The 230,686-nt window shown below is 57.9% G+C and carries 201 protein-coding genes, 1 tRNA gene, 1 other RNA gene and 3 pseudogenes (2 of these 206 only partly in view); 89 read left to right on the top strand and 117 right to left on the bottom strand.

All coding sequences use genetic code 11. From position 1 onward, the window contains the following. From fdhD to JOD69_RS04975, 6 genes are all read right to left on the bottom strand, one after another. Positions 1–606, bottom strand: partial view of a formate dehydrogenase accessory sulfurtransferase FdhD gene (gene fdhD / locus JOD69_RS05000; RefSeq protein ID WP_086135065.1) — the 5' portion only. Its footprint begins 225 nt before the window's first position; only the first 606 of its 831 coding nucleotides appear in the window; the start codon lies at positions 604–606; its stop codon lies off the left edge, out of view. A 9-nt stretch (positions 607–615) separates the two neighbouring features. Further along, positions 616–3,462, bottom strand: coding sequence for a formate dehydrogenase subunit alpha (gene fdhF, locus JOD69_RS04995; protein WP_086135064.1), 2,847 nt, complete (start codon positions 3,460–3,462; stop codon positions 616–618). Positions 3,463–3,534: 72 nt separating this feature from the next. After that, entirely contained in the window at positions 3,535–5,085 is a 1,551-nt protein-coding gene (locus JOD69_RS04990; RefSeq protein WP_086135063.1) for an NADH-quinone oxidoreductase subunit NuoF, read from the bottom strand. After that, on the bottom strand, positions 5,082–5,561 hold the full coding sequence (locus tag JOD69_RS04985) for a formate dehydrogenase subunit gamma (protein ID WP_086135062.1): 480 nt from the start codon (positions 5,559–5,561) through the stop codon (positions 5,082–5,084). The genes JOD69_RS04990 and JOD69_RS04985 overlap by 4 nt, the downstream gene beginning before the upstream one ends. 537 nt (positions 5,562–6,098) lie before the next feature. Beyond that, positions 6,099–6,374: a hypothetical protein gene (locus JOD69_RS04980; protein WP_086135061.1), complete on the bottom strand. Its 276-nt coding sequence runs from the start codon at positions 6,372–6,374 to the stop codon at positions 6,099–6,101. A 1,517-nt stretch (positions 6,375–7,891) separates the two neighbouring features. Continuing rightward, entirely contained in the window at positions 7,892–9,343 is a 1,452-nt protein-coding gene (locus tag JOD69_RS04975; protein WP_210023809.1) for a hypothetical protein, read from the bottom strand. Between the two features lie 143 nt (positions 9,344–9,486). Between JOD69_RS04975 and trmB the strand changes: the two genes are divergently transcribed. Then, positions 9,487–10,236 carry a tRNA (guanosine(46)-N7)-methyltransferase TrmB gene (trmB, locus tag JOD69_RS04970; RefSeq protein ID WP_086135059.1) on the top strand — a complete coding sequence of 250 codons (750 nt, stop codon included), beginning with the start codon at positions 9,487–9,489 and terminating at the stop codon, positions 10,234–10,236. On the opposite strand, the gene JOD69_RS04965 is transcribed toward trmB, so the two are convergent. From JOD69_RS04965 to JOD69_RS04945, 5 genes are all read right to left on the bottom strand, one after another. Next, positions 10,233–12,218 carry a dynamin family protein gene (locus JOD69_RS04965; protein ID WP_077729818.1) on the bottom strand — a complete coding sequence of 662 codons (1,986 nt, stop codon included), beginning with the start codon at positions 12,216–12,218 and terminating at the stop codon, positions 10,233–10,235. The two genes, trmB and JOD69_RS04965, sit on opposite strands and share 4 nt — an antisense overlap. A gap of 82 nt (positions 12,219–12,300) precedes the next feature. After that, positions 12,301–12,600 carry a DUF167 family protein gene (locus JOD69_RS04960; RefSeq protein ID WP_077729819.1) on the bottom strand — a complete coding sequence of 100 codons (300 nt, stop codon included), beginning with the start codon at positions 12,598–12,600 and terminating at the stop codon, positions 12,301–12,303. A 1-nt stretch (position 12,601) separates the two neighbouring features. Next, complete coding sequence (locus tag JOD69_RS04955; RefSeq protein ID WP_077729820.1) at positions 12,602–13,177, bottom strand: YggT family protein; 576 nt, start codon at positions 13,175–13,177, stop codon at positions 12,602–12,604. Between the two features lie 2 nt (positions 13,178–13,179). Next, entirely contained in the window at positions 13,180–14,004 is an 825-nt protein-coding gene (gene proC / locus JOD69_RS04950; protein WP_086135058.1) for a pyrroline-5-carboxylate reductase, read from the bottom strand. A gap of 89 nt (positions 14,005–14,093) precedes the next feature. After that, positions 14,094–14,819 carry a YggS family pyridoxal phosphate-dependent enzyme gene (locus tag JOD69_RS04945; protein ID WP_086135057.1) on the bottom strand — a complete coding sequence of 242 codons (726 nt, stop codon included), beginning with the start codon at positions 14,817–14,819 and terminating at the stop codon, positions 14,094–14,096. 88 nt (positions 14,820–14,907) lie between these two features. Here JOD69_RS04945 and JOD69_RS04940 point away from each other — a divergent pair, with 88 nt between their 5' ends. Beyond that, positions 14,908–15,942 (top strand): type IV pilus twitching motility protein PilT, encoded by a 1,035-nt coding sequence (locus JOD69_RS04940; RefSeq protein ID WP_077729823.1) that lies wholly within the window; start codon positions 14,908–14,910, stop codon positions 15,940–15,942. Between the two features lie 17 nt (positions 15,943–15,959). After that, the gene (locus tag JOD69_RS04935; protein ID WP_077729824.1) at positions 15,960–17,081 is read left to right on the top strand and encodes a PilT/PilU family type 4a pilus ATPase; all 1,122 of its coding nucleotides are present in this window, start codon (positions 15,960–15,962) and stop codon (positions 17,079–17,081) included. 80 nt (positions 17,082–17,161) lie between these two features. Here the strand turns inward: JOD69_RS04935 and miaA are convergent, their stop codons facing one another. Together miaA and mutL are read right to left on the bottom strand one after the other, a co-directional pair. Then, positions 17,162–18,070 (bottom strand): tRNA (adenosine(37)-N6)-dimethylallyltransferase MiaA, encoded by a 909-nt coding sequence (gene miaA, locus JOD69_RS04930; protein WP_156879464.1) that lies wholly within the window; start codon positions 18,068–18,070, stop codon positions 17,162–17,164. 26 nt (positions 18,071–18,096) lie between these two features. After that, positions 18,097–19,884, bottom strand: a complete 1,788-nt coding sequence (gene mutL, locus JOD69_RS04925; protein WP_210023808.1) for a DNA mismatch repair endonuclease MutL — start codon at positions 19,882–19,884, stop codon at positions 18,097–18,099. On the opposite strand from mutL, the gene JOD69_RS04920 reads away from it, so the two are divergent. After that, entirely contained in the window at positions 19,877–20,047 is a 171-nt protein-coding gene (locus JOD69_RS04920; RefSeq protein WP_168175385.1) for a hypothetical protein, read from the top strand. The genes mutL and JOD69_RS04920 overlap by 8 nt on opposite strands. Here the strand turns inward: JOD69_RS04920 and JOD69_RS04915 are convergent. The 3 genes from JOD69_RS04915 to JOD69_RS04905 all read right to left on the bottom strand — a co-directional run bounded on the left by JOD69_RS04915 (position 20,034) and on the right by JOD69_RS04905 (position 23,376). After that, positions 20,034–21,365 (bottom strand): N-acetylmuramoyl-L-alanine amidase, encoded by a 1,332-nt coding sequence (locus tag JOD69_RS04915; RefSeq protein WP_240507089.1) that lies wholly within the window; start codon positions 21,363–21,365, stop codon positions 20,034–20,036. The two genes, JOD69_RS04920 and JOD69_RS04915, sit on opposite strands and share 14 nt — an antisense overlap. A 71-nt stretch (positions 21,366–21,436) precedes the next feature. Then, positions 21,437–21,892, bottom strand: a complete 456-nt coding sequence (gene tsaE / locus JOD69_RS04910; protein ID WP_086135054.1) for a tRNA (adenosine(37)-N6)-threonylcarbamoyltransferase complex ATPase subunit type 1 TsaE — start codon at positions 21,890–21,892, stop codon at positions 21,437–21,439. Further along, positions 21,889–23,376, bottom strand: a complete 1,488-nt coding sequence (locus JOD69_RS04905) for an NAD(P)H-hydrate dehydratase (RefSeq protein WP_086135053.1) — start codon at positions 23,374–23,376, stop codon at positions 21,889–21,891. The genes tsaE and JOD69_RS04905 overlap by 4 nt, the downstream gene beginning before the upstream one ends. Before the next feature lie 77 nt (positions 23,377–23,453). On the opposite strand from JOD69_RS04905, the gene queG reads away from it, so the two are divergent. Then, positions 23,454–24,563, top strand: coding sequence for a tRNA epoxyqueuosine(34) reductase QueG (gene queG, locus JOD69_RS04900; RefSeq protein WP_086135052.1), 1,110 nt, complete (start codon positions 23,454–23,456; stop codon positions 24,561–24,563). Between the two features lie 135 nt (positions 24,564–24,698). Here queG and JOD69_RS04895 read toward each other — a convergent pair whose 3' ends face one another. Beyond that, positions 24,699–25,640, bottom strand: coding sequence for a hypothetical protein (locus JOD69_RS04895; RefSeq protein WP_077729830.1), 942 nt, complete (start codon positions 25,638–25,640; stop codon positions 24,699–24,701). A gap of 203 nt (positions 25,641–25,843) precedes the next feature. Here JOD69_RS04895 and JOD69_RS04890 point away from each other — a divergent pair, with 203 nt between their 5' ends. The 10 genes from JOD69_RS04890 to JOD69_RS04845 all read left to right on the top strand — a co-directional run bounded on the left by JOD69_RS04890 (position 25,844) and on the right by JOD69_RS04845 (position 37,642). After that, positions 25,844–26,230 (top strand): hypothetical protein, encoded by a 387-nt coding sequence (locus JOD69_RS04890; protein ID WP_077729831.1) that lies wholly within the window; start codon positions 25,844–25,846, stop codon positions 26,228–26,230. Positions 26,231–26,350: 120 nt separating this feature from the next. Beyond that, on the top strand, positions 26,351–26,992 hold the full coding sequence (locus tag JOD69_RS04885; RefSeq protein ID WP_077729832.1) for a DUF2760 domain-containing protein: 642 nt from the start codon (positions 26,351–26,353) through the stop codon (positions 26,990–26,992). Next, complete coding sequence (locus JOD69_RS04880; RefSeq protein WP_077729833.1) at positions 26,989–28,977, top strand: Hsp70 family protein; 1,989 nt, start codon at positions 26,989–26,991, stop codon at positions 28,975–28,977. The genes JOD69_RS04885 and JOD69_RS04880 overlap by 4 nt, the downstream gene beginning before the upstream one ends. A 44-nt stretch (positions 28,978–29,021) precedes the next feature. Further along, positions 29,022–31,814 carry an Hsp70 family protein gene (locus tag JOD69_RS04875; protein ID WP_086135051.1) on the top strand — a complete coding sequence of 931 codons (2,793 nt, stop codon included), beginning with the start codon at positions 29,022–29,024 and terminating at the stop codon, positions 31,812–31,814. Positions 31,815–32,003: 189 nt separating this feature from the next. After that, on the top strand, positions 32,004–32,468 hold the full coding sequence (locus JOD69_RS04870; RefSeq protein ID WP_086135050.1) for a hypothetical protein: 465 nt from the start codon (positions 32,004–32,006) through the stop codon (positions 32,466–32,468). 143 nt (positions 32,469–32,611) lie between these two features. Next, positions 32,612–32,908, top strand: coding sequence for a PepSY domain-containing protein (locus JOD69_RS04865; protein WP_133718289.1), 297 nt, complete (start codon positions 32,612–32,614; stop codon positions 32,906–32,908). 115 nt (positions 32,909–33,023) lie between these two features. Continuing rightward, positions 33,024–33,707 carry a response regulator transcription factor gene (locus JOD69_RS04860; RefSeq protein WP_086135049.1) on the top strand — a complete coding sequence of 228 codons (684 nt, stop codon included), beginning with the start codon at positions 33,024–33,026 and terminating at the stop codon, positions 33,705–33,707. Then, entirely contained in the window at positions 33,704–35,074 is a 1,371-nt protein-coding gene (locus JOD69_RS04855; protein WP_086135048.1) for an ATP-binding protein, read from the top strand. The genes JOD69_RS04860 and JOD69_RS04855 overlap by 4 nt, the downstream gene beginning before the upstream one ends. A gap of 184 nt (positions 35,075–35,258) precedes the next feature. Next, positions 35,259–36,476, top strand: a complete 1,218-nt coding sequence (locus JOD69_RS04850; protein WP_086135047.1) for a toxic anion resistance protein — start codon at positions 35,259–35,261, stop codon at positions 36,474–36,476. A gap of 965 nt (positions 36,477–37,441) precedes the next feature. Further along, positions 37,442–37,642, top strand: a complete 201-nt coding sequence (locus JOD69_RS04845; protein WP_077729838.1) for a hypothetical protein — start codon at positions 37,442–37,444, stop codon at positions 37,640–37,642. Here JOD69_RS04845 and JOD69_RS04840 read toward each other — a convergent pair. Beyond that, positions 37,608–38,723: a glycerophosphodiester phosphodiesterase gene (locus JOD69_RS04840; protein WP_086135046.1), complete on the bottom strand. Its 1,116-nt coding sequence runs from the start codon at positions 38,721–38,723 to the stop codon at positions 37,608–37,610. The two genes, JOD69_RS04845 and JOD69_RS04840, sit on opposite strands and share 35 nt — an antisense overlap. 52 nt (positions 38,724–38,775) lie before the next feature. Then, on the bottom strand, positions 38,776–40,107 hold the full coding sequence (locus JOD69_RS04835; RefSeq protein ID WP_166642640.1) for a SpoIIE family protein phosphatase: 1,332 nt from the start codon (positions 40,105–40,107) through the stop codon (positions 38,776–38,778). Positions 40,108–40,293: 186 nt separating this feature from the next. On the opposite strand from JOD69_RS04835, the gene JOD69_RS04830 reads away from it, so the two are divergent. The 13 genes from JOD69_RS04830 (at position 40,294) to JOD69_RS04770 (ending at position 52,264) form a co-directional block, all read left to right on the top strand. Then, complete coding sequence (locus JOD69_RS04830) at positions 40,294–41,343, top strand: PspC domain-containing protein (protein WP_210023807.1); 1,050 nt, start codon at positions 40,294–40,296, stop codon at positions 41,341–41,343. A gap of 201 nt (positions 41,344–41,544) precedes the next feature. Continuing rightward, positions 41,545–42,801 carry a serine hydroxymethyltransferase gene (gene glyA, locus JOD69_RS04825; RefSeq protein WP_086135043.1) on the top strand — a complete coding sequence of 419 codons (1,257 nt, stop codon included), beginning with the start codon at positions 41,545–41,547 and terminating at the stop codon, positions 42,799–42,801. 67 nt (positions 42,802–42,868) lie between these two features. Further along, complete coding sequence (nrdR, locus tag JOD69_RS04820; RefSeq protein WP_077729842.1) at positions 42,869–43,378, top strand: transcriptional regulator NrdR; 510 nt, start codon at positions 42,869–42,871, stop codon at positions 43,376–43,378. Between the two features lie 4 nt (positions 43,379–43,382). Continuing rightward, the gene (gene ribD, locus JOD69_RS04815) at positions 43,383–44,495 is read left to right on the top strand and encodes a bifunctional diaminohydroxyphosphoribosylaminopyrimidine deaminase/5-amino-6-(5-phosphoribosylamino)uracil reductase RibD (RefSeq protein WP_086135042.1); all 1,113 of its coding nucleotides are present in this window, start codon (positions 43,383–43,385) and stop codon (positions 44,493–44,495) included. Between the two features lie 29 nt (positions 44,496–44,524). Further along, entirely contained in the window at positions 44,525–45,181 is a 657-nt protein-coding gene (locus JOD69_RS04810) for a riboflavin synthase (protein ID WP_086135041.1), read from the top strand. Positions 45,182–45,183: 2 nt separating this feature from the next. Further along, positions 45,184–46,287, top strand: coding sequence for a bifunctional 3,4-dihydroxy-2-butanone-4-phosphate synthase/GTP cyclohydrolase II (gene ribBA, locus JOD69_RS04805; protein WP_205780727.1), 1,104 nt, complete (start codon positions 45,184–45,186; stop codon positions 46,285–46,287). A 19-nt stretch (positions 46,288–46,306) separates the two neighbouring features. After that, the gene (gene ribE, locus JOD69_RS04800) at positions 46,307–46,786 is read left to right on the top strand and encodes a 6,7-dimethyl-8-ribityllumazine synthase (protein WP_077729844.1); all 480 of its coding nucleotides are present in this window, start codon (positions 46,307–46,309) and stop codon (positions 46,784–46,786) included. After that, positions 46,783–47,379, top strand: a complete 597-nt coding sequence (nusB, locus tag JOD69_RS04795; RefSeq protein ID WP_086135040.1) for a transcription antitermination factor NusB — start codon at positions 46,783–46,785, stop codon at positions 47,377–47,379. The genes ribE and nusB overlap by 4 nt, the downstream gene beginning before the upstream one ends. 36 nt (positions 47,380–47,415) lie before the next feature. Continuing rightward, positions 47,416–48,378 carry a thiamine-phosphate kinase gene (gene thiL / locus JOD69_RS04790; protein ID WP_086135039.1) on the top strand — a complete coding sequence of 321 codons (963 nt, stop codon included), beginning with the start codon at positions 47,416–47,418 and terminating at the stop codon, positions 48,376–48,378. After that, positions 48,371–48,883, top strand: a complete 513-nt coding sequence (locus tag JOD69_RS04785; protein WP_240502470.1) for a phosphatidylglycerophosphatase A — start codon at positions 48,371–48,373, stop codon at positions 48,881–48,883. The genes thiL and JOD69_RS04785 overlap by 8 nt, the downstream gene beginning before the upstream one ends. An 83-nt stretch (positions 48,884–48,966) precedes the next feature. Then, positions 48,967–49,043 (top strand) — tRNA-Met (locus JOD69_RS04780). Positions 49,044–49,319: 276 nt separating this feature from the next. Continuing rightward, positions 49,320–51,431, top strand: a complete 2,112-nt coding sequence (locus tag JOD69_RS04775; RefSeq protein WP_077729847.1) for an EAL domain-containing protein — start codon at positions 49,320–49,322, stop codon at positions 51,429–51,431. Positions 51,432–51,640: 209 nt separating this feature from the next. Then, complete coding sequence (locus JOD69_RS04770; protein WP_205780728.1) at positions 51,641–52,264, top strand: urate hydroxylase PuuD; 624 nt, start codon at positions 51,641–51,643, stop codon at positions 52,262–52,264. 105 nt (positions 52,265–52,369) lie between these two features. On the opposite strand, the gene JOD69_RS04765 is transcribed toward JOD69_RS04770, so the two are convergent. The 5 genes from JOD69_RS04765 to JOD69_RS04745 all read right to left on the bottom strand — a co-directional run bounded on the left by JOD69_RS04765 (position 52,370) and on the right by JOD69_RS04745 (position 57,487). Next, the gene (locus JOD69_RS04765) at positions 52,370–52,669 is read right to left on the bottom strand and encodes a hypothetical protein (RefSeq protein WP_077729848.1); all 300 of its coding nucleotides are present in this window, start codon (positions 52,667–52,669) and stop codon (positions 52,370–52,372) included. A gap of 176 nt (positions 52,670–52,845) precedes the next feature. Continuing rightward, complete coding sequence (locus JOD69_RS04760) at positions 52,846–53,607, bottom strand: slipin family protein (protein WP_077729849.1); 762 nt, start codon at positions 53,605–53,607, stop codon at positions 52,846–52,848. Beyond that, positions 53,604–54,995 carry a nodulation protein NfeD gene (locus JOD69_RS04755; RefSeq protein ID WP_086135038.1) on the bottom strand — a complete coding sequence of 464 codons (1,392 nt, stop codon included), beginning with the start codon at positions 54,993–54,995 and terminating at the stop codon, positions 53,604–53,606. Before JOD69_RS04755 ends, JOD69_RS04760 begins: the two co-directional genes overlap by 4 nt. Positions 54,996–55,328: 333 nt before the next feature. Continuing rightward, positions 55,329–55,976 (bottom strand): carbonic anhydrase, encoded by a 648-nt coding sequence (locus tag JOD69_RS04750; protein ID WP_077729851.1) that lies wholly within the window; start codon positions 55,974–55,976, stop codon positions 55,329–55,331. A 128-nt stretch (positions 55,977–56,104) separates the two neighbouring features. Further along, complete coding sequence (locus JOD69_RS04745) at positions 56,105–57,487, bottom strand: OpgC domain-containing protein (RefSeq protein WP_086135037.1); 1,383 nt, start codon at positions 57,485–57,487, stop codon at positions 56,105–56,107. 145 nt (positions 57,488–57,632) lie between these two features. Between JOD69_RS04745 and JOD69_RS04740 the strand changes: the two genes are divergently transcribed. Then, positions 57,633–58,304 (top strand): response regulator, encoded by a 672-nt coding sequence (locus JOD69_RS04740; protein WP_077729853.1) that lies wholly within the window; start codon positions 57,633–57,635, stop codon positions 58,302–58,304. After that, complete coding sequence (locus JOD69_RS04735) at positions 58,297–59,682, top strand: sensor histidine kinase (protein ID WP_086135036.1); 1,386 nt, start codon at positions 58,297–58,299, stop codon at positions 59,680–59,682. Before JOD69_RS04740 ends, JOD69_RS04735 begins: the two co-directional genes overlap by 8 nt. Before the next feature lie 50 nt (positions 59,683–59,732). On the opposite strand, the gene JOD69_RS04730 is transcribed toward JOD69_RS04735, so the two are convergent. Then, entirely contained in the window at positions 59,733–60,737 is a 1,005-nt protein-coding gene (locus JOD69_RS04730; RefSeq protein WP_086135035.1) for a cation transporter, read from the bottom strand. Between the two features lie 329 nt (positions 60,738–61,066). On the opposite strand from JOD69_RS04730, the gene JOD69_RS04725 reads away from it, so the two are divergent. Continuing rightward, on the top strand, positions 61,067–61,435 hold the full coding sequence (locus tag JOD69_RS04725; protein WP_086135034.1) for a hypothetical protein: 369 nt from the start codon (positions 61,067–61,069) through the stop codon (positions 61,433–61,435). A 215-nt stretch (positions 61,436–61,650) separates the two neighbouring features. Then, positions 61,651–61,977, top strand: coding sequence for a BON domain-containing protein (locus tag JOD69_RS04720; RefSeq protein WP_086135033.1), 327 nt, complete (start codon positions 61,651–61,653; stop codon positions 61,975–61,977). A gap of 156 nt (positions 61,978–62,133) precedes the next feature. On the opposite strand, the gene JOD69_RS04715 is transcribed toward JOD69_RS04720, so the two are convergent. Next, positions 62,134–62,505, bottom strand: a complete 372-nt coding sequence (locus JOD69_RS04715) for a hypothetical protein (RefSeq protein ID WP_133718271.1) — start codon at positions 62,503–62,505, stop codon at positions 62,134–62,136. A 420-nt stretch (positions 62,506–62,925) separates the two neighbouring features. Between JOD69_RS04715 and JOD69_RS04710 the strand changes: the two genes are divergently transcribed. After that, positions 62,926–64,881 (top strand): serine/threonine protein kinase, encoded by a 1,956-nt coding sequence (locus JOD69_RS04710; protein WP_086135032.1) that lies wholly within the window; start codon positions 62,926–62,928, stop codon positions 64,879–64,881. A 40-nt stretch (positions 64,882–64,921) separates the two neighbouring features. Here JOD69_RS04710 and JOD69_RS04705 read toward each other — a convergent pair whose 3' ends face one another. Together JOD69_RS04705 and JOD69_RS04700 are read right to left on the bottom strand one after the other, a co-directional pair. Beyond that, positions 64,922–65,302 (bottom strand): hypothetical protein, encoded by a 381-nt coding sequence (locus tag JOD69_RS04705; RefSeq protein ID WP_077729860.1) that lies wholly within the window; start codon positions 65,300–65,302, stop codon positions 64,922–64,924. A gap of 227 nt (positions 65,303–65,529) precedes the next feature. Beyond that, entirely contained in the window at positions 65,530–65,721 is a 192-nt protein-coding gene (locus JOD69_RS04700; RefSeq protein WP_139841135.1) for a hypothetical protein, read from the bottom strand. A 118-nt stretch (positions 65,722–65,839) separates the two neighbouring features. Here JOD69_RS04700 and JOD69_RS04695 point away from each other — a divergent pair, with 118 nt between their 5' ends. After that, positions 65,840–67,345, top strand: a complete 1,506-nt coding sequence (locus JOD69_RS04695) for a phenylacetate--CoA ligase family protein (RefSeq protein ID WP_205781128.1) — start codon at positions 65,840–65,842, stop codon at positions 67,343–67,345. Between the two features lie 357 nt (positions 67,346–67,702). Here the strand turns inward: JOD69_RS04695 and JOD69_RS04690 are convergent, their stop codons facing one another. Together JOD69_RS04690 and JOD69_RS04685 are read right to left on the bottom strand one after the other, a co-directional pair. Next, positions 67,703–68,965, bottom strand: a complete 1,263-nt coding sequence (locus tag JOD69_RS04690; RefSeq protein WP_077729862.1) for a ribonucleotide-diphosphate reductase subunit beta — start codon at positions 68,963–68,965, stop codon at positions 67,703–67,705. 177 nt (positions 68,966–69,142) lie between these two features. Next, complete coding sequence (locus JOD69_RS04685; protein WP_077729863.1) at positions 69,143–69,364, bottom strand: hypothetical protein; 222 nt, start codon at positions 69,362–69,364, stop codon at positions 69,143–69,145. Positions 69,365–69,579: 215 nt separating this feature from the next. On the opposite strand from JOD69_RS04685, the gene JOD69_RS04680 reads away from it, so the two are divergent. Further along, entirely contained in the window at positions 69,580–69,900 is a 321-nt protein-coding gene (locus JOD69_RS04680; protein WP_077729864.1) for a PilZ domain-containing protein, read from the top strand. Positions 69,901–70,029: 129 nt separating this feature from the next. Here JOD69_RS04680 and JOD69_RS04675 read toward each other — a convergent pair whose 3' ends face one another. Beyond that, a complete protein-coding gene (locus tag JOD69_RS04675; protein ID WP_077729865.1) occupies positions 70,030–70,482 on the bottom strand; it encodes a hypothetical protein in 453 nt (150 codons plus the stop codon). Positions 70,483–70,604: 122 nt separating this feature from the next. On the opposite strand from JOD69_RS04675, the gene JOD69_RS04670 reads away from it, so the two are divergent. Further along, on the top strand, positions 70,605–71,384 hold the full coding sequence (locus JOD69_RS04670) for a ceramidase domain-containing protein (protein WP_077729866.1): 780 nt from the start codon (positions 70,605–70,607) through the stop codon (positions 71,382–71,384). A 99-nt stretch (positions 71,385–71,483) separates the two neighbouring features. Here the strand turns inward: JOD69_RS04670 and mgtE are convergent, their stop codons facing one another. The 5 genes from mgtE to JOD69_RS04645 form a co-directional block, all read right to left on the bottom strand. Next, the gene (mgtE, locus tag JOD69_RS04665; protein ID WP_168183874.1) at positions 71,484–72,770 is read right to left on the bottom strand and encodes a magnesium transporter; all 1,287 of its coding nucleotides are present in this window, start codon (positions 72,768–72,770) and stop codon (positions 71,484–71,486) included. Positions 72,771–73,244: 474 nt separating this feature from the next. Continuing rightward, positions 73,245–74,219 (bottom strand): XcyI family restriction endonuclease, encoded by a 975-nt coding sequence (locus tag JOD69_RS04660; RefSeq protein WP_086135028.1) that lies wholly within the window; start codon positions 74,217–74,219, stop codon positions 73,245–73,247. Continuing rightward, positions 74,219–75,091, bottom strand: coding sequence for a site-specific DNA-methyltransferase (locus JOD69_RS04655; protein ID WP_086135080.1), 873 nt, complete (start codon positions 75,089–75,091; stop codon positions 74,219–74,221). The genes JOD69_RS04660 and JOD69_RS04655 overlap by 1 nt, the downstream gene beginning before the upstream one ends. Positions 75,092–75,647: 556 nt before the next feature. Continuing rightward, a complete protein-coding gene (locus JOD69_RS04650) occupies positions 75,648–75,827 on the bottom strand; it encodes a hypothetical protein (RefSeq protein WP_086135027.1) in 180 nt (59 codons plus the stop codon). Positions 75,828–75,935: 108 nt separating this feature from the next. Beyond that, a complete protein-coding gene (locus JOD69_RS04645) occupies positions 75,936–78,857 on the bottom strand; it encodes a ribonucleoside-diphosphate reductase subunit alpha (RefSeq protein ID WP_077729869.1) in 2,922 nt (973 codons plus the stop codon). Positions 78,858–79,107: 250 nt separating this feature from the next. Between JOD69_RS04645 and JOD69_RS04640 the strand changes: the two genes are divergently transcribed. After that, positions 79,108–80,250, top strand: a complete 1,143-nt coding sequence (locus JOD69_RS04640) for an AI-2E family transporter (protein WP_077729870.1) — start codon at positions 79,108–79,110, stop codon at positions 80,248–80,250. A gap of 453 nt (positions 80,251–80,703) precedes the next feature. On the opposite strand, the gene rlmE is transcribed toward JOD69_RS04640, so the two are convergent. Beyond that, the gene (rlmE, locus tag JOD69_RS04635; RefSeq protein ID WP_240502477.1) at positions 80,704–81,327 is read right to left on the bottom strand and encodes a 23S rRNA (uridine(2552)-2'-O)-methyltransferase RlmE; all 624 of its coding nucleotides are present in this window, start codon (positions 81,325–81,327) and stop codon (positions 80,704–80,706) included. 45 nt (positions 81,328–81,372) lie between these two features. Here rlmE and yhbY point away from each other — a divergent pair, with 45 nt between their 5' ends. After that, complete coding sequence (gene yhbY, locus JOD69_RS04630; RefSeq protein ID WP_240502471.1) at positions 81,373–81,645, top strand: ribosome assembly RNA-binding protein YhbY; 273 nt, start codon at positions 81,373–81,375, stop codon at positions 81,643–81,645. Here the strand turns inward: yhbY and greA are convergent, their stop codons facing one another. From greA to JOD69_RS04595, 7 genes are all read right to left on the bottom strand, one after another. After that, complete coding sequence (gene greA / locus JOD69_RS04625; RefSeq protein ID WP_077729873.1) at positions 81,646–82,122, bottom strand: transcription elongation factor GreA; 477 nt, start codon at positions 82,120–82,122, stop codon at positions 81,646–81,648. A gap of 19 nt (positions 82,123–82,141) precedes the next feature. Next, positions 82,142–85,366, bottom strand: coding sequence for a carbamoyl-phosphate synthase large subunit (carB, locus tag JOD69_RS04620; protein WP_086135026.1), 3,225 nt, complete (start codon positions 85,364–85,366; stop codon positions 82,142–82,144). Positions 85,367–85,426: 60 nt separating this feature from the next. After that, a complete protein-coding gene (gene carA / locus JOD69_RS04615) occupies positions 85,427–86,587 on the bottom strand; it encodes a glutamine-hydrolyzing carbamoyl-phosphate synthase small subunit (RefSeq protein ID WP_086135025.1) in 1,161 nt (386 codons plus the stop codon). A 163-nt stretch (positions 86,588–86,750) separates the two neighbouring features. Then, positions 86,751–86,987, bottom strand: coding sequence for a CDGSH iron-sulfur domain-containing protein (locus JOD69_RS04610; RefSeq protein WP_077729876.1), 237 nt, complete (start codon positions 86,985–86,987; stop codon positions 86,751–86,753). A 188-nt stretch (positions 86,988–87,175) separates the two neighbouring features. Continuing rightward, on the bottom strand, positions 87,176–88,246 hold the full coding sequence (locus JOD69_RS04605; RefSeq protein ID WP_086135024.1) for a homoserine O-succinyltransferase: 1,071 nt from the start codon (positions 88,244–88,246) through the stop codon (positions 87,176–87,178). Between the two features lie 33 nt (positions 88,247–88,279). Next, a complete protein-coding gene (locus JOD69_RS04600) occupies positions 88,280–89,119 on the bottom strand; it encodes an ATPase (protein WP_086135023.1) in 840 nt (279 codons plus the stop codon). A 31-nt stretch (positions 89,120–89,150) separates the two neighbouring features. After that, positions 89,151–89,546, bottom strand: a complete 396-nt coding sequence (locus tag JOD69_RS04595) for a group II truncated hemoglobin (RefSeq protein WP_086135022.1) — start codon at positions 89,544–89,546, stop codon at positions 89,151–89,153. Positions 89,547–89,923: 377 nt separating this feature from the next. Between JOD69_RS04595 and JOD69_RS04590 the strand changes: the two genes are divergently transcribed. Further along, positions 89,924–90,589, top strand: a complete 666-nt coding sequence (locus tag JOD69_RS04590; RefSeq protein ID WP_240502472.1) for a helix-turn-helix domain-containing protein — start codon at positions 89,924–89,926, stop codon at positions 90,587–90,589. A 184-nt stretch (positions 90,590–90,773) separates the two neighbouring features. Here JOD69_RS04590 and JOD69_RS04585 read toward each other — a convergent pair whose 3' ends face one another. The 4 genes from JOD69_RS04585 to smpB all read right to left on the bottom strand — a co-directional run bounded on the left by JOD69_RS04585 (position 90,774) and on the right by smpB (position 94,406). After that, positions 90,774–91,220: a plastocyanin/azurin family copper-binding protein gene (locus tag JOD69_RS04585; RefSeq protein ID WP_077729881.1), complete on the bottom strand. Its 447-nt coding sequence runs from the start codon at positions 91,218–91,220 to the stop codon at positions 90,774–90,776. Positions 91,221–91,423: 203 nt separating this feature from the next. Beyond that, entirely contained in the window at positions 91,424–92,488 is a 1,065-nt protein-coding gene (locus JOD69_RS04580) for an AI-2E family transporter (protein WP_280858557.1), read from the bottom strand. A gap of 68 nt (positions 92,489–92,556) precedes the next feature. Then, on the bottom strand, positions 92,557–93,810 hold the full coding sequence (locus tag JOD69_RS04575; protein ID WP_077729883.1) for a D-alanyl-D-alanine carboxypeptidase: 1,254 nt from the start codon (positions 93,808–93,810) through the stop codon (positions 92,557–92,559). 116 nt (positions 93,811–93,926) lie between these two features. Then, positions 93,927–94,406: an SsrA-binding protein SmpB gene (gene smpB / locus JOD69_RS04570; protein WP_086135021.1), complete on the bottom strand. Its 480-nt coding sequence runs from the start codon at positions 94,404–94,406 to the stop codon at positions 93,927–93,929. Positions 94,407–94,513: 107 nt separating this feature from the next. On the opposite strand from smpB, the gene JOD69_RS04565 reads away from it, so the two are divergent. Both JOD69_RS04565 and JOD69_RS04560 read left to right on the top strand, forming a co-directional pair. Further along, complete coding sequence (locus JOD69_RS04565) at positions 94,514–95,866, top strand: sodium-dependent transporter (RefSeq protein WP_086135020.1); 1,353 nt, start codon at positions 94,514–94,516, stop codon at positions 95,864–95,866. A gap of 31 nt (positions 95,867–95,897) precedes the next feature. Next, entirely contained in the window at positions 95,898–96,167 is a 270-nt protein-coding gene (locus JOD69_RS04560) for an RnfH family protein (protein ID WP_077729886.1), read from the top strand. A gap of 29 nt (positions 96,168–96,196) precedes the next feature. Here the strand turns inward: JOD69_RS04560 and JOD69_RS04555 are convergent, their stop codons facing one another. Beyond that, positions 96,197–96,649, bottom strand: a complete 453-nt coding sequence (locus tag JOD69_RS04555; RefSeq protein WP_086135079.1) for an outer membrane protein assembly factor BamE — start codon at positions 96,647–96,649, stop codon at positions 96,197–96,199. A gap of 78 nt (positions 96,650–96,727) precedes the next feature. Between JOD69_RS04555 and fur the strand changes: the two genes are divergently transcribed. The 3 genes from fur to lolD all read left to right on the top strand — a co-directional run bounded on the left by fur (position 96,728) and on the right by lolD (position 99,186). Continuing rightward, positions 96,728–97,159, top strand: a complete 432-nt coding sequence (gene fur, locus JOD69_RS04550; protein ID WP_077729887.1) for a ferric iron uptake transcriptional regulator — start codon at positions 96,728–96,730, stop codon at positions 97,157–97,159. Positions 97,160–97,223: 64 nt separating this feature from the next. Beyond that, positions 97,224–98,471 carry a lipoprotein-releasing ABC transporter permease subunit gene (locus JOD69_RS04545; RefSeq protein ID WP_077729888.1) on the top strand — a complete coding sequence of 416 codons (1,248 nt, stop codon included), beginning with the start codon at positions 97,224–97,226 and terminating at the stop codon, positions 98,469–98,471. Continuing rightward, positions 98,464–99,186 (top strand): lipoprotein-releasing ABC transporter ATP-binding protein LolD, encoded by a 723-nt coding sequence (gene lolD / locus JOD69_RS04540; RefSeq protein WP_077729889.1) that lies wholly within the window; start codon positions 98,464–98,466, stop codon positions 99,184–99,186. Before JOD69_RS04545 ends, lolD begins: the two co-directional genes overlap by 8 nt. On the opposite strand, the gene JOD69_RS04535 is transcribed toward lolD, so the two are convergent. Continuing rightward, complete coding sequence (locus JOD69_RS04535) at positions 99,183–99,824, bottom strand: DUF2062 domain-containing protein (RefSeq protein ID WP_077729890.1); 642 nt, start codon at positions 99,822–99,824, stop codon at positions 99,183–99,185. The two genes, lolD and JOD69_RS04535, sit on opposite strands and share 4 nt — an antisense overlap. Positions 99,825–99,899: 75 nt before the next feature. Here JOD69_RS04535 and JOD69_RS04530 point away from each other — a divergent pair, with 75 nt between their 5' ends. Beyond that, complete coding sequence (locus JOD69_RS04530) at positions 99,900–102,296, top strand: DNA internalization-related competence protein ComEC/Rec2 (RefSeq protein WP_086135019.1); 2,397 nt, start codon at positions 99,900–99,902, stop codon at positions 102,294–102,296. Here the strand turns inward: JOD69_RS04530 and cysN are convergent. After that, positions 102,264–103,916, bottom strand: a complete 1,653-nt coding sequence (gene cysN / locus JOD69_RS04525; RefSeq protein ID WP_086135018.1) for a sulfate adenylyltransferase subunit CysN — start codon at positions 103,914–103,916, stop codon at positions 102,264–102,266. The genes JOD69_RS04530 and cysN overlap by 33 nt on opposite strands. Positions 103,917–103,993: 77 nt before the next feature. Next, entirely contained in the window at positions 103,994–104,902 is a 909-nt protein-coding gene (gene cysD, locus JOD69_RS04520; RefSeq protein WP_086135017.1) for a sulfate adenylyltransferase subunit CysD, read from the bottom strand. Positions 104,903–105,079: 177 nt separating this feature from the next. Here cysD and JOD69_RS04515 point away from each other — a divergent pair, with 177 nt between their 5' ends. The 7 genes from JOD69_RS04515 (at position 105,080) to JOD69_RS04480 (ending at position 111,090) form a co-directional block, all read left to right on the top strand. Then, positions 105,080–106,189: a multicopper oxidase domain-containing protein gene (locus JOD69_RS04515; RefSeq protein WP_086135078.1), complete on the top strand. Its 1,110-nt coding sequence runs from the start codon at positions 105,080–105,082 to the stop codon at positions 106,187–106,189. A gap of 121 nt (positions 106,190–106,310) precedes the next feature. Continuing rightward, entirely contained in the window at positions 106,311–106,781 is a 471-nt protein-coding gene (locus tag JOD69_RS04510) for a hypothetical protein (RefSeq protein WP_077729893.1), read from the top strand. 290 nt (positions 106,782–107,071) lie between these two features. Next, positions 107,072–107,430: a transfer-messenger RNA gene (gene ssrA / locus JOD69_RS04505) on the top strand. Between the two features lie 1,193 nt (positions 107,431–108,623). Then, entirely contained in the window at positions 108,624–109,052 is a 429-nt protein-coding gene (locus JOD69_RS04495; protein ID WP_086135480.1) for a hypothetical protein, read from the top strand. Continuing rightward, the gene (locus JOD69_RS04490; protein WP_086135479.1) at positions 109,049–109,798 is read left to right on the top strand and encodes an energy transducer TonB; all 750 of its coding nucleotides are present in this window, start codon (positions 109,049–109,051) and stop codon (positions 109,796–109,798) included. Before JOD69_RS04495 ends, JOD69_RS04490 begins: the two co-directional genes overlap by 4 nt. A gap of 214 nt (positions 109,799–110,012) precedes the next feature. After that, a complete protein-coding gene (locus JOD69_RS04485; protein WP_077729138.1) occupies positions 110,013–110,702 on the top strand; it encodes a MotA/TolQ/ExbB proton channel family protein in 690 nt (229 codons plus the stop codon). Next, positions 110,680–111,090: a biopolymer transporter ExbD gene (locus tag JOD69_RS04480; RefSeq protein ID WP_077729139.1), complete on the top strand. Its 411-nt coding sequence runs from the start codon at positions 110,680–110,682 to the stop codon at positions 111,088–111,090. The genes JOD69_RS04485 and JOD69_RS04480 overlap by 23 nt, the downstream gene beginning before the upstream one ends. Positions 111,091–111,170: 80 nt before the next feature. Here JOD69_RS04480 and JOD69_RS04475 read toward each other — a convergent pair whose 3' ends face one another. Next, on the bottom strand, positions 111,171–112,817 hold the full coding sequence (locus tag JOD69_RS04475) for an alpha/beta hydrolase (RefSeq protein ID WP_168183908.1): 1,647 nt from the start codon (positions 112,815–112,817) through the stop codon (positions 111,171–111,173). A gap of 239 nt (positions 112,818–113,056) precedes the next feature. Between JOD69_RS04475 and JOD69_RS04470 the strand changes: the two genes are divergently transcribed. The 3 genes from JOD69_RS04470 (at position 113,057) to JOD69_RS04460 (ending at position 115,098) form a co-directional block, all read left to right on the top strand. Next, positions 113,057–113,422 carry a hypothetical protein gene (locus tag JOD69_RS04470; protein WP_077729141.1) on the top strand — a complete coding sequence of 122 codons (366 nt, stop codon included), beginning with the start codon at positions 113,057–113,059 and terminating at the stop codon, positions 113,420–113,422. 350 nt (positions 113,423–113,772) lie between these two features. Then, positions 113,773–114,159 (top strand): YkvA family protein, encoded by a 387-nt coding sequence (locus JOD69_RS04465; protein WP_077729142.1) that lies wholly within the window; start codon positions 113,773–113,775, stop codon positions 114,157–114,159. 762 nt (positions 114,160–114,921) lie between these two features. Next, complete coding sequence (locus JOD69_RS04460; RefSeq protein ID WP_156879397.1) at positions 114,922–115,098, top strand: hypothetical protein; 177 nt, start codon at positions 114,922–114,924, stop codon at positions 115,096–115,098. 17 nt (positions 115,099–115,115) lie between these two features. Here JOD69_RS04460 and metE read toward each other — a convergent pair whose 3' ends face one another. After that, positions 115,116–117,413, bottom strand: coding sequence for a 5-methyltetrahydropteroyltriglutamate--homocysteine S-methyltransferase (metE, locus tag JOD69_RS04455; protein WP_086135477.1), 2,298 nt, complete (start codon positions 117,411–117,413; stop codon positions 115,116–115,118). A gap of 100 nt (positions 117,414–117,513) precedes the next feature. Here metE and JOD69_RS04450 point away from each other — a divergent pair, with 100 nt between their 5' ends. Both JOD69_RS04450 and JOD69_RS04445 read left to right on the top strand, forming a co-directional pair. After that, positions 117,514–118,440, top strand: a complete 927-nt coding sequence (locus JOD69_RS04450; protein WP_077729144.1) for a LysR family transcriptional regulator — start codon at positions 117,514–117,516, stop codon at positions 118,438–118,440. 217 nt (positions 118,441–118,657) lie between these two features. Further along, entirely contained in the window at positions 118,658–118,900 is a 243-nt protein-coding gene (locus JOD69_RS04445) for a hypothetical protein (protein ID WP_133718656.1), read from the top strand. A gap of 158 nt (positions 118,901–119,058) precedes the next feature. Here JOD69_RS04445 and hisC read toward each other — a convergent pair whose 3' ends face one another. The 6 genes from hisC to JOD69_RS04415 all read right to left on the bottom strand — a co-directional run bounded on the left by hisC (position 119,059) and on the right by JOD69_RS04415 (position 125,852). Then, positions 119,059–120,126, bottom strand: a complete 1,068-nt coding sequence (gene hisC / locus JOD69_RS04440) for a histidinol-phosphate transaminase (RefSeq protein ID WP_077729146.1) — start codon at positions 120,124–120,126, stop codon at positions 119,059–119,061. After that, positions 120,119–120,586 carry a GNAT family N-acetyltransferase gene (locus JOD69_RS04435; RefSeq protein WP_077729147.1) on the bottom strand — a complete coding sequence of 156 codons (468 nt, stop codon included), beginning with the start codon at positions 120,584–120,586 and terminating at the stop codon, positions 120,119–120,121. Before JOD69_RS04435 ends, hisC begins: the two co-directional genes overlap by 8 nt. 19 nt (positions 120,587–120,605) lie before the next feature. Continuing rightward, a complete protein-coding gene (locus JOD69_RS04430) occupies positions 120,606–121,094 on the bottom strand; it encodes a cupin domain-containing protein (RefSeq protein ID WP_077729148.1) in 489 nt (162 codons plus the stop codon). Between the two features lie 85 nt (positions 121,095–121,179). Then, positions 121,180–121,605 carry an SRPBCC family protein gene (locus JOD69_RS04425; RefSeq protein WP_077729261.1) on the bottom strand — a complete coding sequence of 142 codons (426 nt, stop codon included), beginning with the start codon at positions 121,603–121,605 and terminating at the stop codon, positions 121,180–121,182. 507 nt (positions 121,606–122,112) lie between these two features. Further along, positions 122,113–122,940, bottom strand: a complete 828-nt coding sequence (locus JOD69_RS04420; RefSeq protein ID WP_077729149.1) for a helix-turn-helix domain-containing protein — start codon at positions 122,938–122,940, stop codon at positions 122,113–122,115. Positions 122,941–123,884: 944 nt separating this feature from the next. Then, positions 123,885–125,852 (bottom strand): AsmA family protein, encoded by a 1,968-nt coding sequence (locus JOD69_RS04415; protein ID WP_077729150.1) that lies wholly within the window; start codon positions 125,850–125,852, stop codon positions 123,885–123,887. A 464-nt stretch (positions 125,853–126,316) separates the two neighbouring features. Between JOD69_RS04415 and JOD69_RS04410 the strand changes: the two genes are divergently transcribed. Continuing rightward, positions 126,317–126,643 carry a hypothetical protein gene (locus tag JOD69_RS04410; RefSeq protein WP_077729151.1) on the top strand — a complete coding sequence of 109 codons (327 nt, stop codon included), beginning with the start codon at positions 126,317–126,319 and terminating at the stop codon, positions 126,641–126,643. A 484-nt stretch (positions 126,644–127,127) separates the two neighbouring features. Here JOD69_RS04410 and JOD69_RS04405 read toward each other — a convergent pair whose 3' ends face one another. The 8 genes and pseudogenes from JOD69_RS04405 to JOD69_RS25190 form a co-directional block, all read right to left on the bottom strand. Further along, positions 127,128–127,442 carry an HPF/RaiA family ribosome-associated protein gene (locus JOD69_RS04405; RefSeq protein ID WP_077729152.1) on the bottom strand — a complete coding sequence of 105 codons (315 nt, stop codon included), beginning with the start codon at positions 127,440–127,442 and terminating at the stop codon, positions 127,128–127,130. A 40-nt stretch (positions 127,443–127,482) separates the two neighbouring features. Further along, complete coding sequence (locus JOD69_RS04400) at positions 127,483–128,634, bottom strand: hypothetical protein (RefSeq protein ID WP_086135476.1); 1,152 nt, start codon at positions 128,632–128,634, stop codon at positions 127,483–127,485. Between the two features lie 156 nt (positions 128,635–128,790). Then, entirely contained in the window at positions 128,791–129,489 is a 699-nt protein-coding gene (locus tag JOD69_RS04395) for a PepSY-associated TM helix domain-containing protein (RefSeq protein ID WP_077729154.1), read from the bottom strand. Then, complete coding sequence (locus JOD69_RS04390; protein ID WP_086135475.1) at positions 129,489–131,636, bottom strand: TonB-dependent siderophore receptor; 2,148 nt, start codon at positions 131,634–131,636, stop codon at positions 129,489–129,491. The genes JOD69_RS04395 and JOD69_RS04390 overlap by 1 nt, the downstream gene beginning before the upstream one ends. Before the next feature lie 76 nt (positions 131,637–131,712). Further along, positions 131,713–132,141 carry a biopolymer transporter ExbD gene (locus tag JOD69_RS04385; protein ID WP_086135474.1) on the bottom strand — a complete coding sequence of 143 codons (429 nt, stop codon included), beginning with the start codon at positions 132,139–132,141 and terminating at the stop codon, positions 131,713–131,715. Further along, on the bottom strand, positions 132,141–132,887 hold the full coding sequence (locus tag JOD69_RS04380; RefSeq protein ID WP_086135473.1) for a MotA/TolQ/ExbB proton channel family protein: 747 nt from the start codon (positions 132,885–132,887) through the stop codon (positions 132,141–132,143). Before JOD69_RS04380 ends, JOD69_RS04385 begins: the two co-directional genes overlap by 1 nt. Positions 132,888–132,891: 4 nt before the next feature. Then, the gene (locus JOD69_RS04375; protein ID WP_086135472.1) at positions 132,892–133,653 is read right to left on the bottom strand and encodes an energy transducer TonB; all 762 of its coding nucleotides are present in this window, start codon (positions 133,651–133,653) and stop codon (positions 132,892–132,894) included. 258 nt (positions 133,654–133,911) lie between these two features. Beyond that, a pseudogene (locus JOD69_RS25190) lies at positions 133,912–134,031 on the bottom strand (hemin uptake protein HemP); the annotation flags it as partial. 257 nt (positions 134,032–134,288) lie between these two features. Here JOD69_RS25190 and hppD point away from each other — a divergent pair. The 8 genes from hppD to JOD69_RS04330 all read left to right on the top strand — a co-directional run bounded on the left by hppD (position 134,289) and on the right by JOD69_RS04330 (position 144,500). After that, on the top strand, positions 134,289–135,344 hold the full coding sequence (gene hppD, locus JOD69_RS04365) for a 4-hydroxyphenylpyruvate dioxygenase (RefSeq protein ID WP_077729160.1): 1,056 nt from the start codon (positions 134,289–134,291) through the stop codon (positions 135,342–135,344). After that, positions 135,344–136,462, top strand: coding sequence for a homogentisate 1,2-dioxygenase (locus JOD69_RS04360; protein WP_086135470.1), 1,119 nt, complete (start codon positions 135,344–135,346; stop codon positions 136,460–136,462). Before hppD ends, JOD69_RS04360 begins: the two co-directional genes overlap by 1 nt. Before the next feature lie 2 nt (positions 136,463–136,464). Continuing rightward, positions 136,465–137,442 (top strand): fumarylacetoacetate hydrolase family protein, encoded by a 978-nt coding sequence (locus tag JOD69_RS04355; protein WP_086135469.1) that lies wholly within the window; start codon positions 136,465–136,467, stop codon positions 137,440–137,442. Continuing rightward, positions 137,442–138,086, top strand: a complete 645-nt coding sequence (maiA, locus tag JOD69_RS04350) for a maleylacetoacetate isomerase (RefSeq protein WP_240507123.1) — start codon at positions 137,442–137,444, stop codon at positions 138,084–138,086. Before JOD69_RS04355 ends, maiA begins: the two co-directional genes overlap by 1 nt. Positions 138,087–138,216: 130 nt before the next feature. Then, on the top strand, positions 138,217–139,152 hold the full coding sequence (locus JOD69_RS04345) for a hypothetical protein (RefSeq protein ID WP_086135468.1): 936 nt from the start codon (positions 138,217–138,219) through the stop codon (positions 139,150–139,152). A 750-nt stretch (positions 139,153–139,902) separates the two neighbouring features. Continuing rightward, positions 139,903–141,858 carry an acetoacetate--CoA ligase gene (locus JOD69_RS04340; protein WP_086135466.1) on the top strand — a complete coding sequence of 652 codons (1,956 nt, stop codon included), beginning with the start codon at positions 139,903–139,905 and terminating at the stop codon, positions 141,856–141,858. A 175-nt stretch (positions 141,859–142,033) separates the two neighbouring features. Continuing rightward, positions 142,034–143,125: a tryptophan 2,3-dioxygenase family protein gene (locus tag JOD69_RS04335; protein ID WP_077729165.1), complete on the top strand. Its 1,092-nt coding sequence runs from the start codon at positions 142,034–142,036 to the stop codon at positions 143,123–143,125. A gap of 274 nt (positions 143,126–143,399) precedes the next feature. Then, the gene (locus JOD69_RS04330) at positions 143,400–144,500 is read left to right on the top strand and encodes a M14 family zinc carboxypeptidase (RefSeq protein WP_077729166.1); all 1,101 of its coding nucleotides are present in this window, start codon (positions 143,400–143,402) and stop codon (positions 144,498–144,500) included. A gap of 218 nt (positions 144,501–144,718) precedes the next feature. Here JOD69_RS04330 and tnpA read toward each other — a convergent pair. Both tnpA and JOD69_RS04320 read right to left on the bottom strand, forming a co-directional pair. Then, a pseudogene (gene tnpA, locus JOD69_RS04325) lies at positions 144,719–144,958 on the bottom strand (IS200/IS605 family transposase); the annotation flags it as partial. 127 nt (positions 144,959–145,085) lie between these two features. Then, positions 145,086–147,710, bottom strand: coding sequence for an SBBP repeat-containing protein (locus JOD69_RS04320; RefSeq protein WP_086135465.1), 2,625 nt, complete (start codon positions 147,708–147,710; stop codon positions 145,086–145,088). Positions 147,711–148,474: 764 nt separating this feature from the next. On the opposite strand from JOD69_RS04320, the gene JOD69_RS04315 reads away from it, so the two are divergent. The 7 genes from JOD69_RS04315 (at position 148,475) to JOD69_RS04285 (ending at position 154,036) form a co-directional block, all read left to right on the top strand. Then, on the top strand, positions 148,475–149,266 hold the full coding sequence (locus JOD69_RS04315) for a GNAT family N-acyltransferase (RefSeq protein WP_077729168.1): 792 nt from the start codon (positions 148,475–148,477) through the stop codon (positions 149,264–149,266). After that, complete coding sequence (locus JOD69_RS04310) at positions 149,241–150,017, top strand: lysophospholipid acyltransferase family protein (protein WP_086135464.1); 777 nt, start codon at positions 149,241–149,243, stop codon at positions 150,015–150,017. The genes JOD69_RS04315 and JOD69_RS04310 overlap by 26 nt, the downstream gene beginning before the upstream one ends. A gap of 72 nt (positions 150,018–150,089) precedes the next feature. Beyond that, positions 150,090–150,899 (top strand): UDP-2,3-diacylglucosamine diphosphatase, encoded by an 810-nt coding sequence (locus JOD69_RS04305; protein ID WP_077729170.1) that lies wholly within the window; start codon positions 150,090–150,092, stop codon positions 150,897–150,899. Then, on the top strand, positions 150,856–151,896 hold the full coding sequence (locus JOD69_RS04300) for a glycosyltransferase family 1 protein (protein WP_086135463.1): 1,041 nt from the start codon (positions 150,856–150,858) through the stop codon (positions 151,894–151,896). The genes JOD69_RS04305 and JOD69_RS04300 overlap by 44 nt, the downstream gene beginning before the upstream one ends. Positions 151,897–152,089: 193 nt before the next feature. After that, positions 152,090–152,614 carry a phosphatase PAP2 family protein gene (locus tag JOD69_RS04295; RefSeq protein WP_077729172.1) on the top strand — a complete coding sequence of 175 codons (525 nt, stop codon included), beginning with the start codon at positions 152,090–152,092 and terminating at the stop codon, positions 152,612–152,614. Further along, the gene (locus JOD69_RS04290; RefSeq protein ID WP_086135462.1) at positions 152,611–153,654 is read left to right on the top strand and encodes an MJ1255/VC2487 family glycosyltransferase; all 1,044 of its coding nucleotides are present in this window, start codon (positions 152,611–152,613) and stop codon (positions 153,652–153,654) included. The genes JOD69_RS04295 and JOD69_RS04290 overlap by 4 nt, the downstream gene beginning before the upstream one ends. A 10-nt stretch (positions 153,655–153,664) precedes the next feature. Beyond that, on the top strand, positions 153,665–154,036 hold the full coding sequence (locus JOD69_RS04285) for a diacylglycerol kinase (protein ID WP_077729263.1): 372 nt from the start codon (positions 153,665–153,667) through the stop codon (positions 154,034–154,036). A 193-nt stretch (positions 154,037–154,229) separates the two neighbouring features. Here JOD69_RS04285 and JOD69_RS04280 read toward each other — a convergent pair whose 3' ends face one another. The 16 genes and pseudogenes from JOD69_RS04280 to JOD69_RS04205 all read right to left on the bottom strand — a co-directional run bounded on the left by JOD69_RS04280 (position 154,230) and on the right by JOD69_RS04205 (position 176,738). Next, positions 154,230–155,840 carry an MraY family glycosyltransferase gene (locus JOD69_RS04280; protein WP_086135461.1) on the bottom strand — a complete coding sequence of 537 codons (1,611 nt, stop codon included), beginning with the start codon at positions 155,838–155,840 and terminating at the stop codon, positions 154,230–154,232. 167 nt (positions 155,841–156,007) lie between these two features. Further along, positions 156,008–157,669 carry an exosortase C-terminal domain/associated protein EpsI gene (locus JOD69_RS04275; protein ID WP_086135460.1) on the bottom strand — a complete coding sequence of 554 codons (1,662 nt, stop codon included), beginning with the start codon at positions 157,667–157,669 and terminating at the stop codon, positions 156,008–156,010. 29 nt (positions 157,670–157,698) lie between these two features. Continuing rightward, positions 157,699–158,454 (bottom strand): WecB/TagA/CpsF family glycosyltransferase, encoded by a 756-nt coding sequence (locus JOD69_RS04270; protein WP_086135459.1) that lies wholly within the window; start codon positions 158,452–158,454, stop codon positions 157,699–157,701. A gap of 482 nt (positions 158,455–158,936) precedes the next feature. After that, the gene (locus JOD69_RS04265; RefSeq protein WP_086135458.1) at positions 158,937–160,826 is read right to left on the bottom strand and encodes an alginate lyase family protein; all 1,890 of its coding nucleotides are present in this window, start codon (positions 160,824–160,826) and stop codon (positions 158,937–158,939) included. Positions 160,827–160,862: 36 nt separating this feature from the next. Further along, positions 160,863–162,158 (bottom strand): oligosaccharide flippase family protein, encoded by a 1,296-nt coding sequence (locus JOD69_RS04260; protein ID WP_168183907.1) that lies wholly within the window; start codon positions 162,156–162,158, stop codon positions 160,863–160,865. A 46-nt stretch (positions 162,159–162,204) separates the two neighbouring features. Continuing rightward, positions 162,205–162,828, bottom strand: coding sequence for a methyltransferase domain-containing protein (locus JOD69_RS04255; RefSeq protein ID WP_086135456.1), 624 nt, complete (start codon positions 162,826–162,828; stop codon positions 162,205–162,207). A 28-nt stretch (positions 162,829–162,856) separates the two neighbouring features. After that, positions 162,857–165,049: a bi-domain-containing oxidoreductase gene (locus JOD69_RS04250; protein WP_168183906.1), complete on the bottom strand. Its 2,193-nt coding sequence runs from the start codon at positions 165,047–165,049 to the stop codon at positions 162,857–162,859. 478 nt (positions 165,050–165,527) lie between these two features. Next, on the bottom strand, positions 165,528–167,198 hold the full coding sequence (locus JOD69_RS04245; protein WP_086135454.1) for a Gfo/Idh/MocA family oxidoreductase: 1,671 nt from the start codon (positions 167,196–167,198) through the stop codon (positions 165,528–165,530). 100 nt (positions 167,199–167,298) lie between these two features. Next, positions 167,299–168,435 carry a glycosyltransferase family 4 protein gene (locus JOD69_RS04240; RefSeq protein ID WP_168183905.1) on the bottom strand — a complete coding sequence of 379 codons (1,137 nt, stop codon included), beginning with the start codon at positions 168,433–168,435 and terminating at the stop codon, positions 167,299–167,301. An 11-nt stretch (positions 168,436–168,446) separates the two neighbouring features. Continuing rightward, a complete protein-coding gene (locus JOD69_RS04235; RefSeq protein WP_168183904.1) occupies positions 168,447–169,604 on the bottom strand; it encodes a glycosyltransferase family 4 protein in 1,158 nt (385 codons plus the stop codon). Further along, complete coding sequence (locus JOD69_RS04230; protein ID WP_280858473.1) at positions 169,601–170,443, bottom strand: glycosyltransferase; 843 nt, start codon at positions 170,441–170,443, stop codon at positions 169,601–169,603. The genes JOD69_RS04235 and JOD69_RS04230 overlap by 4 nt, the downstream gene beginning before the upstream one ends. A gap of 14 nt (positions 170,444–170,457) precedes the next feature. Beyond that, the gene (locus tag JOD69_RS04225; protein ID WP_086135450.1) at positions 170,458–171,477 is read right to left on the bottom strand and encodes a family 10 glycosylhydrolase; all 1,020 of its coding nucleotides are present in this window, start codon (positions 171,475–171,477) and stop codon (positions 170,458–170,460) included. Next, the gene (locus JOD69_RS04220; protein WP_086135449.1) at positions 171,474–172,763 is read right to left on the bottom strand and encodes an O-antigen ligase family protein; all 1,290 of its coding nucleotides are present in this window, start codon (positions 172,761–172,763) and stop codon (positions 171,474–171,476) included. Before JOD69_RS04220 ends, JOD69_RS04225 begins: the two co-directional genes overlap by 4 nt. A gap of 457 nt (positions 172,764–173,220) precedes the next feature. Continuing rightward, on the bottom strand, positions 173,221–174,345 hold the full coding sequence (gene wecB, locus JOD69_RS04215) for a UDP-N-acetylglucosamine 2-epimerase (non-hydrolyzing) (protein ID WP_240507122.1): 1,125 nt from the start codon (positions 174,343–174,345) through the stop codon (positions 173,221–173,223). A gap of 295 nt (positions 174,346–174,640) precedes the next feature. Then, positions 174,641–174,913, bottom strand: a pseudogene (locus JOD69_RS24985) (transposase); the annotation flags it as partial. A gap of 151 nt (positions 174,914–175,064) precedes the next feature. Beyond that, positions 175,065–176,738: a formate--tetrahydrofolate ligase gene (locus JOD69_RS04205; RefSeq protein WP_086135448.1), complete on the bottom strand. Its 1,674-nt coding sequence runs from the start codon at positions 176,736–176,738 to the stop codon at positions 175,065–175,067. A 312-nt stretch (positions 176,739–177,050) separates the two neighbouring features. Between JOD69_RS04205 and JOD69_RS04200 the strand changes: the two genes are divergently transcribed. After that, positions 177,051–177,710, top strand: a complete 660-nt coding sequence (locus tag JOD69_RS04200; RefSeq protein ID WP_077729188.1) for an RT0821/Lpp0805 family surface protein — start codon at positions 177,051–177,053, stop codon at positions 177,708–177,710. A 259-nt stretch (positions 177,711–177,969) separates the two neighbouring features. Here the strand turns inward: JOD69_RS04200 and JOD69_RS04195 are convergent, their stop codons facing one another. From JOD69_RS04195 to tusD, 6 genes are all read right to left on the bottom strand, one after another. Continuing rightward, positions 177,970–179,982, bottom strand: a complete 2,013-nt coding sequence (locus tag JOD69_RS04195) for a cation:proton antiporter (protein ID WP_086135447.1) — start codon at positions 179,980–179,982, stop codon at positions 177,970–177,972. Positions 179,983–180,268: 286 nt separating this feature from the next. Continuing rightward, positions 180,269–181,171 (bottom strand): universal stress protein, encoded by a 903-nt coding sequence (locus JOD69_RS04190; RefSeq protein ID WP_168175366.1) that lies wholly within the window; start codon positions 181,169–181,171, stop codon positions 180,269–180,271. A gap of 308 nt (positions 181,172–181,479) precedes the next feature. Beyond that, the gene (locus JOD69_RS04185; protein ID WP_086135445.1) at positions 181,480–181,809 is read right to left on the bottom strand and encodes a TusE/DsrC/DsvC family sulfur relay protein; all 330 of its coding nucleotides are present in this window, start codon (positions 181,807–181,809) and stop codon (positions 181,480–181,482) included. A gap of 3 nt (positions 181,810–181,812) precedes the next feature. Further along, positions 181,813–182,121, bottom strand: a complete 309-nt coding sequence (gene tusB / locus JOD69_RS04180; RefSeq protein WP_086135444.1) for a sulfurtransferase complex subunit TusB — start codon at positions 182,119–182,121, stop codon at positions 181,813–181,815. After that, the gene (locus tag JOD69_RS04175) at positions 182,121–182,456 is read right to left on the bottom strand and encodes a DsrE family protein (protein WP_156879453.1); all 336 of its coding nucleotides are present in this window, start codon (positions 182,454–182,456) and stop codon (positions 182,121–182,123) included. Before JOD69_RS04175 ends, tusB begins: the two co-directional genes overlap by 1 nt. A 28-nt stretch (positions 182,457–182,484) precedes the next feature. Beyond that, the gene (gene tusD, locus JOD69_RS04170) at positions 182,485–182,838 is read right to left on the bottom strand and encodes a sulfurtransferase complex subunit TusD (protein WP_086135443.1); all 354 of its coding nucleotides are present in this window, start codon (positions 182,836–182,838) and stop codon (positions 182,485–182,487) included. Between the two features lie 91 nt (positions 182,839–182,929). Here tusD and JOD69_RS04165 point away from each other — a divergent pair, with 91 nt between their 5' ends. Beyond that, entirely contained in the window at positions 182,930–184,384 is a 1,455-nt protein-coding gene (locus tag JOD69_RS04165; protein WP_077729193.1) for a M48 family metalloprotease, read from the top strand. 26 nt (positions 184,385–184,410) lie between these two features. Here JOD69_RS04165 and JOD69_RS04160 read toward each other — a convergent pair whose 3' ends face one another. The 3 genes from JOD69_RS04160 to JOD69_RS04150 all read right to left on the bottom strand — a co-directional run bounded on the left by JOD69_RS04160 (position 184,411) and on the right by JOD69_RS04150 (position 187,815). Then, the gene (locus tag JOD69_RS04160) at positions 184,411–185,952 is read right to left on the bottom strand and encodes a long-chain fatty acid--CoA ligase (protein WP_077729194.1); all 1,542 of its coding nucleotides are present in this window, start codon (positions 185,950–185,952) and stop codon (positions 184,411–184,413) included. A 113-nt stretch (positions 185,953–186,065) separates the two neighbouring features. Then, on the bottom strand, positions 186,066–186,455 hold the full coding sequence (locus tag JOD69_RS04155; RefSeq protein ID WP_086135442.1) for a glycine zipper family protein: 390 nt from the start codon (positions 186,453–186,455) through the stop codon (positions 186,066–186,068). Between the two features lie 142 nt (positions 186,456–186,597). After that, a complete protein-coding gene (locus JOD69_RS04150) occupies positions 186,598–187,815 on the bottom strand; it encodes a UbiH/UbiF/VisC/COQ6 family ubiquinone biosynthesis hydroxylase (RefSeq protein ID WP_086135441.1) in 1,218 nt (405 codons plus the stop codon). Positions 187,816–188,242: 427 nt separating this feature from the next. Between JOD69_RS04150 and gltB the strand changes: the two genes are divergently transcribed. The 3 genes from gltB (at position 188,243) to JOD69_RS04135 (ending at position 195,589) form a co-directional block, all read left to right on the top strand. Beyond that, positions 188,243–192,874, top strand: coding sequence for a glutamate synthase large subunit (gene gltB, locus JOD69_RS04145; RefSeq protein ID WP_086135440.1), 4,632 nt, complete (start codon positions 188,243–188,245; stop codon positions 192,872–192,874). A gap of 135 nt (positions 192,875–193,009) precedes the next feature. Further along, positions 193,010–194,449: a glutamate synthase subunit beta gene (locus JOD69_RS04140; RefSeq protein WP_077729198.1), complete on the top strand. Its 1,440-nt coding sequence runs from the start codon at positions 193,010–193,012 to the stop codon at positions 194,447–194,449. 309 nt (positions 194,450–194,758) lie between these two features. Further along, a complete protein-coding gene (locus tag JOD69_RS04135; RefSeq protein WP_077729199.1) occupies positions 194,759–195,589 on the top strand; it encodes an EcsC family protein in 831 nt (276 codons plus the stop codon). 66 nt (positions 195,590–195,655) lie between these two features. Here the strand turns inward: JOD69_RS04135 and JOD69_RS04130 are convergent, their stop codons facing one another. After that, positions 195,656–196,027: a DUF202 domain-containing protein gene (locus JOD69_RS04130; protein WP_077729200.1), complete on the bottom strand. Its 372-nt coding sequence runs from the start codon at positions 196,025–196,027 to the stop codon at positions 195,656–195,658. 190 nt (positions 196,028–196,217) lie between these two features. On the opposite strand from JOD69_RS04130, the gene adk reads away from it, so the two are divergent. The 5 genes from adk (at position 196,218) to JOD69_RS04105 (ending at position 201,335) form a co-directional block, all read left to right on the top strand. After that, positions 196,218–196,862: an adenylate kinase gene (gene adk, locus JOD69_RS04125; protein WP_077729201.1), complete on the top strand. Its 645-nt coding sequence runs from the start codon at positions 196,218–196,220 to the stop codon at positions 196,860–196,862. Positions 196,863–196,965: 103 nt separating this feature from the next. Next, positions 196,966–198,534, top strand: coding sequence for a 3-isopropylmalate dehydratase large subunit (leuC, locus tag JOD69_RS04120; protein ID WP_086135439.1), 1,569 nt, complete (start codon positions 196,966–196,968; stop codon positions 198,532–198,534). Continuing rightward, positions 198,531–199,172, top strand: a complete 642-nt coding sequence (leuD, locus tag JOD69_RS04115) for a 3-isopropylmalate dehydratase small subunit (protein WP_077729203.1) — start codon at positions 198,531–198,533, stop codon at positions 199,170–199,172. The genes leuC and leuD overlap by 4 nt, the downstream gene beginning before the upstream one ends. A gap of 33 nt (positions 199,173–199,205) precedes the next feature. Next, complete coding sequence (leuB, locus tag JOD69_RS04110) at positions 199,206–200,294, top strand: 3-isopropylmalate dehydrogenase (protein ID WP_077729204.1); 1,089 nt, start codon at positions 199,206–199,208, stop codon at positions 200,292–200,294. 18 nt (positions 200,295–200,312) lie between these two features. Further along, a complete protein-coding gene (locus JOD69_RS04105; RefSeq protein ID WP_086135438.1) occupies positions 200,313–201,335 on the top strand; it encodes an aspartate-semialdehyde dehydrogenase in 1,023 nt (340 codons plus the stop codon). Positions 201,336–202,308: 973 nt separating this feature from the next. Here JOD69_RS04105 and JOD69_RS24510 read toward each other — a convergent pair. Beyond that, on the bottom strand, positions 202,309–202,482 hold the full coding sequence (locus JOD69_RS24510; protein ID WP_245245466.1) for a hypothetical protein: 174 nt from the start codon (positions 202,480–202,482) through the stop codon (positions 202,309–202,311). Positions 202,483–202,488: 6 nt separating this feature from the next. On the opposite strand from JOD69_RS24510, the gene JOD69_RS24505 reads away from it, so the two are divergent. Next, the gene (locus JOD69_RS24505) at positions 202,489–204,399 is read left to right on the top strand and encodes a FimV/HubP family polar landmark protein (protein ID WP_245245465.1); all 1,911 of its coding nucleotides are present in this window, start codon (positions 202,489–202,491) and stop codon (positions 204,397–204,399) included. On the opposite strand, the gene mrcB is transcribed toward JOD69_RS24505, so the two are convergent. Both mrcB and JOD69_RS04090 read right to left on the bottom strand, forming a co-directional pair. Continuing rightward, positions 204,396–206,729 (bottom strand): penicillin-binding protein 1B, encoded by a 2,334-nt coding sequence (mrcB, locus tag JOD69_RS04095; protein ID WP_086135436.1) that lies wholly within the window; start codon positions 206,727–206,729, stop codon positions 204,396–204,398. The genes JOD69_RS24505 and mrcB overlap by 4 nt on opposite strands. Before the next feature lie 65 nt (positions 206,730–206,794). After that, a complete protein-coding gene (locus tag JOD69_RS04090) occupies positions 206,795–208,633 on the bottom strand; it encodes an EAL domain-containing protein (RefSeq protein ID WP_077729208.1) in 1,839 nt (612 codons plus the stop codon). 172 nt (positions 208,634–208,805) lie between these two features. Between JOD69_RS04090 and JOD69_RS04085 the strand changes: the two genes are divergently transcribed. After that, positions 208,806–209,666, top strand: coding sequence for an HDOD domain-containing protein (locus tag JOD69_RS04085; protein WP_077729209.1), 861 nt, complete (start codon positions 208,806–208,808; stop codon positions 209,664–209,666). Between the two features lie 14 nt (positions 209,667–209,680). Here JOD69_RS04085 and hemH read toward each other — a convergent pair whose 3' ends face one another. From hemH to dusA, 3 genes are all read right to left on the bottom strand, one after another. After that, on the bottom strand, positions 209,681–210,673 hold the full coding sequence (gene hemH / locus JOD69_RS04080) for a ferrochelatase (RefSeq protein ID WP_086135435.1): 993 nt from the start codon (positions 210,671–210,673) through the stop codon (positions 209,681–209,683). Position 210,674: 1 nt separating this feature from the next. After that, positions 210,675–211,232 (bottom strand): GTP cyclohydrolase I FolE, encoded by a 558-nt coding sequence (gene folE, locus JOD69_RS04075; RefSeq protein WP_077729211.1) that lies wholly within the window; start codon positions 211,230–211,232, stop codon positions 210,675–210,677. 63 nt (positions 211,233–211,295) lie between these two features. Continuing rightward, entirely contained in the window at positions 211,296–212,270 is a 975-nt protein-coding gene (dusA, locus tag JOD69_RS04070) for a tRNA dihydrouridine(20/20a) synthase DusA (RefSeq protein WP_077729212.1), read from the bottom strand. Between the two features lie 287 nt (positions 212,271–212,557). Between dusA and JOD69_RS04065 the strand changes: the two genes are divergently transcribed. After that, complete coding sequence (locus tag JOD69_RS04065; RefSeq protein WP_168175368.1) at positions 212,558–213,823, top strand: GGDEF domain-containing protein; 1,266 nt, start codon at positions 212,558–212,560, stop codon at positions 213,821–213,823. A 25-nt stretch (positions 213,824–213,848) separates the two neighbouring features. On the opposite strand, the gene JOD69_RS04060 is transcribed toward JOD69_RS04065, so the two are convergent. From JOD69_RS04060 to rpoE, 13 genes are all read right to left on the bottom strand, one after another. After that, a complete protein-coding gene (locus JOD69_RS04060; RefSeq protein ID WP_139841164.1) occupies positions 213,849–214,505 on the bottom strand; it encodes a hypothetical protein in 657 nt (218 codons plus the stop codon). 163 nt (positions 214,506–214,668) lie between these two features. Next, positions 214,669–215,421, bottom strand: coding sequence for a pyridoxine 5'-phosphate synthase (gene pdxJ, locus JOD69_RS04055; protein WP_086135516.1), 753 nt, complete (start codon positions 215,419–215,421; stop codon positions 214,669–214,671). Continuing rightward, a complete protein-coding gene (recO, locus tag JOD69_RS04050) occupies positions 215,421–216,206 on the bottom strand; it encodes a DNA repair protein RecO (RefSeq protein ID WP_210023806.1) in 786 nt (261 codons plus the stop codon). The genes pdxJ and recO overlap by 1 nt, the downstream gene beginning before the upstream one ends. After that, a complete protein-coding gene (era, locus tag JOD69_RS04045; protein ID WP_086135433.1) occupies positions 216,166–217,047 on the bottom strand; it encodes a GTPase Era in 882 nt (293 codons plus the stop codon). The genes recO and era overlap by 41 nt, the downstream gene beginning before the upstream one ends. Continuing rightward, complete coding sequence (gene rnc, locus JOD69_RS04040; RefSeq protein WP_086135515.1) at positions 217,044–217,736, bottom strand: ribonuclease III; 693 nt, start codon at positions 217,734–217,736, stop codon at positions 217,044–217,046. The genes era and rnc overlap by 4 nt, the downstream gene beginning before the upstream one ends. A gap of 144 nt (positions 217,737–217,880) precedes the next feature. After that, entirely contained in the window at positions 217,881–218,258 is a 378-nt protein-coding gene (locus tag JOD69_RS04035) for a DUF4845 domain-containing protein (RefSeq protein ID WP_086135432.1), read from the bottom strand. A 46-nt stretch (positions 218,259–218,304) separates the two neighbouring features. After that, the gene (gene lepB, locus JOD69_RS04030; protein WP_086135431.1) at positions 218,305–219,078 is read right to left on the bottom strand and encodes a signal peptidase I; all 774 of its coding nucleotides are present in this window, start codon (positions 219,076–219,078) and stop codon (positions 218,305–218,307) included. A gap of 28 nt (positions 219,079–219,106) precedes the next feature. Next, the gene (gene lepA, locus JOD69_RS04025; protein WP_086135430.1) at positions 219,107–220,912 is read right to left on the bottom strand and encodes a translation elongation factor 4; all 1,806 of its coding nucleotides are present in this window, start codon (positions 220,910–220,912) and stop codon (positions 219,107–219,109) included. Positions 220,913–220,916: 4 nt separating this feature from the next. Continuing rightward, positions 220,917–222,323 (bottom strand): DegQ family serine endoprotease, encoded by a 1,407-nt coding sequence (locus JOD69_RS04020; protein ID WP_077729220.1) that lies wholly within the window; start codon positions 222,321–222,323, stop codon positions 220,917–220,919. Positions 222,324–222,378: 55 nt separating this feature from the next. Further along, the gene (locus JOD69_RS04015; protein WP_168175369.1) at positions 222,379–222,819 is read right to left on the bottom strand and encodes a SoxR reducing system RseC family protein; all 441 of its coding nucleotides are present in this window, start codon (positions 222,817–222,819) and stop codon (positions 222,379–222,381) included. Beyond that, positions 222,812–223,762: a MucB/RseB C-terminal domain-containing protein gene (locus JOD69_RS04010; protein WP_168175370.1), complete on the bottom strand. Its 951-nt coding sequence runs from the start codon at positions 223,760–223,762 to the stop codon at positions 222,812–222,814. Before JOD69_RS04010 ends, JOD69_RS04015 begins: the two co-directional genes overlap by 8 nt. A gap of 82 nt (positions 223,763–223,844) precedes the next feature. Beyond that, a complete protein-coding gene (locus JOD69_RS04005) occupies positions 223,845–224,366 on the bottom strand; it encodes a sigma-E factor negative regulatory protein (RefSeq protein WP_077729223.1) in 522 nt (173 codons plus the stop codon). A gap of 11 nt (positions 224,367–224,377) precedes the next feature. Further along, entirely contained in the window at positions 224,378–224,950 is a 573-nt protein-coding gene (gene rpoE, locus JOD69_RS04000; RefSeq protein WP_077729224.1) for an RNA polymerase sigma factor RpoE, read from the bottom strand. A 385-nt stretch (positions 224,951–225,335) separates the two neighbouring features. On the opposite strand from rpoE, the gene nadB reads away from it, so the two are divergent. Continuing rightward, positions 225,336–226,931 carry an L-aspartate oxidase gene (gene nadB / locus JOD69_RS03995; protein WP_086135429.1) on the top strand — a complete coding sequence of 532 codons (1,596 nt, stop codon included), beginning with the start codon at positions 225,336–225,338 and terminating at the stop codon, positions 226,929–226,931. Positions 226,932–226,984: 53 nt separating this feature from the next. Here the strand turns inward: nadB and amrS are convergent, their stop codons facing one another. Beyond that, on the bottom strand, positions 226,985–228,094 hold the full coding sequence (gene amrS, locus JOD69_RS03990) for an AmmeMemoRadiSam system radical SAM enzyme (RefSeq protein ID WP_086135428.1): 1,110 nt from the start codon (positions 228,092–228,094) through the stop codon (positions 226,985–226,987). 108 nt (positions 228,095–228,202) lie between these two features. Between amrS and amrB the strand changes: the two genes are divergently transcribed. After that, positions 228,203–228,988, top strand: a complete 786-nt coding sequence (gene amrB, locus JOD69_RS03985; RefSeq protein WP_077729269.1) for an AmmeMemoRadiSam system protein B — start codon at positions 228,203–228,205, stop codon at positions 228,986–228,988. Continuing rightward, the gene (gene amrA / locus JOD69_RS03980; RefSeq protein ID WP_348529945.1) at positions 228,966–229,565 is read left to right on the top strand and encodes an AmmeMemoRadiSam system protein A; all 600 of its coding nucleotides are present in this window, start codon (positions 228,966–228,968) and stop codon (positions 229,563–229,565) included. Before amrB ends, amrA begins: the two co-directional genes overlap by 23 nt. A 133-nt stretch (positions 229,566–229,698) precedes the next feature. On the opposite strand, the gene JOD69_RS03975 is transcribed toward amrA, so the two are convergent. Further along, positions 229,699–230,686: the 3' portion of a hypothetical protein gene (locus JOD69_RS03975; protein ID WP_077729228.1), read on the bottom strand. It continues 311 nt past the right edge of the window; the window shows 988 of its 1,299 coding nt (coding positions 312–1,299); the start codon falls outside the window, past its right edge — the gene reads right to left on this strand; the stop codon is at positions 229,699–229,701.

The raw sequence follows: 230,686 nt of genomic DNA, 5'->3' as shown, positions 1-230,686 counted from the left end.
ACCTTGCCGCGCCAGCGCGCCGATAAGCTTGTCCAGCGCATTATGCCGGCCGATATCCTCGCGAACCCACTGTATGCCTTGTCCCGGCACGGCCCAAGCCGCCGCGTGTACCGCCCCGGTGATACGGTTTAACCTTTGATGCTCCGATAGCTCGGCGAGCACCCGAATCAATTCCGGCGCCGACACTTGCACACCCTGCCCTACCGGACCCGGCCGGCGCATGGCCTGTTGGAGCGTGCGCGCACCGCAAAGCCCGCAGCCGGTCCGTCCGGCGAGATTGCGCCCTTTCTCCGCGACACCCGCGCAACGCGCCTCCGGAATGCGTAGGCGCACCTCGATTCCCTCGGCACGCTGGTAAACCTTTATCGACTCCACCTCGCCCGGCGACGCGACGATAGCCTCAGTAAGGCTGAACCCCAGAGCGAAATCCTCCAGATCCAAAGGCGTCGCCAACATGACGGCATGCGGTTCGCCGTTATACATCAAGGCAATCGGAGCTTCCTCGGCGATACAGTCGTCCTGATTGGCATGTTTATCGCCATGCCAGCGCTCAACCGGACTGACTCGATAACTGGGCCACCCCAATTCGGAGGCGAGAACGGCCATCTCGCAGTCTCAACCGGTGGCCGATGTACGTTGCTCGAGCAACGCCAACTGTTCCTCCGAGAACTCCTGGTACCGGCGCTGCCATTCCGAGGGGCCGGAAACTTTGGTGACTTGCACCGCCGTCACCTTGTACTCAGGGCAATTGGTCGCCCAGTCGGAATTGTCTGTAGTAATGACATTGGCGCCCGATTCCGGAAAGTGGAAAGTGGTATACACCACGCCCGGCTGCACCCGTTCGGTGAGGGTGGCTCTCAGTACGGTTTCGCCCGAACGGCTCTTGATGCCTACCCAGTCGCCGTCCTTGATACCGCGTTGTTCCGCATCGTGCGGATGGATTTCCAGACGATCCTCCGAATGCCAGACCGAATTCATGGTGCGGCGGGTCTGCGCACCCACGTTATATTGGGACAGGATGCGGCCGGTAGTAAGGATCAGCGGATAACGGCTGCTGGTCCGTTCCTGGGTCGGCACGTATTCCGTCAGCATGAAGCGTCCTTTGCCGCGCACGAACTGGTCGATGTGCATGGTCGGCGTACCGATCGGCGCTTTCTCGTTGCACGGCCATTGCACGCTGCCCAGCTCGTCGAGCTTGGCGAAGCTGACGCCCGTGAAAGTCGGCACCAGCCGCGCTATCTCGTCCATAATCTCGGACGGGTGCGAATAGTTCATGGGGTAACCCAAGGCATTCGACAGCAACTGGGTTACTTCCCAGTCCTCGTAGCCGGCCAAAGGCGGCATGACTTTCCTGACTGGGGAAATACGCCGTTCGGCATTGGTGAAAGTGCCGTTCTTTTCCAGGAACGACGCGCCCGGCAGAAACACGTGGGCGAACTTCGCAGTTTCATTCAAGAACAAATCCTGCACCACCACGCATTCCATGGCCCGGAGGGCGGCATGGACATGCTGGGTATCCGGATCGGACTGCGCGATATCTTCACCCTCGCAATACAGCCCCTTGAAGCTTCCGTCCAGCGCGGCGCCGAACATATTGGGGATGCGCAAGCCCGGCTCGGATTCCAGGGTTACGCCCCACGCCGATTCGAACTGGGCGCGGGTTTCGAAATCGGAGACGTGGCGATAGCCAGGGAATTCGTGCGGGAACGAACCCATGTCGCAGGAGCCCTGCACGTTGTTCTGGCCACGCAAGGGGTTCACGCCCACGCCTTCCCGTCCGATATTGCCGGTCGCCATGGCCAAATTGGCGATGCCGATCACTGTGGTGGAACCCTGGCTGTGTTCGGTAACGCCGAGGCCGTAGTAAATCGCGGCATTGCCGCCGGTGGCGTAGAGCCTCGCCGCGGCGCGCACCGTCGCTGCCGGAACGCCGGTCACCGATTCGCTCGCTTCAGGCGAGTTGCGCTCTTCGCTGACGAAGGACTTCCACTTCTCGTAAGAGGCCGTTTCGCAGCGCTCCAGTGCGAAAGCGTCGTTTGAAAGTCCTTCAGTAACAATCACGTGGGCCAAGGCGTTGATCAGCGCCACATTGGTACCGGGCCGCAGTTTCAGATGGTAATCGGCCTTCACGTGCGCGGATCTCACCAGATCGATGTCGCGCGGATCGGCCACGATCAGCTTGGCGCCTTCGCGGATACGGCGCTTCATCATCGAGCCGAACACCGGATGGCCATCGGTGGGATTGGCGCCTATCACCATGATGACGTCGGCCTTCATGACCGAATCGAAAGTCTGGGTCCCGGCCGACTCGCCCAAGGTCTGCTTGAGGCCATAGCCGGTGGGCGAGTGGCAGACCCGGGCGCAGGTGTCGACGTTATTGTTGCCGAAAGCCGCGCGCACCAGCTTCTGCACCAGGTAGGTCTCCTCATTGGTGCAACGGCTGGAAGTCAAGGCGCCCACGGAATAGCGACCGTACTGGGCCTGAATACGCTTGAACTCGGATGCGGCATAGTTTATCGCTTCTTCCCAGGATACGACCTGCCATGGATCGTTGATGCTTTTCCGAATCATGGGCGTCGTAATGCGATCCTTGTGGGTCGCATAGCCGAAGGCGAAACGTCCCTTGACGCAGGAATGGCCGTGATTGGCGTGGCCATCCTTGTTGGGCACCATGCGCACCACCTCGGCTCCCTTCATTTCCGCCTTGAACGAGCAGCCCACGCCGCAATAGGCGCAGGTGGTGACAATGCTGTGTTCCGGCTGGCCCTTCTCGATTACGGACTTTTCCATCAGCGTCGCAGTCGGACACGCCTGTACACAGGCCCCGCAAGAAACGCATTCGGACTCCATGAAGGCCTGGTTCTGCCCGGGCGAAACCTTGGAGTCGAAGCCCCGGCCGTCCAGGGTCAAGGCGAAGGTACCCTGCACTTCTTCGCAGGCACGCACGCAACGGGAGCAGACGATGCACTTGGCCGGATCGAAGGCAAAATAGGGGTTGCTGGTGTCCTTTTCGGCCTTCAGATGGTTCTCGCCCTCGTAGCCATAACGCACTTCCCTGAGGCCCACCGCGCCGGCCATATCCTGCAATTCGCAATTGCCATTGGCGGAGCAGGTGAGGCAATCCAGCGGATGGTCCGAAATGTACAGTTCCATCACCCCGCGGCGGACTTTGGCCAATCGCTCGTTCTGGGTGCAGACCTTCATGCCTTCCGCCACCGGCGTGGTGCAGGACGCGGGCAGTCCTCGTCCGCCCTCGATTTGCACCAGGCATAAGCGGCAGGAACCGAAAGGTTCCAGGCTATCCGTGGCGCACAGTTTCGGGATCTGGATGCCGATGCTGGCCGCCGCTCTGAGAACCGATGTGCCCTCGGGCACGGTCACGCTGAAGCCGTCAATTTCCAAGGTGACCAGCTTGTCGGATTGGCTTGGGGGGGTGCCGAAGTCGTTATCACGTAGTGCCATGGGATGACTCCTGAGTCGTAAGATGCGCAATGCGCACCGCAAAGCATTCGGGGCGGGCGACGCACCCTATTTCTAAGCAGCTTTGTCTGCCGTGGAAATGCCGAAATCCTCGGGAAAATGGTTGAGAGCGCTCAACACCGGGTACGGCGTCATGCCGCCCAACGCACAAAGCGATCCATTGAGGAGGGTATCGGAAAGATCCCGGAGGAGCGCTAGGTTTTTCTCCCGGTCTACGCCTTCAATGATCTTGTCGATTACTTCTATGCCGCGAGTCGACCCGATTCGGCAGGGCGTACACTTGCCGCAGGACTCGATGGCGCAGAATTCCATGCCGTAGCGGGCCATCTTGGCCATGTCGACGGTGTCGTCGAAGGCCACCACGCCGCCGTGGCCGAGCACCGCCCAAACGGCGGAAAACGCTTCGTAGTCCAGCGGCGTATCGAACTGGGATTCCGGCAGGTACGCGCCCAAAGGCCCGCCGACCTGTACCGCGCGAATCGGCCTTCCGGTGGCGGAACCGCCGCCATAGTCGTAAAGGATTTCCCGTAAGGTGATACCGAAAGCCTTCTCGATCAACCCCGGATGCTTGATGTTGCCCGCCAATTGAATCGGCAGCGTGCCGCGCGAGCGGCCCATGCCGAAATCACGGTAGTATTCGCCGCCCTTGTCGAGAATGATCGGCACCGAAGCCAGCGAAATGACGTTGTTGATGACGGTCGGCCGTCCGAACAGCCCTTCGATGGCCGGCAGCGGCGGCTTGAAGCGGACCAGTCCCCGCTTGCCTTCGAGGCTCTCGAGAAGCGAGGTTTCCTCGCCGCACACATATGCTCCGGCGCCCAAACGAACTTCCAGATCGAAGCTCTTGCCGCTGCCCAGAATGTCTTTTCCGAGGTAACCGGACCGATACGCAGCGTCGATGGCCTCGTTCAGCGCACGATGGGCATGGGGATATTCGACGCGCAGATAAATGTAACCCTGGGTTGCACCCACCGCGAGCCCGGCGATGGTCATGCCCTCGATCAGAACTAACGGGTCCCCTTCCATGATCATACGGTCGGAGAAAGTGCCCGAGTCGCCCTCGTCGGCGTTGCAGACGATGTATTTTATGTCCGATGCCGTATTCAACACCGTGCGCCATTTGATGCCGGTCGGAAAAGCCGCACCGCCGCGTCCGCGTAGCCCCGAGGTGGTGACCTCGTCAACGATGGCAGAGGGCTCCATGTCCAAAGCGCGGCGTAAGCCGCGAAAGCCCTGATGACCCAGATAGTCGTCCAGGCTGACCGGATCGGTGATCCCGACGCGGGCAAAGGTCAGCCTTTCCTGATTCTTGAAATAAGGAATGGCATCGGTCGGCCCAAGGCAAAGGGAATGCGAACCGCCCTGAAGAAAACCCGCCTCGAATAAGGAAGGCACGTCGCCGATACGCACCGGCCCATAGGCTATCCGGCCTTCCTCGGTAGCCACTTCTACCAGGGGCTCCAGCCAATACATGCCACGGGAGCCGTTACGAACCAAATCGATAGCGATATTTCGTTTGGCCGCTTCGGCCCGAATGGCGGCGGCGACCTGCTCGGCGCCCAGGGAAAGCGCGCTGGAGTCTCGAGAAACGTAAACGGTCGTCATTGCGCATCAACCTGCATATTTTCAATAATCCCGTCGAACGTCTCGGACGTCACGCGTCCGTATACGTTTTTATCGATCATGATCGATGGCGAACACGCGCAGTTGCCGAGACAATATACGGGCTCCAGGCTGAAAGCCCCGTCGCCGGTCGTTTCGTGGTAATCGATATTCAGCCGCTGCTTGGCATGAGTTTCCAGTGCCTCGGAACCCATCGCTTGGCAGGATTCGGCCCGGCACAGATAGATGGTGCGCTTGCCCGGCGGCGTGCTACGGAAATAGTGGTAAAAGCTGATGACGCCGTGCACTTCGGCGCGCGAAAGGTTCAGTTCCCCTGCGATCAGCGGGACACTGTCCGGTGGCACATACCCTAATGCGTCTTGAATGCCGTGCAGAATCGGCAACAATGCACCAGGTTTATCCTTATCACAGCGGATAATTTCCTGCACGTGTTCCCGATCCCATTCGTGTTCTGTCATTTGCCCCTCGCTCAACTACCTCTAAGAATGGGTGGAAATCGCACAAACTTCGATAATCGCCATTCCCTCTCACTACTTAGAAAGTAAAGTAATTTATGCATCTATATGCACATTTTAAAGGCTCGTTGTCGCTTTGCAATATCTTTCTTGACTAAATTGCTAAGCTTTTCAGCAAAGCAACAACCTCGTTGGCGGTCATGAAACGCGATCAGGACAGAGGAAGGCGTTTGGATTAAGGTCGCTGGTACTCACCCGAGCGCTGTTCGTATCGGAACGCGCAGTGCAGCCCGAGTAATATGGCTACATGGAGAAGGCGCGGTATCGGTGAGACCGATTCGACCGATGCAGTCGAGTTGCGGCTTAGTATTGAATTACGATTACTACCCCTGGTGACACGGACATCGAAATTAAGCCGATTATGACCTTGGTCTTTTACCGACCGGTTCGGCACAAAGCGAGGTTCCGCGAGTGTGGAGGATCTGATTGAAACAAGACGGCCGGGGTCCAGGTGCCCCGGCCGTCTTATCGCCCCGAAGCTCAGCGCTTCTTGCTTACTTTCTCGTTATACGCGGTGATTTCCTCGGCATCGAGCTTGTCATCCTTGTTCGTGTCAGCCATGTTGAATATCTCCTCCGGGACCCCATTGGCCAGGGCGTCTTTCTTGGTTAGCGATCTCTCAGTTGACTGTTCCTCGGGCTGGGGAGTGGTGGCGCCGGGCACCGCGGGGTCGCCCGCGTCGCGGAACGCGTAGGCCGTACCGAAGGATAGCGAAATAACAGCGGCCAGAAGGCTCAACGTAGATTTTGTAGCCATGGATACACTCCTTTTGATGGTTAGAGGCAGTATGGTCGGAGCCACAACGACACCTCCAAGCAAGACCAGGGCCAATGCAACAACTTTATGATTATTGGAAATAATATGGCGAACTTCGAATATTCTTCACGAAAACCGTCGTTCTGCGACTACAGTCACAGAGCGATTGTGGATGGACACAAGATTCAACTCGGGTGCCTGTGGGAACAATGAAAACGGGCGCGTCGAAAGGCCTTCAAAAGGCCGGGGGATTGTAAAAAAGCCGCCGGAAACGAGGGGAGCCGCCTCATAAAGCCTCCTCTGTACCAGGTGTCGAACATCGCAGAACTACGTCCGACTCTTGGCCCAGTTGGAACTGGGAGTTATGCTCGAAAGTTGACGGGCCGGCAAAATTTGACCATTACTCGGAACTGGTCGAGCGCACAAAATCGGCCCTGCGCCCCCGCGCGAGGGGAATACCTGTTGCCAATTCTCCGCTGCCGTTGGGAACCGGGGTTCCTAAAAGTATGACTACGCAATCGGCATGGAACGACCGGTTTCCCCCATTGCCGATGGATTTCCCTCGGCTGCGGCTTGAGCACCGGTTGGCGGTTCGCGCTGAAACCGCCCCCGACAGCGGACGTCGTGCAGTGGCGTCATTTCCACAAACGAGGCGCCTCCATCCACCACCGGCCCCACAGCTAAAGTCTCTGGTGATCAGCGGCAGTTCTTTTCGATCAACGCCGCAGTAACTCGGGTCTCGCACCCGTACCTTGCATTTATGGATTTCCTATCGATGTCGACCATGCCCTCCCAATTAGATCTGGCATAGGTTTTGCTGGTTATCGCTTAGGCCAAGTCGACAAGCCTAAATTCTCTACCCTCGATAATTTTGGGAGACACTTATGAAAGTACGGCAACTACTTAGGACAGCACACCCTATTTTCTTGGCTCTACCCTTGTTGCTGATGGGATGCGAGCGATCCGAGCAACAACCCAGCATGCCGCCAAAGGAGTTAACCGCTCCGACTCCGGCCCCAGATTCCGATCTGCCTAAACCGAACCAAACGGAAGTGGTGCCCGTCACGCCGCCCCCATCGCCAGAAAGCAATACGACACCTTAAACGAGAAGCTTTCTCGTCCGCTCACTGGAAACAATGCGAACAAGCCCGGATGATTGCGAGCAGGAAACGGTCGACGACTGCTCGCAATCGTTCGGATACTTACAAGCGACCGTAGCGATTCAGCCTGCCGCCGGCGGGGGGAATTCAAACGCTTCCGCCCCAGTGGCGCTATGCCACCGCTACCGCTCACTGAAGGCTTCTCATCCGCAGGCGCGCGTTATCCACAGATGTGCCTTTCGTGACAGAACGTTGGAATTAGCGCCGGACGCGCAAAAAGCGACGTGGCCATCAACGATTGCTGCATCTCAAACGTCCATCCCGGACCATTTTACCACTGCAAGATGAGCTGTTCGGTAGACTGCATGCGAATAGTAGAACTGAGGCTGCTTTCAGTTGGCTGTCGGACACAAACACTTATTCCAGGTTTACGTCCGGAATCACACAACTGACCCGACCGACGCTGTCATTCGCAAGTCCCGCAGGAATTTGCAAAAAGGTTCGAGTCGTGTTCGGTTCGATCGTTCCCGATAATACGGCTTTTAGAGGCTCCAAAAGCTCCAGATCCTTGGAATACTGAAGACAAACCACTTCGATTCCGCTGATTCGCCGTTCACTGCCGTTCTTGATAGAAAAATCGAACAACATCGTTTTGTCTGCTGGATCTAAAGTCCAGCTAAAATCCGTCAGCTCGATCGCGCGTAGGATTTCGTATTTCGCACGCGTGTCGGAACCGGTCGGGGGCTGCACGGATTCTTCCTTGGTGAGTTCGGGCGATGAACCATCCGGCGGCGTGATCCCTTCGCCGATGCTAGTCGACGTACTCTCCCGAAGCAGGGCTTTTTCATCCAAGCTCGCCGATTCGGTCTGCCGGCGAGCTTCGTCTTGCGCGACACGTCCGTGCCGATGCTCGGCAAACCGTGTACCCAGCTGCCAAGCCGCGGTCGCAAGCAATATGGTCAGGAGCAAAGAAGCAAGCACGTGAGCGTAACGGCGGAACCATGGCTTTTGAGACCCACCCTCACGGCACTCCGCCGGCGCGGTAGCCGTTTCCTCCTCATATTCGGTTTCGCCGCGCTTCTTTGGGCTTGGGCTTATCGGGCCAGCCCCGTAACCGACCGCATCCCAAATCGCCTTTTCCTCGGGCACAATTCTGTCGGCGAACGGCGGCTTCAACTCCTTCGCACGGGCAGGCGTGCCGCGCGCGTCACTTTTACTTTTGTGTTCGTTCAAAGCATGCCGAAATGCGAGGCATGCTTCGCCAAGGTGTCTCAGAACGTCTTTGATGAATTTTTCGTACAATACTAGGCGCACTTTTTGATGAATCGGAACCTCGATCCGATCGAGAACCGCTGACAACGCATCCAATATCGCGACGGGGCTCCAGGGTGTGGCCGGTAATGAATCAAGCGCTCGGCCGACTACCTCGGCGTAGGTTTCATCGAGACGACGAATACTTTGACCGTGTTGGAGTTCGACGTCCCGAACCCTGCGGGCCAGATGCTCGTCCACCGCAAATGTCCGCCGATAGCCTGGTATTTGGCCGGTCTGCCATGCACGGTCACCGGCGTCCGCGCTAGAGTTCTGCTTGCCGGCATCCTGTTGATCCGAAAAACGCGCAAAAGAACCCAGCAATTCCTGGCTAAGACTTTCCGAAACGACCTCTTGATCAAGGTGAAGAGTTGTCCACACGTCGGCAAGATGATCCTGTAATGTCGAATCGAAGCTTTCGATGTTTTGAACAGCCGTCGCTAGATTCAAATCGTCCAACATGTAGCGAAAGCGATCTTGAATGACGCCTACGAATGTCGACCGATAAAGTTCGATTAATACCGGAAAATCCATCGTATTTTTTGGTCCGTCAAGCATGGATACCATTTTATAATTCTCACCTATTTATGCGGCGGAACAGGAGCACGAGTCGAGGCCGGCTCCGCTAAAATAGTCGGTCGAGTTCTTCCATCTTTTCGGTTCCGCACTTCCGAACAAATTCGAAATCAGGCATCCTGCCCATGAACGACAGCCTAAACGCGTCCGTTAATTCCGGCTCGAACAACTCGGTCCAAGACAGTGATTCGCACCACCGTTCCATCCGCAGCTTCACTCTCCGCCAAGGTCGATTCACCGTAGCGCAACGGAGAGCCATGGAGGCTCTTTGGCCCATCTATGGACTAAATGTCGCCGATACGCCCCCCGATTTCGAGGCGATTTTCGGCCGGGGCGCGCCTCTGGTCGTCGAAATCGGCTTCGGTAACGGCGAAACTCTGGCACAACTCGCCGGCAACCAGCCGCAGACCAACTTCATAGGCGTAGAAGTCCACCGACCTGGCGTCGCGCAGTTGCTGGCGCGCCTAAAAGAACGCGAACTAAATAATGTGCGTATTTTTTGCGCCGACGCTGTCGACATCCTGACAAATCAGATCGCTGACGGAAGCCTTTCGGGCGTGAACTTGTTTTTCCCGGATCCGTGGCCCAAAAAGCGCCACCACAAGCGCCGACTGGTCAACCCGGAATTTATCAGCCTCGTAGCGCGGAAGCTCAAGTACGGTGGCTATTTTCATGCCGCCACGGACTGGGAAGATTATGCTCAGCACATGCTGGACGTGCTCGAACATTGCGATCGTCTTGAAAACACCGCAGGCGGGAGCAAGTTTTCCCCTCGCCCGACGCACAGAGCGTTGACCAAATTCGAACGCCGCGGACAAGAGCTCGGACACGGCGTATGGGATTTGATTTTTATCCGGCGAGCAGACGATCTTTAGCCGGCCACTGCTTCCGCGGGTTGGAACGGCTCTTCCTCCGCCTCGACCTCTGGCTGTACGTCATCCAGCTGCATCGCTTGCCGTATGGCCAGGAGTTCATCGTATTGCCGACGGAGCGGCTCCAAAGCCTGGGTGAGCGCGGCGATCTCCTGATCCAAGGAGTGACTGGATTCGTTGATCTTGCGCAATACGTCCAGCTTGCTTTCGATTACGCGTTTATGATCCCGAATTTGATGGATAAGCGGCGTAAGGGCCATGCCGGACCAACCCACCGCATCCTTGTGTGCGTGCAGAAAAAGCTCTCGGGCGCGGGCGACAACCGTTGTATAAAGCTTTACCACAACCATGCTCTGCTCCATCAAAGTTGACGAAGCACTGTCTCTGAAAGCCTCCCCTTCCTTGAATACCCGCTCCAGTTCGGCCTGATATTTCTTGAGCGAGAGCGACGGCGCCTTGAGATCGGCAAAGCCATATTCCTCCTGGAATTTTCCGTATATCCCTTTCACCAGTTTTCGACTTTCCTCAGAGATCGACACGGCTTTGACAAGCACGCCGTTCAACTCCTCGAGCACTCCCGCCATGACCGATTTCATCCCGATCGTCGTCAGACTTCCGGCCATCTGCCGCCGAGTTCGCTTGATAATCTCATCGATGCTTTCCGGCGCCAGGGACTCGACCAAAGCCTTGGCCTGCACCGCGAACACCCGTCGGCTCGCCTGAAATTGGTTTACGCTGGCCAAATAAGCATTTTGCTGGTCTCGGGTCTCGGTCATCAGCTGCTTGATCTTGTCCCGATTATTGACATCGACATTGCGGAGATCGTTGATCTGGCGCTCGGCATCCGCTATATGGGCCTGCAGTACACCGGTCGATTCGGTAACCAAATGGCCGATCCTCTCGGTGACCGACGTCATCAGCAGATTCTGCCTCTCCTTTACCACTTTTTCGGCCAAGAAACTCTCAAAAAGATGGAGACGGCTTTTTTCCAGGAGTTCTTGGTCGCCCTTCACTTTGGCAAGCAAAGCCTGTTTGGCGGTCAAGGGAAAAATCGAGCTCGCGTCGACTTCCAAAGTTCTGGCAACTGAGTCGATTTGGGCGCGAATCGATTTCTCGATGACGTCGTCTCCGTGCAAATCCCCCCACATCGAATCGATCTTGTTCATGACCACCGCCAGACCGCTTCTTTTCTGCTGGCCTTGGCGGGAACCCCGAACATGGTTGCACCACATATCCAGATCGCTCTTGGTAACCCCGGTATCCGCTGCAAGCACGAAGATAACCGCTTGAGCGCTGGGCAGCATGTGCAAGGTCAACTCGGGTTCCGCCCCGAGTGCGTTGAGACCGGGTGTGTCCAGAATGGTAAGGCCTTCCTTTAAGAGGTAATGCGGAAAACTGATCAATGCGTGACGCCAGCACGGAATCTCGACGGTCTCCGGCGCCACCACCTGTCCCGGATGAAGATCTTCGTTGTACAGACCGAGCTGCTTCGCTTCTTCGAGCGGCACACGCTTGGTTGCGGTCAGCTCTTGAAATGCTTCCTGCATTTGCACCGGCGAGGTGCAATCCAATTCGATCTGCATCCAACTCTGCGGGTGTCGCTTGTATTCGCTGAGCGATGCCTGGTTCAGACGGCTCTCGATCGCCAAGAGTCGGATATAGGCACCGCCTTCGGGGTCGTAAAAGATCTCCGTCGGACACATGGTTGTTCTTCCGGGAGATGATGGCAAAAGCCGAACACCGGTATCCGAGAAAAACAAAGCGTTAATGAGCTCGGTCTTGCCTCGCGAAAATTCGGCGGCGAAGGCAAGCACAATACGATCCGCGCGCAAGCTGTCGAGCATGCCCAGAAGAGTTTCATTTACGGCATCGCTGTTCAATTCATGCTGATCAAGCCAGGAACGATATCGCTCAACCGCCTGGCTCAGTTGCTCACGCCACTGGCCGTAGCCTCGCAGCTTGTCTTCTAAATGAATGATGCTCATCTCCGACTCTCGACCCGATCGTCTAGTGGAATAAAGTGCAATTCTGGGGACAGTTGGGATGAAGTTTAGACCAATTCAAAATTCAGTCCATTTTCGAGAGCTCTGCCCACCATGCCGGCCAGCGTTTTGGAGAGCAGATTTTGAACCGCTTATCCCGGCCGGTTTCACCGGCCAGCAAAACCACATCGCGTTTGGCGACGCCGAAAACGTCTGCCAGGAAGTCGATTAGATAACGGTTTGCTTTGCCGTCGACAGGCGGCGCTTTGATGCGGATCTTGAGCCGATCGCCATGCAAACCCGCAATCTCGTCCTTACCGGCGCGAGGTTGTACGTGGACGTTCAGCACCAGTGCCTGGCCGTCCCAGGTATACCAATCGCTCAAGTCAGTTCAGCAGATTCGTGAGTTGCTGCAGCGGGGGCAGCACAAGCATTTTGGCGAGTTGTATGCCGATCAAGGGGATCAACGGCGAGAGATCGATACCCCCTATCGGCGGCAAAAGCCGACGGCTGAAGCGAAGCAGCGGCTCGGTAAGGCTGTAAAGGAGGGAAACCGCGGGGTTATAGCTCCCTGGACTGACCCAACTCAGGACCGCACGGATGATGATGGCGAAAAAATAGACATTGAACAGCAAATCCAAGAGCTGCACGACAGCCCACAGACTCAATGCCGCAAATGTGATCCGCGTATCCTGAAGCACGAATATCAGATAGCCGCTCAGCATTTGCAGCCCCAGCATCAAGACGAGCGAAGCCGTGTCGACGCGGCCGACGGACGGAATAAAGCGGCGGAACATGCGAAGCGGCGGGTGCGTGATCTTGATCAAGAACTGGGAAATCGGATTGTAGTAATCCGCATCGACCCACTGAAACAAGAACCGCAGCAGTATCGCGAATATATAAAGACTGAAGAGCGTATCGATCAGAAAAACAGCGGGATTCACCAGAAAATCCGGAGACATCGTCAACCTCCCAGTTGCTTGGACAATTCTGCCGCCCGCGCATTTGCCGCCTTCATGGCGTCAAGCACAAGGCTACGAAGGCTTCCGCGCTCGAATACCTCTATTGCCTTTTCCGTAGTACCGCCGGGCGAGGTAACCCTTCTTCTCAATTCCGCCGGACCGTCTTCGGATTCTATGGCGATGCGCGCCGCACCAAGCGCCGTCTGCTGGGTAAGAAGCCGCGCCGTAGCTTTGTCCATTCCCATTTCGGTCGCCGCATCCTCCATGGCCTCCATGAACAGAAAAAAGTAAGCGGGTCCGCTTCCGGAAAGCGCCGTCACCAAATCCAGGAGCTCTTCCTTTTCTACCCACACTGCGATGCCGACGGCACGGACTATCGCTTCCGCCACACTTCTATGTTCGGCGCTCGCTCGATCGTTCGCGTGCAATGCGGTAGCCCCGGTTTTCACGAGCGCCGGAGTATTGGGCATACAGCGCACGATGCTTGCGCCGCCGCCCAGCCAGTGGTCGAGGGCGGTCTCGCGAACACCCGCGGCGATGCTGATCATCAGGGGGCCGCGTTGCCGCACGGGGCCGGCAATTTCTCGAGCCACCTGTTCAAGAATCTGCGGTTTAACGGCCAGCAACACGGTCTGGGAGCGCTCGACCAAGGATTTGTTATCTTCGAACGTATGGACGCCGAAACGGCTGGCCAAATCCTTCAGCTTCGCGGTGTCGACGTCCGACACGAAAATATTGTCCGCCGGATAGCCATCCGAAATGAGACCGCCGATCAGGCTGCTCGCCATATTTCCGGCGCCGATAAACCCTAAAGTTTGCTTTTTCATTTGAAATCATCTCCGAACCAACGGACGTATTCTAACCGAGACACGGCCCCAAAAACGTCCCGTTCGCCGTATAAGCCGACAAGTGTCCCTCAGCCGTCCGAAACGCTCCCGGCATCGAGCACGGCCATGTCACGGCTTGACCTCGGCCCGAACAGCGCCGTGCCGATACGTACCATGGTCGAACCTTCCATGACGGCCGCTTCGAGGTCGTCGGACATCCCCATGGACAGCGTATCGAGCCCAAGGTGGCCCAAGCGTTCCGCGGCTTGCCGCAAGCTCCGGAACGATGCGCGCTGAAGGTCGATCGTGTCCGTCGGGGCCGGAATGGCCATAAGCCCGCGGACACGAAGCCTAGGCAGTTCCGCGATCGCTTCGACCAACCCGTCGAGCTCCTCCGGGGCAACGCCCGATTTCGTCGCTTCTCCGCTGACGTTGACTTGAATGCAGATGTTGAGCGGCGGCAGCTCTTCGGGACGCTGATCGCTCAGGCGCTCCGCGATCTTGAATCGGTCGACGCTATGTACCCAGGAAAAACGAGCCGCGATCGACCTGGTTTTGTTGGATTGAATGGGTCCGATGAAATGCCAGCCGATATCGTAATGCGCCAACTTATCTTGCTTGGCCAGAGCCTCTTGAACGTAGTTCTCCCCGAACTCCCGCTGACCGCAGTAATAAGCGGCGGCAATCGCCTCCGCAGGCTGAGTCTTGCTTACGGCGATCAGCCGAACCGAGCCCCGGCATCGACCGGCTGCCGTCTCCGCGAGTCGAATTCGCTCGCGTACGGCGTCCAGGCGCTGTTGTATTTGACTCCTCATGTTGCTGATACGTTTGTCTATACTTGACCGGAGGGTAAGGGTATCTACCGACCAACGCTTACACAAGAGCCATTACAGAAGAGAATCCATGGATATCGCCGAACTGCTCGCTTTCTCCGTCAAGAACAATGCATCCGACCTGCATTTGTCCGCCGGACTTCCGCCGATGATCCGCGTGGATGGCGACATACGCCGCATCAATGTGCCGGCGCTCGACCACAAAGAGGTGCACGCGCTGATCTACGACATCATGAACGACAAGCAGCGGCGCGATTACGAGGAGTTTCTGGAGACCGACTTTTCGTTCGAGCTCCCCGGCGTCGCGCGATTTCGTGTCAACTCGTTCAACCAGGACCGGGGCGCGGCGGCGGTATTTCGAACCATTCCGTCCAAGGTTTTGACATTGGAGGAACTGGGTTGCCCCAAATTTTTCCAGGACGTCACCATGCACCCTCGCGGCCTGATCGTGGTCACCGGGCCCACCGGCTCGGGCAAATCGACCACCCTCGCCGCGATGATCGACCACATCAACTCGAACCAGTACTCTCATATCCTGACGATTGAAGACCCCATCGAGTTCGTGCACTCCAGCAAAAAATCGTTGATCAACCAACGCGAAGTTCACCGGGATACTTTGGGTTTCAACGAAGCCTTGCGCTCGGCTCTGCGCGAAGACCCCGACGTGATTCTGGTCGGCGAAATGCGCGACCTGGAAACCATCCGCCTCGCGTTGACCGCCGCCGAAACCGGTCACTTGGTTTTCGGTACCCTGCACACCAACTCGGCTGCCAAGACCATAGACCGCGTCATCGACGTTTTCCCGGCCGCCGAAAAAGGCATTATTCGGTCGATGCTGTCCGAATCCCTGCAGGCCGTGATCTCCCAGACTCTGCTCAAGAAAAATGGCGGCGGACGCACGGCGGCCTGGGAGATCATGGTGGGCACGCCGGCGATCCGCAACCTCATCCGCGAAGACAAGGTCGCACAGATGTACTCGGCCATCCAGACCGGTCGCAAGGACGGCATGCAAACGCTCGACCAGCACTTGCAGGAACTGGTCGAAAAAGGCGTCGTGGCGCGTGCCGCCGCTCGGGTCAGAGCCGTCAATAAAGCCGCATTCTAAAGCCGGAGAACAAGCTCGTGGACTTCGAATCCTTGCTCATGCTGATGACGCAGAAAAAAGCGTCCGACCTCTTCATCACCACCAATAAAGAACCGTGCATGAAGATCGACGGCGTCATTCAGCCGATATCGAACGCCAAGCTGAGCAAAGAGCAGGCGCGGCAGATCGTTATCGGGATCATGAACCAACGCCAGCGCGACGAATTCGAGAATACCAAGGAGTGCAATTTCGCGATTTCAGCGCCCGGCCTAGGTCGCTTCCGCGTCAGCGCCTTCATTCAAAGAGACACCGCCGGAATGGTGTTACGGCGGATCGAAACGAACATTCCGACGGTCGATGATCTGAATCTGCCGCCGATCCTCAATGAATTATCGATGACCAAACGCGGCTTGATCCTGTTCGTCGGTGCGACCGGAACGGGAAAATCCACATCGCTGGCGGCCATCATCAAACATCGGAACGAGCATTCGAGCGGGCATATCATCACGATCGAAGACCCGCTGGAATATGTGCATCCGCATGCCGGCTGCATCGTCACCCAGCGCGAGGTCGGGATCGATACCGAATCCTACGAGGTGGCGCTCAAGAATACGCTGCGGCAGGCACCCGACGTTATTCTGATCGGGGAAATCCGGACCCGCGAGACGATGCAGCATGCCATCACCTTTGCCGAGACGGGCCATCTCTGCCTTAGCACGCTGCACGCCAACAACGCCAATCAGGCGTTGGACCGAATCCTTCACTTTTTTCCTGAAGAGATGCACCCGCAGCTATTCATGGATCTATCCCTCAACCTCCGGGGCATCATCGCTCAACAGCTCATTCGCAGGGCCGATGGCAAGGGACGATATCCGGCGGTGGAAATTCTCTTGAACACCCCGCTCGCTTCAGATCTCATCCGAAAAGGCGAGGTACATAAGCTGAAGGAACTGATGAAACATTCACGGGAACAGGGTATGCAAACCTTCGATCAAGCCTTGTACGATCTGTACAAGGCCGGAAAGATCACGTACGAGGATGCCCTACATGCCGCGGATTCGAAAAACGAAGTCAGACTGATGATCAAGCTGGGCGAGGAAGGCAACCTCGAGAAATATGCGGGCCGGAATGACACCATGTCCATCGCGGACGACAATTGACCTCCTCATAAAAACTCCACGCCCTTTACCTGCGTTCTGATCAGTACGCGAGACGGATGCGACGCTCGTCCTTCCCCGCTCTACCGCTTCAGGCGGGCCGTCACGTCTCGCAATACGGACTCCACCAACCTCTCGTCCTCGCTGGCATACCGTAGCGCATCCCTCTCACGCCTCAGCCAGGTGAACTGCCGCTTGGCGAATTGGCGGGTGGCGATGATACCGCGCTCGATCATGGTACCGCGGTCGTATTCGCCCTCGAGATAAGCCCAGACCTGTCGATAGCCGACGGCGCGAATGGAGGGCAGATCGGCGTGGAGATCGTCCCGTTCGTGCAAGGCGCGGACTTCGTCGATAAATCCGCCTTCGATCATAGTCAAGAAGCGCTGGCGAATCCGTTCATGCAGGGCCTCGCGGCTTGCCGGCGCGACGATGAGTTTGATCAGATCGAACGGCAAAGGCGGCGATCGGGTCTCGGCGCACAGCACGGACAGCGGAACCCCGGTCGCGTGGTATACCTCCAGGGCCCGCTGGATGCGCTGGGGATCGTTGGGATGAATGCGAAGCGCAGCTTCCGGGTCGATTCGACCGAGTTCCTCGTGCAGTTTCGCCCAGCCGACCCTCGCCGCTTCCTCGTCGATCTGCCGCCGAATCTCGGGATCGGCAGCGGGCAGACTCGAAAGCCCGTAAAACAAGGCGTTGAAGTACAGCATCGTGCCGCCGGCGAGAATCGGCAGCTTGCCGCGGCTTGTTATGTCCTGCATCGCCGCGAGCGCCTCGTCCCGAAAACGCCCGGTGGAATAGGATTCGGCTGGATCAAGAATGTCGATCAGATGGTGCGGAATGCCTGCCCTTTCCTCCAAGCTCGGCTTGGCGGTGCCGATGTCCATGCCCCGGTAAACCAGTGCGGAATCGACGCTGATCACTTCTCCGTCCAGCGTCTTGGCCAATTCGATGGCCAGCCGCGTTTTGCCCGAGGCGGTCGGCCCCATCAGGGCGATAGCGGGTGGTAATTCAGTCACTGGCCGCGCATGAACAAGCGGTTCAGATCCTTGAGGCTTAGCTCGACCCAGGTCGGGCGCCCGTGGTTGCACTGGCCGCTGCGCTCCGTCGCTTCCATGTCGCGGAGCAGCGTGTTCATTTCCGGCACGGTCAGCTTGCGGTTGGCCCTGATCGATCCGTGGCAGGCCATGGTCGCCAGAACCTCGTTCATGGACTGCTCGATCCGGACGCTCCGTCCATGCTGGTTGAGATCGGCCAACACATCGCGCACCAGGCGCTCGCCATCCGCATCCGCCAGCAAGGCCGGCACCGCTCGCAACATGAGCGTATCCGGGCCGCTTCGGCGAAGTTCGATGCCGAGGCTTCCGAACACACCGCCCGCCTCCTCCGCCAAGTCGGCCTCGGCTGCGGTAACCTGAATTCGGATAGGCAGCAGCAAGGGCTGCATCGGAACCGATCCCGCGCAGACCTGCTCCTTCAGCTTTTCATAGGTGATGCGTTCGTGGGCGGCGTGAGCGTCCACCACGATCAGCCCGTTGCGGCTCTCGGCCAGAATGAAAGCGCCATGAAGATGCGCCACCGCAAAACCGAGTGGCGGAGTCGTTTGCTCATCTGGCTCCGGTTCCTGCGGCGCTTCCGGCTTAGGAGCCGGAGCGGAATAAAGATCGGCATAACTTTGAATCGCCTCGGCCACTTGAAACGGCAGCGTAGCTTGGCGGTGCGGTTTAGAAAACTCGGGTGCCGAAACTGCACGCGCCGGCCTGTCTTCCGGATGGGGCACCGCCTCGGCCTCGACAGCCCGCGGCTTGATCTCGGCCAAAGCCCGGTGCAACGCGCGAAACAGAAAATCGTGCACCGTCCGGGAATCGCGGAAACGCACTTCGAGTTTGGCGGGATGAGCATTGACATCGACCAACGTCGGGTCCAGCTCCAGATACAGCACGTACACCGGCTGGCGCCCGTGGTAAAGCACGTCCTGATAAGCTTGCTTCACGGCATAGCTCACCAGCTTGTCCCGGACCAAACGCCCGTTGACGTAGAAGAACTGCATGTCGGCCTGGCTGCGGGAGAACGTCGGAAACCCCACCCACCCGGAAAGCCTGAGACCCGCCGCCGAAAACTCCACCGCCAGCGCGTTTTCCAGAAACGCCTCACCGAGCACCAAGGCCAGGCGTCGCTCGATTTCGGCCTGGGTTTCCGCCGGCCGCAAGCTCAATACCGTCCGCTCGTCGTGCTTCAAGGAAAATCCCACTTCAAACCGGCTCAGCGCCATACGCTTGATCAGTGTTTCGATATGGGAGAACTCGGTCTTTTCCGACCGGAGAAACTTCCGGCGCGCCGGCGTGTTGTAGAAGAGATCGCGAACCTCCACCGTCGTGCCTTCGGGATGGGCCGCCGGCTGCACGTCGAAATCGGTTTCCGTCCCGTCCGCGGTGACACGCCAGGCGCAACGCTCGCCGCGTATCCGCGAGGTCAGCGTCAAGCGCGCCACCGAACTGATGCTGGGCAAAGCTTCGCCCCGGAATCCCATGCTGGAGACCCGCTCCAGATCCTCCAGACTGGCGATTTTGCTGGTGGCGTGCCTGGACAGGGCGAGCGGCAATTCCTCTCTATCGATGCCGCAGCCGTCGTCGCGGATGCGCATCATGCGCAATCCGCCCTGTTCCACGTCGATGGCTACCGAGCGCGCGGCGGCGTCAAAGGCATTTTCGACCAATTCTTTCACCACCGAGGCGGGGCGCTCGACCACCTCCCCGGCGGCGATTTGGTTTATGAGTTGCGGAGGGAGAATGCGGATGGGCATGGCAGATGGAATCGGCGATCGAGAAAACGGTTTGGCGGTTAGACAGAACCGCGGGAGCAAGGATTCAATACCTTGCTATTCTCGGGAAAATACAGAAATTATGAAAGACGGGGATAAAGGTGCTTTTGCCGACCTTCGGCGCAAGCGTTCTATTTTCGAATGACCGGCTTCTTGCCGTCGGATTCGGCCACGCTCTCCAGAGCATCGGCCATGCGCAGATCGACCGGAACCATCGGCCGAATTTCGGCGAAATAATTGCGGATGCCGTCGAATATGGCGCGAGCCACCTGATCCTGATGGCTCGAATTGCGCAGATTACGCTCTTCGTCCGGATTGGATATGAACGCCGTCTCCACCAGTATCGAGGGAACGTCCGGCGACTTGAGCACCGCAAAACCGGCTTTTTGCACGTCTCGGTGATGTAGATGGAAATCCTTTCTTAGCTCTCCCAATACCTTTGCGGCCGCGCGGTTGCTGGCATCTAGCGTGGCGGTTTGCGACAGATCGAGCAGCACCGAAGCCAGCAATTTGTCTTTTCCCCCGAGCTGAACACCGCCCACCAAAGCGGCGTTTTCCCGGTCCGCCAGCCAGCGAGCGGCTTCACTCGAAGCGCCGTGATCCGACAGAGTGAATACGGAAGACCCCTTTACGTCATTGGCGACGTAGGCGTCCGCGTGCAAGGAAATAAACAAATCCGCCTTCGCCTTGCGGGCAAGTTCCGCCCGCTCGCGCAAATCGACGAACTGATCGCTCTTGCGCACCATGACCGCCCGCATGCCCGGTTCGGCTCCGATCAGCCGTTCGAGCTTGCGGGCGATAGCCAGCACCACGTCTTTTTCGTAGGTTCCGTTGGGGCCGATCGCGCCGGTATCTTTGCCGCCGTGGCCGGCGTCGATGACGATCACCCGCTCCTTGGCCAGCGCCGGCTTCAGGAAACGGACCGGCCTCGCTTCGCCCGGCGAGATCCAGGCCTTGGCCGCGACCGGCTTGGGAGCCGCTTTCGGCGCCGCAGCAATCTTAGTCGGTTTTGCCGATTTGACCGGCTCCTTGGAAGCCGCCTTGTCTCCCGCCTGGGCGGTCAAAATCGGGGGCGTCAGTTCGAGCACCAGGCGCGAGCTTCCCGTGAGACGGGTGACGTAAGACTTGTATCCGGCCGGGCGTTTAAGATCGAGCAAAATCCTGGGGCTGTCCTTGGCCTTGCCCGAAACCGGAATGAGCTTCGCGATCAGGGGATGAGACGCCGGGGGTTGTCCGAGTTTTCCGGACAGGGAAATATTTTCGAAGTCGATTTGCAGCTGATTCGGCTTGCTTCCGCGGGAGATTCGGTATTTGGGCGGCGCCGAGAAATCGAAAACCAGCCGTGAACTCTGCGCGGCGGACTCAAGCTTCACCGAGTTCATCTGCACGGGCGCGCCGAAAACCAGCGGCGCGTAGCCGCAAAACGTGAACACCAGCCATGTGATTAGAGTTTTTTTTTCCATGAACGAAGCCGCCATGCGTGAACGCCCCCGGAAAACATAGTCCGAGCTGCGGAAAACCGCAAGGAAATAGGCTACTCGGCTTGCAGCCTGGCCAATACGGCTACACCGGAGTCGGTGCCGGCCGATACCTCCGCCATGCGCCCCGTACCCGATATTTCCAGGCGGATCTCGAGATCCGCCTCGGGCAATAGCCCCGCGCCGCGCTCCGGCCATTCGATGAAGCAAACCGCGTTCGGCCGTAGATAGTCCCGGAACCCCATCCACTCCAACTCTTCCGGATCGTTCAGCCGGTACAAATCGAAATGGTAAACGATCCGCTCCTCGATCGGGTATTCTTCGACCAGCGTGAAAGTCGGGCTTTTCACCGGCCCCGAAAAGCCAGCTGCCCGGAGCCAGCCGCGCACGAAGGTGGTTTTGCCGGCGCCGAGGTTTCCGTGCAGGAAGACGAGCCCGTTCGACGGCATGGCTCGATAGACGCGCCCGGCGAATGCAAGAGTTTCCGCCTCGTCCCTAAGAGTCACTTTCATAAATTGACGAGCCGGCGCAAAGGATCCATCAAATCGCAGGCCAAAAGCCCCCTTTCACCGGCCTTCGCCGCCTCGTCACCTGCCGCGGCATGCAATTGCACGCCCAAGGCCGCCGCCTCGAAAAGATCCAGACGTTGCGCCAGCAATCCCGCGATAACGCCGGTCAGCACGTCGCCCATGCCGCCGCTGGCCATGCCGGGATTGCCGGCGGTACAGACATAGGGCAATCCGTCCGAGCCGCAGACCAGGCTGCCGGAACCTTTCAATACGGCTACGCCGCCGAACTTCGCCTGAAGGTTCCGAACGGCGCTGAATCGATCTTTCTGTATGTCTGCGGAAGACGAGTCGAGCAGCCGCGCCGCTTCCCCCGGATGGGGCGTGATGGTCCAGTTGTCCCGTTTGCGGGGGCTTTCCGCCAGAAGATTGAGCGCGTCGGCATCCGCCACGACCGGCAAATCGGTTTCCAACACCGTGCCGAGCAGCGCCTTCGCCCATTCCGAACGGCCCAGGCCAGGCCCGATAGCAACGACCGTGGCCCGCTCCAAGGGTATCCGCAAGTCCTCGGTGGTTTCGACGCCGTGGCACATCAGCTCCGGCCGGGTCAGGTTGAGCGAGTCGGCATGGGACTTCCGCGTGGCGATGCTAATCAACCCCGCTCCGACCCGAGCCGCGGCCTCCGCTGCCATGCGAGGGGCGCCGCTGTAGCCGCAATCGCCCCCGACCACCAGCACATGACCGAAATGACCTTTGTGCGCATAACGCGGACGCGCCGGCAAGCCGCGTTCCCACGGCGGCAGCAGCATGGCCGAAGGTTCGACGGAATATCGCACTTCCGGCGGTGTGCCCAGATCGGCAAAGACGATCTCGCCTGTGTATTCCGGACCTTCACCGGTAAAGAGCCCCTGCTTGAGACCGATGAACGTCACGGTCAAATCGGCCTTGACGGCAACGCCCAGAGCGGAACCGGTATCGGCATGAAGCCCGGACGGAATATCCAGCGCCATCACCCGACCGGAGAACCGGTTGACGGCCCTGATCACGTCCGCGTAAAGTCCGTCGACCTTCCGATCCAAGCCGGTGCCCAAAAGTCCGTCGACCAGCACTTCCGCACCCTCGAAATCGGCCGGGATAAAATCCAATATTTCGCCGCCCGCCGCTCGATAATCCTGGTAAGCCGCCAGGGCATCCCCCTTGAGATTCGCGGGCGGCGAAACCGGATAAACCCGCACGTCCATCCCCGCCTCGTGCGCCAAGCGGGCGACCACATAAGCGTCTCCTCCGTTGTTGCCGCCGCCGCAAATCGCCGACAGCGTGCGCGCTCCCGGCCAGCGTTCGTGCAAAGCGGCAAAGGCCGATGCGCCGGCGAGGCGCATCAACTCGATGCCGGGAATGCCCACCGTTTCGATGGCATAACGGTCCATGGCGCGCACGTCCTCCGCGCGATAAAGATCCTTCGGGAAACTTCGGCTGTATCGTTCGCTCATAACCCAGTAAGCTGTACCCAAACTACGCTCGTTCCGTTTACATTCTGGCTCAAACTCCGCACCGCCTCCACACTTCTGTGACTTCGTCCGCTCGCGATTACTCCGCTCTCGCCGCCAAAATCAAGACCTGGGGCAAAGAACTCGGCTTTCAGCAGGTCGGAATAGCCGATACCGACCTTTCTGCGGCCGAACAGCAGCTTCAAAAATGGATAGACGAGGGATTCCACGGAGAAATGGACTACATGGCGCGGCATGGCACCAAGCGCAGCCGTCCGGAAGAGCTGGTTCCCGGTACGCTCCGGGTCATCAGCGTACGCATGGATTATCTCCCGGAGAATCGAACCACGGTTAGGGAGCGGCTGGACGACCAGACCGCCGCGTTCATCTCCCGCTACGCCCTTGGCCGCGATTACCACAAGGTGCTCCGCAACCGCTTACAGCAATTGGCCGAGCGCATCGCAGTCGAAATCGGCCCCTTCGGTTATAGGGTCTTCGTCGACAGCGCGCCGGTGCTGGAAAAGGCGCTCGCCGCCAAAGCCGGGCTCGGCTGGATCGGCAAGCACACCAATTTGATCAACCGCAAAGCAGGCTCGATGTTCTTCCTGGGGGAGATTTACACCGATCTCCCCTTGCCCATCGATGCCGAAACGACCAATCACTGCGGGAGCTGCACCGCCTGCATGGAGGTCTGCCCCACCCAAGCGATCGTTGCGCCTTATCGCCTTGACGCCCGGCGCTGCATCTCCTATCTGACCATCGAGTTGCGCGGACCGATTCCCGAAGAATTTCGCACCGCCATCGGCAACCGCATCTACGGCTGTGACGACTGCCAGCTCGTATGCCCGTGGAACCGCTATGCGCGGCTGACCGAGGAAGCGGATTTCATGCCGCGCCACGGTCTCGATACCGCCGGGCTGATCGACCTTTTCCGCTGGGATGAAGCGACGTTTCTACATAAGACCGAAGGCTCTGCCATACGCCGCATCGGTTACGAACGCTGGATCAGGAATATCGCCGTGGCCTTGGGTAACGCTGAAACGTCTACTAAAATCGTCGACGCGTTACGAGCGCGGATAGACGACCCGTTGCCTTTGATCAGGGAGCACGTGCGCTGGGCGCTTGCACGGCACTGCTCCAACGAGCGACAGCCGCACCGTGCGGGAGCCCAAGCGTCTTCTACGTCCTAAAGAAGCTCTGATTAAGAGCGTATCCCAGTAGGCCGTTCGCCCTGAGCCCTTCGACTCGGCTCAGGACAGGCTTGTCGAACGCTCTCCTGAGCCTGTCGAAGGGGCATGAACGGAATCCACTTGCTCAGAGCTTCCTTAACGCCGCGTTTTCTTAGTGGCGGGAGCCGATGCTTTGACAAAGGCGGGACCCTTGATGCGAAGCTGGTCGGACAATTGCTTCAGAGTATCGTTGAGCGCGGCGCGGGTCGCCTGACCCAGGGCGCTCGCTGCAAACGCGGATTCCCCGCCCCCGACGCCGAACAAAGAGAAACCGCTGGTGGCGGATTCGGAGGTGAAGGAGCCGTGGGAAGTAATCGTTCCCACCATGCGGCCGCTGCTAGGCTCGACCACTTGCAGGTCCATGCCCACCGCCCCGGTTCGCCGGGCCTTGGTGTTTTCCCAAGTCGGATTGGCGGCAGATACGGCAGCACCGGCGATGCCCGCGGCGGGTGTCCCCGAAACGGCGCCCGCGATGCCGAGCACTGTTCCTGCCCAGCCGAGCGATCCACCTTTGCGCTCGTCGTTGGCTTCGGCAACCTCGTTGAATTCCGTGATCGTACCCTTGATCACGAACGGCCCGACCTCGCCGGGATTCAGCAGCTTTGCGGGATTGCTTTCGTTCTTGCGGTAATGTTCGTAGTCGACGACCACGATGTTCCCTACGTTGCCGAGGGCACTGATTAATTGCGCGGCGACGCCTTGCCCGACGCGATCGCTCATACCTTGATGGTCGGGCGTGTAAGCCCCCGGTGCCGTAGGTGCGGCCCCTCCGAGAATACCCCAGCCGAAGGGTCCCCAGCCGTAGCGGGCCCCGGTCGGAGCCTGTGTCACGCCGCCCCCCGAACCGGTTCCGACACTCAAAGGCTCCACCGTGACGACGTACATGGGTTGAGAACCGTCGAACGGAATCCGCACCACTTCCACCTGCGTCGAAACCGGCGCCACGTGCGTGGCCTGCACCGACGATTTATCCACCGTCGCCGCGCAGCTCACGAGAAATGGAACCGCTGCCCCCACTAACCAAGACTTTAGTTTCATTATTCTTCTCCGGTTATTTTCGTTTGTTGTCGTCCCACGCCGAAAGTCCGGCGTAAACCCACGCCGTTGAAGGTTAGCACACTGCACTACCGCGTCCCAAAGCTGCCGCGCCAAGCCGATGCGGCGGATTCGGCGTTCCGCCCTCCCTCGACATAGCGTAAAATCCGGTGCATTCGTCTCCAACTCGTAAGGAGTTAACGCCCATGAACTTTTTTTTTCGCGTGCTGCTCGCCGCAATCGCTTTGTCCGCCCTGCAAACCGTCCGGGCGGAAGACGAATGGCAGGGCACCACCCTTTCGGACCAGACTCTGGAGAAAGTCAACCTGGCTTTAGTCGCATACCAGACCTGCGTCAACAGCGAAACCCGTGCGCGGGTCGGCGAGCAGGCGGATTCGCGTGCACTCACCGATCGCGTTTTGAAAACGTGCGAAGAGAAGCTGTCGAAGGTCAAGGCGGCGTTCGATAGCGAAAAAGTACCCGGCACGATCTCCGAACGATATATGCGCAGCCGCCGTACTCAGGCCGCACGTCAGGTCCTGCGCACATTGATGGGTGCTCAGGCGGCTCAAGCCGCGACCGGGCAGCCCTAATACGATCGTCCTACCCCGCGCTTAGTTTTCGGCCGGCTGTCCCGCCGATGCCGGCGGCTGTATTTGCCGCACCAACCGCGCCTGCGTCCCAGGGCACCACTCAACGCAAAGAGGATCCGAATGCAATTCGACCCAACTCTCATTCCGACCACGCTCGACGCCGTACACATCGGACTTGCAGCCCTCGTGGTCATTCTGCTGATTCTGCAGATCCTTCTGCTGTCCGTAGCCGTCATCGCTTTGATGCGCCGTGGGCGGCGGGCAGCCGAACCAGTCGTTGCGCCGGTCCCCGCCGGACCGGCCCCCGTTCCGGTCAGGGAGGCACCCAAACCCTTGGAAGTCGTCAAACCGGAACGGCCGGAGCCGGTGGTTGTCAAAGAAGCCACACCGGATGCGGCCCTACAGCTTCTCGGACTTTTGCAGAAAGAAGCCCGTTTTATCGACTTCGTTCAGGAGAACGTCGGCGCCTATTCCGACGCCGAGATCGGCGCGGCGGCTCGAGTCGTACACGAGGGATGCCGCAAAGTATTGAGCCAGCATTTCGAGCTTGAACCGGTGCGCAAAGAGCAGGAGAACTCCCGCGTTACTCTGCCCAAAGGCTTCGACGCTTCGAGCGTAAGGCCCACGGGCAACATCGTCGGCGATCCGCCGTTCACCGGCACATTGATACACCGCGGCTGGCGCGCTACGGCCGTCAGACTGCCCAAGATCGCCGAAGGACATGACGTACGCATCATCGCCCAAGCAGAGGTGGAATTGTGAGCGAAACCCAGTATTCCGTCGGCATCGACCTCGGCACGACCAACAGCGTCGTGTCCTATGTCGATCTCAGCCAGTGCGACGGCGAAAAAGCGCCGATCGAGGTTTTGGATATCCCGCAATTGACGTCGCCCGGTACGGTCGGCGAAAAAAGGCAGTTGCCTTCGTTTCTTTACCAGGCTCACGAGGCCGAGCTCGCACCGAGCGACATCGTGTTGCCCTGGAACGAACATCCGGAAGCCATCGTCGGTGACCTGGCAAGGCAACTCGGCGGCAAAACGCCCATCCGGCTGGTAAGCAGCGCCAAGAGCTGGCTATCTCACAGCGGCGTCGACTGCCGCGCGCCAATCCTGCCCGTTCAGTCACCGGAGGAAGTAAAGCGCGTTTCGCCTCTTCAAGCGTCGATCGAATATCTCCGCCACATGCGTGACGCCTGGAACGACCGCTATCCCGACGCGCCCCTGAGCGAGCAGGAACTGGTGATCACCGTACCGGCGTCCTTTGATCCGGCGGCTCGGGAACTGACCGTGGAAGCCGCCCACGCCGTGGGCCTGCGCCAGGCCATTCTGCTCGAGGAGCCGCAGTCGGCGCTGTACAGCTGGATTCAGACCAGCGAAGGAAAATGGCGCGAGCAGGTCAAGCCGGGCGACATCATTCTCGTCGTGGACGTAGGCGGCGGTACCACCGATTTGTCGCTGATCGCCGTGACCGAGGAGGAAGGCAATCTGATCCTCAACCGCGTCGCCATCGGCGATCACATTCTCCTCGGCGGGGACAACATGGACCTCGCCTTGGCTTATGTCTTGAAAATGAAGCTCGAAGCCGAGGGCAAACGGCTGGAACCTTGGCAGATCCAGGCACTCATGCACGGCTGCCGGGACGCCAAGGAATCCTTGCTGTCCGACTCGGATACCGACGAAGTCGCCGTCGTCGTCCCCAGCCGCGGTTCGTCGCTCATCGGCGGCACGCTGCGTACCAGCCTGACCCGCGACGAGGTCGGACGTACCCTGGTCGAAGGCTTCTTTCCGAAGGTGCAAATCACAGACCGTCCTGCCGTTCAGGCTCGCACCGGTCTGACCACCCTGGGCCTTCCGTATGCCAAGGACGCACGGATCACCTGTCATCTCGCCGCCTTCCTGAGCCGACAGATCGGCGCGACCGGCGAATTGCAGGGATTCAACCTCCCTGCCGATGCCCAGTTCCTGCATCCGACCGCGCTGCTCCTCAACGGGGGTGTATTCAAGTCCGAGGCGCTCGAAAAGCGCTTGCTCGATGTACTCAATAGCTGGCTTCAGGCCGACGACGCACCGCATGCCCGACTGCTGCACGGCGCCGACCTGGATCTAGCCGTGGCCCGTGGTGCCGCTTATTACGGCTATGTCCGCAAAGGTCGTGGGGTCCGCATCCGCGGCGGCACCGGTGCTGCCTATTACGTGGGCGTCGAGAGCGCCATGCCCGCCGTACCGGGCTTCGCCCCGCCGATCGAGGCCCTGTGCATCGCGCCTTTCGGCATGGAGGAAGGTACCGAGGCGGATCTGCCGCCTTACGAGTTCGGATTGGTCGTGGGCGAGCCAGTGCGCTTCCGTTTCTTCGCGTCCAACGTCCGCCGCGACGACGTGGTCGGCACGCGCCTCGACTACTGGTCGGAAGACGAAATGGAAGAACTGGACGAAATCGAGGTCACCTTGCCGGCAGAAGAGTACCAGGCGGGCGATGTGGTCCCGGTTCATTTGGCCGCCAGGGTCACCGAAGTGGGCACGCTGCAACTGGAAGCGGTCGCTAAGGACGGCGACAAACGCTGGAACGTCGAATTCGATGTCCGTGCAGGCGAAAAGCCTTTGCCGTCGGATGAAAATGTCGCACCGGAGGAACCGATCTTAGGCAATCTCTCCGAGCGGGCGACCGAAACCGCATCCGACGAAGCAGCTTCGGAAGCACCTGGCGACGACGCTTCGGCCAAAAAAAGTTTTTGGTCTTTCAATAAATAATCCTGCAAACCGCAGGGGCAATGCCCCTGCGGCCATCCTCACCCATGCCCGCATCATCAAGCCAGACGCCTCGCTATCTTGTCGGCATCGATCTCGGCACGACCCACACCGTGGTCGCCCATGCAGACCTCACCAAAGGTACTCCGGCCGAAATCGAGCTTTTTCAAATCGACCAATTGGTTGCGCCGGGCGAAGTGGCGGCTGAACCGCTGCTGCCGTCTGTTCGCTATCACGCATCGCCGGACGAACTGACCGTAGCGGACGTGCGATTGCCCTGGCCTTCTTCGGAGCCGGAGTCGGCTTATCGTCCGATCATCGGCAAGCTGGCGCGGATCTTGGGCTCGAAAAGCCAGGGACGTTTCGTGACCAGTGCCAAGAGCTGGCTGTCCCATGCCGCCGCGGACCGGACCGCCGCTATCCTCCCCTGGGGCGCGCCGGAGGAGATTCCGAAAATCTCTCCGGTCGAAGCCAGCGCGAGCTACCTCCGCCACGTGCGTTCGGCCTGGAATCATCACCATCCCGAGGCGCCACTGGAAGAGCAGGAGATCGTGGTGACCGTACCGGCCTCATTCGACGAGGCCGCACGCACTCTAACGCTCGAAGCCACCCGGCTGGCCGGATTCGCGACAGTGCGCCTGCTCGAAGAGCCGCAAGCGGTCTGTTACGACTGGCTCTGGAACCACCGCCAGTCCTTACGTCAGCAGCTCGGCGGCGTGCGCTTGCTGCTGGTCTGCGACGTCGGCGGCGGCACCACGGACCTGACCTTGATCAAGGTCGAGCCAGGCGAGGACGAACCCAAGCTCACCCGTATCGCCGTCGGCAATCATCTGATGCTGGGCGGGGATAACATCGATCTCACCTTGGCTCATCTTGCGGAACGCCGCCTGGTGGGCGAGGATCGAAAGCTGTCTGCGGCCGAGCTTTCCCAACTGGTCGAACAATGCCGGTTAGCCAAGGAACGGCTGCTGGCTCCCGATGCGCCGGAAGCCGCGACCGTAACACTACTCGGCACGGGAGCCCGGCTCATCGGAGGCGCGCGCTCGGTCGAGCTGACCCGAAGCGAGGTCCATGGCATCGCTCTCGACGGTTTTTTCCCGATGGTGAGCCTCGCCGATCATCCCGACCGAAAACGCAGCGGCGTCGTCGAATTCGGCCTGCCCTACGCCGCCGATCCCGCGATCAGCAAGCATCTGGCTGCTTTTCTGACTCACCACTTCGAAACTGCGCGAGAGGCCCTCGGATCGGACTCCGCCGACCCCATTCCCGATGCTGTTCTTCTCAACGGTGGCGTGTTCCGCAGCTCGACCATAGCCCAGCGTCTCGTAGAACTTGTGACGTTTTGGGGAAAACAACGCCCCGTCCTGCTCAAAAACGACCGTCCCGATCTGGCAGTAGCCTACGGCGCGGTAGCCTACGGACTCGCGCGGCGCGGCCATGCCGTTCAGCGCATAGGCGGCGGCTCGGCGCGCAGCTATTTTCTGGTGGTGGAAACCGGCCGGGACGGGATCCCCAAGGGTATCTGCATTCTGCCGCGGGGGACCGACGAGGGCCGGGAGATCGTGTTGACCGACCGCTCCTTCCTGCTCAGGCTAGGACAACCGGTGCGTTTCAACCTGGCCTCAACCAGCGAGGACCGGCGTTTCCAGCCGGGAGACCTTGCCGAAATCGACGGAGACCGTTTCGTTCACTTGCCGCCCCTCGCTGCTGTCTTGGAGCGGGAAAGCGCACAAGGGCGAACGGAGCAAGCCGTGCAGATCGCCGCATCCCTAACCGAGGTCGGCACTCTCGATTTGCACTGCGTAGCAGCCGACGATCCCGACCGGCGATGGAGGATCGAGTTCCAATTGCGGCAGGCCGTCCCGCAGACGGTTTTGCCCGAAGCCCGGCACCACCCGCGCCTCGATGAAGCCGTCGAGAAAGTCCGCCTGGTGTTTGGGAAAAAAGCGAAAGCGGCCGACACCAAGCTGGTCAAAGGATTGCGCGGCGAACTTGAAAAGATTCTCGGACCGCGAGCGGATTGGGACACCGCCCTATTACGCGATTTGTTCGGCGCCCTGCTGGAAGGCCTGCCTCACCGGCGGCGATCGGCCGAGCACGAGCGCCTGTGGTTCAGCCTGACCGGATATTGCCTCCGTCCCGGATTCGGCTATCCCTTGGACGATTGGCGGGTTGAACAGGTCTTCGCGATTTACGGGCAAGGTCTGCAATTCGTCAACGAAATCCAGAACTGGACTGAATGGTGGACGTTCTGGCGCCGCCTGGCTGGCGGCTTGAACGAAAAGGCGCAGCTTTCGATATTCAAGGATGTGGCCGACTTCATCAATCCGGAAACCGCCAAGCGCGGCAATCTCCCTGCCCTCGCCAAAAAGCGCAGCTATGAGGACATGGTGAGACTTGCGGCCGTACTGGAACGGCTCCCCGTATCCCAAAAGGCCGAATTGGGAAGCTGGCTTCTCCAGCGCCTGTCCAAGCCCAGCGAACCCGCCGAAAGCTGGTGGGCGCTAGGCCGCGTCGGTGCTCGCGTACCGTTCCACGGCAGCGTGCATAACGTGGTTTCCCGCGTCACGGCCGGGGAATGGCTGGCCCAGATCCTGAGCCGCGACTTCAAAAAAGAGCCGCATGCCGGCTTCGCCGCCGCTCTCATCGCGAGACTCAGCGGTGACCGGGAGCGTGACATCGATCCGGCGCTGAGGCAACGCGTCATCGAGCGGCTGAGAGTCGGCAAAGCGCCGGACTCCTGGATTGGCATGGTGTCCGAAGTAAAAGAACTTTCCGAAGCCGACGAAAAACGCATCTTCGGCGAGGCATTGCCCCCCGGCCTGAAGCTGATTGCCTGATGCGGCGAAGTCCGTAGGATGCGCTGAACGAAGGGAAGCGCATCGTTAGCGATAAGCTGCCGGAGCCATAAAGCCGCCCATTCCCATTCAGCTTCCGTTCAGGAACAGAAGACTATCTTTATCCTGCCGGCAAATCTCACGGGTTTGAATCCGGCGCCAGTTTCGAGTTTTTGAACGGGGGATCAAGTCATGAGACCGCTGAATAAAATCATAGCCCTAAGCACAATCGCCTTACTCGCCTTTGCATCGGGCGCGCGCGCCGACCGCGACCATTGGGGCCACGGCCATCATCGCGGCCACCACGATCATGGGTATCGGCACCACGGTCACTACGATCATGGACATCATCACCACGGCCATGATCATCACCGCCCGAGAGTGATTCACCATTACTACGAGCCTGCGCCACGTTATTACCGGCCGCCGCGCGTGGTACATCGCCATATTCACCATTACCAGCCGCCGCGAGTCGTCTATCACGACGATTACCCTTCCTATTACGGCCGTAGCAGCGGTTTGTCCGGAGCCATACCGATCGTCGCGGGTGGCGTCCTCGGCGGCATGGTTGGAGAACAAGTCGGCTACGGCAATCATGGCGCCATCATCGCCGGCTCGGTAGCCGGAGCCGTCTTGGGACACGAGATCGGCCACTGATCCAGGAACATCATTGACCCGTGGCTTGGTAGAGCCCGTTGTCGGTCCGGAAACGACAGTGTTATTCTGCGCCTACCTCAGTGCCGGGCGGCATTTTGCGGCCCGGCTCATACTTCGGAAACGCCCTAGTCGCATCGAGCCGCGTGATAAACAAACGCTTTTTGTCCTTCACCCTGGGCTGTTCGCTGCTGATGGCATTTCCGTCCTATTCACAGCCGCCGTTCGGTCCGGAGGGTTTGATGACGCCGTTCATCGCGCGCCAGCCTCAGTTCGGGCCCGGCATAAGCCTAGACGAGGCTGTTCAGCGCATCCGGCGTGAAACCGGCGGTCGCATACTGGCTGCCGATACCATCAGAAATAACGGCACGATCACTTATCGCATCAAAGTGCTCATGCCGGACGGCCGCGTGCGCGTCTTCCATGTCGACGCCAACCGATGAGACACCAAAGGCGCCAGCCCGGAATGATCGCTGCGGTTGGCTCCCGTGCCGAAACTCCGCTGCCACGAGTGATGTCGGCTAAGTCCCTCAAACAAGCTGTGTTCAAGCGAGTTTCATGCGCCTACTGATCGTCGAAGATGAAGCCGAGCTCCGCTCTCAGCTAAAGTCGCGCTTGCAAGCCCTCGGTTACGCTGTCGACACCGCGGCCGACGGCAAGGAAGCAGTTTTTATGGGAAACGAATATCCGTTCGATCTGGCTATCGTCGATTTAGGGCTGCCGCTGGTGTCCGGCATCGACGTCATCAGACATTGGCGCGCCGACGGCATCAACTTTCCGATTCTGATCCTCACCGCGCGCGACCGCTGGCAAGACAAGGTGGAAGGGCTGGACGCCGGAGCCGACGATTACCTGAGCAAACCCTTCCATTTCGAAGAACTGCTCGCCCGGACCAAGGCGCTGTTGAGGCGGTCCGCCGGCATCGCGCAATCCCTGCTGCGGTGCGGCCCTATCGTGCTCGATACCGGAGCACAGAGCGTACGTGTCGACGGCCAGCCGGTGGAGTTGACCGCGCAGGAATACAAGGTTCTCGAATATCTGATGCTGAATACCGGCAAGGTCATCTCCAAAACGGCCCTGACCGAACACATCTACGACCAGGAATTCGATCTGGACAGCAACGTGATCGAAGTCTTCATCGCCAGGCTGCGTCGGAAACTCGATCCCCAGAACGTCCATCGCCCCATAGAGACGCTCCGCGGACGCGGCTACCGGTTTACCCTGGAACGCACGCCCGGATGACCTATTCCCTTCGGACGAGGGGACTGCTCGTCGCCAGTGTGGTGCTGATCGCCTTTCTCAGCGCAACCGGGCTGGTCCTCGACAAGGCCTTCCGCGACAGCGCAAAGGCGGCCATGCGCGACAGGCTGCAAGGGTTTGTCTATACCCTTCTGGCCGGCTCGGAACTCGATGCCCGAGGCGTCATGAAGGGCCCCGAAAACCTGCATGAGCCTCGCTTCAATCAAACCGGGTCCGGGCTTTACGCCGACATCCGTCGAGGCAACCGCAAGCCGGACTGGCGATCCCCGTCCGCAGCGGGCATTGAAATTCCCGCGACACTCACACCTCAGACCGGCACTGCCACATTCAGCAGCGCCGTATTGGAAGACGGCACGCCGGTTTATGTGCTCAGTTTCAGCGTACTGTGGGAGGAAGAGGGGCGCAGAAGACCGGTTCGCTGCGTGTTTCGCGTGGCCGAAACCCTGGACGGATTCTACGCAGAGGTCAATCAATTCCGGCGCAGTCTCTGGAGCTGGCTCGGAGCCGCGGCGCTAGTGCTGCTGCTGGTGCAAGGCGCTATTCTCCGCTGGGCGTTCTCGCCGCTCCGCCGGGTCGCGGCCGACCTTTCGGCCATCGAAGCGGGCCATGCCGACAAACTCGTTGGCCAGTATCCGGAAGAACTGCGCGGACTGACCGACAACCTCAATGCTCTGTTGGAGAATGCACAGTCCCACCTTGCCCGGTATCGGGATGCGCTGGGCGATCTCGCGCACAGCCTGAAAACCCCGCTCGCCGTGTTGCGCGGCGCCATCGAAAAACAGAATTCGGACGCCGACAGCGAAATCGGCGCGGTAGCCCAGGAACAGATCGACCGCATGACTCGAATTATCGAGTACCAACTGAAGCGAGCCGCCGCCTCCGGGCGAACCCACCTGACTCCGCCGGTCAGTGTCGCGGAAAAGTCCCGCCAAGTCGCGGCCGCACTGGCCAAGGTCTATGCCGAAAAACAGGTCGACTGCCGAATCATGGTCGAGGACGACGTCGTCTTTCACGGCGACGAGGGCGATTTGCTCGAGATCCTTGGGAACCTACTCGACAATGCCTTCAAGTGGTGTCGAAGCCGAGTCGAACTGAGCGCCCGGACGGTTTTGGAACCGCTGGGAACAAGCTCGCATCTCGAACTGCGGGTGGACGACGATGGCCCCGGAATTGCCGAAGATGTGGCCGAGCGCGTTACCCGCCGCGGTGAGCGCACCGATTCGTCTGTGCCCGGGCACGGCCTCGGCCTCGCCATCGTGGATTCCATCGTGCGGACCTATCTCGGCCAGCTCGTGATCGAGCGAAGCCCGCTCGGGGGGGCAGCAATCGTGATTCGGAATGTCGGCTAACATGGTCCGCATCGAATAGTTCGATAAATTGTCTCGAATTCGATCTAATGAAAGGGTTATCCCGGCGCTCCCGAACCGATCGTTTGCGATTGAAAGGATCGCGACTAAAGCGACCGTTTGCGATTGGGATGCGAATTCGCCTTTTACTGACTACTTTTTACCGTATTTTCATCCGGAGAAAACCATGGCCGAAGCCACTTCGAACGACACTCTGACCTTGACTCCGCCCCAGCCGGTCCCCGAAATCGACGAGGAACAGGCGACCAGCATGGTTAAACTGGATCAGGAAACCATTTCCAAATTGGACGAGAAAATTACGGAATTCCTGCACACCGTCCTAGCCGCCGATGTGAACGACGCCGAATTCCGGGAACGGCTATCCGGCGTACACAACATGGGCAATCGCGAGATCAGGGCCGCGGCAACGGTTTCGAACCGGCTTCTGGAACGCCCGGTACGGGCCATGAAATCCGGAGTGTATGACGAGTCTTCGAGCATCTCGAAATCGCTTCAGGAACTGCGCGCGACCGTGGAGCAGCTCGACCCTTCGCGTCAGGGCGACCTCCTGGCCCCGCGGAAACTCCTCGGAATCATTCCGCTCGGCAACAAGCTCAAAAATTACTTCGAAAGCTATCAATCCGCGCAAACGCATCTGAACGCCATCATCCAGGCGCTCTACAATGGCCAGGACGAGCTCCGCAAAGACAATGCCGCTTTGGAGCAGGAAAAAATTCATGCCTGGGAAGTCATGCAAAGGCTCGAGCAATACATCTATGTGGGGAAAAAACTTGACGAGGCCATTGAACGCCGCCTACCGGAAATCGAGGCGCAAGATCCCGAGAAAGCGCGCGTCGTCCGCGAGGAGATGCTTTTTTATACGCGCCAGAAAGTCCAGGATCTGCTGACCCAGATGGCGGTGACGATCCAGGGTTATTTATCGATGGACATGATTCGCAAGAACAACCTGGAGCTGATCAAAGGCGTCGACCGAGCCACGTCGACGACCATATCGGCACTGCGAACCGCGGTCATCGTGGCGCAAGCGCTGACCGATCAAAAGCTGGTGCTGGATCAGATTTCAGCCTTGAACACCACCACCGGCAATCTCATCGCCTCCACGTCGCGCCTCCTGAAACAGCAAGCGGCCCGTACTCACGAACAAGCCGCCAGTTCGGCGGTATCCCTGGATCAGCTGAAACAGGCGTTCGAGAATATCTACGAGACCATGGATGCGATAGCGACATACAAGACTCAGGCGCTCGGCAATATGAAGGAGACCGTCAAGCTTCTAACGCACGAAGTCGATAAAGCCAAGACCTATCTCGACCGGGTTCGGAGCGAACAGCAAGCCGAGGTCATCAAAGAATTCGAATTGGACGAATCGGACGAGATTCGGCTCTAAAGCGAGCCCGACAGCGGAAGAGCATCTCGCTTTTACAACCAGATTCTGCTCCGGCAGAACACGGCGAATCCAGAACGAGGTGGGTAAGCAAGAGACTTGGACTCCAAAGCCTGTTAGGAACTCCGTTAGCCAATTGCATTATCGAGGCTAGGGAACCCTGTTGAGTCAACCGATATCTTGGCCTAGATGATTGATTCTTCGAAGTATCCGTGAAAGCTCGTAACAGGTTCGTTGGCCGGCGCCAGTTCCGCTGAGGTGGCATGATGCCCCTAAACACAATACGAAGAACTGCGCCAGATGCATCACGACGCCGGCCGCTCGTCGGTCGCAATGTCGTAAGCTTCGCGTTATCGACAATTCCGACCGACTAGCCAACGAGGCGGCATCGGATGGTCATGCGAGGGGGAATGGCGCGGAGCAATAAAGCATCATCCCCGACAGACCGTTTCACCTTCTGCTCGTTCGTATTCGAACTGTCAATCCCTTTCCATTCGGCTCGGCTGCGTCGGAATAGTTTGAGTGCTCGGTGTCTCCTGTTTCTGGCACTCGTTTTCACTCCCGTTCGCGTCCCGCCGGTGGGCTTCTAACGGCTCATTCCATCCCTTTCGGACCGGATAAACGCGCCGACGCCCAATGACTTTGATACACCCGTTCTGCATATAAGTTCTTCCTGTTGTCTTTTCCTAACACGAGGCTATCGTTTCTATTTGACAAACTAATGACGCAACGGGTTCTTTGGTGTCCCGCAAGATCCGGTAGCGCGCCATTCGACCTCGGAAGATTCCCAAACTGTAGAAAAAATCGGTCACATGCGCGCTAGAATCACCTTCAAGGGGCAAAACACCTACAAACTGCCACTCTTAAGCTAGAATACGGAATCTCCTTAGCCGCCCTGGCTCATCGAACGTCGATGACTTCACTTATCCACTTATCTTCTGCGATGACTCAAATAGGAGACCTACCCTATGAACAAACATGTCGGACACGACCATCTTTCCGGTAACCGTTTCCAGATCGTCGGCTTGGATCCGGCGGCAAACACGGTAGCGATACAATACGATCCCAACGCTTGGATGCCGAATGCCGAACCCAATCAACAGATGACATGGACCGAATTCGTCAGTCATCTGATCAACGGCCATTTTGAAATCTATCGCGGGACTTGATCCCTTTGTTTTTCTTGCCTGCACGCGCGGCGACTGCCGTGTTGGGAAACTCCGAAAATACGCCATCGACGCCTAAGCTATAAAACTGGTGGTACTCCTTCAGCGGATCGCCGCCATAGTCGCTTGCCAGATAGCGAGACTCGTCGCGAAACGTCCAGGCGTGAACGAACAGGCCGACACTGTGCGCATCCCGAACGACAGCGGTCGGGTACCCCAATTTCTCACCGTAATCATTCTCCGACGCGCCGACTTCGCCGGGATCGGCAAGACCGATCAAATAACGTTTCCATGGTCCGATTCCGTCGGCATAGGTTTTGATTTCCATTAGCCCCTCCGGAGTCAAAAGGTCCGCATAGGTACGGGGATCGCCGCCTGCGGTGAAATCGTACGGCTTGCCGGGTATCGGGCCGCCACCCGGCGCAACACCATCCCCATCGATGAGCTGCACGAGCCGGACCTCCGTCATCTTCCTCAAGGCTTTCAAATTGTCCGTCTCGAAGGACTGGATCACTACAGGAGCCGCTCTTCCGTTCAGTCCGTATCGCTTCAGCATCTCGACCAGTTTCTCCTCCAGCGGCAGGCCGACCGAGCGATGGTAAGTGGGGTGCTTGGTTTCCGGATAAATGCCGATGACCCGTCCGCTCCGTTCACTTGCTCGTTTTGCCAATTCAACCACTTCCTGGAAGGTCGGGATTTCGAAGCGGTCGTTGAACTGCTGCGGGCGGAACGGAAGACGTTGCCTGGCGCGCAATGTCTTAATTTCGGCAAGCGTGAAATCGTCGGCAAACCAGCCCTCCGCCTGTCTCCCGTCGATGATCTTGGAAGTGCGGCGGGCGGCGAACTCGGGATGCTCGGCAACATCGGTGGTTTCGCTGATGTTTAGCTCGTGACGCACGATCAACATCCCATCCTTGGTGGACACCAGATCGGGCTCGATAAAGTCCGCGCCTTGCTCGATCGCGAGCTCATACGCTGCAAGCGTATGTTCCGGCAAATAGCCGCTAGCGCCACGGTGGGCGATGACGACGGGCGGTGCTCCGCTTAAGGTCGGAAAGCTTGAGTGAGGCGTACAACCGGTCATGATCAGAATGCAGCAGACGCTAAATCCAAACCCATTGGTTCGGAGATTCTGCCTATTCCATGCACACTTGAAAACGGGATTTTTCGAACGCGATATCGCCGATTTCGACAGCCAACAAACATACATCGTCTTCGAACTCTCCATGGAGAGACGGGCCACGAACACCGTTGAGCAGTTCCTGAACCAGTACCTCGCCCGATTGGCTCATGGTCGCTGCCGCTAACTCCAGCAAACGCTCCTGGCCGAGGATGTCGTCGTCCTCCCCCCGGATTTCGAACAGTCCGTCGGTGAAGAGCAGCACGGCATCCCGCGCCTTCAATTCGGCGCTACCGGTACGATAAGTCACGTCGGGTCTCACGCCGAGTACGCCGCCATTGCTCGATTGCGCGCAATCCAGGTGCACTGCGCGTCCGGATCCCCGACGTAGGTGGATGGGGCAAGGATGTCCGGCATTGGCGTATCGGAGCTGGCCGCCTCCGATATCGATCACCAACGAAAAAGCCGAGGCAAACGTCGACAGATTGCTGCACTTCAAAATCTCGCAAAGACTTCGGTTCAGCGACGTCAGTAACCTGCCCGGATCGCTAGCCGCCTCGCGATGATTCTGTATCAACGCCCCCATCATCGCCATCACCAAGGCTGCCTGCACACCGTGCCCCATAACATCAGCGATCAGAATGGCGATAGCATCGTCGGCGATCGGAAAAACCTCGAAAAAATCGCCGCTTACCAGACCGAGGGGGGCATAGTGGCTGAAAATGCGTACAACACTTGAGTCCGGCGCGACCTCGGGAGGAATGGTCGGCACCGTCCGCGGCAACATGGCCAGCTGTACCTCGCGGGCCATGCGCAAGTCTTCCGTCAACTGCTGATTGCGTCGGCTGATTTCGGCCTGCTTTTGCTCCAATTGCACGATGCTTTGCATCAACAGCCGGGTCTGGAGGCGGACCAAGGTTTGCACCGAAATAAGCCCCAGGAACGTGCATCTATCGTCGACCAACAGCACGTCCTGATTGAAGCTTTCGCCGGTCCGCGAAAACACGCGCTGAAGCACGTCCGCCCAAAGCTGGTTGATGTTGATCAACAAAGGCTGTGCGACCAGATGATCGCGGACCGGCGCCGTTCCGAACAGCGAGAACCCGTATTGAGAGCCGAGACACATGCCGATTTCGTGGCGCGCGCACAGGCCGATCACGCGTTTCCTGTCGAGGACGGCCATGAAGCTGACGTCAGCCTGCCGGAACTTCTCCTGGACGCGAGCCAGAGGCTCGTTCTGCTGAACGCAGGTTCTGTGATCCACCAAGTTTTCCCAGTCGACGCTCGCCATCTCGGAAATCGATTCGGTGAGGCCAATCGGGTTCTGTCCTGTTTCTAAATCGTTCATTGCTAGGATTTCCGCACTTTGGCGTTCCAACTCGTTACCCGCTATCTTACCGGAATCGGGATGTGCCATTGTGCTGAATGCGCCGGCTTAATCCGTACGGCTTTTCCGACCGCGGCGTTTCGGATTTCGAAACTTTCCCGACCTTTTTCGTTCGAAGTGTCAACTTCTCGTTTAGAATCTAGACCCATGCCGAACACTGGCTATCCGGATACAGCAAATCCGTTCCAACCGCTCCGAAAAATGAGTTCCAGCCCCAAACTCCAACGCAACCGTCAGCGGCGCAGGCTGGGCGGCGTATGCGCAGGGATCGCGGATTATTTAGGCGTAGACGTCACGCTGGTGCGTTTTCTCTTCGTCCTATCCGTGTTCTTTTCGTTCAGCCTGACGATGTGGATTTATCTGGCGCTTTGGGCACTGTTGCCGGCCGGAACCGAGGCGCCGATGCCGGACGTGTCCTGGCGTCTGTCACGGGAACTCAGACGGGTCGAGAAACTGGTCCGCAAGGCCCATCGCCGGTTGCCGGCGCCAATCGCCGACGAGGTTCAGGAAACCTTCGACGTAATCAAGATCATCGCGCCCTATTTCGAACATACCGGTCTTGCGCCGAGAACGATCGATTCGCTAAGGGAGCAGGCGTTGCTGCGTTTTCCGGCCATCCTGAAACAAATGCTGCCCTTCCCCGTAAACCTGCCTCCTTTCAAACGCGCACACATGGAACTGGCGGAACTGAAGGATGAGCTTCAACGCGCCTCGAACGAATTGATCGATCAGGAGATACACCTCACCGTGGGCGATGCCGACATGATTTCGCCGCACGTAAGGTTATGGAAGGAACGGCTCGCACCTCTCAGAGAAATACTGCGCGAACGTGCGAGTGAAAGCACCTTGCGCACGCTGCAACAAATCGAAGAAAAACTGGCGTTCCTCATGGATAGGACCGATAGCGGCGGCGATGTGTTCGATTTGACGCCTTTCGAGGTGCGCAAGATCGCTTTCGATTATCTGCCGGATACCGTCAACCAATATCTGCAACTTCCGCCGGCCTTGGCGCGCTCGCAACAGTTGAGCAGCGGCAAGACCGCCGAGGAATCGCTCAACGACCAACTGAACTTGCTTGATCGCGCCCTGCACGATCTTGCGAAAAGCCTGTTTGAAAAGGACGCCCAAGGGTTGCTGGTGCACGGACGATTCCTCAAGGAAAAATTCGCCGAGAAATCCTTCCGGCTGCCGGATTGAATGCAGCAGCGGCCAAAACGCTCCGGAACCAAAGGTGTGTATGGCCCACGCCGGCCCCGCCAGTACCGAATTACTGCTGCCATGCCGCCAACTCGAGGTGATCCATCGTCGAATAATTTTTTGTATGACAAAGCGAGTTTGTCCCCGTGGCCGTTGCGTTACAATATGCCATTCATCTAACCAGCCTGTAGGTTCGCTTTTATGTTTAGCAAGGGTATGGAAATCGCGGGATTCGACGACGAACTGTGGTCTGCCATTGAAAAAGAAGAAAGAAGACAAGAAGACCATATCGAGCTGATTGCTTCCGAAAACTACGCCAGTCCCCGTGTGTTGCAAGCACAAGGCACCGTGCTCACCAATAAGTATGCCGAGGGTTATCCCGGCAAACGGTACTACGGCGGCTGCGAGTATGTGGATATCGTCGAGAGTCTGGCTATCGAACGCGCAAAGGAACTTTTCGGTGCCGATTTCGCCAACGTCCAGCCTCACTCCGGCTCGCAGGCCAATGCGGCGGTCTATATGGCCCTGCTCGAACCCGGCGACACCATACTCGGCATGAGCTTGGCCCACGGCGGCCACCTGACCCACGGCGCCAAGGTCAATTTCTCCGGCAAGATTTACAACGCCATCCAGTACGGTCTCAATCCGGCGACCGGCCATATCGATTATGAACAGGTCGAAACCCTGGCCAAGGAGCACCGGCCGAAGATGATCGTTGCCGGTTTCTCGGCCTACTCGCGCGTTGTCGACTGGCAGCGCTTCCGCGACATCGCCGATTCGGTCGGCGCCTTTCTGGTCGTGGACATGGCGCATGTCGCGGGACTGGTCGCGGCCGGTGTCTACCCGAGCCCGGTACAAATCGCCGACGTCACCACGACAACCACCCACAAGACCCTGCGCGGCCCGCGCGGCGGCTTGATTCTGGCGAAATCCAATCCGGATATCGAAAAGAAACTGAACTCACTGGTTTTCCCCGGCATTCAAGGCGGACCTTTGATGCATGTGATCGCGGCGAAAGCCGTCGCCTTGAAGGAAGCCGCACAGCCGGAATTCAAGCAATACCAGGCGAACGTCGTCGAAAATGCGCGCGCCATGGCGCAACGCTTCATCGACCGCGGGTACAAAATCGTCTCCGGCGGCACCGACAACCATTTGTTCCTTGTGGACCTAATCGAGAAGGGACTTACCGGCAAACTGGCGGACGAAACATTGGGACGAGCCAACATTACCGTAAACAAGAATGCCGTTCCGAACGATCCCCAGTCGCCGTTCGTCACCAGCGGCATTCGCGTCGGCACTCCGGCTGTCACCACCCGCGGTTTCACCAAGCTCGATTGCGAAACGCTGGCCGGATGGATGTGTGACGTACTCGACGAGCCGCAGGATGAATCGGTCATCGAGCGTGTAAAAGAGGACGTGCTTCAGCTTTGCCGCAGATATCCCGTCTACGCGGATTGAGCGTTTTTTCTCGGAGCGACGCGGATTTTTTACCGGGCTGCGCCGTTCCGCTTTCAAAAAAACAATAATGCGCTGTCCATTTTGCGGTGCTCAAGACACCCGAGTAATCGACTCTCGCTTGTCACAGGAAGGCGATCAGGTACGTCGGCGCCGCGAATGCACCGAATGCAGGGAACGCTTCACGACCTACGAAACTGCGGAGCTGAATATGCCTCGGGTGATCAAGGCCAACGGCAGCCGTGAACCGTTCCGCGAAGAAAAACTTCGCGCCGGCATTCTTCGCTCCCTCGAAAAGCGACCGGTGGGGAGCGACCGGATTGAGGCGGCCATCAATCGCATCAAAAAGAAGCTATTGGCCCGCGGCGAGCGCGAAGTCTCATCGCGATTGATCGGCGAAAGCGTGATGCAAGAACTCAGCGGGCTTGACCATGTCGCTTATGTTCGGTTTGCCTCGGTGTACCGCAGCTTCGAGGACGTGAACGAGTTTCGCGAGGTCATCGATCGTCTCGAGAAACAGCCGAATCCGGATGAAAAGAAGGATCAGCCGGACTTGTTCGGCGACGATTCGGAGCCATAGCCCGATGGAGCTATCTACGGTTTTTGCCCGCGAAGATGCGGAATTCATGTCTCGTGCGCTGCATCTAGCCGAGCGGGGTTTATACACGACCGATCCCAATCCGCGCGTCGGTTGCGTCATCGTCAAAGACGGCCAAATCGTCGGCGAGGGCTGGCATCGACAAGCGGGAGGCCCTCACGCCGAAGTCGAGGCGCTTCGGCAAAGCGGCGCTCGGGCGTACGGCGCGACTGCCTACGTCAGCCTGGAGCCGTGCTGCCATCACGGCAAAACGCCGCCTTGTACGGACGCTCTGATTTCGGCCGGGATCGCCCGCGTGGTCGCGGCCATGAAAGATCCGAATCCACGGGTTGCGGGCGAGGGTCTGAAAACACTCAGAGACGCCGGCGTGGACGTCGCCTGTGGGCTTTTGGAAAACGCGGCGGCGGCACTGAATCCCGGTTTCTGCAAGCGCATGAAAACCGGCCGGCCTTATATCCGCAGCAAACTGGCCATGAGCCTGGACGGTCGCACCGCCCTGCCCTCCGGCGAAAGCAAATGGATTACCGGCGAGGACGCTCGCCGCGACGCCCATCGTTTGCGGGCCAGAAGCTCCGCCATCGTGACCGGAATCGGCACGGCGCTGCAGGACGACCCGGAACTGACGGCACGCTTGCCGGAAGCGGCGGGAGAGATTTTGCAGCCGGTCCGTGTCGTCCTCGACTCCCGGCTGCGCATGCCCGCGAGCATGCGTCTCGCCGGCGGGGGGAACCGCGCGGTGGTCTTGACGACCGTGTCGGACGAGGAACGAACTCAGACCTTATCGGACAGCTTCGACATCGAAACCCTGCCCGCAACGCTTGACGGGCGACTGGACTTGACGGCGGTCGTCGACTGGCTCGGACACCATCAATTCAACGAAGTTCTGGTGGAGGCCGGCCCGACTCTGAACGGCGCCTTGCTCCGGGAAAACCTGGTCGACGAATGGGTGATATATCTCGCGCCGGTGGTTTTGGGCGATAAGGCGCGCGGACTATTCCACTTGCCGGATTTGACCCGGATGGCCGAGCGGTTCGAGCTGACGATTAGCGACGTGCGGCAGGTCGGGCGCGACCTCAGGCTGACCTTGCTCAGGCAGTAGCGTTTTTTTGAATCACCAACGAGCTCTTTATGTTCACCGGCATTATCCAAGCAATCGGAACAATAACCCGCATCGAGCCTAAAGGCGGCGATTGCCGCTTGACGGTCGCTACGGGCAAACTGCCTTTCGCCGATGTCCAATTGGGCGACAGCATCGCGGTCAACGGCGTGTGCTTGACGGCAATCGAACTCGGAGACCGGTTTTTCGCCGCCGATGTCTCGCGCGAAACCCTGTCGCGCACCACATTGGGTGAAGCCAAAGCCGGAACCCATGTCAATCTGGAACTCGCCCTGCTCCCTACCACCCGCCTCGGAGGGCATCTCGTCAGCGGCCATGTGGATGGCGTGGGCACGGTGGTCGACGAGCGCAGCGAAGCCCGCTCGGTGCGGTTTACCATCGAAACGCCGGCCGGTTTGGCGAAATACATCGCCGAGAAAGGCTCGATTTGCGTCGACGGGATCAGCCTGACGGTGAACGAAGTGAACGGCAATCGATTCGGTATCAACATCGTTCCCCATACCTTGGCCGAGACCACTTTGGGCGAAACTGGCGTGGGGCAGCGGGTGAACCTCGAAGTGGACATCCTGGCCCGTTATCTGGAGCGCCTTCTGCTCGGCGATCGCGCCGCCGAAAGCGGGCCGGCCATCACCGAAGAACTTCTCAAGAATACCGGCTTTATCTCCTGAACATGAACAGCATCGAAGAAATCATCGAGGACATCCGCCTCGGCAAAATGGTCGTCATCATGGATGACGAGGACCGCGAAAACGAGGGTGATCTTGTCATGGCAGCCGTGCACACACGTCCCCAGGACATCAATTTTATGGCGCGTTACGGCCGCGGACTGATCTGCCTGACGTTGACCCGCGAACGCTGCCAGCAGCTGCGCTTGCCCTTGATGGTGAACGAGAACAAGACGCCGCATTCCACGAATTTCACTGTATCCATCGAAGCCGCAAGCGGTGTCACCACCGGGATTTCGGCCGCGGACCGCGCCCGCACCATTCTTTGTGCTGTAGCGCCGGACGCCAAGCCGGACGATTTGGTGCAGCCGGGTCATGTTTTTCCGCTGATGGCGCAACCGGGAGGGGTGCTCAATCGCGCCGGACACACCGAGGCCGGCTGCGACTTCGCTCGGCTGGCAGGGCTCGAGCCCGCCGCGGTGATCGTGGAGATCCTCAACGAAGACGGCTCCATGGCCCGTGGCCCCGATTTGGAGAAATTCGCGCAAGAGCACGGACTCAAGATCGGAACGATCGCCGATTTGATTCATTACCGGATTCAGAACGAAAAGACCGTGGAGCGGATCTGCTCCTGCGATTTTCCGACGGAATTCGGTCAATTCCGTTTGCACGCCTATCAGGATCAAGTCGACAAGCGCCTGCATCTGGCGCTGACCATGGGAAAAGTTGCTGGCGACGAGCCGATACTGGTCCGGGTGCACGGACGCAATCTCCTTAGCGATCTTTTCGGTGCCAGACGGAACGACAGCGGACTGCCCCTGCGCAATGCCATGAAACGTATTGCCGACGAAGGGCGCGGAGTGTTGGTGGTTATCCGCAAGGAGGAGGACGACAAGTTTCTGGTCGAACGCATACACCAGTATCAGATGGAAGATAACGGCATCGAAATGGCTGTCGACGAGCCGAAGACCGACGATTGGCGCACCACCGGAACGGGTGCGCAAATCCTGGCCGATTTGGGTGTGCACAAGCTCCGCGTATTGGGCGCGCCGAAAAAATACCTTGGCTTATCCGGCTACGGGCTGGAAGTCGTCGAATACGTTTCCTGAGAATATAGAGAGAACATCGATGTCCGATATCAAAACCTACGAAGGCCAACTCTTGGTCCAGGGCGCCCGCTTCTGCATCGTGGCGTCACGCTTCAACAGCTTCATCGTCGACCATCTGGTTGCCGGCGCGGTGGATGCCCTTTTGCGGCACGGCGCGAAAAAAGAGGATATCCATCTGGTCAAGACGCCCGGGGCCTACGAACTGCCGCTGGCGGTGCAGAAAGCGGCAGCCTCGAAGCGCTACGATGCCATCGTGGCCGTCGGCGCTGTCATTCGCGGCTCAACGCCTCATTTCGACTATGTGGCCGGCGAATGCGTGAAGGGCATCAGCAGCATCTCGCTCAAGCATGAAATTCCGGTCGCCTTCGGCGTCCTCACGGTGGATACCATAGAACAGGCCATCGAACGGGCCGGAACCAAGGCCGGCAACAAAGGCGCCGAGGCAGCGTTATCCGCGGTCGAGATGGTCAACTTATTGAACCAGATAGGTTCGGCATGAGTAATGCGCGAACCATGGCGCGCCGCTGCGCGGTACAGGCCGTTTATCAATGGCAGTTGAGCGACGCCGATCTGTCGGCGATCGAAGCCCAGTTCCTGGGTGAATTGAAGGAGGCAAAGGTCCTTTTCAGACGATATAAGAGCGGATACGACCTGACCGATCACGAACAAAATCTGCTCGAAGAATCGCTCGAGAAATACTGCCGCCAGAGGGAAACGGAAGATCAGCAGCCCGAAAGGCCGCCGCTCGACGAGCTGATCGAGCATTGCTGCGCACCCGAAATCAACGCCCGTTATTTTAAGGAACTGCTGCATGGCGTGCCCGGACACCTTCACACGATCGATTCGGCGCTGGGCGAATTCGCCGATCGCCCGGTTGCCGAAATCGACCCAGTGGAGCGGGCCATCCTTAGGATCAGCGCATATGAGCTGCTGTTCCGCCTGGAAATACCGTACCGGGTGGTGCTCAACGAAGGCATCGATCTCGCCAAGCACTTCGGAGCCACGGAAAGCCATAAGTACATCAACGGCATCTTGGATCGCTTAGCCCGTAAGCACCGCACGGCGGAAATACAAACGCGGCATAAAACCTAGCAGTTGCCGCACTACCCTTCTACTTTGCACAATGCCATGGCCTTAGGTGAGTTCGAACTGATTCGCCGTTTTTTCACCGATCAAACCGTCAAGCATCCGTCCACGATTTTGGGCGTCGGCGACGATTGCGCTTTACTGCGCGTCGAGGAAGGCGAGGATCTGGCTGTAACCGCCGATACGCTGGTGGAAGGAGTCCATTTCCTGTCCGATGTCGATCCGGAAAGCCTGGGCCACAAGGTACTGGCCGTTAATCTCAGCGATCTCGCCGCGATGGGAGCGAAGCCCAAGTGGGTGACGCTCGCGCTTACCCTTCCCCATGCCGACGCCGCTTGGCTGCAAAGTTTCGCAAAGGGTTTTTTCGCTTTGGCCGAGCGCTACGGCGTCGAATTGATCGGCGGCGATACCACCCGCGGCCCTTTGACCATTACCGTCCAGGCCCTTGGCCTCACGCCGCGAGACGGCGCTCTTCGACGTTCCGGCGCGCGTCCCGGCGACCTGATTTATTTGACCGGCGAATTGGGCGCCGCAGGGCTGGGACTCAAGATGCGTCAGGGCCGAACCGGTATCGAAGACCAAACGGCCATTGCCCATCTGGAAAGACCGGAACCCCGCGTCGATATCGGCTTGAAGCTGCGCGGCTTGGCTAACAGCGGTATCGACGTGTCCGACGGACTTGCCGCCGATCTCGGACATATCTTGGAAGCTAGCGGCGTAGGCGCGACGCTAGCCTGGGAACGGTTGCCATTACCGGACGGGGTACGCCGTTATATCGAGGAAACGGGCGACTGGCGGATGCCGTTATCGGCGGGCGACGATTACGAACTTTGTTTCACCGTTCCGCCGGGAAATCGGGAGAAGTTGGAGCGCTGCCTAACGACAGGCGGTTTTCCGTTCGCCCTGATTGGCCAAATCGAGCCGCAAACCGGCCTGAGACTCTTCAAAGACGGCAGGTCCATCGAGCTTTCCCAAGACGGATATCAGCACTTTTCCAGTGATTAATCAGACAATAAAAACAAGGTCCCATCGCCTCATCAAACCGGCGGAGATTTTCGGTAATCCCGCGTGCTTCCTGGCATTCGGCTTCGGTTCCGGTCTTGCGCCGGTCGCACCGGGAACCTTCGGAACGCTGGTCGCCGTTCCGATCTACTTGCTGGCAGCCAATCTAAGCACCCCGTTTTATGCACTCACCGTAATCGTCTTGTTGATCGCCGGCGTTTATATCTGCGGGCGGTGCGAGCAACAGCTCAACGTGCAGGATCATCCGGGCATCGTGTGGGACGAGATTACCGGCTTTCTCATCACCATGATGTTCGCGCCGGCCTCCTGGGAATGGGTGCTCGCCGGCTTCCTGGCCTTTCGTCTTTTCGACATCTGGAAACCCTGGCCGATCGCCATGCTCGACCGTAGCGTTCACGGCGGACTCGGAATAATGCTCGATGATGGATTGGCCGGTATTTACGCAGCCATTTGCTTAATATTGTTACGAACGGGATTCGGAATCTGAAGATCCGAAGAGCCTGTTTCGTTACCCAAAGTAAACGTTGGATTGCATCGAGGAAGCATTTACGGTATAGTACTCTGAATTGACGCGGGGTGGAGCAGTCTGGTAGCTCGTCGGGCTCATAACCCGAAGGTCGTAGGTTCAAATCCTGCCCCCGCTACCAACAATTTGAGGGCTTACAGATCAACATCTGTAGGCTTTTTTCGTTTCTGGCGATCCCGTTGATACGCAGAAACCGAGCCGTCTCTTTTCCTCCTGCCGAACGTCTGATTAACGCCCGAGTTGCCAACCGGGTTTGCCCGCTCCGCCTGGATCGCGACATAAAGCCGCACGATCCGATGTTCTTCTGAGCAAGCACGCTTTGTGTGCCGAACTGTGGTTATGTCCTGAGCGATAAACTAAGCTTGGTTCACCAGTCCCAGCACAATAACAAATCATAATGGCTCACTTCCTCTACTTTGGAGAAGACGCCTCCCTGGCGCTTCTCGTACAGGCACGTCTAACGAAACTTGGTCATCGCGTCGATATCGCCGCAAGCTGCGACGAGGCTCTGGAAACGCTGGCTAGGGAACAGTACGACCTCGTGATTCTCGATCAATTTATTCCTGGGAAGGACGGACTGACCACCCTTCGTGAAATACTGGCCTTGCCGTTCGTCCCCGGCGTCATCGTGATTTGTAGAGAGCACGCCTTTGATGTCGCTGTCGAGGCTCTTCGGCTTGGCGCCACGGATTATGTCGTAAAGGACGAGCACGAGGCATTCTTCGATCTTTTGCCGTCTGTCATTCAAAAGGTTCTCGACCGAGAACGCTTGCTCCGCGCCCAGAAAGAATCGGAAAACCGGGATCGAATTGCCGAGATGTTGTTTCATAACGTCACCGAGGGTGTCCTGATCACCGATTCCGAAACGCGCATTATCGCGATCAATCCCGCATTCAGCTCGATCACCGGTTACGCGCCCGAGGAGGTCGTCGGCAATACGCCGGCTATTCTGAGCTCAGGCAGACACGACAAGGCATTTTATAGGAGCATGTGGGAGGCTATCGATCTGACCGGACAATGGAAGGGCGAGATCTGGAACAAGCGGAAGAATCAGGACATTTATCCTCAATGGCTCACCATCAATGTCGTACGAGACGAGAACGGCCGGTTGTTGAACTACATCGCGACCATATCGGACATCACCGAACGCAAGAAGATCGAAGATCGTCTCCGCAATCTCACTCATTACGACACGCTGACAGGGCTTCCCAATCGCGAACTGTTCAATAAACGACTGAATGAAGCCATCAATCGGACCAGGCAGAACAATACCGGCCTCGCACTGCTGTTCGTCGACCTCGACCGGTTCAAAACCGTCAACGATTCCCTGGGTCATAACGCCGGCGACGAATTGCTGCGGCAGGTCGCCGCGCGCATCAAACAGTCGGTCCGCGAGAGCGACGTGACGGCGCGCTTGGGAAGCGATGAATTCACGGTCATTCTGGAGAACATCACGGAGCCGCAAAAGGCGCAAATCGTTGCACAAAAGATTATTCATGCGCTGAACAAGCCGATTAACCTGAAACGTCATCAAGTTTTCATTTCGCCTAGTATCGGAATCGCGTTCTACCCGTCGGACGCTACCGAGATGGAAGAATTGGTCAAGAATGCCGACCGCGCCATGTACACGGCTAAGTGCGAGGGACGCAACAACTTCAAATTTTATTCGCCCGGCATGAATGCCGCGGCCCTGGAACGACTCACACTGGAAACCCAACTGCGGTTGGCTTTGGAGAAGAACCAGTTCGTCCTGAGCTATCAGCCGCAAATCAATCTTCAAACCGGAAGCGTCATCGGAGTCGAGGCCCTGATTCGGTGGAACCACCCCGAGTTTGGGCTTGTACCGCCGGATCAGTTCATACCCTTGCTCGAGGAAACCAATCTGATCCTGCCGGTCGGCGAATGGGTCTTGCGGGCCGGGTGCCGGCAACTCGGCGAATGGCACAAACTGGGGCTGTATCCGTTACGCCTGGCCGTCAATATTTCCGTCCGGCAATATCGTCTCGATCATCTTGTTCCGTTACTCGATGCCATCATTGCTGAAACACAAGTCGACCCGAGCTGCCTGGAACTGGAAATTACCGAGAGCATCATGATCGAAAACCTCGACGCCACACTGCAAATCTTCGAGGCGTTCCGAAACCGAGGCATCCGGATTTCGATCGACGACTTCGGTACCGGCTATTCCTCTTTAAGCTACTTACAGCGATTGCCGATCGACGCACTGAAGATCGATCGCTCGTTCATCCAGAACATTCATACCTCAGCGAGCGACAGGACGATCACCAAAGCCATCATCTCAATGGCGCACAGCTTGGGAATCAAGGTTATTGCCGAGGGCATCGAAAATGCGCGCCACTTGCACTTTCTAAGAGAACAACGCTGCGAAGAAGGACAAGGTTATTTCATTCAACGAGCCATGCCCGCCCATGAGTTGACTGACTGGTTGCTGAGCCGTGCGCCATGTCGGCAAAGCATCCATGATACGGAAACTGTTACGACCGAATAAGCCGGGACGCTAGCCGCCCGCCTGACACGTTTTCTCGCCTGGTGTAGCGTTCGCGGAGGAAGGCGTTACGCGTCGCAAATATCGTAGCCCCCTATGTCGGCCACGCCGCCGAATTCCATTTGATTGCCGCCCGAGAGAAGAATACCCTGTTGAGCCCGCGCACACTTTGCACGGTCTAGTCAACACTAACAAAAAAGAGGAAAACGACAATGCAAAATGTCATGCTTCAGGTGATCAACGCACTTGCGAAATTCGGATTGGACAAACTGGAAAGGGCTCTGATCTTCGGCGCCGTGCTGGTCGTGGCTCTGGCGTTCGCCACCGGCACCGTTCAGATGTCGCAAGTCTGGTTTGCGTTTCTGTTTCGCTGGCTGCATGTGCTTTCGGGCGTCATGTGGATCGGTCTGCTGTGGTACTTCAACTTTGTCCAAATCCCGTCCATGCCCAAGATCCCGGACGAACAAAAGCCAGCGATCGGCAAGGTCATCGCACCGGCCGCTCTGTTCTGGTTCCGCTGGGCTGCCTTGTCGACCGTAGTCACCGGACTGATCCTGGCGATCCTGAACGGCTACGTCATCCAGGCCCTGCTGTTGGGCTACTTCAAGGGCGGACAGGCTACCTATATCGGTCTCGGTATGTGGCTTGGCCTGATCATGGCCTACAACGTGTGGAACATCATTTGGCCGAATCAGAAGAAGGCGCTGGGGCTGGTCGAAGCCACGGATGACGAGAAAAAGACGGCCGCGCGGACAGCGATGCTGGCCAGCCGCTTCAACACCATGTCCTCGATCCCGATGCTTTACTTCATGGTCGCCGCCCAAAACCTGGCGTAGGGGGTTCATCGAAATCAAAAAGGGATTCCGGTTTAAGCTCGGAATCCCTTTTTCCGTGTATCGAACCTAGAATCGGTTGCTCGGTAGCTACCGAAAAATGACCGATTACGATTCCCGAACATTGGCTTTCAACAGGACGAACTTGTAAACCAACACGGCACATAATGCGCCCACCAAAATCCAGGAGTGACCGATCAGGAACGCCGACATTCCGGTTTTCGCCGCTCCTCTGAGTGAGGACAGGTACGGTTTGGAAACCAAAATCATCCACGCCCAGGCCGGCACCTGGTAAGCGATGGCTCCCGCGACACCCCAGTGCAGCGACTTCAATCCCAACCGCTCTGCGGTCCGGTAATACCAATAAATGATGCCTATGGTGAGCAATATGGAAATGAATAGCGGCATATCAGCATAACCTCGCTTGACTGGTAGGAATCGACGCGACCGAGCCGCGGCCTGGGCAGCAAGGCTGCCCGCAATCGGATTATCCTACCTGTGGTATCGCCGCGAAAGAGCGGCGATTGCCGTTCCTTTCTCTCGCCACGCTGGCCTGCACCTGGTGCGGCCTAGCGCTAAACCGATCAGGATGTCGTGCTTTGCCCGCTTCTGAAGGCACTGATGATTTCCATCGGCAACGGAAACACAATGGTTGAAGATCTGTCGCCCGCAACCTCGGTCAGGGTCTGGAGATAGCGTAGTTCGATGGCTCTGGGGGCCTGCGCCAATGTCCGAGCCGCTTCGACCAGGCGTTGCGAAGCCTGAAACTCGCCTTCGGCGTGTATCACTTTGGCGCGGCGTTCCCGCTCCGCCTCCGCCTGTCGCGCAATGGCTCGAACCATGCTCTCATCCAAGTCGACATGCTTGATCTCCACATTGGATACTTTGATGCCCCAGGCATCCGTCTGCTGATCGAGGACGCCCTGTATGTCGATGTTCAATTTCTCGCGTTCCGCCAGCATCTCGTCCAGTTCGTGCTGGCCGAGCACCGAACGCAAGGTTGTCTGCGCGAGCTGACTGGTCGCTTCGTAATAGTTGGCCACCTGAATGATCGCGTTGGCCGGATCGATCACCCGAAAAAAGACGATCGCATTCACCTTGACCGAAACATTGTCCCGCGAAATCACATCCTGGGTCGGAACGTCCATCACGATGGTCCGGAGATCTACCTTGACCATCTGCTGAATGATCGGAATGACGATGAACAGTCCCGGTCCCTTGACCTTGTAGAATCGGCCCAGCAGAAAGATGACGCCTCGCTCGTATTCGCGCAGCACTTTGATCGCCGCGAACAGAAACATCAGTACGATGACGGCGAGAAAAACGACGAAATAGGTGGTGATCATGGCTCTAGCTCCTTTCGTTCTTCTAATGGCGCGACGTTGAGAATTAATCCGTCCATTCCTTTTACGCGAACGCGTTGACCCTTGTGCACCGCAATCCCGGTTCGCGCCGTCCAGATTTCGCTTCGGACATGGATTCTGCCCAATTCCTGGAAGTCCTCCAGGGCGGTCCCCACCGCACCGATCAGCTCTTCGCGCCCGGTGACGACGGCCTTGTGCCGCGACCGCAAGATCAGGCCTACCGCAACGCCGAAGAACATCAGGCTGGCCAGGGCGAATGCCGCAATCACGGCCCAACTGAGGCCGACGCCGGGCATTCGTTCGGTGTCGATCAGGATTACGCTGCCGATGATGAACGCCGCGATGCCGCCTAGCCCGAGCGCCCCGAAACTCGGCGCGAACGCTTCGGCGATCATCAGACCGATGCCGACGATGATCAGGGCGAGACCGGCATAATTGACCGGCAGGACCTGAAAGGCATACATCGCCAGCAGGAGGGAAATGACGCCGACCGTGCCCGGTACGATGGATCCGGGGTTGTAAAATTCGAGAATGAGTCCGTACACCCCGATCATCATCAGGATGTATGCAACATTGGGATTGGTGATGACGGCGAGAAGACGGCTGCGCCAATCGGGATCGATCGCTTCCACGGCGGCCCCGGTCAAATCGAGCGTTACGGAGCGGCCCAACACGTCGACCTGCCGTCCGTGCAATTTCGCCAGCAAAGTAGGAACATCGGACGCGACGATGTCGATGACGTGCATCTTAAGCGCTTCCTCGGCGGTAAGACTGACCCCTTCGCGCACCGATTTCTCGGCCCAGTCGGCGTTTCGGCCCCGAAGCTGAGCAAGACCGCGCAGATAGGCCACCGCGTCATTGATTATCTTCTTGGACATGGCGTCGCCGGAGTCGCGCGGCGCTTTCGGCTCATCCTTATCGTTCGGCCCGGGCTTGCCTTCGTTTCCTCCCGGTGCGCCGATGGCGACCGGCGTCGCGGCGCCCAGATTGGTGGCGGGTGCCATCGCAGCAACATGGCTGGCATAAAGAATATAAGTCCCTGCGCTGGCCGCCCGGGCTCCGCTTGGGGCGACGTAGGACACTATCGGAAAGGGCGAAGCCAGAATCATTCGGATGATGTCGCGCATCGCCGTGTCGAGGCCGCCCGGCGTATCCATCCGAATGATTGCCAGGCTCGCATTTCGAGCTTCGGCATCCTTCAGCGCACGGCCGATATAATCGCTGGTCGCAGGCCCCACAGGACCATCTATCGTCAACTGCGCAACCACCTTCGGCGGCGGAGCCGGACGTTCGGACGGCTGCTCGGCTCCACCCGCGATCTCCGCCGTGAGCCACAACCCGATAAAGATGACGATGATATTTCGCAGCATCCGTTCTCCGCGACTCCCGGTGAATGTGTTTGACCTTTCCGAGGCGGAGCTCGCCGGCAAGCCTCCGGTTCCGATTGATTCTTCTCTTTCTCGGACTCTCTTATACCGCTAACGGTTCTCGGGCGGCAAATCTCTTCTCGCGCGACGCTTCAGGTGTATGGGAACTACGCAGACGCAAAAACCGGATGCGCGCCGAAAGCCTATCTCGGTCGGCCGTTCGCCCTGAGCCCTTCGACTTGGTTCAGGACAGGCCCTTCGACGGTGCTCAGGACAGGCTTGTCGAAGGGTTTGGGGACCTACCAGAATAGGCTCTAAGCGCGCCGACTGGAAGGGTCAACCCTCGGGCAGATCCGTGTACTGGTAAATCGGATGAATCAGCGTTTCGGGCGGAAGCCGGATGAGTTCTTTGATGATTCCATCTTTCAGGCCATATACACACCCGTGCAGTACCGGGCGTTGATGGCGTTTCCATGCATGCTGGATTACCGAGGTGTGCGCGAGCGTCTGAACCTGTTCGATGACGTTGAGCTCCACCAATCTCTCCGCCCGCGCTTCTTCGGTCTCCAGCGCATTGATCTCGGACTGGTGCAAACGGTACACGTCCTTGATATGCATCAGCCATTTGTTGACGATCAGCAGTTCCGAGCGTTGCGGGCTGAGCGCCGCCCGGATGCCGCCGCAGTTGTAATGCCCGCATACGATCACGTGGCTCACCTTGAGCACGTCGACCGCATACTGGATCACGCTGAGACTATTGAAGTCAGTGGTAATGACCTGATTGGCGATGTTCCGGTGTACGAAAATCTCGCCGGGCTGAGCATTGACGATGATTTCCGCCGGAACCCGGCTATCGGAACACCCGATCCACAAAAAATCCGGTGTCTGAGCGTTAGCCAACCGCGAAAAGTATTCCGGCTCCCGGATCGTTTTTTCTTCGGCCCATGCTTTGTTTTCCAATAATAGTTTCTCGAACGGTCTCATAGTTGCCTCTTCAAATGTTCGTTAATCGGCGTTTGACGGTGCCGGTCCAGATACCGACGCTGCACGCATTGGACCGGCCTGCGGCCAAATGCGTCACGCACTCGCGACGTACTCATCGCCCGAGCTTGCTACTTGAAATTCTCTTGAGTGCCCACTGCCTCGTTTACATGACCATGCACATGATCTTGCACTAAGATCCCTCCGGCCCCTCGCATGGCCACCATGGAATAGTGAGCGTCCGAATTCCTTTGAGAAAGAGACAAAGGCACCGCTGCCACAAAAGCTACGAGAACCATTACCGGAGTTTGCTTCAATCGGCTCGGCCGTACCGCAAAAACCGGAAAGAGCGAGTCGCTCGCTCCATCATCGTGCCAAGCGGCCGACAAGGAACTCCGCCCGCTCTGAACTTTCCATGGGCTAGACTTCAACCACGCCATCGTGCGGGCGGTAAGCAAGAGCAACGCGCAGCCGCCCAAATTGACCGCCGTAAGCGCCGCGACCTCGTGACCGAATTGGTCCAAGAACATACCGCCGACATAGGAAAGCGCCATCGTTACGATGAATATCGGCAGCGACTGCTGACCCATTTCGATAATGGGCCGGACGGCCTTCGAATTCAGCCAATGTTCCCGGTTCCGCAGGAATGTCGTGACGAGATAGGCCAAGGCCATGAAATACACCCACCGTAACGGCCCGAGATGGGTCTTGTCCAGCCAGGGCAGCAAACCGGCGTGGAGTTGAATCAGGAACTCGGTCGGCCGGAGCGCCGGCTCGGGACTCAGCGGCAAAGACAGAATCACGAACGCCACACAGATTGCCGCCAGCCATATCTTGTGTCCGGGAGGTTTAATCCAGCCGGATCCGAAGGCGAAGCCGGTGAAAAAAATCAGCTGCCAGCCGAACGGATTGAAAAACCAGGGGCGATCGCTGTGCAGGTCCGCCGAAAGCTCCAGTCCGTATCGCCACATGGCGAGGTAAACACCGATAGGGAAGGCGAAGGCCAGCGCTATATGAATGCGGGACAGCGCCCACACCACCGGTATCCACAACATGACCACCAGATACATCGGCAGAATATCGAAATAATTCGGAACATACCGTAGGGAAATCAATCCCAGAAGGGCCTCCTGAGTATCATCGAAAAAATATCGAATATTGAGACGGTGGATATAATCCGGCTCTTCGAAAACCGCGTTGCCCAGCACGCAAACAGCCGCCAAAAGCATGAACAGAGCGAGGTGGGCGCCGTAGATTTGCCCACAGCGGTAAAACACCCGAACGCTGCCCAACCATAAACCGGACGTGCGGAAACTGCGGCCATAAGCGATGGCCGCTGCATAGCCGGAGAGAAACACGAAGACCTCGGCCGCATCGCTCAAGCCGAAACGAGACGGGGTATAAAGCAGCAGCTCGTTGGCGGGGATGTGATTGATAAAGATAATCAGCAAGGCAAGGCCGCGAAAAAAATCGAGCTTAAGGTTTCGCTGTTTGTGTAAGCTTTGTCCGGTCATCGGGATCTTAATCTGTCGACGAAAATATGCACCGGGTCCACGCTGACTTAGACACTCACCCCATAGCGCTCTCGGCGCGGGCGCCCTAACGCTCCATTCTATAATCCGAAGCTTTCACAAACCTTTCATAACGCTTGTTTGACTTATGAAGATTCTACTCGTGGAGGATGATACCGTTCTGGCCGACGGCCTCACGCACGTGCTCGGTCAATCGGGCTACGCGGTCACCGGTGCGGCTTCGGGAGCTTATGCGGAATCCGCACTGCTCACCCAAAGCTTCGATTTGGTCATTCTGGACCTGGGACTGCCCGACATGGAGGGCTGCGAACTATTGCGAAGGTTGCGAGCGCGGAAAAATCCCGTTCCCGTCTTGGTCCTGACCGCACGAGATGCCCTGAATGACCGAATCAAGGGTCTCGAATGGGGCGCGGACGACTACATGGTCAAGCCTTTCGACCTCCGAGAGTTGGAGGCAAGAATTCACGCTCTGATACGTCGCCGTTATGGAGGATTCGGCGATCTCACGGTCGGCCGATTGACGCTGGACACCCTGAATCGCCAAGTGCTGGTGGACGATGCACCCATCATTCTGTCCGCGCGAGAATACGGAGTGCTCGAGGCGCTGTTGATCCAGGCCGGGCGGGTGGTCAGCAAGGACCGTATCGCCCAGCGCCTGTCGGCGGGAAACGAAGAACTGGGAGACAACGCCATCGAAGTCTATATTCACAGGCTGCGCAAACGGATGGAGGCATTCGGCGTGAGAATCCGGACTGTGCGCGGCCTAGGCTATTTACTCGAAAAAGACACCGATGGCTAAAGTCCAGAGCCTCCGAACCCAGTTTCTGCTGCGCTTGGCGCTCCCTCTCGCCCTGTTCGTGGTGCTGGACGCCATAGCCTCCTATTACATCGCGTTTCATTACGCCAATGCGGCCTATGACCGCTGGCTGCTCGACTCGGCACGCTCCCTGGCGCAGGAAGTCAAGGCCCAGAAAGGCAAGGTGACCTTCGAACTGCCACCCACCGCATTGGAGATTTTCCAGTGGGACGAGATGGATCAAACCTTCTTCAAAATCGAATCGTCCCGCCACGGATTCATGGCCGGGGACAAGCGAGTTCCACCGCCGCCCGACTTGGCTTCGGTCCGCGATCAGCCGGTGTATTTCGACAGTATGATTCAAAACCACAGCGTCCGGGTGGTTTCCATGCTCGCCACGCCCAAGGACAGTTCCGAGGAAGTCTTGGTCCAGGTTGCCGAGACGATAAGGAAAAGACGCAGCATGATGACCGACATTCTCCTGGCCGAGCTGGTACCCCAATTTTTGCTGGTTTTTGGCGCTGGGCTGTACATCTGGATAGGCATCAACCGGGGCCTGCATCCGCTAAACACATTGACGCGCGAAATCGCCCAACGCTCGCCGCGCGACCTCGCGCCGATCCCTGATACCGGCGTACCTCTCGAAGTGCTCACGCTGACCCATACCATCAACGATCTACTCGCGAGGCTCTCCACGGCAATCACTGCCCAGCAGCGCTTCATCGCCAATGCCGCGCACCAGCTGCGAACCCCGTTGGCCGGCCTGAAAGTCCAGGCGGAGCGTGCTCTGCGGGAAACCGAGCTGGCGACGATGCGCCCCGCCCTCGCGCAAATCCGAAACTGCGCCGACCGGGCATCGCGGTTGAGCACGCAGCTCTTGGTGCTGGCGCGCTCGGAAACGGCTCTGGGCGGCTCTCGCCCCGGTTCGCGGGCGGACCTCCGCGCCATCGCAAGGGATGCCTGTATGGATTGGGTGCCGAGAGCGCTGCAACGCGATATGGATCTGAGCTTCGAAGGACCGCAGGCTCCGGTATACGTGCAAGGCGAGGAAACCCTGCTCCGCGAATTGCTCAACAATCTCCTGGACAACGCCATCCGCTACGGACGCGATCATGGCCAAATTACGGTACGGCTCGCGGCGGATACCCATCCATGCCTCATCGTGGAAGATGACGGGCCGGGCATTCCGGATTCCGAGGCGGACAGGATTTTTGAGAGGTTTTATCGCCCCCCGGGCAGTCCCGGCGACGGCTGCGGGCTCGGGCTTGCGATCGTCAAAGAAATTGCCGAGCAGCATGACGCGCGGGTCCGGCTGTCACGTTCCGATCACGGCGGAGCGCGGATCGAAGTTCTCTTTCAAGACCGAGAACCGTTTTTTTGAGCTGAGAAACTCTTCCGGCGAACCGACTGGCAAAGCCTACCTTCGGCCGGTTACTCGCTATGGAGGTAGAGCACCGTGGAATTTAGCAAATAAATCGCAAAGAGCCCGAGGCTGATCCAGCCCACTGTTTTGAAGACACGCGTCGCCGGTCGATACAGAATGCCCACGATCGCGAGACCAGTCATGATTACGGCCGACATCGCCGACGCGCCGTGGATGGCCGATACGTTGGATAACAAAGGCCCTGGGTGGTAAAACAAATCGTCGATCGCGATAATCAAAATGTTGAAAAGATTACTCCCCAGGAGATTGGCGATCGCCATGTCGAGTGCCCCGAGCCGCAAAGCACCCAGAGTAACCGTGAGTTCGGGCATCGAGGTGACTATCGGGACCAGCAGCGTGCCGACGAATGACGTGTGCCACCCCATGGCCGTCGCGAGCTTGGTCGCGATGAACGGCATCCATACGCCGGCGGCGACTACGACCACCACGGCCCCGCCGTAACTCACGATCGCGCGGCGCAGCGAGATGCCGGCATAACGATCGGTAACCTCTTCCGCGAACTCGATCACCTGCTGCTTTTCGTAATGAAAAATCGAACGCACGGCGATCAAATACATCAGAACGATGACAGGCATATAAACGCCTACATGCCCTATGGCCCAACCGTTTCGCTGTCCGAGGAGAACGTTGAACCCCACCAGGCCGATCATGACCACTCCAAAACCCGCGGAGAGAATATGGCCCTGGCTGGCGCGGCGATAAATCGATTCTTTACGGTGGAGGAAATCGACCACGACCAGAATCATCAGATTTAAAACGCAAGCACCGAGCACATTACCCACGGCGATGTTCGGCGCCAATGCGAGCGTGACCGAGCTTAACCCGGTAATCAACTCGGGCAACGATGTCGCGGTGGCAAGCATGACCAGTCCCACCCAGTTTCCCGAGAGGCCGGTCTTGTCAGCAATGACATCGCCGTATAACGAAAGCTTCGTTCCGGCATAAGCGGTCAAGAGGAAGCAAGCGGCAAATTCCGCCCAAATACTGAACATTATTGGATATTGATTGTGTTTCGTGACAAGTCGCAGGGTTCGCCCGCTCCATCGCCGCATAGGGTTGCCGCATGATCCCCTTTCTGCGGACGGGACGGAGGCAAAAGTTGGCGCGTAGTTTAACGTCTTTTCACGAGACCTCCGATTAACCGCATTTCACCGGGCCGTGGGGCGAAATCGGAGTATGGGTGTTTGCATGTTTACATGAGCTCGGCACCTTCCCCTCGTAATAGTCCATAGAGACCGAGACCGGCGTTCGTGCTATTAGTAATTTTCATTCGATGTTGTCGGGCAGCTTCCGAATAAGGATGCGAAACAGGAGGGAATCCATGCGCCACATAATCTCGATCGCCCTGGCGGCAGCCGTATCGAGTCTGCTATTTGTCGCGAATCCGGTCTGGGCGGCTAAGAAATCTCTGGACAAGGCGACTGTCGTCGCGGGGACCGAAGCCGATCGCGATAAGTCCTACCCCGGCTGGGAGGGTTTCCAACCATTCGGGGAAAAACAAAAAGAAGGCGGAACCGGTCAGCCGGAGACGGGACAGCAACCCCAAGGCGAAGGCCAGCAAACCACGCCCGCGGCGGAGCCACGGCAGCCCGAAGGCGAGCAAGGTACGGGCAGTCCCGGCGGGGCAACGGGCGGAGACAGCGGCACGGAAGGCGGAGAAGGCGGCTCCGAAGACGGGCAAAACCAATAGATTTTCACATCGGATTTGCGGCCGACGCTAAACAGAAGCGCCTTTCGAGCGCCAACGCGAATCCAGCACGAAAACCCCGATCTCGCTCAGATGACGGAGGAAACGAGACGCTCTAGGGACGGCTGGCTAAGAGCGTCTCATGCTTCAAGTACGACTGGATTGAACGAGCATTTGGGCTTGGCTACTGCCGTAGATCGAAACCAGGCAAGGAAAAAATGAAACGGCGATATTTCCTGGTGTCCATTGCGGTGCTCGTCCTGACCGGCTGCGCCAATTCGGAAGGCAAGAAGACGGAGTTCGGCGCCAATGCCGACGACGTTACTATTGCGAGCAGGGTCAAGGCAGCGCTTTTACAGGACATTTATGTCGGCGGTCTCGGCATCCAGGTGCAAGCCCATCAGGGGCATGTGCAACTCGGCGGTTTCGTTCCCGACGAGGATCAACGCCGGCATGCCGAGGCGATCACGCGCGGAATCCGAGGCGTCAAGTCGGTCGAGAACAACATCCGCGTCAGGCAGAAAAGCGACGAGCCGCGGTTTTAGGAAACCCCGTCGTGGAGCTGAGACTTGGCGTCAGGCTCCTCGGGAGACTGCTTGTTCTTTTCGGTTCGTTCGTCGTCGCCTTTCTTATCGGCTCGGTTTGATTTCGCGTTGCCGCACCTGCCGGCGCGAGGAATGTTCCCTTGTTCGGCCCGGTCCTTATCGCCGCTCTCGCCAGAAATGAATTCGGTCGGGCGACATTCCGTATCGCGAGTAGCGCCTTGCGTCGTGCCCATACGGGAACGGGTATCCGCTAAAACTCGAATAATCACGAAAAATGGGGACTCCGGGATAAGTCCATAACGGAAAATAGACCGGCTGAGGATATTGGCAATACTGAGCGGCCTCGGCGTCCACCATAGCCGCGCGTGCCGATTGCCATGCCGCCAGGGCTTCCAGCTCGCGAACCCGGACCAAGCGTTCTTCACGCGCTTCCGCCGCTTTCCGGGCCGCCTCGGCCGCCTGCTGCTCTTTCCATTCCTCCAATCGCGCAATCGCCTCGGGGTCGGGTTTGGTGACCTTGATATGCATCCGACGGCAACTCCTCGAAGCCGGTTCATCGGTATATAACAACCCGGCATCGGTTCGGCATTTGTAGATCTCCGCCGAATGCACCGGTCGAAACCACAAGACCGCGATGCTCGCGAGAAGGCAGAACAAAAGGCACCTGATCGGACTCGATTTCCCTGAGCTGACGGCGACTCCCTTCCGCACGCCTTCGTTCTCTGCCCCTGTCGCTAAATCGCCCATTACGCGCTTAGTGACCATATCGCTACTTCCGTACGATTCGGGCAACGTCAAGCAATTAGACCCGCGTTCCGCCCCTTCCGTTCTTGGATAAGAGCCGACCGTGGCGCCGATCGGCTCGGCACGATCGTCGCCGTCCGTTTGTCCCTTAGCCGATGACGAACTACATTAATGTGAGCTTCGTTCAATACACACGATCGACCAATGCGCGGTAACGATAACGCCGATTTCGACGATTACACGGTGCTGAAACTCCAGCTCGATGCTGCGCAAGGTTCGCAGGAATCCACAGCCGATTACAGACTCACCGATCATTACTCCTTGTGCGGCACAGTGGGCCAGGGGGGCGTGGGGCGGGTGCTGCTCGGTTTCGACGAGCGCGTTGGGCGTCAGGTCGCCATCAAGGAAATGCTCGCATCGAACGAAGCCGTCGACTCCACCATCAGGCTCCGTTTTCTCCGCGAGGCCCAAATCACGGGACGCCTGGAGCATCCGGGCATCGTTCCGGTCTACGACATGGGAACCACTTCCCAAGGTGCTCCTTATTACGTGATGCGCCTCGTACGGGGGCAGACCCTGGCCGAAGCGCTTTCCGCATGCAATTCGGAACAGCCCGAACAGGCGCTTGCAAAACGTCTGCAATTGCTCGACCGGCTCATCGATGTCTGCGAGGCTATGGCCTACGCCCATTCAAAAGGCGTGGTGCACCGGGATCTCAAACCCGGCAACATCGTGCTGGGACAATTCGGCGAAACCATCATCCTGGACTGGGGTCTCGCCAAGATCGGCATCGAAGCCGATGTCTTCCGCCGGGCCGTACCGGCCGCATCCGAAGAGGCCGGATCCGACGACCTCACTCAAGTCGGCGAAATCCTCGGGACACCCGCTTATATGGCGCCCGAACAAGTGGATCAGCGTTATGGCGAAGTGGACGCGCGAACCGACGTATTCGCCCTCGGCTGCATTCTGTATCACATCTTGGTCGGACGGGCGCCGCTCAAAGGCAGCCTCTCGTCCATCGTCGAGCAGCTCAAGTCCAAAGCGCCGCTGCCCTCCTCGCGCAAAGGTCCGGTTCCCGCACCGGCCGAGCTTACCGCCATTTGCGACAAGGCCCTCGCGAAGGACAAGCTTTGCCGCTTCCGGGACGCCGCCGAATTGACCGACGAGCTGCGCGCTTTCCGCGATGGACGATTGGTCAGCGCGTACGCTTATTCGCGCGGCGAGTTGCTGCGCCGTTTCGTCGCCCGCAACAAGGCAGCGCTTTCCGCTGGACTTGCGGTCGTCATGGCCGTCGCGATCGGTGCGGGGCTGGCGGTCCATTTTGCCATGGATGCCCGGAAAGAGCGGGAAGTGGCCGTCGCCGAGCGACGAATGGCGGTCCATGCCCGCGAGCGTGCGGAAACGGCGCTGGCCGACGTCACCCGCATATCCAACGAAAACCTGACCGCCGCCGATCAGATCGCGGAAGACATAGCGAATGCCATAGGCTCGATACGAAACGGGATGGAACGGCTCGCTGGCGCCGTCGGCAACATAGGCGACCGCAAGGCCATGACTCCGCTTCTGACATCCCTGCTGACCCGGTATCCCGACGCCGAACTTTTCGCCGCCACGATCGCCCCCGGCACGATCACCGCCGTGGCGCCGGCGAAATACGCTGAAGCCATCGGCGCCGATACCTCCCGGCTCGAACACAATCGTCTGGCGTTGGAACTGGCCGAACCCATACTGAGCCGCGTCTACGAGGCGCCCGAAGGTTTCGACGCGGTAACCCTCGTCGTACCCATAAAGCGCGGCAAGACCATACCGGGTTTTCTGTCCACCCGTTTCAAGGCCGCCGAGTTCCTGGGAAAACTATTGCCCGCGGGACTCCAAACCCAGGAGAGAGCCGTGTGGATCATTCAGGACGACGGTTTCATCCTTTACGATACCGATACGGACGAAATCGGGGAAAACCTGTTCCGCGAAGAACGGTTCGACAAAATTCCGGAACTGCGCCAGCTCGCAAGACAGATTGCGGATCAGGAAGCCGGCATCGGCTATTACCACGGCCCGACCCATGGAAGCGGCCGAGAATCCAATCGCATTGCCGCCTGGCAAACGGTTCGGCCCACAAAAAACCGCGCGTGGAAGGTCGTAGTGCTGGAGCAGTGGGGATAAAACGGCCGAAAAGCTCACGCTGGCGCAGTCGGCCGGAAACTCACGGCTTGACCTCGACAGCATACGGCTGAAATCCCCAGCACCCGTCCCGGCTCTTCGCCTTGACCGTGATCCGAACCTTACCTGGCTCGGTAAGGGGCTGCGGCGGGACGGCCTTGACTCGCCAGTCGCCGCTTCTCAGGCGTTCGAGTACCGGCGTAACCGGTTGGCCGTTGATTTCGACCGTAAGAGTATCGCTGTCGGTATTGTCCGACGCGACGAAAGCGAACTCGGCAAGCGCGGCAACGGCGCCGGTCGGATTCGGTTCGAAGAATTTCGGCTCGGCGCACCCGCTGCTTCCGCCGCCCCCGCCACCGTAAGCCCAGACGCTTCCGCTCGCAATAGCGATCAACAAAACCGCCGTCTTAATCAAGCCGTGCATATTGCCTCCTTTGGGCAAGCCGGAATCGGAACAACCGCCCTGTCGACTGAAACAGATCGGCGGAATGGCGTCAAGACATCTTGGTCGGCAACGGTTTAGCGGTGAGTTTTAGGAAATTTGTAGGTCGGCAATCCGTTGCCGACACACTGGGTCGCCGAGAGCATTGTCGGCAAAGGTTTGCCGACCTACTTGCATAGTGAGGACGCCACACCAAGCCGGAAAACGCCCTATGGTTTGTCCGGCAAGTTCATCACCATCTTGTGCTCGGCCACCTGCCGCGAATCGAGGAAATCGCGCATCGCGAGGGCCACGGTGCGGATAAGCTCCTCCTTGTGCGGATAGTGATCGATCTGCTCCTGGACCCACTCGTCCAATGCGACTTCTAACGTAGATTGCTGAAAAACCCAAACTTTGCTCATCGACTTCAAATCCAAATAAGCACACCTCGGCACGCCCGCGAAGTTTCGATGGCGGTGGCGCCCGGGGTGGCCGGAGATCATAATTCAAAGCACCACATTTTAATCGGCGCGACGAACCGTGTTGACCCATCGCACTTCCGAAATTCAAAGCCGGCTTCACCACTTTCTATTTAGCTCGCTCGACGAACTGATGGCCGACCGGCTTGCCATGGATGCTGAATCCGCCGTATTGGACCTTTTCCACCGAACGGCGAGCCGTGTTCCGGCTTACCGAACATTTCTCGGCGCCCATGGCATAGCGCCGGAGACCGTCGGATCTTTTGATGCCTTTCGGCAGCTTCCCCTGATCGACAAGCCCAATTACATGCATGTCTACCCACTGCCGGAGCGCTGCCGCAACGGCCGCTTGGCGGAGTGCGACCGGGTGGCGGTTTCCTCGGGTTCGACCGGAAAACCCACGTTCTGGCCCAGATCGATCATCGACGAGCTCGATATCGCGCTTCGTTTCGAGCAGATATTTCACGACAGTTTCTGGGCGCACGAACGCAGCACGCTGGCCGTGGTTTGCTTCGCCCTCGGGAACTGGGTCGGCGGACTGTACACCACGTCCTGCGCCTGGCATCTCGCAGCCAAAGGGTATCCCCTGATGGTGGCGACGCCCGGCAACAAAAAGGACGAAATCTTCCGGGTGATCCAGGAACTCTCGCCGAGTTTCGAACAAACCGTGCTCCTCGGCTATCCGCCGTTCATCAAAGATGTCATCGATGCGGGTCTTGCCGCCGGAATCGAATGGCCGCGCTATCGGGTGAAAATGGTCTTCGCCGGCGAAGTGTTCAGCGAGGAATGGCGGAACCTGGTAGGCGAGCGGGTCGGCTCGAAAGCGCCCTGCTACGATTCGGCCTCGCTCTATGGCACGGCGGATGCCGGGGTTTTGGGCAACGAAACGCCGCTGAGCATCGCCGTCCGCCGCTTTCTGGCGGACCGCCCCGAGGCGGCCAGGGAGCTCTTCGGCGAATCGCGCCTGCCTACGCTGGTTCAGTACGACCCGATCAGCCGGTTGTTCGAGGTCCACGAGGAAACCCTGGTGGTTTCGGGCGACAACGGAGTGCCGCTGATCCGCTATCACATCGCCGATAAAGGCGGAGTTGTCGGTTACGGTGAGATGCGCGATTTTCTGCGAGATTGGGGAGCGGGCCCGCTGGCCGAATACGGTTTGGACGAAACCTTTCCCTGTAGACCCCTGCCCTTCGTTTATGTATTCGGACGCGCGGATTTCACCGTGTCTTTCTACGGTGCCAATATCTATCCGGAAAACGTGACGGTCGGCCTGGAACAGCCGCATATCATGGCTTGGGCGACGGGCAAATTCGTCCTGGAAACGAAGGAATCGGCAGACGGGGACAAATACCTGAGCGTGACCGCCGAACTTCTGCCCGGCGCCACGGCGGACGATCAGAAATGCCGGACGCTTGCGGAATCCGTCAAAGCGCAGTTGTTGCGGCTCAACAGCGAATTCGCCAACTACACGCCGCCGGAAAAACAACTCCCCAAAGTTACGCTACGGCCGTTCGAGGATCCCGAGTACTTCCCGGCTGGCGCCAAGCACCGGTATACCCGGCGATGAGGCCTTAGCTTGCCCGGCTTTACACGGGAAGACTACGATGCCGGGGACTCTCCGTCGGTAGAGGAAGCTTGCTCCGGTCGGCCAGCGAGACAGCGCAGCACGATCGATAAGCGCTGCACTGTCGCCAACCGGACAGGGAAGCCTGATGGCCTATAGAGCGCTTTTCACCGCGGTTTAGCGGCGAGGATCGGGAGTTTGTAGGTCGGCAATCCTTTGCCGACAAACCCGCTGCGTCGGGAAGGGTCGCGACTAAAGCGACCGTTTGCGATTGGGAAAGGATGCCGACCTACTGCACCTTCGGGCGCCACGCCAAACCGGAAAAATGCTATAGAGCGTAGTTCCGGGAAGAGACCGAGATCAATCCCAGCTCAGAACGCCGCCGGTCTGATATTCCGTTACCCGGGTCTCGAAGAAGTTCTTCTCCTTCTTGAGATCCAGGATTTCGCTCATCCAAGGGAATGGATTGCCAGCGCCGGGGTACTGCTCCGGCAAACCGATCTGGGCGCAGCGTCGGTTGGCGATGAACTCCAGATAATCCTTGAACATGCCGGCATTCAGCCCCAATACGCCACGCGGCATGGTGTCGTAGGCATATTGCGTCTCTATCTCCACCGCCTCGCGAATCATGCGGATGATTTCATCCTGAAAGTCTTTGCGCCAGAGATGCGGATTCTCGATCTTGATTTGGTTGATGACATCGATGCCGAAGTTCATGTGCATCGATTCGTCCCGCAAGATGTATTGAAACTGCTCGGCGGTGCCCGTCATTTTGTTGCGTCGCCCCATCGAAAGGATTTGGGTAAAGCCGACGTAGAAGAAGATCCCTTCGAAAATCACGTAGAAGGCGATGAGATCGCGAAGCAGGCGCTGATCGTCTTCGGGCGTTCCGGTCCGGAATGCGGGATCGCCCAGAGACTGGGTGAACGGCAAGGCCCACTCCGCCTTGCGCGCCACGGCCGGCAATTCACGGTACATGTTGAACACCTCTCCCTCGTCCATGCCGAGAGACTCGACGACATACTGGTAGGCATGAGTGTGCAGAGCCTCTTCGAAAGCCTGGCGCAGCAGATATTGGCGGCACTCCGGATTGGTAATGTGCCGGTATACCGCCAAAACCAGATTGTTGGCCACCAGGGAATCGGCGGTGGAAAAGAATCCGAGATTTCGCTTGATGATGGTGCGCTCGTCTTCGGTCAGTCCGTCGATACTCTTCCAAAGCGCAATGTCCGCGTTCATGTTGATTTCCTGCGGCATCCAGTGATTGGCGCAGGCATCCAGATATTTCTGCCAGGCCCAACGGTACTTGAACGGCACGAGCTGATTCAGGTCGGCGCGGCAATTGATAATCTGCTTGTCATCGACCTGGATGCGCCGGGCCCCCATTTCGATGCTCTCAAGGCCAGTCGCACCGGTACGAGAGTCGCTGCCCGCAGCAATCCCCTGGTCCGCTTCGTATCGCGTTTCAGCAAAAAAATCCTGAAATTCGGGACTGACCTTGCCGGTATCGCGCGCTGCGGCTAGTTCCCCTCCCCATTCCGCCAGCCGGGGCGCATTCGGATTAGTTTCAGCTTTGACGGATTTGCCGGTAACGCCAGCGAGGGGATCTTCCCAATTCAACATGCTTTTTTCCTCTTTTCGGCCCGTGAGTGTTCAGGAGAAATATCTATGCAACTCTCGATCGTTGAGCGGTTGCCAACCTAAGCGACTATATATTGTGCACAAAAACATTATAGACACAATATGTAGGCTATAACTTTTGCCGGCAAGCCTCTCCCGCGTTTTTTGGGCCGAACCGCGCTACCACTGCACGGTAAAGGACATGGTGTTGATGTTCTTCCTGAACACTTCCAGCGCAAAGGGCTGCGCCAGTTTGTAAAGGTCCAAGATGGAATAATCGAGCCCCGGCCGTGCTCCGCTCTTGAATAACGACTCTTCGATGTTCTTGGCCATGATCAGCATCAGATCGTCAAGGTTTTCAGGGGAAACCGGTTTAATATCGCGCAAAAGTTTTTCGGCCATGATCCGAGCTCCTTTGGTTGCTGCGTCGCATCTCGATCGACTGATTCTCTTCCGAGTCCAAGTCGACTCTCGATTTGTGGTATTTATTCTACTCCTTAGACAGTTCGGATGTGGGTTGCCTCCGAACCGGGGATGTGCAAACCGTTCTCGTCAAGCTCTGACAAATGTGATGAAATTTCGACGTTGGGGTTATCTAATAACAAAGGCTGGACACGATGAATAAAAAGACCGACTCCCCCGAAGATCGACGGGTCGCACCGCGTTCGATTTCTTCCGTTCGCACTTATCTCATCCCCCCTGCCGGCAATCCATCACGCGGAATCACCAAAAACCTGAGCCGTTCCGGCATTTTTCTGCAGATGCCCACGCACACAGAGGCATCCGTGGGAAAACCCGCCATGGTCGTTTTTGCCGTCGAAAGAGGAAAAATCGTGCGGTTGCTCCGGTATTCGGTCATCGTCAAACGTGAATCTCAACAAGGATATGGGCTCGAATTCGGGCGGGCGTTATGGTCCACCGCGGTATTCCGCCGTTAATAGGCTGTGTTTACACTGCACGGGATATGGACGGTCTATCGGCCGGCGTACGCCCGAGTGAATCCGGCCAAGAGTTTATCAATCGAGGTTGCCACCTCGCCCTTGACCGGGCGAGGCGCAAAAAGCAGGTTAACGCAATAGCTCGAGTGCCTTCTCGGCCGCTTCTTGTTTAGCCTTGCGTTTTACGACCTGAGCAGCGTCCCGGGTCGATTTGGGTGCATTTTTGACTTGGCTTTTGATCGCCTTGGCCTGATCCACACCGTCCTCGACAGCCTTGACGCCTTGTTTGGCTTGTGCCGGGACAGCATCCTTCAGCTGCCCCTCGGCAGATTCCTTGGCAGTGTCTAGGGCTTGCTCTCCTATCGCAGCAGACGCTTTATCGATGCTTTCCCTCAGGTTTTTGGCTTTCTCTATGCTCTCGGCCGCCACGTGCACTCGCTCGCGCGTACCGCGCTGAACCACCGTTTTGGCAGTATCTTTCAAGAGTTGTTTGGTGGCGCTTTCGATACCAGCCTCGGTAGCGGTTGTCGTGCCGCTCTCCCCTAAAAGCATGACCAGCAACCCCAGCGTTATTGTTTTCATAGGATGTCTCCTCATGTCTGAACACGGACGCCCAAGGCCATCCGTCGGCTAATAGTATGCAGACCGGCCGGCTGTGTATAGCATGGAGTGCGTCAACGCTCGCATTCCTTTAGCTTCATCGCATGAAAACAGAACGCCACAGAACCCCAAAACTGGCTTTACTGCTCGGCATTATCGCGCTCGCGGTCATCGGCATGTTTTTGGTTCCCGCCGTCCCGCAAGACCCGGCCTATCACGAGTTCGCCGACCGCAGCCGGTGGTTCGGCATGCCGCATTTCTGGAATGTCGCGACCAATCTCCTCTTCCTCCTGGTCGGTCTGGCTGCGCTTCGGGAACTCGTCCGGGGAGTGCCGGATCGAACGCTCCCGGAGCTCCGGGCAAGCTATTTCGCCTTCTTCATCGGTATCGCACTGATCGGCCCCGGCTCGGCGTATTACCATCTCGATCCAAACAATACGACACTGGTCTGGGACCGTCTGCCCATGACCGTCGCCTTCATGGCTTTCGTCTCCATCATCGTCGGCGAATATATTTCCCGCCAGGCGGGGCAAAAACTGTTATGGCCGCTGATTCTCGTCGGTATTGCCTCCATCATCTATTGGCACGTGACCGAACAATCCGGACAAGGGGACCTACGCCCTTACGGCCTCGTCCAATTTCTACCCATGCTGCTGATTCCGCTGATACTGCTGTTGTTCTCGCCTTCGTTCACGGGAAGCGGGTATATCTGGGCATTGCTCGGGTTCTATTTGGTCGCCAAACTGGCGGAGCTGCTGGATGAGACGATCTTTCAGGTGATGTACCCGATCAGCGGGCATGCGCTCAAACATGTTTTGGCGGCGATAGGGGCTTATTGTTTCTTGCTGGGGCTGAGAAAAAGAAAGCCGATCCGACACGAATGAGCTTTGGCGGAGCAATCCGCCGCCCCCCCGGCAGGGTAAACCGGTTACTCGCGGATAAACGTCAATCGTGTTTCCGCCCGCCCCCCATTCGCGCCGCCATCAAAACTCCATGACGACCTTTGCGATCAGGAAATATAAGACCAAGCCGAGAGTATCGACCAGCGTCGTCACAACAGGAGCGCTCACTACCGCCGGATCGATACCGAACCGTCGCGCCAACAGCGGCATTCCGGCACCTACCAGAGTTGCGAGGACACAGATGGCGATCAGGGTCAGGGAAACTGTCGTAGCCAGCCCCGATTCGAACAGCAGCAACACGGGCACATAGGCGAGCAAAGCCACGGCAGTGCCGAGCAGAATGCCGATCCGAGTCTCGCGGAATACCACGCGCCCGACTCCCACCCCGTTGACATCGCCTGTAGCCATGGCACGGATCACGGTAGTCGCCGATTGGGCTCCACAATTGCCCCCAATACCGACGAGAAGGGGTATGAACACCGAGAGACTGATCGTCTGCTCCAGCAGTGATTCGAAAGCGGTGATTACGTTGACCGTCAGGGCGCCGGCCAAGGCAAGCAGCAACAGCCAGACAAAGCGGGCGCGGGCCAGATCCAACAAGGTGATCGAAAAATAGGGACGATCCACCGGCTCGCTACCACCGGCCCGAGCAAAGTCCTCCTCCTGTTCGAGCTGAACGACGTCCATGGCGTCATCCACCGTAATCAAGCCGAGCAAATGCCGAGCATCGTCGACTACCGGCAGCGCCAACAGATCCGCCGCCTGAATCAGACTGGCCACCTGCTCCTGGTCTGTCTCAGGCGCTACCGTGGGTACCGGCGCCAGCATGACGTCCTCCACCTGCTGGCCCGGGTCGGCCAGCACCAGAGCACTAAGCATTGCCAATCCCACCAGCCGCTCGCCGCTGTCGAGGACCGGCAGCACGTTCACGGTACTGACCGCACGGCCCTCGCGGTGGATTAAGGTCAACGCGTCCCGTACCGAAAACTCCGGCCGAAGCGGCAAATACTCCGGATTCATGATGCGGCCCGCGCTCTCCACGGGGAAGGCGAGCAATTTGTGAGTCAGGCGCCTTTCGCGGGGACTGAGGCGGGCCAGCAGAGCCTGGCCTACCGGCTCAGGCAAGGTATCCAGCAGGCGGACTCGGTCATCCGGATCGAGATCCTCGAGCAATCGATTGACTTGATGATCGCGCAGAAACGCCAGCACCTCCTTCTGCAGCGGCGCTTCGAACTGTTCAAAAACAGCCCGCGCCACTTCCGGCGGATAATGCGACAGTGCCTCCGCCCGCTGCGGCGGTTCCAGCCGCCGTAGCGCCTTGACGGCATCGAGCGTATTTTCCGGCATTTCACCGTCTTGATGACTCATTACGTCCTGGATCGTTGGGTGCTGAAGGCATTTCGGCACGACCATGTGCCAAACTCGAGAATCTCGTATGTTACGCTGTTCTTTGCAGGGTATTCCATGCGCCTAATTCTTTGGACAATCGGCATGGCCGGTATCGTTCAGAGCTCTTCCGTAATATGGTATTTATCTTTTTCGAGTTCGAACGAATAAGGTTTCGCTGCCGCGATGGGTTTATGAGTGCGGGTTCTCGGACCCATAGTCAAATGAACCCTCGCGAAGCGAAACCTTTTATTCGGTGGGTTACGGCCGAAGGCCTAACCCCCCCTACCATACTGCCGAGTGGACGCATCCCTGCGTCCACCCTTCGGGCCATTCCCGCCCACGCCAGCGATGCTCGGCTGCGTCGACGGACAAATCATCTTCATTCGTAAACAATCTATCCAACGTGATGCCCGCATTTTGCAGACGCATTGCTGACTATGAGACTCATCAGCGTCAATTATTCCGGATTCCGGTCAGTGAAATAATGCGATCTTTAAAATCCTCATACTCCTCAGATCGACCATTTATAAGCGTCGAAAGCCGATAAAACCGATTTGTAGAAGGAGACTCACGCTTTGCCATATCAAGATCAATGCGGTCGACATTCACGACAGTCCAGCATTCCACATAACCGGAAGCTTTTGCCTTTTGATGACTTTTTTCAGCTTCTCCGATACGGTTGTGAATGTTGGAAAAATCGGTACCCCCTTTAACTTCGACGGCGATAATGTTCCGAAATTTACCTTTCGCCATTTCTTCACGTATGACAATGTCGGGATCGGGCGCAAATGCGATAGACACCTTGCGCCCTGCGGCGTTTTCGATCTCTATTTTTCCCGAACTCGATGAAGTAGCGGCATGTTGGACGATAAGATGAATCGCCTCAAACACGCGAACAATGCCTTCCGCCCCTTTCTTCACATTCGCTCCGCCACGGAGTTGCGGACCAACCGTCAGCAAGGCCAAGTCGTCCAGTAACTCGCGACTGAGCCGATCTGCGCCGATACCCTCCACCAAGGCGCAAGCGCTATCGATCAAAGCTTTGCACAGCGCGGACAGAGAGGCCTTTTGTCCCTCGTTCAAACGCCCGAACTCTTCCATTGCTTTGAAACCCGAAACACCAAACTCCGCGCTATAAAAAGCTTTCTGACTGAAGCCGAGCAAAAGCCGGTAATACCCTAATAATCGCGGATTCTGTTCAAATAAGCACGGAACAGGAAACACCAACTCGCCACGCAGCCCTCGGGCAGCCAAGGCTTTAAGACAATGTTCGGGAACGTATTCGGATAACTGGGTATTCAGCAGGGCAAGATCGGTCTTCTCTACCGTCGAACCAAGCGCATCCTGCATGTACAAAGTACGCATCTGACCGAGTGCAAATGAAAAATCGATTTGCAATTCGGGTGCGGGAATTCGGAAGGCAGCCATTATGCAGCTACCTTAATGACACTCGGTTCGAAAATACCCAATCTTTGAACCGCCATTCGGACATATTCCGAATGAAGTTCTATACCCACATACCGGCGTCCATGGCTTAAACAAACAAGTCCTACGGTACCTGAACCGAAAAAAGGATCGAGCACGAAATCGTTCGGCTTCGTGGAAGCGAGTATGCAAGGCTCGATTAAAGCGGGCGGAAACGTGGCAAAATGCGCGCCCGGAAATGCTTGGGTATTAATATCCCAGACGCTGCGCCGATTACGTGGTTTTCCGTTTCCCCCTATCTCCCGTATTGCCTCGCGGTCGTAATAATAACGCTCCGATTTGCTGAACATGAATAGATATTCATGGGCACGGGTCGGACGATCAGCAACACTTTCTGGCATCGCATTGGGTTTGTGCCAAACGATGTCGCTGCGGAGATACCACCCATCTTCTTGGAGCGCAAACGCCAGACGCCAGGGAATGCCCAACAAATCTTTGGGTTTAAGACCTTCCGGTGTATCCGGGCGAACGTTCATTGCCCGCGCTGGATTTTTCTTGTCCGGCGCTCGATACCCCCGATTGCCGCTGGTGTAGCCATCGCCGATATTGAGCCATAACAACCCATCGGATTTGAGGACCCGTTTGATTTCCGCAAATATCGCGACGAGCCGGTTCAAAAACTGCGGCAACGTCGGCTCCAATCCGATTTGGCCTTCGATGCCATAATCCCGCAGGCCCCAATAGGGCGGCGACGTGACTACACATTGCACTGATTCCGATGGGATTCGTTGGAGAACGTGAAACGCATCCCCTTCAAACAAGATCGACTCCGTAAGAGGGAATTTTTCCGGCGGAAAGATATGTTCTTGTCGCATGGCGGTTACCTTCAAATTGCTGATCTCGTTCCCCAGCGCATTCCGTCGAATTTTATGCTGGTCGATTTCCTCTAGTCTTTTGTTTCCCTGTTTGCCGCGCCGAGCACCGGAGCTTTCGGCGGGAATAGCCCGGTAGGGGCGTGGAATGGATTCCGCGCGTCGCCAGAGGGGCATGGAAGCCCCTTCTGGCGACCCCCGCCGAAAGCGAGGAGCGGAGGAGACAAGCGGCAATCGGGTGTCCTTTCTTTTGGGTACTGCTGTTTCGCGCCGTCCTGGCGCGAACCCTTCGGGCGCCCTTCGTGCGACCAAATTTGTTCCGGACAAATTTGTCTTTGGACAAGCACAAATTCGCCGGGAGCGAATTTGAACAGCCGGAAGGCTGGCCCGCAGGGTGAAAACCAGGGACGGGTTTCATAGCGAAAAGTATCTCGGCCGTGGGTCCGAGAACCCACACTCAATTCAACCCGTCGCGGCAGCGACACCTTAAAAGCGAAACCTTATTCGGTGGGTTACGGCTGCGCCTAACCCACCCTACGACTACGACAGATAAGGTATCTCAACGACGATCATCCGGTTCCTTCGCAACGCCTTTAAAGGGTTTGCCATCAGTCTTTTGATCCATAAAACGGCCAGTTGAAGCATCACGCTTTGTCCAATTTCCGTTTTTGGGATTTTGGGTCTGCGACCGATTATCGATAGATCCACGGCGAAAACCGTTACCTGTATTTCTTGCCATAACGTTCTCCCACAATTTATGGGTTAAGCGATAAATTTCCTTCCCTCACCCTAACCCCCTCCCAGAGGGAGAGGGAACTGAAAGGTCCCACAGTAGAGAGGAAGTAAATTACTGACACGCCTCACATTCCGGATCATCAATCGAACACATCTTCACCCCCGAAGCCGCCGCCTCGGCATAGGCGGCTTCCGCCGGGTGGTGCTTCGTTCCGGGAATCGCATCGTCGATGGGGTCGGTCTTCACGGCGTTGAGCTTGCCGTCGAAGGCGGTGCTCTTCTCCACGTGGGTGGCGCCCATGGTGCGGAGGTAGTAGGTGGTCTTCAGGCCGCGAATCCAGGCCAGCTTGTACAGGTTGTCGAGCTTCTTGCCGGAGGGCTCGGCCATGTACAGGTTGAGGGATTGCGCCTGGTCGATCCATTTTTGCCGGCGCGAGGCGGCTTCGACCAGCCAGCGCGGATCGACTTCGAAGGCGGTGGCGTAGATCTGTTTGAGCTGGTCCGGTATGCGCTCGATCTTTTGCAGGCTGCCGTCGTAGTACTTGAGGTCATTGATCATGACCGCATCCCACAGGTCGAGCTTCTTGAGATCGTTCACCAGATACGGATTGACCACGGTGAACTCGCCGGAAAGGTTCGATTTGACGAACAGGTTCTGATAGGTCGGCTCGATCGACTGCGACACGCCGCAGATGTTGGAGATGGTCGCCGTCGGGGCGATGGCCATGGTGTTGCTGTTGCGCATGCCGACCGCTTTCACCCGCTCGCGGAGCGCGTCCCAGTCCAGCGTAAAGCTGCGGTCTTGTTGCAGATAACCGCCCCTGCCCTGTTCGACCAGAGCCATGGAATCGTAGGGCAGGATGCCCTGGCTCCACAGCGAGCCTTCGAAGCTGGAATATCGACCGCGCTCTTCGGCGAGATCGGTGGACGCCTTGATGGCGTAGTAGCTCACCAGTTCCATGCTCCGGTCGGCGAAGCTTACGGCTTCGTCTGACGCATAGGGGATACGCAGCTTGTACAGCGTCTCCTGGAAGCCCATGATGCCCAGCCCCACCGGCCGATGGCGCAGGTTCGAGCGGCGCGCCTGGGGAACGCTGTAGTAGTTGATGTCGATGACGTTGTCCAGCATGCGCATGGCGGTGGAGATCGTTTTCTCCAGCTTCTGCGCGTCGAGAACGCCGTCCTCGGTGACGTGATTCGACAGGTTCACGCTGCCCAGGTTGCACACGGCGATTTCGTTGTCGTTGGTGTGCAGGGTGATCTCGGTGCAGAGATTGGAGCTGTGAACCACGCCCATGTGCCGGTTGGTATAGCGCAGGTTGCACGGATCCTTGAAGGCGACCCAGGGATGTCCCGTTTCAAACAGCATGGACAGCATCTTGCGCCAAAGCTGCGTCGCCGGAAGCCGCTTGTACAGCGTGATTTCGCCGCGGTCCACCTTGGCTTCGTACTCCAAATAGCGCTTCTCGAAGGCTTCGCCGGTGAGGTCGTGCAGATCCGGCGTGTCGCTGGGAGTGAACAGCGTCCAGTCGCCCTCTTCCGCCACCCGCTTCATGAACAGATCGGGCACCCAGTTGGCGGTGTTCATGTCGTGGGTACGGCGGCGATCGTCGCCGGTGTTCTTGCGGAGTTCCAGGAACTCCTCGATATCCAGGTGCCAGGTTTCCAGATAGGCGCACATGGCGCCCTTGCGCTTTCCGCCCTGATTGACGGCGACGGCCGTGTCGTTGGCCACCTTGAGGAAAGGAACGACGCCCTGGGATTTGCCGTTGGTGCCTTTGATATGGGACCCCATGGCGCGAACCCGGGTCCAGTCGTTCCCCAGGCCGCCGGCATATTTCGACAGAAGGGCGTCGTCCTTGATGGCACCGAAGATGCCGTCCAGATCATCCGGCACGGTGGTGAGATAGCACGAGGAGAGCTGCGGGCGCAGTGTGCCGGAGTTGAACAAGGTGGGCGTGGAACTCATGAAATCGAAGCTGGAAAGCAGGTTGTAGAACTCGATGGCTTTCGCTTCACGATCGATTTCGCTGATGGCGAGCCCCATCGCGACGCGCATGAAGAACGCCTGGGGCAGCTCGAAACGGACGCCTTTGGCGTGAATGAAGTAACGATCGTACAGCGTTTGCAGGCCCAGATACGTGAACTGAAGATCGCGTTCGGGTTTGAGCGCCGCGCCGAGGCGCTGTAAGTCGAATCGGGTCAGCTCGGGCGACAAGAGCTCGAGTTCGGCGCCGCGCTTCACGTAATCCGCGAAATATTCCGCGTAGCGGTCCGCCATTTCGTCTTGAGTGGCTTCGAAAAAGCCGTGGCCGAGGAAACTCAGCGCCTCGCTGCGCAGGCTGTCCAGCAGCAACCGGGCGGCCACGTAAGAGTAATTCGGCTCCTGTTCGATCCGGGCGCGCGCCGCCATCATGAGCGCCGGGGCCACGTCTTTCTCGGGCACGCCATCGAACAGGTTGCGCTGCGTTTCTTCGAGAATCCAGGCTCCATCCACATCGGCGAGATCGCGGCAGGCCTCTTCGACGATCTTTTGCAGGCGCGCCATGTCCAATGGCTTTTGGCTGCCGTCGGGCAGGGTCACGTGAATGACCGGCGCTTGGGCTTCTTCTTGCTCCGCGGCTTTCTGCGCCCGAAGCCGCGCCCTGTCCTCGCGATACAACACGTAAGCGCGGGCGATCTTGTGATGCCCCCCACGCATCAAGCCCAGTTCGACCTGATCCTGAATGTCTTCGATATGAATGGTGCCGCCGGAAGGATTCCGCCGGAACAGGGCATTGACCACCTGGCCGGTCAGCTCCTCGACGGTCTCGTGGATGCGGCGGCTAGCGGCGGCGGTATTACCTTCGACGGCCAAAAATGCTTTGGTAATGGCGACGCTGATCTTGCCGGCGTCGAAAATAGTCACCTTGCCGTTGCGCCGGATGACGCGCATCTCGCCGGGAGCGGTTGCGCGCAGATCGGCGGAAACAGTTGGCAGATCCAAGGGAATCGCGGTCGGCTGATTGGTACGGGCTGCGGATTCGGTTTCCATAGATGCGTGTCCTCCGAGGATGGCTGTATGTATTACGACATACACTATAGAATGTGGTCCGCCATATCGTCAAGCACAACATCCTGTGGTTTACTCTGTTGAGGGCCTGTGGATAAATTGTGCAAGAAAAGCGTTAAAATGCATTGAAATCAAGGTACTTGGCGCACGTCCATTATTCGTCCAACGGGTTTGTTGTACTATTTGTCCGCCAATACACAACAACAATTCATAACAAGGGCAACTTCTCACCATGCAAAGCGTGCGGGAATGGTTGAGTGACTGGGTCAAGCGAGTGCTGCCGAACTCGCAGGCCGTCTCTTTCGCAATTCTTTTGATCGTCGGTTTCGTGCTGGTGATCAGTTTGGGGCAGATGCTCATGCCGGTATTCGCGGCAGGCGTCATTGCCTATCTGCTGGAAGGCCTAGTCGCGATCGGCGTGCGGAAAAAGCTGCCCCGCCTTGCCGCAGTCATCATCGTCTACGTACTTTTCCTCGCTTTTCTATTGTTTTTGTTCGTCGCACTCCTGCCGCTCCTTTATCAGCAAACCGTGCAACTCATAGAGCAGCTGCCGGCTTGGATGAACCGCGGACAAATGCTGGTGATGCAGCTGCCGCAGCAGTATCCGAACTTCATTACCGAGGAACAGATCTACGAATTGACCGGCGTGGTACGGAGAGAACTCCTCGCCTGGGGCCAATCCATGCTGACTTATTCGTACGCGTCCTTGGTCAGCGCCATCACTTTGATCGTCTATCTGATCCTGGTGCCGTTGCTGGTGTTTTTCTTCCTTAAAGACAAGGACTACATCCTCGGTTGGTTTAGCCAATACATGCCCCGCGACCGCAATCTTTCTACCCGTGTGTGGCGCGAGGTAGACATGCAAATCGGAAATTACGTACGCGGAAAGTTCTTCGAGGTCACGGTGCTGCTCGCCGTCAGCTATGCGGTGTTCTCGCTGATGGGGCTCAATTACTCGCTGCTGCTCGCGGTGCTGATGGGGCTCTCGGTGATCATTCCCTACGTCGGCGCGACATTGGTAACGTTTCCGGTGATGATCGTGGCTTTCTTCCAGTGGGGACTCACCGACGATTTTTGGTATTTGCTGCTGGCTTACGGCATCATTCAGGCCCTGGACGGGGTCGTATTAGTACCGCTGCTGTTTTCCGAAGTGGTCAACCTGCACCCGGTGGCCATCATCGTCGCCATCTTGTTTTTCGGCGGGTTCTGGGGATTCTGGGGCGTGTTTTTCGCCATTCCCTTGGCGACATTGGTCAAGGCGGTACTGGCGGCTTGGCCGCGATTGGGGGAAGAGGAAATTCCGCCGGAAGACGCCGCCCCGGCTCAGTTGGTAAAACCACCCAAAACCATACCCTTGAGCCGGGAGCAGGTTTAAACCCGCATTTCTCACCCTCCTTCGTAGCGACGGCGTCGAAACTCCGCTGTGGCGCGCCGCACGGACTGAGCGACGGCGGAGGCGTAGCCGACACTACGTCGAGCCGCCGTGCCAAGGCTATAGGATGTGCCGACCAAGGAAGGGTTGCGACTAAAGCAACCGTTTGCGATTGGGTGCATCGCTCGCGAACGATGCCTGTCCTGAGCCCAGTCGAAGGGCGGTTCGTTCTTCACAGCATCCTACGGCCTCTGTTTGCAATTGGGACGGCGTCCGTAGTAGGAAGGGTCGCTTCGGCGCTCCCGAAGCGACCGTTTGCGATTGGAAGGGCATCTCTGACGCTCCCAGAGATGCCGTTTGCGATTGGAAGGGGCCGACTAAAGGCCCGTTTGCGATTGGAAGGTCGCGACTAAAGCGACGTTTGCGATTGGAGGAGAGTGAGAAATGCGGGTTAATCTACGATTTTCTCGACTTGGCCACCAAATAGACTTCGGGGCTTCGATCCCGCGAAGCTTTGGGTTTTCGCACCGACACCTTGCCGAACATCTGGCGGGATTTCCGCACGAAGTCGTCGAAGTCGGGTCCTTGGAACAGCTTGGCCACGAAGCTCCCGCCGGGCTTGAGGAGCTGTTCGGCGGTATCGAGAGCCAATTCGGCGAGATACATCGCTCTTGCCTGATCCACAACGCGCGCGCCGCTCATGTTGGGCGCCATATCGGATAAAATCAGGTCGACCGGCCGGCCCTCCAGTTTCGCCTGCAACTGCTCCAATACGGATTCTTCCCGAAAATCGCCCTGAATTGCGGTCACACCCGGAATCGCTTCCATCGGCAGAAGATCAAGCGCTATAATTTCGCCGCTTTTTCCGATCCGCTCAGCTGCGTACTGGGACCAACCGCCCGGCGCGGCTCCCAAGTCCAGCACCACCATGCCCGGCTTGAACAAGTGCTCCCGCTCGTCCAATTCTTTCAGCTTAAACACCGCCCGTGAGCGGTAGCCAAGCGCTTGGGCTTGTTTTACATATTCGTCGGAAAAGTGTTCGGCCAGCCAACGACGGCTGCTTCGACTACGCGGCATAATCTAATGTACGGCCAAATTGAATCCCAGTTCCCGAGGAAATCCGAGTTGAAATCTGATTATAAGAAATTCTTGCGTGCCAAGGCCCATTCCCTGAAACCCGTCGTCATCACCGGCCAGGCGGGAATCACACCCGCCGTATTGAACGAGATCGGTTTAGCCTTGGACCATCATGAATTGATCAAGGTGCGGGTGAACGCCGCCGACCGAGAAGAACGCCGCGAGATGACCGCCCAGATCTGCGGAGAACTGGGCGCCGAATTGATTCAATCGATCGGCCATATCATCACGCTTTATCGGCAAAATCCTGACAAGAAATAACTAAATATATTTGACCGAGCAAACTTCGAATTCCCTTACGCCACCCGGCGCCTGTACCGTCGCGACATCGCCCTCCCGCTTGCCGATCAGCGCCCGGGCGATGGGCGAGGTGATGGAGATCAGTCCTTCCTTGATATTGGCTTCATCCTCGCCGACGATTTGGTAAGTCACCGAATCGCCGCTGCCCATGTCTTCAAGCTCGACCGTGGCCCCAAAAACCACCTTGCCCCCGGCATTGAGCGTCGTCACATCGATGATTTGAGCGTGCGCCAACTTGGCCTCGATTTCCTTGATCCGGCCTTCGGTAAATCCCTGTTGCTCGCGCGCCGCGTGATATTCCGCGTTTTCCTTCAAATCGCCGTGCGACCGAGCCTCGGCGATGGCTTCGATAATCCTCGGGCGCATGACTGTCTTAAGGTGGTTAAGCTCTTCGCGCAGCTTTTCTGCCCCACGGGCGGTCAGTGGAACTTTATTCATAGTTGCGTTTCCTCAAAAGTCACACTTTGCAGAATTCCTGGTGCAAATCCTGTAGGCGATTGACATCGCCGGCATCCAGTTCGCTAAGGGCGGAACAGGTGGCACGGGCACCGGAAATAGTAGTCGTGTAGGTAATCTGCTGTTGCAGTGCCTGGCGCCGAATGGTGAATGAATCGGCAATGGCTTTCTTGCCTTCGGTCGTGTTGATGATGAACTGGAGTTCGTCGTTCTTGATCATATCCACGATATGCGGACGCCCCTCGTAAACCTTGTTCACGGTGATGCAAGGTATGCCGGCGTCTTCGAGCACTCTCGCCGATCCGCGCGTGGCCACTAATCGGAAACCTTTGGCCAGAAGATCTCGGGCTATCGGGATGACCTTGGACTTGTCGCTCTCCCTCACACTGATCAGCACATTGCCGCTGTGGGCCAGTTTTACGCTGGCGGCGCGCTGCGCTTTGGCGTAAGCCTCGCCGAACGTGACTCCCACGCCCATCACTTCGCCGGTGGACTTCATTTCCGGGCCGAGCAGCGGGTCCACGCCGGGGAATTTGATGAAGGGAAACACCGCCTCTTTGACCGAGTAATACTCGGGGATGCGTTCCTCAAAGATGCCTTGTTCGTCCAGACTTTTTCCCACCATACAGCGGGCCGCGATCTTGGCCAGCGGATAGCCGGTGGCCTTGGATACGAACGGAACGGTGCGCGAAGCGCGCGGATTGACTTCCAGAATGAAAATTTCTTCGCCCTTGATGGCGAACTGGGTGTTCATGAGCCCCACAACGCCCAGGGCCTCGGCAAGCTGACGAACCTGTTCGCGCACCCGAGTCTGAAGCTCGGGGCTCAAATCATACGGCGGAATCGAGCACGCCGAATCGCCGGAATGCACGCCCGCCTGCTCGATGTGCTGCATCAGTCCGCCGATCAGGACTCGTTTTCCGTCGCATATCGCGTCGACGTCCATTTCGATGGCATCGTCCAGGAACCGGTCCAACAGCACCGGCGACTCGTTGGAAACGCTCACCGCCTCGCGCATGTAGCGCCCCAGGTCCTCGTCGTTGAACACGATTTCCATGGCCCGCCCGCCCAATACATAAGAGGGCCGAACCACCAGCGGATAGCCGATTTCGTTCGCGCAGCGCATGGCTTCGTCCAGGGAACGCGCGGTGCGGTTGGGCGGCTGTTTGAGATTTAGGCGATCGACCAGCTTTTGGAAACGCTCCCGGTCTTCCGCCAGGTCGATGGAATCGGGCGACGTGCCGATAATGGGCGCATCGGCCGCCTCCAGCGCCCGCGCCAGCTTCAGCGGCGTCTGGCCACCGTACTGGACGATGACCCCGGCTGGTTTTTCCAGATCAATGATCTCCAGCACGTCTTCCAGCGTGAGCGGTTCGAAATAGAGCCGGTCGGACGTGTCGAAGTCGGTGGAGACCGTTTCCGGGTTGCAGTTGATCATGATGGTTTCGTAACCATCTTCACGCAGCGCCATCGCGGCGTGCACGCAGCAGTAGTCGAATTCGATGCCCTGGCCGATTCGATTGGGTCCGCCGCCCAAAACGATGATTTTCTTCCGCTCGGTAGGATTCGCCTCGCATTCTTCCTCATAAGTGGAATAAAGGTAGGCCGTTGCCGTGGCGAACTCCGCCGCACAAGAATCGATGCGCTTGTAAACCGGACGGATGCCGTGCTTGTGGCGCACGGCCCGGACTTCCGACTCGGCGCTGCCCAACAGCGCCGCGAGACGCGAATCGGCGAACCCTTTGCGTTTTAAAGCGAACAGTTCTTCCGAAGACAGCGTGGCCAAGGTGCGCTTCGCCAGTCCCATTTCTTCCTGCACCAACTCCTCGATCTGGGCCAGGAACCACGGGTCGACGCGGCAATGGGCATGCACCTCGTCCAACATCCATCCCGCCCGGAAAGCGTCGGCGATATAGAAGATGCGCTCGGGTCCGGGATGGCGAAGCTCCCGAAGAAGAATATTGCCGGCATCCTCGGCGGAAACGTCGAGCTTTCCGACCAGACCGTCCACGCCGGTTTCCAGGCTGCGCAGGGCTTTTTGCAGAGACTCCTGGAAGGTGCGGCCTATGGCCATGGCCTCGCCGACCGACTTCATTTGGGTCGTCAGCCGATCGTCCGCCTGCGGAAACTTTTCGAACGCGAACCGGGGCACCTTGGTGACCACGTAATCGATGGTCGGCTCGAACGAGGCCGGCGTCGCGCCTCCGGTGATCTCGTTCCTGAGTTCGTCCAGCGTATAGCCGACCGCCAGTTTGGCAGCAACCTTGGCGATCGGGAATCCGGTCGCCTTGGACGCCAGGGCCGAGGAACGGCTCACGCGGGGATTCATCTCGATGACGATCATACGCCCGTCCTTGGGGTTAATCGCGAACTGTACGTTGGAACCGCCGGTGTCGACTCCGATCTCGCGCAGCACCGCGATGGAGGCGTCGCGCATGATCTGGTATTCCTTGTCCGTCAGGGTCTGCGCCGGGGCGACGGTGATGGAGTCGCCGGTATGGACTCCCATGGGATCCAGATTCTCGATGGAGCAGATGATGATGCAGTTGTCCTTGCGGTCGCGCACCACTTCCATCTCGAACTCTTTCCAGCCCAGCACCGATTCCTCGATGAGAAGCTCGTGGGTGGGCGAAAGTTCCAGGCCGCGTTCGCAAATTTCGACGAATTCCTGTCGGTTGTAGGCGATGCCGCCGCCCGAACCGCCCAGCGTGAATGAAGGACGGATGATGGCCGGAAAGCCGATTTCGTCCAGACAGGCGAGCGCTTCTTCCAGGCTGTGGGCAACGCCGGAACGGGCCGAGCCCAGACCGATCTTGGTCATGGCCTGCTTGAATTTTTCCCGGTCTTCGGCCTTGTCGATGGCTTCCTTGGAGGCTCCGATCATCTGTACGCCGAATTTCTCCAGCACCCCGTTACGGTCCAGATCGAGCGCGCAATTCAGCGCGGTCTGTCCGCCCATGGTCGGCAACAGTGCGTCCGGCCGCTCCTTCTCGATGATTTTGGCGACGGTCTGCCAGTCTATAGGCTCGATGTAGGTGGCATCGGCCATCTCCGGATCGGTCATGATGGTGGCCGGGTTGGAGTTGACCAGGATCACCCGGTAGCCCTCTTCCTTTAGTGCCTTGCACGCCTGTGCGCCGGAATAGTCGAACTCGCAGGCCTGCCCGATGACGATGGGACCGGCGCCGAGTAAAAGGATGGACTGAATGTCGGTTCTTTTAGGCATGAAGCGTTGTATCGTTGATCTATGTCTGAGCGAAAGCCGTTCCGGACTGTGCGAAAAAACTCAACCTGCGGGTACCGTGCGTGCGGACCGGCCGTCCTGGCGACAGGCCATGCTTTCGATAAAGCGGTCGAACAACGGCGTCAGGTCGTGCGGTCCGGGACTGGCCTCGGGATGGCCTTGAAAACTGAAGGCCGGGCGATCGGTCAGCTCGATGCCCTGCAGGCTGCCGTCGAAGAGCGAGCGGTAGATCGGTCGTACGTTTCGCGGCAGGCTGCCTTCGTCCACAGCGAAGCCGTGATTTTGGCTCGTGATCAATACGCGACCGGTATCCAGTTCCTGAACGGGGTGGTTGGCGCCGTGGTGACCGAACTTCATCTTCATCGTCCTCGCGCCGCTTGCCAAAGCTAACAACTGATGGCCGAGACATATACCGAATACCGGAATCTGGATGTCCAGAAACTCCCGGATTGCTTGGATGGCGTAATCGCAGGGCTCGGGATCGCCCGGTCCGTTCGATAAGAAGATTCCGTCCGGGTTCAATGCCAGAACCTCACGGGCCGATGCGGTGGCCGGAACTACCGTCAAGCGGCAACCCCTGTCGGCGAGAAGGCGAAGAATATTGCGTTTGACGCCGAAATCATATGCGACCACATGGAAGCGATTCTGATCGAGTTCGCCGTATCCCTGCCCGAGCTGCCAGGACGTTTCCAACCACGCATAGCTTTGTCGTGCGGTGACCTCCTTGGCCAGGTCCATGCCTTGCAGCCCCGGAAATTCCCGCGCTTTGGCGACGGCATAATCCGGGTCGATCTCTTTACCGGCGATAAGGCAACCGCGCTGGGCTCCCTTGTCGCGAAGAGTGCGGGTCAGTTTCCGGGTGTCGATTCCCGCAATGCCAACCACCCTATTTTCTTTCAGATACTCCGGGAGACTCTTGTCGGCCCGCCAATTGCTCAAGCGCGTCGGCACGTCGCGAACAACCAGTCCGCTGGCGTAGACGCCCCCCGACTCCACGTCTTCACGGTTGATGCCGACGTTACCGATGTGCGGATACGTGAGCGTTACGATTTGGCGGGCATAGGACGGGTCCGTCAGGATTTCCTGGTAGCCGGTTATGGACGTGTTGAAAACCACTTCACCGACGGAACAATCTTCTGCTCCGATGGATATACCCCGAAAAACGGTGCCGTCTTCCAAGGCCAGCAATGCGAGCGTGTTCAATTTGTGTCACCTTAGACATGCAAAACGGGAGGGACCATATGGTCCGTCCCGTTGCTGTTATTCGTGGATATCGCTAATTTAACGGGGATTTTACGAAAAATGGGCATCTGCTGTCTATGAGGGTCAGTCAACCGTCCGGTCGACGCCCCGCCCTTCAGAGTCTTCACAATCGGCTGTGGGTTCCGTCGCACATGGGTTGCTTATCGGTATGCTTGCAGCCGCAGAGCCAGACTTTCTTTGCCTCGGCAAGTTCGAAAACTACTGGCGAAAACTCCGTTCCCTTATGGGAACCATCGCAAAACGGTTGCTTGGCGGATCGCCCGCAGGCACACCACCAGTATTTACCCGGCGCTAGATCCATGGCGTACGGGGCCTTCTGAGGGATGGTCGGTTCGGACATGGCTATCTCCTGTTCTCGTTCTAAGGGCAAAGAAGGTGACATAAATAGGCCTGATCTGTCATCAGTCTGGATAATCCATGATCAGTTTTCGAGCGGCCGGAGTTCGCCGTACGTGCGCCCCATCGTCCCGAGTTTCGGAGATACGACTCGGAACGACTAATCGCGGTTCCGCACAGAGCCACGCCGAATCATATTCTTAGCCCCAGAGGATTATCGGGATCGATATGGTCCATAAACGGTTTACGGCGGTCCTGATCGGTGACTTGGTAAATACACCCCAACCAATTGTTGAACACCGCTTTCGCAGTATCCCGCCAAGTGTTGTCCAAATGCCGGATCACCTCCTCTTCGGGAAACTCCGGAGGCGTTTTGCCAAGGCGCCGGGCGCTTCGGAGATGTTGACCGTATTCGTTAAGTACACCGCCCACGTCCAAATTGAAATAATGTTCCGGAAACGGCGGATAATCCTCGCGTTCTCCGTGGTAGTGGCGCATCACTTCGCGCTTGTACTCCTTCAGCAGGCTGATCGTGTCGTACTCCGGATGCCCTTGGAAATAGACTACGCGGAACAGGTCCGGGCTCACCGCGAGATGGACGCCCGCCTCCTCGCTTTCAACCAGAACTTTAAGCCCGGCAGCTTCCATATCTTCCCGAAAAATTTCATTGTAACGGGAGTGAGGCACGTCGAAACGGGTATTGATGTCGGCAACCAAAGGATGGCGCCGCTCGACCACTCGGTGGGAATAGACTCCCCAACGCTTGAAGCCCAAATGAGTGCGCTCTACGCCGTGGCAATACTGAAACAGCGCATGGGTCGCGAGACACGAACATAAAATGGACGTGACGTTCTGCTTCGCCCAGTCGAACACTTCGGTCAACGGTTGCCAGAACGCCTCCTCAGGAAGATGCGGATGAGTGACGTTCGCGCCGCTCACGATCAGCCCGTCGAGCCCATCGCGTTTGATTTGCCCGAAGGTCTCGTAATAGCGGTCGATATGGTTTTGCGCCTGTTCGCTCCGCTGTATGCCTTCGATCGTGAACGGATGCATGTGAAACTGCACGATCGGATTGGCGGCCCCAACCAGGCGAAAAAATTGCCGCTCGGTCGCCTCCAGAGCCGAATCCGGCATCATATTGAGAAGCCCGATATGCATTTCTCGGATGTCCTGATGGCGAGCGCGCTCGACCGAGAGGATTTCCTGCCCCTCCTCCCTCAAGCGCCTGAACGTGGGCAATTCGGTGTGCGCTACCAAAGGCATGTCTTCAAGCTCTCCGAAACTGAATTAACGCGATCAGCGCCCCAAGGCGTCCATGATGAGACGAATGAAATCGTTCTCACCTCGAACGTTCGCAATCTCATTGGCATCGACGGTGTAGCCGTATTCGTCGGCGATGGCCTGGTAATTGGGCAAGCGCGCGCGGAACAGCCGGGGAAACACCCAGGAAACGAATTCGTCCGGCGGGATATCCTCGATGGCCGAATAGGCTTTTTCCGCCATGAATTCGGCGAGTTGCCGGTCCAGAAACTCTTCCCGATAGTACAGCGGCTTGGGATCGCGTTGAGCGCGCTCGATTAGAAGATGCTCCAATTCCGGAGTGGTCTTGATATACAGAATAATCGTGTGCTCGGCGAGAATCCTGATGGTTTCCGGATCTTCCAGTTCGCAGACGCTGCCGCCCGCGTCATTGATGAAATGCTTGTAGCCGTAGATAGAGTCGACCTTTTCGATAAATTCCGGCACGTCGCGCATGGCGGCGATTTCGGCCTGCCGGTGCAGGGCCTGACGACGCTTGAACTCGGCCGGAGTGAGTCCGCCCTTCGCCGGATCGCCGATTTTCCCGAGGAACGTCGAAACCGGCGCCAAGTTGTCTACGGTGATGTTGCTGCGGATATAAATCGAATCGGAACGCAGCAAATCGCGCAAGAACGGCACGTCCATGGCTTGCCGCTTGATATTGTCGAGAATCGGCTCATCCAAATACCGGGTGCCGATTCGATAGTCGCCGGAGTAATGGAACCACGTCTTCTTGGGCAAACTATTGGCCAGCGTCGTTTTGCCGACGCCGGACATGCCCAGCAGCGTGATGCGTTTGGTCTCCCAGTCCAAGAACGCCTTGGGGCTCATTCTCATGGTATGTTCCGTGTCAGTGTGTAATGAGCGGTTACTCGCCCCGGTTGATCATGTGAGTCGCAGTCTGCGCGAATGCCCGGGCCAGAGACTCGCGCAAAGCGGGGTCCAGGGGCATATCGTCGAGAGCCTTATACATACAAAGCAGCCATTGATCCCGTTCCTTCGTGCCGATAGAAAACGGAAAATGCCGCATCCGAAGGCGCGGATGCCCGAACTCCTCCTGAAAAAGATCGGGACCTCCCAGCCAACCGGACAGAAACTTGAACAGCTTGTCTTTCGAACCGGCCAAATCCGCAGGATGCATCGCTCGAATGTCTTGAGCTTCCGGCATTACATCCATGTACCCGTAAAATCTTTCCACCAGTTCCCGAACGGCGCTCTCGCCGCCGACGAGTTGGTAAGGGGTCATTACGTCGGGGGGATTCATCATAATTCCGATACGTCAAAAATCGCGCGAATTTTAACAGGTTCGGTTCCTGAGCGGTTTAACTCGATCGGGCGGTCTCCCCAATTTGAGATGATATGTTTAATATAAAACACCGCGAGCGAATCAACCGCGCTAGCGATACACGCTGGTTATCCGCTTGATGACTTGACGCAAGGCCATCGCCTCGCGATTATGGGCGCTCATGCGATGGAATACGCGGCTTGAGCAACTATTAGCATCCGCCTCCGACTTGTTACCAATCGTCAAAAACTGCAAACGGTTTATCCCGGCTGATTATCCGTCCAATCGAACTCGTGACCACAACACCTTCGCTCGACCTTAAGACGAAACTGCAAGTTACCTGTCAGAATTGCAGTTTGACTTCATTGTGCATTCCTCGGGGATTAGCCCAGGAGGATATCGAACGCATCAGCCGCATCGTCGCTCGTAAGAAAACCTTACAACGAGGCGAGCATCTCTTCCGCGAGGGCGACAAGTTCCGCGGGGTCATCGCGATCAAGGGAGGAACGGCCAAGACCGTCATTTACGACGCGCAAGGCTACGAATACATCACCGGCTTGCTGTTACCGGGGGAACTATTAGGTTTCGACGCACTGGCCACGAATCACCACAAGTGCTCTGCAATCGCGCTCGAAACCTTGAGCTACTGCGAACTTCCCGCCAATCAACTCGACCAATTGTGCCACGAAGTACCGAATTTGCTGCGGGAACTTTTCCGCCATGCCAGCGCCAAGCTGGACGAGGAAACGGATCAAGTAATTGTCAACAAGCGCGCGGCAGAAGACCGGGTTGCCATGTTTATCCTGAATCTGTCCGACCGCCTTCGAAAACGCGGCTTTTCGCCGGTGGACTTCAATCTCACCCTTACTCGTCAGGAAATAGGCAATTTTTTGGGATTAGCACTCGAGACGGTCAGCCGTACCTTGCGGAATCTAGAAGATGCCGGGCTGATTACGGTCCGCCATAAACATATCCGTATACTGGATCTAGAGGCATTGAGAGCCACATATACCCACCGCTGATTCAGCCTAACCGCATTTTCAACAAGCCCGAATAATTCGGATCTTCGCGGGACGGCAATGTCCCTAGCGCCACGGGATACCGGCCGGCAACCCATAGAGAAATATCGCCTCACAAGACCTAAACGAAAAAAGGCGCGCAGAGCTGAACTCGGCGCGCCTTTAAGTAGAGACTGAAAAAGGATAATTATTTCTTCTCAGACTCTTTGAATTTCGTTAGAAGACCTTTCGCAGGCTTCGCTTCTTTAACGGTATCGGCAACCTGAAGGTATTTTTCTACCGTAGCGTCCAGATCAGCCGGTTGGCCCACTACCATCACGGCGCCCATGCGAGCACCCCAGTGCGGCGGACATTTGAAGACGTACAGACCCTCTTTCTCGACGGCATAGTCGTAATCGGCGCCCATAGCGGACAGCATTTTCGGAGCCCCTTCCGGCCACATGCCTTCTACGCTCTCCACGAAATGGGTCGCCATATTGCGGAACGAAATAACATCGCCAACTTTAGCGTGAATAAACTCGGGCGCGAATTTCACACCTTGGCCTTTTACTTCGATCGTCTCCGCGTTAACGGCGGCCGATGCCAGCATCGCCACACCCGCCACAGCAAGCATCGCTTTCTTAGCAAAAATCATTACATAACCTCCAACACTACTGTTTTTCGTTCTCACGGATACCAGGCAAATCGGACAACAAACCCTGTTTTGCCAAAGCCGTTTTCCTGAACTGATCCGATATATCACCGTACACCGCGGCGCAGGATGATACACCAATTTGGCTTAATTAGCTATGAATGATATTTAAGCCTGCGCATCGAAAACCGTATTTCCACGGCTCATCAGCCGAACTGTCCGGAATTTCCCTCAGAAGAGTCGTCGCCGTACAGATCGCTCATTTTATAAAAGCCATGAATATGCCGAATCATCACCATGATTACCGAAGCAACGGGCAATGCGAGCAACACCCCTAGGAAACCAAACAGCTGACCGCCCGCCAGAACAGCAAAAATGACCGCGACGGGATGCAGTCCGATCTTATTTCCTATCAGCCACGGGGTTAACCAAACGCCCTCAAGCATTTGGCCTACGCCGAATACAGCCAAAACCGGGACGATCGACCACAAATCTCCGAATTGTGCCAACGCCGCTATCGATGCAGCCACCACGCCGGAGATGGAACCCGCATACGGTATGAAACTGATCAGCCCGGAAAACATGCCGATAAGAAGCGCCAAGTCCAGTCCGGCCAGCCATAATCCGATACTGTAAATCGTGCCCAGAGCGGCCATGACCGCAAACTGACCTCGAAACACGGCACTCAACACTTCATCCGATTCTTCCGCCAATATGACGACAACCGGCGCCCAGCGACGGGGCAAGAGATCGTGGACACGGGCGACTATGTCATCCCAGTCCCTCAGCAGATAAAAGATGACCACCGGAATCAGCACCAGATTCATCAGCCACGAGATGACTACGGCGCCGGAATGCGACAAAGAGGACAGCACAGTGGTCGCCACCCCTCCCGCCTGCTGCCAATGCCCGCTCAAAACCCCGGCCACCTGTTCCAGATCGACAAACTTGATGCGGACTCCTAAATGTTTTTGCACCCAAGGGACAACGGACGTTTTAAACCAGCGGGTGTATGCGGGGAGATTATCGATGAACCGGCTGATCTGCTCCTCTAACATTGGGATGATCAGCAGAAGCACTAGACCGATAACTAAAACAATGACTGCAAACACGACGATGACGGCATTTTGACGTTTTAGTCCGAGCGCTTCCAAACGGTCGGCAAGGGGATCGCTCAGGTAGGCTATCAGCGCGCCGGCCACAAAAGGCGTCAAAATGGGCATCAATAAATAAATCAGCCAGCCGACTGCGAGAATGCCGGCTACTGCCATGCATTTGTTCAAATTAGCCATCCCCGCCCTGTTAACGTTTCACGAATATGACAAGCACCGGCGTCGACTCACCTAGACGAGCGCCCCGAAACGCATTCTATGCGTTTACGTTTAAGCGCCTGACAGGCCGCGGTTGCGTCCTCCTTCGTCATTCCGTTGAAAATGGCCAGATAGAGCTTTTTTCTGCCCTGTGAGCGCGCGGTCACCGTTGCACGTGCATGACGAAGCGGATATGGAGCGAGCTTCAAAGCCTTCGACAGCCGCTGTTCCGCCGGCTTTTCGGCGGAAAATGTGCCCACACGAATGTGCCAGGCCTGCTTTCCACGATTGGTGCCCGATTTCTCGCGTCCATCTCCTTCATCGGCGGAGCGCCTGTTGCCTCCCGCTAACTTGACGTTTTTCTTTCCGCCCGACTTCTCGACCGACCGTTCAGGCAATTTTGGACGCGAGAGTAAAGCAGGCGGTTCCGGTTGGTCAAAGGAGGCCGTACGCACCTCGTATTCCAATCCGTTGAGCTGCGCAAAGCCGTAGTCGAGTATATCCTGCATATGGGCATCCCTCGCCGAAGCGCTGGTTCCGCCAAAAACCACCCCTATCAGCCGTTGACCGCCTCGCCGCGCCGATGCAACGAGGTTAAAACCGGACGCATTGACGAACCCGGTCTTGATCCCGTCCGTTCCCGGATAGTTTTTCAGGAGATGGTTGTGATTATGAAAGCTACGGCCCTCGAACTGGAACTGGGTCGTAGAGAAGTAGGGATAGTACTGGGGAAAATGTTTGTACAGGGACTTCCCGAGCCGGAACTGGTCCCAAGCCGTCGTGACTTGATTGGGATCGGGCAAGCCGGACGCATTCCGGTAGACGGTGCGCTCCATGCCCAGCTCGCGAGCTTTCTCGGTCATCAGCTGCGCGAATGCGGACTCGGAACCGGCCATTCCTTCGGCGATCACCGCCGCCGCGTCATTTGCGGACCGGGTTACCAAAGCCAATATGCCTTGCTCGACCGTGATCGTATCGCCTGATTTCAACCCCAATCGCGACGGGGGACGAAGAACCGCAAACCGGGACGCCCGAAATAGGGTATCGGAAGAAAGGCGTCCGTTAGCCAAAGCTTCGAAGACCAGATAAAGCGTCATCATCTTGGTGAGCGATGCCGGATGCCTCAACTCGTCGGCATTCCGCTCGAACAGTGGACGCTCGGATTCGACTTCCACCACCAGTGCCGCATAAGGACCGGCCTCCGCTCGATGAGCGAAGGAAAAGCCAGTCGCCAAGACCAATAAAGCCAAGACCAAGAGGTGATTGTGCTCAATCCAATGCATCGTTATCGTCAAATTCTTCTGAATGCGTGATTTTTGCCAAATCTGCACGGGGCAGCCGGAAATTCACTCCTGAGGCAACCCGCTGGGCAGGAGAGGCCAGATCCAAAAATTCAGTCTCAGCGCTGCTTCAATACGCGCTGCTTCTCGCGCTGCCAGTCCCTTTCCTTTTCGGCGGCACGCTTATCGTGCTGCTTCTTACCTCTCGCTAAACCGATTTCCAGCTTGGCACGTCCGCTTTTCCAATACAGCGCGAGCGGAATTAAAGTATAACCTTTGCGTTCCACATGACCGATGAGCTTGCTCAATTCTCGACGATGCAGGAGCAGCTTCCGGGTTCGGATGGGATCGGGTGTGACATGGGTGGAGGCAGAAGCCAGCGGAGAAATATGTGCTCCGAGCAGCCAGGCTTCGCCGTTTTTCAGCGTGACATAACTCTCCTTCAGCTGTGCTCTTCCCGCACGCAAGCTTTTCACCTCCCACCCTTGCAGGACTAGTCCCGCCTCGTAGCGCTCCTCGATGAAATACTCGTGCGTTGCTTGCCGGTTGAGAGCGATGGTGCCACTTCCGGCTGTATCCTTGTTCTTCTTTGCGGCCATGTACTTAAAACTAAATTGCCTGACTCGATGGAAAAATCTTGTTATTTTACCCCAACCTCGGGTTGCCCGGACCTTCGATTGGCTCAGCATAATAATTCGGAGAACACATGACCGATCAACGTTTTCTGCACAACCAATGGTCATCGCGCTTGGCGTTCGTTCTGGCTGCAAGCGGTTCGGCCATAGGCCTCGGGAATATCTGGAAGTTTCCCTATCTGGCCGGCGAAAACGGAGGCGGAGCGTTCGTCGCGGTTTACCTCTTATGCGTCGCTGCCATCGGTATTCCGATCATGATCGCAGAGACCATGCTGGGGCGCCGCGGTCGGCAAAATCCTATCAATACCATGTTGTCGCTGGCACAGGAAGCGAAAGCCGGTCCTGCCTGGCACTATGCCGGTTGGCTCGGCGTGTTGTCGGGCTTCCTGATTCTGTCCTATTACTCGGTCATCGCCGGCTGGTCGATGGTCTACATCTTGAAGATGAACAGCGGCTACATGAGCCATATCAGCGCCGAAACCGCCGCACGGGTATTCGACGACCTCAAAAGCGCTCCGGAAATTCAGTTTATCTGGCACACTGTCTTCATGGCCGCCACGATGCTCATCGTCAGCCGCGGCGTCAGCGGCGGACTGGAGCGAGCGACGCGCTTCATGATGCCGGGCTTGTTCATCATGCTCATACTCCTGGACGGTTATGCGATGAGTTCCGACGGATTCGGCCAGGGAATGTCGTTCCTGTTCAAGCCGGATTTCAGCCGCATCAACGGCGAGAGCGTGCTGGTCGCGATGGGGCAGGCCTTTTTCTCTCTCGGATTGGGCATGGGCGCAATCATGATCTACGGCTCATATCTCCCTGATCATGTTTCGATTTCGCGGTCTACCATTTTTGTCGCCTCCGCGGACACCCTAGTGGCTTTATTGGCGGGTGTCGCCATTTTTCCAATCGTATTCGCCAACCACTTGGAGCCGACCATGGGCCCCGGCCTGATTTTTCAGACGCTGCCCATCGCCTTCGGCCAAATGCCCGGCGGTTCACTGTTCGGGGTATTGTTTTTCGTTCTCGTATTTTTTGCGGCGATTACTTCCGCGATTGCCTTGATCGAACCCGCCGTGGCCTGGCTGTCCGAAAACCAGGCGATGAGCCGCGAGAAGGCCTGTCTTTGGAGCGGACTAGGCTGCTGGCTACTTGGGCTCGGAACCGTATTTTCGTTCAATCTATGGTCCGGAAATACCTGGTTCGGCAAGAATTTCTTCGAGCTCGTGGATTTTCTCACGGCCAATATCATGTTGCCCGTTGGCGGCATCTTGGTTGCCTTATTTGCCGGCTGGATCATGAGGCGCGAGACCTCGGAAACGGAGCTCGAAATGGGGTCGGCTTATAACTATTGGCGTTTTACTATTCGCTACGTTTCTCCCTTGGCTGTCGCCCTCGTCACCCTTAGCGCCGTCGGCGTGATTTGATTCGGTAAAGATCGGACAAGCAGCAAAAGAAATGAAAGTCGAAGTCGCTTACGCGAAACCGGATGTACAGGTCATTCTCACCGTGAACGTACCGGAAAATGCGACAGCGGAAACCGCCATCGCCGCATCAGGTATCCTGGACCGTTTCCCGGAGATCGACCTGACAAAGGACAAGATTGGAATTTTCAGCAAGGTCTGCTCCATCGACCAACCGATAAAGCCGGGCGACCGAGTGGAGATTTATCGCCCCTTGATCGCCGACCCCAAAGAAGCTCGGCGCGCGCGGGCAGCGAAGAAGTAGAACCGCGGACCGAGACTCCTCGCACTCTACTAATCGCCTTTTCGGAACAAACCCGTGATCTTTTCCCACAAGCTTTTCTCGCGCTCGATCTTCGGGATATCGATCGTCACATCCTTGCCGGGTTCAATCTCGGGAAGGTTGCCCGGTCGGAAGTCACCCTGAAGCCCGATCAATTCATCCTTGTCGAAAACCAGGGTAATCCGCTTCTGCATCCGCTGCTTGCCACCGGGCTCGTTGGAATAGATATAGTCCCAGCGATCGTCGTGGAAAGGATCGACGACCAGTGGCGTACCCATGATGAATGCCACTTGCCGCTTGGTCATACCGGGCCGAAGTTGATCCACCATTTGCTGAGAAACGATATTGCCCTGATGGATGTCGAGCCGGTACACCCCAGGTAGGGACTCTTTAAGCTTTTCGGTGGAACAGCCGGCTAAAAACAGAGTCAGGCAGTAGGTTATTACGATGAAACGCTTCGGCATGTTATGATTGCGGAGAATCGGACCCAACGTCCAATCATACTCGATCGACAGAGTTAAAACACTGCGTAGGTTGCCGCTTTGGAAAGTCAAGACATACGAAACGCCGGGCTTAAAGTGACTCTCCCGCGCGTCAAGATTCTAGAGATGCTGGAGAACCGTAGCGGATCGGATCGACACCTGACAGCGGAAGAAGTCTACAAGTCGCTGCTCAGCGAGGGTGAAGAAATCGGCTTGGCCACAGTTTACCGAGTCCTGACCCAATTCGAGGCGGCGGGCTTGGTCAAACGCCATCATTTCGAAGGCGGAAACTCGATCTTCGAGCTAAACCGCGGCGAGCATCACGATCACATCGTATGCGTCAAGTGCGGCCGAGTCGAAGAATTCAGCGACGAGTTCATCGAGCGCCGCCAAAACGAAATAGCAAACGAGAAACATTTTAAGCTGACGGATCATTCGCTCTGTCTCTACGGCATCTGCATGGATTGCCAAAAGGGCCAATCGCCTCTCTGATTCCCGACAACCTTCTTTTTCCCCATGAAGCTCACTTTTTGCGGAGCCCGGTCGATATCGGCGCATGTTTAAGCCACTGATCTTTTTCATCGGTCTGCGCTATACGCGGGCTAAGCGGCGCACGCGCTTCATTTCGTTCATTACCTTCACTTCGGTTCTGGGCATCGCCTTGGGCGTCACCGCCTTGATTACAGTACTGTCAGTGATGAACGGATTCGAAGCGGAACTTCGCGAACGCATACTGGGCATGACTTCGCATGCCTCCATCTCCGGCTTGGATGGCCAACTGCGGAACTGGCGCTCGCTTGAACCCCCGCTCGAACAAGACTCCCGTATTCTAGGCTGGGCACCTTATATCGAAGGTCAAGCCATGCTCAACTCGGACCGCCGAGTTAGCGGCGTGATGCTGCGCGGCATCATGACCGACTACGAACCGCGCGTGTCCGAGGTCGCCAACCGCATCGTGGAAGGCCACCTCGAAGCGCTCAAACCCGGCGAATTCGGCATTATTCTCGGTTCTGAGCTGGCTGATTATCTGGGTGTCCTCACCGGCGACAAGGTGACCGTCATCACCCCGCAACTTACGGCAACACCCGCCGGCATTCTGCCGCGCCTCAAGCGCTTTACGGTGGTCGGAGTTTTCCAGGTCGGGATGTATGAGTACGACCGGAATCTGGCGCTGATTCAGCTGGAAGACGCCGCCAAGCTGTTTCGCCTCGATGACGCCATATCGGGGCTTAGACTCAAGCTGGACGACGTATTTTACGCGCAGCGAGTGGCGCGGGACCTTGGCCCCAAACTCGATGGGCGTTATCAGATTGCCGACTGGACGCAGTCGCACAGCAACTTCTTCAAAGCCATACAAACCGAAAAGCGGGTGATGTTCATCATTCTCCTGCTCATCGTCGCGGTTGCCGCTTTCAACATCGTCTCCACACTAGTTATGGTGGTCACCGACAAGCGTTCGGATATCGCGATCCTCCGAACCCAGGGCATGACTCCACTCGAAGTCATGGGAATATTTATCGTGCTCGGTACGGTCATCGGTACGTTCGGCACCTTGCTGGGCGGTGTCGGCGGAGTCTTATTGGCGTGGAATGTGGAAACCATCGTACCGGCGATCGAGCGGTTGTTCGGCGTTCATTTCCTGTCGGCCGACGTTTACTACATCAGCGAGCTGCCGTCGAAACTGATCTGGTCCGACGTGTACCGGATTACCGGCATGGCCTTCCTGCTTTCCATCCTGGCGACGATCTATCCGGCCTGGCAGGCATCTCGCATCAAGCCCGCCGAGGAACTCCGTTATGAATAAGCCGGTGCTGCAGTGCCGCGATCTGCACAAGCGTTATGCCCAAGGCAATCTGAGCGTCGATGTGTTGCAGGGCATAACGCTTTCCGTCGAACCGGGACAGCAGGTCGCCATTATGGGAGCGTCCGGCTCGGGCAAAAGCACGCTTTTGCACTTACTCGGGGGTCTAGACGCGCCAACCCGAGGGCAAGTCCAACTGGACGGCGTGGACCTGGGAACACTGAACGAACGCAAGCTCGCCCAACTGCGTAACCGGGTGCTTGGATTCGTCTATCAATTCCACCACCTGCTGGGTGAATTCACGGTACTGGAAAACGTCGCCATGCCGCTTTTGATCGCGAAGCTGCCGATACATGAAGCAAGAAAGCGCGCGGCTTCGATGTTGGAGCGGGTCGGACTCGGCAAACGCCTGGAGCATAAACCCGGAGAATTATCGGGCGGCGAACGCCAGCGCGCAGCCGTCGCCCGCGCGCTGGTCACGAAACCAAAGTGCGTTTTGGCTGACGAACCGACCGGAAATCTGGATCGAAAAACCGCGGAACAGGTGTATCAACTCATGCTGGAGCTGAACCAAGAAAACGGGGTGAGTTTCCTAGTCGTCACTCACGATCCGTCTTTGGCTCAGCGGATGGACACGATATTGCATTTGGAAGACGGACGGATCGTCAAGCCGGAAAACCTATCCGAACCCGTCCGCCTAAAGCAGCATTACGATTAGCCTGCTTTCTTCGCGACAGGCTTCGCTGCTCCGATCAATCGATCGTTCTGATGCTTGTGCCGGTGTTCCAGGAACTTCTTGTACGACGCGTAGCTTTCCCGGACCATAATGGCCGTACTCAATTCCGCATTGCGGAACTTTCTCAATTCCACCTGATGTCGCACGGATCGCCGCCACATGAAAAGTATGCCGAAATAGCCTAGGACGGCCCCGAGGTGCATCAGAATGGCGCAACCAATCAGCAAGGGTGCCCCTAACTCCAATGCTTTTTCTATGGTGAACAGTTCCGAGAACTGATCGAAGTCGAAAGCTGCTTGTCCCATAACAAGCGCGCCTACCTTGTAGGCGAAGTAATACATCGGCACCCAGGTCAGCGGATTGGTAATCCAGACCAAGGCCACGGCGATAGGTAAATTGGCATTGAAATAGATCGCCAAAACCGCGGCGATGATTTGTTGCCAGGGCAATGGCGGGGTATACATGGCCCATAGCCCTATGGCAAAAGCCCGTGATACCGACCGACGGTTCAGATGCCATAAATTCGGCGAGTGAAGCTTATCCCCCAAAAACTCCAGCGATTTAATTTCCTTTACTTTTTTCGGGTCCGGCAAGTAGCGCTTAAAAAACTTTTTAGGCATAGCCCTTAACTGGGATGATTGTGAACTATTTTTTTAGGTAAAAGGCGCGCTATTGTACGGATTTGAAATTCAAAGTTGAATGAAATTCTCCATCCACAAACCCGCAGCCCGCTGGTTCTTCCGCTAGCCATCGGCTTTGTCGGCGGGGTCAGCGCTGTCCAGCAACTTCCGTCTTTGCCCGGTGCCTGGGCTTTCGTCCTCTTGAGCTCCGCTTTCGGTCTAGCCGTTTATTATAAGCTGCGTTTTCCGGCAGCATTTGCGTTCGGCATCCTCTGGGCGCTTGCCTTTGCCGGAATTCGACTCGACCAAGGTCTTCCGACTGCAACTGAGAGACAAACGGCCGTCGTCGAAGGCGTCGTTCGTACCATTCCCCAGCCCGTGGACCACGGTTTCCGTTTCGACTTCGATATTGAACAAACTCTACAGCCCGACGACCTAAGTTTGCCGTCACGCGTTCGCCTGAGCTGGTATGACCGCGGAGTTTCGCCAAAAGCGGGCGAACGCTGGCAGCTCAGAGTAAAGCTCAAGCCGCCGCATGGAATGCTGAACCCGGGAAGTCTCGACTACGAACAATGGCTGTTTGCCCAGGGAATCCGCGCGGTCGGTTACGTCGCGAAGTCTCCGGACAATCGGCGGCTCGATGCGGGAGACAACCGGTATTCATTCGAAATTTGGAGGCAGGCCCTTTACGATAGCCTTTCGGCAACACTGAACGACGAACCCGCAGCCGGAATCATCAAGGCTCTGGTCATGGGAGTCGACGATGACATTACGCCCATTCAATGGGACGTGCTTCGGCGCACGGGCACGACTCACCTGGTTGCGATTTCCGGCTCGCATATCGGTTTAGTCGCAGGATTTGTCTTTTTCGTCATACGCCGAATGTGGTCGAGGTTGGGCATCATGCGCTGGTCGCCGCCGACTGTTGCGGCCGTTTGTGCTTTTGCGGCCGCCCTCTTCTACTCGGCGCTGGCGAACTTCGCGATTCCCACTCAACGCGCCATGATTATGATCGGCATCGTCATGGGCGCCGTCATCGGCCAGCGGCATCTCAATAGTTTTCATGTCCTCGCGACGGCCTTGCTGGCCGTGGTGCTTTACGATCCGTTGGCGGTTCTTTCGGCGGGATTCTGGCTTTCCTTCACAGCTGTCGCTCTAATCCTTTTCGCTGTTTCATACAGAAGAGGCGAAATCGGCGGTTGGCGGGCCATGATGCGGGTGAACTGGGCCACCTCGCTAGGCCTTGCACCCCTGCTGTTGTTATTCTTTCAGCAGGTTTCGATCATTTCTCCAATTGCCAACTTGTTTGCCGTCCCCGTGATCGGCTTGCTGCTGATTCCGGTTTGCCTGACCGGCGCACTGCTGTTACCGATACTGCCGGTGGCGGGCGAAGCGCTGCTGATCCTGGCATCACGCCTGCTTGAATGGACGTGGCCTTTTCTCCAATGGATTGCCGAACAGCCGGTGGCTCAGTGGACCCATGCCGGACCGCCGTTCTGGACCATTCCGCTGGCATTGAGCGGCTTCGTGCTGCTGCTATCCCCCAAGGGCATTCCGGCGCGCTGGCTCGGTCTCGTTCTGGCCGTTCCGGCCGTGACCGCGCAGCCCGATAGGCCGCCTCAAGCGGGCTTCCTGCTTACCCTGCTCGATGTAGGCCAGGGACTCGGCGTTGCCGTCGAGACTAGCGAACACCTCATGATCTTCGACACCGGAGCCCGGTTCGGGAGCCGGTTCGATATCGGCTCCGCCGTCATCGAGCCTTATCTCCGCCATCGCGGGATCGAGCGCATCGACGCCTTGATCGTAAGTCACGGCGACAACGACCACATCGGCGGCGCGCCGTCGCTGCTCAGACGATTTGTGGTCGGGCGGACTTATACCAGCGTGCCGGAAAAGTTATCGGAATTTTCGACTGAAACCTGCAAAGCCGAACAGTCTTGGGAATGGGACGGCGTCAAATTCGAGATGCTCGCGCCCATCGAAAAAAGCGAGCGCGAGAACGACAATTCCTGCGTATTGAAAATCAGCGGGCCCGGCGGCAGCGCACTATTGACCGGCGACATCGAAAAAACCGGTGAACGCCTATTGGTTGACCGTTACGGGCATCTTTTAGCCAGCGACATTCTGGTCGTCCCCCATCATGGCAGTAAAACCTCTTCAAGCTCCGCCTTTTTGGCTGCCGTGAAGCCTCGTTACGCTCTCATTCCCGCAGGCTATCTGAACCGATACGGGTTTCCTCATCGGGCGGTGCTGCAACGCTACGGAGACATGAACATACCGGTACTGAATACCGCCGAGACAGGCGCACTTACCGTGCTCGTAGGCAACCGGAAGGATGATCTAAAACTGGAAAGCTACCGCAGGGAAAACGGCCGATACTGGAATGCCCATTCCGCGGCGATGGCGGAATGGGCGGAAACGAAAAATCAAGTAAGACGATCAGAACTCGAGGACCTGAGTTTCCTTCAATAACGCAAGCACTTCGTCCGCTTCCATTTCATCGGCCGAAACATGGAGCGCGCTCAAACCGTCGCCACTCGGGCTTGCTTCGCAAGGACAGATGCAGATCAGTCCGGCATGGTTGATCTGCTCTGCAATGGCTTGAACCTGTACGCCCAGCGCCTCGTTATCCAAAACGGTGCTGGCATGCCCGACATCGAAGAGCTTCCGTTCGAGTTCATACGCCACATCGTGCCGGCGTTCGCCGGTAATCCATAGCGTCACCGCCTTTTGTCCGAAACGCGCGCTCCGCTCTTCAACCGTCACCCGCCGTAAACCGGATTCGCCGTCCGCCTGACTTAGGATCATGCCGGCGCCGACGGTGACGTTGGTCAGGCGATCGATGACGATGAACGATCCGGTGCCCTTGCAAACCTTGTAAGGATCGAACGCGATCGGCCCGCTCAGGGAGACCTCGCACAAGCCGATTTCGTTCAGCTTGAGCTGGTCCGCCGGAAGCTGCTCCAAGGTATTGATATCGACGCGGTGATGGATCTGAGAAACCGAGCCGTTGACCACCTTGGTCATCTGCTTCAGATAATACTGGCGGCCCGGAACCAAAGGCGCCTCGGTCATCCACACGATATGGGCCTTGAAACGGGTGCCGAGCATCGGCAAGTCATCGGAACGGACCAGCATGTCGCCGCGGCTCACGTCGATTTCATCCGTAAGCGTGATCGTAACGGCTTGAGGCGGAAATGCTTCTTCCAGTTCTCCGTCGTAAGTCACGATGGACTTGATGCGGCTGGTCTTCTTGGACGGCAGCACCGTAATCGGATCGCCCTTGCGAAAAACCCCCCCGGCCACGGTGCCGCTGTAACCGCGGAAATCCAAATTCGGTCGATTGACGTACTGCACCGGAAAGCGCGGATTCGTAAAATTCTGGTCCTTGGCGATCTCGATGGTGTCCAAAAGCTCCATCAGCGCCTGCCCCTGATACCAGGGCATTTCCTCGCTACGGCTGACGACGTTGTCCCCCTTCAAAGCCGACAGCGGGATAAAGCGGACATCGTGAATATCCAGTTTTTCGATGAACGCCAGGTAATCGCTGCGAATGCGCTCGAATACGTCAGCGCTGTAGCCGACCAGATCCATCTTATTGATGGCTACGACCACGTGCCTGATGCCCAGCAGGGACACGATAAAGCTGTGACGCTTGGTCTGCGTCATCACGCCGTGACGCGCATCGACCAGAATGATGGCCAAATCGCAGGTGGACGCTCCGGTCGCCATATTCCGGGTGTACTGCTCGTGCCCCGGCGTGTCGGCAATGATGTATTTCCGCTTCGCCGTGGAGAAATACCGGTAGGCCACATCGATGGTGATGCCCTGCTCCCGCTCGGCCTGGAGCCCGTCGACCAGCAGCGCCAAGTCGATATCGCCGCCGGTGGTGCCCGATTTGACGCTGTCCTTCTTGATCGCCGCCAGCTGGTCCTCGTAAATCATTTTCGAATCGTGCAAAAGGCGCCCGATCAGGGTGCTCTTGCCGTCGTCGACATTGCCGCAGGTCAAGAAGCGCAATAATTCCTTGCGCTCGTGCTGAGCGAGATAGGCGTGGATATCGGAACTGATGAGCTCGGACTGATGAGACATAGACTAATTCACTGGATGAATGGGTCAGACGCAGACGCCAACGTTGAATGCACGCTCGGCACCTTCCATAGCGAAAATCAGAAATAACCCTCTTTTTTCTTCTCTTCCATCGACCCCGCTTGATCGTGATCGATGACACGCCCTTGGCGCTCCGACGTCTTGGTCAGCAGCATCTCCTGGATGATGTCGGGCAAGGTGGCGGCGGTCGATTCGACGGCGCCGGTCAAGGGATAGCAACCCAGGGTACGGAAGCGGACCGTCTTCATGATCGGCTTTTCGCCGGGCGCCAGCGGCATGCGATCGTCGTCCACCATGATCCATATCCCGTCGCGCTCGACCACCGGCCGCTCTTTGGCGAAATACAACGGGACGATCGGGATGTTCTCCAGATAGATGTACTGCCAGACATCCAGCTCGGTCCAGTTCGAAAGCGGGAACACCCGGATGCTCTCGCCCTTGTTGATCTTGCCGTTGTAGAGATTCCAAAGCTCCGGGCGCTGGTTCTTCGGATCCCAGCGATGGTTTCGGTCGCGGAAGGAATAAACGCGTTCTTTCGCCCTCGACTTCTCCTCGTCCCGGCGCGCTCCGCCGAATGCCGCATCGAACTGGTATTTGTTCAAGGCTTGCTTGAGAGCCTCGGTTTTCATGACATCCGTATGTTTCTTGCTGCCGTGGGTGAAAGGACCAATGCCCTGTTCCACGCCCTCCAGGTTGACGTGCACGATGAGATCCAGACCCAGATCGTGGGCGCGGCGATCGCGAAACTCGATCATCTCCCGGAATTTCCAGGTCGTATCGACATGCATGAGCGGAAAAGGCGGTTTGCCGGGAAAAAACGCCTTCATTGCGAGATGCAGCATGACTGCGGAATCTTTGCCGATCGAATAGAGCATTACGGGACGCTCAAACTCGGCAGCCACCTCGCGAATGATGTGAATACTTTCGGCTTCCAGCTGCTTGAGATGGGTAAGTGTATGTTCGTTCATGGAAAAGAGTGTTGATCCCGAAACCCGGAAAGAGATTCATCCCATTGTTTATGGCGCTCAATACTACCATAAAAGCCTTTGGCCACTTCCGGGGAACAAATACTGGCATCCTATAATGATATTGATTATCATTTTCTCACGCTTTTTCGATCGATTCCCCGTCCCAGGTTTATCGCCGTGATCCAGATCCGAATCCTCCTTTCACACTTGGCGGTTCTACTGTTGTTCTCCGAAGCCGTGACGGCCAATTCGACGCGAACCTACTACATCGCCGCCGAAGAAATCTTGTGGGACTACGCCGCCTCCTATCCCGTCAATCCCATGCATGGCGCAGAATTCAACGAGGACGAGAAAGTCTTCGTCGAAGGGAATAACGCCGATCGGATCGGCCGACAGTATTACAAAGCGCGTTATATCGAGTACGCCGACGCCAGCTTTACCCAAATCAAGGAACGTCCGCCCGAGTGGCGGCACTTAGGGATACTAGGGCCTGTAATTCGCGCCAACGTCGGCGACACCATCAAAGTGGTGCTGAGGAATAAACTGGCAAACATGCCGATTTCACTCCATCCGCACGGCGTGCTTTACCGGAAGGACAGCGAAGGCACTCATTACGCGGACGGCACATCCGGAGATGACCGCAAAGACGATACGGTCGAACCGGGCGAAACCCACACCTACCTCTGGCAAGTACCCGAACGTTCGGGTCCGGGCCCCGAGGACCCGAGTTCGATCGTGTGGCTTTACCATTCCCATGTCAACGAGGTGGTCGACACGAATACCGGCCTGGTAGGACCCATCATCATTTCCCGCCGAGGCGTTCTGCAGAACAACGGTAAACTGAAAGGCATCGACCGCGAATTCGTCGTGCTGTTCACCGTGTTCGACGAAAACAAGAGTTTCTTTCTGGACAAGAACATCAGCACCTTCGCACCGGCTGCCACGGACGAGAAAGATGACGAAAGCTTCGTCGAAAGCAACTTGATGCACAGCATGAATGGCTACGTCTATCACAACCTTCCGGGAATGACGATGAAAGAAGGCGAAACCGTGCGCTGGTATCAACTGTCCCTCGGAACCGAAGTCGATCTCCATACCCCGCATTGGCACGGCAATACGCTCACCGAGACCGGGCGCCGCGTAGATGTCGTGAATCTGCTTCCGGGAACCCACGTCACCGTCGATATGAAACCCGACAATCCCGGCGTCTGGATGTATCACTGTCACGTCAATGACCACATCGACGCGGGCATGATGGCCAGTTATACGGTCACGCGCCGAAAGTGACAATCAGGTCGCGCCTGCGGAATTCCGCAGGTCGAACCGACCGCACTATTGCCTTGCGATGCCAAAAGAGAGATGCTTCGAACCGTATGAAACCTGCCGAATAACACTTTCGGAGTGCCATATGGACCAGCAGATGCATAACTTCGAGCAAGTTAAAGATGTGCTCGACTACGGTATTCAACTACACAGCCAACTGACAGAACTTTACGATTCGCTGAACCAACAAAACGATCAGGCTCGGGTAAAAATGCTTTTGGATTACCTCAGCCGCCACGAAAAAAATCGGGAACAGGCGATGCAGCGGTTCGAAGACGGATCGCGCAAGAGCATCCTCAATTTCTGGCTCCAATATTCTCCAGGCTCCAACGTCGAACAACTGCTAAAGAATTGCGCCGTCAGGCCCAATATGTCCGTCGATGACGTCATAAAGATCGCCATGGCCTTCGACAACGCGCTGATCGAACTCTATAAAGGAGCGGCAATCATCGTCGACGATCCGCATGCCAAAGAAGTGTTCGCGAATCTCGCGGAGATGGAAGAACAAGAGAAACACCGCTTCGTCCGCGACGCGGAATGGATGGACGATCTCTGAAAGACTGAAAACCAGTTCTACTCACGGACTTGTCCGTGCTTAAGGCCGGAAACACCCTTCCGGCCTTAAGGAAGACCGCATCTCACGCGAGATGAGCGCGTAGCGCCATGCCGCTTTAGCGTGATTGAAATTTGTCCCCTGCCGGTAGTCGCTAGCCCGCATTACCCGATCCCTTCAGCATATCGCAACGTTCCGCCAAGAAAAGCTGTTTCGCACGATTATCGCGCCACGACTCAAACGCTGGTTGCTCGAAACTTTTTTGCCGTTATACTGTCTATCTTCCTGACCTAGGGGGCGACTTGGCTTCGACGAGGATCGCAAAACCCGAGGTGCATGCCGAGGTGCAGATAACCTCGTTAATCAATCTGCAACCAATATAGTTGCCAACGACGACAACTACGCTCTGGCCGCTTAATCCGGCCGGCCTCTGATCCGAAGCCCGCTTATAGGCGTCGGTTTTCGGGGGTAACCCAATTGTAAGCTCGCGATGAGGTCTGTCCGGGGCCGATTCGCTAAAACCTAACGGAACCGCCGGCCGTCTTCCCTGCCGCTCGGGTAGCGACCGGTTAAATCAATAGAGTCGGATAAGCATGTAGAGCCAAAGGCGGAGGATTCGCGGACGCGGGTTCAATTCCCGCCGCCTCCACCAAACACCCATTCAAAGACATCCAAAGAAATCCGTAAGCCCGCGTAAATGCGGGCTTTTTCGTTTATATTCCATCCATCGCGATCCTATAGAGTCCGTTGACATCCGGGGTAACTGGGGGCACTTTCGGGGTAATTCAGTTATCCTACAAGGCGTTACCTCCATGCTCTGACCGATACCGCGCCGCGATCCGCAATACAAAGGCCGGGGCAAAGCCGATCAAGCTGGAATGACTGAAAGTCTTACTCCATAAGGCTTTCGTCGATTTCCGATTGACGCCGCCTCAACGAGATGAAAACCGCGTCTGACCTCTTTCGGCGGCGCGTTTTACTTTGGATGTTCACAACTTACGCCGCTTTTCGTGCAACAACACTTTTACCTCGCGCACGTACGTTTCGGAAATCACGCCAGCCGTTTCTGGGCGAACCTGGTCCAGATCACCCGAGAAAGACTTTGATCTGGACATAGAGGGCACGACCGTCACGATCGCCCATATCGAGCGACCTCGAAAGGTATGTGGTGAGTGACGCCTCCAGCGGATCACGTCCAGGTATTGATGCACGACCTCTTCCGGTGGCTGGCGACCGGTGAAGAGCACTCTGATTACCAGTTCCGTGTTTCACTACGAGTTCAAGTTCATCCATCCCTTCACAGACGGCAACGGCCGCATGGGGGACCGTGGCAGACCTTAACCTTCCCGCTGGAATCCCTCGTTCGCCGGCATCCCGGTAGAAAGCCTGATCTATAAGCATCAGGCGAAGTACTACCAGGCACTGCAAAACAGCATGAAGCAAACCGACTCAGCTCCCTTTATCGAGTTCATCCTCAGGATGATCCTTTAGGTGAGGGCGGAAAACTTGCAACACAACAAGTGATAACCTGCCATGGCCTGAATTAGCGTTGGCGTTTCCGGCAGCCGCTCCGGCTTCGGACGGTGGTGCTCGGGGTGCTACACCACATTCGAAAATCCCCGATCCAACACACCCCGAGATCAGCGCCAAGCGCATTCGTCCGGATCGAGCGTGAGCTTTAGACACAGCGAGTACGGCATATCCCACAGATCCGCTCTACCTGGCTTTTCTTTTTTAGGCTTTACAACAACTTATAGACGTCAGAAAAATTTTTTCTATCGGAAGTGCGGGATTAGCCGCGCTCATACGTCATTAGGGATAAGAAGCAACAAAAAAGGAATCGTCATGAGGATCAAGCAAGGCCGCCCCGCCTCTAGCCGAAGGGTCGACCCGAACGGAACTCGAGCCTCGGAATCCGGGACAACGAGCGGACCGGAGTTTCCTTCGGCGCGCTATTTTCAGGTTCATTTCGAATATCTCGAGGAGTTGCTCGCCGACGTTCGCCTGCGCCTCGATGCGTTGCGACAGCAAGTCGCCGATTTTCAACAAGATTCCAGTTACAGTCCTGCCGATAACACCGGATGCCAGCCCTCCGGGCAAGACAGCCGGATTGCACGCCAAGTGCCGGAAGAGTGCGGGACGGAGGCACACCGCAACAAATCATCCTCCGTCGGACCGACACTCTCGCTCCAAGGCGTCGACAAGTGCCAGAAGTCGCGGCGCAAGACGACGAGCGCGGTCGCTCCCATATTCGGCACGGTGTCCCGAGAATGAGCACATATTTCTTTTCCGGGGACCCGCCGTTCGATGGTCCCGGAGGTACGCCGGTCACGATGGCCGAGATTCCCGTTACCTGGAAGCGACCGCTCGCGGTGGCTGCCGCCGCCGGACTGGCCGCCGTACTGCACGGTTTGCTTTTCTTCTGGTATCTCGCCCGCCCGGAACCTGTGCCCTTCACCGAAGCCGCGCCGCTGCCGATGATCGACATGGTTCTGTCCGCGCCTCCCGCACCGGCGGTGACCCAGCCGACCGTACCGTCCCCGCCGACACCTCCGAAGGAAGCGAAGAAACCCGATCCCAAGCCGGTGAAAAAACCCAAACCGAAACCGGTGCGCAAGGATTCCGCGGTCAAACAGGTCGAGCCGCAAAAGCAGGAACAAGCGGACACCGCACCGCCAGCACCGGCGGCACCTTCCGCACCGCCCCAAGACCGTGCCGCTGCTCCGCGCAACGACACCTATACGCCGGCCAGTTCGAACGCCAACTATCTGAACAATCCGAAACCGGTTTATCCGGGCATCGCGCGCCGCCGACACTGGGAAGGCCTGGTCCTGCTGCGGGTCTACGTTACCGCCGACGGCCGCTGCGGCGAGTTATCGGTGCAACGATCGAGCGGCCACGACGTATTGGACGAAGCAGCCCTCGAGGCGGTGAAAAAATGGCGCTTCGTGCCCGCCAAGCGCGGTGATGTCGCGCAGGCAAGTTGGGTTACCGTGCCCATCGAGTTCCAATTGGAATGACCCGGATGAGAGGAACGTTTCGTTAGGTGGCTAGGCGCGTCGGGCAGAGCTTTGTCTTTGACGGTCGGCCGTCGCCCGCCTTAACCATCGTTCGGGACTGATCGGTGAGTGATGCTGTGCGGCGAAGTTGCGACAGGCACGAGGGCGCAGAAACCGTGCGGCCCACAACCGCGCGAAACAAACGAAATCACAATCTTAAACGCGAGAGGAGATCATGTTTAACCTATCGGAAACCGCCATTGTCGACGGCACTCTGTGCATGCTCGGCTGTTTTTCTCTGCTGACCTGGAGCGTGATTCTGCTGAAAGCGGGGGAACTCGGTTTGAACAAGCTGCGCAACCATAGCTTTCTGAAAATTGTCAGGAACGGCTCGGAGCTCGGTATCGATCAAGAATCGGTAAGCCACAGCGCGGCTCAGCTCGCCCGGGTGCAGCAGACCGGGCTGAAAACCCTGGCGCGGGCCAAGGTACAATTGGCTTTCCGCGCCGATAAGCATGAAGCCTGGCACGACCTGATCGAACGCGCCATGCGTTTGCAGATTCAAAAGGAGAAGGCCCGGATGGACGCCGGTCTCGGCTGGCTAGCCAGCATCGGCAGCACGGCGCCGTTCGTCGGCCTGTTCGGCACGGTATGGGGCATCATGCACGCCCTCAAGGACATCGGCGCCAAGGGTTCGGCCAGTCTGGAAGTGGTGGCCGGCCCCATCGGCGAGGCGTTGATCGCGACCGCCTTGGGCATTGCCGTGGCGATTCCGGCAGTGATCGCCTACAACTTCTTCCTGCGTCAGAACCGGCGCATCGTCATCGCACTGGACCACTTTGCCAGCGAGTTCCTGCACGCGACAATCCAAGACCATCTGATCCAACAAACGGTGACCGAACATGGCCATACAATTGCCCAATGACGACGACGGCGGCGAAATGAGCGAGATCAACGTCACGCCTCTGGTGGATGTGATGTTGGTGCTTCTGGTGGTGTTCATCGTCACGGCGCCGCTGCTGACCCAGGTGGTTCGGGTCAAATTGCCCAAGACCGAGCAAACCGAACCGGCACCGGACCAACACATCGCCATCCTCAGCGTGAACGCGGAGGGACAGCCGATGCTGGACGACCGTCCGGTGCCGCTGGAATCCTTGGAGGCCGAGTTGAAAGCCCTACAGGAGCGCGATCCCGAGATCGGCATCCAGCTCCAGGCCGATCGGGCGGCAGTGTTCGATGCCGTGGCCAAGGTCATGGCCAGCGCCCAGCGTTCCGGGATAGGCAAGCTGTCGTTCGTGACCGTCCAGCAATGAGAGGGGGTTTTCGGCCGATCGGAACCCCGGAATCCTAGGTTCGTGGCGACGCATGCCGTCAAGCAAAACTTCCGCGACGTTTATTTTGCGGACCACATGTCCTTCCGGCCCAAGTACTGGAGGCTGCTCTTGCGATTCCTCGAATTTGCGGCATCGAAACTCAGCCGTTCCACGCCCGAGATGCAGCTCGTGTCCGGCTCGCGGTACGGATCATCGAGGAAGGAGAGCATCACGCGTGTCCCGCAATGATCAGCCGGTTTATCGCCTTTGGCGCCAGCCATAAGCGAATTCAAAATCACGACGTGCCCGGCGTCGGGCACTGTGACGAACCGCTGATTGGGGCCATTCAAGTCCTCTCGAATCGGTATGGCTTCGGCCAGGGGAGTGTTCGAGTCGATATCACTGTTGAGCATCAACACGGGGGCTCGCGTGTTAGCGTGCAGATCGCTCAATGGATCGCGGTACACCGGCCAGACCTGCGCATCGGCCAATAGAGCCAGCGAGGGCGCCACGTTCAACCAGGCGTAGAATCCCTCCGCTTCGTTCATGATTTGCGCGAAAGAAGTACCTTCCCACAGCTCCGAAAGCGTGATGTGCGAACTAAGGGGTGCCGAGTACTTCACCTGTTCGTAAGGTACGAAGCCAGGTCCCGGATCGGCCGCGGGCGCTTCCGAATCCGCCGCCGAAAAGAGCGACTCCGAAGAGAGTGATCGGATCAGATGTTCCAGTGCCATAACGTCGTCCGGAACACAGCGATTCAGCCGTAACACCACGGCCGGCATCAACCCTCGCAGGTCGGTCCTCTCGATCATCGTACCGAATAAACTGCGTAAATAGGAACGGGTGAGGGGCGAATCCAGTCGCGCCTGCAACTCCGAGCACAGTTGCCCCTGATCGAGGCGCGCGAAAGTCACGCCGAGAGCGGTCCACGGATCGGCGGCGATGCCGGCCAGGCGCCGACGGCAGTCGGCGTCCTTCGCGCAGCGGTCCATCACCATTCGTGCCGCCGCATTGGTACCGCGTTCAATCGTGTCGTACGCTTCGTACCCGGCTGCGACGATCGAATCGAGAATTACCGCATCGGGCTGCTCACCGCGCAGGGCCAAGTACCGCTGCACCAAATACGTGCCGTAGGAGACGCCGTACACTACCACTTCCCGACCGGGCGGACGTAGCCGGTCGATGATGTGAGCGAGATCACGTGCGGTGTTGGTGACGGTAAAATCCTCGATACCCTCCGGCCAAGCTCGGCGCAACTCGGCCAGGCAGTCCAGCGCATCCTCGGGCGCAACGATCGCCTCGTCAGCCGCGGCGGCACAGTAGAGCGGCGCCGAATTGCCGATGCCGCGCTGCTCGAAGATGTAGTAGTCCCATTCCGGGCGCAGTTCCGCAAAGGATTGAGACTGTTGCGCGAACCCGATGGCCGATGCGCCCGGCCCGCCGGTGACAAACCATAACTGTCCGCGCTTTTCGGTTTCCGGCGCGCTGCCCCGCACTCGCGCAACGAATATCGGAATCGTTCTACCGGGATTCGAGTATCTGAGCGGTACCGGAATGAAGGCGCATTCCGCAGCTACATCCTTAAATTCCGGGTAATCGGGACACTCGCCCCACTGGATCGACGGCTCGGACGTCGAACCGACAACACCACCGCTGACCGCTAGGACGCACAGGACTAAGGCCAAGTGCAGCGGATTCCTGAATGAGATTTCGAACCGAAGCGGCATGATTCCCATCCGTGCCTGACATCCACACCAATCCTTATTAGACGAGCATCCTCGGCAAAGATCGCGATCCGATGGCACGTTCCCGATCGTCGGCTGGTGCCGGGGGATTCGGTTTCGCGCACTAGGCCGTCCGAAATGTCATTCGCAGCGGAACCGCTTCGCCATTCCGCTCTACCGCGGACCACCAGATGAAATATATTTAGCGGCAGAGAGTCTGAACGATCATGGAGGTGCGCAGAATGAATATCGACGTATCGAATATCCGGAACGACAGGTCTCTCTCCTGTCTCCTTTATTTGTATCTGTGGCCGCTCTGGATCTTTGAAAACGTAAATGTGGGCTCCTTCCTGGAGCGCGCTGCGGCATACCGCCGCAACCGATCCAAGCGGGTCTACCTGCCAGGCTACACGGCGAAGTGGATTGTCATCTTCGCGATACTCATGGCCATGCTATCGGCGCTCGAATGCATGGGAAACGTCTTTGCCGCATGGAAATTCTCCTTCACCCTTCTGGCATGCGGAACGGGTATATTGGCAATTTTGGCTTTCGTTGTGGTTGTGATGACCGTCGCCATTTATTTGTTATTGACTCATTGGGAGTACTGAGATTCTACTTGCAAGAGTAATCGAATCGGCACGGGCGCCGGGGCCGTCATCCGCCTCCGGCGCTCGCCAGATGTAGCGAGCGGATATTCGTCACCATGCTCTTCAGGCACTGAGTTACGGCACAGCCAGCCGGCAGCATCCGACAAGATAGCCACACTTGCCACTTCGCTCCCGGCTCATCCCGCACCTTTCGAACGCTCACAGGCGTTCCCGTCATCCCGTGATCGAACAAACCGGAAAATACGCCAAAGATTGCTGCGGAGCACACACGGAGAGCGTAAATTAGACCTGCCGCTGATCGTGTGAAACCGCGATCAAAGGTCCTCGAATTTCCTTGAGAGGAAAAACCAATGTTGAGACAAAAGATTAAAGAACGGCTGAACGCCGACGCCAAAAAGCTCACCGAGAGCGATATCAAGCGAGTGATCGAAAAGGCCGACGACATAAAGCGGACGTTCGAATCCAAAGGTCCGCTCGGCCGTTTCCTGCGGGACGTCAAACTGATGATCGCACTGGTGCGGGACTATCGGAACGGCACCTATCGCCAAATCCCCTGGTATGCGCTCTCGGCGATTGTCGCCGCCCTCCTCTACGTCTTGAGTCCGGTCGATCTCATCCCGGACGTCATCCCGATTCTGGGCTACACGGACGATGCGCTGATGTTGAGCGTTTGCCTGCTTCTGGTCGAGCAACAACTTGCTGAATACGAGTCCTGGACCGCCGAAATGTCCACCTAAGCTAGCGATTTTCGCAAGATACGGCGAGTATCCGAATCGCATCATCTGCAAACCGCCGCTTCGATCACGGCCTAGGAAAACTCGGTTAGCCCGCATTTCTCATACCCCTTCGTAGCGAGGGCGTCGAGACGCCGCTGTGGCGCGCCGCACGGACTGAGTGACGGTGTCGTTGTAGGTCGGCAATCCTTTGCCGACGAGCGTGTGTCGGGAAAGGATTGCCGACCTACGATACGACGTCGAGCCGGCGTGAAGGGCTTCTCCGAGCGGGTGGCCAAGGAAGGCCACCCCGAACTTGGCGCGGAGCCGGACGGCGCGTCACGGCGAGCGGATCGGCGTCCGCAGTAGGAAGGGCGGCTCCGGCGCTCCCGGCCAGCCCCTTCCCCGGATAACCGTTTGCGATTGGAAGGGTCGCGGCTAAAGCGACCGTTTGCGATTGGAGGGTATGAGAAATGCGGGCTAGGTAACCCCACGTATTGTCTTAACCTATTCCGAGCGATCTAATACCTGCTACTCGGCTCGGACATCCGCCATAACCCGCGGGACGCGCGGATTGATGCGCCGAGTGCGAAACGGGATGTTTCGTCCCAGAGAGCCAAGGGAATAGCGGTCTTCTGGACGTCTCCACGGATGGCGAGTATCAGCACTGAGTGATGACGGGGGTCAACGGGTGGGAGGCCACTCGGGCTCGCCGAAGTCGGCGGGAACACGGAGGTTCAGCCCGTCATCACTCAGTGGCTTTCCCGCGAACGTGCACGCGCAGCCATGATCCAAATTTCTTCCTCGTCGCGATTTCCCCGCTGGGCACGGACGGCAACCCGCATCTTCGTCGCCGGACAGTTGCTCAAGGCGGTTTCCCGGCTGACTGTAGGCAGCCCGGTGGCACGGGCCATAGCGCTCGTCAAAGTGATCCGGATGGTTCGGAACCGACGGCGCGTTTGATCGGTAATCGGATCGCCTCACGAATGAAGTCGATCTTCAACCGCTGGCGCCCATCTTCGACGCAACGTTCTTGCCGCCTCGACCATATGAGCCAGGGTTTGCTCCGCCTCCGGCCATCCGCGCGTCTTGAGTCCGCAGTCGGGATTGACCCAGAGCCGTTCCGGAGAAATGGCCTCGCACGCTTTTTCCAGAAGGCGCAGCATCTCCTCTTTGTCCGGTATGCGGGGAGAGTGAATGTCGTAGATACCGGGGCCGATGTCGTTGGGATAACGGAAATCGCGGAAAGCGGTCAGCAAATCCATGTCGGAGCGGGAGGTTTCGATGGTGATCACGTCCGCGTCCAGATCGGCGATGGCCGGCAAAATGTCGCTGAATTCCGAGTAGCACATATGGGTGTGGATCTGGGTACCGTCCGCCACGCCGGATGAAGCCAGGCGAAACGCTTTTACCGCCCAATCCAGATAGCCGTTCCGGTCCCGCCGCTTAAGCGGCAAACCTTCCCGAATAGCAGGTTCGTCGATCTGGATGGCCGCGACGCCCGCTTGCTCCAGGTCGTCGACTTCGTCGCGAATGGCCAGGGCGATTTGCAGAGCAGTGGTAGCTCGGGGCTGATCATCGCGTACGAAGGACCATTGTAGGATAGTCACGGGACCGGTCAGCATGCCTTTAACCGGCTTTCGGGTCTGCTTCTGGGCATAGGCGATCCATTCCACGGTCATGGGCTTCGGCCTTGACACGTCGCCCACGATGATCGGCGGCTTGACGCAACGGGAGCCGTAACTCTGCACCCAACCCTGCCGGGTGAAGACGAAACCCTCCAATTGCTCGCCGAAATACTCCACCATATCGTTGCGCTCGACTTCTCCATGCACCAGGAGATCCAACCCGAGCGCTTCCTGTTTGTGCACGGCTTCGCGTATGGCTTTGCGCATGGTTTCCCGGTACAGGGCGTCGTTCAGCTCCCCGTTGCGGTAATCGGCGCGGGCCTTGCGGATGTCCGGCGTCTGCGGGAAGGAACCGATCGTGGTGGTCGGAAAGACAGGCAGCCGCAGCCTTTTCTGCTGCAATGGGATCCGTTCGGGAAAGGGCGAGTAACGCCGAAAATCCGCTTCGGTCAACTGGTCGAGACGGGCCCCGACCGCCGGATTGTGAATCCGCGGTGACGTTGCCCGGTTCTGCAACACCCGATCCTGGGCTTCCAGTTCGGTCCGGATGGCATCCACGCCCAGCCGCAAGCCTTTGTCCATGATCGCCAGCTCATCGAGCTTCTGCACGGCAAAGGCCAACCAGTCTTTGATCTCTGGATCCAGTTCGGACTCCGGCTCCACGTCTACCGGTACGTGGAGCAGTGAACAGCTCGGCGCCAGCCACAGCCGCTTGCCCAGCTCGGCACGGGCGGTTTCGGCCAGCGCCAGCGTGCGTCTGAGGTCGGTACGCCAGATGTTGCGGCCGTCGATGAGCCCCAGCGACAGAATTTTGTCCGAAGGATACCCGTCGACGAAAACCGGCACCTGATCCGGCGCTCTGACGGCATCGATATGCAATCCAGCCACCGGCAGCGCCTTCAGCAAGCTCGCCTGATCCGCCGCCGAATCGAAATAGGTCGCGAGGAGAATTTTCGGCCCCGCCGCTGCCAGAGCGCGGTAAGCCTCCCGATAGCCGGCGAGCCAATCCAGCGGCAGGTCGAGCACGAGGGCCGGCTCGTCCATCTGCACCCAGGCGACGCCTTGATCTTTAAGTCTCCGGAGGATTTCCGCATAGACCCGCACCAGATGGGGCAGTAATTCCAGCCGGTCGAACCCTTCTTCCTTCGCCTTGCCCAGAAACAAATAGGTCAAGGGACCGATCAGCACAGGCTTGGGATTGAGTTTCAGAGCCTTGGCCTCCTCCACCTCTTCGAACAACCACTCCGCGCCCAGGCGGAACCTCGTGTCGCGATGGAATTCCGGGACGATATAGTGGTAGTTGGTGTCGAACCACTTGGTCATTTCCATGGCCGGCTGATCCTTGCTGCCTCGGGCCAGTTCGAAATAGCGGTCGAGATCCGGAGGCTCGTCGCCGAAACCGAAGCGTTCCGGAGCGGCTCCCAGCAATACCGCCATGTTCAGCATTTGATCGTAATAGGCGAAATCGCCCACCGGCACCAGGTCGATCCCGGCTCGGGCTTGGAGTTTCCAATGCCGTTCGCGCAACTGTCGGCCGGTTTGCTTCAAATCCGAGAGACCGATCTTGCCGGACCAGTAGGCTTCCAGAGCCTGCTTCAACTCGCGCTTAGTCCCGATGCGGGGAAATCCCAAAGAATGCGTCACCGCCATGAGTCTGCTCCTCTTGTAGGTCGATTCGGAGCTGGCATGATCGGCTCGCGATGATTATTATTCAAACTCAACTTTTTCATAAACTTCATCGATTTTGTTCATGATTCAGTCGATTTTGGAGCTGCGCCATTTGCAAACCCTGCTGGCCCTGGTGGAAACCGGCACCCTGTCCCGAGCCGCGACCCGGATATATCTCTCCCAATCGGCGATCTCGCATCAGATCAAGCAGCTGGAGGAGCACTACGGCGTCAGCCTGTTCGAGCGCAAGAGCCAGCCGCTGCGGCTCTCGCCGGCGGGCCAGCGCCTGCATACGTTGGCGGAAACAGTCATGAAACTGGTCGGAGATGCGGAGCGGGACGTCGCGCGCATCGCCCAGGGCGAAGCCGGGCAGCTCCGCATTGCCGTGGAGTGTCACACCTGCTTCGATTGGCTCATGCCGGCCATGGACCAATTCCGGGAGCACTGGCCGGAAATCGAGCTGGATCTGGTCTCGGGCTTCCACACCGACCCGTTGGCCCTACTGCTGGAAAATCGCGCGGAACTGGTGGTGGTTTCCGAGCCGCAGCACCGCTCGGGGCTTGCTTTTCATCCACTGTTCAGTTTCGAAATCGTCGGCTTGGTGTCGCGGCAGCATCCGTTCGCGCCCAAACGCTTCCTGAAACCCGAAGATTTCGCCGCGGAAACGCTGATCAGCTATCCGGTGCCGGACGACATGCTGGACATCGTGCGCAAGGTCCTGAAGCCGGTCGGTATAGAACCGAAACGGCGCACCGCCGAACTGACGGTGGCTATCCTACAACTGGTGGCCAGCCGTCGCGGCATTGCGGCCTTGCCCAACTGGACGGTTCAGAGCTATCTGGAGCGGGATTACGTCTTGGGAAAACCGATCGGCAAAAAAGGTCTGTGGAGCGCCTTGTACGCGGCGACTACCGCGCCGATGGCGACATCGGCCTTTATGCTGGACTTCCTAGATACCGTACGTTCCAGCAGCTTCCGGAACCTGCGGGGACTTCAACCGCTGTCGTAGCCGGTTGGGTCTGCCCGAAGACGGCTCGTAGGTAATTTTACGTGCTTACAAGGCGCGCAAAGGAGGCTTGAATAGAGTCCTCTGTAAATTTGTCGCACCTTATCTTTGATTTCCTCAGTCACGACCCGAACCTGTTTCGGTATCGATTTACACCGACCACTCGTCGAGATCAGTTCCGCTCGATGTCGTCGACATTCCGATGCGGTTTGAGCGTATAATGGATAAATCTTCCACGGCTATGAATCCTCGATTGTCACAATCAAGCACCAAAATTCCCCTCGGTACGGCAGTACTGTATAAACCCAAACGACCGCGCTTTTTCAAGGACTCCTACCTCCCCGGTCAACCCGCCATCGTCAAACGCTATTCGCGCTTCAACAGCGACGACTGTTTTATCGAATTTCCTTCCGGCGGCATTTTGCGGGTACCCGAGAGCGACATCGAACCCGTGGTAGCGTAGCTACAATCTGGTGAATTCGGTAATCACCCCAAAATCGACCATGGGTCCAACGTAGCGATGTGGTTTGATGCCGCGGTTGCAGGCGTTCGGGTCCGTTGTGTGCCGTTGCTTCCGCCAGAGATCCCCGCGTTTTATGCCGGTGGCCGGTATGAAACGACTCAGCGCGGCGATTCCAAGATAGACGCTAGCGCCTCCGCCAACGCTCGGCACTGAGCGTCGGTGCCGACGGTGATGCGCAGGAATTGCTCTATCCGCGGCTGCCTGAAGTGCCGCACGATAATATGCCGCTGCCGAAGCAGCGCAGCTAGCTCCGCTGCGTCCCTACGGGGATGCCGGGCGAATACGAAGTTCCCGCCGGACGGCAATACCTCGAATCCCAATCCGGATAGCTCCCGAACGAGCTGATTCCGGCTCCGGATGATGGCTAGCCGCGTGCTCTCGAAATAGTCCCGGTCCTCGAACGCCGCCACCGCGCCGGCGATGGCCAAGCGATCCAGCGGATAGGAATTGAAGCTGCCCTTCACGCGCTCCAAAGCCTCGATCAAACCGGCGTCTCCGATGGCGAAACCTACCCGCAGGCCGGCCAGGGACCGCGACTTGGACAACGTTTGTATCACCAGCAGATTGGGGAAGCGTTCGACCGCCGCCACGGCGGATTCGCCGCCGAAATCGATGTAGGCCTCGTCTATCACCACGACCGATTCCGTGTTGTTTTCGAGCAGCGCTTTGATATGGGCGAGCGGCAGCAGGCAGCCGGTAGGCGCGTTCGGGTTCGGGAAGATGATCCCGCCGTTCGGGCGCCGGTAATCGTCGATCCGGATGTCGAAGCGCTCGGTCAGCGGAATGCAGGTGTGCTCGATGCCGTAAAGACCGCAGTAGACCGGATAAAAACTGTAGGTGATATCGGGAAACAGAATGGGCAAGTCGTGCTTCAGCAGCGCTTGAAAGGCATGGGCCAGCACCTCGTCCGATCCGTTGCCGACGAAGATTTGATGTTTCTCGACGCCATAAAATCGGCCAATGGCCTCTTTCAGGCGATCGGCATCGGGATCGGGATAAAGCCGGAGCGTTTCGCCCATCTCGCCACGCAAGGTTTCTAACACCTTGGGCGAAGGAGGATACGGATTTTCGTTGGTGTTGAGCTTGATGAGATCGTTCAACCTGGGCTGCTCGCCGGGCGTATAACGCGTCAAATCCCGAATGGCGGGACTCCAAAATTTATTCACGAATTACCGACTCCAGTTTCATGGGTATACAAATCACGCCCGAAACGTCGACCGCTTCGGATTGCCTGACGAATCCGAATTTTTCGTATACGGCGACGGCATAACGAGACGAATTCACGGTAAACACACCTGGATTTCCGGCACTGAGACTCGCGGCTTTGGCGACTTCCCAGAGCCTTCTGGCCACGCCCTTGCTCTGGAAACGTTCGGATACGAACAAATGATAGAGATGGCGATTGTCCCTGATTGCGATCACACCGGCCAATTCGCCATTTTCCTCGGCAAGGTGATAGCGGTAACCCGACTCCAGGTAGCTCCTGATCGCGACCTCGCTCATCGACTCGAGCAAGCGGCCGGCTCCTTCCTCGGAAAATTCGTGCGCGATGTACTTGCCGGCGAGATCGCGAAGGAGCGCGCTGATGCGTCGCGCATCATCCGGAGTGGCAGCTCGAATGTCCATTCATGGCTCGCCTGGAACCTCACTCGTAAGGCGTACCGTCTTTGCGGAAGAACCGATAAGAGCCGCGAACCGCACGCGCCTCCAAATCTTCGTCGGGATAGTTGGCAAGGTCCCCCGGAAGCCGGTCGCCGATTTCCAGATAGACCGCGACGGATTGTCCGCGGTTGATCAGCTGATGCCCGTCCGGCTGGCCGCCCGGAAATCCGGCACATAGTCCGGGGACTAGGATTTGCTCCCCTTGCTCGGTTACCAGGGTCAATTCCCCCTCCAGAACGTAGATGAACTCGTCCTGCCGGGTATGCCAATGCCGCAGCGCCGACACGGCGCCCGGCTCCAGTGTGACCAGGTTGACGCCGAAGGTCTGCAGGCCCAGCGCATCGCCGAGAGCCCTTTTGCTTCGTCCGGCGGTCAATGAACGGAGTCGTTCCGTCGGATAGGTCGAGGCGGTTCTGGCGGGAACACGGGAAGGGTCGAGCGCGGGTAATGTCAAAGATGTTTCTGTCTTCATCGGGCAAATTTCCAATTAGGCTGGTTCGAAGAGTGGCTCACCGGTCGTCGTGCTTGGGGAAATCTCCGCTGCATTCGATGATGCTCTATGCGGACTGGAGGTCTTTCTCCATGCCGTCAATACCTGCGCTGATAGCACCGCGCACTAGCTCGGCCACCGATGCGGCATCTTCGGGCTGCGATTCGAAATCGATAGTCCACACTACAACGCCCAAGCCATCATAAGACTTAAAGACTTCGACCGTCCCTTTGTAATAGGTTACGGGAAATGGAGATATCGGCCGAAGATATATCAATCGCATGTTTATGTCGTCGATTTCTTCAATAGTGTCTTTTATCTCGCCGCCGCCTGCTACGGTCATATATCGCAATGCGCCCTTTCCATCACCCTCTACTCTGCACGTTTCGATGAACGGAAACCAAACGTCGAGTCTTCCTATTTTTCGGATCGCTCCCCAAACCATATCGGCGGGGACATTTAGCTTTTTCGTAATCGGTTGTTTAGTAAACATCGACATCTCCTTAACCAGTTTTCGCGATCGAATGAACACCTTTGTGACAATGCCGCACCGTTCTATCGATCTACAACGACTTCAATCTACAACGAACCTTTTGGCGGCCCGTGCGGCGTACTGTAGCAACACGATCTATCGTTCGTATTGGAAAAAACCGACAAGCGGAAGCGGCACAGTCCTAAACAGCGTGGCCGAGCGTGAAACGGAGAGAAATATAGAGGCGCGAGAAATGGCCAAGAGGGTTCTTCGAGCGATAAAACAATCACCCTTAGAGCGTTTTCATCGCGCTCGTACGGCAAAACCGGCTTGGCGGACGTCGTTGGCGCCTTCGGCTCGGGTGAATGGATTCAAGTATTCGTAGGTCGGCAATCCTTTGCCGACGAAGACGCTCGCCGGGACGTGGCGTCGGGAAGGGGGGCTTCGGCGCTCCCGAAGACGCCGTTTGCGATTGGGAAGGATTCCCGACCTACTCGTGAGTGCCCGTACAGCAGATATGAAAATGCTCTAGCGTCCGGCTCCATGTAGATTCAATAATCCGGAAAACTGTATGGTTTTGGAAGCTTCCAATCGAGGATGGATGGATTCCGGCGACATCCCGTAAAGCTCATGGAAATCGCGAATCATGTGGCTCTGATCGTAGTAACCTGCTGCATATGCCGCATCCGCCCAATTTGAAAGCATTCGGCGCTGGAAAAGCGCGTTCCGCAAACGGACGATACGAGCATATTTCTTGGGCGTAGCGCCGACATGAAACTGGAACCGCCGTTCGAGCGTGCGTTCGGTCAAGCCTAAAGTTCGGGCGAGCTTCGAAATGGGATGATTTCCGTTTGACTTATCCAACTCCTTGCACGCTGTTTGAATCAGCAAATCCTCATTGTCCCGATTCAAAATCGAAAGCAAGAAATGCTCGACACATTGGACGCGCTCGCTAGCGCTCCTCTTAAGAGACAAGTTATCCTCGATTTCTTCTATCGAATATTTGGGGAAAATATCTCTACAGTCCACCCGCCTTTCGGCGCAATCTCTCACTATGCCGCGACAAAAAACATTTAACCCCCATGGGGTAAGGCGCGCCGAAACCCCGGATACTTTTCCAAAAGACCCAAGATCACTGCGAAAACTTTGAAAACCGGCGAGTCCGCTACGGGTTGTATAAATTCGGTCCTTGTGCGCCGTGGTCAATAAATCGGCATACAAAAAACATAAATAGGTTGCGGTATCCGGCAAGATCGTCAGCGCCGAGTTGTCAGCACCCATTAAATCGTCATAGTCCCAAATCGCCGTAACATAAGGTGCCAGCAAGCGAGATGGCCGAAAGATTCTTAAACTCATAATGACACACCTGTTTATCGAGCACGGCAGGCCGTGATCTCTCGGTTGTCCCTGCCCATGAGTCGCGACTTTGAGAGGCGGGTAATTGAGCTATCTTGGGCCCAGCGCATTTTCATCCCGATAGTACGGACACCGCGACGGGAGAGATGAACGCAATCCCCCCTGGCCCAATGCTGTTAAGTTAACTCGTCATTCCGGCAGGGATTGCTCACCCCATCCCTGGGGTTCGTCCTACGGACCGTGCTCCGCACGTCCAAATTTGCTCCTGGCAAATTTGTGCCGGACAAATCGGCAGGATGGCCGATTTGCACGCGAAGCGTCCGTAGGGTGCCGCACAGGGACTGTGCGGCATGAATCCAGGGCACAGGGAAATGACACGCCTCTGCCATCCATGGCTTCTGGACCCCGGCATTCCAATCGCAAACGGTGTCTTCGGGAAGGGCGTGGCCGGCGCTCCCGGCCAGGCCGTTTGCGATTGGAAGGGTCGCGACTAAAGCGACCGTTTGCGATTGGAAGGGTCATCCCAGCGCTCCTGGGATGACCGTTTGCGATTGGAGCACCGAAGCCACCCTTCCCTGCCGGGGTGACGTCATTCGCCTTAACTTAACGGCATTGCCCTCCCTGGCCCCTTTTGCAAAGGGGGGAATGACGCTTGCCTCCCCCCATTGTGAAAGAGGGATCGAGGGGGATTCAAAACGCCGGCCGAGCACCGGATCCCTGTCGGTTTTCTCATCGGACCGACACGACCTAACGTCCAGTAGATGGCGCGTTGCCGCGTAAGCCGTCGTCGGTAAGCGAAAACGCCATATCCGCCGCGAATCTACGCCGCCAAAGTATCCCCGTCAATTGCAAGCAGGTTGAGACTCAGCGCACAACTCGAGACGTCCGGCCCGATAAATTCCGGAATGTGGCGCCCCGTCTCTTTTCAAAGACATGGACCCGGTTTAGTGCCGTTCTTGTCGTTCCCGCTCTTTTTCCGGAATTTTCTCTTTGGATGTGGCGGCATCGACCAGTGCGTGGCACGCGCTGTCCTCGGCCAAGCCGAGTTCGATCCAGGGAATCAATGCTGCCGCCGGAGTCAGGAGCGCTCCCAGCGCTACGGAAGCTGCGCCGCGGGCGATCAGGGGCGCAGGCTCGGGATAGGGGCGCGGCTTTTTCAGGTTTCCTTCGATCTTGATCGGATTTCGCGCGCTGAACGGGCTGAAGTCCTTGGGATGGGCGGTCAGGCGGAGATCCAGGGCCTCGGTGGCCAGATTCACCTGGCCTTCCATCAGCACATTGGTATCGGTGGTATCCATCAGGAACAACTGAGTCTTCACCACGCCGTCGCTGACGATGAAGTCGGCGATGGTGCAGCGGACCGGAATGCTCGGATCCGTGCCGATGAGTTTCTGGAGACTCTCCGCGAAGTCGATACCGAACAGTTCCATCATCAGGTTGCTGATGCGGCCCTGTTCCATCAGGATGGTTATGCCGCCGTCCGCGTGAGCGGCCATCTCCGCCACCGAGTTGCCGGCGGTGGTCAGATTCACGCGGCCGAAAAAGGTGCCGGCGGTTTCTTCTTCGAACGGGGTTCCGGCCACCAGCCGCTTGAACGGCACCTTGTCGATTTTTCCTTTGACTTCGGTCTGTAATTTGTCGCCGCGTGCGTTCAGAGTCACATTGGATTCGATCGCCCCGAAACCCACGGTAAGCTTTACCGGTTGGATCGTCAGCATGCCTTGATCCATTTTGACATGCACGGACACATCGTCCACCGGCATCCAGGGGGTCACGATATTGCTGCTTTGGAAGCGCACGTCCCCGTCGGCGGCGCGCAAGCCCTCCACGGGATACGGCTTGTCGGGAAGCAGTCTCGGGCGCTCCGGTTCCTCCGGGGACGGCGTCGGATCGGCACCGAAGACGCCCACGAAATCCTTGAAGTCGAGTTTGCGGGAAACCACGTCGCCTTGCAGGTAGGGCCGCTCGTCCCGCATCGTGAACATCAGGTCGCCGGTGAGATCGCTGTTGCCGAGACTGCCCTCGAACCCCTTCAACAGCCAGCGTTCGCCCTCACGGTTAATCTTTCCGCTGAACCGATACGGCGGCGTTTCGGGTATCCACATGGGCGCTATGGAGGCGAGCGCCGCGAGATCCGGCCCTTTCGCCTCGAACTGCAAATCGGGGCCCTGAAGCTCCAAGGGTTCGGCTATCGTGCCCGATACCTTGGCCTCGGTCTTGCCGTACTCGACTTCGACGTTAACCGGGAAAGGCTGATCTTCTTGCCAAAGATCCAGCACCGAACCGCCTCTGACCTTCAGCGTGAATTGTTCCTGCTGCAATCGGCCCTGGCCGCTCAGTTCGACCGCCTGCTCGTCCGACTCGCCGACCACCGTCGAAACGTTCATGTCCAAGCGGGTATCCGTGGTCGGATCGCGGAACAACAAGCGGCCGTCGTCGATGGCGAGGCTATCGATTTTCGGAACCCATCTTTCGCTAACGGGGGCTCCGGCCGGTTCCCGCTTCTCTTTTTTGTCGCCGAACTCCCAATTGGCCATTCCCTCGGGATTCCGTTCGAGCAATATGTGGGGTTTCGAGACGCGGACTTCCGGAAGCACGATGCGCCCTTTGAAGAGTTCCGGAATTCGGACGGCGAACGCCAGCCGGTCGAGGGTGAACATCTCCGGTTCGCTTCCCCAGGGCGCATTGGCCAGTTCCACGTCGTTGATCGTGAAGCGCGGCGTCCACGACCAGTCGGCGCTCAGATCGCCATTGATCGCGAATTCGCGGCCCAGGGACTTGCTGACCGCCGTGGATAGCGGCTCGCGAAGCCTGTTCAGGTCGAAGAAGGCTATGACGAGAACGATGGTAAGAATCAGAATCCCGATCAGGGCACCGATTCCGATAGCGATCCATTTCAAGACGCGCAGCATAAGCTTTCCCAAGGAAATCGGTTATCGGGCTGATCGGCAACCCGCCTGGTGAAGGCCGGTACCGCTCCAAGTTCCTCCCGGATTCCGCTCTCAATGTCCATAGTACCCTCGGCGCCGCGAGCGATTTACACGGTCCGTATCTTTCAAGCCTCGCTGCCGGCGAATCCGCTCGGTCGTACGATGCCTTGCCGGATAGACCTGTCGCCGTCCAAATTCTCTTAAATCGTTATGACCGCCGATCCGGCAAAAAGGTCGTTGGAAAGACGCTTTCCATCCTTAGACAGTACGGATGATTGTTCCCCCACGATTTCGCTATCGACCCGATCCGCCCGCTCACGGAACTTTTGATTTAGTATCGCGTCAATATGATCGTCATCGCCTCGGTACCCCGCATTGGGTGGTGTAAGCCAGGCGTAAGTATCAACGAGATGAATCCGCGTCCTTGGAGATTTCTGGAGACAATCATGTTCAAGCTTTTCCCGCCGAATTCTAAAACCACGGGATCCGCCATCTTGGCCTTGAGCGCTCTAATTTTCTCGGCAACGACACTGGCTGACGAGCCGCCTGTCGAGGCCACATCCGATGCAGTCGAGTATTGCGAATCGCTCGGCATGGTGAGCGGGCACTCGGGCTACGGAAAACATGGCGGCGTGCACTGGGAGCGAGTCGCAAAAGGCCGGGCGCTACGGAAAGCGGACAATCTCGGAGCCACTCATATCGTATGGGAAAGCGCCACCCCTCGCGGTGCATTCAATGGTCATGTGACCGGCAACATCTACGAGTGTGAATGAGTAACCGGCTCCGCGAGAGGTGAAACGCCGCTCGCGGAGCCGATCGCGCAGGTCTTTCGCATCCCGCCGCGCGTTGGGGCAGAGGACTCGATACCGGTATCGAAGAAAATATCCGAACCGTACTCGATCACCGTTATCCGGGAGAGGTCGAAACGCTCTTCATTTTCGACGACGCACACGAACCGGCGCTTCCCTTATTAATCAGGCCCGTAAATACCCTCCTGGTATTTCGGGCCGCCGCCCGGGCCGGTACACGCCCGGCCTGGGCTCACGCGGCTTGTCGCCGCGCCGGGGCATCCCTGTCCCGGATTAACCCGGCCTATTATTTATAGGCCGGGTTAATAGTCGAAAAAGCGCTTGCCGAGCGGAAGCGAGCCGGACAGGCCGTCGACGCGCGAGTCATTTTTTGCGGCCACACGCCGATTCTCAAAACAGACGTCCGCGCCGAATCGTTCGCTGGATACGCCTGTGCGAATGCCGTTCGCTAGCGGTTTTCCAGTCGGCTGAAGGTGGAATCCAGCGCTCTCTTCAGCTTTTCCGCGGCTCCGTTGACCGCCTGCTCGACGCTGTCGGCCCTGTGACTGACCGCTACCGGCTTCAGGCCCGCAGGGCGAGCCTCGAGCAGGCAGCGTATATCGTCTTGACCGATCTTGTGAGCGTTGATGTCACTGAGATGAGCTTCCACCCGGGTGACCCTTTCGCCGAAACGACCCAAAATCGCCGCTACCGAATCCTCGACCCAGTGGGCCAGTTCGTCGCGGCCTTCGATGTTGCTGTCGGTGTTGAACTGAATCTGCATGGACGCGTCCTTTTGCCTAGGCTATCCGGGAACGACCCCCTTAATAGCGATAAATCGCGGCAACCCCGGTCCCGGTGGGCATCCGCTCGGGGGGAACGACGACCACCTGGCCGCCGCTCCTCATGACCCACTCCGCGAGATCGTCGAGCAGATCATCGACCTCGGGGTGAGCCAGATCGTCGAATTCGACCTGTCCGGTCGTGGAATCAATTCGGCCGGGAATCTCGCAGCCGGCGTCGATCAGCAAGCTCGTAACCCGACCGGCTACGGCCGCCTCGGCGACCTGGGCCGGATCGTCGGCACCGAGCCCTTTGGCTTTCGCCGCGCCGAACGCCTCCACCAGCTCGTCCAGCCTTGCCAGATAATAAGGCTCGACCGCCCGCCACGCGCGCTCCCGCAGTTCGTCGGCGGACACCGCGTCCGGATGGACATCGATGCCTTCCTCCAACAGGAACGGGTTATGGCTCACCCGGCGGAAGAGATGATGGTGTTCCGGCAGCGCCGCGAGCACCAAGGGCAAGCCCGAGGGCCGCGAATGATGTTCCAGCACGGCGCGGTCGACGACGCGAAAGAACCGTTCCGCATCAAGGTCCACCTCGTCCTTTCTCCCGCCCTGGCCATGGTGCATCGCCGGACCGGCGGGGCCGGAGCCATAGGTGGAGACGGTCAGGTGCGGCTCGGTCAACTCCTCGCCCAGCGCTTCGATGATGGTGCGCGGGACCTCATCGGCCAGTTCGATTTCGTCCAGTGCGTCGCGATTCCCTTCAAAAAGCTTGATTTCCTTACGATTCAGTCCGAGAACCTGGTAGCGATCGGCCGACTGGAGGATGCGCAGCAGGGGTTTGGTGTGGAAGCTGTCGGCCACTACCGCCAATTCCGGAACCGGCCGCTGCAGCCTATAGGCTAGGAACAAGCCGGGCGCGGCCAGTACGGCTAGTCCATCCAGCGTGTGATTCCAGAAGCCGCGATCGGCGGCCAGGTTTCGAAACGGCTCGATGAGCGCTCGAATCTTTTCTTCCGGATAGGTCCGCCGCAACGAGTCTTCCAAGGCTTTCACCAGGTTCCGAAACCGGATTCGGTCCTGCTGGTTATCCGGATGGGACCGGTGAGTCGGCGCGTACAGCGAGAGGCATGGGGGCCCTTGAACGTCGAAGAAGAGCCCGGTGGGGTAATCATGTGCCGGTGAATCCATAAAGCCTCCGGGGCAAGGCGAAAGTCCTGGAAAATACCCAAGATGAATAAGTATCAATGACCAAGAACGTTCGCCAATCGTTCCCCTGCTTTCAGCCGGCCGCCTTCCGCTGCGATGATTCCCGTTGTTCCGGTCGGCGCGACCTCCCCCGTCTCTCTATAGAGCCTGCCAGACAAACCAGAGTCCCAGACCGAGCGAGCCGAGGCCGAGCCCGGCGGCGGTGAGCCGGCGGCCATGCAGCCGGGTCCACAGCAGCACGCCGGTCAGGCCGAGCACGATCAGTCCGCCGGCCAGCGTGTCCGCCAGCAAGATCCAGCCGACGCCCAACCCGGCGCCGCGGTGCAAGTTGCCGAGCAGGGCGAAGACATTCGCTTCGCCGCGCTTGACAGTGACGAAAGCATTACCTTCCCAATATTCCGCTTGGAGGAAGCGTTGCGGCGTACGCGCGGCGATCTGCCAGCGCGCCGGCTGCCGCACCTCCACGCCGTTCCAGATAACGGTCTTGCCAGGCTCCTGCATGATCTTCGCCTTGTCGGATGGGAACTGCAGCGCTTCTGCTAGCCATAGTGCCAAGGCCTTGGGATCGGCGGGACGCGGTTCCGGCAGCGGCAGCTGTATCACGGTCTGCTCCATCCGGGCGGCCGGAATTTTCAACTTCTCGTGGTGATTGAGCAGAATTCCCGTGGTCCCGAACAAAAACCCCAACGCCGCGCCCCACAGCCCTATCCAGGCGTGAGTGCGGCGCAGCCATTTGAGGAATGCCCCGCGCGCCAGACGCCTAGGGAGGAACAAGTATCCGCCCGAGGGCTTGGAGCGCGGCGAGTGAGCCGGAAGACCGAACTCGGCGGGCTTCATCAGAATCTCACCCGCAGCGCGGCTGTGGCGGCAATCGGCGAGCCCGGCATGATGTTGTTGTTGCTGTGCGCCGAAGCGTAATACTCCTTGTCGAATAGGTTTTCGACGTTGACCTGCACCTGGACATTGTCGTTGACCGTGTAATAGACGGCCCCGTCGAAGCGGAGGAAGCCCGGCAGGGTGACGTTATTGTCGGTGGCCGCGTACATTTCGCTGCGGTATACCGCGCCGAGGCCGACGCCCCAATGAGGGGTAATGTCGTAGCGGTTCCAGAGCGAAACCGTGTGTTCCGGGACCTGGGCCACCTTGTTGCCTTTCGGAGCGCTGGCCGACAAGCTCTCGGTGATTTCGGCATCCTGGTAGGCGTATCCGCCGATCACGCGCCATTGGTCGGTGATGTTGCCGCTCAATCCCAGTTCAATCCCCCGCGTGCGCTGGCCGTCGACCAGGAATGATACCGCGGGGTTATTGGGGTCGGTGGCGATCGCGTTGAGGCGATCGAGCTGATAAAAGGCCAGGGTCGCCGACAGATCGGGACGGATGTCCCACTTCGCACCCACCTCGTAGTTCTTGAACTCTTCCGGCTCCAACGAGCTATTGGCCAGTGTCAGCGAGGCCAATTGATCGCCCGCTCGCGGCACATAGGCCATGCTGTAGCTCGCATAGATCGAGAGCTCGTCGAACGGCTTGAAGATCAGGCCCCCGCGCGGCGACCAAAGGTCGTCATTGGTGTAGAAAGTCTGGCCGTTGCGGTTGTTGCGGAAATCGACCTCGAAGTTGTCGTAGCGAAGCCCCGCCACGAGTTGCCAGTGCTTGGTGAGCTCGATCTGATCCTGAAAATAGCCCGCCGCGATGGTCGCGAGGCCGTGGTTGTCCGCATCCGTGGCGCTTTGCCGGAAGGTGACGGGGCCGGTATATCTCGGATCCGCCACGGGAACCCTGGCCGATGTCGCATTGGGACCCACCGCCGTGAAATATCCGGTCTGGCGAAAGTTGTCGGTTTCCTGGTGACCGAACTCGGCGCCGGTCAACAGAGTGTGTTTGAACGGTCCGGTTTCGAGCTCGAACGTCAGATCGGTCTGGTTGAAGAAATTCTCGCGCTGGGTCGCGTTGTTGTAGGCCGAGATCGCCACCTGGTCGCCCGCGGCATTGACCGCCCCCGGGAAGATGTTCTGGTAGAACTTGTCGTAGATCGCATAACGGGTGCGGTTGCGGAACTTGATCCCGTTCCCGAAGTCGTGATCGATCAAGGCGTTGAACGCGTCGACTTTCGACCAGGTCGGACTGCGCCTCGGATCGCCGAAAAACGTGGAAACGTCGGTCTCGACCGGGCGGCCCGAGAACGAAGAAATGCCGCGGTCCGCGACACGGTCGTCCTCGTAATGCTCGTAGCCGAAGGTCACTTGGGTCTGATCGCCCAGACGCCAGGACACGGTTGGATTGACGCCCCAGCGCTCGGCATGGAAACCCTCGCGAAAGCTGCGTGAACTCTCCCACATGCTAGTGAGACGAACGGCGAAATTCTCGTTGATGGCTTGGCCGAAGTCCCCGGTTAACCGGAATTTGTCCCAGGAACCGACCTGAAAGCTCGCCTCGCGCGGGTTCTCCCAGTTCGCTTGCTTGGTTACCCGGTTGATCAGACCGCCGGAGCTGCCGCGGCCGAAAATCATCGCGTTCGGGCCTTTCAGCACCTCCACCCGGTCGATGTTGTAAAGATCGCGGAAATACTGGACATCGTCGCGCATGCCGTCGACGTACATATCGCCGGTCGTGGCGTTGCCGCGAAAAATCACCGCATCCCGGTTGCCTTCCCCTTGCGACATCACGACGCCGGGCACGTAGCGGACCGTGTCGGCGATGCTCTGCATGTTCTGGTCCTTGATCAGCTCCTGCGTGATGACGGTGATCGACTGCGGAACGTCGATCAGGGGAGTGTCGGTCTTGGTCGCCGTCGTGGTGCGTTTGGCCATGTAACCTTTCGTGTCGCCGCCCGCCTGTTCCACCTTGCCGACCACTTTGACCTGGTCGAGCGTGGTGAGATCTTCGTCCGCCGCGATGGCGCCATCCGTCGCGCATGCCAGGGCAAGCGCGAGTGGCGTTCCGGCCAACGCCGTGGATTTAAGCCGGTAGTTGTTATTCTTAGTCATGGATGTTTTCCCCAAGTTAACTGGTTCTGTTGGCTGGCTACCTGGCTGGAAAACGGCTGGGTGGCTAATTCGTATGTCAAGGCTTGGCTTCGTTCGGATCGGAGACGAAGCCGATGCGTGTCACGCCGGCATTGGCCGAGGCGGCGAGCACTTCGGCGATGATCTGGTAGGCCGTGGCTTTATCGGCCCGGAGGTGCACCTCGGGCTGAGGCTGCTGCCGTGCCGCCGCCGCGAAGCGCTCGCGCATCCCTGCCCGGTCGATCGCGTCATTGTTCCAGAAAAGCCGGCCGGCTCCGTCGATCGCCAAATCGACGTGCTCGGCTTTGTCCGTGCTCGGCTGGCTCGCCGCTCTGGGCAGATCGATCTTGACGTTGTGGGTGAGCAAGGGCGTCGTGATCATGAAAATGACCAATAACACCAGCATGATGTCGATGAGCGGGATCATGTTGATCTCGGCCGAGGGACGCATGCCGCCCTGCCCCTGGCTGAAGCTTCCGAACGCCATCACACACCTCCCGCGACGGCCTGGCCGACCGCGCCGCTTCGCGCATCGGCTTCGGTCCCGACGCAATGCGCGCCGGTAGTCAGGAAGGCGAACAGGTCGTGGGCGAAGGCATCGAGCTTCGCCAGCAGAAGCCGATTGGAGCGGGCGAAGGCGTTGTAGGCCAATACGGCGGGAATGGCCACGGCGAGGCCGGCGCCGGTCATGATCAGCGCTTCGCCCACGGGACCTGCGATCTGATCGAGGCTCCCCTGCCCGCTCATGCCGATGTTGACCAAAGCGTGATAAACGCCCCAGACCGTGCCGAACAAGCCGATGAACGGGGCGGTGCTGCCGATGGACGCGAGCACGGTTAGCCCCCATTCGAGAGACGCGGTTTCCTCGTCGATGACCCGGCGCATCGAACGCGTCAGGAATTCCGCCGCCGAACCCGCCTCGTTCAGCCGCCCCGCGCCGTGCCGAGCATGATGCCGGGATGACACCAGCGCATGATAGGCGAGATGGGAAAACGGTTCGTCCGGGTGGTGCTCTTCCAATTGCAATTCCACGGCATGCAGGGAAGAGGCGTTCCAGAAGGACTCCAGAAAGCGGGCCGTCCGGCGGCGCGCGATCAGCGCCTGCAGGTTCTTCGCCACGATGAAATACCAGCTCGCGACGGACATGGCGACGAGGATCGCGAAAATCGCCTTGCCGGCCGAGTCGCTTTGCGCCAGGAAATGGGTCAAGCCCAGGGTTTCTGTCGTTTCCATAGGATTATCCTTCGAGTGAGAATGAAATCGGGACCAAGACCCACGCCGGCACGGGCTTGTCTCCCTGGCGGGCGGGAACGAATTTCCACTGCTTTACGGTTTCGAGAGCGGCGGCATCGAGCCGGTCGTATCCGCTGGAGGTCTGGACGTTAACCGCTTCGGCGCCGCCGCCGGCATCCACCAGAACCCGAAGCACGACTTTGCCCTGTTCTTTTCGGCGGAGGGAACCGACCGGATAGGCCGGCGCCGGATTGCGCAGATAAGCCGCGTTGAAGCGTGGCGGAACGACCGGCCCCGGCGACGGAGCCGTCGCCGATACGGCTGATGGCGGCAGTACCGGGCCCGGCGCCGCTTCCGTCGAAGTTTGACGTAGAGACGGTTCCTGTTCGGCAGTCGTCTGCTGCACGGCTGCCTGGCTGGGCCTGGACAGGATCGGCGACCGCTTGGCCGACGGTCGGACCTGTTTCGGCTTGGGCTTCGCTTTCGGTTTGGGCGTTTCGGTCTTGGGCTTGACGGGTTCTACCGGTTTCTGTACGGCCTGGGGCGCATCGGCTTGCGGGTGCGCCGTCGAAATCAGGTCGACCATGACCGGCGCCGCTTGCGGACTCTGCACTGCCGGCACCGACTCGTCCTCTATCAGCATCGGTAGCACCGCGGCATGGACCAGGGCGGCCCCCAATATGCCGGCGGTGCGAACTCCCCAACAACGATCGACGATTGAGATGCCGGGCCAGAGACGGTCCGGCGGAAAAGTGGCTGCCCACATGATGCTGCCTCACCAACAGAAGCGTAACTAAACCAAACTGTCTGGCTGGCTACCTATGCCGTGAGGCCGGGTGGCTGGCTACAAGGGGTGTCGGAACCTGCGACGCGTTCCACTAAAGCATTTTCCGATTCGGTGTAAGGGATCCCGATGTGTAGGTCGGCAATCCTTTGCCGACAGCAACAGTCCGGCCAGCGGGTTGTCGGCAAAGGATTGCCGACCTACGCTCTCCCCTCCCGGGACGAGTCTCACACACACAAACTATTTCGTCAGAATGAGCTTGTCGTTGCTGGTTAGGCGCAGACGGTATTCGTCTCCGCCATGTTCGATCACGATTTCACGACCGGAGCCCAACAACTCCGCACTTGTGACTCTGCGCTTCGAATGAAAGGGCCCCGCATCACCCCGACGATGCGGGCGATCGGTTTCGGTTCGGTTGCTTGGGCTCATACTTTTTCCTCATGTCGTTCAGCGGCGGCGGACGGCACATCCACCCTGTCGCAAATGATATCAATTATCATTTTCATTGACAACCGTTCTTGCTGCGCCTGACTCGTCGAGCCATGGGAATCTTTATGCGACCACCGAGGTCATAGGAATCAAAGAACTCAAAAAAATCCGCCACTGGGGTATCCAATATGACAAGCGACGACGTCCCCCCCATAAGGACCGATGGATTCGAATTCATCGAATATACCGCCCGTGACACTCAAGCCTTGGCGAGACTTTTCGAGCAGATGGGATTCAAGGCCGTGGCCCGCCACCGGTCCAAGGATGTGGTTCTATACCGGCAGGGAGAGATCAATTTCGTCATTAATCACGAACCGGGGAGTTTCGCCCAGCGCTTCGCGGAGCGGCACGGGCCTTCGATTTGCGCCTTCGCGATTCGCGTCGAAAATGCCGCCTGGGCCTTCCGGCGCGCGCTCGAACTGGGCGCCAGGCCGTCCGCCAGCGAGGCTGGTCCCATGGAACTCAATATCCCGGCCATCCGCGGAATCGGACGGAGCCTGATTTATCTGGTCGACCGTTATGGAGAGCATTCGATCTACGATGTCGACTTCGTTCCCATCGAAAACGAGCCGGCGGAACCTTTCGGGGTCGGCCTGACCCGCATCGACCATTTGACCCATAACGTGCGCAAGGGCCACATGGACGAATGGGCCGATTTTTACGAGCGCGTCTTCGGTTTCAGGGAAATCCGCTATTTCGACATCCACGGCAAGGCGACCGGGCTGAAATCACGGGCGATGGCGAGCCCCTGCGGAAAGATCCGCATTCCCGTCAACGAGCCTTCCGATCCCAAGTCGCAGATTCAGGAGTACCTCGACCTTTATCACGGCGAAGGCATTCAACACGTTGCTCTGGCCACGGACGACATCTACGCCACCGTTGAGCGGCTCCGCGAGAACGGCGTCCGCTTCATGGACGTGCCCGATACCTATTACGAGCGGGTGAACTCCCGCGTTCCGGGCCACGGTGAGAATTTGGAGCGGCTGCGGCGGAACCGGATTCTCATCGACGGCCTGCCGGGCAACAAAGTGGGCCTTCTCCTGCAAATCTTCACCGAGACCGTGATCGGGCCGATTTTCTTCGAGATCATCCAGCGGAAAGGCAACGAAGGATTCGGCGAGGGCAATTTCCAGGCGCTGTTCGAGGCGATAGAAGACGATCAAATGCGACGGGGGGTAATCTGATGTTCCGCTGGATTTCACTGCCGAGAGTCGAGGGCGTCGCCGCCCGCCAGGCTCACGCCGATTTGCCCGAGGGCACTTACGAACGGGAATTGGGGCGGGAGGGCTTCTACGGCCCTTCCACGCAAATGCTCCACCGCCATCCGCCGACCGGCTGGATCAGCGTCGAGGGACCGCTCAGGCCGCGCGCCTTCGATACCAACCAGCTCACCGGAACCAGCGTCTCGCCATGGGACGCCACGCCGATGCTGGGCAATCTGAGCGTGAAAATCCGGTGCTGGCATACCTATTCCGCCATGGACCACCTGGTGCGGAACGGCGACGGCGACGAATTGCTGTTCGTCCACGAGGGCTCCGGGCATCTTTATTGCGACTACGGCCATCTCGCCTTTTCCGAGGGCGATTACCTGGTGATTCCACGGGGCACCCTGTGGCGCATCGAAACCTCCGGCATGGGCGTCTTCCTCCTGATCGAGGCGTCCAACAGTACCTACCGGCTTCCCGAAAAAGGCATCGTCGGAGCCCATGCCGTGTTCGACCCGGCGGTCTTGGACACGCCCAAGATCGACGACGCCTTTCTCGCCCAGCAGTCGGACCGGACCTGGCGGGTGCTGGTCAAGCGGCGGGATCGGCTCAGCGCCGTGACCTATCCCTTCAATCCGCTCGATGCCGTCGGCTGGCAGGGCACGCTGATGCCGGTCCGGCTCAACTGGCGCGATATCCGCCCGCTGATGAGCCATCGCTATCATCTTCCGCCTTCGGCCCATACCACCTTCGCCAGCGAGCGCTTCGTCGTGTGCACCTTCTGCCCGCGGCCGCTGGAAAGCGATCCGGGCGTGCTCCGGGTGCCCTTCTATCACAACAACGACGATTACGACGAGGTGATCTTCTATCACCGCGGCCATTTCTTCTCCCGCGACAACATCCATCCGGGCATGATGACCCTGCACCCCAGCGGAATCACCCACGGCCCTCATCCCAAGGCATTGGAGGCGGCTAAGGCGAGGTCGCGCACCGAAACCGATGAGGTGGCGGTCATGATCGACGCCCGCGACGCCCTCGAAGTGGCCGACCTGCCCCGCGGGGTCGAGTGGGCGGGCTACGTGGATTCCTGGAAATAGCCATGAAACTCGCTTCGCTGAAATCCGGAAGCCGCGACGGAACCCTGGTTATCGTCGACCGGGAGCTGAAAACGGCATTCCCCGCCCTGGAGTCCGGCTTCTCAACGCTGCAATCGGTACTGGAGAACTGGGAAGACGCCGCACCCGCACTGGAAACCACCTATCGCGCCCTCAATCAGCGCGAGCTCGATGCGCTCCCCTTAAGACCTACCGAGCTGGCGTCGCCCTTGCCCCGAAGCTATCAATGGCTGGACGGAAGCGCCTATCTGTCCCATGTCGAGCGGGTGCGAAAGGCCCGCGGCGCGCCCATGCCGCCGAGCCTGTACACCGACCCCCTGATGTATCAGGGAGGATCGGCGGCTTTCCTCGGCCCACGGGACCCGATCCGGCTCGCCGATGAAAGCTGGGGACTGGATTTCGAGGCGGAAGTCGCGGCGATCACCGACGACGTGCCTGTGGGAACGACAGCCGAAGAAGCGGCCTCGCACATCAAGCTGCTGATGCTGGTCAACGACATTTCGCTGCGCAACCTGATTCCCCAGGAACTCGCCAAAGGCTTCGGGTTCCTGCACGGCAAACCCGGACCCGCCTTCTCGCCGGTTGCGGTCACGCCCAACGAATTGGGAAATGCCTGGGACGGCGGCAAGATCCACCTTCCGCTGCTGACCCACCGGAGGGGTATTCTCGTCGGCAATCCCGACGCCGGCCAAGGCATGCAATTCGACTTCCCCGCCCTGATCGCCCACGCCGCCAAGACCCGCCCCCTCCCCGCCGGCACCATCATAGGCTCCGGCACCGTCAGCAACGCGGACACCGGCCGGGGTTATTCCTGCATCGTCGAAAAACGCGTCCTCGAACAGATCGAATCCGGCGAAGCCCGGACGCCTTATCTCCGGCACGGCGAGACGGTACGGATCGAAATGCTGGACCGGAACGGACGCTCCGTTTTCGGCGCCATCGAACAGGACGTGCTGCAGTGATGGGGCTGGAGCTGTACACCTACTTCCGAAGCTCGGCCGCCTACCGGGTCCGCATCGCCTTGAACCTCAAAAGATTGTCTTACCGGCCGCAATTCGTGCATCTCGCGAAGGGCATGCAGCGGCAACCCAAATATCGTGAAATCAATCCGCAGGGACTGGTACCGACCCTGGTGGACCGGGGAACGCCGTTCACGCAGTCCCTGGCGATCATAGAGTATCTGAACGACACCTATCCCGACCCGCCGCTGCTGCCACGCCGCCGCGACGAGCGGGCTTACGTCCGAGCGCTTGCGCAAATCATCGCCTGCGACATTCATCCCTTGAACAATCTTCGGGTCCTACGGTATCTCGCGGAGGTGCTGGGCCAGGACGAGCTGGCCCGAAACGCCTGGATTCGGTACTGGATCGAGGAAGGGTTCGGGGCGTTCGAGGAACAGCTCGCCCGCCACGGAGGCAGCAGCCGATTCTGCTTCGGCGACACGCCGACCCTTGCGGATATCTGCCTGGTGCCGCAGGTGTTCAACGCCCGGCGCTTCGGCTGCGATTTGAACGGGTTCCCCCGAATACGAGCGATCGACGAAAGCTGCCTTGCGCTCACCGCATTCCGCGACGCGGCACCGGAGCAGCAGGCGGACGCCGAATAGTGAATTTTTCGGGCTGGCGTAGCGCCGGGAGTGCCCATGTCGGCAACGGATTGCCGACCTGCCGGAGAAATTCGGAACGAATTCGCGGGTCAAATAAGTAGTTTTCCTTCTTATGTTATGAGGAGGTTCCATGATAGCCGTCGCCGACTCCAAACTTGAGCGCTATGCCGAGGAACACCGCTTGTCGGGCCTGACCGCTCCGACGCTCGAGGCGCTTGCGACGAACCGGACCGGGTATTCGGTCGACAAGGCCCAACGCTTTCTCGCCTTTCAGCGGCGCATCGACACCGAAATGCTGAGACACCGGACCATCACCAACAATCGTTATACCGCCTGGTTCAGCCAGGGCGAGCAGACCTTCGATCAGGTCCGGGCGTTCATCGTCCAGTTCTCGGTGTTTTCGAACCAGTTCCTGGTGGCCCAGCTTCAAAAAATGATCAATGCCGATTCTCTCGAAGGCATGCGGGCCTCCAAGGAAATTCTCGCCAACGAAATCGGCGTCGTCTTCAATGCCGGGCGGAAAAGGTCCGCCACGCGCGATCCCGACCATGAGGTCGATCCCGAACTGGTCTCCACCGAGGGCACGGTGGAAGGCGGCATATTCCATTTCCGCGCGGCGCATTTCGAGTGGCTGCTGCGAATCGCCGGGGAGCTCGGACTCGGATTTCTGGATCTCGGCGGCCGCAGGCACGGCACCCCCGCCACCCTCCATTTCTGCGACGAACTGATCCGGCTCTACGGCAACGAGAACTACGCAATCACCCAGGCCGCGAGCTATGCCGTGGAAAACTGGGCGGCGGCCGGTTTCTGGCAGGAACTGATCGACGGTTTGGTCCGCTACAACGCGCGTACCGGCTCGAACTTGCCGCTCGCTTTCTTCACCTGGCACAACCGCCTCGAAGCCCAGCACGCCCAGCATACCCAGGAGGAACTGGAAGAGCTTTATTTCACCCGCGACATCGACGAGGATGATTTCATCCGTTATGGCAACGAAATGCTCGACGGCGTGGCGGTTTTCTGGGACGGCCTGGACGAACAGCGGCGGGAGTTGGCGAAAGCGGCTTAAGCAGCGCTTCCCGCAAATCGTCAATATGAGGAGTCTTTTGCGCGACAGCTATTTGAATGTGGGTTTCCGAACCCACGGTCGGCTTACTTTCTTTTGCTCGGCCAAAAGAAAGTAACCAAAAAAAGCCGCCCGGTTGCCGCTTGGGTCCTGCGCTGCTACGAAAACCATCCTTGGTTTTCGCCCTTCGGGCCAGCGTACCGCTGGTCAAATTCGCTCCCGGCGAATTTGTCGCTTTCGGCGGGAGGCGATCGAAGGGTCATCATGACCCTCGATCGCCGCGCAGAATCCATTCTGCGCCCCTTACGGGTTATTCCCGCAGAAAGCTCCGATGCTCGGCGCGGCAAACGGGATAAGAACACAAAGCCGGAAACGCAGAACCTGTCCTGAGAAAAGTCGAAGGACTTATTCCGGCTATTGGAGTTTGCGTGAAGTAACGATCCACCGGCAAAGCCAGTGGCTTTCGACGGCTGGCCCCTCAAAGGGGCCTGACCGCCATCGGGCAAAAGCCATGTCGTCACCCCGGCAGGGAAGGGGCCGACTAAAGGCCCGTTTGCGATTGGATTGCCGGGGTCCAGTGACCACGGATGGTTTCGACCATTCACAATCCCTGTGAACTGGATTCCGGCAATCCCTGCCGGAATGACGGCCCAGCGAAATTGGGACAATACCTGACTCCCGGAAATGTCAAACTTTGCGAGTCCCTCGGCAGAACCGGGGGTTTTCCCGCGATAAATAATCTGGAGCGCCGTCTTGAATCAACCCCTCTGGCAACCCACCCGCTCGCGCATCGAAAGCACGAATCTGTACCGATTCACGCACATTCTGCGAGATCGATGGAGCATCGAATTGCCCGATTACGCTGCCCTTCACCGCTTCTCAATCGAGCAAATGGACGAATTCTGGCTGAGTCTGTGGGACTACGCGGGAGTCGTGGCGGAGACGCGCGGCGACCGCATTTTGGCGGACGGCGACAAGATGCCCGGCGCGCGGTTCTTCCCCGAGGCGCGGCTCAATTTCGCCGAGAATTTGCTCAAACGCCGGGATGACGGAGACGCCATCGTCTTCTGGGGCGAGGATAGGGTGCGCCGGCGGCTGAGTTGGCGCGAGCTTTACCAGCGAGTCAGCCGTCTGGCGCAGGCTCTCGAAGCCGACGGCGTCGTGCCGGGAGACCGGGTCGCCGCCATCACGCCCAACCTGCCGGAAACCGTGATCGCGATGCTCGCCGCCGCATCGGTCGGGGCGGTCTTCACCTCCTGCTCGCCCGATTTCGGCGTACAGGGCGTGCTGGACCGGTTCGGGCAAGTCGGACCGAAGGTTCTCATCGCCGCCGACGGATGCTTTTACAACGGCAAAGCCCATTTCGCCGCCGACAAGCTCCGCACGATCATGGCCAACTTGCCGAAGCTCGAACGCATTGTCCTCGTTCCTTATATCTCCGAGCAGCCTGAGCTAAAGGCGCTGGGCGAACGGGCGATTCGCTTCGACGATTATCTCGCGCCCTACCAAACGCGCGAGATTCCCTTCGCCCGGCTACCTTTCGACTCGCCGCTATACATTCTCTATTCCTCCGGCACGACCGGCATTCCGAAGTGCATCGTTCACGGCGCCGGCGGCACGCTGCTCAAACATTTGGAGGAACACCTACTGCAATGCGACGTGAAGCCGAACGATCGGGTGTTCTATTTCACCACCTGCGGCTGGATGATGTGGAACTGGCTGGCCTCCGCCCTCGCCTGCGGCGCCACCCTGCTCCTTTACGACGGTTCTCCCTTCCACCCCTCGGGCAATGTGCTGTTCGATTTCGCCGATGCCGAGGGCATGACCCATTTCGGCACTTCGGCCAAATACATTGACGCCTTGCTCAAGGCGGGAGTGGAACCGAAACGCACGCATCGGCTGACATCGCTCAGGACCGTTCTTTCGACCGGTTCGCCCCTGGCGCCGAACAGCTTCGATTACGTCTATGAGCGCGTCAAATCCGACGTGTGCCTGTCCTCGATCTCGGGCGGGGCCGATTTGATCGGCTGCTTCGTGGGCGGCAATCCGATGGGGCCGGTTCGACGGGGCGAGATCCAGGCCAAGGTGCTCGGCATGGCGGTCGAAGTCTTCGACGAAAACGGCCAACCGGTCGTCGGCACGAAAGGCGAACTGGTCTGCACCAAACCCTTTCCTTCGATGCCGCTGGAGTTCTGGAACGACCCGGACGGAACCAAATACCGCGAGGCGTATTTTTCCATGTACCCCGGCGTCTGGCGGCACGGCGACTGGGCCGAGATCATGCCGCACGGCGGCATCGTCATTCACGGCCGCTCCGATGCGGTGCTGAATCCCGGCGGCGTGCGCATCGGCACTGCCGAGATCTATCGGCAAGTCGAAAGGCTCGACGAAATCGTCGAAAGTTTGGTCGTCGGCCAGAATTGGGATAACGATGTCCGCATCGTGCTGTTCGTGCGCCTGCGCGAAGGCCTGAAGCTGGACGAAGCGCTGGCGGCAAGAATCCGGAGGCAGATTCGCGAAAACGCGAGCCCGCGCCATGTTCCGGCCAAGATCGTGCAGGTCGCCGACATTCCCCGCACGCTCTCCGGCAAGATCGTCGAACTCGCAGTACGCGAGATCATTCACGGACGCCCCGTGAAAAACCGCGACGCGCTCGCCAATCCCGAGGCGCTGGAACTCTTCAGGAATTTGCCGGAGCTGGCGAGCTGAGGGATTTGAGCCGGGCGTGTCATGCCTGATGCCGTTCTCCCGCCCGGCCGAACGGGACGCGCGTTCGTGTCGGCAAAGGATTGCCGACCTACTTGGGTTTGCCTACAAGCGTAGGTCGGCAATCCTTTGCCGACGATGCCTGTATAACATCAATCAATCAAGCGGAGACACCCCGATGAATCAGCGCTCCACGAAAGAAATCTACTACGCCGACTACCTGCAACTCGAGCGTCTCTTGAGCGCTCAGACGCCCGAAAGCCGCCGGCATGGCAGGGAAGCCCACGACGAGATGCTGTTCATCATCACGCACCAGGCTTACGAGATCTGGTTCAAGCAAATCCTGCACGAACTCGAGTCGGTGCTCGGTGCATTCGCGGTCACGCCTTTGGACGAACACAGCATGGGCGTCATCGTCGCCCGTCTCGAGCGCGTCATTGCGATACAAAAGGTCTTGAATCAGCAAATCGACGTTCTGGAGACCATCACTCCGCTGGATTTTCTCGATTTTCGCGATTACCTGATCCCCGCTTCCGGATTCCAGAGCGTGCAATTCCGCGAGATCGAACTGCGCTTGGGGTTGGGCGTTCACGTTCCGCAACCGGTCACCGGCCGGCTCAGATCCGAGGATGTCGCATACCTGCGCGAAATCGCCAGCGAGCCAAGTCTTTTCGAACAGGTGGACGCCTGGCTGGCGCGCATGCCCTTCCTCAAGTTCGAGGGCTATGACTTTTGGGAAAGCTACCGTCAGGCGGTCATGGCTATGCTGGCGAAAGACCGGCGCTCGATCGAGACGAATCCTTTATTTTCCGATGCCGAGCGAAGCGCGCAGCTCGCCGAGCTGGAAAACACCCGGCGGAAATTCGATTACCTGCTCGATCCGGCAGGATTCGAGCGGCTCAAGGCGCAAGGCATGTTTCATCTCTGCCAAACGTCCGTGCTATCGGCCCTCTTCATCCAGCTTTACCGCGACGAGCCGATTCTGCACCTGCCGTTCCGCCTGCTCAGTCACCTGATGGACATCGACGAACAGTTCACCGCCTGGCGCAGCCGCCACGCCCTGATGGCGCAACGCATGCTGGGGAGCAAAATCGGTACCGGGGGAAGCAGCGGACACGAATATCTCCAGGAAACGGTGGACAAGAAGCGGATCTTCAAGGATTTGTTCAACCTCTCGACCTTTCTGATCCCGCGCTCGTCCTTGCCGGCCCTGCCCAAGCGGCTGAAGCAAAGTCTCGACTTCCACTTCACCGGAGAGAGGTGCAGCTGAGCCGGCAACATTTTGTATCGGTTTAGCGGTGAGGATCGTGAAATTCGTAGGTCGGCAAGGGATTGCCGACCTACTGGACCTTGACGGCGCTGCGCCAAACCTGAAAATGTGCTCAGGCCCACCCCCGCAGAGCCTTATCCAACAACTTAAGCCTATCTACCGTTCGATGTTCGACGAGACAGAAGGCAGACATCGTCCACCGCTGGATCGGACGGACTAGGGCAGCGATATCCATCCTGCTAAGCTGTCCAAATCACGCTCTTCACGTACACCCATGACCGATTTCTCCGCCAGTGAATCGACGTCCTTCGAGCCTCGACAGGGGTTGCTCACTCGTCCGGTGATGCGCGCCCTCCCCGAACTGCGGGAGCTTCTGATACTCGCGGAGCACGTCGCGGATGCGGGCTGGGATTGGGCGCGGGTGGAAGTTTTGGCGGAATTGCATCACGGTGAGGAATCGTTTCCGCTGCTGGCCTTTCGCTTCGGTCCGCCCGATCCCGCCTTGCCGGCTCTGGCGCTGTTCGGCGGGGTCCACGGACTTGAGCGTATCGGCACGCAGGTCGTGACCTCATACCTCCGGACCCTGGTGGAAATGGCTCGCTGGGACCGGGTGACCCGAGACATGCTCTCCACGACTCGCCTGCTGATCATGCCGCTGGTCAATCCGGTCGGCATGTATCTCAAACGACGATCCAACGGCAACCGGGTCGATCTCATGCGAAACGCGCCGGTTCGGGCGGAAGGATTGTCCCGTTGGCATCTATTCGCCGGGCATCGCATTTCTCCCGCATTGCCCTGGTATCAAGGGCAGGAAGACGCTCCCATGGAGATCGAGGCGCAAACCCTTTGCGATTGGGTGCGCCGCGAGCTCTTTCCCGCCCGAACCGCACTCAGCATCGACGTGCACTCCGGCTACGGGAAGGTAGACCGCCTGTGGTTTCCCTTCGCGAAAACCCGGAAGCCCTTTCCGGCACTGGCGGAAGCCGTCGCCTTGAAGCACCTGATCGACAAGACCCATCCCAACCACGTCTATTGCATAGAGCCCCAGTCCCGACAGTACCTCGCCCACGGCGACTTGTGGGATTACCTCTACGACGAATACAGAACCGTCCGGCCCGACGGCCGCTATATTCCCTTCACCCTGGAGCTGGGTTCGTGGCTTTGGGTGAAGAAGAACTGGTCGCAGGCATTCTCGGCCCTCGGCGTCTTCAATCCGCGCCTTCCTCACCGCGTGCGGCGGACCCTAAGGCGTCATCTTTTGCTGTTCGAGCTTTTCTACCGCGCCGTACGCTCGCCCGAGCCATGGACCGAGCTCGACGAAGCCGAGCGAGAGCGGTTAAGGCGTCAGGGCTTGGAATGGTGGTATGACGGATGATGAGACGCGCAAACGCCGGACCAATCGGCCGGATGTCGATTGGCACGCACTGTGCCCATATGATTCGCCGACGCATATTCTGGTCTACGGTACATTTTCGTGCGTGCTGAATTCTCCTGTATGACGCGCAGGATCAGCGCGCCGCCGGGTTGTCTGCTGATTTCGCATCCTCCCCGGCGCTCGCCCGCTGGGCGCTTCACGCATCCAAATCGACTCCCGCCGGTGAAGTTCCTCTGCCGACCGCCGAACTTCCTGGCGATTTGGATCGCACGCTTACCCTTGATGTAGCCCACCACGTTCGAAACCGCATACTTCGGCGGAATGCTGATACACATATGAACGTGGTCGCCCATCAGGTGACCTTCAACAATTTTCGATTCCTTGTGCCCGGCGAGCTCCTGAAATATCTCTCCAAAATGCCGCTTGAGCGCACCAAAAATCAATTTCTTCCACCGCTTCGAACCGTCCCCGCCGCAGAAGACCTGCAACAGGCCGCGCACTCCCCCTGGTTTTGCATGCTCTCCTCGATGGCCGCACCGGCGCGGCCTGCGTCGGCCAGGTCTTGAGCCGCTATGAGCTTGGATGTCAGGGAGTCGGCGCTCCCCAAGCTGCCGATCGTCCCGAGTTCCTCTCCTGGAGCGGGCTGATCGTCTGCATGGTGCTGGGGATCGTAGTGACGACGTTCACGGTCACGGGGGCCGCGTGCGCGACCGAGGTCCCCGGAAACCCGACGATCCACAGCGTGTACGTGCCGGGCGTGACGGTGGACGCGACACCGATGGTGAGCGTGAAAGAGAAGGACCCATTGGGCGGGAGGGAGCCGATGTCCTGGGGGAAACCGGGCGCCGTGAAGCCGGCCGGCAGCGCCCCTCCGGTCGGCTGGGCGAAGATCCCGAGCTTCACGGCCTCTCCCGTGAACCCGTTCAGCGAATTCACCGTCACCGTCGCCAGGCCCTGTCCGCCTTGGGTGACGTTGATCGTAGGAAGGGGCGAGAAGGAGTAGTCGCTGACGAGGACGAGTTTGTCGGCGAAGCCATCGCTGGCGCCACCGCCGTACCTCGGCTGAGCGGCTCCCATCTGGTCTGCGTTGCTCGGTGGGATCTCGCCCGCCAGATAGACATTGAACCCCGAGATGGACGGCGGAACGGCGAGGGCGGTCGCGACGTCGGACGATCCAAAGGAGTTGAAGGACGAGGTTCGGAGGGCCGCCGGGTTCGTGATCGGGGTTTCGGCGAAGTCCTTCAGGTCGTACCCGAGTACCCACAGGAAGGCATCAGGGCCGGTGATCCCCTCCGGGTCTGTATCGAACGACCCCGCCACATTGACGACCGGTCCGAAGAACGAGCCGCCGATACCCAGCGCGAGCACCCGATCGAAGCCGCCGGCTCCCACAAAGCTCGCCTGGATCACGCTCGCCAGGCTGGAGTTGAGGCGAGCCACGAAGCCGTCCGTGGCCCCTCCGAACGTCGGTGTGTGCCCTCCCAGCGTTCCGGGGAAGCTCGACGCAGTGGTCTCTCCCCCCACGAAGACGTCCGGCCCTGAAACGGCTATGGCGTGCGCGATGTCCTGACCAAGCCCCCCGAGGTAGGTGGCCTGCACGAGCGAGGTCAAATCGCTGGTCAGGAGCGCCACGAAGGCGTCGGACTGGCCGTCGGGATAATGGATCTCCTGAGCGCCCCCTCCTGTCTTCGGAAAGTCCGTCGAGACGGTTTCCCCCGTCACGTAGACGAACCCCGCCGAGATCGCGATGGCGTTGATGAAATCGGAGGAGCGACCTCCCAGGTACGTCGCCTGCGTCAGGTTCGTCAGATCAGCGGAGAACGCGGCGATGAAGCCGTCGTTCGTATTCTGCCCGACGGGGCGGATGATCGGGTCCCCATTCAGCGGCTGAGCGCTGTTGAGAATCCCGACAAGATCATGCGAGGCCGTCCGGCCCGCCACGAACACGGCATAGGCGCCCCCGAAAAGAGCCACGCTGCTGGCGGCGTCCTCGTCGGTCCCTCCGAAGTAGGTCGCCTGGGTCAACGCCTTCAAGTTCGAGGTAAGGAGCGCGGCGAACGCATCTTTGCCCCCCGCGCTCTGCGGTCGGGCGCCTCCGGTCGTTCCCGGAAAGTCCGTCGATGTCGTCGAACCTGTGACGTAGATACCGGCTTCCGAGACCGCGAGGCCGCTCACGGAGTCGTCGCCGGTCCCCCCCAGGTACGTCGCCTGGATGATCGTCTTCAAGTCCGAACTGAGGAGAGCGACGAAGCCGTCGCTCGGACCCGCCAGGGCAGGTCGAGCCCCTCCCGCCGTCCCCGGGAAGTCCGTCGAGTCGGTAGTCCCCGCCACGAGCACGTTCGACGCCGTGGCCGCTGCGGCGGTGACGCGGTCCCCTCCCGATCCCCCGAGGAAGGTGGCTTGGATCAAAGGGTCGATCTCGAGGTCCTTCGTCCGATCGTACTGCCCGACTTCGAAGCGGTAGCTCGTTCCCTCGACCGCATAGGCGACCTCCACAGGGTGTGCGCGGCCCGCGACCGTCTGGTAGGCCTTCGGCCTGCTGAACACGACCGTGCCGAGCCCCGTGCCGACCTCCAGCTCGCCCTTGTCGTTCGCCCGGAGGAATGTCGCGCCAGAAATCCTCACTCCGATCTTCTCGGGCCTCGCGCCAGGCCTGACGTGGAAGAGTTTCTCGACGGTTGCGCCCGACGCCCTCAGCTCGAGCTCGATCCCCTCGTACACCTCACCGAGGGTCACGCGATCGTAGGTCGGGACGTTCGTTCTCCAGGCGGATTCCTCACTCCCGATCAGATAGTTCACCTCGGTTGGGGCCTTCTCTGCGCCGTCCACCAAGGCAGCGGCGCCGCCGACGAGCGCCTCCTTCAGGGACCAACCCGTTGTCCCGGTCTTGCCGGACACCTTCGGGAGGTCGTACACGATCTCGCCGATGCGGGTGACATAGACAGTGCCGCCGTCGATCCCCGCATAGAACCTCACCCGCTCGTCGGTCTGCCCCTGGTTCGCGATGAAGGGGACGCTCGGATGAATGAGCTTCCCGCTCACCTGCGGCGAGGGCGAGCTCGAAGCGTCATGCGGCTCACCGCCATGCTTGGGCCGGGCGAACAGGATCGCCCCCAGCAAGGCCAGCAGCCCCAGGAAAAAGTACCGTAAGCCCGGAAACCGGCCGCGGGAGCTCGGCTTCCTGTCCCTTTGCCGCGTCGAGTATTGCATGATTCCCTCTCCGGGATCGGACCTGTCCATGGCGCTCACCCCCCGTTTGGGCAGAATCTGAGCCTCGCAGAGTTTGAGTCCAGGAAAAATAAACGTCCTTTTTCTAATTCCTATGACCGGCTTCGCGGCATCAAATTCCGATCAGGGCTGTTCAATGCTTGATGCCCTGAGAGTTTATGAACCAGGCCCGTAAATACCCTCCTGGTATTTCGGGCCGCCGCCCAGGCCCGGTACACGCCCGGCCTGGGCTCACGCGGCTTGTCGCCGCGCCGGGGCATCCCTGCCCCGGATTAACCCGGCCTATATTTATAGGCCGGGTTAATAAGATGCGCTCCAGGTTAATGGCGTTGTCATAGAGAGCGGCAGCGATATTGGGGGCTGATCCCAAAATGGGAAATATAGTCCGCGTTGGGCGCAATAGGGTACTCCCGTATTGCGCCGCATGAGGAAGTTTCCCATGCGGCTCTACGGCCCTGTTCGATCTGTTCTACCGCGCCGTCCGCTCGCCGGAACCCTGGGTCGCACTTGGCGACGCCGAGCGCGAGCGGTTACGGCGTCAGGGGTTGGAATGGTGATATTAGGTGCCGCTGACGCGGCGCCCCCTTCAATCATGCTTCCAACCGTCGACCGCCAAGACGAAAAATACTCCGAGCCAAAACGGATCGCCTGCGGCGCTTGTCATCATTTCGTCACCAAACCGCAATATTTGCGTCATACCGCCTCCGTAAAGTGCCTTTCCATCGAAGCACAGACGGAAGGCTTACATGTCAGTACAAGACGCTATTTCTCTCTCGTCCCGTCCTCGCCGTTACGCCGCCGAAGTCGCCAGCGATCCGGCGACCGTCCGCGCAACCCAAGCCCTGCGCTACCACGTTTTCGCCGAAGAGATGGGCGCGCATCTGCATACCCGGATCGAGGGTCTCGATTATGACGAAATCGACGATTACTGCGATCATCTCTTGGTGCGCGACACCCAAACCGGGCAGATCGTCGCTTGCACTCGTTTGCTGGACGACATCCAGGCTGCGCGCCTGGGACGTTTCTACTCCGAGGGCGAATTCCAACTCGACGAGGTTCTGGCCTTGCCCGGACGCTTCCTGGAGATCGGCCGCACCTGCGTCGATCCGTCCCACCGCGGCAGCGTGGTTCTCGGAACCTTGTGGAACGGGCTGGCGGAATACGTCTACAACGGCCGTTTCAACTACCTGATGGGCTGCGCCAGCATCCCGCCTGGCCCCAGCGGCTTCGCCGTCGATGCGGTCTATCGGCAGATCGAGCCGCACCAGTTCGGCCCGTCGGAACTCTTGGTAAGGTCCAAAAATCCGGTTCCTGCGCACAAGCGCTGCGTCCAGGACGAAAGCGGCATTCCGCCTTTGTTGCAGGCTTATCTCAGGCTGGGCTGCTGGGTCTTGGGCGATCCTTTCTGGGACGAGGACTTCAACGTCATGGACGTGTTCATTCTGCTGGACCTCTCCCGCATGCAGGCCCGCTACGAAAAACGCTTCATCGCCAGCAAACAGGAAAACTCGCGTGCAGCGCTGTCGGCAGTGGTTTAAAGCCCTGGCCATCGCCGCCATGTTCGTGGCCGGCATCGTGGCCGTCAGCACGGTCATGCCGGCCCTGAGGCTGCTATTGGGGAAGAAGTCGGCCGCCTTGAACGACGCCATCGTGGTGAGCTGGAACCGTGCCGTCTGCCGGATTCTCAATCTGCGCTTGCACATTCGCGGGCGGCCCGACGCGAACGCCCGATTAGTGGTGGCCAACCACATTTCCTGGCTGGACATCATCGCCCTCGGAGCGCAAGGCCCCTGCTTGTTCGTCGCCAAACGGGAAGTGGCGGATTGGCCGGTCATGGGCTACCTGGCGAAAGGCATCGGCACGCTTTTCGTCCAGCGCGGCGATACCGGGCAGAGCGCAGCCGTGGCCGAACGGATGGCCTGGCAATTGCGCCAGGGGAAACGCCTGGTGCTGTTCCCGGAAGGCACGACAACCACCGGCGACCGCGTGCTGCGTTTTCACGGCAAGCTGCTCCACCCGGCGCAGTTGGCGGGAGCGCACGTCCAGGCGGTCGCCCTGCGTTACGACGGCGCGGCGAAAGAATGCGCACCCTTCGTCGGCGAGGACGAATTTCTGCCGCATCTCCTCGACATCCTCAAGCTGGAACGGATCGATCTCCATGTGCACTATTGCCCCACCGTTCCGCCCGGACCGGGCCGGAACGAGTTGGCGCAAACCACGCGGCAACAGATCGTGGCCGCGCTGGATGCCGGCCATTCTTGCCGCGGACTGGCCGTCATGAATTCTTAACCGGTCCGTCACGGCGCTTTAAGAAAATCGGTTTAAGTTCTTTGCCAGTTTCAACCGCAGCGAGGACTATCCATGAAGCTGAAATACCGTACCGTCTGGATTTCCGACGTACATCTAGGGACGAGGGGCTGCAAGGATGAATATCTCCTCGATTTTCTGCGGCACATCGAATGCGAACGCCTTTATCTGGTGGGCGATATCATCGATTTCTGGAAGCTCAAGAGCGGTGTTTACTGGCCCCGCCTGCACAACGAGATCGTCCGCACCGTCATGGCGATGGCGGCTCGGGGCACACGGGTGATTTACATTCCGGGCAACCACGACGAAATCTTCCGCGGCTATATCGGCACGGTGTTCAACGGCATCGAGATCCACGCCAGCGCGGTCCACGAGACGGCGGCCGGACGCCGGCTTCTGGTACTGCACGGCGACGAGTTCGACGGCGTGGTCTGCTCCAGCCGCTGGCTGGCGGTTCTCGGCAGCGGCGCCTACGACTTCCTGATCGAGGTCAACCGCTGGTTCAATCACGTCCGCCGCATTCTCGGCTTTCCCTACTGGTCGATGTCGGCCTACATCAAGCACAAGGTGAAGAACGCCGTGAACTTCATCTTCGATTTCGAGCGGGCGCTGATTCACGAGGCCTATGAACAAAATCTGGACGGCGTGATTTGCGGCCACATTCACCACGCCACGATCCGGACGGCCGAGCACGGCACGCTGTACGGCAACTGCGGCGACTGGGTGGAAAGCTGCACCGCCTTGGCCGAAAGCCACGCCGGAACGCTGTCCGTCATCCGCTGGCTGGAAGAAAGCACCCAACTCCTGGAGGATCTCGCACTTGAAACTCGCCCTGATCACGGACGCCTGGCTCCCACAAACTAACGGCGTCGTCACCACGCTTCGCACGATCTCTGAGCAGCTCCGCGCGATCGGACATACGGTCGAAACCTTTACGCCGGATCAGTTTCGCAACTGGCCCTGTCCGAGCTATCCCGAAATCCGTCTGGCGCTGGGCTGCGGCTCGAAACTCCGAGCCCGGCTGGACGAATTCCAGCCCGATGCCATTCACATCGCCACGGAAGGCCCGCTCGGCATGGCCGCCCGGAGTTTTTGCAAACGGCGCGGGCTTCCCTTCACGAGTTCTTTCCATACCCGATTCGCCGAATATATCCATCTCCGCACCGGTCTGCCGCTCGCTGTCGGCTATTCCTTTCTGCGCTGGTTTCATGGCGAAAGCGAGCGCCTGATGACTGCGACGCCCACCTTGCTGGAGGAACTCAAGGCGCGAGGCTTCAAGAACCCGGTGCTGTGGTCGCGCGGAGTGGACACGGACTTGTTCCGTCCCCGAGACAAGGGTTTTCTGCCCGATGCCCGCCCCGTGCTGCTCTATGCCGGCCGGGTGGCGATCGAAAAGAATATCGAGGCTTTTCTCAAGCTGGATCTGCCGGGCGCCAAGTACGTGGTCGGCGACGGACCGCAGCGGGAGGAGCTCGAGAGCAAATATCCCGATGTCCGCTTCGTCGGTTACAAATTCGGCGAGGAACTGGCCCGCTATCTCGCGGCCGCCGACGTTTTCGTTTTTCCGAGTCGAACCGACACTTTCGGCCTGGTGATGCTGGAAGCTCTGGCCTCTGGCGTTCCGGTCGCGGCCTTTCCGGTGGAAGGCCCGAAGGACGTGATTCTGAGCGGTCGGGTCGGCTGCCTGGACGAAGACCTCAAGAACGCTATCACCGAGGCGCTGAAACTCGATCCCAAAGACTGCCGCCAGTATGCCCTGCGCTATTCCTGGCGCGATTGCGCCCTCCTGTTCGAAAGCTATCTGGCGCCGATTCCGAAAAACGGCGCGCGTTCGACGGCGTGGTGGCAGCGGTATTCGTGATCTCCGTGCCCGAGCCATGGGCATCTGCACCCTCGCGATTGATGCCTGTCCTGAGCCTAGTCGAAGGGCGCTCCACTTCGTTCAGCACATCCTACGAGTTCTAAGCGCTGTCATGGATCGTTCATCTTTCCGTCACCGGATTGTCATCTGCCCCGGCTAAGGTTTAGGAGTAGCCCTTAGGGAGTAGCGTGCCATGAAATTCATGCAGACGATCCAAACCTACGACGTCAATCTGTTTCTCTGGGTAACGCAACGGAAATCCCGGCGCGTGCTGGTTCGCGGTGCGCGATGCGTCTCGAAGACCGGCGACGGGCACTTGTACCTGATCCTCGGCCTGGTGCTGGCATGGTCCGGGCAGCCTGCGGGCTCGGTTCTGCTGGCTTGCCTGTTAACGGGCTTCGCCATCGAGCGTCCGGTCTATTTCATCCTCAAGAATCTGTGCCGGCGCGACCGGCCCCAAGCCGCGCTGAATATTCCGAGCTTCATCATTCCGTCCGACCGTTTCAGCTTCCCGTCCGGGCACACCTCCGCGGCGTTCCTGGTGGCGACGTTGCTGAGTTTCTTTTATCCGGCCCTTGCGCCTCTGCTCCTAACCTGGGCTGTGCTGATGGGCATGGCGCGGGTGGTGCTCGGCGTTCACTTTCCCACCGACACGCTGATCGGCGCGCTGATGGGAATCCTTTTGGCCCTTCTGAGTTTAGAGATCCATCTTACGTGAAAGTGTTTTATGGCGTTCAGGCCACCGGCAATGGTCACATTACCCGAGCGCGAGCCATCGCGCCCAAACTCGAGCAAGCCGGAGCCGAAGTCACTTACCTGTTTTCCGGCCGCCCTTGGGAAAAGCTGTTCGAAATGGACGTCTTCGGCGACTACCAATGGCGTGCCGGTCTTACCTTCGAAACCAAAGCCGGCAATGTGCGGTACATCAAGACCGCATTTCGCAACAATCTTCCGAGCTTCGTCCGCGACGTCAAATCCCTGGACTTGAGCCAGTACGACATCGTCGTCAGCGATTTCGAACCGGTTACCGCCTGGGCCGCACGGCTGCAGGGCATCAAAACCGTCGGCATCGGCCATCAGTACGCCTTCGGCTACGATATCCCCAAGGCGAATGCCGATGTCATGGGAAATCTGGTGCTCAAGTATTTCGCGCCGGTCACGGTGGGCCTGGGCGTGCACTGGCATCATTTCCATCATCCCATCCTCCCGCCCATCATCGAGACCGATCTCGAACCCGCGGCGGTTCAGCCGGACAAAATCGTCGTCTATCTGCCCTTCGAAGACATCAATCAGGTCGTCCGCTTGCTGAAGCCGTTCCACGATCGTCAGTTTCACATCTACAGTTCGACCATGCCGGACGAACGCCATCCACGGCCCGAGCACATCCACATCAAACAGCTTTCCCGGAAGGGATTTCAGCACGACTTCGCCGACGCCGCCGGCGTGATATGCAACTCGGGGTTCGAATTGACCAGCGAAGCGCTTCATCTCGGCAAGAAGCTCCTGGTCAAGCCGCTGCACGGCCAGATGGAACAGAACTCCAATGCGCTGGCCCTGGAGGTCTTGCAGCTCGGCCAAGTGATGCAGACCTTGGACGGCCCCACCGTCGAGGCCTGGCTGCAACAGAGCCGGGCCACACGGGTCGTCTACCCCGATGTGGCACGGGCCGTCGCCGATTGGCTGATGCAAGGCGATCTGAGGGTCGACAAATCCTGGGTGGATAATATCTGGAGCCAGGTTCACCGAACCGATGGGTAAATTCGAAATCATGGCAGGTCAGAATCTCACCGGCTGGTCCCGCATTCATGCGGCGTTTTTCAACTCCATGAAAGGACTCAAAGCCGTCTGGCTGAGCGAGGAAGCTTTCCGTCAGGAAATTTACCTGCTCATCGTTACCGGACCTTTAGGATTCTGGCTCGGACAAACCGGTTTCGAAAAGGCATTGCTGGTGGGCAGCATTCTCCTGGTCCTGATCGTCGAACTGCTCAACACCGGTATCGAAATCGTGGTCGACCGGATCAGCTTCGAGCACCACGAACTGTCCGGCCGGGCCAAGGACGTGGGTTCCGCGGCGGTGTTCCTCGCCCTGACCTTGGCCGGCATCATCTGGCTGCTCGTGCTGCTGCCGAGATTCGGCTGACGGTGACGGTTCTGTCGGCAAGGGGTTGCCGACCTACGAACCACGGCCGCACAGTAGGTCGTGAATCCTTTCACGACATTAACGGGTCGGCCAGCAGGTTTTATCGGCAGAGGATTGCCGACAAGCTTCCTACGCCTTTGCCGGAAACGCTTCGCTTATTCATGCCTACGACTAGGACATGGTGAGCAACGCCCTAAAGCGCCTTGATTCCGACGATCACGAAAGCCGCCATGGCCCCGATCGATATCGCCAGGCTGGCGGCGCTTCGCCGTCTCAATACGAACTCCACGCCGTAGAGCACCACGGCCGACTGAATCGCCAGCTTGGCGTAGTTCACTTCGCCGAAGACAGGCAGGTTGGCTGCCGCCAGCAGGATGAATACGACCAGAAAGTCCGACGGGGTAACGGAAAAATAATAACGTCCGGAGAAGCGCACACCCACGGCGGTAACGGCCGCCAAGACCGGGAAAAAGTATTTCAGCCCGATGTGCCAAAGACGCCGTTCCGTAACGCCGGAGAGCTCGATCGAATAGATCACCAGGATGACGCAGGCATAAATCACGAACCGCTCTATCCATCTGGCCGCTGGCAGTCGCGATACGCGGGCGACCAGCCAGGCCGTCATACTGACGGCTACGAAGTAACGGATATCGGACGCCAGTTCCCTGGCTACCACGGCCCCCATGATCAGAAATCCGGTAATGAGCAGGCTCAATACCAGATTCGGGGTTTCGTCCAGTCTCGCCCGGTCGCGCGCGCGCTTGAGAAAACCCGTCACGGGCGAGGTGCCGCCATGCAGCCGCCATCCGAACTTTCGGGCGAGCGGGTAAAACAGGACGACCGCCGCGCTCAGAGCCAGATAAAGCGCCGCGATCAGCCAGTAGGATTCGTACCGGAACAGATAAGCGGATACCACGAATAGGGATTGAACGGCGTATATGGCCAGCACCGCTTCGTACTGATCGAACCCTAGGGCCAATAGCTTGTGGTGAAAATGGCTTTTGTCCGGTTTGAACGGGGATCGGCCTTCGGCCATCCTTTGCGTCATTACCATCAAGGTATCGATGATGGGCAATCCGAGAATGGGCAAGGCGAGTCCCGGCGTCAGCGCGGTATTGACTTGCTCGGTCAGCATGAGCACCAGCACGCCTAGGCTGAAACCGAGAAACTGGCTGCCGGTGTCGCCCATGAACACCATGGCCGGATGGGTGTTGTAGCGGAGAAAGCCGAGCGTCGCGCCGATGATGGCCAGGCTCGTAAAAACCAGCTCGTCGCCTTCCGCGAGATCGGCCAGGGAAGCGATACAGGCGAGACTCAGGAGACTCAAGCCGGCCGCGAGCCCGTCGAGGCCGTCCGACAAATTAGTGGCGTTGGTGGTCCCGAGGAGAAAGAAGACGGTCAAGGGATACGAAACGAACGCCGGAATTTCCCGGCTCTCGAACCCCGGCAATCGTTCGACCGCCACACCTCCGAGCCAAACCACCACGGCGATCGCCAATAGCTGCCCGGCGAATTTGGTCCGGTAATCGAGATTGACGCGATCGTCCCACAAACCGAAAACCGTGATCACGCCAATGCCGAAAAGAAACATCTCGGTGCTTCGGCTCAAATCGATCCAGGCCAAAACGGACGCTACAGCGCCCAAGACCATCCCGATACCGCCGATCCGCGGAATAACCGCATGGTGAATCTTGCGTCCGTCCGGCACGTCGACAAACCTCAGGCGGGGCGCCAGCCGCATGAATACCGCGACCAACACCATCGCGACGAACAAGGCGGTGAGAAAGACGAAGAAATGAAACATAAACCGAGGCAGCCCCACACATCCTTTGCAGTGATATCGACGGCGACTCGCCGTAGTAGCCTCTCATTCCCCTAGCACTCCGCTTTCCGCCCGACTTCCGCTCCGGAGAGATCATGGGATGGACATCGATGCGAGTGCCGCTTTGCCCACGCATGGGATTCCGGCGTTCAGTTCGCGACGTACCGGTCCAATCGCGGTATCAGCGAAGCGAGAAAACTGACGAGGCGCTTCTCGGTCACCGCGAGATCCTCGCCCGGAGGTGCGCGGGTCGTAAGTCGCACCAGCGCGCCGTCGCTACGGTTCAGGGTCAGCGCGTCCCAGAACAGATACCACTTGACGAGATATTCATTGGTCAGATTCCGGCCACGCTGCTGAAACCAGTAATGAACCAGTTGCCTTTCGTCGCCTTTCTGAATCAGGACCCGATTGACCCTGAGATCGCCGGCGTAAAGCCGGATGCCCGGAATTGACACCGTCTCCAAGGACTTGATCTGCCATCCGCCGCCCGGTATGCAGGAACGCGGGGAATGCACCGACTCGCCCTTGCGCTGCGAGGCGTAATAGGCCGCGTAGAAATTCACCGGCGGCGCGCCGCCCTTGCTGAAATCGGCCAAGATGTAATCGTCGAACTTCAAGGCATCGACATACTGCTGTTCCATGATCTCGCGCCGTCCCTGCCAGGCGTCCATTTGCATCGGAAACTCGGCGAACGATGCGCGCGGCGGAACCGATTCCGCCCGCTTCTCCAGAGACAGCGACAAGCCGGCCGCAACGATCAGCATGCCTCCGACCGTCCAGAACTCCCGAGGCAGCTTCCGCTTCCGAGGTGCGATACCCTCGTCGGGCCCTTCGGGCCACCGTCTCCCGGAAGGAGAAGGAGCCAAGGCGCGGCCCTCGGCCGCATATTTTCGGGCAGGCTCGGGAAAAGCGATGTCGAAAAGCTCACTCAGCGGGCGCTTGTCTTCACCGATCCGCGCCAGCAAGCAAATCTCGCCGATCAGAATGGCGGTACAGGCCATGAAGATCGCCCAGCCCTCGAAATCGTGCAGGAAGCCCTCCGCCATCGACGGGCCCCGATATTCCACGAGCACCCCGATGAGCCCGACGCGCAGGCTGTTCATCAGAACGGTAATGGGAATGCTCGACAGGAACACGAGCACCCGCTTCCAAAGCGCCGCTTTGAAAAGGTAAGCGCAGATGAAGGCCAGCCCCATGAGAGGGAACAAGTATCTAAGCCCGCTGCACGCTTCCACGACCTGGAGCTTGTACGCGCCGAGGTCGATGACGTTGCCCTCGAGGTAGACGCTGATATCGCACAAGCGGATCAAGCCGACCCCTAGCCGGGAAGAGAGCAGTTGCAACTCCGAAGACAGTCCCTGATAGATGAAACTGGGCAACGGGATCGCGAAAAACAGAAAAAACAGCGGAACCCGGACAAGGCGGAAAATTTCCGGTCCCAGAGCGGTGATAACCACGCCGAAAAGCACGATCAGGAATGCGTACTGCTCGATGATGAGCAGCGTGCTCAATTCGCCCAGAAAGAAGAACGCCAATCCGGCGACGACGAGCGATGAACCGGGCGGATATCCGGATATCCTCGCGGCCGCGATATCGTTCTTTTTTTGCCAGATGAGAAAAGCCGTGACGAAGGGGATGAGGATGCCGTGGCTATATTCATCCGAATTGAGCCAGGCATCGACCGTATAGGTCAACGCGTCGAAAAAGATGATGGCTATCAAGACACCGAGTATGGCGAGCCTCGACCAGACCCGGCCTGATGCTCTCCGTTGTAACTCGGAGTGAATTCCCTTCACGATATCTTGATCCATCTAGGCATCCTGCCCGGAGCGATGATACATCAGTTCATCGCTACGCCCGAGCGATTCGCCCACTTCTCGCGCATCACGCGCCATGCGAATTTCGGCAGTTCGGCTTGCCGCCGGAGTCTTTGGGGCTCGCGGGCGAGCCGGTAAAACCACTCGAGATGCATGCGCCTGAACAGCGCCGGAGCGCGCCTCACCTTTCCGGCAATGACATCGAAACTGCCGCCCACGCCCTGACACACTTTTACCGAGAGCTCGGGGGCGTGCTGCATCATCCAGAACTCCTGCCGGGGGCTTCCCAGTGCGACGAACAGAATCTCGGCCCTCGATGCGTTGATGTCGGCCACGAGCTTCGGCATATCGGGTTCGCGGACATAGCCGTGCTGAAAGCCGGCGATGCGAAGTCCCGGATACCGCTCGGGAAGAATCCGCGCCACCTTTTCGTTCACTTCGGGGCTTGCTCCGAACAGAAAGACGTTTCGCCCTTGGGCCGCGCCGATTTCGCAGATGGCCGGCATCAGATCGGCTCCCGGCACCCTGCTCGGGCAGCCCAGCCCCAGCCAGCGCGCGGCCCAGACCACGCCGATGCCGTCCGGGATGAGCAGCTTCGCGCTCTTCAATGCCTGCAAGAGCCGCGCGTCGTCGCGGGCCCGCATGATCTTTTCCGGATTGACCGCCGCGATAAATCCGCCCCCACCGCATCGAAGGATATCGTCGACGATCGCCAGCGCCCTGGGGAAATCGACGACGTCCACGGGCACGCCGAAAATATCGATTCTCTCGTTATTCATGGAATCCCTTCCCTGACGAGTTCTACAGATCGAGAACGACTGACTCCACCCGTCGATCCCTGCTTATCGCGGGTTATCGACGCTCATACCATATCGACACGATCCGCAGTGAAATCGTCACACCCCCAGTAATGCTACGTATCGTTTTCGTATCGAATGGCAAGCTCAAGTGACGTCGTCAGGGCACGATTCAGGGACTTATTCCAAATCGCTTTCAATAAGGAATTCATGTTTGTAGGGTGGGTTAGGCGCACATCAGCACTGACCGACCGCCGATCACTGCGCTTCGCGTGCGCCGTAACCCACCGAGCGACCGTCAATCGGTGGGTTACGCGGAGCCTGTCCTGAGCTTGTCGAAGGGCCTGTCCCGAGCGGAGACTAGGGGCCTGTCCTGAGCCTGTCGAAGGGCTAACCCGCCATCGATGGGTTTCGCTTCGCTCTGCCCATCCTACGATGAATGTTCATTCGAATGCCGAATGGAATTACATGGTTTTCAAAGGCTCCATCGCGCGCTCCAATAACAATTCCAAAGCCGCCATTCCGTCGCGATGTGTATCATCGAAAGAGAGCGCAGTGTGGAATTGGTGGGGAAATTCGCCGGCATATCGGACCAGAATGGAAACCGCCGGCTTTCGGACTCCGTAACACCGAGACTGCCAGCCGAGTATGGGATCCGTTTCTCCGCGGTGCAGGGTCATGACGCCTCCGGCAAGATCCAGCCGGGCGCCGATGTCGTTGCCGCTCAAGACGAACCCCGCTCCGGCGGGCGCCGCCTCGACGCCGAGATGCCAGATCAGTTCGGCGACATGATGCCCCTGCCCGGCCAGATAATCCCGGATCAGCAGATGATCCGATCCGTCGAAGGCGATCGCCCGCCAGTGGGTGATTCCTAACCGGCGATATCCGTCATGCCGGGCCAGCAGCAGAATTCTTCCGCTTTCGTCGCGATGACACTTCACCAGGGAAGCGTCGTGGCCGTTCGACCATTGGAACGACGTTTCCTGTCTCGCCTGATCCCGCCCGTCGACGCGCACCGTATTGTGGGCGGCGGTGCTTCGAAACCAGCGCCGCCAGGTCGGATCGCCGGTATAGGTGTATGTGTTGGGATCGATCAGAAGCTCGCAGCCGCCGACCTTCACATGAAGGGACAATGCATCGGCATGGGCGTGCCCGAAGCCCGGCGCCATGCCGAGCGGACCGTGATCGAAGATCAACCGCACCGGCCGTTCGCCGCGTCCCCTGACGACCGTATAACCCGTATTCGGAAAGATCGCGGGATTTTCCGCCGGCGCCGGTCCGCTCCAGCTGATGCGGAGATGGCGGGACAGCGCGTAGCCGTCGTCGCAATCCCCTATTCGTGGCAAATCGTCCGGACCGTCGGCCAGTGCTCTCAAGAAGCGCCGGCCACGGCGAACGGCATCGGCCAAGGCTCGCGGTACCCGGTGCCGGCGGTGTTCGAGCAGCGCTTCTACCAGCCCGAGCAAATCGACGATGAAAAGCTGATACCAGAAGGCCTGCTCGATTCCGCCCCCGTCCGGGAGCACCTGGCGCTCGGCTTCGTGCTGGAGAATGCGAAGTCCCCGCGTCCGCCATCGAAAGGCATCCGGCAGCTCCGGGAACAGGGTTCCGGCATAGACCAGCCCCGCAGCCTCCGCGACGGTGTGATTGCCGGCCGAGGAATGAAGCGACAACCTTTTCGCGATGAGTGGCGCGTGGGACGAAACGAGCCTCAACAGATTGCCCCAAGTCTGTTCGGGCGCCGTTAGGCGATCTCTCGTCAGATCCAGCGCATGGCACGCGGCGATCACCCGCAGTGCACATTCCATGGCGGACACGTAATGAATCCCGGTCAGGGGCGGATTGGCCTTCACCCAGGAATCGAGCACGGCTTCCATCAGTTCGACCGCTTCCCGCGCCCGGTCCTCGTCCGCGTTCGCCAGCAGCGCCAAATTCACCAATTGCTGTAGACGGGAGGGTTCCCACACCACGCGCGCATCGCCATGCGGATTGCCCTGTCGATACGCAATCGATCCGAAGAAGGTTTGCGGCCAAACGTGGCCGGTATCGGGGGCAACATGCCAAATGCCCGGATCGGGTGCCCAGGCCCACCGGCATCCCAAGGCCGGCCACTCCCCGGCCAGCCAGCTTTCGGTTTCGGCAGCGGTCGGCAGAAAGGCAAAGGGAAGATCGGGCATCTGCCGGACGGAGCCACGACAGAACGTGAAGCCGTCCGGACGACGGTCCGCATGCCGGCCGCCAAGGCGATGCTCCCGCCGCAACCGCCGCAGCGTCCACAGCTCGTTGAGCCGATGAACGATCTCCCCGCCGCTCATGACGCCGAGGCGTTTGACGTACCAGATGATGCTTTCCATAGCCTTATGGGCGCCTATCGGAGTTCGAATCGGCTCCTATCCCTGGGAAACGATGATTCGCCGCGTCTTGTAAAAAAGGAGCGCATACATCACGGCCATGCCGATGGCATATGAGAGCACCGCCGTCGTCAAACCGATGTCGTAGTGTCCGCTCGCCGAAAAAATCGCGATCACGACTAGCGTTCTCGCCAGATCCCAGAAAAATAGCCATCTTTCATGACGCATGATCGTGATGACGGACGAAAGCGGCGACGCGATGATTTGAGCGACGATGAAGGGCGTCAATGCGGCGAGAACTTCGCCCGCGCCGCTCCACTCCTCTTTTCCAAAAATCAGGCCCACATACCAGGGACCCGCGAGACAGGCGATCGCGACGGGGATGCTCAGAAGCATGAGCCGGCTCGAAGTCCGCTCGAACAGCGCCCGAAGCGCTTTGGAATCGCTATTGGCCAGGCTCCGCGCCTCGCCCCAGAAGCTCTGCCCGACCGCGCCGGTGAGCGTACTTACCGGCCCGGTGGCGAGGCGGTACATGAGCGCGTACCACCCCAACTCGACGGCCGAAAAATGGTGGGAAATCATGATGGCGGGCAATAGCAAGCCGCTGACGTTGATGATCCCCGTACTTCCCGAAACCAGCACGCGCCGCCGGATCGCTCGGGCTTTCGCGCACAGCGCGAGCGCGCGGATATTCGCGAGGCTGCGCCGCAGATCGTTCCGGGCGTGCCGGTACAGACCTCCGACACCGATGAAGGCGCCGAGCACCGTGGCCCCGATCAATCCCAGCGCTCCGAGAGAATAGATGCCGCCGATCAGACCGAGCGCGACCACGGCCAGGCTTTGTCTCACTCGTGCCCGTGCTACCGGGGTGAGATGGGCCGCGCGAACGAACCAGCCCGAAAACAGGGTGTGAAGACCGCTCCCGAATACGGCCACAGGCACGAGCCAGAGAAAAGGGTCGATAATCTGCCAGTCGACGAACGCGATCGTATGATGGAGACCGAAAAAGGAGACGCCGAAATAGGCTAAGGACATCAGCAAGAGATAGAGGATACCGATCACCTCGATATAGGCGGCCGATTTTTCTGTGTGGGCCGCGGCGACCAGCCAATCGAAGCGCATGGTGGCGATGGCCACCGCGACACCCAGTATGGCGGCAAAAAGAGCGAGAACGCCGTAATCGTGCGGCGAGTACAAGCGAGTCATGATCGGAGAGACCAGTACCGGCAAGGCCTGGGCAAAGAGGCTCGCCGAGGCGACTTTAAGAAAGTTTTTCTTGAAGCGCGAAGAGGCATCGAAACGTGCGTGCAGTTTTCGGCGCCACCCATAGAACATTTCCATTCCGTAACCGCGCAAGAAAATACTCAATCAGCGGAAATATTCATTTTTCCAAGATATAGAAGAGATGATACTTGTTGTCGCTGGCGAAAAATTGGTAAGCGATACGCCCCACCCTGGATATGGAATTTTCAATCCGCCTCCTTGAATAGAATTTCGTGCCTATCTCCCAATAATGCTGTCCGTCGAATTTCCAATCCTGCCAAAAGCAAGGCAAAGTCAAATTGAGCGAGATCCGCGGCGTCTTCGGCAATTTCATCCGCAAACCGGCAAGCGTCACGTGAGCGTAGGGAAGGCTTAACACGACGCGCTTTCTGGCAATCCGGAAAATTCCTTTTAGCGTTTCTTCGAAATCTTCGTACGGCAGATGTTCGAGAACTTGGCAACACACGACGACATCCGCACTGCCGACGGGCACGATCGAAGCGATTTCCCGCACGTCTCCGGTGAAATCGCAGCCAAGACTCGGATCGAAATCGAATCGCTTTACCCTGATGCCCCGCGCCTCCAGAACTTTCGGCACGATGTCGTCTCCGATCCCGATGTAAAGCACATCATCCGGCTTCGCGGCAACAACCTCCCTGATTTGGTGCCAGTATGAGTTCCACCGGGCGGGCGTAACGTAGCTCTCGAAGCTGTAGTGTTGCGGCGGCACTTGGCTGGGCATCGCGGATCTTCCTTGAAAGCGCGCGGAATCAGCTTAGAGCCGCAGAACTTACGCCCGGCACGACCGTGGTCGTGCCTATCGGATAACATTCGCCGGTAACGAAACCCCGTTCGGCCGCGATGCAGGCGCGCGTCACCGCCTCGATTTCGTCAAAAGCCGGCAATACGACATCGGGCCTGAGCAGGCTCGCGCAAAACAAGGCCATCTCTTCAAAGAAACCCTTCTCCTGTTTCCTGGTGCGGAAGGCATGCCGCCTTCCGCCCGAGTAGAGTTCGGTCGACGTGAAATCGTCTATGACGGCGGCTCTGCCGCCGCCGAACGCCTCGAAGCGCTCCTTGGCCAATCCGGTATCTCCCGCCGCCGCGTAGACCAGCGTTCCCACCGAGCCGTCGGCGAATTCCAAAGCCATGATGCTCTGGTCGTTGGTAATGCCGGTTTGGTGATATCCGACCGAAACGCTCCGAACCGTCGTCACCGGAGAACCGCAAACGGACTGCATCAAATCGACGAAGTGGCAGCCTTCGCCGATGATGCGTCCGCCGCCGACGGTGCGGTCCTGGATCCAGTGGCTCGGATCGATCGTCCCGGCATTGACCCGGTAAACCATGACCAGGGGACTCGTGCGCCCGTCGAAGTGGGCTCGGACCTTTCGCGCATGCGGCGAATGTCTTCGGTTGAATCCCACCATCAGCCGCAGACCCGAATGCGCCGCGCGGACGTAGACCTCCGCGATCCCGTCGAGTTCGTTTTCGTCGAGGCACAAAGGCTTTTCGACGAAGACGTGTTTGCCGGCGCCCAGCGCCTTTACGACCATGGCCGCATGGCTGTCGTGGCGGGTCCCGATCAGAACGGCGTTGATGTCCCTATCGTCCAATATCGCTTCGTAATCGTTCGAACAGTAGGCCGCTTGAAGCTTGTCCGCCACCGCGCGGGCACCGATCCCGCTGCCGGTGCACACGGCACGGATTTCCACGCCGGGCCGGCCCCGAAGATGCGGAATCAGCATGTCTTTAACGTGGTTGCCGGCGCCGATGATGCCCAGGCGCACGCGGGATTCGCTCCTGGCCGGCCGCAGCTCGACCACCCGAGCCGGCCGGTCTCCGGCAATCGCCGGATAATCCAGCACGATGCCGAGATAGGGCTCGGTCTCTTCCATGATCAGGGTGTAAGCGTCCGTCGCACGATCGATGGGAAAGCGATGGGTCGTCAGTCGCTTCAGGTCCAGATGCCGTTTTCGGACCAGGTCCAAGAAGGCTTCCATGTTGCGCCGCTCGGTCCAGCGGACATAGGCATAGGGATAATCCACTCCCTTCTCTTCGTAGACCCGATCGTGGCGGCCGGGGCCGTACGAGGTCGAAAGCCGGAGATCGATCTCCTTGAGATAAAACGGCTCGCGCGGAAGATTCATGCTCACCGCGCCGACCACGATCACGCGGCCGCGCTTGCGGCAGACCGCCGCGGCCGCGCGCACCGGTCCGTTGTCCTTGGCGCTCGCCGTGATGATCGAGGCGTCCACCCCCTGCCCCTTCGACAGGCTTTCCGCCGCTTCCTCGAGTTGCTCCGGCAGCACGGCGATTGCACCGGACTCTCGGGCCATTTCCAGCTTATAGGGGTCCGGGTCCGATCCGATCACCGTGCAACCGTTGGCCAACAACAGCTGAACCGTCAACTGGCCGAGCAGTCCCAAGCCGATGACCGCGACCGTTTCTCCCAACCGCGGCTCGGCCTGGCGAATGCCCTGCAAGGCGATGGCGCCCAGGGCAACATAACTCGCGTCCTGGAAATCGACCCCCTCCGGGAGTTTTACGCACAGATTCTTCGGGACGAACACGATTTCGGCATGGGACGCATAGTTCTGTCCGGCGCAGGCGACGTTATCGCCGACCTTGAAACCTTGTACCTCGTCCCCTACTTCGATCACCACCCCGGCGCAGCTGTAGCCCAATGCCACCGGAGCATCCAGGCGATTGAGAACCAGTCTGGCGGTTTCCACCAATCCTTTCTTCTTCACCTGGTCCATCACTTTCCTGGCCTGATCGGGTCGTTCCATCGCCTTGCCCATCAGGCTTCTCTGTGCGACCCGCACGCTCGCCCGCTCGGTGCCGGCACTGATCAGCGAGCACCGGCTCGCGACGATCAATCCGCCCGGCCGCACCATCGGTGCCGGCACCTCGCAAACCCTCAACAATCCCTTACGATAGTTTTGTACGAGCTGTTTCATTCCTCGGCGAACCTCCCTGTCTTTCGGAGTGAATGTTGATCGTCGAAGGGCTAAGTACATTCCATACACTTTTGCGGAATCTCGACAAATTAGTTCGATTGGCGGATTTCTCCTGCAGTGGTGCGTATGCCGCAAGACTTCCCTGAATGTACTTAGAGCATTTTCTAATCAGACGTACGGCATTACTGAATCGTCCCGTATGGCGCGCCCGAGCATCGCCGGCTGGAGTCGGAACCGCCCGAAGGGGCGCGCAAGGGATTGCGCGCGGCGACAAAGGCACCTGGACGTGCCTTTTGTCGCCCCCGGCTCCAGCCGGCGACGCGCAGGATCAGCGCGCCATCCGGGTGCCCTTTTCTTTGGTTTCTTTCTTTTGGGCAAGCAAAAGAAAGAAACTCGCCCGCGGGGCGAGACCCGCTTCAAACTCACTGGCTGCCAAAGGCAGCCTCCTTTTCGAGCGTACATCCGAGATGAAAACGCTCTAACCCACCCTACCAAATCCGGCAACGCTGACGTCCGATGTGCGAAGCCCGGCGGACGCCGTCAGCCTGTAGGCTTCCGGCTCGGTCAGCGACAATGTGCTCATGCCGCGCCTGGCCATTTCCGATGCAGCCAGATACATCCTGCATACCTGCAGCAAATCCTCCGCCGGATACGAAGGCGGCATCCGATTCTCGACCGCCTTCAGATAATCCCGATACATTTCGGCATGGCCCTTGTTTCGGAACCAATAACGAAATACCTGATGTCGCGCCCCAACCTGAACCTCCAGCTTCAGAAAATCGTGGATGGTCAGAGTCATATCCCCTCGCCGTATATCGACGTACTCCTGTACCCCGCGCAAGGAATTGCCCCGGTCGGTCGAGACCAGCGTCGCCTTGGAGCCATCCCTGAACGCAATGACAATGGAAACCTCGTCTCCGGCCGGAATCCCGCTCGGCGAGGCGAGCGTTATCCCGACGGGCGGAGCGCCGATCAGGTAATAGGACAAGTCGATCCAGTGGCACAGGTTTCCGGTAATTCTCGTCCCCTGTGCCGGCCAGTAATACCAGTGGCTAGCGGGAAGACCCAGCTCCTTGACGATGCAGGTCACGGTAATCGGACCGCTCCCAAGGGACAACAGATCCCGGCACCGTTCGATGATCCGGCTGTGTCTCCGGTTGAATCCGATTTCGATGAAGGCGCCCTCCTGCCGGCGCAGATCGGAGAGCCGGCAAAGCTGCCGATAATCGGTTACCGGGGGCTTCTCCATGAATATCCTGGAACGTTCGTTGATCGCCAGGGCTCGCTCCGCCAGTTCCAGATGGGTGGAGTGATAGGTACAGATGACAACGCAGGGTTCGTCCAGATGGCGCAACCTCGCCAAGGGCCGCGTGGCGGAGGTATCCCAGTAACCAAACCCTTCCCTTGCGCCGACCACCGCCGCCGCGGCGGGATTCAGATCGACGACGGTATGCCTCCGCAGAGGTCTCAGGCTGGGCAGGACGTAAGCTTGGGCATAGGCGCCGGCGCCGATCAGGAAAAGCGCTCTTTCATTTCCTATCGTTGGCTCTTTTCGTTGGAACCGGGATTTTCGCGGGGACGGCTTGTACCGCCGCTCGATCATCGCATCGTTGCCGCCGTCGTCAGCGGCGTGCGAATCGAGGTCTTGGAGAGCGTTTTCCAAATCGAACTCGACATGGGTCCCGGAGTAAGGCGACCAGCCGTGCATCGCCTCGAACCGCTCGGGATGTTCGCTCAAATACCGGAGAACGCGGTGCAAAACCGGCCGCCATCGCTCCCGGTCTGGAATCTTGACGCACCAGCGCCGGGGAAAGGCCAATACCGACGAATAGGGATATTCCTGAGGTCCCAGACCTACGAACAGATCCGAGCCTTCCCTGATTTTTCCGTAGGCCAACACCAAGGCGCGCTTTGCGTGTAGCCGACGCTGGAATCCGGCGGCTCTCGCTTTCGACAACGCGAGCCTCGGGCCCTCGCGCAAAAGAAAGAAGATGATTTTGGACAGGCGGTGCGGATAGTCGAAGCGGTGGGCTTCCGATTGAACCGGCTTCCTGAAAGCGACAGCCTCTTCCACCTCGATCAGGACCGACGGGTAAAGGGGCTCCGGATCGGGCAGAAGGTACGACTTGTCGGCGAATTCAATTTCCATTGGCGCTGGCTATCCCTTCCAACGATAGCCTCGTGTCCGTTCGATATCCGAACGGGCGACTTCGTCCGAGGCCAATAAACTACGGTTCGACAGGGTGGCGTCAGGCGGTGCTAGCCGTCGACTCGCCTCCGGCGCTATCGAACACCGATACCATGTCCTTGATAAAACGCTCCTTGGTATACAGGGCCTCGTATCGCTTGCGCGCATTTCGCCCCATCTCTTCCCTGCCCGGCCGGTTGTCCATCATCCATACGATGCGTCTCGCCACGTCATCCGCATCGTTCGCCCGCACCTCCAGTCCGGTGACGCCCTCGATCACGGTCTCCCGAAGGCAACCGCGATCGGAGTACAAGACCGGCAACCCCGCCGCCATGGCTTCGAGGACGACCAGAGGTTGGCCTTCCTGCTGAATGCCGGCGAACACGAACAGATCGGCGGAGGCATACAGTCTCAGCTTTTCTTCTCCGGAAACCGGTCCGGAAAACGTCACGGCAGCGCTCAAGCCATGCTCCCGAACAAACGCCATGGCCTCATCCCGATCCTCGCGATTCGACCATTCGCCGGCGATGACGAATTCCGCACGATCCCCCTTGGCGCGCAGTACCTGCGGAACGGCCGCCAAAAGCGCCAAAGTGCCCTTAGCTCGGTTGAGCGTACCGACATGGAGAACCCTGAATCGCGCATCCTGTCTTGGATGCTCATAGTCTTTGACATATTGACGAGGCCAATCGATGCCGTTCGACACCACCGCGACCCGCCCGGCATCCGCCAATCCGTCGAATATCGGCCTCAGCGAATCGCCGAGCACGACGATGCGTTCGGTTCTCCGCAAAAAGGCGCTTACGTACGCCTTGACCGGTTTCCCCTGCGTCTCGTACCACGTCCTGAGATTGCCGCCGTGCAGATGGATTACCAGGCGGCATCCGGACAAATAAGCGAACCAGAAAAACAAGCTGTCCCTCAAAATGCCCAGGGTGGATTGAGAGATCGGCAGATAAGCCAAGTGCGGCCGCTCGGTGAATACGATCTTGGCCAGGCTGAGCCATTCCTTTACGAACAAAACCACGTCGTAGGCATCGGGCTTGTATACATTCGCGATGCCCCGCCTATCGGCCGTGTCCACCAACGATACCTCGAACGCCCGGGCAAGCTCGGAGTGGAGCAGCATATCAGTCGCAACGGCCACGCCGTGATACGGCGGCGGCGTCGGTCCTATGATCAGGAGCTTCCGTTTCATTCCTTGAACCATCATCTATGTCTGATAGCGCGAGAGGCTCCAGGTTTCACCTTCGAGTGGAAAAATTCGATCATCCGCCGGGCCGAACCCTCGATGCCGATGTTTCGGACCCGCAAGAAAGCCTCGTGTCCGACTCGGCGCAGCTCCTCCTCGGGCATGGCGAGAACCTTCAATATGGTTTGGATTGAGCCGGAAATATCGAGGGGGTCGATGACAAACCCGGTTTTGCCCTCCTCGATCAGATCTTCCGTGGCAGCGGCATGGATCGACGAAATGACCGGAAGTTCAGCCGCCATACCCTCTGCGATAACGGCGCCGAACGTATCGGCGAGGCTTGGAAAAACGACGATGTCGGCGAGCGCGTAATAGGTCATCAAATCCCGCCACTGAACGTGTCCGACCAGATGCAGGTTGCCCCACCCGCGCGCTGCGATATGGTTTACATACCGTTCTCTCTCCGGACCGTCTCCGACCACCAGGAGCGTCGTTTCCGGCCGCGTCTTCACGATCTCCGCGTACATGTCGAACAACTGCGGATAACCCTTGGCGTCGATGAGCCGCGCGACCGACAGCAGGACCGGCCCCGGATACCGGCTCTTGATGTCCCGAAACCCGGGATGCGCTCTGCACGCCGCCACTTCCGAATTGACGTAGTCCACATCGATCGGCATCGGTGCCAACAGAATGTCTTTTTCGTCGATTCCATAGTGCATGAAAACATGCTTCGCTTCGCTCGAAGACGCGATCGCTCCCGAGGAAAGCCCGCAGATCAACCGCCTGAGCCCATGGCGCAGTCGACTGCCGCCGGCGCAGCTCCTAAGCGCCAACTCGCCCCAGGCCAAATACGGTTTTCGATGTTTCGCGCAATACAGAAGAGCCCCCCAATTGGCGGGGGCGAATCCGCCGCTAAGAACGAGATCGGGATTCAGTCGCCTTAGCCGCTCGGTTACTCCGTAGTTCATGTGAACGGCAGTCTCACGGCCCCGGATCGGCAAATGAAATCCCGGCAAAACTTCCGCATCGAAACGGTAAGCCTCCAGAATCCAATCCCGGTTCTCCTCGGTTTCCGCCATGAGCAAGACCGATAAACGGTCTACTTGCCGGGATATCGCCTCGAATAACGGAATCCGATACGGCGTCAGTATATTCGTTACGATGGCCAGGTTCATACCTGCTCCATACTGCCCCGGACAAAATTCATGACCTGCCATTTAATAACCGCATACCAGGGAATCAAATCATAAATCCTCGCCCATTTCGGCAGCGGTAAAATAGTTCTGGCTCGGCGCCGGATAATCCGTAAATTGTGCAGATAACTTATTGAACTCTTGGTTTTGAAGAAACTCGATGGATTTCGATAATAAATGACCGCCGGCAGCGGGAGTAATACCACTCCGCCGTGCCGCATCGCGCGAATGAAAAAATCGTAGTCTATGCACATCTCCAGGCTTTCGTCATACCCTTTGACGCGTCGCCATATCGATCTCGGATATATCGCCGTGGAATGAACCAATGGGTTACTGCGATAGAGTCTGGCTACCGTAATTGAAACAGGCCGTTCTCCCGCGGCGGCCGCGGGCTGGCTCGATATTTCGGGGATCGTTCCTGGAAAGATGTCGGTCGATATATATCGGGTAGCCGCGATCGCCACGTCCGGATTATCGAGCAGAAATCCGACCACGTAAGACAGACGCCAAGAAACGCTCAAATCGTCGGCGTCATTAATCGCGATATAGTCCCCGGATGCCCTTCGAATCGCTTCGTTAAGCGCTCGCGACCGGCCCATGCGTTCGCACCTGATATAGTGGAAACGCGGATCCTTTATCGCTTTGCAAATATTTTCCGTCGCGTCGGATGATCCGTCATCCAGAAAAACCACTTCGAAGTTCGCATAATCCTGAGCCAGGGCGGCGGATATCGAGGATTCGATATACCGATCGGCATTGAATGCCGTCATGACGATCGATACCTTTGGCGGTTCGGGTCTATTTTCCAATGATGAGCTCATACATTCCCTAATCATCAAACCCTGGCCCGCCTCCAAGACGGCTTCGCCTTGGCTCGAAAAACCCCTTTTCGCAGAGTCTCGATCTGCCGCTCGCTCAGCTGTCCGTAAAGATAAACAGCGACGCCATTCCCCTTCGATAAGGCTCGCGCTTTAGAGATAAGCTCGGACAGCCGATCGGGACGGCGATCGACCACCTTGTTCCCCGGACCGACACGGTCGAAATTTCCGACCATGACGACCATCGCCTCGGGACGCTTCATTTTGGATTGAATGGTTTTGATGATGCCGAAATCCGGATTGGCGTGATATTGCATGGAATAAACGACATCCACGATTCCTTCGTCGGCCCATTTCGGAGCGTTTTGACCGAAGGTTTTTATATCGTCCTTCCATGGGGCGGCATCGACACTGACCACCAAATTCGGTTTCAAACGTTTTCCTTCCTTATATATTCTCCCTATAACCCCTGATATCGCGCGCTCCGCTTCGTCGGCCCGCTTGCCCTGCGGTACCGAAAAGCGAACATAATCGAGATTCACGCCGTCGACGGGATATTTCGCGATCACTTCCAACACGATCTCGGTAATTCGATCCCGAAACGCGGGCTTATACCAGTCGAACGATTTCGCGCCTTTTACCGCCAATTCCGGAAATAAATCGTCCCGGTTCCGGAGCCCCATCGAGAACCAGGGATGAACCTCCAAATCATGTTTTTTCGCGGTATCCAGCAGGATGCGCACCGGGTCGAACTGTTCGCCTTGGCCTTTGATATAACCCCGCAGCCGCTCGTCTCGGGGTGCCAGACGGCTAGGCCATGTGGTTCCCCGGCCGTCCCAGATACACGGCACCAGCACATTGAAGCCGGCTTCTTTCACCCGACGGCATATCTTTTCCGCGTTCGAATACCCCAGCCAATGCAATCCCTCGTCGAGAATCGCCCGGCTTTCGTTCATCTCTTCGGCGGAGCCGCCGGACAGCGGATAAACGCACAAAGACGCGGTTGCCGCCAAAAATTGCCGACGATTCAACCTCATCGGGCACCTCCATGTTTCTCGGACAATTCGTTCGCTTTTTCGGCCATGGCGACCAAAGAAAACACGAATATCGCGAATTGCGTCACGTAATCGAAACCGTTATCCGTGGCGATGAAAATCACATAAGTCGTCAAGCCTCCGACACCGGCAAGCGCATATTTCCTGGTTTGAGAATCGTCACGAAACCGCAAGATACGAAACAATCGCCATAAATAGCCAAGGATGACCAATATGAATAAGGTCAGACCCACGACACCGATTTCGCTCAGCATCCTCACGTATTCCGAGTGAATGACACCCAATCCGCCCGCCGAGCGTTCGTAAAAGAAATCCTGGGTCGCCCCGATCCCGGAGCCCAGCAAGGGATGGGGTTCGAAAAATCGATTCAGCACCATTTCCCAGGCGTCGAAACGGCCGGAGCCATGAATTCTTCCCACGGCATCCTCAGGATTCGCGATTACCGTATCGAAACTCATTTGCTCGCCGCCGATAAACATCCTGCTTCGGAATTTCGGGCTGAGCAGAAACAAGGCCGGGAAACTCATGATGCTGAATACGGGAAGAATGATTCTGCCGATACCTCGGCGGCCCAGGAACAGAATCACCGAAAATCCGATGAATATCGCGGCTATCGTGATACGGGTAAACGCGGCCATCACCACGATCGAGAATCCGATAATCATCAGTCCTCTGGATAAGGTTTTATCGGCAACGGCAAACCCGGCCATGGCAAGCATGCTCACGGCGGCGATATGGGCAGAAAACGTGGCCGGGCTGGTATGAGGAAGCGTAAGTCTCGGATCGGAACTCAGACCGAAGAGCCGCGCCATCAAGGCCAACACCACCATGACGATGCCGCTCGCCAGGATGATTCGCTCCGTGTGCTGGAGCTGACGCGATGAGGACACGGCGGTCATGACGAGCATCACGAACAGAAGCGGCGCGCTCAATTTGGCGATCATCCTGAGACCGAACGACAAGCTCGGCGCCCACAAGATCGACGTCAGGCAGAACGCGAGAAACAGCAAGTGAAGCTTGTAGCGGGACAGGTATTTGAGCGTCTTCGACAGGCGGGGAACCAAAACCAGGCAAACGGCAACCCATAGCCCGAACAACCGCACGGCTGCGAGACTCATGTGCCCCATAGGCGTCGAGCTGATCTCATCGCTCCCGGGCGTCAACGGAATCGGCCCCGTCAGCAACGCATAATTGAGCAGGAATACCGGGGACCAAAGAGCCAGCAGGCCATACAGGCCCACGGCGACGAGAAGCAATACGAAAAACATAAGGGATTACGTCGGCATACTGTGGAATCATTCCAATAAACCACTGAGCTACCTTGCAATTCGGCTTCGGACTATGCGAGCCGCGGCCGAAACGTACTGCCGAAAAATGACGCCGGTCGGCCTCGGATCAACCCGAGTGGCAATCCGACCGGTTCGGGGCGCATACCACGACCTCAGACTGCGTCTTGAGGCCGGGACTAGAGCGTTTTTCACCGCCGCTTAGCGGCGAGGATTAGGAAAATCGTTGGTCGGCAATCCCTTGCCGACACACAGGATCGGCCAGGGACTTTGTCGGAAGGGTCGCGACTAAAACAACCGTTTGCGATCGGGAAAGGATTGCCGACCTACAGCACCTCGGAGCGCGATGCCAAACCGGAAAATACTCTAGAAAAAATCCGGCTTTCGCCTTCGCATAAGCTCCGTTTACTTCGCTTCGCGCCTCCTGCGATGAACTTGTTCAGTCGGCACGCATAGCGTCCGAAAGAACGGATAGAATTCGGGCCGATGCTTTACCGTCCCATAACTCCGGCTTTTTCCTTGCCGCACCCGATCCGCTCAGCACTTTTCGAGCTTCCGCCACGATACGCGCAGGATCGGAACCCACGATCACGTTCGTACCCTCTTCGACCGTAATCGGGCGTTCCGTGTTGTCGCGCAGGGTAATGCAAGGGACGCCGAGCGCCGTGGTCTCTTCCTGAATGCCGCCGCTGTCCGTCAACACCATCCTGGCGTCTTTGAACAGGTTCAAGAATTCCATGTAGGACAGAGGTTTCGTGGTGACGATGGAATCGGGAATCGTCAGGCCGAATTTCTGGATGTTCGCCTGAGTGCGGGGGTGTATGGGAAATATCAGAGGCAATGCGGTGCTCACCTCCGCCAATGCCTCGACGATGCCGGCCAGCGTTTCCGGACTATCCACATTGGAAGGCCGATGCAGCGTGACGACGCCATAGGACGGATTCCGCTGCTTGAAGATCGTCGTCTCGAATGCCGTCGGCGCGAGGTGTTTCAGCTTTTCCACCTGATGAAACAGATTGTCGATCATCACGTGGCCCACGAAGAAGATGCTGTCCTTCCGTTTGCCTTCGGCCAACAAGTGACTTACGCCGCTTTTTTCGGTCACGAAGAAATAGTCGGATATCGAATCGGTCACGATGCGGTTGACCTCCTCCGGCATCGTGATGTCTCCGCTCCGAAGTCCAGCCTCCACGTGAGCCACCTTGATCCCGAGCTTCTTCGCCACGATCGAGCAGGCCAGCGTCGAATTCACGTCGCCCACCACCATCACCAAATCGGGCCGGTCCTTCAGGCAGATCTCCTCGAAACGGACCATCACTTTCGCCGTCTGCTCGGCATGGGAGCCGCTGCCCACCTCCAGGTGATAATCCGGCGACGGTATCTCCAATTCTTCGAAGAACACGTCGCTCATTTCCTTGTCGTAGTGCTGCCCGGTATGGACCAGCTTGTATTCGAACGGATACGAGCCCTGCCGAAGCTCCCGGATGATCGGGGCGATCTTCATGAAATTGGGCCGCGCACCGGCGACGATAAACATCTTGTAGGTCTGGGCGATTGTATTCAAAGCATCGTCTCTCTTCGGTTTTTCGTGTTAGCACTGCACCAAACGGCCATTCGCATTACAACGATTCCGCGCCACACGCTTCGAGAATTGAACAATCGCCGAGCGATGTAACGAGTTTATGCGTGGACGTCCTAAGAAGTTTATACGTAAGAGCGCTTAAATCGCCCCCAAGCCTTGTGCCGAACAAACTTCCCCTCATTTCTGGTGGCGGTAGCCGCAGGCCGACAAAACTTTGCCGGCAATTCTGTCGGGAAGGGATTCCCGACCTACAACTGACTTAGTACTACAGCCGCAGTTATGGTGGATGACCGCGACAGCGGCGTCGGTAATGGCACTGCCGGCGCTCCACTGATGCCGGTGCCACCAGCTTGACTAGGCCAAGACGTGTCTGGCTGTTCTCGATGCGACCGGCCGTGTCGCTGTATTGCCGCTTCACGCCAACCGAGTGGATGCCATTCTTCAGAGAGCCCGTCTCGTCCACCATCAGCACCGCCTCCGGGTCGGCCAACGGTTTCACCAGGTAAGCCCTCATGGTGGCCTCCTCAGTCGAGTACCATGCCTCGTTAGACCAACAACTGCGGCTGTAGTATTAGAGCCTATCCCAGTAGGTGATAAAACCCTTCGACAGGCTCAGGGCGAACGGCCTACTGAGATAGGCTTTTAGTGTCGTAGGTCGGCAATCCTTTTGCCGACGCTTCCGCCGGCGCTTCGTTGAACCTTTAGAACAAGCCCGTAATCCGGCCGTTGTCGTCCACGTCTATGGCCTCGGCCGCCGGCATTTTGGGCAGTCCCGGCATGGTCATCATGCTGCCGCAGACGGCCACCACGAACTCGGCGCCGTGGGAAGGCCGCACTTCGCGGATGGAGAGCACGTGGCCGGACGGCGCTCCCTTGAGATTCGGATCGTTCGAAAACGAGTACTGCGTCTTGGCGATGCACACCGGGAAATGGCTGTATTCCTCGCTCAAGCGCTCGAGCTGCTGACGGGCCTTGCTGTCCGCGGTGATATCCGCCGCCCCGTACAGCTGGGTGGCGATCGTCTTGATCTTGTCCCAAAGCGGCGCTTGCTCTTCATAAAGGAAACTGAAATTCGACTGACCGGCATCGACCATCCGGACGACTTCCCGAGCCAGGTCTTCCGCGCCCTTTCCGCCCTCGGCCCAGTGCCGGCAGACGATGACCTTGGCCCCCATCTCCTCGACCTTGCGCTTGAGCAGCGCGATTTCGGCGTCGGTGTCCGAGGTGAAATGATTGATGGCGACGACGCAGGGCAAGCCGAACCGCTGCTGCACGTTGCCGAGGTGCCGCTCCAGATTCACGAAACCGGCTTCCACAGCTTCCAGGTTCTCCTGTTGCAGTTCCTTGACCGGCACGCCGCCATGCGACTTGAGCGCCCGCACGGTCGCGACCAGCACCACGCCGTCAGGCTTGAGGCCGGCCTTGCGGCACTTGATGTCGATGAATTTCTCCGCCCCGAGATCGGCGCCGAAGCCTGCTTCGGTCACCACGTAATCGGCCAGCTTCAAGGCTGTCTTGGTCGCGACCACCGAGTTGCAGCCGTGGGCGATATTGGCGAAAGGACCGCCGTGGACGAATACCGGATTGTTTTCCAGAGTCTGGACCAGATTCGGCCGCAGAGCGTCCTTCAGCAGCGCGGCCATGGCGCCGTGCGCCTTGAGATCGCGGGCGAAAACCGGCTTATTGTCGAAACGGGTATAACCCACCAGGATGTTTCCGAGGCGCTCTTTCAGTTCTTTCAAGGAGCTCGACAGGCACAGGATGGCCATCACTTCTGAGGCGGCGATGATGTCGAAGCCGTCTTCGCGCGCAAAGCCATTGGCCGTTCCGCCCAGGCCGATGACGATGTCGCGCAGTGCGCGGTCGTTCATGTCGATGACACGCTTCCAGGCGATCTGGCGCGGATCGAGGTTCAACCGGTTGTCGTGGTGGATGTGGTTGTCGATCATCGCCGACAGCAGGTTGTGGGCGACACCGATGGCGTGGAAGTCGCCGGTGAAATGAAGATTGATGTCCTCCATGGGCACGACCTGAGCGTAGCCGCCTCCGGCCGCTCCTCCCTTGACGCCGAAACACGGCCCCAGAGCGGGCTCCCTGAGACAGATCATGGTTTTCTTGCCCAGCCGGTTCAGCGCGTCACCCAAACCCACGGTCGTGGTGGTCTTGCCCTCCCCCGCCGGCGTCGGGCTGATGGCGGTGACCAGAATCAGCTTGCCGTTGGGCCTGTTCTTGAGACCGTCGATATAGTCCAGGGATAGCTTGGCCTTGTAGTGGCCGTACGGGTCGAGATGTTCTGGCGCTATACCCAGCCTGTCTTTGGCCAGATCGATGATCGGCAGCATCTTGGCTTTTTGAGCGATTTCGATGTCGGACATGAATGCACCTTTTTATCTATCTCGGTCGTGGATATGGAAGTCGGGATCAAAAGGGCAGCGAGCACAAGGCGTCAAACGCCGTAACCGAACCCTCGAAGTTGGCAGATATTAACAAGTTGCCGGAAGCAACGCAGCAAGCCGGCCGAGTTCTTGGCTACACTATCGGGTTGGGCTTTGTCGCGAGCCGGCGACGCGTTCGGCTTGCATGCTCTCCATACGTCAGCCGGAATGAGCATCCTTCAGGGATGGCTTGCGAATTGCTTTACGGCCGAGCGGATAACAACAATCACTTTTCGACAATAAGAGGCAACCATGTCGGCGACGAAAACGTCACCCGTATTCGATCGGTTCAACCCATTCGTTCTTCTCGGCGGAATCTTTTTGGCGCTTAGCCTGAGTTTTCCTCAGGACGCGTACAGCGATCCCCCCGACTGGGCGCCGGCCCACGGCTACCGGAGCAAACACAAGGACAGACATCGCGATGACTACGACGACCGTTACGAACACCGCGAAACCCGTCATTACCATGACCACGATCACGACTACGGCGTAAGATCGGGCCGCTGCGACCGCACCATGGTCGGCAAGGTGCTGGGCGGCGTTGCGGGAGGTGCGCTAGGCGGCGTCATCGGCTCCAAGGTCGGAAACGGCGACACTGCTTCGACGGTCATTGGCGCCGTCGCCGGCACGGTGATCGGCGCGATCATCGGAGACCAGATCGCTCGCCGCATGGACGCGAGCGACATGTTCTGCACCGGACGGGCGCTCGATTTCGCCGACGACCGCCGCAGCGTCCATTGGATGAACCCGGACAACCAGGTGGACTACCTGGTCACGCCCTTGCGGACCTTCAACGACAACGGAGAGCGCTGCCGCGAATTCTCCACCCGCATGACCTACGGCAAGCAGCGCGACTCGGTCAACAATATCGCGTGCCGCCAGCCGGACGGGAGCTGGGTGATTCGGAATTGAGCAGGGGCAAGGCCCGCAATGCCCGTACGGAATCGATCGGAAGGCATCCATCCTTCTTACGGGCTGGCCTTTCGGCGGGTTACGCTTCGCTAACCCGCCCTACGAGTTCTTAACACTCATCAGCTCGCAGGTTGAACATCGCAAGCGAGAATCGGGCCGCGCAGTAAATTCTTTCACATCCGTCCGGTTCGTAGGGCGAAACAGCGCAACCTATTCCGCCTTACGGGTACCGCCGGTACACGGCGGTACCCTATCGCCTTCACGCCGCGTCAGACTCCGTCGGCTGCGGGGCCAGCAAACGCTCCACGACCTCCAACTGTTCCGGATTTCCGAGCAGGCCGATGCGGTCGCCCGGAAGGAATACGGTCTGGGTAGACGGGTTGACCATCAGCTCGTTCTTGCGCTTGATCGCCACCAGGGTGGCGCCGGTCCGGGTACGGAGGGCGGCCTCGCCCAGCATCTTCCCGGCCAGCGGACTTTCCTCGGGTACTTTTCGCCAGGCGATGTCGATCAATTCGGAAGCATCGAGCAGGTCCCTGAGTAAGGCGTGCTCGCCCTGCGACTTGACCAGGGCCTCGTAGTTTTCGCGGCGCACGGTATCCGCGTAGCGCCGCACGTCGTGCAGGGGAAAACCCAGTTGCAGCAGCGTGTGCCGCAGCACCTGCAGGCCGCCTTCCAACTCCGGATGGATCACCAGCTGTGCGCCCAATTCCGAGAGTCGCTTGACCCCGGCCCTGGTGGCGGCGCGGGCGATGATCGGGAGATCCGGGGCAATGTCCCGAGCTGCCGCGACGGTGAGTTCGGTGGCCGCTTCCTCGGGCAAAGTCACCACCAGCAGACGGGCCCGGTGCAGCGCCGCATGGGTCAGGATGTCGGAGTTGGCCGTATCGCCCAGGAGCGTGGGGACGCCTCGTTTGGCCAATTTTTCGATCCGGCTGATACGGAAATCGATGACCAGATAGGGAATGCCCAGCTCACCCATCACGTCGACGATATGCGAACCTACCCGTCCGTAGCCGACCACCACCACATGGTCGGCCACGGAGTCCTCCACCGGCGTCTGCGTCGAGCCGTGGCGGTCCAGCCATCGCCATAACGGCTGGACCCCTCTTAAGCTCCGTTGCAGCGGATGAACGCTGTGCAGCATGAACGGGTTCACGACGATGGACAGAAGAGCGGCCGCCAATATCAGCGCGTGTTGGCCCTTATCCAGTATGCCGAGACTCAAGCCGGTCTGATCCAGGATGAAGGAGAACTCGCCGATTTGGCAGGAGCCGGCCGCAACCACCAGCGCGGTGCTGGCCGGACGCGGGAACGGCAACACCCAAAGCCCCGAGACGATGAACTTTCCGATGACCACCAGAGCGGTAAGAATCAGGACCGGTTCGAGGTGCTCCACCAGGAAGCCGGGATCGAGCATCATGCCGACGGACACGAAGAACAAGACGGAAAAGGCTTCGCGGAACGGCAGCAGATCGGATGCGATGCGGTGACTGAGCGGCGACTCGCTCACCACCGCTCCCGCGACGAAAGCCCCCAGAGCCAGCGAAACCCCGAACAATTGCGATGCACCCAGAGCGATTCCCAAAGAAATGGCCAGGATCGCCAGAATGAACAGCTCGCGAGAGCGGGTATGGGCCACCCGCAGCAACAGCCAGGGAATGAAGCGTTTGCCCGCAAACAGCATGAACACGAGAAAGCCCAAAGCCGACAGCAGCGCGAGGCCGAGAGTGCGCCATTCCATGGGCTTGCCGGTGTCGGCCAGGTTGGGCAGGATCATGATCATGAGAACGGTGGCGATGTCTTCCATGACGCGCCAGCCGACTGCGACTTGCCCGTCCGGGGTGTTCAGCCAGCCGCGGTCCATGAAGCCGCGCAGCATGACGATGGTGCTGGCGATGGACAGCACCAGTCCCAGCACCAGTCCGGACTTGGGCGTCCAGCCCCAGTATTGGCTCAGGCCGTAACCCAGGGCCGCCATGGTCAGCATCTGTCCCAACGTCCCGACGATGGCGATATCTCGCACTTTCCACAGATCGGCAAAGGAAAAATGCAGCCCCACGCCGAACATCAGGAAAATGATGCCAAGCTCGGCCAACTGGTTGATGGTTTCGGCATCGGCCAGATAACCCGGCGTGAACGGGCCGATGACCACGCCCGCGAGCAAATAACCGACAATGGACGGCAGGCCGATGCGTTGAACGATCAGCCCTCCTAGAAAGGCAACGCTCAGCGTAACGGCGATATTTTCGAGCAAACCCAGGTTATGCATGAGATATGTGGAGTATGGTGCAGGCAGGTAGCCAAGAAGTTTATCAGGGTGCGTCGATCAGCGCCGATTTCCCGCGCCTTGAATCGCCGACACTCATAAAGAGCTCAGGCACGATCGACACCGGTGGACAGCAAACTGTACGGCAACGGCTTGCAACGCTGCTCAAAAGGGCTCCCCATGCCTTCAGGCGTTCTTGAGTCAGGCTTGATTTGGAAAGGAAACAACCGCACCGCCGCGGTTGAACCGACTTCCGGATGATGCGGCGGCCCTATCGGTCGGTCATGCGTTATGCGGCGGGCGAGCCGGTAGCCGTGGAACCCTCGTGCACGATCAGCACGTCGCACTTCGAATCGGAAAGGATGCGACGCGTCACGCTGCCCAGGAGCATTTCCTCGACGACGTTTTTGCCGTGTTTGCCCATGACGATCAGGTCCGCCCCGAACGATTCCTCCTTGGCGAGAATCAGGCGAGCGGCATCCTCGAGCTCCACGAATCGGAAGAGCCGACGCGAACCCTCGGCCACCTCATCGATCAGGCTGCTGATGCGGCTCATTGCCTCCTGCTGAGCCTGACCGCGGAATCTCTCTATCTCGTCGTCCAGCACGCCGCCCTGCCGAAGCATCCCCTCGAAAGGAACGGCGGAAGCATGGACAACCATGATGTCGGCATTTGGAGCGACCCGCATCGCCATCTTCAGCGCGGCGATGGAGTGGGGGGAGAAATCCACCGGAACCAGTGCACGCCGATAGCTTGCCTCCGGCGGGCGCTTGACGACGAGAACCGGCCGCGTGCACATACGCAACAAACGGTCCGCGGTCGTACCCAGAAACAGTTCGCGCCAACGGTCAGAGCCGTGCGCTCCCAATACCAGCAAATCCGCCTGTTCGGCGGCCGACAGAATCTCGTCCAGCACCGCTCCGATGGCGATTCGGGAAACCGCGGCCATCCGGGTATCCTCCGCGATCCGCGATCCCAGGGCATCCAGCATGCGTTGCGCGTCATCGATCAGCTTCGTCTCGGCGTCGCCGTGCGAGGGAATCAATTCGCGCACGGCCTTCAGGGACGTTTCACTCAAGACATGCAGCAGCTCCAATCGCCCCTGTTGTTCCGCGGCCAGGAAAGCCGCCCGATAGGCGGCGTTAGTGGCATCATCCGAGAAATCGGTTGCTGCCAATATAGTTCTGAACATATCCACGCAGCTCTCCTCTTCGGGTATGCATGGGGATTCCATTCCCGTTTTGGCGGCAGGCAGCGGCGGTGCCTGCTTCTGAATCTGCAGCGCCCCTCGGTCCACGCCGGCCCTCCGAATGGAGCCGTTCGGTCGCCTGCCTGGCGCCGTTGCCGAGAAAAACCGTAGAACGAACCCATACGTCCAGTGTCATCGGCCGCAAGGGAAAAGTTAGGATAAAAACATGCCGAGCTTACACGCACCTTACGGAGCGATTGGCTCACAGCCTGTTTTCCCCGTGGAATGGCGCGGTGTTGTGAAACCGACGACTAGATACACCCAGGCGGCTTGGGCAGTCCCGCGATCATACAGGCGTACTTCAACGGGCTTTCCGGAAACAGCCGGTGCAGATAGCGGGAAGTGCCTTTTTCTTCCCCGAATTCCTTCCGCACCGCCTTGACGAACATGCGGGTGTTGGGGAGATGGTGGAATCTGAGATAGTAGCTGCGGATGAAGCGCACGATCTCCCAATGCGCTTCGGTCAATGCTATGGGTATGCTCGCTGCCAGAGCGGCGGCGACATGCTCGTCCCAGGCGTTCGCATCGGTCAGAAATCCGCTTTCAGTCGTTTCCAGAATCTTGCCGTTCACTTCGATCATGGCTCAAAACCACGACTGGACAAGCCGGCTTTCGACGGTCAAATCGACGAATCCGCCGTAGTCGACGATTCGAATCGTCTCGGCGACCTCGGAAGTTTCCACGCCGCGCGCGTCGAGATCCGGCCCCAAGGCATAAAACCTGACGCGTCCCATAGCCGACTTCAGGACGGCTTCGGAATCCCCGCCCTTCACCGCGGCATAAACCGCATTCTCGATCAGCAACACCGCATCGCCCTTGCCCGCGCGAGCGAGACAATCTTCCAGGGCGCGGCTTTCCTGGGGCGAGCGGTTGACTAGATGCAGAACTGCCATCAGCACGAGATCACAAGGTCATGTTCCGCCGTCAATCCGGCGATGTCCGCTCTTTCCACAACGCGCACGGGGATAACGAGATCCTCAGTCGTCAAATGCCTTCCCCGCAAAGACTCCCGCTCGACAAAAACATCCTCCACATCGTACAAAGCCAAAGCTTCGAACAAGGGAGCGACGGGTTTCAGCCCGTTCGGTTCGAACCTCTGACCCCGTTTGAGCAGAAACACGCCATCGTCCAGCATCAGGAGCCGTACGGCCTGATCGAAGGCGGCGGCGGTCATGGCCATGTCCAGCGATTCCCGGACTCTTGCGCCGTTCCGAGGGGCACTGCGCATCACAAACAAGAATTTTTTTTGCACCGATTCAACCACCAAAGACCAATACCCGATCTGCCTTCAGACAGGCGTCCATCCATTGTCCCAAGCCGCCGATCCGAAAACCGTCCGCCCCGGTTGCCGGCATGCCGCGCCGCTGCGCGGCCGAAACGCACAGCACCAGGTCGATCCCGTGCTTATCGGCGAGATCGGGCCAGGGCGGAACCGAAACTTTGTCCTCCGCCGATAAACCGGATCGCAGCGCGTTATAAACCCCGTCATGGTAAAAGAACACGCACACGATTTCGTGATCTTTATCCAACGCGGCTTTGATAAACTGATAGGCAGTGCGCGCCGATTGAGCGGAACAAGGCCCGGCATTGACCTGAATGGCGTATTTCATCGCGGCGACACCCTTTCGAAAAAACGGTTCATCGAGTAACCGTACACCGTGGACTCATTCACACCCGCGCCGCACACGGCGCTGAAACACCATGAAATTCGACAAACTGCTTGCATCGCTGTTGATTCTCAGCTACGGCTCATTGGCGCTGCAACCCGCCCATGCGCAACTCAACCTGGAGTTGCCCGAAATCGGCGACCCGACCGGAACCCTCATGACGCCGCAGCAGGAGAAGGAACTCGGCGCAGCCTTCTACCGCAAGTTGCACGCCCAGCTCGAAGTCAGCCAAGATCCGGAAGTCAACGATTACATCCAGTCCATAGGGCAGAAACTGGCCGGGTCCAGCGACAACCCCGCGCAAGCGTTTCATTTCTTCGTGGTCAGCGATCCCACGGTCAACGCATTCGCGGGGCCGGGCGGATACATCGGCGTCAACTCCGGACTGATCCTGACCTCGGAAGCCGAGAGCGAACTCGCTTCGGTACTGGCCCACGAAATCGCGCACGTCACGCAGCGGCATCTTTATCAAACGTTCCAGGCCGCCGGCCGCCTGGCGCTGCCCACCGCCGCGGCCATGCTGGCCGCCGTTCTGCTGGGCGCGAAATCCGCGCAACTGGGCCAAGCCGCCTTGATGGCCGCGCAAGCCGCCAATATCCAGTATCAAATCAATTTTACCCGCGACAACGAGGCCGAAGCCGATCGCGTCGGCATGCAGATTTTATCGAAGTCGGACTTCGACCCGCGCGCCATGCCGACGTTCTTCGAAAGAATGCAGCAATCCACCCGCTTCGTCGGCCGAGAATTGCCGGAGTTCCTGCTGACCCACCCGGTGACCGTGTCCCGTATCTCGGATACGCGGGGACGCGCGGAACAGTTTCCGTATCGGCAATATCCGGATTCTTTCGCCTATCAGCTCGTCCGCGCCAAGCTGCGGGTGCAGACCGCCGCCCGCCCGCAGGACGCGCTGAATTATTTCAAGGCGGTCAGCGGCCAGGGCACCAAGCTGCAACAGGATGTTTCCGCCTACGGTTTAGCCTTGGCACTGATCGCCAACGCGCGTGCCGGGGAAGCCAAACCGATCCTGCAGCGGCTAATGGAGATTTATCCCGATCAGTCCCATTTCGCCAATGCGCTGGCCAGCGCCGAACGGGAGACCAAGAATTACCCGCGCGCGATCCAGCTTTACGAATCGGCCCTGCAACGCTTTCCGGAAAACCGGGCGCTGACGCTCAACTATGTCCGCACGCTGCTCACCACCGGCAAAGCGGAACAGGCGCGCAAGCTGCTGCAGAACTACGCCCGCCGCCATCCGCCTACTCCGGAAGTCTACAACCTGCTGGCGCAAGCCTATAGCCAGCTCGGGAACGATGCCGAATCGCACCGCTATGTCGCCGAATCCTATTACGCCTCGGGCCAGAACCGCGCCGCCATACTGCAACTTCGGCTAGCCAGAAAAACGGCCGGCGACAATTTTTATCTGAATTCCGTCATCGACGAGCGCTTGAAGCAGCTGCTCGCCGAAGAGGAAGAGCGCAGAAAGCAGTGAGGCATAGAAACCGCAGCGGCCGGAGTTTATTCCAGATCCTGCACGCCACGCTCGATTTCGCCGTGCTTTCGAAGCTGCCGCTTGAGGATCTTGCCCGCGGCGTTTTTCGGTAACTCCGGCTGAAAGACGATCTTGCGGGGAATTTGATGCCGCCCGAGGTGCTCCCTGCAGAAAGCGCGGACTTCGCTTTCCGTGATCGGCTTGGACTCGTCTATCGCGATATACGCGACCGGAATTTCGCCGTGCAAATCGTGCGGCTCCCCGACCACCGCGGCCTCGCGGATCGGCGGAAAGCGGTATAGCACCTCCTCGATCATGCGTGGATAAACGTTCATGCCGTTGACGATGATCAGATCCTTCTTGCGATCGACGATGCTGAAATAGCCGTCTTCGTCCCGCGTACCGAGATCGCCGGTCAGAAGCCATTCGCCGCGAAACACTTCCCGGGTCGCGTCCGGCTGCATCCAATAGCCCTTCATCACGTTGGCACCGCGTACGGCAATCTCGCCGACTTCGCCGCACGGCAACTCGCGCCCGTCTTCGTCGACGATTTTCATCTCGACTCCGGGAACCGGCAAACCCACCGTTCCCGGTTTGATGAGGCCGTCGATCGGATTCACGCAGGTTACCGGGGAACATTCTGTCGGTCCGTCGCCCTCGTAGATCCTGATGCCGAATTTTTCTTCGAAGCGCCGCAACACGTCGACCGGAAGCGCAGCGCCGCCGGAAACGCAATAGCGTATGGAGGAAAGGAGCGGCGCACGCTCGTCTTTGAGTCGCAACAGTACCGAATACATGCTGGGCACGCCGAGAAAAATCGTGGCTCGGCTGGCATGGATCGCGTCGACGACCTGATCGGGCTCGAATCGCGGCAGGGGAATGAACGCACAGCCGTTGGTCAGGGGCGTGAGCATGCCGACGGTTGCCGCGAATGCGTGAAACATCGGAAGAACCAGCAGCACGACATCCTGCCCCGGACGCCAGTGCATGGCTTCGCGGACGCTGCGCGTGTTGGCGACCAGATTGCCGTGGGTCAGCATCGCCCCCTTGGGACGGCCGGTGGTTCCCGAGGTGTAGAGGATGACGACCAGATCCTCTTGCGGGTCGCAATCGATATTCGGTACCGGCGCGTCGGATCTTAGAAAAGCATCGAACGCCTCGGCGCCTTCGACTTCTCCGCCGATGGATACGCGAAACTCGATTCCCGGCGCAGCCTGAAGCGCGGATTCCGCCTGTTTCGAAAAGGCTTGATGGAAAATCAAGCCCTTGGCGCCGGAATCGTTGAGAATGAAGCCGATTTCTTCCGTGTTCAGCAGCAAATTGATCGGAACGACCGTGGCCCCGGCTTTCACGATGCCGGTATAGGCAATGGCGAATTCCGCCGAATTGGGGCAGTAAAGGGCAATCCTGTCCCCTTTGACCACGTCTCGGGCCGCCAGGGCCGCCGCCACGCGATCCGATCGGTTGCCTATGGTGGCATGATCGATGACCTGAGAGCCCTGGATTACCGCGGGCCGATCAGGATAAAGCCGGGCGCTCTCCCGGAGTGCATGGATCAATGACGACATCCTGGCACCTTCTCGTCGGTTTATGCCCTCGTCAGGGCAGCAAAAACGGAAAAAATAATCCCGCCGGGCTAGAGGCACAACGGCGGGATTATTTTATTTGACCGATTGCTTACTTAATTGACGACTCTGTGTCCCCGATTACGGAGGCAATTGATGTAAGACCGCTTGTATTGATCGTCGCCCGAGACCCCGCTGTAACCAGCGCCGCCGAGGCCGCCCGCGGCAGCGCCGATCGCGGCACCGCCGCCGGGATTGCCAGCGACAGCGCCGACCGCGGCGCCCGTTGCGGCACCTAGCAATGCGCCTGCAGCAGCACCCTTCGCCGCTTCCGTTCCGGTACTGCCCGCTTGGCGAGCGAGCATTTTGCACTCTTCCATATCCTGCTGCAGCCGATAGGCATTCGGATCGTTATACGTGTCCACCACAGGCTCCCATCCGGTGTAGGTTGCGCAACCGCTCAGAATCAACACGGTGCAAAGAAATACAGGTAGCTTTTTGACCATAAGTCGTTTCACTCGTATAGGACGTTAATCGATATCTCAGCAACAGTATCCGGAACACAGGTACTGAATTGCTCTGCCTACTATAGCAAACTCACTCTGCTCAATCCGCAGGAATACGTATCGTAATGTTTCCGACCGTCATTCAACCCAGAATGGCTTCGCCACGGGCCAAATTCGGGAGCTGGCCGCCCAAGCCCATCGCGTATCGCATGACCAATTTCTTGGCCGGCGTGATTCGCTCCGCCAAACCCAGCCCCAGATTCCGAATGAATCGGAGCGGACGGTTCGCGTTTCCGAACACGCGATAGAACAGGTCCATCGTCGTCATCATGACCAGGTTGTTGCTGCGGCGCATGCTTTCGTAAGTTTGCAGCACATGGGCTGCGCCGATGTCCTGGCCATTCTTGTGAGCGCCGACCAGCACCTGCGCCAGCGCCGCAGCGTCCAGAAGACCGATGTTGACGCCCTGCCCCGCCAGCGGATGAATCATGTGGGCCGCATCGCCGATCAAAGCCACGCCCTCTTTACTGTAACTCAAGGCATGCTGACGCTTGAGCGGGAAGCTGCCTTTCGCCTCGATACGCTTGATCTCGCCCAGAGCCGAGGGGAACGCAGCGATAAGCTCCCGGAGCAGCGCGTCATCCGGCAAAGCCTTCAGGCGTTTGATGTCCTCCGGCGCCTCGTACCAGACGAGAGATGCATGAGGCCCGTCCAGCGGCAGGAAAGCCTGGGGTCCCTTGGGGGTAAAGCGTTGCCAAGTGATGTCCTGCTGGCTGTATGCGGTTTCCACCGTCAGCACCAGGGCGTGCTGCTCGTAATCCCAACCGCTTACTCCCATGCCGGCCACTTGCCGCACCCGGGAATAGCCGCCATCCGCGGCAACCAACAAGCGCGCCGACAAGACGCGGCCGTCGTCCAATTCGACGGTCGAGCCTTGCGGCCCGTAATCGATCATTTTGGTTCTGGCGGGACAAAGAAAATCGATATTGGAAAATTCGACCAGGCGGTCGAGTAAAGCCAGCTGGATTACCCGGTTCTCGACGATATAGCCCAAGACCGGCTCATCGATGTCCTCGCTCCGAAACTCGACATCGCCCGACTCTTCCCATACCCGCATCCTCCGGAACGGGCAAAACCGGCGCGAAGCGATGCCTTTCCATGCGCCCACGGTTTTGAGAATGCTGGCGGACGCGATGCTGATCGCGGACACGCGAAGATCGTGGGGCTGCTCCGACGCAAACGCCGGCGGCGGGGCATCCTCGATCACGGCAACTCGCAGACTGCTTCCTCCGAGGCCACACCCCAAAGCGGCACCGACCATGCCGCCGCCCACAACGATCACGTCATATTTTTCGGTCATTCTCTATTCCTCATGCTTGGCTTGGCGCGCATGTTCAACCACGCTGCGAAACCGCCTCGAATTTCCGGCCATAAAGTAAAGGTAACCGGGCTCGGCAAGCAATACCGGCTTTGTCTCGCCGGCTCGGGGGCGGACGGTCGGGCGGCGAGCGGGTCCATTCTCTATCGAAACAAGTCGTTTCACCACCTTATTCACAACAAACACTGAGTGCGCAAGCTTGGCGCCCTTGAAAAGACCGGCCGGATTCTTTATATTTCTTGCCCATTTTGGCTAAATGGGCGGCCTCACGTCGCCATTTCGGATATTTCAAAACCAACTGCGAACACGAATTCTTGACTGTCGCGGCGGTCCATTACTGGAGCCGCAATATTCTCTTGTAAACCGCGAACCGGCAAACGACAGACCACACCCCTGACAGAGGTACACCATGAGTTTCAATGCCATACCCGCCAAGCAAGGTCTATACGACCCGCGCAACGAACACGACGCTTGCGGCGTAGGTTTCATCGCTCACATCAAAGGCCATAAGAGCCACGACATCGTCTGCAAGGGGCTGGAAATTTTAAGAAACCTGACTCACCGCGGAGCGGTTGGTGCCGATCCGTTGGCGGGCGACGGGGCCGGTATTCTCATTCAAATACCGGATGCTTTTCTCCGCGACGAATGCTCCGCACTCGGGATCGCCCTTCCGGATTACGGTCACTATGGCGTCGGCATGCTGTTTCTGCCGCGCAATCCGGAACATCGCGCGACCTGCGAACAAATCGTCGAAGATTTCATTCGCACCGAAGGCCAAACCGTTCTCGGCTGGCGCGATGTTCCGGTAGACAACTCGACGCTCGGGGAATCGGTCAAGACAATCGAACCCGTGATTCGCCAGGTTTTCGTGGGGCGGGCGGAAAGTTGCCGGGATCAGGACGCGTTCGAGCGCAAGCTGTTCGTCATCCGCAAGCAGATCGACAAGAAGATTCGTGCCTTGAATCTCGAGGAAGGCAAGATGTTCTACATCCCTTCCTTCTCGTCCCGCACTTTGGTTTACAAGGGCATGCTGCTCGCCGATCAGGTCGGCGTGTTTTACCGCGACCTCCGCAACGAGCAAATGGTGTCGGCGCTTGCCCTGGTGCACCAGCGGTTCTCCACCAACACCTTCCCGACCTGGGATCTGGCCCATCCTTTCCGAATGATCGCCCACAACGGCGAAATCAACACCTTGCGCGGCAACATCAATTGGATGGCCGCTCGACGCCATTCGATGTCGTCCGAAGTTCTGGGCGAAGATCTCGACAAGATCTGGCCGCTGATCGCCGACGGCAAGTCCGATTCCGCCAGCTTCGACAATGCGCTGGAGCTTCTGGTCATGGGGGGCTATTCGCTGGTCCACGCCATGATGCTGCTGATCCCGGAAGCGTGGGCCGGCAATCCCTTGATGGACGAAAAACTCCGCGCCTTCTACGAATACTACTCGGCCCTGATGGAACCCTGGGATGGTCCGGCCGCCGTGGCCTTTACAGACGGACGGCAGATCGGCGCCACGCTCGACCGTAACGGCCTGCGTCCGGCGCGCTATCTCATCACCGACGACGACACCGTGGTGATGGCCTCCGAGATGGGCGTGCTGACCATTCCGGAACACAAGATCGTCAAGAAATGGCGTTTGCAGCCCGGCAAGATGTTCCTGATCGACCTCGAACAGGGCCGCATCATCGACGATGCCGAAATCAAATCGGAACTGGCCAATCGCGAGCCGTATCAGCAGTGGCTCAACGATACCCAGATTCAATTGGAAAAGCTGCCGGCCGAAATCGCCGCGATGCCGCCCGACTCGGAGACCCTGCTCGATCGGCAGCAGGCTTTCGGCTACACCCAGGAAGACATCAAGTTTTTCCTGACCCCCATGGCCTTGAGCGGTCAGGAACCGGTCGGCTCCATGGGCATCGATGCGGCGCTCGCGGTGCTCTCCAAGCGTTCGCGATTGCTCTACGACTATTTCAAGCAGGGTTTCGCGCAAGTTACCAACCCGGCCATCGACCCGATCCGCGAAGAACTGGTCATGTCGCTGGTGTCCCACATCGGCCCGCGGCCGAACTTGCTGGCGCTCCACAATGGCGGCAGCCACAAGCGGCTGGAAGTGCATCAGCCGATCCTGACCAATAAGGATCTGGAAAAAATCCGCCGTATCGAGGCCCGCACCGGAGGCGCGTTCAAGACCAAAACCATCAGTTTCTGCTACTCGGCCGATACCGGCGCCGGCGGCATGGAACCGGCGTTGAAAGCCTTGTGCGCACGGGCCGAACAGGCGGTGCACGAGGGCAACAATATCCTGGTGCTGTCCGATCGGGAGATCGACGCGGAGCACATCGCGATTCCGGCCCTCCTGGCCACCTCCGCGGTCCATTACCACCTGACCCGGACGGGCCTTCGCACCAAGGTCGGCCTGGTTGTGGAAACCGGCGAAGCGCGCGAGGTACACCATTTCGCGCTGCTGGCGGGCTACGGCGCCGAAGCCGTCAATCCGTATCTGGCTTTCGACAGCCTGTCCGATCTGCGCGAGAAGCTGCCGGAACAGCTGTCCGAAGACGAGGTGCACAAGCGCTATATCAAGGCCATCGGCAAAGCCCTGCTCAAGATCATGTCCAAGATGGGCATCTCGACCTATCAGTCGTATTGCGGCGCTCAAATCTTCAATGCCGTGGGCTTGAGCGAAGAGTTCCTGGACGAATATTTCACCGGCACCGTCTGCACGATCGGCGGCGCGGGACTCCGAGAAATCGCCGAGGAAACCGTGCGCCGGCATCGTGTAGCTTTCAGCGATGCCCCGCTGTACCGGAATGCCCTGGACGTAGGCGGCGAATACGCCTACCGCGTTCGCGGCGAAGATCATGTGTGGACTCCGGAGACCATTTCCAAGCTGCAGCACGCCACACGCACCAACAGCTGGGAAACCTATGTGGACTACACCCGCTCGATCAACGAGCAGAGCGAACGTTTGCTCACGCTGCGCGGCTTGATGGACTTCAAGTTCGACGAACGGGAGTCGGTACCGCTGGATGAAGTGGAACCGGTCGCGGAAATCGTCAAACGCTTCGCCACCGGCGCCATGTCGTTCGGCTCGATTTCATACGAAGCCCATACCACGCTGGCGATCGCCATGAACCGCATCGGTGGCAAATCCAATACCGGCGAGGGCGGCGAATTGCCGGAACGCTTCAAACCTTTGCCCAACGGCGACTCCATGCGCTCGGCCATCAAGCAGGTAGCATCGGGCCGCTTCGGCGTGACGACCGAATATCTGGTCAATGCCGACGATCTGCAAATCAAGATTTCGCAGGGCGCCAAGCCCGGCGAAGGCGGCCAGCTGCCCGGCCACAAGGTGGATGCCATCATCGCCAAGGTGAGGCACTCCACGCCAGGGGTCGGTCTCATTTCCCCGCCGCCGCACCACGACATCTACTCGATTGAGGATCTGGCGCAGCTTATCCACGATCTTAAAAACGTTAACCCGGCCGCGCGCATCAGCGTCAAGCTGGTGTCCGAAGTCGGCGTCGGCACGATCGCCGCGGGCGTTGCCAAGGCTCATGCCGATCACGTCACCATCGCCGGCTACGACGGCGGCACCGGCGCCAGCCCGATCACCTCGATCAAGCACGCGGGGCTCCCTTGGGAAATCGGCTTGGCCGAGACCCACCAGACTCTCGTATTGAACAAGCTGCGCGGGCGCATCTGCGTGCAGGCGGACGGCGGCATGCGCACCGGGCGCGACGTCGTGATCGGCGCGCTTTTGGGCGCGGACGAATTCGGCTTCGCCACGGCACCGCTGATCGTCGAAGGCTGCATCATGATGCGCAAATGCCATCTGAACACCTGCCCGGTAGGCGTCGCAACCCAGGACCCGGAACTCCGCAAGCGCTTCACCGGACAGCCGGAGCATGTCGTCAATTTCTTCTTCTTCATCGCCGAGGAAGTGCGCCAGCTTATGGCAAAACTTGGTTTCCGCCGGTTCGAGGAAATGATCGGGCGCTCCGACAAGCTCGATATGCGCAAGGCCATAGCCCACTGGAAAGCGGCCAAGGTCGATCTGTCCAGGATTTTGTACCGGCCGGAGCCCGGTGAGGGCGTGGCCATCTCCAATTGCGAACCGCAGGATCATGGCCTGGACAAGGCACTGGATCACAAGCTGATCGAACTGGCCCGCCCCGCACTCGACGAACGCAAGCCGGTCCGCATTGAAATGGGCGTGCGCAACTACAACCGCACGGTCGGCGCCATGCTGTCCGGCGAATTGGCGAAGCGTTACGGCCATACCGGTCTGCCCGAAGATACCATTTACATACGGATGAAAGGCACGGCCGGGCAAAGCTTCGGTGCTTTTCTGTCGGCCGGCATCACTCTGGAACTTGAGGGCGACGGGAACGATTACGTGGGCAAAGGGCTATCGGGTGGGCGCATCGCCATCTATCCGTCCCCGGAATCTCCGGTGGTGCCCGAGGAAAACATCATCGTCGGCAATACCGTGCTGTACGGCGCCATCAGCGGCGAATGCTATTTCCGCGGCGTCGCGGGAGAACGCTTCGCGGTGCGGAACTCCGGCGCCATCGCCGTCGTCGAAGGCGTCGGCGATCACGGCTGCGAATACATGACCGGCGGCGTCGTCGTGGTTCTGGGCTCGACCGGCCGTAACTTCGCTGCGGGCATGTCGGGCGGTGTCGCCTACGTGCTCGACGAAACCGGCGATTTCGAGCATCGGTGCAACCTGGCCATGGTCGAACTGGAACCGGTTTTGGCCGAGGACATCGCCCTGGAAAATCTCGATCACCAGGGCGGCGATCTGGAAACCCACGGAATGGTGGACATCATGCATGACATGACCCGTCACGACGTTCAGCGCCTGCGAACCCTGATCGAAAAGCACCGCCGTTACACGGGCAGTGGACGAGCGAAGCAGATTCTCGAGAACTGGTCGGCTTACGCGCCGCGTTTCGTCAAGGTCATGCCGGTCGATTACCGTCAGGCGCTCGAAAAAATGCAGAAGACAAAAACGCAGACCGAAGTTCACCACTAGACGCGGGGGGCGTGGCGTAAACGCGCCCCTCGCCGACCCGGACCGATCGGAAAAATGGAAGGCACTTCGGCAAACAAGACCCCGAGGTCTAGAGCTTTCTCGTGCAATAAAGCACAGTAACGAGGTAGAAACAGAATGGGCAAACCCACGGGATTCATGGAAATCTCACGTCAGGACAGACGCTACAAGCTGGTGGCGGACCGTCTCCAGCACTACCAGGAATTCGTCGTCCCGCTGACCGAAGAGGAAGTCAGCCGTCAAGGCGCGCGCTGCATGGATTGCGGCATTCCCTATTGTCATCAGGGCTGCCCGGTCAATAACATCATCCCCGACTGGAACGACCTCGTTTATCAAGGAAATTGGCGTGAAGCCATCGAGGTACTGCACAGCACCAACAACTTTCCGGAGTTCACCGGCCGTATCTGTCCGGCGCCGTGCGAAGCGGCCTGCACGCTGAATCTGACCGACGAACCGGTCACGATCAAAACTATCGAGTGCTCCATCATCGACAAAGCTTGGGAGATGGGCTGGGTCAAGCCGCTGATACCCCAGCATCGAACCGGCAAAAAGGTGGCGGTAGTGGGTTCCGGTCCCGCCGGTCTTGCCTGCGCGCAACAATTGGCCCGCGTCGGCCACAGTGTCGTGGTTTATGAAAAGGCCGACCGCATCGGCGGACTGCTGCGCTACGGCATACCCGATTTCAAGATGGAAAAGCATCTGATCGACCGACGCATCGCGCAAATGCAAGCTGAAGGCGTGGTGTTCCGCCCCAATAGCCATATCGGCCGAGACGTTCCGGTTCAAAAGCTGCTCGACAACTACGATGCCGTCATATTGGCCGGCGGCGCGGAAAAACCGCGCGATCTGAACGTACCGGGCCGCGAGCTCAACGGTGTTCACTTCGCGATGGAATTTCTGCCTCAGCAGAACCGCCGCGTGGCCGGAGATACGCTTTCCGACGACACCAGCATCTGGGCGACGGGCAAGCATGTCATCGTGATCGGCGGCGGCGATACCGGTTCCGACTGTATCGGCACCTCGGCTCGGCACGGTGCAGCCTCCATCACCCAGTTGGAAATTCTGCCGAAGCCTCCGGAAAAGGAGAAAAAAGAGGTCACCTGGCCGAATTGGCCCAACAAGCTGCGCACGTCCAGCTCCCACGAAGAAGGCTGCGAACGTTTCTGGAGCGTCGCCACGAAGTCGATCGAAGGGGAAGACGGTCGCGTTACCCAAATCCGCTGCGTCAAGCTCGAGTGGAAGCAAGAGGGCGGACGCTGGGTTATGAACGAAATCCCCGGCAGCGAATTCACCTTGAAAGCGGACCTGGTACTGCTTGCCATGGGCTTCGTCCATCCGGTGCACGAGGGCATGCTCCAGGATCTCGGCGTGACTCTCGACGAACGGGGCAACGTCAAGGCCAATACCATAGACTATCGCAGCTCGATGGATAAGGTTTTCACCGCCGGCGATATGCGCCGCGGCCAGTCGTTGGTCGTCTGGGCCATCCGCGAAGGCCGCCAGTGCGCCCGAGCCGTCGACGAATACCTGATGGGACACTCGGATCTCCCTCGGTAAGTTCCTCCTCTCAGCCGCCGATTCATGTGTTTGATGAGTCGGCGGCTTGTCGACCAGGCGTCGAACCGCGGCGGGGTACACCCAGCCTTGTATGCCTGCCAAACTCAGCCCAGTTTTTCTCACGGCATCGCGTCAGTCCCGCAGGCCGGATTACGTGGAACCGGCCGGAAGTGCCGCCGTCCAACTGCAATTGATCGCGCAATCCCGCCGACTCATTCCGCCGTCCGTGGCACACTGTGCAAGATCGATTTGTCCCAATATTCAGCAGCTAAAGGACAATCGCACAAACCGCAAACCGTGGAGCACGTCATGGCAAAACCATCGTTCACCCCCGAGGAATTGGAGCAACTGCGCTGGGCGTATCAGCATCTGGAACACCCCTCCTTCGCCGCGCGCCTAAGCAACGTGATCGGCACGCCGATCGAACAAACGCTCAAACTATTGCCGAAGAGCTGGCACCAACGAGTCAATAGAGCAGCCGAATTTAGTATCCGTCAGGCTATGAGCATGGCGGTAAAGACTCTCGACGCGCGCGCGGTTTCCGGAGCGCGTGACACCTACCACAAGTTTGCGGCATTCACAGCCGGAGCCGTCGGCGGCTTTTTCGGTCCAGTAGGGTTGACGGTCGAGTTACCGGTCATAACCTTGCTGATGCTGCGTTCGATTGCCGATATCGCGCGCAGCGAGGGCGAGGACTTGGATACGCTCGACGCGCGCCTCGCTTGCGTGGAGGTGTTCGCCTTGGGAGGGCGATCGACTGAAGACGATGCAACCGATACCGGCTACTATGGGTTGCGATCCACATTGGCTTTCCATTTCGCCGGTGTTGCCAATTATGGCGGAGCCTCCGGCCTCAACGTTCCTGCCGGCGTCGAGTTGATTCGCGGAATTTCCGCCCGTTTCGGCGTCGTCATTTCGGACGAGGTCGCCGTGCAGATGGTGCCGGTAGCCGGCGCCGTCAGCGGCGGCCTGTTGAACCTCGTATTCATGCAACACTTTCAGGACGTGGCACGCGGTCATTTCACCCTGCGCCGTTTGGAACGAAAATACAAGCCGGACGTTGTGCGGAAGGAATACCAGCGGATTCAAAAAGACGAAATTGAATCGATCAAGGGATTTAGCCACTTGGAAGGATGGTGAATGGATCGTGCGGGGCTCCACTTCGAACCTTATTAGGGCCTGGCGCTTTTATCTCGCTTCATCTTCTCAAAGCTCGCCATAAAACAGATAAACGATCAGCGTCATGCCGAGCAGAACGACGACCAGATTCGCGAGTATCCCCAGACCGGCCCGATAACCGCGCGGAATCTCCACGGGCTTCAGCGTTTTCAGGACCTTTCGATACTGAATCGTGGACAGTATCGCAATGACGACTCCGAAAAACACAAAAGCGATGCCGAGCCAGAACGAAATGCCTTTTTGCAAGGGCTCGCCGGGTTTCGAAAAAACCAGATGCACGAATAAACCGAAGCGCTCGATCACAAATCCGAACGCCATCCAGGCCAAGCTGGTCCGGTTCCAGGCGAGAAGAGTGCGCTCCGCCGCAAAAAATACGCGCGGGTCATTAAGCTCGGACATTCGGATAGTCTAGCGGTAATTTTGTCGAATGGATTAAACGATACGGCCACAACTGGCTCGGTCACATTGCGAAACGTACATCGGCCAGCGACCGGCGCAAGCGGTGGCTTCCCACATAAAGTGCTCAGTGTGACATTCCCGGCGCATTTGTGACAGAATTGCAAGTTTAATTAACCACGGAGTCCATGACATGCGCGTGATCCTTCTCGGAAGCCCCGGGTCCGGAAAAGGCACTCAAGCCAAAGCCATAATGGAAAAATTCAACATTCCGCAGATCTCGACGGGCGACATGCTGCGCGCTGCCGTGAGAGAAGGCACGCCATTGGGTCTCGAAGCGAAGAAGGTCATGGACTCGGGCGCCCTGGTCTCGGATGAAATCATCCTGGGACTGATCAAGGAACGCATTGCCCAGGACGATTGCAAGAACGGTTTTTTGTTCGACGGATTCCCCCGAACCATCGCTCAGGCGGAAGGGCTCGCGGAGATGGGCGTCGATATCGACCATGTCATCGAAATCGTGGTGGACGATGAGGAAATCGTCAAGCGCATGAGCGGTCGGCGCGTCCATCCTGCTTCCGGACGCACATATCATGTCATCTTCAATCCGCCCAAGGTCGAGGGACTGGACGATGTCACCGGCGAACCCCTGATTCAACGGGACGACGACAAAGAAGAAACCGTGCGCAGGCGTCTTGAGGTTTATCACGAACAGACCAAGCCATTGGTCGGCTATTACAAGCAAAAGGCCGAACAGGAAGCCGTCAAATTCTCCAGCATTGACGGCGTCGGCAGCGTTGAAGCCATTCGCGATAAGATTTTTTCGCTGTTGGAATAACTTCGGTTTATCGGACAAACCCCAACATCCATGGGAAGCCGCCCCTGAGTAATTAGCTGGAGCGCAGCATTCCCCGTGTAAAACCCGCCACTCATAAGAGCCCATGGCCGCCAAAACCCTTTATGACAAATTATGGGACGATCACGTGGTTTACTCCGAACCGGACGGATCGACTCTCATTTACATCGATCGCCATTTGATTCACGAGGTAACCTCGCCGCAGGCCTTCGAAGGGCTGAGGCTCGCGGGCCGTAAGCCCTGGCGGGTTACAGCCAATCTGGCGACGGCCGATCACAACGTGCCGACGGCCGAACGCGAACATGGCCTCAGCGACCCCATTTCACGGCTTCAGGTCGAAACGCTGGACCGGAACTGCGCCGACTTCGGCATTACCGAATTCGGCATGAACGACGATCGCCAAGGCATCGTCCACGTGATCGGCCCCGAACAGGGTGCGACCCTGCCCGGCACGACCATCGTCTGCGGCGATTCCCATACCTCGACGCACGGAGCCTTCGGCGCTCTCGCCTTCGGCATCGGCACATCCGAAGTGGAGCATGTGCTGGCCACGCAATGCCTGGTTCAGAAAAAAGCCAAGAACATGTTGGTCAAGGTGGAAGGGAAGCTCGGCCAAGGCGTCACGGCCAAGGACATCGTACTGGCCGTGATCGGCAGAATCGGCACCGCCGGCGGCACCGGATATACCATCGAATTCGCAGGATCGGCGATCCGCAGCCTATCGATGGAAGGACGCATGACCGTGTGCAACATGGCAATTGAGGCCGGAGCCCGAGCTGGACTGGTGGCCGTCGACGAGGTGACGATCGCTTATCTGAAAGACCGGCCTTATGCTCCGAAAGGGAATTTGTGGGACAAGGCGGTGGCGGCTTGGCGGCAACTTCGAAGCGACAAGGGTGCCGTATTCGACAAAGTGGTCGAGATCGATGCCGCCGCTATCAACCCCCAGGTCACCTGGGGCACTTCGCCCGAGTTGGTATTGCCCATCGATGCCGCGATACCCGACCCTGAACGGGAGCCGGACCCCGTGAAACGTGAAAGCATGAAGCGCGCCCTGCAATACATGGATTTGAAGCCCGGCACGGCCATAACCGATATTCGCATAGACAAGATTTTCATCGGTTCATGCACCAACGCCCGGATCGAGGACTTGCGCACTGCCGCCGAGGTGGTCCGCGGCCATAAGCTCGCGAGCAACATCAAGCAGGCCCTGGTGGTTCCCGGATCGGGCTTGGTGAAACGCCAGGCGGAACAGGAGGGCCTCGACCGAATTTTCCGGGAGGCAGGTTTCGAATGGCGAGACCCCGGATGCTCCATGTGCCTCGCGATGAATGCCGATCGCCTGGAACCGGGCGAGCGCTGCGCGTCCACATCGAACCGCAACTTCGAAGGACGCCAGGGCTACGGTGGCCGCACCCATCTGGTGAGTCCCGCCATGGCGGCGGCGGCCGGTATCTACGGGCATTTTGTCGACATCCGTCAACTGCCGTTGATGCCGTCTCCCGCAAGCGAACCCAAAAAAGCACCGGCCAAGAAAGCGCCGGCGAAAACCGCCGCCGCATCGAGGACGAAATCGGCTGCTGCCGTAAAAACGTCCAAACCCGCCCCTACGACCCGAAATCAGTCTGCGCGAAAGAGGAAATCCGAGCAATGAAAGCTTTTCGCCGTTTCGCGTCCAGAGTCGCCCCTTTGGACCGCGCCAACATCGACACCGACGCGATCATTCCTAAACAATTCCTGAAATCCATTCGCCGCAGTGGTTTCGGTCCCTATCTATTCGACGAGTGGCGCTACCTGGATCGCGGCGAACCCGACATGGATTGCTCGTATCGCCCTTTGAACCCGGATTTCGTGCTCAATCAACCGTGCTACTTCAGGGCGCGAATTCTGTTGACGCGCGAGAATTTCGGCTGCGGCTCGTCGCGCGAACATGCGCCCTGGGCTCTGGCAGATTATGGTTTCCGCGTAATCATAGCCCCGAGCTTTGCCGATATTTTCTACAACAACTGCTTCAAGAACGGCATTCTGCCCATCGTGCTCGATGCCGAAATCGTCGACCGCCTTTTCGAGCAAGCGGGTCCCGGCGTCGATCTCACCGTAGATCTGGAAACACAGACGATCGCCACCCATTATGGCGACAAAATCCATTTCGAAATCGATCCTTCGCGGAAATACCGCCTGCTCAACGGCCTGGACGACATCGGCCTAACCCTTCAGCATGCCGACAAGATCCGGGCTTACGAAGCGAGCCGCCGCCAAACCGCGCCTTGGCTGTTCCCGGAATACGCTTAGTTTCTAAAAAACAAAGAGAGACTCATCAATCGCATGACCAAGAAGATCGCAGTGCTGCCCGGCGACGGCATCGGCCCGGAAATCGTCGCCGAGGCATTAAAGGTGCTTGACTGCCTGAGACAGGAATTCGGGCTTGACATTGAAACTGAAGACGCTTTGATCGGCGGTGCCGCATACGACGCCAAAGGCACGCCGTTTCCGGAAGAAACCCTGACCCTGGCGAAAGCGGCCGATTCCGTGCTTTTGGGCGCGGTCGGGGGTCCGAAATGGGAACCGCTGGACTATTCGGTGCGACCGGAACGCGGCCTTCTGGGAATACGTGCCGAATTGGAACTGTTCGCGAATCTTCGCCCAGCGATTCTCTATCCCCAGTTGGTCGCCGCTTCGACGCTGAAACCGGAAGTGGTCTCGGGACTCGATATCATGATCATCCGCGAACTGACCGGCGGCATCTACTTCGGCAAACCGCGGGGCCGCCGCATCAATGAAAAGGGCGAACGGGAAGGCTTCAACACCTTGATTTACAGCGAATCGGAGATCCGCCGCATCGCCCATATCGCGTTCCAGATCGCTCAAAAGCGCAACAAACGGCTGTGCTCCATCGACAAAGCCAACGTGCTGGAGTGCACCGAACTGTGGCGCGAGATCGTGATCGAGGTCGGCCGCGAGTATCCGGACGTCCAGCTCAGCCATATGTACGTCGATAACGCCGCGATGCAGCTGGTGCGCGCGCCCAAGCAGTTCGACGTCATGCTGACCGACAATATGTTCGGCGATATCCTTTCGGACTGTGCCGCCATGCTGACCGGTTCCATCGGCATGCTGCCTTCGGCGTCGCTCGACAAAAACGGCAAGGGCATGTACGAGCCCATTCACGGTTCGGCACCGGACATCGCCGGCAAGGGCGTTGCCAACCCCATCGCCACCGTACTGTCGCTGGCCATGATGCTGCGTTACAGTTTCAACGATGCCGCCTCCGCAGACCGGATCGAAAACGCGGTGATAGCCGCTTTGGACGCAGGCTACCGAACCGCCGATATCTACTCCGAAGGCATGAAGAAGGTCGGAACCGCCGATATGGGCGATGCCATCGTATCCGCTTTACGATCATTGAACCGCTAATCCCGAACGAGTTTCCCCATGAGCAAGACTTACGATATTGCAGTATTGGGCGCCACCGGCGCGGTGGGCGAGACCATGCTGTCCATCCTGGAGGAGCGCAACTTTCCCGTTGGCCAGGTGTATGCCCTGGCCAGCGCACGCTCCGCCGGCCAGCGCGTGGAATTCAAAGGCGGCTATCTCACCGTGCAGGATGTGGCCGAGTTCGATTTTTCCAAGGCACAGATCGGCCTGTTTTCCGCAGGCGCATCGGTTTCCGCCGTTTACGCCCCTAAAGCTGCGGCAGCCGGCTGCGTGGTCGTGGACAACACCTCCTGTTTCCGCTACGAGACGGATATCCCCTTGGTCGTGCCGGAAGTCAATCCGGAGGCCATCGGGCAGTACAAGCCCCGGGGAATCATCGCCAATCCGAATTGCTCCACGATTCAGATGCTGGTCGCTTTGAAGCCGATCTACGATGCTGTCGGCATCGAGCGAATCAACGTCTGCACCTATCAGGCGGTATCCGGAACCGGAAAAAAGGCCATCGAGGAACTCGGCAAGCAAACCGCTTTATTGCTTAACGGCAAACCGATCAACCCCGAAGTCTATCCGAAGCAGATCGCTTTCAACGCCATCCCCCAGATCGACGTCTTCATGGATAACGGCTACACCAAGGAAGAGATGAAGATGGTATGGGAAACCCGCAAAATCATGGGCGACGACAGTATCCAGGTAAACCCGACTACGGTGCGGGTACCCGTATTTTACGGCCACTCCGAGGCGGTCCATATCGAGACTCGGGAAAAAATCACCGCTGCGCATGCGCGGGAATTGCTCAGCCGTGCTCCGGGAGTGGCGGTGATCGACGAACACAAGCCCGGCGGCTATCCGACTGCGGTTACCGACGCAGCCGGGCACGATGCCGTTTATGTCGGACGCATCCGCGAAGACATTTCCCACCCGCGAGGTTTGGATCTTTGGGTCGTAGCCGACAACGTACGAAAAGGCGCGGCGCTCAACAGCGTACAAATCGCCGAGGTGCTGGCAAAAACATACATCTAGGCTAAGCTTTCCTTCAGCAATCTAGGCAGCTCCCGCCACCATGAATGGCGGGAACGATTGGACAAAGGAGCGGCAATAAGTGCGTAAGTTATCAAAAACCTTGGCGATGATGAGTCTACTGGCCCCGATGGGAGCGAGTGCGCTAGGTATTGGAGACATTAGGCTACGCTCCGCCCTGAATCAGTCGCTAAACGCCGAGATTCCGCTGGTCCTTTCCGGCGGGGATTCCCTGGCGGACGTCAAAATCTCTTTGGCGTCCCCGGAAGCTTTTGCCAAGGCCGGCTTGGAACGGCACTATTTTCTCACCAAACTGCGTTTTACCGCCGTGCAAAAACCCGATGGCAGCTATGCCATCGAGGTGAGTTCGAACGACGTCATGCACGAACCGTTCGTCAGCTTCTTGGTAGAGGTCAATTGGCCGCGCGGGCGCGTAGTGCGCGAATATACCGTACTGCTGGACCCGCCCGCCACCTTCTCCGATCGCGTGCTCGTCGACTCCCGATCTCCATCGGTATTCGCGCAACCGAACGATGACCACCCGCAAACTGCGGATGCCCAGGTTTCGCCCCGCAAGTCCCAGCCCCGTGCTTCGACGGCAAGCGCTTCATCCGAGTCCGAAAGTCCGATCCAAGGTTCTGAATACGGGCCAGTCAAAAGAGATTCCACGCTTTGGGAAATCGCCAAACAGGTAAATCGCGACCCAAGCATCGCTCAGGAACAAATGGTCGTCGCCCTTTACCGGCACAACCCACATGCGTTTTATGGAGACACGCCGGACACTTTGAAGGCAGGAGAAACGCTGAAAATTCCCGATCGCGAATTTGTTCTGCAATTCACCAGCTCGCAAGCGCGGGATGAGCTTTATCGATCAAGCAGTCGGACTGGGAAAGTCGCAAGCCGCAGTAACAAGGCACAGAGCTTGGGCGCTGTGACGGGCTCCGCGACACAGCCGACGCAAACTCAGCTCAAATTGTTAGCCGCATCCGATACCAAGACGAAAGATGAAGAAGCGGTCGCAGGAAGCACGGATGGCGCCGGGAAATCCAAGGGAGAAATTGCGCTCGAAATCGCAGAGACGCTCAAACAGGAAAACGAGGATCTCCGTTCCCGCCTGACTCAGCTCGAGCAGCAACTGACGGAGATGCATCGTCTCTTGACCCTGAAGAACGAACAGATTGCGCTGCTGCAAGAACCACAAGCACAACAACCTTCGGCCGAATCGGCGAAGAAAGAGCCCCCTAATCCGGAACAGCTAACAGCTCAAACGACACCGGCTCCGGAAGCACAGAAGCCGGCGGAGCCATCCACCCAGCCGGCGAATCCGCCGACTTCTCCAGAGACGGTTCCAGAAACGGCTCAAACACCCCAACCCACCGCCGTCCAGACCGAGCAGCCGAAGGTCGAGGCGCCTAAGCCCGTTCCTGCCGCGCCGCCGCAGCCTGAACAGAGCAGCATTTGGGACGACTTGTTCGATCAGCCGACCTATCTCGGTGCCGCAGCAGGAGGTCTGATGTTGCTGGCGGTCATACCATGGCTGCTTGCCCGTCGCCGTGCGGCCATGATCGAAGAGACCGAAAGCATCTTGCTTGCGACCGAGAAAGAAAACCTGCAAAAGGCGAAAAAAGCGGAGTCCAAATTCAACTCCACAATCTCGGAACCGACGACCGCTACAAAAACCTCTTTTCTGAGCGAATTCACGCCGAGCGATTTTGACGCCTTAGGAGCCGAGGCGGACGAAGTCGACCCGATTTCGGAAGCCGATGTATATCTCGCTTACGGCCGTTACAAGCAGGCGGAGGATTTGATCCGGAACGCGATAGAGCAGTACCCCGAACGAGACGAATGCAAGCTCAAGCTTCTGGAAATTCATTACGCCACCGAGAACCGAGAAGCTTTTGAGCGTTTCGCCCAGGAACTCAAAAGACAAGGTAAAGACGGCGATGCCGACTTCTGGGAAAATGTGGTTGAAATGGGACGGGAATTATGTCCCGGAAACTCGCTGTTTAGCGCGTCGCCATCGTCCAGCCGACCTTTGGCTCTTGATGCGAATGCAAGGGACATCCTGGGCTCTATCGATCTTACCGATGAACTCATCGAGGATCTGAAGCGCTTCGATAGCGAGGTGGCCGAAACATCGACATCCGCAGAGGAAAAGCGTGTTTCTCTCGACTTCAATTTCGATGCGCAAAACCCAGATGAAGATCAGGCAATCGCCGCCGAGCACCCCGTCATGGAATTCGATGTCGACGATCTTCGGAGCGAAACTCCTTCCGTCGTCACAGCTCAGCCTGAAGATGAATCTCCAGAACTCGAAAATCTCATCGTCTTTGAGACCGACAAGCCGGGGTCCAATTCCCGAAAAGAACCCGTAACACAGGGTTCGGAGAACAGCATTGACGATATCTTGCTCGAGCTAGCGGCCAATGCACAGCACAAAGACAAGCCGGAGTCTGACGACGCCTCATCCGGCAATGAAATGTTTGATTTCGATTTCAGTTCCTTCGGCCTTGAGGACTCTGAAGCCAACTCAAAGGAGCCCGAGAGTGAGCTGCCGAAACTTGACAACCTGATTGCTTTTGACGCGGGCAAACTGAAAGCTCATCCTGAAACTAAAACGCACGAAGAAGCGGATCAATCCATAGACGACCTATTGCATGAGCTGAATAAAAGCAGTGGACCGCAAGATGACGTATCCAAATCGGACCGCGTCGCGTCCATTTCGAATCTCGAAACATCGGATTTCAATTTCGAGCTTGACTTGGCTTCGTCTGTTCAAGCGGAAAGCGAAGCGCTAAACACGGAAAATCTGGAGAATCTTTCAGATGAAAACGAGGATCAGTACGCGCCGTTGACCGACATGGACCAGTTGGAAACCAAACTGGATTTGGCTAAGGCTTATGCGGACATGGATGATAAGCAGTCGGCGCTGGACATGCTCAAGGAAGTTCTGGAAATGGGCAATGAGCAACAGAAAACGGAGGCAAGAGCGCTGATGGGCAGATTAAGCATACAAGACGCTCAGCCGGAACCCATATCTCTCGCTAGCCCTGGCCGCCGGACCTAAAATAAACGCCTAAACCAAGAGTCGACTCCTTCCGGTGGATTCGACAGCCGACCGCATGGCGAAACGTCTGTCGGGGCAGAACCCGCAATAAACGGATAGCGAATCGCGCTGGGGCAGCTTTCATCTGATCTCAAGCCATTTGCACGATCGATCCAAACGAAATCGACGTTTTCGGGCGGCTCCAGCTCAAGCGACTCCTTACTCACTTTTTGCATGGTAGATGCCCAAACCGGTAACGCGCCCTGGGCGCCGGTTAGCTTTGCCGGCTGGTTGTCGTCACGCCCGACCCAGACTACGCCCACATAATCGCCGGTAAATCCAGCAAACCAACTATCTCTGAGATCATTGGTCGTTCCAGTTTTTCCGGCGCAGTCGAAATGGGAAGGCAAATAGGCATAGGCAAATTTCCCGGTACCCTCCCGCATGACTTCCTGCAGGATCGTATCGACCAAATAAACCGCCGCTGAATCGATTGACTGCTTGACACTGAGGCCGTATCGCTGCAGGGTCTTCCCCTCTTGTGAAACAACCGCCTGAATCGCCCTTAGCGGAACCACAAAGCCGTCGCTGGCCAGGGTTTGATACATTTGGGCGACTTCAAACGGGGTTAGCGAGGCGGTGCCCAGCAACAGCGACGGAACCAGCTCCACCGACTTCTCAACCCCTAATTTCCGTAAGGTTTCCGCGGTACGGGCAATCCCGACATCCATGCCTAAATTAACTGTCGCCAGATTAAAGGAATGCGCTAAGGCTTTATGCAAAGGAATTATGCCGTGCTCCCGATTATCGTAATTCTTCGGTGTCCACGGCCGGCCGCCGGGATTCCTGATCCGAACCTCCATGTCTTGCAGCGGCGACATCAGCGTGTAGCGTTGCGGATTCTCCAATGCCGTCAAATAAACGACGGGTTTATACAGTGAACCTATTTGGCGTTCTGCGTCCAATGCGCGATTGAACCCGGAATTCTGCGGGTCTCTTGATCCCATTAAAGCGGCTACTTCGCCGGTAGCGCGGCGAGTAAACACAACGGCGGTTTCCAGTTGCGTCGTCCGGGTCTGTTTGTCGAGCTTTTTCAGCGTTGTCTCGACGGCCGATTCAAGATAGTGCTGCGCGAATATGTCGAGTGTCGTGAAAAGCTGGAGCCCTTCCGAGGTCAAGTCTTCGGGACGATATTCCTGCTGCAACTGACGCTTGACCAAATCCAGGAAAGCCGGATAGCGGCTGATGGCTTGGTGCGGATTCTTCACCACATCCAGAGGCTTTGCCTTAGCCTCCTCGGCCTGGCTCGCTGCAATCTGCCCTTGTTCCACCATCTCGTCCAATACCAGGTCCCTACGCTTCCTTGCCTTTTCCGGCCATCTAAACGGGTCGTAATAGGATGGCCCTCGCACCAGAGACACCAACAGAGCAACATGATGCAGTTCCAGCTCTTCCAGCGATCGGCTGAAATAGTACTGGCTGGCCAAACCGAACCCGTGTATCGCTCGGGCACCGTCTTGACCGAGATAAATTTCATTTAGATAAGCTTCCAGAATTTCATCCTTGGAATAACGCGCCTCCAATACCAATGCCATGACCAGCTCGTTAAGCTTGCGCCACCAGGTGCGCTCAGAGCTTAGAAAAAAGTTCTTTACCAGCTGCTGAGTCAAGGTGCTGCCTCCCTGCACGATTCCCCCCGCGCGAATGTTGGCCCACATCGCCCGAAGAATGCCGCGAGGCGAAATTCCGAAATGCTCGTAGAAATCCCGGTCTTCCACCGAGAACAGGGCCTTTAAGAGAAGCTCCGGCGCTTGATTGAGCTTGATCAATATACGATCTTCCTTCAGAGCCGGATAAAACGTCCCGATTTGGACCGGGTCCAAACGAAACAATGCCAGGGGCTTGGCGTCTTCGGGGTCGCTAACCGAACTTATTTGCCCGGCATCGAATCGCACCCGTATGTTGCGAGAGTTTTCTAGTTTGTCCCAGAACCGAAAATCGCGCGTCTTCAGCGTATACTCGGCACCCTTCCTGAAATAAGTACCCTGCGATGACAAGCTCGGATCGTTTCTGTATTTCAGCTGCTCCAATAACCATTCGAGCCGATCGGCACTCATCTCGTAACCGGCGAACAACTCGACGGGGCTGGCGTAAACCCGGGCCGGCAAAGACCAGCGCTTACCCTCGAATTGCTGACGGACCGTGTGGTCCACATAGGCCAGATATCCGACGATGATCGCGATCACGAAGGGAGACAAATACAGTGCGATGCGCCGAAATGACGCGTTCAGAAAAGACAAGATGGACGACCGTTTTTTGCGTGGCGTCTTGCCGCGTCTGGTGTTTTGCATGGGATAAAAAATATGCCCGTCAGGGCTTAATCAACTGGACCGGAAACTAAAAACAGCGGATTCGGCTAGGCAGCTTGAGTCGACTGCGAAGAACCGGCGATCTCGTTAATCGAGATAGTCGTTTTGTCGAGTAGATGGGGTTCCGGCTTACCGATCAGATAACCTTGGACATAATCTATGCCGAGCGTTTTTAAGAGAGAAAGAACCTTCGGGTTTTCCACAAATTCGGCGATGGTCCTTTTTCCCAGCTTCCGAGCGATATCGATCATTGCCTTGACAAGTACCTGGTCTGTTTCATCATGAAGCAGGTTTTTTATGAACTGTCCATCGATTTTCAAATAATCGACTGGAAACTTTTTGATGTAATCGAACGAACTAAAGCCGGCACCAAAGTCATCCAAGGCAAAATGGCATCCCAGCGCCCTTATGCGGGCAATCATTTCCCGAGTTTGCTGATAATTCGCGACAGTCGCGGTTTCGGTAATCTCGAATGCAAGCCGAGACGCGGAGATCCAGGTCATTTCCAATTTTTGTTTAATCAGGGGTAACAAGGACTGATCTTGAAATGCAACACCCGACAAATTTATCGTTAGACTGACATGCGACTGGTGTTCCGGCAGAGAGGCCAGGAAATCGATTGATTTATCGACCACCCACAGGTCGATATGGTGAATCAAACCCATGCGCTCGGCGACCGGAATGAATTCTCCCGGCGAGAATATATCCGAACGCTTGCCCCTCATCCGGATCAAGACCTCGTAGTGCGTAATGGCACCGTCCTTGACCCTGACAACCGGCTGAAAAACCAGAAAAAACCGATTTTCCATCAAGGCTTCCCGGATCAGCGGAACCCATAAGATGTCGCTTCGCCGCGTGCAAGCCTCGGTATCTTTGTCGTTATACAACTGAACCATGTTACGCCCGTTCGCCTTCGCTGCGTAACAGGCCTGATGCGCTTCGGCAATCAGCACACTCGGATGACTGGCCATCCTCCGCGATTCCAGCAGGGCCACACCGATACTGGCCGATATGTGATAACTGTCTTGTCCGGTAACGAAGCGAAAACCATCCATGGCTTGGCGGAGCCGTTCAGCGATGGACAATGCCTCCTGCTGTTTGACGTTTTCTAGAAAGATACAAAACTCGTCAGCTCCGATCCTGGCTGCGATGTGGTCCGAATCGAGCGTGCCGTGCAACAGGCTGACCGTCTCCACTAATAAACGATCGCCGGTCTCGTGTCCCTCAAGATCATTGATCATGTTGAACCGATCAAGATCCAGGTACAGCAATGCACCTTCCTGATCGAAGTTCCGGCACCGGTGGATGGCTAGCTGAAGTTTCTTTTCCAAGCTGCGGCGATTTGCAAGGCCGGTCAACTCATCGTGGGCCACGAGATATTTGAATCGGGCCTCCATGATTTTGCGTTCGGAGAGTTCGTTTAAAAGTTGCTCTTCTTGGCTACGTCTCAGGTGACGCTCGTTTCTGAGTATCAAACTCATGTTAACCAAGGGGATAAAATCGCGTCCGCGAATAGGCTTGGTAATTAGACTGACGCCTTGCCTGCTCAGCTGGGTTAGGCGGCGTACTTGCGTGCTGTCCAATTCGACCGATTCTTCAGTAAAAATGATAGCGGGAATGCCGATTCCCTCGTCTATCGAGGAAAAAGACAGGCAAAACTCGTCAATCTGACATTCGGGCAGGCTACTATTAAGAATAATAAGTCCGATTTCTTCAGGGCTCCGCTGGAATTTTCTCAATTGCTCAAGAAGCTCTCTTCCATTAGAGACCGCTACGAAATTCACGAAACCGGCTTCGGATAGGATTAACTCGACTTGGGCACGATGACGCTCATTATGCTCACCGATAATAATTAACTTTTCGCCGAACTGGTTGGTTGGCGTCATAGCACCCGATAAAAACCTGAAGCTCAGTTAGAATAAAGGAGGCAATTGGAACTCGCGTCACATATAAAGTCTTCCATGAACCAACTGTGATATAGATGCCACTTATCGGCGTATCAGTCAAATCAAATTAACGACAGGATAGTATTAGGTATGCGCATCAAGAGCTAAAGCGATGTATGCATTCACCCCGCTTAGCGTCCGCGTAATTTTGAATGGGAACGTGCAATTAGCTTCCCCCCCGGAGTTATTCTTAAAACTGAATGAACTACTGGATAACCCGGGGGCCGATCTGCGCGATGCCGGCACACTGATTGAAAATGATCCTGGTCTCACAGCAAGGCTGCTACGGGTCGTCAATAGCGCCTTTTATGGAATTCCGACCAAAGTCACCTCCATTCATCGTGCACTCAATATCGTCGGCATCCACGAAATTCGGAGTTTGGTATTAACTACTTTAGTGATCGATAAATTTTCATCTTTAACGAATACCTTGATGACAATGAAGGAATTCTGGGCCATGAGCGTGCGCTGTGCGCTATTGGCAAGATTATTCGCGAGTTGTCATCCCTTTGGCGAACGTCTAAAGGCCGTATTTCTATGTGGACTATTACATGAAATAGGGCGATTGGTCGTGTATCACCGCCTTCCGGAATTGGCCCGTGCCGCGGCACTTTTAGCGGAATCGGAGAACATAAGCTATCAGGAAGGAGAAAGACGAGTTATCGGATTCGACCATTATCAGGTCGGCGCCGAATTGGCTCGGCTATGGAAGCTGCCGGAGATCATCGCCGTGACTATCGAGCACCACGATACGCCGGAAAATGCCGACGTGTTCAGTTGCGAAGCAGCCCTGGTCGCTCAGGCACAATCCTTTGTTTATTCACGCTATTCTAATCATGCATCACGCGACACCACAGTAACCGACATGGACAAGCCGAGTCTTTTCGGCACTGACATCGCAACTGCGAATGAGTTGGCCCAAAAACTCGACGAACAATTCAATCAAGTATTCAAGCTTATTTATGCCGGTTGAGCGACTTTTATCTTTTACCGCAAGTGCTCTGTAATCAAACCAGCCAGGACGCGGCCATGTTCCGGACTATCGTTCAGCGCGGGGATTAACCGATACTGGGCACCACCCGCTCTTTCAAAGACCTCCTTGTTGGTAATGCCGATCTCCTCCAAGGTTTCCAAGCAGTCCACGGCAAATCCCGGGCAAACGACATCGACGTCCTTAACGCCCTTTTGCGGCAGTGCTTTTAGCACATCGACGCAATAAGGCTGAAGCCACCGCCCCGGGCCGAAACGGGACTGAAAAACTAACTGCCAAGCATTCTCCGGAAGCTTCAGTTCAGCCGCGATCAGCTTTGCGGTCGCACGACATTGCTCATGGTAAGGATCGCCTAGGGAGCGGCTTCGTTCCGGTAAACCGTGAAATGAAAACAACAAAAAATGAGGTCCGCCATTGTCGCGCCAGAAATCTTCGATTCGGTTCGCCACAGCCCGGATATACGCCGGATAATCATGATAGTCGCTGACGAATCTGGTCTCCGGAACATATCTCCAATTCTTCAACACCGAGGCGACCGCATCGAATACGGTCCCGGTACTCGGTGACGAATACTGGGGATACAACGGCAAAATCAGAAGTCCATCGACCCCGGCGCTATTCAACTTCTCCAATTTTTCCCGAATTCCGGGTTTACCGTAGCGCATCGCCACCTCTACCACGATTTCCCCAGCCATTCTCGCCGAGATCTCGGCTTGCACCGATCGAGTCAAATCCGTGCTGAACACCAGTAACGGGGAGCCTCTGTCGGTCCAGATCGACCGATACGCTCGTGCCGACTTGGATGGCCGCACCCGCAAAATCACGCCATGAAGGATCATCCACCAAATTGGCCTCGGCAGTTCCACGACACGGGAGTCCCATAGGAACTCGCCCAGATAGCGTCGGACTGCGGCCGTGGTTGGAGCCTCGGGCGTACCCAGATTGACCAAAAGCACACCCCAACGGTGGGATTTCCCTGCTTCTGTCACGCTATTTTCTGTTGATAAGATCCAGAAACTCCGAACGGGTACTGATTTGTTTGCGGAACAAACCCAGCATGGATGAGGTGGTCATAACCGAGTTTTGTTTCTCGACGCCTCGCATCATCATGCACAGATGCTTGGCTTCGATTACTACGGCAACCCCCGCGGGATCGATCGCGGTCTGAATGGCGTCCGCAATTTGTTTGGTCAATCGCTCCTGGATCTGAAGACGGCGAGCGTACATTTCGACGATGCGCGCGATCTTGGAAAGCCCGATCACCTTACCCTTAGGCAGATAAGCGACATGGCATTTACCGATGAACGGCAGAAGATGGTGCTCGCACAATGAATACAATTCGATGTCCTTCACGATCACCATATCCTCCGTATCCGCCTCGAAAACGGCATTATTGAGGACACGCTCGAGGCGCTGATTGTAGCCGCTATTGAGAAAACGAAAAGCCGCCGCCGCCCGCTTAGGCGTATCCACTAGTCCTTCTCGGGTAATATCCTCCCCAAGAGATTGTATGATTTGGGAAAAAAGATGCTCCATTACGTTTTGCATGATTGATGTCGCTAATAGTGATCGGTAAGTATATCGCGCAGGAATGCGCCATGTCTTTCTCGATCAAACGCATATTGACTCTTCGCAATAGCGGGTGGCTTCGAGAAGCACATCCGCTCCCGCATTTGCTTTCGTCGCATGCTGGCTAAGATGCCGACGCCATGCCCGCCCGCCGGGCATACCGTGATACAACCCTAAAATGTGCCGAGCGATGGCTTGTAAACGTACGCCCCGCCCCAATTCCGTTTCGACATACGGCAACAGCGCTTCGACCACTTGACGCCGGGAGCGGACCGGACGGTCATCGCCGAAAAATCGCCGGTCGGCCTCTGCAAGCAAGTACGGTTGATGGTAGGCCGCTCGTCCTATCATCACACCGTCGAACCGCTCAAGATGCAGCCCCGCCTGATCCAGATCGACGATACCGCCGTTCAGGATGATTTCGAGTGCCGCATAATCGTCTTTGATTCGATCGACCACATCGTATCTTAGCGGTGGTATTTCCCGGTTCTCCTTAGGCGATAAGCCTTTAAGCCACGCTTTTCTGGCATGGATGACAAAGGTGTGACAACCGCCGGACGAGACGATCTCGACGAAGCGCGCGAGATCCTCATAGGAGTCCTGCTCATCGATGCCTATTCGGGTTTTGACGGTGATCGGAAGCGATACGGCACCGGCCATCGCGGCCACGCACTCGGAAACCAACTCGGGGTCGGCCATCAAGCATGCACCGAACCGCCCATTCTGCACCCGATCGCTCGGGCATCCGACATTGAGATTAATCTCATCATATCCATACGCTTCGGCAATTCTCGCACACTCGGCAAGATCCGAAGGGTTGCTGCCGCCTAATTGAAGCGCCAACGGCTTTTCGGCGGGGTGGAAGCCGAGCAAGTGGTCGCGATTCCCGAACAAAATCGCACCGGCGGTGACCATTTCGGTATAAAGCAGCACCCGCCGAGAAATTAGGCGTACAAAATAGCGAAAATGCCGATCCGTCCAATCCAACATCGGGGCTATGCTCAAAACTCTCTGCATATGGATGGTCGTCTTAAGGAAGTGGAAAACAGGCTGTAGCCTTAAGGATTGATTAGCAAGCGATTACCGGTAGAATGAATCGCGGCTTTTTCGACAAAAATACAATGGGAATTTCTTAGATCGGGACTGTGAAAGCCACTCCTTGTTTCCAGCCAGGACACACTAGACTGTAGCTATTTGTCGCATTCGATGTTCAGAGTATCGTGTCGGAATTTAACTTCTTTGACCTTAACACTTGATAAGTCATGAAATCGCGGCCGGCCGATTTCGAACGGATACTCTCCAATTTGCACGCGTTAAGGCGTTACCCGTCCGAACCTCTTCTTATCGATCATATTCAAAATAGTTTCGAGTCGCTGACCCAAATTCATAACGCGAGGGAAACCCGTTACCGCGCCCTTGTTCAACAACTTCTCCGTTATGTTGAACAGTTGGTTTCCGACAGAAGCCAGTGGCTCGCGCGACGAATCGAGTTTCTCCAAACTCTGCTCAGTCCGTCTTTATCCTTAGCGGAATTAAACACCTTAATTAAAGGCGTTGAAGACCTCAAACATTCTTTGTTCCATTCCAATTTTGCCTTTTCCGATCGAATCATAGGAGACCATGAACCCTCGCCCGACAAACCGGACGTGATTGCACAAAGGGCTAAGGCCACAGAAATCCATGTGAGGACTTCCGAAAAGACATCACATAACATGGACCCCGCGCCGCCGCCTCGCGAAGGACAAAGCGTAGGAATGGCCGAAATCCACAAGTCGTTGACGGCAAGCCTTAACGAAGTTGATGATGCAAATCTACATTCCGGCCAGTTGCTGAAGAATATCGCTCAGGCGTTGAGCCATCCCGAAAATTTTTTGCTCACCGATACGGCGCGATCTGGACTTCTAAAGCAGACCGACGCTTTGTTAAACGAACATCAACATCAGGCCAAACAAATCGACATTATCCGAGCTTATCTCGATTTGCTGGAGACGAATAATCGAAAGACCGATCTGGAATTCACACGAGTTCGCCAACTGAGCCTTACGGATGAATTAACCGGGCTTTCCAATCGGCGAGCCTTCTTGAATCGGCTGGAGGATGAGATCGGACGCGTGCAACGTTACTACACCCCTTTGGCCTTGGCCATGGTGGACCTCGACGGATTCAAGGAAATCAATGACCGTTACGGCCACGCTGCAGGCGATGAAGTTCTCAAAATTTACGCCCAAAAAATCCTTCCTGCATTTCGCCGTCACGACCACGTAGCCCGTTTCGGCGGCGAAGAGTTCATCGTACTGCTTCCCAACACCGAGCTGGATGGCGCTTTATGGGCGCTCAAGAAAATTCAGGCGCAGGTCCACCGAACCACGTTTTCAATTGGCGGCACGGCCATGGCTTTGCCGACTTTCTCCGCCGGCATCACCGTGTACGTGTCAAACGAATCGGCGGATTCCTTCATCAGGCGGGCCGACTCTGCAATGTATCGCGCCAAGGGGATGGGGAAAAACCGGATCGAAGCCGAGCATGTCAAAAAGGGGCATCACGAGAATCGTGACTCGTCGAACACCTAAATATTCCTGAGGTCCAGACCAGGCATCAATCGCCGGGCTTCTTTGCCAGCATCGGAACAGCGGTCATTCCCGAGTGGAGGCGATACGCCCGACTCCGCTGTCTCAACCAATAGCCACTGATGAGAACAGTGGTCGTTGCGAGACTGGCGGCACAAAAGTAAAGCAGGTTCTTTACCTGCAAAACCTCATCCATAAGCTCTTCGTTACGGACTACTCCCGAACCGGATAACCGCCGGAAACGGGAATGCTCGATCTCGGTGTTGTCGAACGCATTGGCTCCGCCGGCTTCGGCATAACCTTCCAACAGCACCAGATCGCTCTTTAATTGTTCAAAGGCCTCGAGATCCGCGGAACTGACCGCTCCCGCCTCAATGTTCTTCTGAAGGGTTTTAAGTCTCATTTCAACCGATTCGGCCAAGAGAATGCCGAACTTGCGTTGCAGCGCTTCCATTTGCTGGTTGATCGCCTTGATCCGGGCGTGACCTTCCGCTGGACCGGCTACCGTGGTTTCAAGACGCGCCGATAAATAATAGAGAATGACCAACGAACAGAGACAAACCGCAAGCAAGGCGACAAGCACTTGCGGAGGTCGCCACCAAGCGGCCGACACTGGATACCGAACCGTAGTCCCGGCGCGCAATGCTGGCGCAGTCGTCGACTCGCTCTGATATCTTTCGTACACCCCATCTCCTCCGCTATGCTGCCCCAGCTATCGCAAACCATCGTTATATTTGATTTGGGCCCCGAGCATTCTCTACACCACGCGCCATCTCGATGACGACGGAATGCGAGAAAGCGGACCAGTTGTTCGATTCGATAGCTGTTCAACTATGGCAGAATAAGCCCTATGGGTCAATTGATAAGCGCGACGATACCATCGCCCGCTTCATCTCGCTCACCGCTCGCTCCAGCCCGACGAACAGCGCCCTCGCCACGATGGAATGCCCGATATTGAGCTCCTCGACTTGGGGAATGCGGCAAATTTCCCCTACGTTGTGATAATTCAATCCATGCCCCGCATTCACTCTGAGGCCGATTCCGGATGCATACTCTGCCGCCCGTGCCAAGCGGTGAAACTCATCTTTACTTTCCTTGTTCGAAGCGGCATCGGCATAGTGGCCGGTATGTAATTCGATCACGGGAGCACCGGTTTTCGCTGCCGCTTCGATCTGCCGAAAATCGGCGTCGATGAACAGGGAGACCTCCACCCCGGCTTCGCCCAGCGTTTCGCAAGCGGCACGAATTCGTTCGAAATTTCCGGACACATCCAGACCACCCTCCGTGGTCAATTCTTCGCGTCGCTCCGGAACCAGGCAGCACGCTTGTGGCCGCACGGTTTTTGCGATAGCGACCATCTCATCGGTTACCGCCATTTCCAGGTTTAGACGGGTCTCGATCATCTCTCGCAACAATCCGATGTCTCTGTCCTGAATATGCCGGCGATCCTCGCGAAGATGAGCGGTAATACCGTCGGCGCCAGCTTGCTCCGCGAGCAAGGCCGCCTGGATCACTTCGGGGTATTTGGTACGCCGAGCCTGTCGAATGGTGGCGATATGATCGATGTTTACGCCGAGTAAGATAGGGCGAGAGGTCGTCATCATGGTCTGCTTTTTGTGACTTGCTTGAAAAAGTCCCGGCTTTTAAGAGATTTTCCGTTGAGATAATAATTGATTACTCGTCGCATCAGATGCTTCGCCTCTTGAAGTTCATCCGGATCGTTCAGCGTCTTCCGCTCCAATGCAAGCAAGGTGGCACCTCCGACCGAATCCGCAGTCCTTTCGTCGTTCTCTACCGGACCTTCCTCGATTCTGTACACATATCTTTTTGCCGGATCGATCGGTTGCCCGGACGTTGCCTCCCGATCAAAGGCCATACCGTAACCCATCTCGCCCAGCAGAGAGACTTCGAACAATCTTAGAATCCGTTCCATGCCGTCATCTGCTGCGAGTTGATCCAAGGTATTCCGATATAGATCGAATACTTCCGGATGAGGATCGCGGGAAGGGAGAAAATTGAGAAGCAACTCGTTCACATAAAATCCGCAGAACAGCTTGGGCCCGCTCAACTTGATGCTGGTTCCTCCGATGGATTCCGCAGCCGTCAAGACTGGTAGATCGCCTTTTCCCGCCCAGGAAAGACGCAATTGAACGAATGGCTGAAGTAGAGAATGCAATCCTCTTTTGCTCTTGCGCGCACCTTTTGCCAGCAGGCGAAGGCGACCGAAATCCAATGTAAATACGTCGAGAAGAAGGCTTGATTCGCGATAAGGTCTACTGTGAAGGACGAATCCGTTCTGCAGCGAGATGCGGCCTTGGAAGTCCCGAGAAGCACCCTTGCTCGCGTCATTCGCTGTAGCCGAGGCTGTGCAAAGCACGCTCGTCATCCGACCAACCTTTCTTGACCTTAACCCAAAGCTCCAGGTAAACCTTGCAATCGAGCAAACGTTCCAGTTCATGCCGCGCCCGCTCGCCGACCTTCTTGAGCACTTCGCCGCTGCGGCCGATGATGATTGCCTTCTGACCCTCGCGCTCGACCCAAATCACCGCACTGATTCGCGTCAATCCGCCCTCGAGCTTGAATTGCTCGATCTCCACCGTCAGCGCATGAGGCACCTCCTGGGACAGCGAACGAAGCAATTTTTCCCGAATGACTTCGGCGGCAAAAAAACGCTCCGGCTTGTCGGTGATTTGATCTTCCGGATAAATCGGTTCGCCCTCCGGCAAGAGTTCGATGATCTTCCGCTCCAAAACGTCCAGATTCGTGCCCTTTAAGGCGGATACCGGAACCAAATCGGCAAACGAGTGGCGAGCCGCCGCCTCTTCCATAAAAGGCAATAAAAGCGCCTTATCCTCGAGCCTGTCGACTTTATTGATGACCAAGATGACAGGCACCCCTGCAGACTTGATCCTCTCCAGGACCAACTCGTCTTCGGAAAGCCACATCGGTCTGTCGATGAGCCAGACAATCACATCGACGTCAAGCAGGGCGGAGACCGCTGCGCGGTTGAGGTAGCGATTCATCGCCCGCTTTTGGCTGGCATGAATGCCCGGAGTATCGACAAAAACAATCTGTCCGTCTCTGGTGGTCTTGATACCGCAAATCCGATGCCGCGTCGTCTGCGGCCGGCGGGACGTGATGCTGATTTTTTGTCCGACCAGATGATTGAGGAGGGTAGATTTACCGACGTTCGGGCGCCCCACGAGCGCGACAAAGCCTGCTTTCATGGTTTGAGCCCCAGTTTTTCCGCCAGCACAGTCAGCATCTTTTCTGCCGCTTGCTGTTCGGCCTTTTTCCGGGAAGGCCCTACGCCCTCGCAGGAAACCGGGATCAGCGACACGCGGCACTCCACGCAAAAGCTCTGGTCGTGCGGCTGACCGATGACCGTTTTGAGGGTATAGGTAGGCAATTCGAGTCCTCGCGCTTGCATCAATTCTTGTAATCGGGTCTTCGGATCCTTTTTCCAATCCCGCAGCGAAAGACGGTCTATCGGCTCGGCAAAGAGGTTTAAAATCCACTCCCGACAGGCATCCATCCCTTGATCGATAAGCAGAGCGCCAATGACGGCCTCCAGCGCGTCGGACAAAATCGAGTCGCGCCGATATCCGCCGCTCTTCAATTCGCCCGACCCCAGAACTAAGTAATCCCCCAGATTTAATTTACGCGCCAATTCCGCCAAAGAGCTTTGATTCACGAGAGTCGCGCGCAACCGGCTGAGCACGCCTTCGTCCGCCTCCGCGAACTTGTCATAAAGCCTTTCCGCGATCACAAACCCGAGCACGGAGTCGCCCAAAAATTCGAGCCGCTCATTGTTCTCGCTCTCAGCACTCCGATGAGTCAAGGCTCTCTTGACCAAGGCGGGATTCTTGAAATGCAAGCCCAGTTTTTTGGCGATCTTTTCCGGTTCCAAAATCACGAGTCCACCGGCGGGATACGAGTTAAGCACATAACGACCTGTCCGAGTGAGTGACAGCTCGGAGAAACGACCAATTTATGCGGGTCCGCGTCATTTGACGCGGATGGCAAGCACACAGAAAGCAGTAACTAGAAACGCTCTTCATCAATTCGATCCGACCTCGATAAGATCGTTAAAGTGCAGCAAAGCATCCACGTTTCCAAAAAGATGCTCGGCGACGTCATAAGCTATTTCAATCTTTAGATAAGATCCCTCCTTAATGATCTTCACATCTTTGGTCGATACCCGTTCGACCATGTTGATCTCCCAGCGTTTCTGTAGGAGAGTCAAGATTTCGTCTCTGGTTTTCGAAGCGAGATCGTTATCTTTCTTGAGCGATTCAAGCGACGACACGACCTTATAGTGCTCCAGATACACCGGGCCGATCTTGAGTACAAGCAAGGAGAAAAAACCGATTAAGAATAGAACGAACAAAAAGCCGATAAGCGTCAGACCGCTCTGCCGGGAAGGGACATTAGCCATTTTCGCGTACTCCGGGAGTTTTCGGATAGTTTCGGTACTAGAACCACTAATTCAATATAGTACCGAGACGATCAAATGCGATGCCGCCGTTCTCCCAGTCCCAACTCATCCAAATGAAAAACGCTTTTCCGACTAAATGGCTTTCCGGCACGGTACCCCAGTACCGGCTATCGTTGCTGTTGTCGCGATTATCGCCCATGACGAAATACTGACCTTCGGGTACCGTAAATTCCCCCTGCACCGAAGGCTGGCCTTCTCGAATCAGGATGTCGTGATTAACCCCTTTCAAGTCTTCGCTTAAAAGGCGCGCACCGGTCATGGCGTTGCCCTGCCCCACCCCTTGATATTCGGCGATGGTCGTTTGCTTGATGGCTTCTCCGTTTACGTAAAGCTGTTTGTTGTAATACGCGATGCGGTCGCCAGGCAAACCGATAACCCGCTTGATGTAATCCACCTTCGGGTCTTTCGGAAAACGGAATACCACGATATCGCCCCGCTCAGGCTCGCCCATCTCGACGATCTTCGTGTTCAAAACCGGAAGACGAATACCGTAGGTGTATTTATTGACGAGAATGAAATCGCCGATGAGCAGAGTCGGCATCATGGAACCCGAAGGGATACGGAATGGCTCCACCAAGAACGATCGCAGCAAGAGTACGATCAGAACGATCGGAAAAAACGAACGAGCATATTCCACGATAATCGGCTCTTTCGCCGAAGCCGTAGCCGGCTGAAAGCGCCGCAGCAACGCGTAACCGCCCCAAATGATCCCGGTCAGGGCGGTAGCCATGACCAAAAAAAACGAAAAATCGAAATCCATAAGCTGGGTCTTTTGTTGTTTTTCGGTACTAGGTATCTTTGTTTACGCGCAACACCGCCAAAAACGCTTCCTGCGGAATGTCGATCTTCCCTACCTGCTTCATTCTTTTCTTACCGGCTTTCTGCTTTTCCAGCAGCTTCTTCTTACGGGTAATATCGCCGCCGTAACACTTGGCCAGCACGTTCTTGCGCATCGCCTTGACTGTGGACCGAGCGATGATCTTCGAACCAATAGCGGCTTGAATGGCAACTTCGAACATTTGCCTCGGAATAAGATCCTTCATTCGCTCCACGAGATCTCGCCCCCGAGTTTGACTGATGTCCCGATGCACGATCAAAGACAGCGCATCCACACGCTCTCCGTTGATGAGAATGTCCAGTTTGACCAGCGGCGCTGCCTGAAAACGCCTGAACTCATAATCGAACGAAGCGAACCCGCGGCTCACGGATTTAAGACGGTCGAAAAAATCCAATACGATTTCGCTTAGAGGCAACTCGAAGCTGAGGGACACCTGCCCGCCCATGTACTGCATCTTTTTTTGTATGCCGCGCTTTTCGACGCAAAGCGTCATCACCGCGCCCAAATAATCCTGCGGCACAAGAATATTGGCTTCGATGATCGGCTCGCGGACTTCGGCAATTTCGTTGGGCAGCGGCAACTTGGACGGATTGTCGATCAGAATCGTCTCGTCGTCCGTTTTGAGCACCTCGTAAACGACGGTCGGCGCTGTCGTGATCAAATCGAGATCATACTCTCGCTCCAGCCGCTCCTGGATGATCTCCATGTGCAGCATGCCGAGAAACCCGCACCGAAAACCGAACCCTAAAGCCTGCGACGTTTCCGGCTCGTACTGCAGCGCGGCATCGTTGAGATGCAGCTTGTTCAGCGCCTCCCGAAGATTTTCGTAATCGTCGGATTCAACAGGATAGAGCCCTGCGAACACTCTCGGCTGGACTTGCTGGAACCCCGGCAGCGGGGCCTGGCAAGGGCGATCGGCCGCGGTGATCGTGTCCCCCACCGGCGCACCGAAAATATCCTTGATACCGGCCACGACGAACCCTACCTCGCCGGTTTGGAGTGTCTCCTTATCGAAGGACTTTGGGGTAAAGACGCCCAGCTTTTCCACCAAGTGGCTCTTTCCGGTGGACATGATGAGGATCTTCTGTTTCCGGGAGATGGAACCGTTAACCACTCGCACCAGCGAAACGACTCCCAGATAGTTGTCGAACCAGGAGTCGATGATCAGCGCTTGCAAAGGCCCCTCGGGATCTCCCTTGGGCGGAGGCACCTTGCTCACCAGCTGTTCAAGAAGATCATTGACACCGAGGCCGGTTTTCGCGCTGATTTTCAAGGCTTCGTCGGCCGGCAACCCGATAATCTCCTCGATCTCCTTGCAAACCCGCTCGGGTTCGGCCGACGGCAAGTCGATCTTGTTCAGCACGGGAATGACTTCCAGGCCCTGCTCGATCGCCGTATAGCAGTTCGCTACGCTTTGCGCCTCCACCCCCTGCGCTGCGTCGACCACGAGCAAGGCGCCTTCGCAGGCAGCCAATGATCGGGACACTTCGTAGGAGAAGTCCACATGACCGGGCGTATCGATCAAGTTGAGCTGGTAGGTCTCGCCATCCTTGGCCTTATAGTTGAGCGTTACGCTTTGAGCCTTGATGGTGATGCCGCGTTCCCGCTCGATGTCCATCGAGTCGAGCACCTGGTTGAGCATCTCGCGATCGCTAAGTCCTCCGCAAGTCTGGATGAATCGGTCTGCCAAGGTCGACTTGCCATGGTCGATATGAGCGATGATGGAAAAGTTACGAATATGCTGCTGATCAGCCACGGCCTCAATCCTTGAGCTTCAAGGCCAGGAACAATGAGCCGCCGCGTCGCTGGACCAGCACCGCAAGCGATTTGCCTTTTGGCAACTCCTTCACAACCTCATTGAAATGGTTTACGTCTTTGACGACTTGGTCCTGAATACGAAGAATCACATCGCCACGGCGTATACCCGCATCGTAGGCGGGCCCCGGGTTGACCGCTTGTACCAGCACGCCATGCCGCGGAACTTCCAATTGTTCTCGCTGCTCCACCGTCAAATTGGATACGCTAAGCCCCAAACGGTCGAACGTCTGAGCCCCCGGAGCCTCCTCGGCCCCCAAGAGCACTCCCTCATCCTCGGGCAAGGTGCCAATTTTGATCTTTACATCACGGGTAGAACCTTGACGGATGATTTTGACCGCTGCCGTTTCCCCCACTTTGGTCATACCTACCATTGGCGGTAGCGACGACGAACCAACGACCTCCTGTCCGTTGAACTCGATAATGACGTCACCGACCTGAATGCCTCCCGCCTCGGCTGGACTCTTCGACAATACTCTAGATACCAGAGCTCCCTGCGGCTTCTTCATCCCGAAAGATTCGGCCAACTCGCGCGTGACGTCCTGTACCTGCACGCCCAGCCAGCCCCGCGACACATGGCCCTGCGATTTCAATTGTTCGACCACCTGCATGGCGACTTCGATCGGAATAGCGAACGACAATCCCATGAAGCCGCCGGTACGGCTGTAAATCTGAGAGTTGACGCCGACCACCTCGCCCTCGAGATTGAACAAAGGGCCACCGGAGTTGCCCGGATTGATGGCCACGTCGGTCTGAATGAAAGGCACATAGTTATCGCTCGGGAGACTTCGGCCCTTGGCGCTGACGATGCCCGCCGTCACCGAATGATCGAAGCCGAAGGGTGAACCGATAGCCAATACCCATTCACCCACTTTCAGTTTATCGGCCGACCCCATTCTTACGACTGGCAGATGATCAGCCTCTATCTTCAGCAACGCGATATCGCTGCGCTTATCCGATCCGACGACTTTGGCCACCAATTCTCGGCGATCTTGCAATCGCACGACGATTTCGTCGGCATCCTTGACAACGTGGTGATTGGTCAAGACATAACCATCGTCCGAAACGATGAAGCCCGATCCCAAAGATTTCACCTCACTCGGCTGGCCACCACCTTCGCCAAAGAAGCGACGAAAGAAATCGTCAAATGGCGTTCCTTCCGGTATTTCGATCCCTTCCGGCAACTGGGGCTCAGTAGCGCTCACTTTCTGAGAGGTACTAATATTTACGACCGCCGCGCTGTTTTTCTCGACTAAGCCGGTGAAGTCGGGAAGCTGAGCAAGGACTCCCTGAGACGAAAGCCCTATGAGAAGGAAACAAAGCACGAGGGCTATCCACCTGGTTTTAAGCATACGAAACTCCCAAGTCTTCACGGACCTAAGCATGGATTTAAAAGCGGATTTGATATCAGCTAAGTTTACGGAGTATCACGGGGTGCAGTTTTTCGCGAGAAAGAACCCCTGTGAACTTCAAAAGGACAAAAGACAAAATCAGGCCAGTTACGCCTCCGAATGCGCTGGCCCCGTCGCTGGAAATAGCTGGTCTTAGCGAGGACGCGACGATGTCTCCCAATACCGCGCCAAAAAATAAGCCCAACAAAGGAATCAAGTATGCCCATAGGGACCCCTTTACCAGGGCGTCCTCCTGAATTCCGAGCACAACACGATCACCCACATGAACTTCGATTGGGGAAAATACCTGTAACCGAATTTTCGGTGCCCCGAGGTACTCGTCCACCACGCCAGACGCGCATTGCTGCGAACATCCGCCACACGCCGATTTGCGCGGCTTTTCGACCCAAACTTTTTCGGCTTCCGTGTGTAAGACGACTGCTTCTTCCTCAATCATGGGCGTCATTCACTTGAAGATGCACGCCCCCTGCGATGGCTTGCACGGTTTTGGCGGGAACTTCGCCCATCACGGTGACCAGATAGCGATCGATCTTACGAGAATGCGCATTTATGGCACCGACTTTCTTCTGATGTCCCTTGACGATATCGCCTCCTAACTCATCAATGTAAATTGAAACAGAAGAAAAACCGTCACTCAACAAGATATGTTCTACCGGATGCTCTGTCGGCGTACGAATCAGCCGAGTATACGAAATCATTTGAAACCCATCTGGCACGCTTCTAAGCGCCCATTTCAACGACCTGAGCGGCATCGCCTCACGCCGATTAACCTGCCAAGTAAAAGCATCGACCTTTGTGGATGCATTCAGTTCGGAGTCCGGGATGATTTCCTCGATACTCAGCGACGTGAACATCATCTGCTCAACCGCCTGGCCATTTTCGCCGATTAGCTCGAATTTGAGCGGCAACTTGGATTCCAAATCCACCCAAATCCGGCGAGCGTACCGAAAGTCATCTCGCGGCTCAATACTGATGACCTGTGACAAGCGCTGCGCAACGTATTCCTGCGCCTCAAGCTTAAAATCGTAATGTCGTGAAAGTTGTTTCAAGTCCTCTGGCAACTCCAGCAAAACCGAACGTCTTGGCGGTTTATTTTCGACAAAGACCGTTTTGGTGTCGGGAAAGTAGCAAGACACTTTTTCTGCATTTCGGACGACTTCCCGCAAGGGAGTGTTCATCGACACCAACCGTTCGTGCTCCGTACCCCCTGTAAACGCATGAACTAGCTGAAAGCTCTCGACGTGTTTATCTTTGAGATAAGCCACTACTCCCCGATAATTCAACTGAGTCACGGCTTGACGCATATCCATTAGCCAACGGACGGCATCACCGTGACGAGGTTCGCCGGTTCCGCCCAAAGCTTCGGCTGCAAACATCATTAGACAAATCTGCCATGCCAAAACTCGGCGTATGCGGAGCATGTCCACAGAGAGCGCAAAAAGTGAAACCATCAATTCGAACTTAGCGAGAAGAATCGTAGGTCACCAGGCGAGCATAGGGCAACAGACCTGGAGCGCCTGCCAAATAAGCCGTTTCGTAATGCGTAACCAGATAATCCTGGAACTGGGGATCAAGCGCTGAACGAACCTCATCGGGATCGACCAACTCGGTTTGCGCCAACACCTCCGGACCAGGCACCGGAGAATAATCCTTTACGGACTTCCCGACCAAAACCGCAACCACCGCCAAAGAGGCCGCTAATGCGGCCGTTACCGCTTTTTCACGATAGCGGTGCTTCTCCGGTCTTGGCGCAAGAATCGCCGGTTCGTTCGCTATAGTAGCCCGAACCTGATCCACGAAGCGATCATCGACGGGCAGGACCTTTCCCGACCGCATCACCTCGCTGACCAGACGGTAACGATGCCATTGCCTTCGAAGCGTGGCGTCGCTCTCTATACGAGCCATCAATGCCAGCGAATCGCTCTCACTCAACTCTCCGTCTAACAGTAATGACAGCTTTTGTCTCAGATCATCATCCGACATGGACTTGCCCCCTAACCGAGTAAAACTTTTAATTTCTTATCGATGGCTTCGCGCGCACGAAAAATGCGTGAACGCACGGTCCCCACCGGACAATTCATTACCTGAGCGATTTCGTCGTAGCTTAAGCCATCGAACTCTCGCAAGCTTATCGCCGTACGAAGTTCTTCGGGCAGCTCGTCTAGCGCAAATTGGATTACCCGAGCGAGTTCCTCACTTAACACTACTCCCTCAGGGGTTTCTTGATCCTTTAGACGTACGGCGGACTCGAATTGTTCCGCCTCCTCGATTTCGATCTCGTCCTCCGAAGGGCGGCGTGCGCGCATCGCAATGTGATTCTTTGCCGTATTGATCGCGATCCGGTACAGCCATGTGTAAAAAGCGCTCTCGCCGCGAAAGCTCGGCAACGCCCGATAGGCCTTTATGAAGGACTCCTGAGCGACGTCCAGGGCCTCGTGCGGGTCCTTGATATAGCGGTTGATCAGCTGCGCGATTTTGTACTGGTATTTTCGAACGAGAATGTCGAATGCCGTTTTATCGCCTCGCTGTACCCTCCGGACTAATTCCTCATCGAGTTGCTCGCCCATTGCGGGAAACCTTTTTCCCTATTTAACGGCGCACACGCACGACCAAAAGATCTGGGCTCTTATTTGAATACGGCGAGCGAATGAAAAACACGGCTTATTTGAGAGCTTCATTAAGAGTGAGATACGTGGCTTGACAGAAAACACTGTCAAAGACTGCTGCACAATTGCATTAGCTTGATTCTACAGGAAGAATTATCGTAGTTTCGCAAGCGCCATTCAATGCGTATTTCGCCGTATCCGCCACGACCCACACTTTTGACGACTCATCAGCACCGAATCGAGATTCTGCTTTAGGCTGCCATTCCCATGGCTAATTCAACGCCACCTGTTTTAGACAAGATACTTTTACAGTAGGATGGCGAAACCACCACGACACACACACTTCATGCCATCCTCAGTTCACGACGTTTTGATCATCGGCAGCGGCGCAGCCGGCTTAAGCTTGGCGCTACGCATCGCCGATCACGCGAGTGTCGCCGTCCTGTCCAAAACCGCCTTGACCGAAACCAACACGCTTTACGCCCAGGGCGGCATATCGGCCGTGCTGGATGCCGACGACTCGATCGAGTCGCACATACAGGACACACTGAACGCGGGTGCCGGCCTTTGCGATCCGGATATCGTGCGGCTCGTCGTTTCGCTAGGCAAAGAATGCATCGACTGGCTGCTGGAACGAGGTGTTCCGTTCACTGCAGCGGACGCGGAAAGCGGCGGCCACCACCTTCACCTGACTCGGGAAGGCGGACATACCCATCGCCGCGTTGTCCATGCTGCCGATGCCACGGGACGGGCTGTCGAAATCTCGCTGGCGCAACATATCCGCAACCATCCTAATATCGATTTATTCGAATACCATAACGCGATCGATCTGATAACCGAGAAAAAGGTCGGCCGTGACGGGAACCGCGTGCTGGGCGCCTATGTGCTCGATACCCACGACAATAAAGTAAAAACGCTCCGGGCCCGAGTCGTCGTTTTGGCGACCGGTGGCGCCAGCAAAGTTTATCTATATACCAGCAACCCCGACATCGCCACCGGGGATGGCATTGCCATGGCCTGGCGCGCCGGCGCATGCATCGCCAATATGGAATTCATTCAATTCCATCCAACCTGCCTTTACCACCCACATGCCCGCTCGTTCCTGATTTCGGAAGCGGTTCGCGGAGAAGGCGGAAAACTGGTGCTGCCGGACGGCTCGCCCTTTATGCACCGATTCGATTCCAGAGAGGAACTGGCTCCCCGCGATATCGTCGCGCGCGCCATCGATCACGAAATGAAGCGCCTGGGCATCGACTGCGTTTACCTGGACATCAGCCACAAACCCTCCGACTTCATCAAGAGCCATTTCCCGACCATTTACGCTCGGTGCCTAGAGCTCAATATTGATATTACGTCGCAACCGATACCGGTCGTCCCGGCCGCTCATTACACCTGCGGAGGCGTGCAAACCGACCGCCACGCGCGCACCGACGTGCCCGGCCTTTACGCCGTCGGAGAAACAGCCTGTACCGGTCTCCACGGAGCCAACCGCATGGCCAGCAATTCCTTGCTCGAATGTCTGGCTTTCGCCAAGCTGGCGGCCGAGGATATCATCAAGGCCCTGCCCGAGATCCCTTCGCCTCCGGACTTGCCCGAATGGGACGAATCCAAGGTCACGGACTCCGACGAGGAAGTCGTCGTCGCCCATAACTGGGACGAAATCCGACGTTTTATGTGGGATTACGTAGGCATCGTCAGAACCAACAAGCGCCTGCAGAGGGCGTTGCGCCGTGTCGAGCTGTTAAAGCAGGAAATCGCCGAATATTACGGCAATTTCAGGGTCACCAGCGATTTATTGGAGTTGCGCAATCTGGTCATCGTAGCCGAACTGATCATCCGCTCGGCCTTAGTGCGCAAAGAGAGCCGAGGACTCCATTTTACGCTGGACTATCCGCGCACGAACGATGATGAGCCTCCACGAAACACGGTGATCTGTCCCTGATCATCGATCAGCGGCTCGTAACGGCATCCTCCGATCAATCTTCAAGCAACGCCTTAGTGGTGCGTTGCCGCCCGGCGGCACGTGCTGACCGGCACGCGCCTGCCGCCCCAGTCTCCGGGGCTTTCTTCGAACACGCCGGCGCAAGGCGTGTTGCATGCATTGCAAGCGCCTTGCGGCGTCAAATTCCATTCCGACAGTTCATACCAGTCGCGGCCAATGAGCAACTGGCCGCAGTGATGGCAATAAGTGCTGTCAGCCGCTTTATCGTGAACGTTTCCGACATAAACGTATCTAAGACCGTTTTTCATGGCGATGCGCCGGGCCCGAACCAAAGTGTCCCTCGGAGTAGAACGCTTATCCATCATCTTCCAGTCGGGATGAAAGGCCGAAAAATGGAGAGGCACGTCCGGTCCCAACTTGTCGGCTACCCATTGAGTCAATGCCTCCAACTCACGATCCGAGTCATTCTCACCGGGAATCAGCAAGGTCGTTATTTCCAGCCACACGGACGTTTCATGCTTGATGTATTGCAGCGTTTCCAATACCGGTTGCAAATGGCCGCCGCAGATCTTGCGGTAAAACTCGTCGGTGAACGCCTTCAAATCGATATTGGCCGCGTCCATCACGCTGTAAAACTCGGCGCGCGGCTCGGCGCACATATAACCGGCCGATACCGCGACCGATTTGACGCCATGCTTTCGGCATTCCTTGGCAACGTCCACGGCGTATTCATGAAAGACAACGGGATCGTTGTAGGTGTAAGCGACGCTGCGACAACCCAGCTCTTTTGCCGCCAGCGCAATGGCTTCGGGGGAAGCCTGATCCATCAGTGAATCCATCTCGCGAGACTTGCTGATATCCCAGTTCTGGCAAAACTTGCACGCGAGATTGCATCCGGCCGTGCCGAACGAAAAGACCGGCGTACCGGGAAGAAAATGATTCAGCGGTTTTTTCTCTATAGGATCGATGCAGAAGCCGCTAGAGCGCCCGTAGGACAACAATACGATCTTGCCGTCCACATTGCCGCGAACGAAACACAACCCCCGCTGTCCTTCATGCAACTTGCAAAACCGGGGACACATCGTGCATTCCACACGACCGTCCTCCAGCGTACGCCAGTAGCGCGTAGGAAAACCCTGCGCCGTTTCGATGGTCCGATTCATGATCTACACCCCATTCGTCAAATAAAATCGCATTTGTAAAATATGACCCATCGGGTGCCTGTCGACGTTTTGCCGTCGGCCGGCGTCGATCCCACAGAGGACTTTGCAATGAAGAACATACGCCAACCTGCCGTCGCGGGGCTTTTCTACCCGGATGACGAACATCGGCTTCGCGCTATGGTTCGGGATTTTCTGCTGGATGCAAACACAGCCGGGCCGCTGCCGAAGGCCATTATCGCACCTCACGCCGGGTACATTTATTCGGGCCCCATAGCCGCCAGCGCCTATGCCCTGATCAAACAAGGCAGGGATGTCATTCGTCGCGTTGTCTTAATCGGCCCTTCTCATAGAATCGGCTTTCACGGCATCGCCGTCAGTCATGCGGACAGCTTCGCCACTCCCCTGGGCAACATCCCTATAGACTGCGCCGCCATCGAAAAGATTCTCGATTTACCATTCGTCAAAAGGCTCGATGAGGCACACTTGCTCGAGCATAGCCTTGAAGTTCATATGCCTTTTCTGCAGGCGGTCTTGAACCAGTTCGAACTGGTTCCTTTGGTCGTGGGCATTGCCGCACCTTCCGACGTCAGCGCGGTACTCGAGCGGCTTTGGGACGATTCGGGGACTATGACCGTGATCAGCTCGGATTTAAGCCATTACCATGACTATGCCACGGCCAAGCGAATAGATCAGGCCACATCCGTCGCCATCGAAAGGCTTCGGCCGGAGGATATCGGTCATGAATCGGCTTGTGGACGGATAGCCGTCAACGGCTTACTCTACTTCGCCCGCGAGAAGGGTCTAACAGCCCGAACGCTGGACTTACGCAGTTCCGGCGATACGGCTGGCCCGAAAGATCGAGTAGTCGGCTATGGGAGCTATGTCTTTGCGTAACACAAACGGTTTCTTGAACTCAACGCACCGCCGGTTTCTGCTCGCGCTTGCGAAACGATCAATCGAGTACGGCTCGGTCCACGGACGACCGATTCCCGTCGAACAGCAAACGCTAGCACCTGAGCTCATCACCATGAGAGCTACGTTCGTGACGCTCGAAATACTAGGCAAACTCTGCGGATGCATCGGCACGCTTGAAGCCATTCGCTCTTTAGCCGAAGACATCGCTCATAACGCTTACGCCGCCGCATTCAGGGATCCTCGGTTCCCGCCGGTCAGACAGTGGGACATCGAGCGGCTTGATATCCATCTATCGTTGCTGACGCCGGCGGAGCCGCTGTCGTTCACGTCTGAGGACGATTTGCTACAACAATTGGCGGCGGGCGAGGATGGCTTGATCTTGGAAGAAGGGCTCAGGCGCGGAACTTTTCTGCCTGCGGTTTGGGAATCACTGCCGAATCCTAGGGCATTCTTGCAGCATCTGAAATTGAAAGCCGGTCTCCCCAAGGATTACTGGTCCGACTCGATCAGGATCTATCGTTATCGCACGGAAGCAATCGATGGGGATTCGACATAGCTCTTCATCCCGCTTGAAATGGAAGCTTATCGAACACTTCCATGTGATACGGGCAAGCCATGGGCTCGGCAAGTGAAATTGCGGGTTATCTCTCGGGGTTGAAGAGTTTTCGCCACTCACCGGACTGCAAAAACTAATATCCTTCTTTTTCAATAAGATATCTTTGCACAGCCGACTCGTACACCTCGGTCGAAATTTTAGGCCCGTACACCACGGTCTGGCAGTGTTCTTCGACGATGATGCTCAGCAATCGAAAGGCATTCCGCGGCGTCAACTGGCGTACGATGAATTGAGCTTTGCTTTCTCCCTCTTCCTCGAACAGATCCGCCAGTTTGATCGGCGCACTTCCCGGTTTCCGGGAAACGTTCATGCGCTTCTCGATCAGCCGGATCATATTGTCGGCCGACCAATTGATCGACGAAATGGTCTTGATTCGATCGCTCCGATAATACTTCTTGAGATCGTGCAATTCGTACGGCAGGAACAGAATGATGCCAAGATGATCGATCTGGAACAGCTGATCGTCGAGAATAGGCGTTACCAGCTCGCGCATCTTTTCCGGATCGCCCTTGATGCTGGTGGGCTCGTCCACGCGATCGACCAACAGATAAACGCCGGACAGCCCGAAGTATTGGACTAGATCCATGTAGCTCTTGAGCAGCGTGAACCGGTTCTCCGTCATCCTCGGAATACCGTGGAACTCGAACAGACCAGGTCCGATTTCCTGGATGATCTTGAACATGTTCTCCACCGAAACCGGAACGCCGCGGATATTCCGATAAATCTCTCCGGCCAAAAGCTTTGCCTGCTTATTGGAGAAAAAGCTGTTCCGCTTCTTGTAACCGGCAATACTGATCAGTTTCCGAAGCGCGGAGATCTTGTTCGACAGATCATTGGGGGAGAAATAAAGTGCCGTAAGCAATATGAATTTTTCCGCGAACTCCCGGTTGTCCTTGAGCATGTCTTCCTTCTGAGCCTCGGTGATATTGCGGTACAGCTCCTCTATTCCCAATTTGAGAAGGTAATCCAGATGATCGTCGAGGGTGATCTTGCTCTCGCGGATGAGTACCTCTTCCTTTCTTCTCCGAAATAGCTTCGCCAAACCCGGTTTCCTCGGAGAA

The organism is Methylocaldum sp. RMAD-M (genome assembly GCF_017832375.1).
In the GTDB taxonomy this organism is placed as follows: Bacteria; Pseudomonadota; Gammaproteobacteria; order Methylococcales; family Methylococcaceae; genus Methylocaldum.
The sequence above is the reverse complement of the archived record's forward strand: the minus strand, read 5'-3'. Positions and strand labels throughout refer to the sequence as shown.

What these genes read in the sequence shown, in the direction of transcription:
- JOD69_RS04885 (WP_077729832.1), top strand. Translation starts at nt 26,351, where the DNA reads ATGCAATTCGACCCAACTCTCATTCCGACCACGCTCGACGCCGTACAC.
- trmB (WP_086135059.1), top strand. Translation starts at nt 9,487, where the DNA reads ATGAACGACAGCCTAAACGCGTCCGTTAATTCCGGCTCGAACAACTCG.
- JOD69_RS04105 (WP_086135438.1), top strand. Translation starts at nt 200,313, where the DNA reads ATGAGCAAGACTTACGATATTGCAGTATTGGGCGCCACCGGCGCGGTG.
- JOD69_RS04870 (WP_086135050.1), top strand. Translation starts at nt 32,004, where the DNA reads ATGAGACCGCTGAATAAAATCATAGCCCTAAGCACAATCGCCTTACTC.
- JOD69_RS04770 (WP_205780728.1), top strand. Translation starts at nt 51,641, where the DNA reads ATGCAAAATGTCATGCTTCAGGTGATCAACGCACTTGCGAAATTCGGA.
- era (WP_086135433.1), bottom strand. Translation starts at nt 217,047, where the DNA reads ATGAAAGCAGGCTTTGTCGCGCTCGTGGGGCGCCCGAACGTCGGTAAA.
- mutL (WP_210023808.1), bottom strand. Translation starts at nt 19,884, where the DNA reads ATGCCCATCCGCATTCTCCCTCCGCAACTCATAAACCAAATCGCCGCC.
- JOD69_RS04680 (WP_077729864.1), top strand. Translation starts at nt 69,580, where the DNA reads ATGAATAAAAAGACCGACTCCCCCGAAGATCGACGGGTCGCACCGCGT.
- dusA (WP_077729212.1), bottom strand. Translation starts at nt 212,270, where the DNA reads ATGCAGAGAGTTTTGAGCATAGCCCCGATGTTGGATTGGACGGATCGG.
- JOD69_RS04705 (WP_077729860.1), bottom strand. Translation starts at nt 65,302, where the DNA reads ATGCACGGCTTGATTAAGACGGCGGTTTTGTTGATCGCTATTGCGAGC.
- JOD69_RS04470 (WP_077729141.1), top strand. Translation starts at nt 113,057, where the DNA reads ATGAATATCGACGTATCGAATATCCGGAACGACAGGTCTCTCTCCTGT.
- JOD69_RS04835 (WP_166642640.1), bottom strand. Translation starts at nt 40,107, where the DNA reads ATGAACGATTTAGAAACAGGACAGAACCCGATTGGCCTCACCGAATCG.
- mgtE (WP_168183874.1), bottom strand. Translation starts at nt 72,770, where the DNA reads ATGAGTCATCAAGACGGTGAAATGCCGGAAAATACGCTCGATGCCGTC.
- JOD69_RS04150 (WP_086135441.1), bottom strand. Translation starts at nt 187,815, where the DNA reads ATGACCGAAAAATATGACGTGATCGTTGTGGGCGGCGGCATGGTCGGT.
- JOD69_RS04315 (WP_077729168.1), top strand. Translation starts at nt 148,475, where the DNA reads ATGTCAGTACAAGACGCTATTTCTCTCTCGTCCCGTCCTCGCCGTTAC.
- lolD (WP_077729889.1), top strand. Translation starts at nt 98,464, where the DNA reads ATGAATAAGCCGGTGCTGCAGTGCCGCGATCTGCACAAGCGTTATGCC.
- JOD69_RS04975 (WP_210023809.1), bottom strand. Translation starts at nt 9,343, where the DNA reads ATGCTTGACGGACCAAAAAATACGATGGATTTTCCGGTATTAATCGAA.
- tsaE (WP_086135054.1), bottom strand. Translation starts at nt 21,892, where the DNA reads ATGAAAGTGACTCTTAGGGACGAGGCGGAAACTCTTGCATTCGCCGGG.
- JOD69_RS04005 (WP_077729223.1), bottom strand. Translation starts at nt 224,366, where the DNA reads ATGTCGGATGATGATCTGAGACAAAAGCTGTCATTACTGTTAGACGGA.
- JOD69_RS04850 (WP_086135047.1), top strand. Translation starts at nt 35,259, where the DNA reads ATGGCCGAAGCCACTTCGAACGACACTCTGACCTTGACTCCGCCCCAG.
- JOD69_RS04895 (WP_077729830.1), bottom strand. Translation starts at nt 25,640, where the DNA reads ATGAAACTAAAGTCTTGGTTAGTGGGGGCAGCGGTTCCATTTCTCGTG.
- JOD69_RS04430 (WP_077729148.1), bottom strand. Translation starts at nt 121,094, where the DNA reads ATGAAGACAGAAACATCTTTGACATTACCCGCGCTCGACCCTTCCCGT.
- leuB (WP_077729204.1), top strand. Translation starts at nt 199,206, where the DNA reads ATGACCAAGAAGATCGCAGTGCTGCCCGGCGACGGCATCGGCCCGGAA.
- amrA (WP_348529945.1), top strand. Translation starts at nt 228,966, where the DNA reads ATGGGAGCTATGTCTTTGCGTAACACAAACGGTTTCTTGAACTCAACG.
- JOD69_RS04375 (WP_086135472.1), bottom strand. Translation starts at nt 133,653, where the DNA reads ATGTGGGCAGCCACTTTTCCGCCGGACCGTCTCTGGCCCGGCATCTCA.
- JOD69_RS04715 (WP_133718271.1), bottom strand. Translation starts at nt 62,505, where the DNA reads ATGCATATCAAGGTCACCAAACCCGACCCCGAGGCGATTGCGCGATTG.
- JOD69_RS04015 (WP_168175369.1), bottom strand. Translation starts at nt 222,819, where the DNA reads ATGATTGAGGAAGAAGCAGTCGTCTTACACACGGAAGCCGAAAAAGTT.
- JOD69_RS04510 (WP_077729893.1), top strand. Translation starts at nt 106,311, where the DNA reads ATGGACCAGCAGATGCATAACTTCGAGCAAGTTAAAGATGTGCTCGAC.
- JOD69_RS04905 (WP_086135053.1), bottom strand. Translation starts at nt 23,376, where the DNA reads ATGAGCGAACGATACAGCCGAAGTTTCCCGAAGGATCTTTATCGCGCG.
- greA (WP_077729873.1), bottom strand. Translation starts at nt 82,122, where the DNA reads ATGAATAAAGTTCCACTGACCGCCCGTGGGGCAGAAAAGCTGCGCGAA.
- JOD69_RS04185 (WP_086135445.1), bottom strand. Translation starts at nt 181,809, where the DNA reads ATGATCGAAGTGAACGGCAAGATTCTGGAAACGACTGAAAGCGGATTT.
- JOD69_RS04175 (WP_156879453.1), bottom strand. Translation starts at nt 182,456, where the DNA reads ATGCGCAGTGCCCCTCGGAACGGCGCAAGAGTCCGGGAATCGCTGGAC.
- JOD69_RS04655 (WP_086135080.1), bottom strand. Translation starts at nt 75,091, where the DNA reads ATGCGACAAGAACATATCTTTCCGCCGGAAAAATTCCCTCTTACGGAG.
- JOD69_RS04585 (WP_077729881.1), bottom strand. Translation starts at nt 91,220, where the DNA reads ATGATTTTTGCTAAGAAAGCGATGCTTGCTGTGGCGGGTGTGGCGATG.
- JOD69_RS04775 (WP_077729847.1), top strand. Translation starts at nt 49,320, where the DNA reads ATGGCTCACTTCCTCTACTTTGGAGAAGACGCCTCCCTGGCGCTTCTC.
- miaA (WP_156879464.1), bottom strand. Translation starts at nt 18,070, where the DNA reads ATGGGGCCGACCGCCTCGGGCAAAACGCGGCTGGCCATCGAATTGGCC.
- JOD69_RS04400 (WP_086135476.1), bottom strand. Translation starts at nt 128,634, where the DNA reads ATGGATTCACCGGCACATGATTACCCCACCGGGCTCTTCTTCGACGTT.
- fdhF (WP_086135064.1), bottom strand. Translation starts at nt 3,462, where the DNA reads ATGGCACTACGTGATAACGACTTCGGCACCCCCCCAAGCCAATCCGAC.
- JOD69_RS04755 (WP_086135038.1), bottom strand. Translation starts at nt 54,995, where the DNA reads ATGCTGCGAAATATCATCGTCATCTTTATCGGGTTGTGGCTCACGGCG.
- tusB (WP_086135444.1), bottom strand. Translation starts at nt 182,121, where the DNA reads ATGGCAGTTCTGCATCTAGTCAACCGCTCGCCCCAGGAAAGCCGCGCC.
- JOD69_RS04415 (WP_077729150.1), bottom strand. Translation starts at nt 125,852, where the DNA reads ATGCTGCGCGTCTTGAAATGGATCGCTATCGGAATCGGTGCCCTGATC.
- JOD69_RS04640 (WP_077729870.1), top strand. Translation starts at nt 79,108, where the DNA reads ATGCAAAGCGTGCGGGAATGGTTGAGTGACTGGGTCAAGCGAGTGCTG.
- JOD69_RS04130 (WP_077729200.1), bottom strand. Translation starts at nt 196,027, where the DNA reads ATGTCCGAGCTTAATGACCCGCGCGTATTTTTTGCGGCGGAGCGCACT.
- lepB (WP_086135431.1), bottom strand. Translation starts at nt 219,078, where the DNA reads ATGGATTTCGATTTTTCGTTTTTTTTGGTCATGGCTACCGCCCTGACC.
- JOD69_RS04645 (WP_077729869.1), bottom strand. Translation starts at nt 78,857, where the DNA reads ATGGAAACCGAATCCGCAGCCCGTACCAATCAGCCGACCGCGATTCCC.
- JOD69_RS04195 (WP_086135447.1), bottom strand. Translation starts at nt 179,982, where the DNA reads ATGCATAACCTGGGTTTGCTCGAAAATATCGCCGTTACGCTGAGCGTT.
- ribD (WP_086135042.1), top strand. Translation starts at nt 43,383, where the DNA reads ATGGAGCTATCTACGGTTTTTGCCCGCGAAGATGCGGAATTCATGTCT.
- maiA (WP_240507123.1), top strand. Translation starts at nt 137,442, where the DNA reads ATGGGGCTGGAGCTGTACACCTACTTCCGAAGCTCGGCCGCCTACCGG.
- JOD69_RS04555 (WP_086135079.1), bottom strand. Translation starts at nt 96,649, where the DNA reads ATGCCGAAGCGTTTCATCGTAATAACCTACTGCCTGACTCTGTTTTTA.
- JOD69_RS04360 (WP_086135470.1), top strand. Translation starts at nt 135,344, where the DNA reads ATGTTCCGCTGGATTTCACTGCCGAGAGTCGAGGGCGTCGCCGCCCGC.
- JOD69_RS04955 (WP_077729820.1), bottom strand. Translation starts at nt 13,177, where the DNA reads ATGTCTCCGGATTTTCTGGTGAATCCCGCTGTTTTTCTGATCGATACG.
- JOD69_RS04480 (WP_077729139.1), top strand. Translation starts at nt 110,680, where the DNA reads ATGGCCATACAATTGCCCAATGACGACGACGGCGGCGAAATGAGCGAG.
- JOD69_RS04535 (WP_077729890.1), bottom strand. Translation starts at nt 99,824, where the DNA reads ATGCCTAAAAAGTTTTTTAAGCGCTACTTGCCGGACCCGAAAAAAGTA.
- JOD69_RS04730 (WP_086135035.1), bottom strand. Translation starts at nt 60,737, where the DNA reads ATGTTCAGTATTTGGGCGGAATTTGCCGCTTGCTTCCTCTTGACCGCT.
- amrS (WP_086135428.1), bottom strand. Translation starts at nt 228,094, where the DNA reads ATGAATCGGACCATCGAAACGGCGCAGGGTTTTCCTACGCGCTACTGG.
- leuC (WP_086135439.1), top strand. Translation starts at nt 196,966, where the DNA reads ATGGCCGCCAAAACCCTTTATGACAAATTATGGGACGATCACGTGGTT.
- proC (WP_086135058.1), bottom strand. Translation starts at nt 14,004, where the DNA reads ATGAAAAAGCAAACTTTAGGGTTTATCGGCGCCGGAAATATGGCGAGC.
- JOD69_RS04390 (WP_086135475.1), bottom strand. Translation starts at nt 131,636, where the DNA reads ATGACTAAGAATAACAACTACCGGCTTAAATCCACGGCGTTGGCCGGA.
- JOD69_RS04980 (WP_086135061.1), bottom strand. Translation starts at nt 6,374, where the DNA reads ATGGCTACAAAATCTACGTTGAGCCTTCTGGCCGCTGTTATTTCGCTA.
- JOD69_RS04035 (WP_086135432.1), bottom strand. Translation starts at nt 218,258, where the DNA reads ATGGCTAATGTCCCTTCCCGGCAGAGCGGTCTGACGCTTATCGGCTTT.
- JOD69_RS04410 (WP_077729151.1), top strand. Translation starts at nt 126,317, where the DNA reads ATGTTCAAGCTTTTCCCGCCGAATTCTAAAACCACGGGATCCGCCATC.
- JOD69_RS04965 (WP_077729818.1), bottom strand. Translation starts at nt 12,218, where the DNA reads ATGAGCATCATTCATTTAGAAGACAAGCTGCGAGGCTACGGCCAGTGG.
- adk (WP_077729201.1), top strand. Translation starts at nt 196,218, where the DNA reads ATGCGCGTGATCCTTCTCGGAAGCCCCGGGTCCGGAAAAGGCACTCAA.
- JOD69_RS04915 (WP_240507089.1), bottom strand. Translation starts at nt 21,365, where the DNA reads ATGGAAAAAAAAACTCTAATCACATGGCTGGTGTTCACGTTTTGCGGC.
- JOD69_RS04260 (WP_168183907.1), bottom strand. Translation starts at nt 162,158, where the DNA reads ATGTTCTATGGGTGGCGCCGAAAACTGCACGCACGTTTCGATGCCTCT.
- JOD69_RS04395 (WP_077729154.1), bottom strand. Translation starts at nt 129,489, where the DNA reads ATGAAGCCCGCCGAGTTCGGTCTTCCGGCTCACTCGCCGCGCTCCAAG.
- JOD69_RS04285 (WP_077729263.1), top strand. Translation starts at nt 153,665, where the DNA reads ATGGCAGGTCAGAATCTCACCGGCTGGTCCCGCATTCATGCGGCGTTT.
- JOD69_RS04245 (WP_086135454.1), bottom strand. Translation starts at nt 167,198, where the DNA reads ATGGAAATTGAATTCGCCGACAAGTCGTACCTTCTGCCCGATCCGGAG.
- JOD69_RS04595 (WP_086135022.1), bottom strand. Translation starts at nt 89,546, where the DNA reads ATGAATCCCCCCGACGTAATGACCCCTTACCAACTCGTCGGCGGCGAG.
- JOD69_RS04545 (WP_077729888.1), top strand. Translation starts at nt 97,224, where the DNA reads ATGTTTAAGCCACTGATCTTTTTCATCGGTCTGCGCTATACGCGGGCT.
- JOD69_RS04985 (WP_086135062.1), bottom strand. Translation starts at nt 5,561, where the DNA reads ATGACAGAACACGAATGGGATCGGGAACACGTGCAGGAAATTATCCGC.
- JOD69_RS04580 (WP_280858557.1), bottom strand. Translation starts at nt 92,488, where the DNA reads ATGGCAGTAGCCGGCATTCTCGCAGTCGGCTGGCTGATTTATTTATTG.
- JOD69_RS04265 (WP_086135458.1), bottom strand. Translation starts at nt 160,826, where the DNA reads ATGGAAAGCATCATCTGGTACGTCAAACGCCTCGGCGTCATGAGCGGC.
- JOD69_RS04280 (WP_086135461.1), bottom strand. Translation starts at nt 155,840, where the DNA reads ATGTTTCATTTCTTCGTCTTTCTCACCGCCTTGTTCGTCGCGATGGTG.
- JOD69_RS04200 (WP_077729188.1), top strand. Translation starts at nt 177,051, where the DNA reads ATGTCGGCGACGAAAACGTCACCCGTATTCGATCGGTTCAACCCATTC.
- JOD69_RS04670 (WP_077729866.1), top strand. Translation starts at nt 70,605, where the DNA reads ATGAAAACAGAACGCCACAGAACCCCAAAACTGGCTTTACTGCTCGGC.
- nusB (WP_086135040.1), top strand. Translation starts at nt 46,783, where the DNA reads ATGAGTAATGCGCGAACCATGGCGCGCCGCTGCGCGGTACAGGCCGTT.
- JOD69_RS04330 (WP_077729166.1), top strand. Translation starts at nt 143,400, where the DNA reads ATGACCGATTTCTCCGCCAGTGAATCGACGTCCTTCGAGCCTCGACAG.
- JOD69_RS04160 (WP_077729194.1), bottom strand. Translation starts at nt 185,952, where the DNA reads ATGTCGTCATTGATCCATGCACTCCGGGAGAGCGCCCGGCTTTATCCT.
- JOD69_RS04740 (WP_077729853.1), top strand. Translation starts at nt 57,633, where the DNA reads ATGAAGATTCTACTCGTGGAGGATGATACCGTTCTGGCCGACGGCCTC.
- JOD69_RS04205 (WP_086135448.1), bottom strand. Translation starts at nt 176,738, where the DNA reads ATGTCCGACATCGAAATCGCTCAAAAAGCCAAGATGCTGCCGATCATC.
- JOD69_RS04600 (WP_086135023.1), bottom strand. Translation starts at nt 89,119, where the DNA reads ATGAGAATGAGCCCCAAGGCGTTCTTGGACTGGGAGACCAAACGCATC.
- JOD69_RS04940 (WP_077729823.1), top strand. Translation starts at nt 14,908, where the DNA reads ATGGATATCGCCGAACTGCTCGCTTTCTCCGTCAAGAACAATGCATCC.
- JOD69_RS04165 (WP_077729193.1), top strand. Translation starts at nt 182,930, where the DNA reads ATGAAATTCGACAAACTGCTTGCATCGCTGTTGATTCTCAGCTACGGC.
- cysD (WP_086135017.1), bottom strand. Translation starts at nt 104,902, where the DNA reads ATGAACGAACATACACTTACCCATCTCAAGCAGCTGGAAGCCGAAAGT.
- JOD69_RS04010 (WP_168175370.1), bottom strand. Translation starts at nt 223,762, where the DNA reads ATGATGTTTGCAGCCGAAGCTTTGGGCGGAACCGGCGAACCTCGTCAC.
- JOD69_RS04840 (WP_086135046.1), bottom strand. Translation starts at nt 38,723, where the DNA reads ATGACCGGTTGTACGCCTCACTCAAGCTTTCCGACCTTAAGCGGAGCA.
- JOD69_RS04305 (WP_077729170.1), top strand. Translation starts at nt 150,090, where the DNA reads ATGAAGCTGAAATACCGTACCGTCTGGATTTCCGACGTACATCTAGGG.
- rpoE (WP_077729224.1), bottom strand. Translation starts at nt 224,950, where the DNA reads ATGGGCGAGCAACTCGATGAGGAATTAGTCCGGAGGGTACAGCGAGGC.
- JOD69_RS04650 (WP_086135027.1), bottom strand. Translation starts at nt 75,827, where the DNA reads ATGGCAAGAAATACAGGTAACGGTTTTCGCCGTGGATCTATCGATAAT.
- pdxJ (WP_086135516.1), bottom strand. Translation starts at nt 215,421, where the DNA reads ATGACGACCTCTCGCCCTATCTTACTCGGCGTAAACATCGATCATATC.
- JOD69_RS04765 (WP_077729848.1), bottom strand. Translation starts at nt 52,669, where the DNA reads ATGCCGCTATTCATTTCCATATTGCTCACCATAGGCATCATTTATTGG.
- JOD69_RS04565 (WP_086135020.1), top strand. Translation starts at nt 94,514, where the DNA reads ATGACCGATCAACGTTTTCTGCACAACCAATGGTCATCGCGCTTGGCG.
- JOD69_RS04810 (WP_086135041.1), top strand. Translation starts at nt 44,525, where the DNA reads ATGTTCACCGGCATTATCCAAGCAATCGGAACAATAACCCGCATCGAG.
- JOD69_RS04425 (WP_077729261.1), bottom strand. Translation starts at nt 121,605, where the DNA reads ATGTTTACTAAACAACCGATTACGAAAAAGCTAAATGTCCCCGCCGAT.
- JOD69_RS04490 (WP_086135479.1), top strand. Translation starts at nt 109,049, where the DNA reads ATGAGCACATATTTCTTTTCCGGGGACCCGCCGTTCGATGGTCCCGGA.
- JOD69_RS04240 (WP_168183905.1), bottom strand. Translation starts at nt 168,435, where the DNA reads ATGAAACGGAAGCTCCTGATCATAGGACCGACGCCGCCGCCGTATCAC.
- JOD69_RS04685 (WP_077729863.1), bottom strand. Translation starts at nt 69,364, where the DNA reads ATGGCCGAAAAACTTTTGCGCGATATTAAACCGGTTTCCCCTGAAAAC.
- tusD (WP_086135443.1), bottom strand. Translation starts at nt 182,838, where the DNA reads ATGAAATACGCCATTCAGGTCAATGCCGGGCCTTGTTCCGCTCAATCG.
- JOD69_RS04250 (WP_168183906.1), bottom strand. Translation starts at nt 165,049, where the DNA reads ATGAAACAGCTCGTACAAAACTATCGTAAGGGATTGTTGAGGGTTTGC.
- JOD69_RS04190 (WP_168175366.1), bottom strand. Translation starts at nt 181,171, where the DNA reads ATGTTCAGAACTATATTGGCAGCAACCGATTTCTCGGATGATGCCACT.
- JOD69_RS04385 (WP_086135474.1), bottom strand. Translation starts at nt 132,141, where the DNA reads ATGGCGTTCGGAAGCTTCAGCCAGGGGCAGGGCGGCATGCGTCCCTCG.
- JOD69_RS04485 (WP_077729138.1), top strand. Translation starts at nt 110,013, where the DNA reads ATGTTTAACCTATCGGAAACCGCCATTGTCGACGGCACTCTGTGCATG.
- JOD69_RS04295 (WP_077729172.1), top strand. Translation starts at nt 152,090, where the DNA reads ATGAAATTCATGCAGACGATCCAAACCTACGACGTCAATCTGTTTCTC.
- JOD69_RS04745 (WP_086135037.1), bottom strand. Translation starts at nt 57,487, where the DNA reads ATGACCGGACAAAGCTTACACAAACAGCGAAACCTTAAGCTCGATTTT.
- JOD69_RS04750 (WP_077729851.1), bottom strand. Translation starts at nt 55,976, where the DNA reads ATGAGACCGTTCGAGAAACTATTATTGGAAAACAAAGCATGGGCCGAA.
- folE (WP_077729211.1), bottom strand. Translation starts at nt 211,232, where the DNA reads ATGCAAAACGTAATGGAGCATCTTTTTTCCCAAATCATACAATCTCTT.
- JOD69_RS04760 (WP_077729849.1), bottom strand. Translation starts at nt 53,607, where the DNA reads ATGATCACCACCTATTTCGTCGTTTTTCTCGCCGTCATCGTACTGATG.
- JOD69_RS04380 (WP_086135473.1), bottom strand. Translation starts at nt 132,887, where the DNA reads ATGGAAACGACAGAAACCCTGGGCTTGACCCATTTCCTGGCGCAAAGC.
- JOD69_RS04345 (WP_086135468.1), top strand. Translation starts at nt 138,217, where the DNA reads ATGATAGCCGTCGCCGACTCCAAACTTGAGCGCTATGCCGAGGAACAC.
- JOD69_RS04445 (WP_133718656.1), top strand. Translation starts at nt 118,658, where the DNA reads ATGGATAAATCTTCCACGGCTATGAATCCTCGATTGTCACAATCAAGC.
- JOD69_RS04405 (WP_077729152.1), bottom strand. Translation starts at nt 127,442, where the DNA reads ATGCAGATTCAGTTCAACACCGACAGCAACATCGAAGGCCGCGACGAA.
- JOD69_RS04610 (WP_077729876.1), bottom strand. Translation starts at nt 86,987, where the DNA reads ATGTCCGAACCGACCATCCCTCAGAAGGCCCCGTACGCCATGGATCTA.
- JOD69_RS04875 (WP_086135051.1), top strand. Translation starts at nt 29,022, where the DNA reads ATGCCCGCATCATCAAGCCAGACGCCTCGCTATCTTGTCGGCATCGAT.
- JOD69_RS24510 (WP_245245466.1), bottom strand. Translation starts at nt 202,482, where the DNA reads ATGCATCTCCGTCAGTTGCTGCTCGAGCTGAGTCAGGCGGGAACGGAG.
- JOD69_RS04920 (WP_168175385.1), top strand. Translation starts at nt 19,877, where the DNA reads ATGGGCATGGCAGATGGAATCGGCGATCGAGAAAACGGTTTGGCGGTT.
- JOD69_RS04335 (WP_077729165.1), top strand. Translation starts at nt 142,034, where the DNA reads ATGAATCAGCGCTCCACGAAAGAAATCTACTACGCCGACTACCTGCAA.
- JOD69_RS04435 (WP_077729147.1), bottom strand. Translation starts at nt 120,586, where the DNA reads ATGGACATTCGAGCTGCCACTCCGGATGATGCGCGACGCATCAGCGCG.
- glyA (WP_086135043.1), top strand. Translation starts at nt 41,545, where the DNA reads ATGTTTAGCAAGGGTATGGAAATCGCGGGATTCGACGACGAACTGTGG.
- gltB (WP_086135440.1), top strand. Translation starts at nt 188,243, where the DNA reads ATGAGTTTCAATGCCATACCCGCCAAGCAAGGTCTATACGACCCGCGC.
- JOD69_RS04235 (WP_168183904.1), bottom strand. Translation starts at nt 169,604, where the DNA reads ATGAACCTGGCCATCGTAACGAATATACTGACGCCGTATCGGATTCCG.
- JOD69_RS04475 (WP_168183908.1), bottom strand. Translation starts at nt 112,817, where the DNA reads ATGCCGCTTCGGTTCGAAATCTCATTCAGGAATCCGCTGCACTTGGCC.
- JOD69_RS04560 (WP_077729886.1), top strand. Translation starts at nt 95,898, where the DNA reads ATGAAAGTCGAAGTCGCTTACGCGAAACCGGATGTACAGGTCATTCTC.
- JOD69_RS04275 (WP_086135460.1), bottom strand. Translation starts at nt 157,669, where the DNA reads ATGGATCAAGATATCGTGAAGGGAATTCACTCCGAGTTACAACGGAGA.
- JOD69_RS04090 (WP_077729208.1), bottom strand. Translation starts at nt 208,633, where the DNA reads ATGACGCCAACCAACCAGTTCGGCGAAAAGTTAATTATTATCGGTGAG.
- cysN (WP_086135018.1), bottom strand. Translation starts at nt 103,916, where the DNA reads ATGTCTCATCAGTCCGAGCTCATCAGTTCCGATATCCACGCCTATCTC.
- hppD (WP_077729160.1), top strand. Translation starts at nt 134,289, where the DNA reads ATGACAAGCGACGACGTCCCCCCCATAAGGACCGATGGATTCGAATTC.
- smpB (WP_086135021.1), bottom strand. Translation starts at nt 94,406, where the DNA reads ATGGCCGCAAAGAAGAACAAGGATACAGCCGGAAGTGGCACCATCGCT.
- JOD69_RS04855 (WP_086135048.1), top strand. Translation starts at nt 33,704, where the DNA reads ATGACCTATTCCCTTCGGACGAGGGGACTGCTCGTCGCCAGTGTGGTG.
- JOD69_RS04230 (WP_280858473.1), bottom strand. Translation starts at nt 170,443, where the DNA reads ATGAGCTCATCATTGGAAAATAGACCCGAACCGCCAAAGGTATCGATC.
- JOD69_RS04990 (WP_086135063.1), bottom strand. Translation starts at nt 5,085, where the DNA reads ATGACGACCGTTTACGTTTCTCGAGACTCCAGCGCGCTTTCCCTGGGC.
- leuD (WP_077729203.1), top strand. Translation starts at nt 198,531, where the DNA reads ATGAAAGCTTTTCGCCGTTTCGCGTCCAGAGTCGCCCCTTTGGACCGC.
- JOD69_RS04675 (WP_077729865.1), bottom strand. Translation starts at nt 70,482, where the DNA reads ATGAAAACAATAACGCTGGGGTTGCTGGTCATGCTTTTAGGGGAGAGC.
- JOD69_RS04735 (WP_086135036.1), top strand. Translation starts at nt 58,297, where the DNA reads ATGGCTAAAGTCCAGAGCCTCCGAACCCAGTTTCTGCTGCGCTTGGCG.
- JOD69_RS04495 (WP_086135480.1), top strand. Translation starts at nt 108,624, where the DNA reads ATGAGGATCAAGCAAGGCCGCCCCGCCTCTAGCCGAAGGGTCGACCCG.
- JOD69_RS04660 (WP_086135028.1), bottom strand. Translation starts at nt 74,219, where the DNA reads ATGGCTGCCTTCCGAATTCCCGCACCCGAATTGCAAATCGATTTTTCA.
- JOD69_RS04700 (WP_139841135.1), bottom strand. Translation starts at nt 65,721, where the DNA reads ATGAGCAAAGTTTGGGTTTTTCAGCAATCTACGTTAGAAGTCGCATTG.
- JOD69_RS04710 (WP_086135032.1), top strand. Translation starts at nt 62,926, where the DNA reads ATGCGCGGTAACGATAACGCCGATTTCGACGATTACACGGTGCTGAAA.
- JOD69_RS04690 (WP_077729862.1), bottom strand. Translation starts at nt 68,965, where the DNA reads ATGTTGAATTGGGAAGATCCCCTCGCTGGCGTTACCGGCAAATCCGTC.
- JOD69_RS04860 (WP_086135049.1), top strand. Translation starts at nt 33,024, where the DNA reads ATGCGCCTACTGATCGTCGAAGATGAAGCCGAGCTCCGCTCTCAGCTA.
- JOD69_RS04155 (WP_086135442.1), bottom strand. Translation starts at nt 186,455, where the DNA reads ATGGTCAAAAAGCTACCTGTATTTCTTTGCACCGTGTTGATTCTGAGC.
- JOD69_RS04605 (WP_086135024.1), bottom strand. Translation starts at nt 88,246, where the DNA reads ATGCCTTTGGTAGCGCACACCGAATTGCCCACGTTCAGGCGCTTGAGG.
- JOD69_RS04845 (WP_077729838.1), top strand. Translation starts at nt 37,442, where the DNA reads ATGAACAAACATGTCGGACACGACCATCTTTCCGGTAACCGTTTCCAG.
- thiL (WP_086135039.1), top strand. Translation starts at nt 47,416, where the DNA reads ATGGCCTTAGGTGAGTTCGAACTGATTCGCCGTTTTTTCACCGATCAA.
- JOD69_RS04270 (WP_086135459.1), bottom strand. Translation starts at nt 158,454, where the DNA reads ATGAATAACGAGAGAATCGATATTTTCGGCGTGCCCGTGGACGTCGTC.
- ribBA (WP_205780727.1), top strand. Translation starts at nt 45,184, where the DNA reads ATGAACAGCATCGAAGAAATCATCGAGGACATCCGCCTCGGCAAAATG.
- metE (WP_086135477.1), bottom strand. Translation starts at nt 117,413, where the DNA reads ATGGCGGTGACGCATTCTTTGGGATTTCCCCGCATCGGGACTAAGCGC.
- JOD69_RS04420 (WP_077729149.1), bottom strand. Translation starts at nt 122,940, where the DNA reads ATGAGTTTAAGAATCTTTCGGCCATCTCGCTTGCTGGCACCTTATGTT.
- carB (WP_086135026.1), bottom strand. Translation starts at nt 85,366, where the DNA reads ATGCCTAAAAGAACCGACATTCAGTCCATCCTTTTACTCGGCGCCGGT.
- JOD69_RS04255 (WP_086135456.1), bottom strand. Translation starts at nt 162,828, where the DNA reads ATGCCCAGCCAAGTGCCGCCGCAACACTACAGCTTCGAGAGCTACGTT.
- nadB (WP_086135429.1), top strand. Translation starts at nt 225,336, where the DNA reads ATGCCATCCTCAGTTCACGACGTTTTGATCATCGGCAGCGGCGCAGCC.
- JOD69_RS04890 (WP_077729831.1), top strand. Translation starts at nt 25,844, where the DNA reads ATGAACTTTTTTTTTCGCGTGCTGCTCGCCGCAATCGCTTTGTCCGCC.
- JOD69_RS04320 (WP_086135465.1), bottom strand. Translation starts at nt 147,710, where the DNA reads ATGCAATACTCGACGCGGCAAAGGGACAGGAAGCCGAGCTCCCGCGGC.
- JOD69_RS04020 (WP_077729220.1), bottom strand. Translation starts at nt 222,323, where the DNA reads ATGCTTAAAACCAGGTGGATAGCCCTCGTGCTTTGTTTCCTTCTCATA.
- amrB (WP_077729269.1), top strand. Translation starts at nt 228,203, where the DNA reads ATGAAGAACATACGCCAACCTGCCGTCGCGGGGCTTTTCTACCCGGAT.
- JOD69_RS04225 (WP_086135450.1), bottom strand. Translation starts at nt 171,477, where the DNA reads ATGAGGTTGAATCGTCGGCAATTTTTGGCGGCAACCGCGTCTTTGTGC.
- JOD69_RS04575 (WP_077729883.1), bottom strand. Translation starts at nt 93,810, where the DNA reads ATGCATTGGATTGAGCACAATCACCTCTTGGTCTTGGCTTTATTGGTC.
- JOD69_RS04945 (WP_086135057.1), bottom strand. Translation starts at nt 14,819, where the DNA reads ATGAGGAGTCAAATACAACAGCGCCTGGACGCCGTACGCGAGCGAATT.
- recO (WP_210023806.1), bottom strand. Translation starts at nt 216,206, where the DNA reads ATGACGAGCGTGCTTTGCACAGCCTCGGCTACAGCGAATGACGCGAGC.
- nrdR (WP_077729842.1), top strand. Translation starts at nt 42,869, where the DNA reads ATGCGCTGTCCATTTTGCGGTGCTCAAGACACCCGAGTAATCGACTCT.
- mrcB (WP_086135436.1), bottom strand. Translation starts at nt 206,729, where the DNA reads ATGCAAAACACCAGACGCGGCAAGACGCCACGCAAAAAACGGTCGTCC.
- JOD69_RS04140 (WP_077729198.1), top strand. Translation starts at nt 193,010, where the DNA reads ATGGGCAAACCCACGGGATTCATGGAAATCTCACGTCAGGACAGACGC.
- JOD69_RS04460 (WP_156879397.1), top strand. Translation starts at nt 114,922, where the DNA reads ATGATCCAAATTTCTTCCTCGTCGCGATTTCCCCGCTGGGCACGGACG.
- JOD69_RS04725 (WP_086135034.1), top strand. Translation starts at nt 61,067, where the DNA reads ATGCGCCACATAATCTCGATCGCCCTGGCGGCAGCCGTATCGAGTCTG.
- JOD69_RS04220 (WP_086135449.1), bottom strand. Translation starts at nt 172,763, where the DNA reads ATGTTTTTCGTATTGCTTCTCGTCGCCGTGGGCCTGTATGGCCTGCTG.
- JOD69_RS04830 (WP_210023807.1), top strand. Translation starts at nt 40,294, where the DNA reads ATGCCGAACACTGGCTATCCGGATACAGCAAATCCGTTCCAACCGCTC.
- JOD69_RS04465 (WP_077729142.1), top strand. Translation starts at nt 113,773, where the DNA reads ATGTTGAGACAAAAGATTAAAGAACGGCTGAACGCCGACGCCAAAAAG.
- JOD69_RS04355 (WP_086135469.1), top strand. Translation starts at nt 136,465, where the DNA reads ATGAAACTCGCTTCGCTGAAATCCGGAAGCCGCGACGGAACCCTGGTT.
- JOD69_RS04450 (WP_077729144.1), top strand. Translation starts at nt 117,514, where the DNA reads ATGATTCAGTCGATTTTGGAGCTGCGCCATTTGCAAACCCTGCTGGCC.
- JOD69_RS04720 (WP_086135033.1), top strand. Translation starts at nt 61,651, where the DNA reads ATGAAACGGCGATATTTCCTGGTGTCCATTGCGGTGCTCGTCCTGACC.
- JOD69_RS04085 (WP_077729209.1), top strand. Translation starts at nt 208,806, where the DNA reads ATGTATGCATTCACCCCGCTTAGCGTCCGCGTAATTTTGAATGGGAAC.
- ribE (WP_077729844.1), top strand. Translation starts at nt 46,307, where the DNA reads ATGTCCGATATCAAAACCTACGAAGGCCAACTCTTGGTCCAGGGCGCC.
- JOD69_RS04135 (WP_077729199.1), top strand. Translation starts at nt 194,759, where the DNA reads ATGGCAAAACCATCGTTCACCCCCGAGGAATTGGAGCAACTGCGCTGG.